This is a genomic window from Kocuria sp. TGY1127_2 (genome assembly GCF_013394385.1).
Taxonomy (GTDB): domain Bacteria; phylum Actinomycetota; class Actinomycetes; order Actinomycetales; family Micrococcaceae; genus Rothia.
This window is the reverse complement of sequence record NZ_AP022834.1, coordinates 2,076,175-2,306,860: the sequence shown is the minus strand read 5'-3', so window position 1 is coordinate 2,306,860 and position 230,686 is coordinate 2,076,175. Positions and strand designations below refer to the sequence as shown.

General features: G+C 60.9%; 216 protein-coding genes, 4 tRNA genes, 2 pseudogenes and 1 riboswitch (1 of these 223 cut by a window edge). Of the genes and pseudogenes, 158 read left to right on the top strand and 64 right to left on the bottom strand.

Annotated features, from left to right (window positions below; translation table 11 throughout):
• The 18 genes from sake_RS10365 to ilvA form a co-directional block, all read left to right on the top strand.
• Positions 1-500: the end of an ABC transporter ATP-binding protein gene (locus sake_RS10365; protein ID WP_178945993.1), read on the top strand. It extends 1,060 nt beyond the left edge of the window; the window shows 500 of its 1,560 coding nt (coding positions 1,061-1,560); its start codon lies beyond the left edge, outside the window; the stop codon is at positions 498-500.
• Positions 497-1,813 (top strand): ABC transporter permease, encoded by a 1,317-nt coding sequence (locus sake_RS10360; protein ID WP_129360748.1) that lies wholly within the window; start codon positions 497-499, stop codon positions 1,811-1,813. Before sake_RS10365 ends, sake_RS10360 begins: the two co-directional genes overlap by 4 nt.
• Entirely contained in the window at positions 1,810-3,114 is a 1,305-nt protein-coding gene (locus sake_RS10355; protein WP_178945992.1) for an ABC transporter permease, read from the top strand. The genes sake_RS10360 and sake_RS10355 overlap by 4 nt, the downstream gene beginning before the upstream one ends.
• A gap of 5 nt (positions 3,115-3,119) precedes the next feature.
• On the top strand, positions 3,120-3,545 hold the full coding sequence (locus tag sake_RS10350) for a cytidine deaminase (protein WP_129360746.1): 426 nt from the start codon (positions 3,120-3,122) through the stop codon (positions 3,543-3,545).
• 63 nt (positions 3,546-3,608) lie between these two features.
• A complete protein-coding gene (locus tag sake_RS10345; protein WP_178945991.1) occupies positions 3,609-4,916 on the top strand; it encodes a thymidine phosphorylase in 1,308 nt (435 codons plus the stop codon).
• Between the two features lie 76 nt (positions 4,917-4,992).
• The gene (locus sake_RS10340; RefSeq protein WP_178945990.1) at positions 4,993-6,789 is read left to right on the top strand and encodes a hypothetical protein; all 1,797 of its coding nucleotides are present in this window, start codon (positions 4,993-4,995) and stop codon (positions 6,787-6,789) included.
• A gap of 39 nt (positions 6,790-6,828) precedes the next feature.
• Positions 6,829-8,076 carry an adenosine deaminase family protein gene (locus tag sake_RS10335; protein WP_178945989.1) on the top strand — a complete coding sequence of 416 codons (1,248 nt, stop codon included), beginning with the start codon at positions 6,829-6,831 and terminating at the stop codon, positions 8,074-8,076.
• Complete coding sequence (locus sake_RS10330; RefSeq protein ID WP_129360742.1) at positions 8,073-8,912, top strand: MazG family protein; 840 nt, start codon at positions 8,073-8,075, stop codon at positions 8,910-8,912. The genes sake_RS10335 and sake_RS10330 overlap by 4 nt, the downstream gene beginning before the upstream one ends.
• A gap of 145 nt (positions 8,913-9,057) precedes the next feature.
• Complete coding sequence (eno, locus tag sake_RS10325; RefSeq protein ID WP_129360741.1) at positions 9,058-10,347, top strand: phosphopyruvate hydratase; 1,290 nt, start codon at positions 9,058-9,060, stop codon at positions 10,345-10,347.
• Positions 10,348-10,461: 114 nt separating this feature from the next.
• A complete protein-coding gene (locus tag sake_RS10320; RefSeq protein ID WP_178945988.1) occupies positions 10,462-11,109 on the top strand; it encodes a septum formation initiator family protein in 648 nt (215 codons plus the stop codon).
• A gap of 43 nt (positions 11,110-11,152) precedes the next feature.
• The gene (locus sake_RS10315; protein WP_238147719.1) at positions 11,153-11,755 is read left to right on the top strand and encodes a DUF501 domain-containing protein; all 603 of its coding nucleotides are present in this window, start codon (positions 11,153-11,155) and stop codon (positions 11,753-11,755) included.
• A gap of 15 nt (positions 11,756-11,770) precedes the next feature.
• Positions 11,771-12,742 carry a Ppx/GppA phosphatase family protein gene (locus tag sake_RS10310; RefSeq protein WP_178945987.1) on the top strand — a complete coding sequence of 324 codons (972 nt, stop codon included), beginning with the start codon at positions 11,771-11,773 and terminating at the stop codon, positions 12,740-12,742.
• 24 nt (positions 12,743-12,766) lie between these two features.
• Positions 12,767-14,200 carry a S8 family serine peptidase gene (locus sake_RS10305; protein ID WP_371811985.1) on the top strand — a complete coding sequence of 478 codons (1,434 nt, stop codon included), beginning with the start codon at positions 12,767-12,769 and terminating at the stop codon, positions 14,198-14,200.
• 99 nt (positions 14,201-14,299) lie between these two features.
• On the top strand, positions 14,300-15,685 hold the full coding sequence (locus sake_RS10300; protein ID WP_129360736.1) for an NAD(P)/FAD-dependent oxidoreductase: 1,386 nt from the start codon (positions 14,300-14,302) through the stop codon (positions 15,683-15,685).
• 81 nt (positions 15,686-15,766) lie between these two features.
• Positions 15,767-15,843 (top strand) — tRNA-Leu (locus sake_RS10295).
• 165 nt (positions 15,844-16,008) lie between these two features.
• A complete protein-coding gene (locus sake_RS10290; RefSeq protein ID WP_129360735.1) occupies positions 16,009-16,857 on the top strand; it encodes a Bax inhibitor-1/YccA family protein in 849 nt (282 codons plus the stop codon).
• Between the two features lie 111 nt (positions 16,858-16,968).
• The gene (locus tag sake_RS10285; RefSeq protein ID WP_129360734.1) at positions 16,969-18,300 is read left to right on the top strand and encodes an AI-2E family transporter; all 1,332 of its coding nucleotides are present in this window, start codon (positions 16,969-16,971) and stop codon (positions 18,298-18,300) included.
• Positions 18,301-18,356: 56 nt separating this feature from the next.
• Positions 18,357-19,607: a threonine ammonia-lyase gene (ilvA, locus tag sake_RS10280; RefSeq protein ID WP_178945985.1), complete on the top strand. Its 1,251-nt coding sequence runs from the start codon at positions 18,357-18,359 to the stop codon at positions 19,605-19,607.
• 111 nt (positions 19,608-19,718) lie between these two features.
• Here ilvA and greA read toward each other — a convergent pair whose 3' ends face one another.
• Both greA and sake_RS10270 read right to left on the bottom strand, forming a co-directional pair.
• Positions 19,719-20,219: a transcription elongation factor GreA gene (gene greA / locus sake_RS10275; protein WP_129360732.1), complete on the bottom strand. Its 501-nt coding sequence runs from the start codon at positions 20,217-20,219 to the stop codon at positions 19,719-19,721.
• 179 nt (positions 20,220-20,398) lie between these two features.
• Positions 20,399-20,812 carry a DUF4307 domain-containing protein gene (locus sake_RS10270; RefSeq protein ID WP_238147717.1) on the bottom strand — a complete coding sequence of 138 codons (414 nt, stop codon included), beginning with the start codon at positions 20,810-20,812 and terminating at the stop codon, positions 20,399-20,401.
• Positions 20,813-21,013: 201 nt separating this feature from the next.
• Between sake_RS10270 and mca the strand changes: the two genes are divergently transcribed.
• A complete protein-coding gene (gene mca / locus sake_RS10265) occupies positions 21,014-21,931 on the top strand; it encodes a mycothiol conjugate amidase Mca (protein ID WP_243155776.1) in 918 nt (305 codons plus the stop codon).
• Positions 21,928-22,296 (top strand): hypothetical protein, encoded by a 369-nt coding sequence (locus sake_RS10260; RefSeq protein WP_238147716.1) that lies wholly within the window; start codon positions 21,928-21,930, stop codon positions 22,294-22,296. The genes mca and sake_RS10260 overlap by 4 nt, the downstream gene beginning before the upstream one ends.
• Positions 22,297-22,302: 6 nt before the next feature.
• On the opposite strand, the gene sake_RS10255 is transcribed toward sake_RS10260, so the two are convergent.
• Entirely contained in the window at positions 22,303-23,106 is an 804-nt protein-coding gene (locus tag sake_RS10255) for a hemolysin III family protein (RefSeq protein WP_129360729.1), read from the bottom strand.
• Between the two features lie 192 nt (positions 23,107-23,298).
• Here sake_RS10255 and sake_RS10250 point away from each other — a divergent pair, with 192 nt between their 5' ends.
• The 3 genes from sake_RS10250 to sake_RS10240 are packed head-to-tail and all read left to right on the top strand — an operon-like array spanning position 23,299 to position 25,138.
• Positions 23,299-24,060, top strand: coding sequence for an isoprenyl transferase (locus tag sake_RS10250; protein WP_129360728.1), 762 nt, complete (start codon positions 23,299-23,301; stop codon positions 24,058-24,060).
• 8 nt (positions 24,061-24,068) lie between these two features.
• Positions 24,069-24,596 carry a prepilin peptidase gene (locus sake_RS10245; RefSeq protein ID WP_129360727.1) on the top strand — a complete coding sequence of 176 codons (528 nt, stop codon included), beginning with the start codon at positions 24,069-24,071 and terminating at the stop codon, positions 24,594-24,596.
• A 59-nt stretch (positions 24,597-24,655) separates the two neighbouring features.
• Positions 24,656-25,138, top strand: coding sequence for an NUDIX domain-containing protein (locus sake_RS10240; RefSeq protein WP_129360726.1), 483 nt, complete (start codon positions 24,656-24,658; stop codon positions 25,136-25,138).
• Between the two features lie 81 nt (positions 25,139-25,219).
• Here the strand turns inward: sake_RS10240 and sake_RS10235 are convergent, their stop codons facing one another.
• The 6 genes from sake_RS10235 to sake_RS10210 form a co-directional block, all read right to left on the bottom strand.
• Positions 25,220-26,965 (bottom strand): pyruvate dehydrogenase, encoded by a 1,746-nt coding sequence (locus tag sake_RS10235; RefSeq protein ID WP_129360725.1) that lies wholly within the window; start codon positions 26,963-26,965, stop codon positions 25,220-25,222.
• A 173-nt stretch (positions 26,966-27,138) separates the two neighbouring features.
• Positions 27,139-28,896: an MDR family MFS transporter gene (locus sake_RS10230; RefSeq protein WP_238147736.1), complete on the bottom strand. Its 1,758-nt coding sequence runs from the start codon at positions 28,894-28,896 to the stop codon at positions 27,139-27,141.
• A gap of 86 nt (positions 28,897-28,982) precedes the next feature.
• The gene (locus tag sake_RS10225) at positions 28,983-29,654 is read right to left on the bottom strand and encodes a TetR/AcrR family transcriptional regulator (protein WP_238147715.1); all 672 of its coding nucleotides are present in this window, start codon (positions 29,652-29,654) and stop codon (positions 28,983-28,985) included.
• Between the two features lie 187 nt (positions 29,655-29,841).
• Positions 29,842-31,248: a class II fumarate hydratase gene (locus sake_RS10220; RefSeq protein WP_178945982.1), complete on the bottom strand. Its 1,407-nt coding sequence runs from the start codon at positions 31,246-31,248 to the stop codon at positions 29,842-29,844.
• A 37-nt stretch (positions 31,249-31,285) separates the two neighbouring features.
• Positions 31,286-31,924, bottom strand: a complete 639-nt coding sequence (locus sake_RS10215) for a carbonic anhydrase (RefSeq protein WP_178945981.1) — start codon at positions 31,922-31,924, stop codon at positions 31,286-31,288.
• Positions 31,925-32,000: 76 nt separating this feature from the next.
• Positions 32,001-32,702 carry a DUF4245 domain-containing protein gene (locus sake_RS10210; protein WP_178945980.1) on the bottom strand — a complete coding sequence of 234 codons (702 nt, stop codon included), beginning with the start codon at positions 32,700-32,702 and terminating at the stop codon, positions 32,001-32,003.
• A 280-nt stretch (positions 32,703-32,982) separates the two neighbouring features.
• On the opposite strand from sake_RS10210, the gene glpX reads away from it, so the two are divergent.
• Together glpX and sake_RS10200 are read left to right on the top strand one after the other, a co-directional pair.
• Entirely contained in the window at positions 32,983-33,975 is a 993-nt protein-coding gene (gene glpX, locus sake_RS10205) for a class II fructose-bisphosphatase (protein ID WP_129360721.1), read from the top strand.
• 104 nt (positions 33,976-34,079) lie between these two features.
• Positions 34,080-34,304 carry a hypothetical protein gene (locus sake_RS10200; RefSeq protein WP_129360720.1) on the top strand — a complete coding sequence of 75 codons (225 nt, stop codon included), beginning with the start codon at positions 34,080-34,082 and terminating at the stop codon, positions 34,302-34,304.
• Positions 34,305-34,360: 56 nt separating this feature from the next.
• Here sake_RS10200 and sake_RS10195 read toward each other — a convergent pair whose 3' ends face one another.
• The 4 genes from sake_RS10195 to sake_RS10180 form a co-directional block, all read right to left on the bottom strand.
• Positions 34,361-35,362: a peptidoglycan bridge formation glycyltransferase FemA/FemB family protein gene (locus sake_RS10195; RefSeq protein ID WP_178945979.1), complete on the bottom strand. Its 1,002-nt coding sequence runs from the start codon at positions 35,360-35,362 to the stop codon at positions 34,361-34,363.
• 17 nt (positions 35,363-35,379) lie between these two features.
• Entirely contained in the window at positions 35,380-36,999 is a 1,620-nt protein-coding gene (locus sake_RS10190; protein ID WP_129360718.1) for an LCP family protein, read from the bottom strand.
• A gap of 84 nt (positions 37,000-37,083) precedes the next feature.
• The gene (gene purE / locus sake_RS10185; protein WP_178945978.1) at positions 37,084-37,710 is read right to left on the bottom strand and encodes a 5-(carboxyamino)imidazole ribonucleotide mutase; all 627 of its coding nucleotides are present in this window, start codon (positions 37,708-37,710) and stop codon (positions 37,084-37,086) included.
• 37 nt (positions 37,711-37,747) lie between these two features.
• Positions 37,748-38,890, bottom strand: a complete 1,143-nt coding sequence (locus sake_RS10180) for a 5-(carboxyamino)imidazole ribonucleotide synthase (protein ID WP_243155775.1) — start codon at positions 38,888-38,890, stop codon at positions 37,748-37,750.
• Between the two features lie 275 nt (positions 38,891-39,165).
• On the opposite strand from sake_RS10180, the gene sake_RS10175 reads away from it, so the two are divergent.
• Positions 39,166-39,771, top strand: coding sequence for a GtrA family protein (locus sake_RS10175; protein ID WP_129360715.1), 606 nt, complete (start codon positions 39,166-39,168; stop codon positions 39,769-39,771).
• Positions 39,772-39,787: 16 nt separating this feature from the next.
• On the opposite strand, the gene sake_RS10170 is transcribed toward sake_RS10175, so the two are convergent.
• Positions 39,788-40,564, bottom strand: a complete 777-nt coding sequence (locus sake_RS10170) for a TIGR03089 family protein (protein ID WP_178945976.1) — start codon at positions 40,562-40,564, stop codon at positions 39,788-39,790.
• A gap of 175 nt (positions 40,565-40,739) precedes the next feature.
• Here sake_RS10170 and sake_RS13565 point away from each other — a divergent pair, with 175 nt between their 5' ends.
• From sake_RS13565 to sake_RS10150, 4 genes are all read left to right on the top strand, one after another.
• Positions 40,740-41,261, top strand: a complete 522-nt coding sequence (locus sake_RS13565; RefSeq protein WP_129360713.1) for a WhiB family transcriptional regulator — start codon at positions 40,740-40,742, stop codon at positions 41,259-41,261.
• A 47-nt stretch (positions 41,262-41,308) separates the two neighbouring features.
• Positions 41,309-41,644 carry a DUF3499 family protein gene (locus sake_RS10160; RefSeq protein ID WP_129360712.1) on the top strand — a complete coding sequence of 112 codons (336 nt, stop codon included), beginning with the start codon at positions 41,309-41,311 and terminating at the stop codon, positions 41,642-41,644.
• A gap of 69 nt (positions 41,645-41,713) precedes the next feature.
• The gene (locus sake_RS10155) at positions 41,714-43,003 is read left to right on the top strand and encodes an Ig-like domain-containing protein (protein WP_178945975.1); all 1,290 of its coding nucleotides are present in this window, start codon (positions 41,714-41,716) and stop codon (positions 43,001-43,003) included.
• 91 nt (positions 43,004-43,094) lie between these two features.
• Positions 43,095-44,132 (top strand): TIGR01906 family membrane protein, encoded by a 1,038-nt coding sequence (locus sake_RS10150; protein WP_178945974.1) that lies wholly within the window; start codon positions 43,095-43,097, stop codon positions 44,130-44,132.
• A gap of 654 nt (positions 44,133-44,786) precedes the next feature.
• Here sake_RS10150 and sake_RS10145 read toward each other — a convergent pair.
• Positions 44,787-46,448, bottom strand: coding sequence for a dolichyl-phosphate-mannose--protein mannosyltransferase (locus sake_RS10145; RefSeq protein WP_243155681.1), 1,662 nt, complete (start codon positions 46,446-46,448; stop codon positions 44,787-44,789).
• Between the two features lie 467 nt (positions 46,449-46,915).
• Here sake_RS10145 and rsmI point away from each other — a divergent pair, with 467 nt between their 5' ends.
• The 3 genes from rsmI to rsmA all read left to right on the top strand — a co-directional run bounded on the left by rsmI (position 46,916) and on the right by rsmA (position 49,807).
• A complete protein-coding gene (rsmI, locus tag sake_RS10140) occupies positions 46,916-47,806 on the top strand; it encodes a 16S rRNA (cytidine(1402)-2'-O)-methyltransferase (protein ID WP_129360709.1) in 891 nt (296 codons plus the stop codon).
• A 97-nt stretch (positions 47,807-47,903) separates the two neighbouring features.
• Positions 47,904-48,914: a TatD family hydrolase gene (locus sake_RS10135; protein ID WP_243155774.1), complete on the top strand. Its 1,011-nt coding sequence runs from the start codon at positions 47,904-47,906 to the stop codon at positions 48,912-48,914.
• 38 nt (positions 48,915-48,952) lie between these two features.
• Entirely contained in the window at positions 48,953-49,807 is an 855-nt protein-coding gene (gene rsmA / locus sake_RS10130; protein WP_178946327.1) for a 16S rRNA (adenine(1518)-N(6)/adenine(1519)-N(6))-dimethyltransferase RsmA, read from the top strand.
• A 133-nt stretch (positions 49,808-49,940) separates the two neighbouring features.
• On the opposite strand, the gene sake_RS10125 is transcribed toward rsmA, so the two are convergent.
• Both sake_RS10125 and sake_RS10120 read right to left on the bottom strand, forming a co-directional pair.
• Positions 49,941-52,157 carry a glycoside hydrolase family 3 C-terminal domain-containing protein gene (locus tag sake_RS10125; RefSeq protein WP_178945972.1) on the bottom strand — a complete coding sequence of 739 codons (2,217 nt, stop codon included), beginning with the start codon at positions 52,155-52,157 and terminating at the stop codon, positions 49,941-49,943.
• 688 nt (positions 52,158-52,845) lie between these two features.
• On the bottom strand, positions 52,846-54,072 hold the full coding sequence (locus tag sake_RS10120) for an NAD(P)/FAD-dependent oxidoreductase (RefSeq protein ID WP_129360705.1): 1,227 nt from the start codon (positions 54,070-54,072) through the stop codon (positions 52,846-52,848).
• A 218-nt stretch (positions 54,073-54,290) separates the two neighbouring features.
• Here sake_RS10120 and sake_RS10115 point away from each other — a divergent pair, with 218 nt between their 5' ends.
• A complete protein-coding gene (locus tag sake_RS10115) occupies positions 54,291-54,794 on the top strand; it encodes an SRPBCC family protein (protein ID WP_178945971.1) in 504 nt (167 codons plus the stop codon).
• Between the two features lie 132 nt (positions 54,795-54,926).
• Here the strand turns inward: sake_RS10115 and sake_RS10110 are convergent, their stop codons facing one another.
• A complete protein-coding gene (locus sake_RS10110; protein ID WP_129360703.1) occupies positions 54,927-55,598 on the bottom strand; it encodes a GntR family transcriptional regulator in 672 nt (223 codons plus the stop codon).
• A gap of 110 nt (positions 55,599-55,708) precedes the next feature.
• Positions 55,709-57,187, bottom strand: coding sequence for an FAD-dependent tricarballylate dehydrogenase TcuA (tcuA, locus tag sake_RS10105; RefSeq protein ID WP_178945970.1), 1,479 nt, complete (start codon positions 57,185-57,187; stop codon positions 55,709-55,711).
• A 149-nt stretch (positions 57,188-57,336) separates the two neighbouring features.
• On the opposite strand from tcuA, the gene sake_RS10100 reads away from it, so the two are divergent.
• Positions 57,337-58,803 carry a GntP family permease gene (locus sake_RS10100; protein ID WP_165001030.1) on the top strand — a complete coding sequence of 489 codons (1,467 nt, stop codon included), beginning with the start codon at positions 57,337-57,339 and terminating at the stop codon, positions 58,801-58,803.
• A gap of 103 nt (positions 58,804-58,906) precedes the next feature.
• Here sake_RS10100 and sake_RS10095 read toward each other — a convergent pair whose 3' ends face one another.
• A complete protein-coding gene (locus sake_RS10095) occupies positions 58,907-60,424 on the bottom strand; it encodes an aromatic amino acid lyase (protein WP_178945969.1) in 1,518 nt (505 codons plus the stop codon).
• A 101-nt stretch (positions 60,425-60,525) separates the two neighbouring features.
• Between sake_RS10095 and sake_RS10090 the strand changes: the two genes are divergently transcribed.
• Positions 60,526-61,182 carry an IclR family transcriptional regulator gene (locus sake_RS10090; protein WP_129360700.1) on the top strand — a complete coding sequence of 219 codons (657 nt, stop codon included), beginning with the start codon at positions 60,526-60,528 and terminating at the stop codon, positions 61,180-61,182.
• A 67-nt stretch (positions 61,183-61,249) separates the two neighbouring features.
• A complete protein-coding gene (locus sake_RS10085) occupies positions 61,250-62,566 on the top strand; it encodes an MFS transporter (RefSeq protein ID WP_178945968.1) in 1,317 nt (438 codons plus the stop codon).
• Here sake_RS10085 and sake_RS10080 read toward each other — a convergent pair.
• The 6 genes from sake_RS10080 to sake_RS10055 all read right to left on the bottom strand — a co-directional run bounded on the left by sake_RS10080 (position 62,526) and on the right by sake_RS10055 (position 78,622).
• Complete coding sequence (locus tag sake_RS10080) at positions 62,526-63,374, bottom strand: 4'-phosphopantetheinyl transferase superfamily protein (protein WP_178945967.1); 849 nt, start codon at positions 63,372-63,374, stop codon at positions 62,526-62,528. The two genes, sake_RS10085 and sake_RS10080, sit on opposite strands and share 41 nt — an antisense overlap.
• Positions 63,371-64,168 (bottom strand): ABC transporter permease, encoded by a 798-nt coding sequence (locus sake_RS10075; RefSeq protein ID WP_178945966.1) that lies wholly within the window; start codon positions 64,166-64,168, stop codon positions 63,371-63,373. Before sake_RS10075 ends, sake_RS10080 begins: the two co-directional genes overlap by 4 nt.
• Entirely contained in the window at positions 64,165-65,154 is a 990-nt protein-coding gene (locus sake_RS10070; RefSeq protein ID WP_178945965.1) for an ATP-binding cassette domain-containing protein, read from the bottom strand. Before sake_RS10070 ends, sake_RS10075 begins: the two co-directional genes overlap by 4 nt.
• The gene (locus tag sake_RS10065; RefSeq protein ID WP_129360695.1) at positions 65,151-65,360 is read right to left on the bottom strand and encodes an MbtH family protein; all 210 of its coding nucleotides are present in this window, start codon (positions 65,358-65,360) and stop codon (positions 65,151-65,153) included. Before sake_RS10065 ends, sake_RS10070 begins: the two co-directional genes overlap by 4 nt.
• Before the next feature lie 116 nt (positions 65,361-65,476).
• On the bottom strand, positions 65,477-76,075 hold the full coding sequence (locus sake_RS10060) for a non-ribosomal peptide synthetase (RefSeq protein ID WP_178945964.1): 10,599 nt from the start codon (positions 76,073-76,075) through the stop codon (positions 65,477-65,479).
• A 732-nt stretch (positions 76,076-76,807) separates the two neighbouring features.
• The gene (locus sake_RS10055; protein WP_178945963.1) at positions 76,808-78,622 is read right to left on the bottom strand and encodes an ABC-F family ATP-binding cassette domain-containing protein; all 1,815 of its coding nucleotides are present in this window, start codon (positions 78,620-78,622) and stop codon (positions 76,808-76,810) included.
• Positions 78,623-78,720: 98 nt separating this feature from the next.
• On the opposite strand from sake_RS10055, the gene sake_RS10050 reads away from it, so the two are divergent.
• From sake_RS10050 to sake_RS10010, 9 genes are all read left to right on the top strand, one after another.
• Positions 78,721-78,791: transfer RNA gene (locus sake_RS10050), tRNA-Gln, on the top strand.
• Positions 78,792-78,842: 51 nt separating this feature from the next.
• Positions 78,843-80,321, top strand: a complete 1,479-nt coding sequence (gene glmU / locus sake_RS10045; protein WP_178945962.1) for a bifunctional UDP-N-acetylglucosamine diphosphorylase/glucosamine-1-phosphate N-acetyltransferase GlmU — start codon at positions 78,843-78,845, stop codon at positions 80,319-80,321.
• A 3-nt stretch (positions 80,322-80,324) separates the two neighbouring features.
• Positions 80,325-81,308 (top strand): ribose-phosphate diphosphokinase, encoded by a 984-nt coding sequence (locus sake_RS10040; RefSeq protein ID WP_129360691.1) that lies wholly within the window; start codon positions 80,325-80,327, stop codon positions 81,306-81,308.
• A 491-nt stretch (positions 81,309-81,799) separates the two neighbouring features.
• Complete coding sequence (locus sake_RS10035) at positions 81,800-82,951, top strand: glycosyltransferase family 4 protein (RefSeq protein ID WP_178945961.1); 1,152 nt, start codon at positions 81,800-81,802, stop codon at positions 82,949-82,951.
• Positions 82,938-83,210, top strand: coding sequence for a hypothetical protein (locus sake_RS10030; protein ID WP_178945960.1), 273 nt, complete (start codon positions 82,938-82,940; stop codon positions 83,208-83,210). Before sake_RS10035 ends, sake_RS10030 begins: the two co-directional genes overlap by 14 nt.
• Entirely contained in the window at positions 83,119-84,294 is a 1,176-nt protein-coding gene (locus tag sake_RS10025; protein WP_243155679.1) for an acyltransferase, read from the top strand. The genes sake_RS10030 and sake_RS10025 overlap by 92 nt, the downstream gene beginning before the upstream one ends.
• Entirely contained in the window at positions 84,291-85,343 is a 1,053-nt protein-coding gene (locus sake_RS10020) for a glycosyltransferase (protein ID WP_129360688.1), read from the top strand. The genes sake_RS10025 and sake_RS10020 overlap by 4 nt, the downstream gene beginning before the upstream one ends.
• Positions 85,344-85,365: 22 nt before the next feature.
• Complete coding sequence (locus sake_RS10015) at positions 85,366-86,109, top strand: glycosyltransferase family 2 protein (protein WP_165001024.1); 744 nt, start codon at positions 85,366-85,368, stop codon at positions 86,107-86,109.
• 7 nt (positions 86,110-86,116) lie between these two features.
• Positions 86,117-87,280, top strand: a complete 1,164-nt coding sequence (locus sake_RS10010; RefSeq protein ID WP_243155678.1) for a glycosyltransferase — start codon at positions 86,117-86,119, stop codon at positions 87,278-87,280.
• Here the strand turns inward: sake_RS10010 and sake_RS13640 are convergent.
• Positions 87,277-87,564, bottom strand: a complete 288-nt coding sequence (locus sake_RS13640; protein WP_165001023.1) for a PqqD family protein — start codon at positions 87,562-87,564, stop codon at positions 87,277-87,279. The two genes, sake_RS10010 and sake_RS13640, sit on opposite strands and share 4 nt — an antisense overlap.
• Positions 87,545-88,489 (bottom strand): nucleotidyltransferase family protein, encoded by a 945-nt coding sequence (locus tag sake_RS10000; protein ID WP_129360685.1) that lies wholly within the window; start codon positions 88,487-88,489, stop codon positions 87,545-87,547. Before sake_RS10000 ends, sake_RS13640 begins: the two co-directional genes overlap by 20 nt.
• A 206-nt stretch (positions 88,490-88,695) precedes the next feature.
• Here sake_RS10000 and sake_RS13470 point away from each other — a divergent pair, with 206 nt between their 5' ends.
• Positions 88,696-89,259 carry a VanZ family protein gene (locus sake_RS13470; protein ID WP_129360684.1) on the top strand — a complete coding sequence of 188 codons (564 nt, stop codon included), beginning with the start codon at positions 88,696-88,698 and terminating at the stop codon, positions 89,257-89,259.
• 5 nt (positions 89,260-89,264) lie between these two features.
• On the opposite strand, the pseudogene sake_RS13465 reads toward sake_RS13470, so the two are convergent.
• Positions 89,265-89,484 (bottom strand): annotated as a pseudogene (locus sake_RS13465) (sugar phosphate nucleotidyltransferase); the annotation flags it as partial.
• A gap of 129 nt (positions 89,485-89,613) precedes the next feature.
• Between sake_RS13465 and rfbB the strand changes: the two are divergent.
• The 6 genes from rfbB to sufU all read left to right on the top strand — a co-directional run bounded on the left by rfbB (position 89,614) and on the right by sufU (position 95,436).
• Positions 89,614-90,612, top strand: coding sequence for a dTDP-glucose 4,6-dehydratase (rfbB, locus tag sake_RS09990; protein ID WP_129360683.1), 999 nt, complete (start codon positions 89,614-89,616; stop codon positions 90,610-90,612).
• On the top strand, positions 90,609-92,084 hold the full coding sequence (gene rfbD / locus sake_RS09985; RefSeq protein WP_178945958.1) for a dTDP-4-dehydrorhamnose reductase: 1,476 nt from the start codon (positions 90,609-90,611) through the stop codon (positions 92,082-92,084). Before rfbB ends, rfbD begins: the two co-directional genes overlap by 4 nt.
• A gap of 148 nt (positions 92,085-92,232) precedes the next feature.
• Positions 92,233-92,865 carry a 50S ribosomal protein L25/general stress protein Ctc gene (locus sake_RS09980; protein WP_129360681.1) on the top strand — a complete coding sequence of 211 codons (633 nt, stop codon included), beginning with the start codon at positions 92,233-92,235 and terminating at the stop codon, positions 92,863-92,865.
• A gap of 143 nt (positions 92,866-93,008) precedes the next feature.
• Positions 93,009-93,587 (top strand): aminoacyl-tRNA hydrolase, encoded by a 579-nt coding sequence (gene pth, locus sake_RS09975; RefSeq protein ID WP_129360680.1) that lies wholly within the window; start codon positions 93,009-93,011, stop codon positions 93,585-93,587.
• A gap of 53 nt (positions 93,588-93,640) precedes the next feature.
• Positions 93,641-94,951: a SufS family cysteine desulfurase gene (locus sake_RS09970; RefSeq protein ID WP_178945957.1), complete on the top strand. Its 1,311-nt coding sequence runs from the start codon at positions 93,641-93,643 to the stop codon at positions 94,949-94,951.
• A gap of 23 nt (positions 94,952-94,974) precedes the next feature.
• Positions 94,975-95,436: a Fe-S cluster assembly sulfur transfer protein SufU gene (gene sufU, locus sake_RS09965; protein WP_129360678.1), complete on the top strand. Its 462-nt coding sequence runs from the start codon at positions 94,975-94,977 to the stop codon at positions 95,434-95,436.
• Between the two features lie 6 nt (positions 95,437-95,442).
• Here sufU and nhaA read toward each other — a convergent pair whose 3' ends face one another.
• Both nhaA and sake_RS09955 read right to left on the bottom strand, forming a co-directional pair.
• Positions 95,443-96,810 (bottom strand): Na+/H+ antiporter NhaA, encoded by a 1,368-nt coding sequence (gene nhaA, locus sake_RS09960; protein ID WP_129360677.1) that lies wholly within the window; start codon positions 96,808-96,810, stop codon positions 95,443-95,445.
• Positions 96,811-96,941: 131 nt separating this feature from the next.
• Positions 96,942-97,442 carry a DUF2505 domain-containing protein gene (locus sake_RS09955; RefSeq protein ID WP_129360676.1) on the bottom strand — a complete coding sequence of 167 codons (501 nt, stop codon included), beginning with the start codon at positions 97,440-97,442 and terminating at the stop codon, positions 96,942-96,944.
• A 259-nt stretch (positions 97,443-97,701) separates the two neighbouring features.
• Between sake_RS09955 and mfd the strand changes: the two genes are divergently transcribed.
• Entirely contained in the window at positions 97,702-101,337 is a 3,636-nt protein-coding gene (gene mfd, locus sake_RS09950) for a transcription-repair coupling factor (RefSeq protein WP_129360675.1), read from the top strand.
• Positions 101,338-101,554: 217 nt separating this feature from the next.
• On the opposite strand, the gene sake_RS09945 is transcribed toward mfd, so the two are convergent.
• From sake_RS09945 to sake_RS09930, 4 genes are all read right to left on the bottom strand, one after another.
• A complete protein-coding gene (locus sake_RS09945) occupies positions 101,555-101,878 on the bottom strand; it encodes a DUF1772 domain-containing protein (protein ID WP_129360674.1) in 324 nt (107 codons plus the stop codon).
• Between the two features lie 96 nt (positions 101,879-101,974).
• Positions 101,975-102,649 (bottom strand): deoxyribose-phosphate aldolase, encoded by a 675-nt coding sequence (gene deoC / locus sake_RS09940; RefSeq protein ID WP_129360673.1) that lies wholly within the window; start codon positions 102,647-102,649, stop codon positions 101,975-101,977.
• Between the two features lie 66 nt (positions 102,650-102,715).
• Positions 102,716-104,449 (bottom strand): phospho-sugar mutase, encoded by a 1,734-nt coding sequence (locus sake_RS09935; RefSeq protein ID WP_129360672.1) that lies wholly within the window; start codon positions 104,447-104,449, stop codon positions 102,716-102,718.
• Positions 104,450-104,485: 36 nt separating this feature from the next.
• Complete coding sequence (locus tag sake_RS09930) at positions 104,486-105,292, bottom strand: purine-nucleoside phosphorylase (RefSeq protein ID WP_129360844.1); 807 nt, start codon at positions 105,290-105,292, stop codon at positions 104,486-104,488.
• A gap of 191 nt (positions 105,293-105,483) precedes the next feature.
• Between sake_RS09930 and sake_RS09925 the strand changes: the two genes are divergently transcribed.
• Positions 105,484-106,899: an NAD(P)H-quinone dehydrogenase gene (locus sake_RS09925; protein WP_238147711.1), complete on the top strand. Its 1,416-nt coding sequence runs from the start codon at positions 105,484-105,486 to the stop codon at positions 106,897-106,899.
• Between the two features lie 83 nt (positions 106,900-106,982).
• On the opposite strand, the gene sake_RS09920 is transcribed toward sake_RS09925, so the two are convergent.
• From sake_RS09920 to sake_RS09880, 9 genes are all read right to left on the bottom strand, one after another.
• The gene (locus sake_RS09920) at positions 106,983-108,404 is read right to left on the bottom strand and encodes an MFS transporter (RefSeq protein ID WP_129360670.1); all 1,422 of its coding nucleotides are present in this window, start codon (positions 108,402-108,404) and stop codon (positions 106,983-106,985) included.
• 352 nt (positions 108,405-108,756) lie between these two features.
• The gene (locus sake_RS09915) at positions 108,757-110,574 is read right to left on the bottom strand and encodes a biotin carboxylase N-terminal domain-containing protein (protein WP_371811895.1); all 1,818 of its coding nucleotides are present in this window, start codon (positions 110,572-110,574) and stop codon (positions 108,757-108,759) included.
• Between the two features lie 53 nt (positions 110,575-110,627).
• Positions 110,628-111,347, bottom strand: a complete 720-nt coding sequence (locus sake_RS09910; RefSeq protein WP_243155677.1) for a nucleoside triphosphate pyrophosphatase — start codon at positions 111,345-111,347, stop codon at positions 110,628-110,630.
• A 54-nt stretch (positions 111,348-111,401) separates the two neighbouring features.
• The gene (locus tag sake_RS09905; protein ID WP_178945956.1) at positions 111,402-112,925 is read right to left on the bottom strand and encodes an aldehyde dehydrogenase family protein; all 1,524 of its coding nucleotides are present in this window, start codon (positions 112,923-112,925) and stop codon (positions 111,402-111,404) included.
• 115 nt (positions 112,926-113,040) lie between these two features.
• Positions 113,041-114,555 carry a dicarboxylate/amino acid:cation symporter gene (locus sake_RS09900; protein ID WP_165001022.1) on the bottom strand — a complete coding sequence of 505 codons (1,515 nt, stop codon included), beginning with the start codon at positions 114,553-114,555 and terminating at the stop codon, positions 113,041-113,043.
• A gap of 171 nt (positions 114,556-114,726) precedes the next feature.
• A complete protein-coding gene (locus sake_RS09895; RefSeq protein ID WP_178945955.1) occupies positions 114,727-116,424 on the bottom strand; it encodes a DUF885 domain-containing protein in 1,698 nt (565 codons plus the stop codon).
• 103 nt (positions 116,425-116,527) lie between these two features.
• The gene (locus sake_RS09890) at positions 116,528-116,779 is read right to left on the bottom strand and encodes an acyl-CoA carboxylase subunit epsilon (protein ID WP_129360667.1); all 252 of its coding nucleotides are present in this window, start codon (positions 116,777-116,779) and stop codon (positions 116,528-116,530) included.
• 12 nt (positions 116,780-116,791) lie between these two features.
• Positions 116,792-118,423 (bottom strand): acyl-CoA carboxylase subunit beta, encoded by a 1,632-nt coding sequence (locus tag sake_RS09885; RefSeq protein WP_178945954.1) that lies wholly within the window; start codon positions 118,421-118,423, stop codon positions 116,792-116,794.
• Between the two features lie 155 nt (positions 118,424-118,578).
• Positions 118,579-118,860, bottom strand: coding sequence for a YciI family protein (locus tag sake_RS09880; protein WP_129360665.1), 282 nt, complete (start codon positions 118,858-118,860; stop codon positions 118,579-118,581).
• 103 nt (positions 118,861-118,963) lie between these two features.
• Between sake_RS09880 and sake_RS09875 the strand changes: the two genes are divergently transcribed.
• From sake_RS09875 to gatB, 9 genes are all read left to right on the top strand, one after another.
• Positions 118,964-119,866: a biotin--[acetyl-CoA-carboxylase] ligase gene (locus sake_RS09875; RefSeq protein ID WP_129360664.1), complete on the top strand. Its 903-nt coding sequence runs from the start codon at positions 118,964-118,966 to the stop codon at positions 119,864-119,866.
• Positions 119,863-120,345 carry a PH domain-containing protein gene (locus tag sake_RS09870; RefSeq protein ID WP_165001021.1) on the top strand — a complete coding sequence of 161 codons (483 nt, stop codon included), beginning with the start codon at positions 119,863-119,865 and terminating at the stop codon, positions 120,343-120,345. The genes sake_RS09875 and sake_RS09870 overlap by 4 nt, the downstream gene beginning before the upstream one ends.
• Positions 120,346-120,483: 138 nt before the next feature.
• The gene (locus tag sake_RS09865; protein ID WP_178945953.1) at positions 120,484-121,620 is read left to right on the top strand and encodes an adenylate/guanylate cyclase domain-containing protein; all 1,137 of its coding nucleotides are present in this window, start codon (positions 120,484-120,486) and stop codon (positions 121,618-121,620) included.
• Entirely contained in the window at positions 121,617-122,693 is a 1,077-nt protein-coding gene (locus sake_RS09860) for a protein phosphatase 2C domain-containing protein (protein WP_178945952.1), read from the top strand. Before sake_RS09865 ends, sake_RS09860 begins: the two co-directional genes overlap by 4 nt.
• Positions 122,694-122,778: 85 nt before the next feature.
• Positions 122,779-125,022 (top strand): NAD-dependent DNA ligase LigA, encoded by a 2,244-nt coding sequence (gene ligA, locus sake_RS09855; RefSeq protein WP_178945951.1) that lies wholly within the window; start codon positions 122,779-122,781, stop codon positions 125,020-125,022.
• Positions 125,023-125,397: 375 nt separating this feature from the next.
• Positions 125,398-126,162: a transglycosylase family protein gene (locus tag sake_RS09850; RefSeq protein ID WP_238147709.1), complete on the top strand. Its 765-nt coding sequence runs from the start codon at positions 125,398-125,400 to the stop codon at positions 126,160-126,162.
• 187 nt (positions 126,163-126,349) lie between these two features.
• On the top strand, positions 126,350-126,646 hold the full coding sequence (gene gatC, locus sake_RS09845; protein WP_129360659.1) for an Asp-tRNA(Asn)/Glu-tRNA(Gln) amidotransferase subunit GatC: 297 nt from the start codon (positions 126,350-126,352) through the stop codon (positions 126,644-126,646).
• 16 nt (positions 126,647-126,662) lie between these two features.
• Positions 126,663-128,255, top strand: a complete 1,593-nt coding sequence (gene gatA / locus sake_RS09840; RefSeq protein WP_178946324.1) for an Asp-tRNA(Asn)/Glu-tRNA(Gln) amidotransferase subunit GatA — start codon at positions 126,663-126,665, stop codon at positions 128,253-128,255.
• A complete protein-coding gene (gene gatB / locus sake_RS09835; protein WP_129360658.1) occupies positions 128,256-129,758 on the top strand; it encodes an Asp-tRNA(Asn)/Glu-tRNA(Gln) amidotransferase subunit GatB in 1,503 nt (500 codons plus the stop codon). It abuts the gene before it with no gap.
• 80 nt (positions 129,759-129,838) lie between these two features.
• Here gatB and sake_RS09830 read toward each other — a convergent pair whose 3' ends face one another.
• Positions 129,839-132,070, bottom strand: coding sequence for a S9 family peptidase (locus tag sake_RS09830; protein WP_178945950.1), 2,232 nt, complete (start codon positions 132,068-132,070; stop codon positions 129,839-129,841).
• 64 nt (positions 132,071-132,134) lie between these two features.
• Positions 132,135-133,517 (bottom strand): amino acid permease, encoded by a 1,383-nt coding sequence (locus sake_RS09825; RefSeq protein WP_238147731.1) that lies wholly within the window; start codon positions 133,515-133,517, stop codon positions 132,135-132,137.
• Between the two features lie 230 nt (positions 133,518-133,747).
• A riboswitch (SAM riboswitch) is annotated at positions 133,748-133,862 on the top strand.
• A gap of 131 nt (positions 133,863-133,993) precedes the next feature.
• Here sake_RS09825 and sake_RS09820 point away from each other — a divergent pair.
• From sake_RS09820 to sake_RS09805, 4 genes are read left to right on the top strand one after another with little or no spacing between them, the layout of a single operon-like run.
• Positions 133,994-135,388 carry a bifunctional o-acetylhomoserine/o-acetylserine sulfhydrylase gene (locus tag sake_RS09820; protein WP_129360656.1) on the top strand — a complete coding sequence of 465 codons (1,395 nt, stop codon included), beginning with the start codon at positions 133,994-133,996 and terminating at the stop codon, positions 135,386-135,388.
• A 22-nt stretch (positions 135,389-135,410) separates the two neighbouring features.
• A complete protein-coding gene (locus tag sake_RS09815; RefSeq protein ID WP_238147708.1) occupies positions 135,411-136,601 on the top strand; it encodes a homoserine O-acetyltransferase in 1,191 nt (396 codons plus the stop codon).
• A gap of 58 nt (positions 136,602-136,659) precedes the next feature.
• Positions 136,660-137,319 carry an alpha/beta hydrolase gene (locus sake_RS09810; RefSeq protein WP_178945949.1) on the top strand — a complete coding sequence of 220 codons (660 nt, stop codon included), beginning with the start codon at positions 136,660-136,662 and terminating at the stop codon, positions 137,317-137,319.
• A gap of 60 nt (positions 137,320-137,379) precedes the next feature.
• Positions 137,380-138,396: an alcohol dehydrogenase gene (locus sake_RS09805; protein WP_178945948.1), complete on the top strand. Its 1,017-nt coding sequence runs from the start codon at positions 137,380-137,382 to the stop codon at positions 138,394-138,396.
• Here the strand turns inward: sake_RS09805 and sake_RS09800 are convergent.
• The gene (locus sake_RS09800) at positions 138,393-138,638 is read right to left on the bottom strand and encodes an RNA-binding S4 domain-containing protein (protein WP_178945947.1); all 246 of its coding nucleotides are present in this window, start codon (positions 138,636-138,638) and stop codon (positions 138,393-138,395) included. The two genes, sake_RS09805 and sake_RS09800, sit on opposite strands and share 4 nt — an antisense overlap.
• Before the next feature lie 205 nt (positions 138,639-138,843).
• Here sake_RS09800 and sake_RS09795 point away from each other — a divergent pair, with 205 nt between their 5' ends.
• From sake_RS09795 to sake_RS09785, 3 genes are read left to right on the top strand one after another with little or no spacing between them, the layout of a single operon-like run.
• Complete coding sequence (locus tag sake_RS09795; RefSeq protein WP_178945946.1) at positions 138,844-140,226, top strand: glycine--tRNA ligase; 1,383 nt, start codon at positions 138,844-138,846, stop codon at positions 140,224-140,226.
• A gap of 16 nt (positions 140,227-140,242) precedes the next feature.
• The gene (locus sake_RS09790; RefSeq protein ID WP_129360652.1) at positions 140,243-141,205 is read left to right on the top strand and encodes a GNAT family N-acetyltransferase; all 963 of its coding nucleotides are present in this window, start codon (positions 140,243-140,245) and stop codon (positions 141,203-141,205) included.
• A 23-nt stretch (positions 141,206-141,228) separates the two neighbouring features.
• A complete protein-coding gene (locus sake_RS09785) occupies positions 141,229-141,627 on the top strand; it encodes an MGMT family protein (protein WP_178945945.1) in 399 nt (132 codons plus the stop codon).
• Here sake_RS09785 and sake_RS09780 read toward each other — a convergent pair.
• Positions 141,624-142,421 carry an SDR family oxidoreductase gene (locus tag sake_RS09780; protein ID WP_129360650.1) on the bottom strand — a complete coding sequence of 266 codons (798 nt, stop codon included), beginning with the start codon at positions 142,419-142,421 and terminating at the stop codon, positions 141,624-141,626. The genes sake_RS09785 and sake_RS09780 overlap by 4 nt on opposite strands.
• 175 nt (positions 142,422-142,596) lie before the next feature.
• Between sake_RS09780 and sake_RS09775 the strand changes: the two genes are divergently transcribed.
• The 8 genes from sake_RS09775 to sake_RS09740 all read left to right on the top strand — a co-directional run bounded on the left by sake_RS09775 (position 142,597) and on the right by sake_RS09740 (position 152,000).
• The gene (locus sake_RS09775; protein ID WP_178945944.1) at positions 142,597-143,970 is read left to right on the top strand and encodes an aspartate aminotransferase family protein; all 1,374 of its coding nucleotides are present in this window, start codon (positions 142,597-142,599) and stop codon (positions 143,968-143,970) included.
• Positions 143,971-144,104: 134 nt separating this feature from the next.
• Positions 144,105-145,274 carry a tRNA dihydrouridine synthase DusB gene (gene dusB, locus sake_RS09770; RefSeq protein ID WP_129360648.1) on the top strand — a complete coding sequence of 390 codons (1,170 nt, stop codon included), beginning with the start codon at positions 144,105-144,107 and terminating at the stop codon, positions 145,272-145,274.
• Positions 145,275-145,378: 104 nt separating this feature from the next.
• Positions 145,379-146,683 carry a deoxyguanosinetriphosphate triphosphohydrolase gene (locus tag sake_RS09765; RefSeq protein ID WP_178945943.1) on the top strand — a complete coding sequence of 435 codons (1,305 nt, stop codon included), beginning with the start codon at positions 145,379-145,381 and terminating at the stop codon, positions 146,681-146,683.
• A gap of 61 nt (positions 146,684-146,744) precedes the next feature.
• Entirely contained in the window at positions 146,745-148,622 is a 1,878-nt protein-coding gene (gene dnaG / locus sake_RS09760; protein WP_178945942.1) for a DNA primase, read from the top strand.
• A 90-nt stretch (positions 148,623-148,712) separates the two neighbouring features.
• A tRNA-Asn gene (locus sake_RS09755) sits at positions 148,713-148,785 on the top strand.
• 721 nt (positions 148,786-149,506) lie between these two features.
• Complete coding sequence (locus tag sake_RS09750) at positions 149,507-150,391, top strand: phage holin family protein (RefSeq protein ID WP_129360645.1); 885 nt, start codon at positions 149,507-149,509, stop codon at positions 150,389-150,391.
• Positions 150,392-150,601: 210 nt separating this feature from the next.
• The gene (locus sake_RS09745; protein WP_129360644.1) at positions 150,602-151,786 is read left to right on the top strand and encodes a glycosyltransferase; all 1,185 of its coding nucleotides are present in this window, start codon (positions 150,602-150,604) and stop codon (positions 151,784-151,786) included.
• A 140-nt stretch (positions 151,787-151,926) separates the two neighbouring features.
• Positions 151,927-152,000 (top strand) — tRNA-Ile (locus tag sake_RS09740).
• Positions 152,001-152,151: 151 nt separating this feature from the next.
• Here sake_RS09740 and sake_RS09735 read toward each other — a convergent pair.
• The 6 genes from sake_RS09735 to sake_RS09710 are packed head-to-tail and all read right to left on the bottom strand — an operon-like array spanning position 152,152 to position 155,870.
• Complete coding sequence (locus sake_RS09735) at positions 152,152-153,471, bottom strand: site-specific integrase (protein ID WP_178945941.1); 1,320 nt, start codon at positions 153,469-153,471, stop codon at positions 152,152-152,154.
• Positions 153,472-153,482: 11 nt separating this feature from the next.
• A complete protein-coding gene (locus sake_RS09730; protein ID WP_178945940.1) occupies positions 153,483-153,884 on the bottom strand; it encodes an ImmA/IrrE family metallo-endopeptidase in 402 nt (133 codons plus the stop codon).
• Between the two features lie 51 nt (positions 153,885-153,935).
• Positions 153,936-154,388 (bottom strand): hypothetical protein, encoded by a 453-nt coding sequence (locus tag sake_RS09725; protein WP_178945939.1) that lies wholly within the window; start codon positions 154,386-154,388, stop codon positions 153,936-153,938.
• Positions 154,385-154,756, bottom strand: coding sequence for a helix-turn-helix transcriptional regulator (locus sake_RS09720; protein ID WP_178945938.1), 372 nt, complete (start codon positions 154,754-154,756; stop codon positions 154,385-154,387). Before sake_RS09720 ends, sake_RS09725 begins: the two co-directional genes overlap by 4 nt.
• Positions 154,753-155,295 carry a hypothetical protein gene (locus tag sake_RS09715; protein WP_178945937.1) on the bottom strand — a complete coding sequence of 181 codons (543 nt, stop codon included), beginning with the start codon at positions 155,293-155,295 and terminating at the stop codon, positions 154,753-154,755. The genes sake_RS09720 and sake_RS09715 overlap by 4 nt, the downstream gene beginning before the upstream one ends.
• Positions 155,295-155,870, bottom strand: coding sequence for a hypothetical protein (locus tag sake_RS09710; RefSeq protein WP_178945936.1), 576 nt, complete (start codon positions 155,868-155,870; stop codon positions 155,295-155,297). The genes sake_RS09715 and sake_RS09710 overlap by 1 nt, the downstream gene beginning before the upstream one ends.
• Before the next feature lie 171 nt (positions 155,871-156,041).
• Here sake_RS09710 and sake_RS09705 point away from each other — a divergent pair, with 171 nt between their 5' ends.
• Positions 156,042-156,362 carry a helix-turn-helix transcriptional regulator gene (locus tag sake_RS09705; RefSeq protein WP_197964426.1) on the top strand — a complete coding sequence of 107 codons (321 nt, stop codon included), beginning with the start codon at positions 156,042-156,044 and terminating at the stop codon, positions 156,360-156,362.
• Complete coding sequence (locus sake_RS09700) at positions 156,359-156,622, top strand: hypothetical protein (RefSeq protein ID WP_178945935.1); 264 nt, start codon at positions 156,359-156,361, stop codon at positions 156,620-156,622. The genes sake_RS09705 and sake_RS09700 overlap by 4 nt, the downstream gene beginning before the upstream one ends.
• Here sake_RS09700 and sake_RS09695 read toward each other — a convergent pair.
• Positions 156,619-156,966, bottom strand: coding sequence for a hypothetical protein (locus sake_RS09695; protein WP_178945934.1), 348 nt, complete (start codon positions 156,964-156,966; stop codon positions 156,619-156,621). The two genes, sake_RS09700 and sake_RS09695, sit on opposite strands and share 4 nt — an antisense overlap.
• 88 nt (positions 156,967-157,054) lie before the next feature.
• Between sake_RS09695 and sake_RS09690 the strand changes: the two genes are divergently transcribed.
• From sake_RS09690 to sake_RS09465, 46 genes are all read left to right on the top strand, one after another.
• Entirely contained in the window at positions 157,055-157,288 is a 234-nt protein-coding gene (locus sake_RS09690; protein WP_178945933.1) for a helix-turn-helix domain-containing protein, read from the top strand.
• Positions 157,285-157,449 (top strand): hypothetical protein, encoded by a 165-nt coding sequence (locus tag sake_RS09685; protein WP_178945932.1) that lies wholly within the window; start codon positions 157,285-157,287, stop codon positions 157,447-157,449. Before sake_RS09690 ends, sake_RS09685 begins: the two co-directional genes overlap by 4 nt.
• Positions 157,450-157,800: a hypothetical protein gene (locus tag sake_RS09680; RefSeq protein ID WP_178945931.1), complete on the top strand. Its 351-nt coding sequence runs from the start codon at positions 157,450-157,452 to the stop codon at positions 157,798-157,800.
• Positions 157,801-157,829: 29 nt separating this feature from the next.
• The gene (locus tag sake_RS09675) at positions 157,830-158,186 is read left to right on the top strand and encodes a hypothetical protein (RefSeq protein ID WP_178945930.1); all 357 of its coding nucleotides are present in this window, start codon (positions 157,830-157,832) and stop codon (positions 158,184-158,186) included.
• On the top strand, positions 158,183-158,533 hold the full coding sequence (locus sake_RS09670) for a hypothetical protein (RefSeq protein WP_178945929.1): 351 nt from the start codon (positions 158,183-158,185) through the stop codon (positions 158,531-158,533). The genes sake_RS09675 and sake_RS09670 overlap by 4 nt, the downstream gene beginning before the upstream one ends.
• Positions 158,530-159,291 carry a hypothetical protein gene (locus tag sake_RS09665; RefSeq protein ID WP_178945928.1) on the top strand — a complete coding sequence of 254 codons (762 nt, stop codon included), beginning with the start codon at positions 158,530-158,532 and terminating at the stop codon, positions 159,289-159,291. Before sake_RS09670 ends, sake_RS09665 begins: the two co-directional genes overlap by 4 nt.
• Positions 159,292-159,327: 36 nt before the next feature.
• Positions 159,328-160,122 carry a hypothetical protein gene (locus sake_RS09660; RefSeq protein ID WP_178945927.1) on the top strand — a complete coding sequence of 265 codons (795 nt, stop codon included), beginning with the start codon at positions 159,328-159,330 and terminating at the stop codon, positions 160,120-160,122.
• Between the two features lie 146 nt (positions 160,123-160,268).
• Positions 160,269-160,577 carry a hypothetical protein gene (locus tag sake_RS09655; protein ID WP_178945926.1) on the top strand — a complete coding sequence of 103 codons (309 nt, stop codon included), beginning with the start codon at positions 160,269-160,271 and terminating at the stop codon, positions 160,575-160,577.
• On the top strand, positions 160,574-160,792 hold the full coding sequence (locus sake_RS09650; RefSeq protein ID WP_178945925.1) for a hypothetical protein: 219 nt from the start codon (positions 160,574-160,576) through the stop codon (positions 160,790-160,792). Before sake_RS09655 ends, sake_RS09650 begins: the two co-directional genes overlap by 4 nt.
• A 17-nt stretch (positions 160,793-160,809) precedes the next feature.
• Positions 160,810-160,989, top strand: coding sequence for a hypothetical protein (locus sake_RS09645; protein ID WP_178945924.1), 180 nt, complete (start codon positions 160,810-160,812; stop codon positions 160,987-160,989).
• A gap of 4 nt (positions 160,990-160,993) precedes the next feature.
• The gene (locus sake_RS09640; RefSeq protein ID WP_178945923.1) at positions 160,994-161,206 is read left to right on the top strand and encodes a hypothetical protein; all 213 of its coding nucleotides are present in this window, start codon (positions 160,994-160,996) and stop codon (positions 161,204-161,206) included.
• A complete protein-coding gene (locus sake_RS09635; protein ID WP_178945922.1) occupies positions 161,203-161,385 on the top strand; it encodes a hypothetical protein in 183 nt (60 codons plus the stop codon). The genes sake_RS09640 and sake_RS09635 overlap by 4 nt, the downstream gene beginning before the upstream one ends.
• Positions 161,375-161,521, top strand: coding sequence for a hypothetical protein (locus tag sake_RS09630; RefSeq protein WP_178945921.1), 147 nt, complete (start codon positions 161,375-161,377; stop codon positions 161,519-161,521). Before sake_RS09635 ends, sake_RS09630 begins: the two co-directional genes overlap by 11 nt.
• Positions 161,518-161,847, top strand: coding sequence for a hypothetical protein (locus sake_RS09625; RefSeq protein WP_178945920.1), 330 nt, complete (start codon positions 161,518-161,520; stop codon positions 161,845-161,847). Before sake_RS09630 ends, sake_RS09625 begins: the two co-directional genes overlap by 4 nt.
• Positions 161,844-162,002, top strand: a complete 159-nt coding sequence (locus sake_RS09620) for a hypothetical protein (RefSeq protein ID WP_178945919.1) — start codon at positions 161,844-161,846, stop codon at positions 162,000-162,002. Before sake_RS09625 ends, sake_RS09620 begins: the two co-directional genes overlap by 4 nt.
• Before the next feature lie 18 nt (positions 162,003-162,020).
• Positions 162,021-164,669 carry a phage/plasmid primase, P4 family gene (locus sake_RS09615; protein WP_178945918.1) on the top strand — a complete coding sequence of 883 codons (2,649 nt, stop codon included), beginning with the start codon at positions 162,021-162,023 and terminating at the stop codon, positions 164,667-164,669.
• 276 nt (positions 164,670-164,945) lie between these two features.
• Entirely contained in the window at positions 164,946-165,377 is a 432-nt protein-coding gene (locus sake_RS09610) for a hypothetical protein (protein ID WP_178945917.1), read from the top strand.
• A 12-nt stretch (positions 165,378-165,389) separates the two neighbouring features.
• Complete coding sequence (locus sake_RS09605; protein WP_178945916.1) at positions 165,390-165,869, top strand: hypothetical protein; 480 nt, start codon at positions 165,390-165,392, stop codon at positions 165,867-165,869.
• Entirely contained in the window at positions 165,862-166,467 is a 606-nt protein-coding gene (locus tag sake_RS09600; RefSeq protein WP_178945915.1) for a hypothetical protein, read from the top strand. Before sake_RS09605 ends, sake_RS09600 begins: the two co-directional genes overlap by 8 nt.
• A 287-nt stretch (positions 166,468-166,754) precedes the next feature.
• Entirely contained in the window at positions 166,755-167,036 is a 282-nt protein-coding gene (locus sake_RS09595; protein WP_178945914.1) for a hypothetical protein, read from the top strand.
• A 178-nt stretch (positions 167,037-167,214) separates the two neighbouring features.
• Positions 167,215-167,436, top strand: coding sequence for an HNH endonuclease (locus sake_RS09590; RefSeq protein ID WP_178945913.1), 222 nt, complete (start codon positions 167,215-167,217; stop codon positions 167,434-167,436).
• Between the two features lie 207 nt (positions 167,437-167,643).
• Positions 167,644-168,093, top strand: coding sequence for a phage terminase small subunit P27 family (locus sake_RS09585; RefSeq protein ID WP_178945912.1), 450 nt, complete (start codon positions 167,644-167,646; stop codon positions 168,091-168,093).
• Positions 168,094-168,122: 29 nt separating this feature from the next.
• Positions 168,123-169,892: a terminase large subunit gene (locus sake_RS09580; RefSeq protein ID WP_197964425.1), complete on the top strand. Its 1,770-nt coding sequence runs from the start codon at positions 168,123-168,125 to the stop codon at positions 169,890-169,892.
• A gap of 30 nt (positions 169,893-169,922) precedes the next feature.
• The gene (locus sake_RS09575) at positions 169,923-170,144 is read left to right on the top strand and encodes a hypothetical protein (RefSeq protein ID WP_178945911.1); all 222 of its coding nucleotides are present in this window, start codon (positions 169,923-169,925) and stop codon (positions 170,142-170,144) included.
• A 6-nt stretch (positions 170,145-170,150) separates the two neighbouring features.
• Positions 170,151-172,265 carry a phage portal protein gene (locus sake_RS09570; protein WP_178945910.1) on the top strand — a complete coding sequence of 705 codons (2,115 nt, stop codon included), beginning with the start codon at positions 170,151-170,153 and terminating at the stop codon, positions 172,263-172,265.
• An 8-nt stretch (positions 172,266-172,273) separates the two neighbouring features.
• Positions 172,274-173,086, top strand: a complete 813-nt coding sequence (locus tag sake_RS09565; protein ID WP_178945909.1) for an HK97 family phage prohead protease — start codon at positions 172,274-172,276, stop codon at positions 173,084-173,086.
• A 2-nt stretch (positions 173,087-173,088) separates the two neighbouring features.
• On the top strand, positions 173,089-174,423 hold the full coding sequence (locus tag sake_RS09560) for a phage major capsid protein (protein ID WP_178945908.1): 1,335 nt from the start codon (positions 173,089-173,091) through the stop codon (positions 174,421-174,423).
• A 25-nt stretch (positions 174,424-174,448) separates the two neighbouring features.
• On the top strand, positions 174,449-174,625 hold the full coding sequence (locus tag sake_RS09555; RefSeq protein WP_178945907.1) for a hypothetical protein: 177 nt from the start codon (positions 174,449-174,451) through the stop codon (positions 174,623-174,625).
• 31 nt (positions 174,626-174,656) lie between these two features.
• On the top strand, positions 174,657-175,220 hold the full coding sequence (locus tag sake_RS09550) for a hypothetical protein (protein ID WP_178945906.1): 564 nt from the start codon (positions 174,657-174,659) through the stop codon (positions 175,218-175,220).
• 2 nt (positions 175,221-175,222) lie between these two features.
• Positions 175,223-175,591: a hypothetical protein gene (locus sake_RS09545; RefSeq protein WP_178945905.1), complete on the top strand. Its 369-nt coding sequence runs from the start codon at positions 175,223-175,225 to the stop codon at positions 175,589-175,591.
• A complete protein-coding gene (locus tag sake_RS09540; RefSeq protein ID WP_178945904.1) occupies positions 175,588-175,845 on the top strand; it encodes a hypothetical protein in 258 nt (85 codons plus the stop codon). Before sake_RS09545 ends, sake_RS09540 begins: the two co-directional genes overlap by 4 nt.
• 11 nt (positions 175,846-175,856) lie before the next feature.
• A complete protein-coding gene (locus tag sake_RS09535; RefSeq protein WP_178945903.1) occupies positions 175,857-176,258 on the top strand; it encodes a hypothetical protein in 402 nt (133 codons plus the stop codon).
• Positions 176,259-176,326: 68 nt separating this feature from the next.
• The gene (locus tag sake_RS09530; RefSeq protein ID WP_178945902.1) at positions 176,327-177,016 is read left to right on the top strand and encodes a hypothetical protein; all 690 of its coding nucleotides are present in this window, start codon (positions 176,327-176,329) and stop codon (positions 177,014-177,016) included.
• A 177-nt stretch (positions 177,017-177,193) separates the two neighbouring features.
• Positions 177,194-177,550 (top strand): hypothetical protein, encoded by a 357-nt coding sequence (locus sake_RS09525; protein WP_178945901.1) that lies wholly within the window; start codon positions 177,194-177,196, stop codon positions 177,548-177,550.
• Between the two features lie 83 nt (positions 177,551-177,633).
• Positions 177,634-177,948, top strand: a complete 315-nt coding sequence (locus sake_RS09520; RefSeq protein WP_178945900.1) for a hypothetical protein — start codon at positions 177,634-177,636, stop codon at positions 177,946-177,948.
• Positions 177,949-178,056: 108 nt separating this feature from the next.
• The gene (locus sake_RS09515) at positions 178,057-183,231 is read left to right on the top strand and encodes a tape measure protein (protein WP_178945899.1); all 5,175 of its coding nucleotides are present in this window, start codon (positions 178,057-178,059) and stop codon (positions 183,229-183,231) included.
• A complete protein-coding gene (locus sake_RS09510; RefSeq protein ID WP_178945898.1) occupies positions 183,231-184,547 on the top strand; it encodes a hypothetical protein in 1,317 nt (438 codons plus the stop codon). The genes sake_RS09515 and sake_RS09510 overlap by 1 nt, the downstream gene beginning before the upstream one ends.
• A gap of 15 nt (positions 184,548-184,562) precedes the next feature.
• Positions 184,563-185,444 carry a hypothetical protein gene (locus tag sake_RS09505; protein WP_178945897.1) on the top strand — a complete coding sequence of 294 codons (882 nt, stop codon included), beginning with the start codon at positions 184,563-184,565 and terminating at the stop codon, positions 185,442-185,444.
• Complete coding sequence (locus tag sake_RS09500; protein WP_178945896.1) at positions 185,441-186,550, top strand: hypothetical protein; 1,110 nt, start codon at positions 185,441-185,443, stop codon at positions 186,548-186,550. Before sake_RS09505 ends, sake_RS09500 begins: the two co-directional genes overlap by 4 nt.
• Before the next feature lie 26 nt (positions 186,551-186,576).
• Positions 186,577-187,818: a hypothetical protein gene (locus tag sake_RS09495; protein ID WP_178945895.1), complete on the top strand. Its 1,242-nt coding sequence runs from the start codon at positions 186,577-186,579 to the stop codon at positions 187,816-187,818.
• A 28-nt stretch (positions 187,819-187,846) separates the two neighbouring features.
• Complete coding sequence (locus sake_RS09490) at positions 187,847-187,999, top strand: hypothetical protein (protein ID WP_178945894.1); 153 nt, start codon at positions 187,847-187,849, stop codon at positions 187,997-187,999.
• A 3-nt stretch (positions 188,000-188,002) separates the two neighbouring features.
• The gene (locus sake_RS09485) at positions 188,003-188,470 is read left to right on the top strand and encodes a carbohydrate-binding protein (RefSeq protein ID WP_178945893.1); all 468 of its coding nucleotides are present in this window, start codon (positions 188,003-188,005) and stop codon (positions 188,468-188,470) included.
• A complete protein-coding gene (locus sake_RS09480) occupies positions 188,471-188,929 on the top strand; it encodes a hypothetical protein (RefSeq protein WP_178945892.1) in 459 nt (152 codons plus the stop codon).
• The gene (locus sake_RS09475) at positions 188,922-189,254 is read left to right on the top strand and encodes a hypothetical protein (RefSeq protein WP_178945891.1); all 333 of its coding nucleotides are present in this window, start codon (positions 188,922-188,924) and stop codon (positions 189,252-189,254) included. The genes sake_RS09480 and sake_RS09475 overlap by 8 nt, the downstream gene beginning before the upstream one ends.
• A gap of 58 nt (positions 189,255-189,312) precedes the next feature.
• A complete protein-coding gene (locus sake_RS09470) occupies positions 189,313-190,773 on the top strand; it encodes a peptidoglycan DD-metalloendopeptidase family protein (protein ID WP_243155772.1) in 1,461 nt (486 codons plus the stop codon).
• A 1-nt stretch (position 190,774) separates the two neighbouring features.
• The gene (locus sake_RS09465) at positions 190,775-191,242 is read left to right on the top strand and encodes a hypothetical protein (protein WP_178945889.1); all 468 of its coding nucleotides are present in this window, start codon (positions 190,775-190,777) and stop codon (positions 191,240-191,242) included.
• Between the two features lie 531 nt (positions 191,243-191,773).
• On the opposite strand, the gene sake_RS09460 is transcribed toward sake_RS09465, so the two are convergent.
• The 3 genes from sake_RS09460 to sake_RS09450 all read right to left on the bottom strand — a co-directional run bounded on the left by sake_RS09460 (position 191,774) and on the right by sake_RS09450 (position 193,440).
• Positions 191,774-192,418 (bottom strand): hypothetical protein, encoded by a 645-nt coding sequence (locus sake_RS09460; RefSeq protein WP_178945888.1) that lies wholly within the window; start codon positions 192,416-192,418, stop codon positions 191,774-191,776.
• A gap of 326 nt (positions 192,419-192,744) precedes the next feature.
• Positions 192,745-192,963 carry a hypothetical protein gene (locus sake_RS09455; protein ID WP_129360643.1) on the bottom strand — a complete coding sequence of 73 codons (219 nt, stop codon included), beginning with the start codon at positions 192,961-192,963 and terminating at the stop codon, positions 192,745-192,747.
• Between the two features lie 51 nt (positions 192,964-193,014).
• Positions 193,015-193,440, bottom strand: coding sequence for a M23 family metallopeptidase (locus tag sake_RS09450; protein ID WP_256394868.1), 426 nt, complete (start codon positions 193,438-193,440; stop codon positions 193,015-193,017).
• A gap of 105 nt (positions 193,441-193,545) precedes the next feature.
• Here sake_RS09450 and sake_RS13540 point away from each other — a divergent pair, with 105 nt between their 5' ends.
• From sake_RS13540 to sake_RS09395, 12 genes are all read left to right on the top strand, one after another.
• Positions 193,546-193,668, top strand: coding sequence for a hypothetical protein (locus sake_RS13540; protein ID WP_256394870.1), 123 nt, complete (start codon positions 193,546-193,548; stop codon positions 193,666-193,668).
• A 339-nt stretch (positions 193,669-194,007) separates the two neighbouring features.
• A complete protein-coding gene (gene rpsB, locus sake_RS09445) occupies positions 194,008-194,880 on the top strand; it encodes a 30S ribosomal protein S2 (protein WP_129360641.1) in 873 nt (290 codons plus the stop codon).
• Between the two features lie 110 nt (positions 194,881-194,990).
• The gene (gene tsf, locus sake_RS09440) at positions 194,991-195,821 is read left to right on the top strand and encodes a translation elongation factor Ts (protein WP_178945886.1); all 831 of its coding nucleotides are present in this window, start codon (positions 194,991-194,993) and stop codon (positions 195,819-195,821) included.
• A 116-nt stretch (positions 195,822-195,937) separates the two neighbouring features.
• Positions 195,938-196,672: a UMP kinase gene (gene pyrH / locus sake_RS09435; RefSeq protein ID WP_129360639.1), complete on the top strand. Its 735-nt coding sequence runs from the start codon at positions 195,938-195,940 to the stop codon at positions 196,670-196,672.
• A gap of 160 nt (positions 196,673-196,832) precedes the next feature.
• Positions 196,833-197,390 (top strand): ribosome recycling factor, encoded by a 558-nt coding sequence (gene frr / locus sake_RS09430; RefSeq protein ID WP_129360835.1) that lies wholly within the window; start codon positions 196,833-196,835, stop codon positions 197,388-197,390.
• Positions 197,390-198,238 carry a phosphatidate cytidylyltransferase gene (locus sake_RS09425; protein WP_129360638.1) on the top strand — a complete coding sequence of 283 codons (849 nt, stop codon included), beginning with the start codon at positions 197,390-197,392 and terminating at the stop codon, positions 198,236-198,238. Before frr ends, sake_RS09425 begins: the two co-directional genes overlap by 1 nt.
• 27 nt (positions 198,239-198,265) lie before the next feature.
• Positions 198,266-198,886, top strand: coding sequence for a DivIVA domain-containing protein (locus tag sake_RS09420; RefSeq protein WP_129360637.1), 621 nt, complete (start codon positions 198,266-198,268; stop codon positions 198,884-198,886).
• Positions 198,887-198,989: 103 nt separating this feature from the next.
• Positions 198,990-200,846 (top strand): ABC transporter ATP-binding protein, encoded by a 1,857-nt coding sequence (locus sake_RS09415; RefSeq protein WP_129360636.1) that lies wholly within the window; start codon positions 198,990-198,992, stop codon positions 200,844-200,846.
• A 156-nt stretch (positions 200,847-201,002) separates the two neighbouring features.
• A complete protein-coding gene (locus sake_RS09410; protein WP_178946321.1) occupies positions 201,003-202,328 on the top strand; it encodes an RIP metalloprotease in 1,326 nt (441 codons plus the stop codon).
• 19 nt (positions 202,329-202,347) lie between these two features.
• The gene (locus sake_RS09405) at positions 202,348-203,286 is read left to right on the top strand and encodes a GNAT family N-acetyltransferase (RefSeq protein ID WP_129360635.1); all 939 of its coding nucleotides are present in this window, start codon (positions 202,348-202,350) and stop codon (positions 203,284-203,286) included.
• Between the two features lie 95 nt (positions 203,287-203,381).
• A complete protein-coding gene (locus sake_RS09400; protein ID WP_178945885.1) occupies positions 203,382-205,196 on the top strand; it encodes a proline--tRNA ligase in 1,815 nt (604 codons plus the stop codon).
• A 62-nt stretch (positions 205,197-205,258) separates the two neighbouring features.
• The gene (locus sake_RS09395; RefSeq protein ID WP_129360633.1) at positions 205,259-206,053 is read left to right on the top strand and encodes a TSUP family transporter; all 795 of its coding nucleotides are present in this window, start codon (positions 205,259-205,261) and stop codon (positions 206,051-206,053) included.
• Between the two features lie 52 nt (positions 206,054-206,105).
• Here the strand turns inward: sake_RS09395 and sake_RS09390 are convergent, their stop codons facing one another.
• Entirely contained in the window at positions 206,106-207,161 is a 1,056-nt protein-coding gene (locus sake_RS09390; RefSeq protein ID WP_178945884.1) for a hypothetical protein, read from the bottom strand.
• A 99-nt stretch (positions 207,162-207,260) separates the two neighbouring features.
• Between sake_RS09390 and rimP the strand changes: the two genes are divergently transcribed.
• From rimP to sake_RS09340, 10 genes and pseudogenes are all read left to right on the top strand, one after another.
• The gene (gene rimP / locus sake_RS09385; protein ID WP_165001019.1) at positions 207,261-207,908 is read left to right on the top strand and encodes a ribosome maturation factor RimP; all 648 of its coding nucleotides are present in this window, start codon (positions 207,261-207,263) and stop codon (positions 207,906-207,908) included.
• A 122-nt stretch (positions 207,909-208,030) separates the two neighbouring features.
• Complete coding sequence (gene nusA, locus sake_RS09380) at positions 208,031-209,020, top strand: transcription termination factor NusA (protein ID WP_129360630.1); 990 nt, start codon at positions 208,031-208,033, stop codon at positions 209,018-209,020.
• 150 nt (positions 209,021-209,170) lie between these two features.
• On the top strand, positions 209,171-209,527 hold the full coding sequence (locus sake_RS09375) for a YlxR family protein (RefSeq protein ID WP_129360629.1): 357 nt from the start codon (positions 209,171-209,173) through the stop codon (positions 209,525-209,527).
• 152 nt (positions 209,528-209,679) lie between these two features.
• Complete coding sequence (gene infB, locus sake_RS09370; RefSeq protein WP_178945883.1) at positions 209,680-212,679, top strand: translation initiation factor IF-2; 3,000 nt, start codon at positions 209,680-209,682, stop codon at positions 212,677-212,679.
• 144 nt (positions 212,680-212,823) lie between these two features.
• Positions 212,824-213,258, top strand: a pseudogene (rbfA, locus tag sake_RS09365) (30S ribosome-binding factor RbfA); the annotation flags it as partial.
• Between the two features lie 168 nt (positions 213,259-213,426).
• A complete protein-coding gene (truB, locus tag sake_RS09360) occupies positions 213,427-214,488 on the top strand; it encodes a tRNA pseudouridine(55) synthase TruB (RefSeq protein WP_178945881.1) in 1,062 nt (353 codons plus the stop codon).
• On the top strand, positions 214,485-214,856 hold the full coding sequence (locus tag sake_RS09355) for a hypothetical protein (RefSeq protein WP_129360625.1): 372 nt from the start codon (positions 214,485-214,487) through the stop codon (positions 214,854-214,856). The genes truB and sake_RS09355 overlap by 4 nt, the downstream gene beginning before the upstream one ends.
• Positions 214,857-214,887: 31 nt before the next feature.
• The gene (locus sake_RS09350) at positions 214,888-215,349 is read left to right on the top strand and encodes a hypothetical protein (protein WP_129360624.1); all 462 of its coding nucleotides are present in this window, start codon (positions 214,888-214,890) and stop codon (positions 215,347-215,349) included.
• A gap of 69 nt (positions 215,350-215,418) precedes the next feature.
• Positions 215,419-216,144 carry a DUF4345 domain-containing protein gene (locus tag sake_RS09345; RefSeq protein ID WP_243155676.1) on the top strand — a complete coding sequence of 242 codons (726 nt, stop codon included), beginning with the start codon at positions 215,419-215,421 and terminating at the stop codon, positions 216,142-216,144.
• Positions 216,145-216,236: 92 nt separating this feature from the next.
• Entirely contained in the window at positions 216,237-217,226 is a 990-nt protein-coding gene (locus sake_RS09340) for a bifunctional riboflavin kinase/FAD synthetase (protein ID WP_243155675.1), read from the top strand.
• A 71-nt stretch (positions 217,227-217,297) separates the two neighbouring features.
• Here the strand turns inward: sake_RS09340 and sake_RS09335 are convergent, their stop codons facing one another.
• The 4 genes from sake_RS09335 to sake_RS09320 form a co-directional block, all read right to left on the bottom strand.
• Entirely contained in the window at positions 217,298-218,125 is an 828-nt protein-coding gene (locus sake_RS09335) for an aldo/keto reductase (protein ID WP_129360621.1), read from the bottom strand.
• A 41-nt stretch (positions 218,126-218,166) separates the two neighbouring features.
• Positions 218,167-218,922, bottom strand: coding sequence for a 5'-methylthioadenosine/S-adenosylhomocysteine nucleosidase (mtnN, locus tag sake_RS09330; protein WP_243155674.1), 756 nt, complete (start codon positions 218,920-218,922; stop codon positions 218,167-218,169).
• Entirely contained in the window at positions 218,919-219,377 is a 459-nt protein-coding gene (locus sake_RS09325; RefSeq protein ID WP_129360620.1) for an S-ribosylhomocysteine lyase, read from the bottom strand. The genes mtnN and sake_RS09325 overlap by 4 nt, the downstream gene beginning before the upstream one ends.
• 62 nt (positions 219,378-219,439) lie before the next feature.
• A complete protein-coding gene (locus sake_RS09320; RefSeq protein WP_178945879.1) occupies positions 219,440-219,727 on the bottom strand; it encodes a helix-turn-helix transcriptional regulator in 288 nt (95 codons plus the stop codon).
• A gap of 106 nt (positions 219,728-219,833) precedes the next feature.
• On the opposite strand from sake_RS09320, the gene sake_RS09315 reads away from it, so the two are divergent.
• The 4 genes from sake_RS09315 (at position 219,834) to sake_RS09300 (ending at position 223,735) form a co-directional block, all read left to right on the top strand.
• On the top strand, positions 219,834-221,192 hold the full coding sequence (locus sake_RS09315) for a site-specific DNA-methyltransferase (RefSeq protein ID WP_178945878.1): 1,359 nt from the start codon (positions 219,834-219,836) through the stop codon (positions 221,190-221,192).
• A gap of 82 nt (positions 221,193-221,274) precedes the next feature.
• The gene (locus sake_RS09310; RefSeq protein WP_129360617.1) at positions 221,275-221,595 is read left to right on the top strand and encodes a hypothetical protein; all 321 of its coding nucleotides are present in this window, start codon (positions 221,275-221,277) and stop codon (positions 221,593-221,595) included.
• Positions 221,595-222,440, top strand: a complete 846-nt coding sequence (locus tag sake_RS09305; RefSeq protein WP_238147706.1) for a methyltransferase domain-containing protein — start codon at positions 221,595-221,597, stop codon at positions 222,438-222,440. The genes sake_RS09310 and sake_RS09305 overlap by 1 nt, the downstream gene beginning before the upstream one ends.
• A 77-nt stretch (positions 222,441-222,517) precedes the next feature.
• The gene (locus sake_RS09300) at positions 222,518-223,735 is read left to right on the top strand and encodes a PLP-dependent aminotransferase family protein (protein ID WP_178945877.1); all 1,218 of its coding nucleotides are present in this window, start codon (positions 222,518-222,520) and stop codon (positions 223,733-223,735) included.
• 91 nt (positions 223,736-223,826) lie between these two features.
• Here sake_RS09300 and sake_RS09295 read toward each other — a convergent pair whose 3' ends face one another.
• Complete coding sequence (locus tag sake_RS09295) at positions 223,827-224,432, bottom strand: DNA-3-methyladenine glycosylase (RefSeq protein WP_178945876.1); 606 nt, start codon at positions 224,430-224,432, stop codon at positions 223,827-223,829.
• Between the two features lie 253 nt (positions 224,433-224,685).
• Here sake_RS09295 and rpsO point away from each other — a divergent pair, with 253 nt between their 5' ends.
• The 5 genes from rpsO (at position 224,686) to sake_RS09270 (ending at position 230,654) form a co-directional block, all read left to right on the top strand.
• Positions 224,686-224,955 carry a 30S ribosomal protein S15 gene (rpsO, locus tag sake_RS09290; protein ID WP_129360613.1) on the top strand — a complete coding sequence of 90 codons (270 nt, stop codon included), beginning with the start codon at positions 224,686-224,688 and terminating at the stop codon, positions 224,953-224,955.
• A gap of 267 nt (positions 224,956-225,222) precedes the next feature.
• Entirely contained in the window at positions 225,223-227,466 is a 2,244-nt protein-coding gene (locus tag sake_RS09285) for a polyribonucleotide nucleotidyltransferase (RefSeq protein ID WP_178945875.1), read from the top strand.
• A 188-nt stretch (positions 227,467-227,654) separates the two neighbouring features.
• On the top strand, positions 227,655-229,025 hold the full coding sequence (locus sake_RS09280; protein ID WP_129360611.1) for a pitrilysin family protein: 1,371 nt from the start codon (positions 227,655-227,657) through the stop codon (positions 229,023-229,025).
• A gap of 40 nt (positions 229,026-229,065) precedes the next feature.
• The gene (locus sake_RS09275) at positions 229,066-229,380 is read left to right on the top strand and encodes a DUF3870 domain-containing protein (protein ID WP_129360610.1); all 315 of its coding nucleotides are present in this window, start codon (positions 229,066-229,068) and stop codon (positions 229,378-229,380) included.
• A gap of 119 nt (positions 229,381-229,499) precedes the next feature.
• Complete coding sequence (locus sake_RS09270) at positions 229,500-230,654, top strand: DUF819 domain-containing protein (RefSeq protein WP_129360609.1); 1,155 nt, start codon at positions 229,500-229,502, stop codon at positions 230,652-230,654.
• Positions 230,655-230,686 lie beyond the last annotated feature (32 nt).

Below are 230,686 nucleotides of genomic sequence, written 5' to 3'. Positions count from 1 at the left end.
TTCTGAACCAATTCGACCACAAGAAGTTTTCCGCGGGGCCGTCGCTTCGACGAGGAGCGATACGGTCCAACGCCCGAGAGAAAGCCGCTGCTTTCGACATCCGGATGAACGCGGTCAGCGATCAGGTCGCGACCCTTTCCGGCGGCAATCAGCAGAAGGTCGTGGTCGCCAGAGAGCTGTCCCGTCCCCTGAAACTTTTCATCGCCTCGCAACCGACCCGCGGCGTCGACGTCGGGTCGATCGAATTCATCCACGAAAGGATCGTCGCGGAGCGCGACGCCGGTACTCCCGTAATAATCGTCTCGACCGAGCTCGACGAGGTGTACGCCTTGGCTGATCGGATCGCCGTATTCCACCACGGAAGACTCATGGGGATCGTGGGGCCTGATACCCCGAGGGAAGTCCTCGGTCAGATGATGGCCGGTGCGACCGCCGAGGAAGCCTTCTCCGAAGCCCAGGACCACACCGCCCAAATCACCGTCGAAGGAGAGCACGCATGAGCTCGACCGAGTCACAGCAGCCCGTTGCGGCCCCGGCCGACGGCTTGGGAGCAACGCCGGAGGCGCAGTCCTCGCCGAGCCCGGTAACGCCTCCGTGGGCCACCGGGCCGGAGAAGCCGTCGCTGGCGTACCGGATTACGTCTTCACCCCTCGTCCTGTCCGCGGCCGCACTGATCGCCGCTCTAGTCGTCGGTGGGCTGCTCATCATTTTCACGGACCAGCGCGTGCTGACCCGGATGAACTACTTTTTCAATCGTCCCAGCGACACTTTCGAGGCCGCATGGAAAGCCTCCAGCACCGCGTACGCCGCGTTGTTCGAAGGCGCGATCTTCAATCCGCACGGTGGGACTTTTGTCGACAAGATCTACCCGCTGACTGAGACACTGACTATCGCGACTCCACTGATCTTTGCCGGTCTGGGCGTGGCGATTTCCTTCCGTTCCGGCCTGTTCAACATCGGCGCACAAGGCCAGATCATCCTCGGTGCGATCGTTGCGGGCTACATCGGATTCAGCTGGCACTTGCCCATGGCGATTCACCTGCTACTCGTCGTACTCGGTGGCGTCATCGGCGGTGCGATCTGGGGAGGACTCGTGGGGCTTCTCAAGGCCAAGACGGGAGCTCACGAGGTCATTCTGTGCATCATGCTCAACTACGTTGCACTCAATCTGGTGCTGTACGTGCTGACGACGCCGGGGTTCCAGCGGCCGGGATCCACGAACCCCATATCTCCCCAGATTGATTCCAGCGCGCAGTTGCCCAAAATGTTCGGTGATTCCTTCCGGTTGCACTGGGGCTTCGTGCTGGCGATTCTCGCGGTCCTCCTGGTCTCTTGGATGATCAATCGTTCGACGATCGGCTTCAGGCTGCGTGCCGTAGGGGCCAACCCCGAGGCCGCGAAGTCCGCCGGTATCAACGTGACCGCGGGCTACATCATCGTCATGCTGATGTCTGGTGGGCTGTCCGGGATGGCGGGCGTATCGCAGATTTCAGGTACGGAAAAGGTCTTGACCGGCGACGTCGCCGCTTCCTTTGGATTCGACGCGATCACCGTCGCGCTCCTGGGCCGTTCGACCCCGTGGGGAACGTTCTGGGCTGGTTTGCTCTATGGTGCTTTTCGCGCCGGCGGTGTCGCCATGCAGACCAATACGGGAACCAACATCAATATCGTTCTGGTGGTCCAGTCCCTGATCGTCCTCTTTATCGCGGCTCCGCCGCTCGTCCGGGCGATCTTCCGCTTGCCCGACCCCTCGAAAACCCGCAAAGCCAAGCGCCGCATGCCCGCCGCACGGAAGGCAGGAGCCACCCAGTGAGCACCTCCGTTCAGGAACTAACGAATCCCTCCAGCCCGTCCCGGCAAGCACCTCCCAAGACGATCGTGCGTCAGTGGCGCAACGCGGTCATCTTTACGGTCTTGGCCGTGGTCACCCTGGTGGTGTGCGGCCTCAATTCGATCGAAGACACCGTAGTCTTCCGATTGTCGGAGTCGGGGGATGCGATCAGACTGGGCGATGTTCAACTTGCCGCGACCCCCACCGGCTGGGTCCTCGGCATCGTGACCGCGATGATGGCCGTGATCGCTTGGGTGCTCGGCGCCCGGGGCCGCAAGGTTCCCAAGTGGTGTGCCGTCGTTTTCTGGGCAGCATTCGTGATCGCGATGCTCGTCTGGGCGGTCAGTCACGCGGACAGCAATAGCTTGTCCTTGCCCGGTCTGCTGGGCGGGTCGCTAACACTCGCGGTGCCCCTGATCTTCGGTTCGATGTCAGGTCTGCTCTGCGAGCGGAGCGGCGTCGTGAACATTGCGATCGAAGGGCAGCTTCTTTTCGGTGCTTTCGCGGCCGCAGTCGCGGGATCCGTGGCGCACAATGCCTGGGTCGGTTTGGTGGCGGCAATGTTCGGCGCGGTCCTGGTTTCTCTGATCCTCGCGATCTTCTCGATCAAGTATCTGGTCAATCAGGTGATCGTCGGCGTTGTCGTCAACGTGTTGGTCTCCGGGCTGACAGGCTTCTTGTACTCGACCGTCCTCTCTCGGTCCAATGTTGGTCTCAATGCTCCGGAGCATCTGCCCAGTTTTTCGATTCCCTTCCTGTCCAAGATCCCGGTCGTCGGCCCGGTCCTCTTCGATCAATCCGTGATCGTGTACTTGATGTACGTGGTCGTGTTCCTGATCTGGTACGGGCTGACCAAGACCCGGTGGGGATTGCGGACGCGGGCCGTCGGCGAGCACCCGAAGGCAGCGGACACGTTGGGCGTCAAAGTCAACCGCTTGCGCTTCTGGAACGTGCTTCTCGCCGGCGCCGTTGCGGGCATGGGTGGCGCCTTCTTCACCCTCGTCTCCGTGTCTTCCTTCAACAAGGACATGACCGCTGGTCAGGGGTATATCGCCCTGGCGGCCCTGATTTTCGGCCGTTGGCGTCCCTTCGGCGCACTGTTTGCGGCCCTCCTATTCGGATTCGCAACCAATCTGCAGTCCGTGCTGTCCCTCCTCGGAACAACGGTTCCGAGCCAATTCCTCGCGATGCTTCCGTACCTCGTCACGATCGCAGCGGTGACTGGGCTTGTCGGTCGGTCGCGCGGTCCGGCCGCAAGCGGCGTCCCGTACGTCAAGGAGTAGAAACGATGAATCAGCCTTTGCTTTCTGCCGATGATTCCGTGTGGAAGTCTCTGCTGGCCGCGGCCCGTCAAGCGCTCGAGCAGTCCTACAGCCCGTATTCCCGATTTCCGGTAGGTGCTGCGGGGCAGGTCGACGACGGCCGGATCGTGGTAGGCGCCAATATTGAAAATGCCGCATACGGGGTGACCCTCTGCGCGGAATGCTCCATGGTTTCGGACCTGTTCCGGACCGGCGGCGGGAAATTGACGGCGTTCGTCTGCGTCAACGAGCCGGGGGAAGTCATCATGCCCTGCGGACGCTGCCGGCAGCTCCTGTACGAGCATCGCGCACCTGACATGCAGATTCTGACGCCGGAGGGCCCTTGGAACATGGACCGGGTGTTGCCCCAGGCCTTCGGGCCTCAGGACATTGCCGGTTACTCGGACCGGTGAGCACGCCCTTCCGGTGAATCGCACGCAGGAACACCCAAGTCGAAGAGCAAAGGACACAGAGCAATGAGCGAAGCATTCGACGCGGTGGATGTCATCCGCGCCAAACGAGACGGACAGGAACTCAGCGGCGAACAGATCGACTGGGTCTTGGATGCGTACACCAGGGGTGTAGTCGCGGAGGAACAAATGTCCGCGCTGGCGATGGCGATCTACCTCAACGGCATGAGGCGTGAAGAGATCGCTCGTTGGACGCAAGCCATGATCGCAAGCGGAGAGCGGCTGGACTTCTCTCCGATCCTCGGTCCCAAGGGCAAGATCGCAACCGCGGACAAGCACTCGACGGGCGGCGTGGGTGACAAAATCACACTGCCCCTGGCCCCACTCGTGGCCGTCTACGGGATCGCCGTTCCCCAGCTTTCTGGCCGTGGGCTAGGGCACACAGGCGGGACCCTGGACAAATTGGAATCGATCCCAGGATGGCAGGCTTCCGTCAGCAACGAGCGCATGATGCAGATGCTGGGAAGCGTCGGGGCGGTCATATGCGCGGCCGGAACGGGCCTTGCCCCAGCAGACAAGAAACTGTACGCGCTCCGGGACGTGACCGGAACGGTAGAAGCCATACCCCTGATCGCCTCATCGATCATGTCCAAGAAGATCGCCGAAGGCACGGATTCCTTGGTTCTGGACGTCAAGGTCGGATCCGGCGCGTTCATGAAGGACGAGGAATCCGCGCGCGAACTGGCTCGCACCATGGTCGCCCTCGGAGACGAATCGGGCGTTCGGACCAGCGCATTGTTGACGGATATGTCGACGCCGCTCGGTCTGACCGTGGGCAACGCGATCGAGGTCGAGGAATCCGTCGAGGTCCTCTCGGGCGGTGGCCCGGACGATGTCGTGGAGCTCACCGTCGCATTGGCCCGCGAAATGCTGCTCGCTTCGGGGGTCGACGAGGATCCGGCCGAGGCCCTCGCGGACGGACGGGCCATGGACGTCTACAAGGACATGATCCGGGCTCAGGGCGGAGATCCGGATACGGCACTTCCCGTTGCACGGGAATCACACGTGGTCAAGGCACCCGAAACCGGTACGTTACAGAGTTTGGACGCGCTTTCGGTCGGCGTGGCTTCGTGGCGGCTGGGTGCAGGACGGTCCCGCAAGGAAGACCCCGTGCAGGCCGGCGCGGGCGTCCGTCTTCACGCAAAGCCCGGCGACCACGTCGCCGAGGGGCAACCCCTGATGACCTTGCTGACGGACACACCGGAGCGCTTCGAAAGAGCCCTGAATACTCTGAATGGCAGCTTTAAGATTGCTCAGTCCGGCCCGGCCGATGTCGAAAGGCGCCTGATCCTCGATAGACTGTCGGCAGAATAGGGTTCAAAATTCATGCCTCGATCGACTGAGGCAGATCTCGAGGCGCCTCACGGGGGCGCAGAAAACAAGGTGAGTCGTGGCTTTCAAGCTTTTCCGCAAGAACTCAGACGACGACGCCGCGCGGCGTTCAGACGACGAGCTGAACGACGCGGGGCGGCAGGAAGAAACACCGTCGAGCTCCGAGGTTCGTGCCCTACCGGACCGCCCCGAGCTGCCGAAGACGAATGGTCTTCCCGAAATCGTCACGATGATGGAGTCCAACAGGGTCGCCACGCTCCAGCTGAACCAGCAGGGCAACGAAATGACCGCCGTGATGGACCCCAGCGAAAAGCCTGAGCGCAAAACCACCGTGGATACCCAGTCCACCTGGTTCGACCCGGTGGCCAAGCTTTACACGGCGGCTCAGGCCAGCGAGAACGGACCCTGGCGGCGCGCCGAGATCATGATTTCCTCGGTCAGGAACGGAAAGCGGTCGGTCGAGATCGAGTACACCTACCCGAACTCGGATGAGCAGGTCCGTGAGGCGTACACGCAGACCGTTCCGACCACGCTCTCACGCGGTGGCGAAGCGAGCTCGGTCGATGCAGAGGCCAATCAGGAGTCGGGACGCTCGGAGGGCAGCAAGGTCGCCGCGACCGGCGCCGTCGCCGGGGGAGCCGCTGGTGCTGCCGCATCGAACCCGGCCAAGTCTTCAGACGAGACCAAGCCGTCCGTTGAGAAGGACCGTAACGAAGCCCTCAGCGCCGTGGCGGACGATGCCGAAGCGCGCAAATCCGGAGATGACCAGGCGAGCTCCTCGTCCTCCAAGCCCTCGGTCCTCGGTACACCCGAGGGATCCGATTCTGGGGCCAAGTCAACGACCTCGAGCGATTCGAGCGCAACCGTAGTTTCTGGAACCGAGAAGACCTCGGCCGTCACGGATGCCCCGAGGGATTCGAAGGATGCCACCAAGACCTCCTCGTCAGCGCAGACGAGCAGCTCTTTTTCGGAGGCCAATGCCAAGGGATCGAAGAAACAGAGCGACTCGGCTTCCGGCGTAGCCGTAGGAGGCGCCGCCCTGGGTGGTGCGGCCGCTGGTGGAACCGCGGCCGCTGTGGCCGATTCCGGCAAGGATTCGAAACAAGGCGAAGAAAAGGCCACACAACAGACGGCCCCGTCCGCCAAGGACGTTGATAAGGGCGCGGACACAGCGACCACAGACGGTCAGACGACGGCCGAACCTGTTCCCGCCGTGGTCGAGGACTCCCACTGGGAAGGCGAGGAAAACCGTCCCGAGGCCGGTGCTCCCTCTGCGGTAGCCGCCGATTTGCCGGATTCCGTCCCGTCCACGGCAGACCAGACCGATGTCGCGCCGTCGTACTCCAGCTCCGGCCAGTCCGCTCCGCAGAAGCCATCGACCACGCAGCTCGCACCGGGCAACTTGGTCCTGACGGAAGCCGACGTTCTGCAACGTATGGGCGAAGCCCAGAAGACTCTCTTCGGTGCAAACGGTACGGCCCGCGATGTCTCGACCGTGTTGATTCGTGTGCGCGCTCTCGGCTCCTACTACGACGCTTTGACCCACGTTCGCCGCAATGGCTTCTGGGATCAGCGCAAGACCTTCGATCTCGTCCCCGAAGAGGCCCTCCACATCCTGGAGCTCAAGTCGGATTCGCACCAAGAGGGCGCGGGCTCACCGATCGCGATGATGTTCCGCTTCACCCCGGGCGTGCCTCCGCTGGTTTCGTTCTCCTACGAGGACGAAGAAAGCTTCGTCAAGTACAAGGATCGCCTTCCGGCCCAGCAGTACATCGAGGAACTCCGGATGTTCCCCCGCACAGGAGCAAATATCCCCGAGCACATGACCGATGCGCTGACTCAATGGAGCCTCTGAGCGGAGAATGACAGTACGGATCCGCCGGCGAGCTGCGCAATGAGCGCGCAGGTTGTGACGCCGCTCTTCGACAACGCTTATGACGAAGGGTGGATTGCCTCCCTTCCGAAGGTATGTCTGCATGATCACCTGGACGGTTCCTTGCGTCCGCAGACCGTGATCGAGCTGGCCGCCGAGGTCGGCCACGAGCTTCCGTATACCGACCAGGCCCGGCTCGAACGGTGGTTCTCAGAAGCAGCGGATTCGAGGTCCCTGGCTCGCTACCTCCAAACTTTCGAGCACACCGTCGGCGTGATGCGCACCGCCGAAGCGCTCGAAAGAGTTGCCAGGGAATACGTGGTCGACGCCGCCGCGGACGGGATTATTCACGGTGAGGTGCGCTGGGCGCCCGAACAACACCTCAGCGAAGGGCTGGACCTCGATGCTGCGATCCACGCGGTAGAGCGCGGGATCGTTGCCGGAGAATCGGACGCCGCGGACCGCGGCCACATCATTTCGATTCGTCAGATCGTCTGCGCGATGCGCCAGAACGATTGTTCCCTGGAAGTTGCACGGGCCGCCGTGCGTAATCGATCGAGCGGCGTCGTCGGATTCGACCTTGCGGGTCCCGAACTTGGTTTCTCCGCTGAACTACACCGCGAGGCGTTGGACTACTGCGCGAGGCATTTCCTGCAGGTTACCCTGCACGCAGGAGAAGCAGACGGGGTCGAGTCAATACGTCAGGCTCTCCACGAGGGCAGGGCTGCACGGCTCGGGCACGGGGTCCGGATCGTCGAAGACCTGACGCGCAGGCAGAGTCACGCCGCGCTCGCGGACAACGTGGCGCGTTTACCGCATAGCCACGATGTCTCCTTGGTGCCTGCGACTTCCCTGTACTCGATGGGAGAAGTTGCGGCCTGGGTCAGGGACCGGCGCATCCCGCTCGAGATTTGCCCCTGTTCGAATCTTCAGACCGACGCTGCCCCTCGTGTGAGCGATATCGGGGCCACGGCGCGGACAGGGAATTCGTCGACCGGCTGGGCCAGAGAGTACAGAGAACACCCCGTCGAGCTGCTGAGGAGCCTCGGTTTCGCCGTGACGATCAATCCGGACAACAGATTGATGTCCCGCACGTCGATGACACGCGAATTCCTCAAACTGGCCCATGAGTTCGGATATGAACGCGAGGATTTCTTGAGTGTCACGTTGATCGCGGCAGAAAGTGCTTTCCTGCCCTTGGACGAAAGAAACGACCTCGTCGACCGCGTGCTGGCCGGATATTCCACATCCCCGGAGGTCGGTTCATGACCACATCACAGTTTCCGCGGGGCAAGCCCGACGGGCCGGAACTCGAACCCGAAACCCCGACTGCGGCTTTCGAAGAACTCGTGGCCATCATGGACCGCCTACGGTCGCCGGGCGGTTGCCCCTGGGACGGCGAACAGACACATGCTTCATTGGTCCGTTACTTGATCGAAGAGTCCTACGAAGTCGTCGAGGCCATCGAGGCACCGAACGGAGTCGACCGTGCTCTTCTGCAGGAAGAGCTCGGTGATGTGCTCCTCCAAGTGGTCTTCCATGCGAGGGTCGCGGAAGAAGTCCCCTCGGAGGCCGGCGGTTTCGGAATCGCGGACGTCATCCAAGGGCTCAATGCCAAATTGATTCGACGGCATCCCCACGTATTCGGGGGATTCGCCGACGCCGAGGATGGCCCCGTCGGAGAACGGACTTTGGCTAGCGACGAGCTCGAAACGCTCACCCGGCGCTGGGATGAGATCAAACGCGCCGAAAAGCCCGAACGGAAAGGCCCTTTCGACGGAATACCACCGGCCTTGCCGGCTCTGGCGCTCGCGGAGAAGACACTGAGCAAGGCTGCCAAGGCATCCTTGCCGTTGCCCGAAGCGGTCGAGACCCTGGAACACGAGCGCTCTTCCGAAGTCGTCGCGTCCTCCGACCATGATCGCCCGCAGACTCAGGTTTCTCCGGAGTCGGTGGCACCCGGAACCACGGATGACGCCGAGGAAGAGATCGGCAGACACCTGCTGGGTGTAGTTGCCCATGCCCGTGAACGGGGCGTGGATCCTGAAAAAGCTTTGCGGCGCGCGGTTCGTCATTTCGTGGATTCCTCAGGTGGGAATGCCTGAGAATATGTGTGCTTATGTGGGAATTGGATAGTATGGGGAGTGAGAACGGGCCCACTGTGCGGGAACAGTTCAGAATTTCCCACAAACTCACTAGGCTCGGTACAGAAAAGCCAATTCATCCTTCACGATTTTTAGGAGCATCCAGATGGCTATCATCATCGACGTTCATGCCCGTCAGATCCTCGATTCCCGAGGCAACCCGACCGTAGAGGTCGAGGTTCTTCTCGAAGACGGAAGCTTCGGTCGCGCCGCCGTTCCCTCCGGCGCATCCACGGGCGAGTTCGAAGCGGTCGAGCGCCGCGACGGAGACAAGAGCGTCTACCTGGGCAAGGGCGTCCTGGACGCAGTCAAGGCGGTCATCGAGGAGATCTCTGAGGTGGTCATCGGTCTTGACGCCACGGACCAGCGCCTGGTCGACGCCGCCATGCTCGAACTCGACGGTACCGACAACAAGGGCAAGCTGGGCGCCAACGCAATTCTGGGTGTGTCCCTCGCCGTTGCCCGTGCGGCTGCCGAAGCATCGGACCTGCCCCTCTACAAGTACCTCGGCGGACCCAACGCCCACGTTCTGCCGGTTCCGATGATGAATATCCTCAATGGTGGCTCTCACGCCGACTCCAACGTGGACATCCAGGAATTCATGATCGCCCCGATCGGCGCGCCGACTTTCGCGGAAGCCTTGCGCTACGGCGCGGAGGTCTACCACGCGCTCAAGTCCGTCCTGAAGGACCGCGGGTTGGCGACAGGCCTTGGTGACGAAGGCGGTTTCGCTCCCAATCTCGATTCGAACCGGGCCGCACTCGACCTGATCCTCGAGGCCATCAAGAAGGCCGGTTACGCACCGGGCAAGGACGTTGCCCTGGCTCTGGACGTCGCCTCTTCCGAATTCTTCAATAAGGAAGACGGCACCTACTCCTTCGAAGGCGGCCGCAAGACAGCCCAAGAAATGACTGCCTACTATGGCGAACTCGTCGATGCGTACCCGCTCGTGTCGATCGAGGATCCGCTCGACGAAGACGACTGGGACGGCTACCAGACCATCACCCGTCAGCTCGGTGCGAAAGTTCAGATCGTCGGTGACGACCTGTTCGTGACCAATCCCGAGCGGCTCGGCAAGGGCATCAAGATCGGAGCCGCCAACGCCCTGCTGGTCAAGGTCAATCAGATCGGCTCGTTGACGGAGACCTTCGACGCGATTTCTCTGGCGCAGACCAACGAATTCCGTTGCATGGTTTCTCACCGGTCCGGAGAGACCGAGGACACGACGATCGCAGACATCGCCGTGGCAACCAATTCCGGCCAGATCAAGACCGGCGCCCCTGCACGGTCGGAGCGGGTTGCCAAGTACAACCAGCTTCTGCGTATCGAGGAGGAGCTGGGCGGCGCGGCGACTTACGCCGGAGCCTCCGCTTTCCCGCGTTTCTCTGCCGAGTAGTATCGACGCCGGATATCTGATGACGACGCCCCGCCGGGTTCTTCCGGGCGGGGCGTCGTTCGGTAGAGTGAGGGTTCGAAAGCTCCTTCCCCTGCTTCGAGAGGTCCGATCGCTATGAAGAACCCCTTCTCAGCCGCGGCTCGCCGTCTCGGTCGCAAGAGGGCGGATAGCTCGAACCATTTCTCGGGCGACCCGTACGAGACCCGTTCCGAATCTTCGTCGAGGGAATCCCCGACGCTGGGGTTCGGATCGTGGCGACAGAAGCGCGTCGTCGAGCGCGCGGAGCCTCGCGGCAGCTCCGCATTCCGTGACCCGGAATTCTCTAAAGAGGATCAAATCGGGCGAGAGGACTGGGGCGACGTCGAGGACACCCGGGAACCCGTAGCTGCCAGGACTTTTTCAGGCAGGACCGTGTTGCTCCTCCTGATCATCCTGGCCCTCGTGGTTCCTTTGGCCCCCACGGTGCACCGGTACTTTGCCCAGCAGGCAGAGATCAACAGTTTGCAGCAGGATATTTCCCACCTCAAGGATGAGCAACAGGATCTCAAGGATCAGAACGACCGCTGGAATGACGACGACTACGTCCGGCAGCAGGCCCGAGAACGGTTGTTCTACGTCAACCCCGGGGAAACACCGTATGTGGTGACGGGCAAGGATAAGCAGAGCGACCAGGCGGACGACTCATCGGCCGAAGCGACGACGTCGACGCCGCCCTCGTGGGGAGAAAACCTGTGGGCCTCACTGTCGGAGTCGTCGAAATGACCTACGCACAATCCGTGAAAGCAGCACCTCGAGAAGGAGTTCGGTGACTCAGAAATCAGCCGCTCAAGAACCCGGCGGATTCGGCGCCAGCCAGGACACCCTGGACCCGACCCAGCAGGATCTGCTCGTTCTCTCGCGCGAGTTGGGGCGGACTGTGCGCGACGTCGTCGAAATTCCGGCTCGGTGTGTCTGCGGGAACCCGCTCGTTGCCGCAACCGCACCTCGATTGTCGAACGGTTCGCCTTTCCCGACCGTTTTTTATCTGGCCCACCCGGTCATTACGCAGGCCGCCTCCCGGTTGGAAGCCGCCGGCCTGATGTACGACATGACGGACCGCATCACGCGGGACCAAGCACTGGCCGAGGCCTACCAGGCCGCTCACCAGAATTACCTCGACGAGCGTGAACGGGTACGTGTCAAAGCGGGCACCGATCCGGTTCCGGAGATCGAGGGGATATCCGCCGGCGGGATGCCACAACGGGTCAAATGCCTTCACGCGGTGCTTGGCCATACACTGTCCGTCGGTGAAGGAATCAACCCCTTTGGGGACGAGACCCTGCATGCCATTGAGCAGTGGTGGATGCCCGAACAATGCGCCTGCGACCCAGCGTGGCGCGAAGAATCGTCACCGTCGAACCAGGTCTAAGGAGCACGGACAACTATGCGCGTTGGAGCTATAGATTGCGGCACCAATTCGATTCGCCTGCTCATCGCGGACGTCGAGAAGAATCCGTCGGAGGGGACGCACCCGAAGGTCACCGACATCGTCCGGCAAATGCGGGTCGTTCGGTTGGGCGCGGGAGTCGACGCCACCGGCTGGCTGGCACAGGCTTCCCTGGACCGGACCTTCGCGGCCGCCGAGGAATACGCGGCCTTGATCAAGAAGCACAAGGTCAAGCACGTTCGTATGGTCGCGACGAGCGCGACCCGAGACGCGGGCAATCGCGATGCCTTCGTCGAAGGAATCACGGATCGGCTCGGGGTCGCTCCTGAAGTCATCTCGGGTTCGGAAGAAGCCGAGCTGTCCTTCTACGGTGCCGCCGCGACCATCAAAGCCGCCCACAGCGGACGGGACCTGATCGTCGACGTCGGAGGGGGATCCACGGAATTTGTCCTGGGGGACGAGAACGGCGTGATCGCGTCCCGGTCGGTCAATATAGGTTGCGTTCGGTTGACCGAGCGGCACCTGAGCTCTAATCCGCCGACCGAAGGCCAGATTCGGCGACTCCTGGACGACGTCGATGTTGCCGTTACCACGGCGCTCGACTCGGTGCCGATCGGAACCGCAACGCGCCTGGTCGGTGTGGCTGGCTCCGTCACAACGGTCACCGCACAGGCCCTCGGCCTCAAAGAATACGATCCGGACCGGATTCACGGCAGCGAACTGAGCATCGAAGCGGTCTCCGAGGCCGCGCGGATCCTGACCAACATGTCACGTCAGGAACGTTCCGAACTCGGGATCATGCACGAGGGCCGCGTCGACGTGATCGGTGCGGGCGCTCAAATTTGGGCACGTATTGCGGAAAGAACCTCCGAACTGACCGACGGTCGCATTGCCACGTGCATCGCGAGCGAGCACGACATCCTGGACGGCATCGCCCTGTCCGTCGCCGCGGCTCGGAAGAAGCCCTGAGTCATCATGCGGCACGGGCGCGGAATGCGGGTCTTGGCAGCGGCTCTGGCAGCGGGAATTGTCTCCGTCGCGGCCGTGACGTCTGCCCATGCGGAACCGGGTCCGTTGCCCACCGTCCCGGTCGTATCCTCCCATCCCAAGGGCGACGACGTCAGAGACCACGAGTACTGGCTCGACGAATTGGGCATCCGCTCCGCGTGGAAACAAACGACCGGCAAAGGCGTCAAAGTCGCCGTGATCGACACCGGAGTGGACGGAAACCACCAGGACCTCACGGGAAATGTGGAGTCGGGGAAGGACGTGTCTAAGGGAGGTAGCTCGGACGGCTGGAAACCGATCGGAGCCGAACCCGAACACGGCACCCTTGTCGCGTCGATGATAGCGGGGCACGGCCACGAAGGCCGCGATGCGAGCAAGGCTCCTGAGGGGGAGCCGGGGCACGGCGCCGGCGTGATCGGCATTGCTCCCGAAGCCAGCATCGTCCCGATCTCCGCGTGGTTGGGAACCCAGAACCCCGGCGGCGTCGCGGTCGAAGACCAGATTCCGCGAGCCGTGCGGGAAGCCGTCGATTCGGGGGCCAAAGTCATCAACCTTTCGGTCGGTTCGTCAAAGACCGATTGGCCGGACTCGTGGGATCAGGCCTTTGAATATGCGCAGGACCACGATGCCGTGGTGGTCGCCTCGGCGGGCAACCGAGGCTCGGGGGTGACGCAGGTTGGCGCGCCGTCGACTATCCCCGGGGTACTCTCAGTGGGCGGCGTGGATCGCCAGGGAAAGGCATCGTGGGATTCCTCGGCGCAAGGGATCTCGATCGCCGTTGCGGCTCCGAGCGAGGATCTCATCGGCGCAATGCCCGAGAACAAATATGGACTGTGGTCCGGTACATCGGCATCGGCACCGATGGTCTCCGGGGTGCTCGCCCTGATGAGGCAGAAGTATCCCGACGAATCCTCAGCCCAAATCATCAAGCGGCTCATCGACACGGCCAGGGACCAGGGCCCGCCGGGCCGTGATCCCCAATACGGGTACGGGGTCGTCGATCCGACCGCCGCTCTGACGCGAGACGAAGACGTCTCGGGGGTCCGAGACAATCCGTTGGGTTCCGTCGCCGCGTGGGCGAAGGTTCATCGTCGGGCGGATCCGACGGACGAGCCCAGCGATCCTCCGGCGGAAGAACACACGGTGGGGGAGAAGATCGATCCAGTCGCCGCCCCCGAGGCGGCCCCGGGTTCACATGTGAACCTTCTGCTGCCGATCGGGCTCATTGCCGCGGTTGCCGGCTGGATGTGGTTGCTGGCCGCTGGAACCGTCGCCAGACTGCGGAGAATTCTGGGTTCGCCGCCTCACCCTCCGAGGCGAGTCCTGGCCGAATACCTTGGGCTGGGAAAACGCAGCCGGAACTCTCATGGGGTATCGGGAGATCAAAGAAGTACGGATTTCTGGGGGCGTAGGCAATAAAGCGGCGGAAACCCGGATAGCGGCGTAAGGTTTTGGATGGCAATATGGGGAATCGAGACCATCGCAGTCCACACATCTTAAGGGAGTAGCATTTCTACCATGTCTTTTAACCAGGTGGCGAACGATCGCCCTCGCGTTCTGATAGTTGGCGGCGGATACGTCGGTTTCACCGTAGCAACCAAGATCCAGAAGGCCATCAAGGCTTCGGGCGGCGTTGTGACCGTGGTCGACCCAAACCCGTACATGACCTACCAGCCATTCCTGCCCGAGGTGGCCGCCGGCAGCATCGAGGGGCGCCACGCAACCGTTCCGCTGCGCCAGCACCTTCAGGACTGCGAAATCTTGGGTGCTCGGGTCGAGAAGGTCGACCATGAGTCGAAGACCGCTACCGTGCGCGGCAATGACGACGGTGACACATACGAGCTCAAGTACGACCAGATCGTGATCGGCGCCGGTTCCGTAACCCGTGCTTTCCCGATTCCTGGTTTGGCCGAGGCCGCGATCGGCATGAAGACCGTCGAAGAAGCCGTCCACGTTCGTAACTGGGTGCTTGACCGCATCGAGACCGCGTCCCTGCTCAAGGACGAGGCGGCTCGTCGTCGTGCCCTGACTTTCGTGGTGGTCGGCGGTGGTTTCGCCGGCGTCGAGACCATCGCAGAGCTCGAGGATATGGCTCGCGATGCGGTTTCCCGCAACTCCCGCCTTCGCGTTTCCGACCTGCGTTTCGTGATGATCGAGGCCATGGGCCGGATCATGCCGGAGGTCCCGGAGGACCGCGCCGAGTCGGTGGTCGCGCACCTGCGTTCGCGCGGCATCGAAGTACTGTTGAACACCTCCTTGGGCGAGGTCGACGGAGACACCTGCAAACTGATCAACATGGGCGACAAGTCGCCGGCGGGTGAGGTCGAGACTCAGACGCTGATCTGGACCGCCGGTGTCATGGCCGCCCCGTTCCTCAAGAACTCCTCATTGCCGCTCGATGAGCGCGGCCGTGTCCGTGTGGGCGCAGACCTGCGCGTCACCGGTGACGACGGAGTCCTCGAGGGTGCTTGGGCTGCTGGCGACAACGCTGCCGTTCCGGACCTGACCGGAAAGGGTGTGGGCGGCTTCTGCGTCCCCAACGCCCAGCACGCGTCGCGTCAGGCCGTAACGCTGGCCGAGAACCTGTTGGCCGCGCGCAACGGTGGGGAGCTCAAGGACTACTACCACGAGAATCTGGGCGCCGTAGCCGGTTTGGGCGTCTACAAGGGCGTCGCCAACATCAAGGGCCGCTCCTTCGAAGGCCCCGTGGCTTGGCTCATGCACCGTGGATACCACGGCATGGCGATCCCGACCGTCGAGCGGACCACTCGCGTGGCCGCGAACTGGTTGCTGGGCACGATCTTCGGTCGGGATACCTCGCCGATCCGCAATGAGCGTTCCCCGCGTCTGCCGTTCCAGGAGGCAACCGGAACCGCTCCGAAGGAAGAGAAGGCTCGACTCTGAGTCAGCTTCGGTTCCCGTAATATCGGGGAACAACCAATGACGCCACCCCGCACTTTCGCGCGAAAGTGCGGGGTGAGTCTCGCCCCAGTAGCCCAATCGGCAGAGGCAGCGGACTTAAAATCCGTTCAGTGTGGGTTCGAGTCCCACCTGGGGCACCAGATATAGCCATCATTTTCTCGCCCGAGAGCGGAATGACCAGTATTGCCCTGATGTCCTGGCGCGCCATTCTGTAGAATGGAAAAAATCCCGGGTATGCTTCGGCCGGTGCAACAAGCACGGTGCGGCCGTCTCGGGAGACCACCGCTTGAGAATCGAGGAATCCCATGGGACGTGGAAATCCCCTGATCAGGCGCATGAACAATGATGCGCAGCGAACCGACCATGCTTATGCTGGCCAGCCGCAGCAGGACCAGTACGGGCAGAACCGCTATGGCCAGCAGCAAGGCGGCCAACAGGCGCCGAGTGCCGCGTCTTTGAACCAGATGTACAACGCTCCCGCGGCGACATCGGCGGATATGCAGCGGGCAACCATGGACGACGTCGTGGTCAAGACTTTGAGCATGCTCGGTCTGATTGCCGTCGGCGGAGCAGTAGGCTGGTTCTTGGGCGGAATTTCCGCTCTCTTCGGGATCATCGGATTCGTCCTGGCGATGGTCGTGATCTTCAAGCGCAAGACTTCACCCGCCTTGGTCATGGCTTACGCGGCGTGCGAGGGTCTCTTCCTCGGCGGTATCTCTCGTATATTCGAGTCCCAGTTCGGCGGCATCGTCTTGATGGCTGTCGTATCCACCCTGGTGGTATTCCTCGGCATGCTGGCCCTCTATGCGAAAGCCGGGGTCAGGATCTCGGGCAAGACCGCGAAGGTCTTGGCCATCGGGATGGTCGCCTACCTCGTCTTTATCGTCGGAAACCTGATTTTCGGCGCCTTCACCGGCTCGTCAATGCGTGACTTCACGATCTTCGGCATCCCCGTGGGAATCATCATTGGTTTGCTCGCCGTGATCATGGCCTGTGCATGCCTCATCCAAGATTTTCAGCAGATCGACGGCGCCCTGCGCGCGGGGGTTCCCCAAAAGGAATCTTGGCGACTCGCATTTGGTTTGATTGTCACGCTCGTGTGGCTGTACGTCGAGATCCTTCGCCTCCTCAGTTACTTCATGCCGAGGAATTAGCGGAATCATTTTTCGCATACGTTTCCCAAACTGTCCGGGGCCTCACCTGAAAGGTGAGGCCCCGGTGTCGTCTTCAGAGAAAGAACCACCATCACCTCTATGATGAAATCTATGAACTCGAGTTCGAACGTGACCGCAGAAAACATCTCAGAAGTCCGTGGGGCCAAGAACGGAGGCTCGGAGCGCCCATCGAACGGCCCCGATATCCCATACGCGCTCAATGTCGCGGCCGCCTGGTCGTGGCGGATCATCGTGATTTTGGCGATGGCGGGTGTCGTCGTCTTCCTCTCGCGTTCGGTGAGCACCGTTATTATTTCGGTTCTGGTGGCCGCATTGATTGCCGGGCTGCTTTCTCCCTTCGTGTTGTGGCTTCGGGGGAAGAAAGTGCGAGCCGGTATAGCCACCGCGATCGTTGAACTGGGCGCAATCGTTCTGGTCCTCGCTCTTTTGACCCTGGTCGGTCAGCAGTTGGTCAAAGGTTTCTCCCAGCTCTCCGATCAACTCGTCACCGGCTATCACGAACTCATGCAGTGGCTCTCCGACGGGCCATTGCAGCTGTCGGTGGACCAAGTCGACAACGCCATCAGTTCGCTGACCACCACGGCCAAAGAGAACTCCAGTCAGCTCATGAGCGGTGCGGCGGCCGTCGGCTCGACCGCCGGAGAAGTCGGCACCGGTTTGCTGATCATGCTGTTCACGCTGATCTTCTTCTTGCTCGAAGGAGAGAAGATCTGGCTCTTCATGTTGAAGTTCTTCCCCCGAAAGGCCCGGCAGGCGGTCAACGGCGCGGGACGCCGAGGATGGCACTCTCTGGTTTCCTACACCCGTGTGCAGGTCCTCGTGGCGTTCGTCGATGCGTTGGGTATTGGACTCGCCGCCCTGATCCTCGGTGTGCCGCTGGCTTTCCCTCTGGGCGTCCTGGTGTTCCTGAGCTCATTCATACCGGTTATCGGCGCCCTCGTCTCCGGCGCGGTGGCCGTATTGCTGGCCCTGGTTGCCAATGGACCGATCAACGCGGTCATCATGCTGGCCGCGGTTCTTCTGGTCCAGCAGGTCGAGTCCCACATTCTTCAGCCGCTCGTCATGGGCAAAGCCGTTTCCCTGCATCCTCTGGCGGTTGTACTCGCGGTGGCCCTCGGATCAATGGTCCTGGGCATCATCGGCGCGCTTTTCGCCGTTCCTGTTCTCGCTGTGGTGAACACCGTGATCCGTTACCTGGCCAACCGGGAATGGGAGGATGACCCCAATATTCGAACCACCCCGTACGCCTTTGACTGGGAGATACAGCGGGCTCAAAAGAAGTCCGCGGCCCAGAAGGTCAAGGAAAGGCTCTCCAAGAGCAACGGTTCCACGAAAGCCCCCGCGGCCGACGCCGATGCGCCGGACGTCCAGAACGCGGACGATGAGGGGTCACCCTCGACTCAGGCGTCCTCAGGAAAGTAATTTGTCGTGAGTGGGCCACCGCCCATGACCGCAGTATCCGAAGTAAGGATGGATCAGTGACCCCTTTGGAAAATCTCCCTGTCCAGATCGAGGACATAGAACAAGCGGCCCAGCTTGTGGAAGGGATCATTGAGAGGACTCCTATTGCGCATTCTCGAGCGCTCGAACGGAAGATCGGTTCGCCGGTTTATTTCAAGTGCGAGAACCTGCAGCGTTCCGGATCATTCAAGGTGCGAGGCGCCTACAACCGTATTGCCCAGCTCAGCGACGAGGAGAAGGCCGCGGGCGTGGTCGCGGCGTCCGCCGGCAACCACGCGCAAGGAGTTGCGTTGGCGGCGTCGAAATTGGGAATCACCGCTCGTATTTATATGCCACAGGGTGCTGCGCTGCCGAAGATAGCCGCGACCCAAGGCCACGGTGCGGAGGTTATCCTCCACGGAGACACGGTGGACGAGGCCTTGGCCGAGGCTCAACGATACTCGGACGAGACGGGCGCAGTGTTCGTTCACCCTTTCGACAACAAGAACATCGTGGCGGGCCAGGGAACGCTCGGCACCGAAATTATCGACCAAGTGCCCGAGGTGGACACCATCATCACCGGCGTCGGCGGTGGCGGTCTTCTGGCCGGCGTGGCCGTCGCGGCCAAGAACCATGAGGCCAGAACCGGCAAGAAGATCCGGGTGATCGGCGTTCAGGCCGAGCACGCGGCCGCCTATCCGCCGTCCCTGGCCGCGGACGCTTTGGTCCCGCTCAAGAAGGTCTCGACGATCGCAGACGGTATTGCGGTCGGCCGTCCGGGCCAGTTGCCCTTCTCCATCATCAAAGAGCTCGTCGACGACGTCGTCACGGTTTCCGAAGACGACCTCGCCCGTGCTCTCATCTTCCTGATCGAGCGCAATAAGCTCGTGGTCGAACCGGCCGGAGCCGTCGGAGTCGCCGCCTTGATGAATGGCAAACTCAACGAGAAATACGGCAACCTCGGCTCAACCGTTTGCCTGCTCTCGGGCGGCAACATCGATCCCATGCTGATGCTGAAGGTGATCCAGCGGGGTCTCTCGGCTGCAGGACGCTACCTGACGGTCAAGATCATGTTGACCGACCACCCGGGGGAGCTGCGCGACATTTCCCGTATCATCTCGGACTGCGATGCAAACGTGACGGGTGTGGACCACACGCGCGTCGGCGGTTCGCTGTCAATGGGAGACGTATCCATCACGATCGACATGGAGACAAAAGGGGAGGAGCACAGCAACGAAGTGCTTCAGGCTCTGGAAGCCGAGGGTTTCACACCGATGGTCGTCGGCTGACGACGTGATCTCTGCGGGGGCCAATCCGCCCCGCAGATGCTCTTACACCACAAAAATCCGGACCCGCCGACAAGCGGGTCCGGATTTTTCATGACGTCTGGGACGGATGGACTAGTACGGCTTGGCCGAGAGGACCTTCAACTGAATGTCCTTTCCGTTGGGTGCCTTGTAGGACAGCTGGTCGCCGACCTTGTGGCCGTGGATAGCCTGACCCATGGGGGACTTCTCGGAGAAGACCTGGATGTCCTGGTCGCCCACGAGTGTCTCGGCGACCTCGCGGCTGCCGAGGAGGAAGGTCAGCTTCTTGCCGCCGATTTCCGCTTCGACAAGCATGCCGGATTCGACGACGCCGTCGTCCGCGGGCTTGGCACCGACTTCGGCGTTCTCGAGCAAGTAACGCAACTGGGCGATGCGGCCCTCATTCTTGCCTTGCTCTTCCTTGGCCGCATGGTAGCCACCGTTCTCGCGCAGGTCGCCCTCTTCGCGAGCAGCTTCGATGCGGTCGACGATCTCCTGGCGCTTGGGACCCTCACGATCATCGAGTTCGGCCTGGAGGCGGTCGTAAGCCTCCTGGGTCAGCCACGTGCCATTTTCGGTGGTTTCTTCTGACATGATGTCTCCTTGGTGCGACGCCGCGGCCGCGATTTTTTCACGGTGGTTCCTGCGAGGAAGGTGTTGACCTCCCCACACGGCGTCTGAACGGATAGATAAAACCCGCCAGGGCAAACCCATGGCGGGAGACGTCAAGGTTCAATTGTAGCTAGTGACGCACGGAACTGAAAACTAATCTTTTAGCTTGACTTCCAGCAGGAATCCACGGTCGCCGTATGGGCTTGTGAAGTAGTGCGAAGGCTGACCCTGTGGGTCGAGGTCTTGTTCTTGAGCTGATCGGCCGGGACATCGCCGATGGTGATCTCTTTCCAGCCCACGATCGCGTGCTGGTCGTTGAGAGCCTGAACGGCGCAGGTGACTTGTTGATCAGGTTCCTTGGTTAGCTCGAAATCGAGCGTGACTGCATCAGCGCGGGAGTCGTCGAAGCTCACTTCCTTGAAGGACGGTGCTTGTGAGTTTCCGTACGCGAGCCACGCCACGAATACAGCCGCCAGCACTACAAGCACGGCGACGATGCCCCACCATGCACGTTTGGAGAGATGACGTGCAGAACGGTTCTTGCCGTATCGCTGGTCTAGAGTGGAAGTGGTCAATTTGGGGAAAACCTGTCCATAGTCTGCGGGCCCGCCCGTGTGAGTCCTGCAAAGGCGCAGGGGGCTGCGGACGGGAACCGTGAAGTACTCTCTACTGTATCGAAAAGAATGAGGTGTCAGTACGTGACAAGCGCTCAAGAATCTGCCTCGACACAGGCGAAGCGCTCTGGGCAGCACGAGCTCGAGTCGGACTACACCGGCCTGAGAATTCTCGCGGTTCATGCGCACCCTGACGACGAGTCGAGCAAAGGTGCGGCATCAATGGCCGCGTACGCGCGTCGCGGAGCCCGTGTGATGGTTGTCTCATGTACCGGTGGAGAGCGCGGGTCGATTCTGAACCCAGGCGTCGAGGAGAACCCGAGATCGCACTGGGACCTGGCAGGGCTGAGGCACCGAGAGATGGCAGGCGCCCGAGAAGCCCTCGGGGTCGAACACCGTTGGCTCGGCTTCATGGACTCCGGACTGCCGGAAGGTGATCCGCTTCCTCCTCTGCCGTGGGGATGCTTCGCGAAGACCCCGTTGGAACGTGCGGCCGCTCCGTTGATTCGTGTGGTCCGCGAATTCCAGCCCCATGTGATCCTTGCCTATGACGAGAACGGCGGTTATCCGCATCCGGACCACATCATGGCGCACAAGGTCGCCATCGAGGCGTGGGAAGCCGCCGGCGACCCTCGCCGCTACCTCGCCGAGGGAGACGCGTGGGAGCCGCTCAAGCTCTATTACGACCGCGCCTTCAACGTGGATCGCTTTCTGGCTTTCCACAAGGCCCTGGAAGAACGTGGCATGGAGTCGCCTTTCGCCGAGCGCATCGCGATGTTCACCGAGTCTGAGCCGGAAGGTGCACCACCGGTTTCGCGTCATCAGACCACGACACAGATTCCGTGCTCGGATTGCTTCGACGTCCGGGACCAGGCCCTGAAATCGCACGTTTCTCAGGTCGACCCCGACGGCTTCTTCTTCGCCGTCACCAACGACCTGCAGCGGGAGATTTGGCCGTATGAAGACTACGTGCTCGCCGCGAACCGGGTTGAGACGGAACTTCCGGAATTCAGCTTCGCCGAGGGCATCGACTACAAACAGGCTCCGGCTACTCGTTTAGGAAATGATCAACCCTCATGATGAACGCCAGCTCTACCGTTGTGCATCTTTCCGCGGGACTTCTCGCTGATGGAGAGTCGCCGAGCCTGAAACCGGGCCTGGACGCAAATCAGGTCTCGCCCGGCGTCGTGGGTTTTCTGCTGACGCTGCTGTTGGCGGTTCTGATCATACTGGTGGCTCTCGACCACACCCGGAGACAACGTCGCCTCAAGAACCGTTTCGACTATGCGATGGCACGTGAGGCGGAAGAGCGAGAAGCTGCCGAGCAGGCCGGCACCGAAACGGCCTCCGACGTCGAGGAATCCGACCGGGATCCGACCGCACACGGGAACCACAATGCCGATCAACACCCCGACTCGGGATCGAGCCGAGAAAGACGCAACTAGAACCGCTCATACGTAGATCGAGAAGACCACCGCGATGTAGTGGCATGCGAAGCCGAGGATCGTGCAGACGTGAAACAGCTCGTGAAACCCGAAGACTTGAGGTGAGAGCACGGGTCGTTTGAGAGCGTAGAAGACCGCCCCGACGATGTAGAAGACTCCGCCCACGCAGATGAGGATTGTCGCTACGGGACTGACCGACCAGAAATCGGCCATGTAGAACAGGGCCATGAGCCCCATAACCACGTACAACGGTGTGTAGAGCATCCGCGGTGCTCCGGTCCAGAAAACCCGGAAGACGATGAGCAAAAGCGCGCAGGCCCAAACGCTCCAGAGCAGGATTGCGGTCCGCGGCTGATCCAACAACGTCAGCGCCAGCGGCGTATAGGTTCCGGCGATGACCAGAGAAATGTTGGAGTGATCCAACCTTTTGAAAGCCATCCGTGCCTTGTCCTGCCAGTAGGCGCGGTGGTACATCCCGGAAACCGAGAAGAGCACGACGCTGGTCAATCCGAATACGGCGCAAGCAGCCGAACGCGCACCGCCTCCGGCCAGGACGATCAGGACGATCCCTGCGGCGAATGCCACGGGTGCGAAGGACGAGTGAATCCATCCCCGCCACAGGGGTTTGCGTTCCAGAACGTCGTGAAAGCGATCCGCCGCCGCAGTGGCGACGTCCTCAGCCTTCGCTGTTGCCGCACGAGCGGCAGGGCCGGCATTCTTCCCGAACGACTTCTGGTGATGTGAACCCGCGTTACCACTGGCCGGCCTGGACCCTCCGGTCGGTCCTTGTCGATTTGAGTTCGAGCTCATGCGTAGGGTCCTCTCGAGCGCGGGCGGTTCATGTGAAGTCTATTAGGGTGCATCGTGAAGCGCCTGTGTGACTGTGGACGTGCACATCGGGCAGGGGCGAGAGAAGGTACGGTTAAGCCACAAAGGATCTTTGGTCGGTTGCTGAACGACGTTGGGATCTGCCATATAAACCTCTCGGGTCAAAGGAACATCATGAAGCTAGTCAAGCCTCTGTACAGCGTGTACGAGCGCAATCTGGCGGCTTCTATACCTTCTGAACGCTTGCCCCACCATGTCGGCGTCATGGTGGACGGGAACCGCCGTTGGGCGGCCCTCATGGGCCAAACCACCAAACACGGCCATCAGAAAGGCGCCGAGCGCATCATAGAATTCCTCGGATGGTGCCGTGAGCTCGGAATCAACGTCGTGACCCTCTATATGCTTTCGACCGAGAACCTGAAGCGCCCTGCCTCCGAACTGGGGGACCTCATCGGGGTCATTGACGATCTTCTGCATGAGCTTGGCAAGAGCCGAATCGCGCGTCTGCAACCGGTCGGGGCTCTGAATCTGCTTCCCGAGGGGCTGCCGGAGACAGTCGCGGGTGTCACGGAACAGACCGCTGACGTGGACGGACTGCACGTGAATATTGCTGTCGGGTATGGCGGACGCCAAGAGATCGTCGATGCCGTTCGGGAATTGCTGAGCGACGCCGTCCACGCCGGTCGCGATATCGCCGACGTCGCCGAAGGTCTCACCGCGGACGACATTTCAAGCTATCTCTACACGAGGGGCCAGCCCGATCCCGACCTGGTGATTCGCACTTCGGGCGAGCAGAGGCTCTCCGGGTTCATGGTCTGGCAGTCGGCCTACAGCGAATTCTATTTCTGCGAAGCCCTCTGGCCTGATTTCCGCCGCGTTGATTTCCTGCGCGCTTTGAGGGACTACGCAGGACGGCAGCGCCGCTTCGGATCCTAGAGCAGCCAATGATCGATGTGATCTGCTCGTGGTGGGGCAGAGGCGGCCCCGGCATCGCCGCCGGAGCGCTCGGCGGCATCTGCATTGCGATCTACGTGCTCGCCATTGGACGGTTGAGCTGGATCGACGCGCATGAGCACCTCCTGCCGCGGCGTATAGTCCGGCCTCTGTACCCCGTGTTGGGCGGTGGGCTCTTCGTGGCCGCCTGGTGTGCGGACGAGGCCGATCGGATGATCACGTCGTTCCTCGGTGCACTGGTGACAGGAGGGGTTTATGCGGCCATGCGCTTGCTATCCCCGCGATCCGTCGGGCGTGGAGATATTAGGTTGGCGCCGCTGCTCGGTGGGGTGTGCGGCTTTGTATCGGTTCCTCACGCGGTTGCGGGCGTTGTGCTGACTTTCTGCGCATGCGGCCTGTGGGCGTTATTTCTGCTCATTCTGCGGAGGACCGAGCCCCATGGGCATGTCGCCCTGGGCCCATGGATGGGTGGCTGCTCGGCCGCGGCATGGTTGGCCTTGCCCGAAAGCATGGTGTGAACGACCGCGAGTAAGGTGGGTGCTGATGTCGACGTCGTCTCCAGAAGGAGCAAGCCCACATGCCCACACCGGACTTCATCTTGTCACTGCGCGAGAAGATCGGGCATGACCCATTGTGGATGCCCGGAGTGACGGCCGTGATTTTCGATGAGCGAGGTCGAGTCCTTTTGTGCCGCCGCTCGGACAACGGCGCGTGGACTCCCATCACCGGAATCGTGGACCCGGGAGAAGAGCCCGCGGTAACGGCCATCCGCGAGGCCGAGGAAGAAGCCGGCGTCGTGATTGAAGTCGAAGGCCTCGCATCGGTCAAGGCCAACCCGCCGCAAACTTTCACCAATGGAGACCGTGCTCAGTTCCTCGATCTGACTTTCCGATGCCGCTACGTTTCCGGAACGGCTCGCGTGAACGACGAGGAATCCACGGAAGTCGCATGGGCCGACCTCGATGACCTCCCGGAGATGAGCGAGCGGATGCGTTACCGGATTCGATCGGCCTCCGAATTCACCGGCCGTACAGAGTTTTCTTTGGAGGGCCTCGAGTAGTGAACGAAAAAAGCGTTGCGTGAAAAAGGCGGTCTCAGAGAGGGGACTTTTTCACGCAACGCTGTTATGTGAGGTCGGTTTCTACCTCAGCGCATTGATATTGCGCATATTCGAACGGGCCATCGAAACGGCCTCACCCGCGCCGCGGTTGAACACGATCTTGGACATCGCGGTCGCGAAGCCGAAGACCATGCTGTTATTGATCTGCGGGGGAACCGAGAGGGCCAGCGGATCCGTGATGACCTCCACGACGCTCGGGCCGTTGTATGCGAGGGCATCTTCGTAGGCCTTTTGCAGCTTCCGGGGATCGGTCACGCGAATCGCGTGGAAACCCATCGCCTTGGCCACGTCGGCGTAGTTGATGTCGGGCACGTCGACGCCGTAGTCCTGCAGACCATCGACCATCATCTCCATCTTGACCATGCCAAGCGTCGAGTTGTTGAACACCACGATGTTCAGCGGCAACTGGTACATCGAGGCGGTCGCGAGTTCGCCCAAGAGCATCGAGAGGCCGCCGTCACCTGACATCGAAATGACCTGACGGTCGGGGAAGGCGACCTGTGCGCCCACGGCCTGCGGCAAAGCGTTCGCCATCGACCCGTGCAAGTAGGAGCCGATCAATCGCCGGGTTCCGAGCGGGTTGATGTACCGAGCGGACCAGACGTTGCACATGCCGGTATCTGCGGTGAAGATCGCGTCCCTGTCTGCGACCTGGTCCAGCAGGGAAGCGGCGTACTCCGGGTGGATCGGCTTGTGCTTCTCCACGTTGCGGGTGTACGCGCCGACGGCCTTGTTCATGATGGTGTCGTGCCGCTTGAGCAGCTTCTCCAGGAACTTGCGATCCGTCTTGCGATCGACGGCGGGCAGCAGCTTCTCCAGCGTCTCCAGGACGCTGCCTTCGATCTGGAGATCCACGTTGGTGCGTCGGCCCATGCGCTCGGGCGCGATGTCGACCTGGATGGTCTTGGTGTCCGGGAGGAACTGGTCGTACGGGAAGTCCGTGCCGAGCATGATCATCAGGTCGGCGTCGTGAATGCCTTCCGCGGCGGCACCATAGCCCAGCAGACCCGTCATACCGACGTCGAACGGATTGTCGTACTGAATGAAGTCCTTGCCGCGCAGGGAGTGCCCGATGGGGGCTGCGATCTTGTCGGCCAATTCGACGACGACGTCGTGGGCGCCCTTGGCGCCGGCACCGACGAAAAGAGCAACCTTGTTGGCGTTGTTGATCTCAGTAGCGAACTCGGCAATCGTCGCATCCGAAGGAACCTTCGGGGAGCGGCGGAGGTTGCCGATGGCCGGTGCCTCTGCGGTGGCGTCTTCATCTGCGAGGTCGCCCGGGAGGGTCACCACGGAAACTCCGGACTGTCCGACCGCGTAGCGGATCGCGGTCGAGAAAACACGCGGAGCCTGGTCAGTCGTGGAGACCAACTCGTTGTAGACGCTGCACTGTTCGAACAGGCGGTCGGGATGGGTTTCCTGGAAGTAGCCCTGACCGATCTGAACGCTGGGAATCTGTGAGGCGATGGCAAGGACGGGGGCCTGGGAGCGGTTCGCGTCAAAGAGCCCGTTGATGAGGTGGAGGTTGCCCGGACCACAGGAACCGGCGCACACGGCGAGTTCACCGGTCAACTGGGCCTCCGCACCGGCGGCGAATGCGGCAGCTTCTTCGTGGCGGACATGCACCCAGTCGATGCCGCCTTTCTTTGCGCCGCCTGTGGCGCGCACGGCGTCCACGATGGGGTTGAGGGAGTCACCGACGATACCGTAGATACGGTGGACGCCGGCCTCGACCAGTTGCTTCACGATCTGTTCTGCGAGTTTCAATGTTCCTCGATTCTTTGTCGATCGGATTCGACCTAACTCAATCACGCTTCTACTCACTTCAACTAGGCCTTTAAACAGACTATTCCGCCCCGGGCCTTCTTGAGGGTCGAATCACACAGAAGGGGGGCGGAATAGTGTTGTGCGGAACATTTCCGCGGTTTTGCGTGTGTTTCCTAGCGTTCGGTGGACTGGTGCACGGCGGACTCGTCCTCCGAGTCGACTCGCGCGGCGTGACGTCCCCTGTATCCCTTGACGGTGTCGTCCTCGGAGGGATCCGAGGATTCTGACTCTTCGGTCGCACCATCCGAGTCTGAGGCGGCGTTGGTTGAAACGACGGGGAAACTACCGGTCATCAGGCCTTGGTAGGCAACCTCTGCTTCTTCGCCGTCAATGGCTTCGCCCCTGGCGACCATTCCGGAGACCGAACGGAGCGGAATCTCCTTGAGGAAGAACGCGAGGACGAATGCCAAGGCCATGAAGGGCAGGAGATACCAGAATACGGGTGCCAACGACTCTGCGTATGCACGAACCACGCCATCCCTCAGGAAATCGGGCATATCGTTGAGCATTTGCGGGGTCAAGGACGAAGCAGAGTTCCCACCAGCGCCTTCAGCGCCGGCTCCTTGCGCAGCTTCCGGCGGCAACGACGTGAACAGATCGCCGAGCTTCGTCGACAGCTGCGAGGTAAACATCGCACCGAAGATTGCGACGCCAACCGAAGACCCCATCTCACGGAAGTAGTTGTTCGCGCTCGTGGCCGTACCCAACTGGGTGAAGGGAACCGAGTTCTGGACGACCAGTACGACAACCTGCATGATGAGTCCCAGGCCGAAGCCGAAGCTGAAGAGCATCGCGCAGATGACCCACACCGGGGTATCTGCCGTCAGTGAGGTCATCCATACCATCACGGCCGAGGTCACCAGGGTCCCGATGAGCGGATAGGCCTTGTACTTGCCGGTCTTCGAGATCAAATTACCCGAGACGATCGAGGTGAGCATCAGGCCCACCATCATCGGCAGCATCAGCAGCCCAGAGGCCGCGGCCGACGTCCCGGTCGACATCTGAAGGAAGGTCGGGATGAAGGCGAGGGCCGCGAACATGCACATACCCAGGAAGAATCCGATCGCCGTCGCGACGATGAAGATCCGGTTCTTGAACAGGGTGAGCGGAATGATCGGGTCGCTGGCCTTGGACTCGGTCAACACGAAGACGAAGCCAGCCAAGAGCGCACCGGCGCCCCACATCCAGGTCTCGATCGCGTCCCAACCGTGGGCGTCGGATCCGCCGAAATCGGTGAAGAAGATCAAACACGTCGTGGTGATCGACAAGAAAATGACACCCAGGATGTCGATCCGATGTTCCGGGCGATGGGACGGCAGCTTCAGGAACACCATCGCGACGATCAGCGCTACGACGCCGAGCGGAACGTTGACGTAGAAGCACCACTGCCACGTCAGGTGGTCCACGAAGAACCCGCCCAGCAGCGGGGCAACGACGGCGGACATGCCGAACACGGAGCCCATGACACCCATGTAGCGTCCACGTTCCTTGGCGGGGATGATGTCACCGATGATCGCTTGGGCCAGAATCATCAGACCACCGCCGCCCAGGCCCTGAATCGCACGGAAGATCACGAAGAACCAGAAGCTCGTGGACAACGAGATGACCAGGGAGGCGCCCGTGAAAATCACCAGCGCGATGAGGAACAGGTTGCGGCGCCCCAAGGTGTCACCGAATTTGCCGTAAATGGGCATGACCAGGGTGGACGCCAATAAATAGGCCGTGGTGACCCACGTCTGGTGCTCGACGCCGCCGAGGTCGCCGACAATAGTGGGCAGAGCCGTCGAAACGATTGTCTGGTCCATGGAAGCCAAGAACATGGCGACCAAGAGAGCCGCGAAGATGGTCCAAATCCTTCGCTTGGTCAGCAGAAACTTACCGTCAGCGTTGGTAAGCTGCTGGTTGCGCCGCGACTTCTTGCCCGCCGCGGGGGCCGCGCCTTGCGCGGAGGTACTGGTCAATTCTTCTCCTGTAGGGTCATGCTCGACGCGTCCGTTACGGGGCTGAACCCGATGCGTGCGACGTCGTCGTAAGTCTTGATGAGTCTCTCCGGCCCATACGTCGTGGACTCTCCGAGATGCTCTATGTAAAGGTGGCGGACCGTCTCGACGGTCTTGAGTGCGATCATGCGCTCTTCGGAGGACAAATGCGGATGTCTCTGTCTGAGGATCTCCGAACGTTCCTGGAAATTGGCTTCGGCCTTCTTGATGAAATGGTCGATCAATTTCGGATTCTCCGTGATGATCCCTCTGACGCGTCGCATGTGCGAGGGTCTAAAACCGTCCAAACGAGTGCGCTCAATGTCGGCATACATGTGGATGATTTCCCCGACGACGGAACTGTCCGAGGAATGGTAATCACCCGAGAGATACCTCTCTCGATAAACCGCGCGGACCTCTTCAGACTCGATGTCGAAGATCGCGTCTTCCTTGCTCGCAAAGTAATTGAAAAAGGTTCGCCGCGAAATACCCGCTCGTGTTGCAGCCTCGTCGACAGTGAATCCGTTGAAGCCGTTTTCCTCCGCGAGGTCCAAACAGGCTTCGTGGATTGCTCGTCGAGTCTCGAATCGCTTGCGCTCGCGGAGTCCGTCGCTCCGAGTCTCGGCTCGCAAATATTCACTTTCTGTCACAAAGTGTATTTTTGCACTCGTGGGGGATGAGTGCAAATAAATCTGCTGTGACGTGCAGCTACATGGTGGGCGAACCTCTCCCTGCCAGCGGTTTCGGGCGTAAAAGGGCCGGCGTCCTCGTGGAAATTCGGGAAGTTCACGACGACGCCGGCCCGGTCACGCGCACCGAAGCGCGTAGTTCGAAAGCCTAGTGGTTTCCGAGCATCTTGGTCACATCTAGTGCTTCATCCAGCTGTTCCTCCGTAACCTCCCCGCGTTCCACATAACCGAGCTCGATCACTGCGTCGCGCACGGTTGTTTTGTGGGCAACGGCATGCTTGGCAATCTTGGCCGCGGCCTCGTAACCGATGAGCTTGTTCATGGGAGTCACGGTCGAAGGAGACGCCTCGGCGAGGAACCGGGCGCGTTCTTCGTTGGCCTCCAGGCCATCGATCATCTTCTCCGCCATCACGCGTGTTGAATTGCCGAGGAGTCGAATCGATTCGAGCAAATTGGCGGCCATGACCGGGATGCCCACATTCAGCTCGAAAGCGCCATTGGTCGAGGATAGGGCGACGGCGGTGTCGTTGCCGATGACCTGAGCCGCAACCTGGATCACAGCCTCGCAGATGACGGGATTGACCTTGCCGGGCATGATCGAGGAGCCGGGCTGCAAATCGGGGATGCGCAGCTCGCCCAAACCGGTGTTGGGGCCGGAGCCCATCCACCGAATGTCATTGCACATCTTCATGAGCGAGTATGCGATGGTGCGCAACTGTCCGGAAGCTTCGACCAGGCCGTCGCGGTTGGCCTGCGCTTCGAAGTGATTGCGTGCCTCGGTCAAAGGAAGGCCTGTTTCCTCGGCGAGCAACTCGATCACGCGGGCGGAGAATCCGTCCGGAGTGTTGATTCCCGTGCCCACGGCGGTCCCGCCCAAGGGGACCTCGGCCACGCGGGGGAGGGCGGCGTCGATGCGTTCGATGCCGTAACGAATCTGTGCGGCGTAGCCGGAGAATTCCTGGCCCAAGGTCACTGGCGTCGCATCCATGAGATGGGTTCGCCCCGATTTGACGACGTTCTTGAACTCTTCGGCCTTGTCCTCGAGCGACGTCGCCAACTGGTCCAATGCAGGCTTGAGGTCATTGATCAATGCACCTGTCACGGCGACGTGCACCGAGGTCGGGAAAACATCGTTCGAGGACTGCGAGGCATTGACGTGGTCGTTCGGATGAACTTGGATGTCTTTGGCCTCGAGTGCGCGGGAGGCCAACGTCGCAAGAACTTCGTTGGTATTCATGTTCGAGGACGTACCGGAACCGGTCTGGAACACGTCAATCGGAAAATCGTCGTCGTGTTGGTGCGCGATCACCTCGTCCGCAGCACTGCGGATGGCCTCGGCCCGATCCTGGTCGAGGACATCGAGTTCCAAGTTGGCCTGAGCCGCGGCCTTCTTGACGCGCGCGAGAGCGGCGATGTGCGCCGACTCCAAGGTTTTGCCCGAGATCGGGAAGTTCTGGACAGCACGCTGAGTCTGCGCACTGTACAGGGCGTTGACCGGTACTCGGACCTCGCCCATGGTGTCGTGTTCGATGCGGAATTCTGTATTTTCAGCCATACCGCCAGTTTAGGCCGACAGTGCTTCTATTTCCGCTCTAGGACTGAAGATCGTGCGATGAGAAGACGAGCTCGGCCTTCCCGTCCCTGAGGTGGTAGAACATGCCGATGACCGCGGTCCGGTTCTCGTCCACGGCATTCGAGATGATTTTCGACTGGTCAATCATGCGCTCGGCGACTTGCCGCGTGTTGGTGCGGACCATTTCGTTCAGCGTGACGTCTTCCGCATCGGAATTGCGACGAGTCTCGATGACCGCCGGCATGATCTCTTCGACCAGGTTCCGGACAAAGCCTGGTGGCATAGCACCGGTCTCGTAGGAATCCTTGGCGGCGGTCACCGCACCGCACGAGTCGTGGCCGAGCACCACCATGAGCGGAACCTGCAGATCCGTGATGCTGTATTCGAGAGAACCGAGGGAAGCGTTGCTGAGCACCTGACCGGCGGTCCGGACGACGAAGGTGTCGCCCAAGCCGAGGTCGAAGATGATCTCTGCGGCGAGACGGGAATCGGAGCAGCCGAAGATCACGGCGAAGGGATTCTGCCCGCCGGCCAGGGATTCTCGCCGGGCGGCGTCCTGATTCGGGTGGTGGGACTCGCCGGCAACGAATCTGGCGTTGCCGTCCGCCAGTCGTTTCCACGCTTCTTGAGGAGTGATCTGTGCCGGCTTCTCAGACATGTGTTCGGGGCCCTTTCGTGGAGTTTCTTCATGCAGCCCAGCGCGAGTGGACGACTTCAGTTGATATTAGGCATGGTCAGCCGCTTTGCGCGGAACTCGTTGGGGACGGTGACGTGGCATCGCCGTTCTTGAGGGACTCCAACGACTGGTGCGCCAGATCCTTGAACTCGTCCCGTTCGGCATCGCCGGAGAGAATCAGTGTGGTTCCGTTGACGTCGCCCACGTATGCGGTGGTCTCGTTCCCACCGTTTTTGTCCTGTTTGACACGGGTGCTCCACGTGACGCCGTCAATATCGGTCTTGCCCGTGGCCGGGGCGCTGTCGGTCTTCTGCGAGATCCAGGTCGGGTTGGCCTTGTTGGTCTGCGTGACCGTAATGAAGCCTTGGGACGGTGTCACGAATCCGGCTTCCCAGAACGGCACTCCGTCCGCCGAACCGGAATTCCAGCGGGCGAAATTCGCGTGCCAGGAGTCGTCCAACTGCGGTGCGACGACGGCGTATCCTGCGGTTTCGCTGGCTTCCTGCGCGGTCTTGGTGAGATCCACATCCGGCCGGTACGACTGGTTGTCCGGTCTGGGTACGAGCCACAGGAAAGGGAGGAGAATCAGAAGGAGAGCGATCATCGAGAAAACCATGGCCCGCACGGGTGTGTTGAGACGTTTTGCCTGAGACTCGGTGAGCTGCGGTTTGACGGGCAACTCATCACCGTCGGTGCCGTCCCTGCCCGAGGAGGGCTGGCCGGATGGATCTACGGGATTCTCGTTGTTGGATTCGCTCACCCGGCTATTCTGCCGCAGCCGGAGGGATGCTCAAAGCTGACTCATGAAACTCGCGGGCTCTTTCACGGTCGCACCCAGCGACGAGAGCTCGGCCTGCGAAGAATGAGGGTTGCGTTCGTCAGGGACAACCTTTCGTCATATCGGGCGACCTGAGCCCGGCGTCGGGCAGAGCAAGTAAGCTGGGCAGAGCACCCGTGTTGGGCAGACAGGCCCACGGACACCACGTGGCGCGCCACAGGCCGGTGCGTCGCGGACGACAACTTCGAAGGCGAGGATCTCTGTGTCGGAAGCGAACGAACAGAACAACCAGGCTGACCGCAACCTAGCGCTCGAGCTGGTTCGAGTAACCGAGGCCGCAGCGATCGCGGGCGGCAACTGGGTAGGGGCCGGGGACAAGAACTCGGCCGACGGTGCGGCCGTTGATGCGATGCGTAACATGCTTTCAACCGTGCACTTCAACGGCACCGTGGTGATCGGCGAAGGCGAAAAAGACGAAGCCCCCATGTTGTTCAACGGAGAACACCTGGGTGATGGGGACGGTCCGGCCCTCGACGTCGCGGTCGACCCCGTCGACGGAACCCGCCTCACAGCGCTCGGCATGAACAACGCGTTGTCGGTCATCGCCGTGGCCGACGGTGGTTCGATGTTCGATCCGTCCGCTGTTTTCTACATGGAAAAGCTGGTGACCGGCCCGGAGGCTGCTGACCTCGTCGATCTCCGCCTGCCCGTCAAACAAAACCTCCACTTGGTGGCCAAGGCCAAGGGCAAGCGCATCAACCAGCTCACCGTGTGCATCCTTGACCGGCCTCGCCACGCGGATTTGGTCGAAGAAGTCCGGGCAACCGGTGCACGAACCCGCATGATCCTGGACGGCGACGTCGCCGGCGCTATCGCAGCGTGCCGCGACAACACGGGCGTGGACGTGATGCTCGGAACCGGTGGCACCCCGGAAGGAATCGTCGCGGCCTGCGCCATCAAGGCTACCGGTGGCGTGATCCAGGGCCGGCTGGCGCCCAAGGACGACGAAGAAAAGCAGAAGGCGCTGGACGCCGGGCACAACTTGGATGCCGTTTTGACAACCAACGAGTTGGTCACAAGTGATAACTGCTTCTTCGCTGCAACCGGTGTGACCGACGGAGATTTGCTGCGTGGCGTTCGTTACTTCGGCGACCGCATCAGCACCCAGTCGATCGTCATGCGGTCGAAGTCCGGGACCGTGCGAATGGTCGAAGCTGAGCACATTGCCGAAAAATGGGATAAGTACCAGCGGTAATTCCGACTCATATTTCGCAACGGCCCGGGGGCGCGAGCATTTCGCCGCGTCCCCGGGCCGTTCCGGTATCCTCTCCTGGCTGACGGCGCGTCCACTGCCGGGACGTGCTCGACAACGAGACGGAGCACGAGATCACGTTAACGATCGAATCGTTGCGGGGACACATGACCGTCATCCTCATCGCCCATGGTCTCTCCACGGTCAAGAAGGCGGACGAAATTCTGTTCTTCTCCGGAGGGCGGTTGAAGAACCGAGGCACGATGGCCCGGCTCAGTAAGATCGAGCCGGAGTTCGCCCGACTCGTCGAGCTGGGAAGTCTCGGGGTCTAGGCCTCTGCTCACCGGCGTCGGAAGAGACCCTGTGAGCAGAACATAACGACCGGTTGTTACCGGCGCAGCGTCTTCCGTACCCGGGCGGCCGCGGTAGAGACAAAGCGTTTCGCCTTCGGGAAACCGGTTTCCCGAGCCGAGTACGCGAGCCGGTAGGCCTTGTACGCCAGGTTGTTGACCGGGAGATCCCACGTACCCGGAAGCGTCACGGGGTAGCCGCCGAATGATTTCTTGAAGCCGGTGAACCCCGCCCACGGGTGGTTCGGCTCGCCCTCCGGCGCAATGCCGAACATATCGAACCGAGTCAGCCCTTTGTTCTTGGCATCGAGCATCATGGTCGAGACCAAAGGGTTATTGGCACTGAGTTTGCGGTGCTCGTACGACATCGACGCGTGCGCGTAGGTTCGAGTGTCCTCGGAATCATAGACCATCGCCGCTCCGATCGGCTCGCCATCGACGCGAGCAAGGTAGACCGATGCGGCGCCGAGCGGCATGAGCGACTTCGCGGCCTGCGTCAGGTAATCATCCTTCTGCCGGTTGAATCCCACTCGCTCCGCCGTCTGGTTCAAATACTTCAGCAGAACTGCGATGTCGGCAGGATCGTGCGATTCCTCGAAGCTGACCCCCTTTTTGTGAATGTTCCGGTGGAGGTTCCGGTTGGTGGACTTCATCCCCTTGAGGATCGCGTCCTCGTCCTGAGTGAGATCAACCATCCACGTGTGACTCGGCTGAACCTGTCGGGGCGCGAAATGCATTCCGCGGCTCTCAAGATCCTCGACCTGGTCTGCCCCTTCGGGGAACATTTCATCGCGGGTCGGTTCCACACGGATGAACAGGCACTTCTTGCTGGCGGCAAGCTGCTTGAGATCCTCGAGGGCCCGAGTGAAGGCCTGCGCGGAGTTGGCAATCGGCCCGTACGGGCAATACAAGTAACGCCCTGTACGCCCGCCCTCCAAGGTAGCGAGGTACGAGTAACCGTCACCCGACCTCTGGAATACCTCATGGCCTAGATCGCGCTGAAATTTTGCCCACGCATCGGACTGCAGAATTGTGCTCATTCTTCCCATCTTAGGAGTTACGGGACTGAACAGGTGCCATTCTCGGTGAGGTCGGCGGCAAGCTGAACATCGAGGTTGTCAGCCTGGGCCGTATTGGTCCGGTTGTGGCTGCTCAGGCCCAGCGTCTGGGCCACAGCAAGCGGGGAAACAGCCGATACGGGATTCGCCCCACCTCCGGGGGCCTCCTGAGCGCTCGCGGCCTTGGTATCCGGGGTCTTGCCGTCCTTGGAATCCTGAATGACCTTCGAAACCGACGACTGGAACTCATCGAAATCGGGATACGTCGGGAACTCCTCTGCGAAGTAAGGCGGCGCCATGCCGTACTGGATCAGGTCGTGGTCCTTGGACTTGAGACCAAGGTCCACGAAGCTCGGAAGCTGGTTCTCGGGAATGTCGGTTTCAATGATTTTCTGACCGGCGTCGGAGATGTCCTGGAAACGGGTCAGAAGCGTGCCGGGGTCGAGTTGTTTGAGCATTGCAGACTGCACGCAACGCTGCCGGGCCTCACGATCGTAATCCGAAGCACCCTCACGGGACCGTCCGTACCAGAGGGCGTGGAAACCGTCGAGGTGCTGCTTACCAGGCTCAATGTATCCGTCGATGGGGTTCGGCTCGCCGGTGATCTCGTCGTGTCCGCCGCCGATCGGCACCCGTCCACCGACGTTGATATCGATGCCGCCCATTGCGTCGATGAGGTTGGAGAACCCGTCCATGTCCACCAGCACATAGGCCTGGATGGGGAGCCCGGTGATGCCTTCCGCGGCATCCTTCATGGCCTCAGCTCCGGGGTCAGCGGCATTCGGGTAGAGGTCTTTGTGATCATTGGCGACATCGGGGTACAGGGCGTTGAGGATACATTCGTCGCCGCAGTTGTACCCATCCGGGTAGATGTCCCAGAGCGGAGAATCCTTGGAGAACTGTGCATTCTGCGTATTGCGCGGCAACGAGATCGTCACGGCCTGCCCGGTCTTCGCATCAACGCTGAAGACCGTCATCGAATCGGGGCGTCGACCGACGCGATCATCACCCGCGTCACCACCCATGAGTAGGAAGTTGTACCGGCCGTCCACGGGTTTCATCTTCGCTCCGGAGGCAAAGATTCCGCTGACGGCCCCGCGCCCCACGTTCACCAGATACGCCGAGTACCCGACACCGCCGGCAGTAACGAACAGCAGAACCACGAATCCGATGATCACAGCGGGGCGCATGCCTTTGGCCAGGAGTACGGGCCGAATCAACCGCAAAGTGTCGAAGAACAGGAAGGCCCAGAAGATCGCCAGGGCCACGAGCACGATGACCAGGACGAGCGACATGTAACGCCCCGTGACGAGCTCGATCACCCAGGCGCGATGGATCAGCCACGTGAGGAGCAGGAGAATCAGCAGAACCCACACGGTCAGCGTGACGGTCAGGGCGATCCGCCCCACCTTTCGGTGACCTGCAACGAGCTGGGCCGAGCCTGGGATGATGGTCGTCAGAATCAGGAGTAACCAAGCCCTCTTGGTACGCGTGAGAGCCCCACCTGAGCGGGGATTGCGCAGGGGGTCGGTCATTCGCGAGCTGCCAACGTGCTCGTCCAGCCCGCGTGCGGCCTCGATGTGGTCGGAGGGATCCTGGTTGCTTGGGGGAGTAGTCATGATCGAACCCGATCCTACAGTTTGACCAGCGAAAACACGTGGCTTTGCCGGAGAATTTGGGGAAGTTGAAAGTGTTTACCAGGGTTACGGTGCGTAACCGGCGGGCGGGTCGTCGACTTGCTCTTCGGCAGGAACGGACGGCCGGCGGGGCCTCGAGGGAGAATTCGCTTCGTCGCGCTCCTGGCGGCGTGCCTCGACTTTTTGGGTCAACGCGGCCCCCTTGTCCTGTGCACTCTGCTTGAGATTCTCGGCGAATTCCGAGAGCTCCGTACGAATTTCGCGCGCGTCGCGCGAATCCCCGGACCCCAAGATTCGGAGCGCGAGCAGCCCAGCATTCTTGGCCCCATTGATCGATACCGTCGCAACGGGAACCCCGGCCGGCATCTGAACGATCGAGAGTAGAGAGTCCATGCCGTCGAGGGTTTTGAGCTGAACGGGAACGCCGATCACAGGCAGTGAGGTGACCGAAGCCAACATCCCCGGCAGATGTGCCGCACCACCGGCACCCGCGATGATCACTCGCAACCCCCGCTCCTCGGCGCTCTTGCCATATTCGATCATTTCTTCGGGCATTCGATGCGCCGAGACCACCTGGGCCTCATAGGACACGCCGAAGTCCTCCAGAACATCGGCCGCCGCCTCGAGCGTGGGCCAGTCGGAATCGGATCCCATGACCAACCCGACGAGTGGGGTCTCTTGCGTATCGCTCATTCTGTGCTCCTTCACGATTGATGAGGCCGTGTGGCCCCTAGACCTGACCTTGTGCTCGGTAATCTCGTATGCCCGTAGCGGCGCCGTGCGCGAGTTGACGCAAGCGCGTGAGCTCATCCGACGGACCGGTCACATTGATGTGGCCGACCTTGCGCCCCGGTCGCACCGATTTTCCGTAGGTGTGGATTTTTGCCCCGGGATATTCGGCCATGACGGCCGGATACGCCGAGAACACATTCTGGTTCTCTCCGCCCAGGAAGTTCTTCATCACGGTCACCTGAGCGAGGCGGTCGGTCGAGCCCAAGGGCAGATCCAGAACGGCGCGGAGGTGCTGTTCGAACTGACTGGTCACCGAGCCGTCCTGAGTCCAGTGGCCCGAGTTGTGCGGGCGCATGGCCAGTTCGTTCACCAGAAAGCCGGGGCCACGACCAGGGGTTTCGAAGAGCTCAGCGGCCATGACCCCGGTGACGCCGAGCTCTGATGCGAGGAGCAAAGCCGCTTGCTGGGCTGAGCCGGCAGTCTGAGAGTCGATGTCCGGGGCGGGAACGATGACCTCATCACACACCGAATTGACCTGAATGGATTCCGCGACGTCCCAGGTACACGTCTCGCCGCCGGGACGGCGAGCGACCAACGCCGAGAGTTCCCTCGAGAAATCGACTTTTTCCTCGACCAGAAGAGCGCCGTCGGTCCAACCGGCGTCACCGGCCTTCGCAAACCAGTCGGCGACCTCGGGGGAGCCGACGTCGGCCGGTTCCACAAGCATGACCCCCTTGCCGTCATAACCACCGCGAGGCGTCTTGAGGACAACCGGCCACCCCGCCCTCTCGCCGAATGCACGCAGCTCGTCGGGGCTCGTCACGGCCTCCCACTGGGGGTTGGGCAGACCCAGACGGTCGACGGCGCGGCGCATCTCGATCTTGTCCTGCGCATGCAGGAGGGCCCCGGGTCCTGGGTGGACCGCAACGCCGTCACGAATGAGCGCACGAAGGTGGTCGGTCGGGACATGTTCATGGTCGAAAGTCAGAACGTCGACACTCCGTGCGAATTCCCGGAGAGTACTCAGGTCCGTGTAATCACCGACGGGAGACCGCGGAACGACCGCCGCCGCACACACCTCGGGCGATTCCGCGAGGACACGCAATTCGATACCGAGTTCACTCGCCTCGGGCGCCATCATGCGGGCCAGCTGCCCGCCACCTACTACACCGACAATGGGACCAGTCTTGGGAAAAATCACCCTTTCAGGCTACCTGTTGATCTCGGTCACGGTGACAGATTTCGTGGATTTGTGCATTCGAATCGGGGCTCGCACAGGTAGACTCACTCTGAGCCGTAGGGGTTCTTCTCGAGCGATTATTCTTCGGCCTCGAATGCGCCCTTCCGCGGTCGCCAACTGGAACAGGAGGCGAGCGGCGCTGCGGCGTCCCCTATACCCGATTTCGTGGAGTATGAGTGTCGACCGTTGCTGAGAAAGTCCGTGGGCTGTGGGATCTCTTCCTGAAAGAGGTCCTGAAGTTCGGGATCGTCGGTGCGTTGGCCTTTGTCGTCAACGCGTCTGTCACGTTGCTGCTCATGAACACCTGGTTCCAGGACGAAGGGCACGCCAAAGCAAAGTTCATTGCCGGCGTCGTGGCGACTCTCTTCTCCTGGATCGTCAATCGTCTCTGGACTTTCCGCGACAAGCGCCAGGACAACAAAGTTCGGGAGGCCGTTCAATTCGCGGTCGTCAACCTCATCGGCATAGCCGTCGAATCCGGTTGCGTGATGTTCACGTTCTATATCTTGGGGCTGACCTCGAAAGAGGCCTCGTTCATATCCGGAACAATTGTCGGCACCGTCTTGGGCACGATCGTTCGATACTTCGCTTACCGATTCTGGGTCTACGGCGGACAGAACGAGGCCGAAATCTCGGACGAGCAGGCTCACATGACGCGAGAAGAACGAGTCGGCCGGTTCGTCACCGAGGCCACCGAGATTGTGACGGGAACCCTGGACGCGGACGAGGTCGTGCGGCGCTCGCGAGGGCGAGGTTCATCCGGTTCCTCGCCGACGCCCTGAGACTTGCCCCGCCTGTTCAGTCCAAGAATTCTGCCTTCTCCTCAGAGGCGATGGTGGCAAGCCGCTCTTCGTGGCGACCGACGCTGGAATCCACCAGCACGAGTGCCTTCCCGGCCGCCACGATCCCGCAAACTCGTGCCAAGAAATCCAAGTTCAGCGGCTGGCTGCCCGCATCGACCATGATGCCTTGGCGGTCGTCGTCCGTTTGGGCAACCCGGTCGCACCACGACGAGGCGAGTTCGAGCCACTCGTTCAGTGTCACCGTCTGGTAGGCGCCGTTCACCACGGCGCGGCCGATTCTGTGCGACCCCATGACCGCATCGATCGGATCGAAAAGGTCACCGAAGGATCTGATCTCGGCGCAGTAGTCGAGCGAATCATCCGGCCACTGCTGGACCTCCTGGTCGTAGCTCATGGCCAGGGCGCCGCGGGCCATGAAAACGGCGGTCTCCGCCTCCGCCGCGCGATCGTCGACGTCGAAACCGAGCCAGAAGGTCGATGCCTCGTTATCCGAATTCACCACGCATCCTGCGCGCAATGCGCCGAGGGTCGCGGCTATACTCCTCCAGTGCGGAGGTGCCGCAACGTCCAAGGAATCCCCGTGAGCGGCGTCGAGCTCATCCACGAAGAGATTGGCCGACTTGGCAATCCAGTTTTCGGTGACCTTGCCGGAAAGTTCGATCCGCTCGGAATCGGGCCCGTACCAAATCAGCGCCGGCCTCGAGGATGAGGCGAGAGAACGACTGAATGTCTCCAGATTCGCGAAATTCTGGGGTGAGGGCGTGTGCGTCATGGGCCGAGTCTACCGGCATGTGAGACGAACGCGACATGCGGCGTGAGTTGGGAAACAGCGTCGGTCCTTGACTTTTGAATCACATTCGAGCTTGACGTCAGCGGCTTACACGGTTGTAATTATGAGTGGAATTTTCAAAACCACCGCGCGGCAGGGAGCGCAAGGAAGGACGAGCATGGGCGAAGCAGTGCGGCGCCGGAGCACATCACCCGCTTCCGATGGAAGGGGTATCAGCCCTTCCGTTCCAGTCGACTGGTACGTCGATCCTGCCGATCCTTCCGCCTTAGGTCGAGAGCCCATGAGCTCCCTGGAAGACCAAGCAACTGCTTTTCTCGCCGCGGCCGATGACCGCGAGAAGAAAACCGGTCCGTCGAACGATTCCCACGAGAACCGTGTGGACCTGTTCTCCTCGGACCCGGACGTCCTCAAGATGTGGCAAGCAGCCGCCGGTCAGTATGGCACGGATGACGAAGAAGGTGAACTCGCCTGGCAGGCCGATGCTCTGTGCGCTCAGACCGACCCGGAGGCTTTTTTCCCGGAAAAAGGCGGTTCAACCCGTGACGCCAAACGCGTGTGCTCGGAATGCCCTGTCAGTGAAGCATGCCTGGATTATGCGCTGGCCAAGGACGAAAGATTCGGTATCTGGGGCGGCCTGTCCGAACGTGAACGCCGTCGTCTGCGCAAACGCGCCAGCTAGCCTACGCACACCGTCCTCACAGCCGACGGTAGTAATCTTGGGATCCCATGACTGAGAACATTCGTATGTGCTCGCGCATGATGTGTCATCGCGAGGCAACTTATACCCTGACGTACGCGTATTCGGAATCCACCGTGGTTATCGGACCGCTGGCGACCCGAGTCGAGCCTCACGCGTACGACATGTGCTCCTTCCACGCTGCACGGCTCACTGCCCCACGAGGGTGGGATATAGTTCGTTTGGACGTTGACGATACGTTGATGGCACCGGCTGGGGAAAGCGCTGGTGCTCTGGCGCAGCAGCAAGAGCCGGAAGAATCACCTGCGGTGCCGGACAACGTCACCAATCTTCACTTCTTGCGCGGGCTCGGCCCGCGCTCATAATTGCCTTGAGGTCCGCGTCGGGGGACGCGGTTGCCCTTGTATGCCGCACATTGGAAGGAATACTGCATAGTGACCGAACCGACTCCACAGAACCACCGGTCGGCCGGCCCTCGAAGAATTCGCGGCCTGGCCGGTCAGGGAGAAGGAACACCACATGGCCTGACTCGCCGCAAAGCTGTAGCAGGAGGCGCGCTCGGGATCTTCAGCGCGGCCATCCTCACAGCCTGTTCGAATACCGACGATTCGAGTGCGTCTCCGTCCTCGGGATCGGGGTCGGCATCGTCGTCGAATGACTTCACTCCTCAAGTTACTGTCAAACCTGCGGCCGATACCGATGAAGTCAATCCCGTGGATCCCGTCACCGTGACCACGGAGGAGGGTCGGCTCGAGCGAGTAACGATAGAAGGCGGTTCCCAAACCGTCGAGGGCCAGGTCTCGGAAGACGGTCTGACCTGGACTGCTCAGGGGCCCTTCGAATTCGATACGCAGTACACGGTCAATTACACCGTGACCAAGGGACCTTCCAGGCACGAGGGAAACAGCAAATTCTCGACCGTCGTCGCCGCCAACGAAGCCGACGCCAAGATCAATGTGGGAGACGGCAAGACCTACGGTACGGGTCAGGTGATCCAGTTCGACTTCTCGGAGCCTGTAACCAATAAAGCTGATATCGAAGCTGCCATCACCGTGACTGGCGGAGGTGTCGGCCCGGGTCGGTTCCGGTGGTACTCGGACACCATGGTCAGGTATCGTCCGCAGGATCTCTGGGCGCCTGGTTCGCAGGTCACCATCAACGCGGATATTCTCGGCAAGAATCTGGGCAACGGGCAGATCGGTAATCAGAATTACCAGGTCACCTTCAACACGGCGGAAAAGCATTATGCCTTCGTGGACAACAACACCAAGTCCATGAAGATGTACGTCAACGACCAGCTCGTGCGCGAGGCGCCGGTGACTTTGGGGGACAAGGACTGGCCGTCCGTAACCGGAAAATTGGTCATCATGGAGCAGTCCAAGAAGTACAAATTCGACGCCAAGACTTTGGGGCTGAAGAAGGGCGACGAACACTGGTACGAACCCTTCGAAGCCACGAACACCAACCGTTTGACGGCCAGTGGTGCGTTTGTGCACCAGGCCGAGCCCTCGGCATACAGCTCGGTGGGCGTGGCCAATATTTCCCACGGTTGCATCGGTCTGTTGCCCGATGACGCACTGTTCTTCTTCGACACTTTCACCGTCGGCGACGTCGTGGAAACCCAGAACACGGGATACGGCCAGGCCAATCCGGATAATGGATACGGTGACTGGAACATTCCCTGGGAGAATTACACGGACACCAGCTGGCACGGCAATTGGTGATTCCGACCGCAATGACGTCACGGTAGCCCAGTTTGGCCTGGGTCCGTGGCGTACTTCGCGGCCCGGCGCCGCATTCTGAGTGAGGAGAAGCATGCCCGTCCCTTCCCGCCCCGATGATCATGAGACTCCCTGGGCGGAGTCTCCGCAACAAGATTGGGACAATCTCCTTCCAGCGGTGAAAGCCGACGTCGCTCCGAAAACCTCCGCGGAGAAGGCCTCTCCGGAGTCGGATACGACCGAGACGGCACAGCCCTCCTACAGCGGGTCGACGGCCTCGTCGCCTGGCGTACCGGGCAAGGCCGCAACCGGTTCCGGCGCGGTGAGTGCACCCTCGAGATCGGGGCATCGTGCGCAAGATGGGAACGAGAAGACCGATAGGGTCTCTGCGCGTGAGGCGGCGCTGGAGGATCGGCCCAAGGCCTTGCGGTTGCGTCAAGTAGTCATCGCGGTTGCCGTCCCTCTGGCGACGTTGATGGTCGGGATCCGGTTGATTGCGACTCCCGTTTTCCTGTGGTTCGAATACCACCGCCCCGGATTCCCGGGGGATTCCTTCGGATTCTCCACGGAAGACAGAATGACCTACGGGTCCTACGGACTGAATTACATCCTGAATTTCGCACCCGCCCGGTACTTGGCCGATGTGGCCACCCCCGACGGCGACTCGGTCTTCACCCCGGCGGAGGTCTCCCATATGACCGATGTCAAGCATGTGATGCTGTGGGCTCTCCTCGTCATCGCGGTATTCTCTCTGATCGCGGTACTGTGCATGAAGGGTCTCCGTCTCCGAGCCCCAGGAGCGATCCGAAAGAGCATTTTCTGGGGCGCGTGGCTGACCTTGGGTGTACTGGCCGTGCTCGGCATACTCGGGGCCCTGGGCTGGGAATCATTTTTCACGGGATTCCATGAAATCTTCTTCTCCGGCGGCAACTGGGCCTTCCGCGTCTCGGACAGCTTGATCCGGTTGTTCCCGGAGCAGTTCTGGGTCGATTCGGCGGTAGGTATCGGTCTCTTCAGCATCCTCGTCAGCGCCGTGCTTCTCATCAGCGCATGGCCGACCGCATTCCGGCGGCAACGGGCGCTCAAGGCGGCTCATGACCGGCAGGAGATTCGCGAGCGTTTGAGCCGCTAACCCCTTCCGGGCCGCAGGTACTGAGCGCGTTCCGAACCCCAGGGCTCCAGCCGGGGGAGCAAGATTCTGAACGCCCCCCCTCAATGCCGGAAACCGCGAGGCAGGCTGCTTCCGGTCCCTTGCGGAATGGATCCCTGACCGCATCTTCCCTACGGGCCCGGACCCCGTTGCTTTCGCATCCGCAGGGCGGGATCGACGTCGGAATCTGAAGAGGGCGCGGAGGGCAATCGAGCTGCGACGTGATTCAGGAGATGCGTTTTGTGCGCTTCGGCCGACCATTCGTCCAGAATCCATGAGCGACGGTGGGGGTCCCATGGCGAGGATGAGATCAGCGCCGTCTGCAATGTCCCTCGTGAGCTGCTGGGCACGGTATATTCCGATGGCGGCACCTCTGCTGATCAGCCGGGCATCTACATCTGAAGCCTCTCCGGACCCTGCGAGGCCCGCCGTACCCGCACCCGCGGAAACCAGTGAGGACGACCCGGAGATACCCCGCGTGCGAGCGTCTCCGCCGACGCCGACCGTGCGAAGTTCCCGGTGCGCACGAAAAACCCCATAGGGAATGGTCGCTGCCGCGTGGGCAAGGACATGAGGAGTCTCGGTTCCGGGCTTGGTCACTCATGCCTCCTGTTCCGGTGGAAGGAAAGCCTCGGACTAGATCCAGGCATCGAACCACATACGCCATCGCCAGTGGTCATACGGGATCATGTGACCTGTCCAAATCGGCCAGAAAAAGTTGGTGATCAGCAATGCCGCGATCAGGAAGACGCCGACGACGGCCAAGCCGAGTCGGCGGCGTCGCACCGAATCACCCGGTCGACCGAGGCCCAGGCCCAGTACAGCCGTCAAGCCGAGAATGAGCCACGGCAAAAAGGACAAGGCGTAGAAGTAGAAAGTCGTGCGATGCGGGTACGCGAACCAAGGGAGGTAGCTGACCGCGAACACCAAGAAAATGGCTCCCATGCGCCAATCCCTCTTGATGATCCACCAGATCAACACGAACAGCATGGCGGCGGCCGCAGCCCACCAGATCAACGGGTTGCCGACGTTGAGGATCGCTTCCGAACACCGCGCCGCCGAGCATCCGGCTTGTCCGGAATCGTACGACTCGTAGTAGTAGGAAGTCGGCCGTCCCAGAATCAGCCACTGCCACGCCGGTGACATGTAGGTGTGCGGTGAATCGAGGTGTGTATGGAAGCTGTACGCCTGTTCGTGATAGGCCCACAGGCTTCTCAAGGCAGGCGGCAGCCACGAGACGCCTTCGCCCGGGTGCTCCGCAGCCCAATGACGGTCGAATCCGTCCGAGGAGACGAACCATCCGGTCCACGTGATCAGGTAGGTGACCAGCCCGATTCCGACGATCGATATCGCGGCCGGCCAGGAATCCTTGAGGAGCGCGCCGGTGAACCAACTTCGTATTCCCACGACCCTGCGTGGCGAAATATCCCAGAGAACAGTCAAGATTCCGAAGATCGCGACGAAGAAGAGCGCGTTCCATTTAACCCCTACCGCTGCGCCGCAAGAGATTCCCGCCGCTATCCGCCACCATCGGACTCCGAGCCAGGGACCGTACTTGAGAAATGCGGGCGATGGGGCCTGAGAGGGCCCCCGACCCCGGGACTGACTCACCAAACGCGCGAGTTTTCTCCGGGCGGATATGCGATCGGCCACCAGGAACGCGAAGGCGAGCAACAACCAGAACATTAGGAAGATGTCCAAAAGCGCGAGGCGGGATTGGACGATGTGAAGGCCATCGATCGCCATCAGGAAGCCGGCGATGCTGGACAGCGTGATCGAGCGGAACATCATCCACGCGACCCACATGATCACTGCGATCGAGAGCGTTCCGAACAGTGCTGCCCCGAATCTCCACCCCAATGGGTTGTCGTCACCGAATAACAGCATGCCGAGCGCGATCATCCATTTGCCGAGCGGGGGATGAACCGCGTATTCCGCTTGCTCGGAGGGTTGGACCGGATTCCCGGCGATGAACGACGCATTCGCGTCCTTGGACCATTGCCTTTCATGGCCGAAGTGGAACAGCGAATAGCCGTCCTTGGCGTAGTAGGTTTCATCGAAAGCCATGGCATTCGGATGCGCCAGGCTCGTGAGTCGCAGGAGCGCGGCCAGGACCATCACCAGGGCTGGGACAACCCACCAATACCGAGGCAGAGCCACGGGTGCCACGCGCAGACGGTCCAGGAGTGCATCGAGCCGGAATGCGCCGGGCGAAAACCTCGGGCCGTTCTTGCCGTAACGGCGCGCCGAGGAGGTCTTGGAGCCAGAATCCGGGGTCGCTGTATCGGTGGTTCTCACTCGTCCTATGCTACGGGAGCCGCCGTAAAGACAGGGAACAAGTTGCCTTGCAGAACCTGACAGCGGTGTCTTGGTTGCCGGATACACTGATCGGTCGTCGACACGTCGCGGTGCCGCACCGCGTACACGTCGTGAGCGGGGGTAAAGACGCAGTTATTGCCGGGGAGTTCAGCCGTGGTGCCGACGGGCTGTACGGGCAAGGAACTCTCCGCGTGAGCCGAGGCCATACACTACTCTTTATCAGCCGGTCTTTTACGGCTACTACGAGGCTTTTTCTGCGGCGTCCTCTCCGAACGGTTTGAAGCCTACCGCCATGTCTGCGACCGGTTCTCGACGCCGGTTCTGAAGATCAAGAACAAGATCCGTTACGAACTTCCGGAGCACCAGGACCGGGAAATGGAGGGCCCGGCCCGGCAGCGTCGGCGTCCGGCGACAACCTCTGGGCCGGCAACGGCTAGTCTGGATGAGTGAACTCGACTCCGGAAACCAACCAAGCCCTCAGGCCCGCCGACGAAGGAAAGCTCGTCCTCGCGGCGACCCCGATCGGAAATCTCAAAGATGCCAGCGAACGGCTCAAGGAGTATCTCGCCAGCGCGGATGTCGTCGCGGTCGAAGACACGCGGCGATTGCGTACCCTCGCTTCCGGATTGGGGGTCACCGTCAGCGGACGCATTGTGACCAACCACGAGCACAACGAGATCCGTCGTGCAGAAGAGCTCGTCACCGCCGTCCACACCGGACAGACGGTCCTTCTGATATCCGATGCCGGGATGCCCACGGTTTCCGATCCTGGGTTCCGCGTCGTCGAGCGCGCCGTTCAGGAGGGCCTCACGGTCTCCTGCGCTCCCGGACCGTCGGCGGTCCTCTCCGCGCTCGCGGTATCGGGCCTGCCATCGGACCGGTTCGTCTTCGAAGGCTTCATCCCGCGAAAGGTCTCCGAACGCCGGGCCAGGTTGTCCGAACTCCTTGCCGAGCGCCGAACCATGGTCTTCTATGAAGCCCCGCACCGATTGGCGCCCATGCTCGGTGCGCTGATCGAGAGTTTCGGCGACGAGCGGCGGGCAGTGATCGCCCGTGAACTCACCAAACTTCACGAAGAAGTCATTCGCGGAACGCTCGGAGAACTGTTCATGTGGGCCGATGAGCACCAGGTGCGTGGTGAAATCGCCGTCGTCGTCGAAGGGGCTCCCGAGCCCGAGGCGGAAAGCCCTGAAAGCTTGACCGACGAGGTCGAGGCACTCGTCGCGGGCGGCATGAGGCTCAAGCAGGCCGTCAACGAACTGGCCGCCTCGCACCACGTCAGCAAACGCGACCTGTACGAAGCGGTGCTTTCCCAACGCTCCGAGGGCGAAGAATAGAATCACTCCACCTCCAGACATTTCAGGAGAAGATACACCCATGTGCACGGATCCCAACGCCACGTGGCGAGAACTTGCCCCCGACGCCGTCGACCTGATGAATTCCTTGTGGACCGATCCCATGCGCCGTCCCGAGGTCGTCACCGGAGAGACGCCGCCGGCATACGAAGCTGAGAGATACACGGGGATCACCGGGGAACAGTCCGGGGAAGGAACTCGCCGAAGGGGCACCGCCGGCGGCGACGGTCGCTCTCGCAACCTTGTGTTTCCGCCCGCACCCGAACCGCTTCCTTCCCCAGTCGTCGACGACCACACGCACATGGACCTCCTGGACGGAGAAGTCGAAATCTCGGCCAAGGATGCGCTCGATACGGGCGAAGCCGTTGGAATCGGCGCTATCGTGCAAGTCGGTTGCGACCTCACCTCCTCCGCCTACGCCGTTGCCGCAGCCGAGGCCGATGCACGTGTTCTGGCCGCGGTCGCGATCCACCCCAACGAAGCGCCCCGTCTGGCTGAAGCCGGAAAGCTCCATGATGCCCTCGCCGAACTAGAAGCCATGGCGGCCTCCGAGCGGGTGAGGGCCATAGGCGAGACGGGCCTGGACTACTTCCGGACCGATGAAGACGGTCGCGCGGCACAACAAGACAGTTTCAGGCGGCACATCCGAATGGCCAAGGAACTAGGACTTGCCCTGCAAATTCATGACCGTGATGCGCATGAGGACGTCGTCGCAATCCTGGAGGACGAAGGCGCCCCCGAGCGTACCGTCTTTCACTGTTACTCCGGTGGGCCGGAACTGGCCGACGTGTGCAACCGAAACGGTTGGTACATGTCCTTTTCCGGAACCGTGACGTTCAAGAATTCTCACGGAGTCCAAGAATCCCTGGAACGTGCCCGAGCAGAACTGCTCCTCGCGGAGACCGACGCGCCCTTCCTGACCCCGCACCCATACAGAGGACGTCCGAACGCCTCATACATGACCAATTACACGGTTCGATACATGGCTCAACGGAGAGAAGAGCATCTGGCGGACCTCTGCACGCAAATCCGGGAGAACTCGATGGACGTCTACGGCTCATGGGGCATCCCCGGATTCTCCCGTGACTGATAAAGCCATGCTCATGCGCCTGTAGAATTCGTGAAGTGATGGAAACAGCTCTTCTGGGTGCCGCCGAGATCCGAGACCTCGCGGAGCGAGCCGGTATTAGGCCGACCAAGACTCTCGGTCAGAATTTTGTGATCGACCCGAATACGATCCGCAGGATCATTGCGACGGCCAAGATCCAGCCGAACGAGACGGTCCTTGAGGTTGGGCCGGGCCTCGGCTCGCTGACCCTGGGCATTCTCGACTCCGCGAGGCACGTCGTCGCCGTGGAAATTGATCCGCCTTTGGCACGGCAGCTTCCGGAAACCGTTCAGCGTTTTCGGCCCGAGGGCGCAGCTCGCCTGGATGTGGTGCTTTCGGACGCGATGAAAGTGCATGAGCTCCCCGAAACACCGGATGCACTCGTGGCCAATCTTCCATACAACGTTGCGGTACCGGTTCTGCTGAATCTATTGGACCGGTTCCCCTCCATCAAACATGGCTTGGTTATGGTTCAGGACGAGGTGGCCGACAGGCTCGCCGCTCAGCCCGGATCCAAAATCTACGGCGTGCCCTCCGTCAAGGCAGCGTGGTTCGCCGATGTCACCAAGGCCGGGGTGATCGGCACAAACGTATTTTGGCCTGCGCCGAAGATCCGGTCGGGCCTCGTCGCATTCACCCGCCGGGACCAGCCACTGGCCGAGGTCGATCGTGGAGTCCTCTTCACGGCCATCGACGCCGCATTCGCCCAACGCCGCAAGACATTGCGCGCAGCGCTCGCCGGGTGGGCCGGTTCCTCGGCCCTCTCGGGGGAAATTCTCGAGGCCGCAGGCGTCGATCCCTCACTGCGCGGCGAGCGGCTCAACATCCACGAGTTCATCCGTATCGCCCAGGCGGCCCAGACACGGATGGACTGAGCCCGGTTCCGGAAGTGCAGGTGCAGGTCGCAGCCGCCTGACCTTCCTCGCAACTCGCCGAAGTCTCAGCAACCATTGACGCCGCTGGGTCTGCCGGCCTCAGTTCTGCCGGGTCGCCGGCACCGAAAGCGGATTATTGCTGGGCCAGGTTGATCAATTTCTTGACTTGCTCCTTCGGCATGCCGAAGCTGACCAGCCGGCCCACCGGGAGGGAACCTATCAGTGATTCCATGTCTTGTTCTCCTGACGCAGCGCCGTCCGGGGTCGAACCCAAGAAGGTAGTCAGATGTTCTCGCATCGTGGGACCAGCGGTCGGATGCGCGAGGATTTCCGCCAGCGACGACTGCGAGGTGAGGGGGAGGCGTACTTCGTCGCCGTTGAGCTCTACGGTGGCTTCGCCTCGAATGTCCCGGCTGGAAGCTCCGACCTCGACCCGGTATACGCCTGCCTCGACGACGAAACGGTCGACCCGAATGTCCCAGTAGGCGAGGTCCTCCCGGTCGATCGTCAGGGCGACGTCGCGTGACTCGCCGGCAGCGGCCTCGACCGAGGCGAAAGCCTTCAGCTCCCGAGGAGCGCGATCAACGGCTGAATTCTCCGGTCCGACATAAACCTGCACTACCTCACGGCCGGATCGCTGGCCGGTGTTGGTGATACGCACGCGGACCTCGATGTCGTCGTGGTCGTTGACGGAAACCGTGGGGGAGCCGTACTCGAAGTTCGTATAGGCAAGCCCATGCCCGAAAGGAAAAGCTACCTCGAAATTCCTCTTGTCGTACCAGCGGTAGCCGACGTGGATTCCCTCCCCGTAGCGGACGTGTCCGAACTCCCCGGGGAAGTTCCCGAAGGCTGGGGTGTCCTCGAGTCGATAGGGAATGGTTTCGCCGAGGCGTCCTGAAGGGGCAGTCTCGCCGGTCAGGATGTCCACGACCGCCGATCCGCCTGCTTGGCCGAGCAACCAGCCCTCCACAATGGCGGGAACCGAATCTGCGAAGGGCAGAGCCACGACGCCGCCGTTGGAGAGCACGACGACGGTTCGGGGATTGGCCGCAACGACCTCGTCCAGGAGTTCCAACTGATCGGCCGGGATATCGAGGGTTGTTCGGTCGAAGCCCTCGGATTCGGCGGCGTCGGGCAGTCCCAGGAACACGACCGCGACGTCCTTTGTGCGAGCGAGTTCCACGGCCTCGGCGCGAAGCGCCTCGGAACCTTTCCCGTCGAAGGTGAAACCCGGCGCGAAGTCGACCTGCTCGCCAACCTTCTCTCGGAAAGCGTCGAGAGCCGTGTCCACACGGGTCGGGTTGATATGAGAGGAACCGCCGCCTTGGAAACGTGGGGTGCGTGCGAACTCCCCGATGAGGGCGATGCTCTGTCCATCCTCCAGGGGAAGGGTCTGGCCGTCGTTCTTGAGCAGGACTACCGACCGCGTGGCGGCCTCGCGGGCGATGCGGTGATGAGCCTCGACGTCGAGCGGGCCCGATGGCTTCACCCACCGGCCGGACCTTTCGACCAGATTGAGAACGCGCTGGGCCGACCGGTCGACCCAGGTTGACTCCAGCCGGCCTGCACGCACCGCGTCGACAACCTGAGCATCCGTAATGCCATCCGAGGACGGCATCTCGAGATCCATTCCCGCCTTGACGCCCGCAACACGGTCGTGAACAGCACCCCAGTCGGAGACCACCATTCCATCGAAGTCCCAGGCCTCCCGCAGCACGTCCGTCAATAACCAGGAGTGTTCCGAAGCGTATGTGCCGTTGATCTTGTTGTAGGAGCACATCACGGTCCACGGCTTGGCTTCTTTGACGACTCTTTCGAAAGCGCGGAAGTAGATTTCCCGGAGCGGGCGGTCGTCGACGTCTGAGGAAACCCGCATGCGGTCTTCCTCCTGATTATTCGCCGCGAAGTGTTTGAGACAAGCACCGACGTTTTGCGACTGGATACCTCGCACAAGCCCCGCGGCAACTGTCCCCGCGTGGTAAGGATCCTCGGAGAAATACTCGAAATTACGGCCGCACAAGGGCGAACGCTTGATATTCACGCCAGGGCCCAGAAGTACCGAGACGTCCTCAATGGCTGCTTCGATGCCCAATGCTTGGCCTACCCGTTCTGCCAAGTCGGGGTCGAATGCGGACCCGAGCGCGACGGCGGGCGGAAAACAAGTTGCGGGAACGGATTCATTGATACCGAGGTTGTCGCTGGAGCCGGCCTGCTTGCGGAGGCCGTGGGGGCCATCCGTGAGCATGATGGACGGTACACCGACTCGGTCGATGTTCTTGGTGGTCCAGAAGTCCTTGCCGCTGAGCAGCTGGGCCTTTTCTTCGAGCGTGAGGTCCTGTGAACTGACCATGGTGTTCTCGCTTTCGTGGGGTTGAATGGGGTCTCGTCGGGTCTTGCCTACCGTCTGAGATCCACCTGGTGCAGAGTCGTTTGCACGGTGCGCCCGCTCTGCCAGGAGTTCGCCTCACTAGCTACCTCTGGAGTGGGAATGTCCTGGCGTTTGTCACGTTGGTGCGGTGTGGAAATGCCGAGTCGGCGGTCGCGTTCGTGGAGGAGCTCCTCAAGGATATTTTTCTGAAGCAGGTTCGAGCTCAAGTCGAGAATTCGGTGTTTCGAGGATTGCCCCTGCTTGTCCTGACGGTGGTCTCCACGGTTCTGCCCATCAGAACGGCTGGCGCCGATCCGATCCCTGCGGCGAGCCCGGTTCCAAAGCTTCTCAAGTCTTGAAGTCCCATATCCGCACACTACGCGCGGGAAGGCAGGTTATGAAGCCTGTCTCCGCCGAGACTCTGTTTGGCCACAGAGCACGCTGATACATCGGTATCAACAGAGCGGGCTCCCGGGGGGGGCTTGCCCTGATGAAAAGTGACTGTAGCGTATGCTCACGGAGCCGAATTGAAGGCGATAGCACTGGTCTGCACGGTGAAGCCAAGCGGTACGGGGAGGAGCGGACCGGCCCAACGCTTTTCGTGTGTGGTCCGCGCATCATCGCAGGGGATGCGACCAAGGACAGACCGCAGGCTCACGAGTCCTTGACCTCAACGTGCGACCTCACGCACTGGGCGTTTCTGCTTGATCAGCTCGCTGCCGCGGTCGTAGTCCGCGTCTGCCTCATGCGTCAGCACTCCGACGAGCGTACCGTCCCTATCCGCGTACCACACGGTGAAGCCGTTCTCGTATTCGACCGGGTGGTCGGTCGCGTATCCGTCGCCCCAAGCCGCGTACTTGAGCGTGTGCCCGCCGATGACGGACCAGAATCCGGGAACCGCGTCCCATACTCGTGGCTCTCCGACGCCCGTGCTTGCCGCCGCGGCGTTGCGACCAGCAATCTCTCCCATAGACAGCGCGTCTCCCCAGTGTTCGACGGCGAGTTGCCGCCCGGCCACCGCGTGCTGGGCTTGTGCGACATCGCCGGCCGCCCACTCCGCTGGGCCGGTACGCAATTGCTCGTCCACGATCAGGCGGCCTTGCTCGACACGGAACCCGGCATCGGCGAACATGTCCCCGTTCTGCTCGACCCCGACGGAGGCGAGTACCAGGTCGGGAGTGAGCGCCGTACCGTCGTCCAGATGCACCGTGCACGGCGCGCGCACCGTCTCGACCTGCACCTCCGTGCGGAGCTCGACCCCAGCCTCCCGCAACCAGACGCTCACACGGTCTCCGGCAGTCCGCCCCAGTCGAGCAGCCTGAGGGGCGGTTTCCGGAGTGACCATGGTCGTCTGTACGCCGCGACCGGCCAGAGATGCTGCCGCCTCACAGCCGATGAATCCAGACCCGACCACCACTGCAGAGCGGGCTGCATCGACTGCGTCCACCAATTCCCGGGCCTGTTGCAACGAGCGCAGCAGATAGACCTGGGCGTCGTCGTCGGCGCCGGGCAGCGCCTTTGGCCGGGAACCGACCGCTATCACTAGCCGTGAGTACCGAACGCTGCGCCGCCCGTCCACGGTGTCGTAGTGCACCGTGCGTCTTTCGCGGTCCACGCCGGTGACCTCGGACTTCAACCGCAACATAACCTGATCAGGCAACGGATCCTCATCGATGGGCTGCGGGTGGACTGCCTGTTCGCCGGCCAACATCTCTTTGCTCAGTGGGGGTCGCTCGTAGGGCGGGTCCGTGTCGGCGGTGACGATCAGAACCGTTCCGGGTCCGCCGCCCTCGGTATAGCTCCGCGCCGCGGTCATCCCTGCCGGCCCACTGCCGATAACCAGCAGAGCTACCTCATCGGGCAGTAAATCGGGCGCAAAGTCTGGATCAATAGCCATGCGGTCAGTATGAGCACCGCGCCCCGAAAAGTCCATGCCATCGAGCAGCCGTGACCCTGCAGGTGGGGCTCGCTGAGAGGCAGAGAGCCGCGTACGAGGGCTCGGTTGGCCGTCCGACCCCCGGTGCCTCTGCTTTCTCCAGCACGCTATCCGGGAGGCGAGGTATACACCTCCGAGGAAGGCGGCCTAGTGTGGAGTCAATTGAGGAGAGGACCCGAATGAACCGCACAATGCAGGTAAGCGACAGCGTGGTGATCCAAGCAGAAGCTGAGACGATCTGGAACCAGGTCGCTGATCCAACGCAGATGCCCCGATGGAGCCCGGAGAATACTGGGGCCGTGGGACCGGAGGGTGGCCGGCCATTGCACGATAGTGAGGTTTTCAACGGCACCAACCATCGCGGCAGGGCCCGCTGGATCACCCAGTGCGTCGTGACCGAATCCGTACCGGGGAAGAGCTTTGCCTTCGAAGTGCGCAAGATTGGGCCTCGTTCGCCCATTCTGCGCGGCGGGATCGCCCGGTGGGCTTACGATTTCGAAGAAGTCGACGGCGGCACGCGTGTCACCGAAACCTGGACTGATCAGCGAACGAAGTGGCCCGACTGGTTGGCCGGTGTGTTCGACCGAGCCGTCACCGGCGGCAAGCCGTTCTCGGATTTCCAACGGAAAAACATCCAACGCACGTTGACGACAATGAAGGCAGAATTCGAGCAAGCGGCCTGACGGACCACGCCGTCATCGACGATGAGTGCCGACGCAACTGGACGCGGCGTATCTAGCGGACGGCGAGGACCACACATGCTCCCGCTTGTGCCAGCGCCCCAGCGGCCGCACGACCGACGCCGCCGAATCCTTTTAACCGTCGATGCGTTGACGTACGGATTCTCTGAGCAGGCTCATCCGAATGTGCAGGGCTTGTTCGAAGTGCTGGCGGGCTATCCGGCGTGCCGAGGCAATGTCTCGGTCTTCGATGGACTTCACCAGCGCTTCGTGCTCTTCCAGCGCTTCGCTCCAGCGATTTCCGACCGAAAGCGTAGATTTTGGAGCGTGTACTACCTGGCCTGTGACTTCGTTGAGCAATGAGATCAGTAGGTTGTTTTGCGTCGCTTGCCAGACGGCTTCGTGGAAATCCAGATTGGCACGGACCAGAGCCTGCTCGTCTTCCTGATCCACTTCCTTGTCTCGAGACATGAGGGCCTGCAAGCTGATCACGTCATTGAACGTTCGGTTCTCTGCTGCCTGTCCGGCGGCCTCTTCTTCGAGCAGAATACGAAGCCGATAGACCTGTACGACCGACTGCGGATCGATACTTTTCACCGCAAGCCCACGATTCCCCCGTACCGCCAAACCGGTCTGTTCCAGCCGCATCAATGCGTCTCGGACCGGGGTGCGGGAGACATCGAACCGGGTTGCGAGTGGAGATTCCTTCAAGGGCGAGCCTTGTTCCAAGGTTCCTTCGATGATCTCTTGACGCAGTTGCTCGAAAATAGCGTTGCGATCGAAGCCGTTCGCCGCCCCTCGTGCCATTTCTTCCCTCGTCTGTTCGATGTCTCCGGAAACCCAAGTCCATAACGATCCGACCGACCGCAGCACGGTCGTCGTCTGGACTGAGGATACAGGGGAGTCGTTTGGTCTCGCTACGCGATCTGTCCGGCCCTGCGGCCGAAGACGCAACCGGCCGCCAAGCCAGAACCCCCAGGATAGTTGTTGGCGAAGAGCCCGCCGAGCATCTCTCCTGCTGCGTAGAGTCCCTTGATGTGTTGCCCGCGCTGGTCGAGAACTCTGCCATGGGTGTCGGTTTTCAAACCTCCAAAGGTGAAGGTGATACCGCAAGTGACCGGATAGGCATAGAACGGCGCAGTGTCGATCTCCTCCGCCCAGTTGCTTTTGGGCGGCTCCACGTCAGCTCTGCGGCCGTCCTTAACATTGGGGTCGAAATCGGCGTCGACGTTAATGCGGGAGTTGAAATCAGAGACGGTTTTTTGGAGCTGGGTGGGATCGATACCGAGCTTTTCAGCCAATTCGCCCACCGTCTCGGCAGTCACCTCCGAAATCTCAGGCATCTCGTATTCTTCTTCACGCAGCATCGGACGGGTCTTGGCATCGAAAATCTGAAAAGCCAAGGCATCCGGCTGCTCGAGGATGCGCTTGCCGTACTTGGCGTAGGTGTAATTGCGGAAGTCAGCGCCCTCATCGAGAAAGCGGTCGCCGTTTTTGTTGACCAGTATGCCCAGAGGATAGGACTGGCGGGTAAGCCTGTTGGTCAGCTCCCGATTGCTCTCATTGTGGGGAGTAAAGGCGTCCCACTGTACCGAGTGACAGCTAGACCAGTCGCCGCCACGTGCGGCCCCAACGGCCAGGGCCGCGTTGAGCATGTCTCCAGTGTTATAGGGCGTTCCACGCACTTTAGCGTGACCCCACCGTTGGCCCAGGTACTGGGAGCGCATTTCTGGGTCAGCTTCGAAACCGCCGGCTGTCAGTATGACGGATTCGGCCGAGTAGTTGATCTCCTTCCCTGCGACCTCTGCCATCACGCCTATTACACTGCCGTCTTCGGTGAGCAGTTCCTTCCCGCGGACTCCGTACTGGATCTCGATACCCAGTTCGCCCGCAACACGTGTGTGGTCGGCCATCAGACCCTGACCGCCGCCGACGTTTCCGACGTGCAACCCGCCCCAGAAGAGATACGTTCCGTCCGGGTTCTGATACGACTGGCGTTCGTACATCAGCCGGTACTTCAGTCCCAGCGAATGCAACCATCGTAGGGTTTCGGTGACTTCGTCGAGGAGCACTTTGGTCAGTTCTTTGTCATTGCGACCTTCCGTGACCCGATCAAGATCGGCGGCATAGTCCTCAGAAGTGTACGGCGGGACCGTGGTCATTGCGTGACGTGCGTCGGGTTCAATGAAATCCTTGAGATCTTCGAGCCCCTGATGCGTAATCCGGGTTGCGCCGGCCGTGTAGAAGCTATTGCCACCAGAATCGTCGCTGGGGCCCTTCTCCAAGAGAAGTACTCGGCGGCCGTTCTTGGCCGCCGCATGGGCTGCCGTGAAACCCGCGTTGCCTCCACCGACGACGATCACGTCTGCCTCGTACTTTTGTTCCGTCCCGGACACTGTCTACCACCCTTCATGACGAGCCTGTATCTATTGAAGTACAAGCGTATACTAAGCGAACCAAGAGAATACAGCAGTACTAATAATTGTATGTAAGGATTCGGTAGTATTCTCTAGCCAACAAGTGGACTCGACTGTACGGTGTGTTCATGATCACTGATACACCCGCATACCTTGTCGCGGTCCTGCTCTGTGCCATCGTTGTGTTGATCTTTCTGATCAACTGGCGCACCAAGCTGCATCCATTCCTGGCACTAGTCGTCGTCGCGTTCCTGACGGCGCTGGCTGCCGGTGAACCGCTGAGTGAGATCCCGAAAACATTGACAGACGGTGCCGGAAGCATCTTGGGCGAAACCGGAATCGTGATCTTCCTCGGAGCGATGTTGGGCCGGCTGTTGGCAGACTCCGGGGCTGTAGCCCAGATCGCGGACACCATTCTTTCCCACAGCTCCCCGAGGGCTGCGCCATGGATCACTACTCTGGCCGCTTTTGTGGTCGGCATTCCGATGTTTTTCGAAGTCGGGCTGGTCGTCCTGATGCCGGTGATCTACTCAGTGGCCTTGCGCCTTGAGGTCCAGTCCGGTCGCCCAAAGATGTGGTACCTCAGAATCTTGATGCCGGCCATCGCCGCGCTGTGCTGTTTGCACGGAATGGTCCCGCCCCATCCAGGTCCGGTCATCGCCGTCGACGGGCTCGGAGCCAACATCGGCACGACCATCCTGCTCGGGCTGGTATGTGCGGTACCGACCGTCATACTGTCGGGGCCGGTCTACGCCAAACTCGTCGCACCCCATATAAAACTTGAGCCGCCAGAGCACCTCGTCAAGCAATTCACCGGCACGGACCTCGAAGAAGCGTTTGCCGCTGAATCGTCCAAGAAGTCAACAGGGTCGGTGGCAGCACAACCCTCGGAAGAGGTGGCCACGGCGGTCGTCGAGGTATCGCCGGTCAAAAGCATGCCTAGCGGACTGGCGGTCGTGTGTATCTTGGTTCCGGTCATCTTGATGCTCGTCAACTCCGTGGTCTTGCTCTTTGCCCCCGACTCTCGTCTGGACACCATCACGGAAGCTTTTGGTAATCCTGCGGTCTCCATGCTGGTCGGTGTCCTCTTCGCATCCGTGGTTGTCGCTTACCAGGCGAAGATTTCCGGCAAGCAGATCCGTAAATCCTTGACCAGCAGTATGGGGTCTGTGGCTAGCGTCGTCATGATCGTCGCAGGCGGGGGTGCGTTCAACCAGGCCTTGCAGGACTCAGGCATCGGTGACGCCATTGTTGATATCACCTCGTCCCTAGAGCTGAACCTGATTTTCCTGGGTTGGTTCATCGGCCTACTTCTGTCCTTCTGTACCGGTTCAGCCACTGCGGGTATCGTCGCCGCCACCGGAGTGCTGGCACCGCTTGTCGAAGGATATTCGGATCCATATACCGCGCTCATAGTCATAGCCATCGGTTCTGGAACCATCGGCCTCAACTGGGTCAACCACTCAGGGTTCTGGTTTGTAAAAGAAAGCTTCGGCATGACGCTTGGGCAGGCCACCAAAACCCACATGATGGTCCAAACCCTGGTTTCCGTCTTCGGGTTGATCTTCGCCTATTTGTTGTCTCTGTTCTTCTGACGACGAGCAGCCCTTGGTGTGCTATCTGCCGGATGATCCACAACGCACGCGGGCCGTGACGAAAGCCGAATTGAGGCAGGGCGACGGACGGAATAAGAGGCCTTCAGGCCTCCGGAAGAATCCCGTGAGCCAGACCCGGGAGTGCTCGGCTGGCCGAGTCGATGTCCGGGCGCAGGTCGTGGTCTGCGGTGACGACGGGGATCACCTCCCGCATGTGCAGTATCGCGCGGTTGAGCGGGGAAGATGTCGTTCTGTCGAGCACATCGAGGGCTCTGTGCGCGGACAGCAGTTCGATGGAGAGCATCATCTGGTAGCTGTCCGCGGCCCGCTCGAGCTGATCGACCGCTTGAGTTGCGAAACTGGCGTCTTCCTCGGCACCCTGCGAGAGCACGACGGTGTTTATCGATGCTGGTTGGGCGGTATTTCTCAACTGCGCCATGGCACTGGCTGCGATGTACTCGAGCATCATGTGGCCGGAGGAGCCATCCGTTCCGTCGGCCAAGAATGAAGGCGCACCCGTGTACATCGGGTCATGGAGCATGGTGATGCGGGACATGACCAGGGGCGCGCTTTGGGCTAAGGCGAGGTTCAACCCGTCGGTGGCGAGGCCCAATGAAACCTGGTGGAATCCACCGTGGTGCACTGCGCTTAGTGATTCGAAATCGAAGAGCGGATTCTCCTGGGCCGTCGAGGTCAAGACTTCGACGAGGTTCAGCAGTCGGTCCATGGCTTCCACCACGGCACCCTGCGACTGTATGTAGGCGCGCAGGCCGAATGGATCCTGGATTCGGGCCGGCTCCGATTCTTCCTCGAGGAGACCACGCATTTCTTCCGCGACCCGGGCCACCGCGGGAAGCACGGCGGCGCGGCCTGCTTGGCGCGAGAAAGCTTGCCGGTTGGCCCGGACAGCCGTGGCCGAAAGAGCAGCGACAACGCGCGAGGAACGCTCGAGCTCCCGCAGCCGCGCCAAGCAGCGTGCCGTCCGAGCCAATGTCAGCGCGCTGCTGCTCATGAACGGCAAAGCGCTGTCTCGACCGAAGGACACGGTTACGGACAATGGCCTTGTGGTTGAGCGTTCCCCATTCAAAGCCAGTGCAGTGGAGGCCAATGCCGCCAAGTCGGCTGTCCCGATGCCTCCTATGGTCCTGATAATGGGCAAAGCATCGTCCCGGAGCATTTGTTCCAGGCCTTGGGCAACGTCCGGACTGATCCCGCTTCCGGACGCCGCGAGCTGAGACAAGCGAATCGCCAACATAACTCGGACCGTTTCCGCGGGAACGTCGGAACCGGCGTCGGCGGCGTGACTCCGGAGCAGTCGCAGGCCGTGCTCGCCGTCATGCTCGTCTATCTCGACGAACCGATTTGCACCCACACCCGTGGACTGGCCGTATACGGGTTGCCGCTCACTGATCTCACGGGCTTGTCGGTGCTGCCGACGGAGCCGGTCAAGGGAATCCGGTGCGAGACGAACCCCGGCACCATTGGCAATCCTGTCGAAATCGGCAATTCTCAGTCCGGTTCCGTCCACCTGGACGGGTGGATCCGTATGACCGAAATGGTCGGATTCCTGATGGTCTTCGCCTCGAAATTGCTGGAGATCGGACTGCTCATTTTCGCGCATGCAGCACAGTCTGCCTCAAATTTAAGGTTTTCACTAGACGGTTTTAATGTTTCACTGGATAAAATTGTTACCCGGATCACCCAAGAGACCGAGAGGATCCCATGGCCGAGACTTCGACCCGAACCGTTGAGAGAGCCCTCGATCTGCTGGGGATCGTCTGCGACAAGGGCGCGATGACGCTGGCCGAGGCTGCGCGCGAAGCGGAACTGCCGGTGAGCACCACCCTGCGGCTGCTTCGGACCGTTGAGGCGAGCAAATGGCTCACGCGGGATGATGCCGGGATTTATCGACCAGGGGTTCGTCTCATCCAAGTCGGTGCCCAAGCCTTCAGCGACGATTCCCTGGCAGAGCTCTCCAGACAGCCTATGCAGGATTTGGCGGCCGAGACGGGCGAATCCGTCTACCTGAGCGTCGAGGCACACGGTGACACGGTCCTGTACATCAGCATCGTCGAGGGAAACCATTCGGTGCGGCATGTCAGCTGGGTCGGCCACACGATCCCCGTGCAAGGATCCGCCGCCGGAAGCGTCCTCCAGGGAAAAACCCCGGAGGAGGGTTACTTGGTTTCGGAGAACATCGTCGAGGAAGACGTCACGGCCATCTCGTCACCCGTCTACGGAGGAGACAGACCCATTGCGGCCATGAGCATCCTGGTCCCCACCTACAGATCGACCAAACAGAAGACCAGAAGCTGCGGGGCACTTCTGCAGCATGCGGCCTCCGAAGTTTCCAGGAAATTGCGAACCTCGTCGCAATAGAACTGGCCAGCATCACATAGCTTCCCGCTGAATTGTAGCGGGCCCGGACGAGCGATCAGGAATTCGAATGGTAAAGATATCGGACGCACCCACGACGCAGGCCATAGACGAGATCCCCTTCAACAGATTTCATCTCCGAGTAACCGTCATGACCTTCGGTGCCAATTTCACGGATGGGTACATCCTGGGGATGATCGGGGCCCTCTTGCCCGCCCTGACAGCGGGCTGGTCCCTCAGCGGTCTCGAATCCGGACTGCTGGCCAGCTCCGCGCTCATCGGTTTGTTCTTCGGCAGTCTGGTCCTCGGCCGCGTCGGCGATCTCATCGGGCGTCAGCGCGTCTTCGTCCTCAATTTCGTGATCATAACGGTAGCCTCGGTCCTGCAGTTCTGGGCCGACGGGTTTCTCAGCCTTTTCATTCTGCGCCTCATCATTGGCTTCGGGCTCGGCGCGGACTACGCCGTCGGACCAACGCTGCTCTCGGAATTTTCTCCGAGGAAGTCTCGCGGCATGATGTTGTCTTCCCTGACCGTCATGTGGACCGTCGGATACGTCGCCGCCAACGTCTTGGGAAGTCTCTTCCTCACGGGGGAAGAATCATGGCGAGTACTGCTTGCCAGCGGTGCCATCCCCGCCCTCGTCGTCCTGGTGGTCCGAATCGGTGCGCCCGAATCTCCAGGGTGGCTCATCAGCAAGGGTCGTATCGAGGAGGCGCAAAAGATCGTCGGCAAATATCTCAAGGCAGATATCTCGGCGACGGATTTGGCCGCAAACGCCAGTCCCGAGGAGAGCCATGGTTTTCGCGAACTCTTTGCCCCGGGTCAAGCGAAGTACACCTGGTTCGGCATTGTGTTCTACAGCGCGCTCGTCCTTCCTTACTTCGCCATTTACACGTTCATGCCGACGATCTTCGAGAACCTCGAGGTATCCGACGGGCACGTGCAGGAAGTGGTCTTGAACATTTTCCTCCTCTTGGGCGGGATCGCCGGGTTGTGGTTCGTCCAGAAATTCTCGCGGCGAGGTGCAACGATCATCTCATTCCTGATCCTCACGGTTTCGCTCGTGCTTCTGGGTCTGCTGGCCGACGGCTCCGTCGCCGTGCTCATGATCCCGTTCGTCGTCTACACCTTCGTGATGTCTGCGGCGTCGAACCTGACGCAGGTGTATCCGGCCGAGTTGTTCCCCACCAGGTTGCGCGCGACCGGTGTAGGACTGCTCAATGCTCTGAGCCGAATCGCTTCCGCGGCGGGAACTTTCATTCTGCCCATCATGTTGACGGCTTGGGGCATCTCGTGGTCGATGTTTGCCCTGGCCCTCGTGCTCTTGATCGGTCTGCTCTTCACCATCAAGTACGCCCCGGAGACCTCGACGAAGCATTTGGTGTAGACCGTAGTTCCGGGGCCACAGAGGCCCGTCGACCTTGGAACAAGTTCTGGGCGATGTCGTGGACATCCGCGGGCGCATTGGTCGCCACGGCGCTCACCGGACCGCCCGCCGACGGTAGAAGGCACACGAAAAGCCCTCGAACATTCGGGCTCTGAGCCTCGGTGACGAGCTGCCACATCAGTTCGCCTGTGAGCTGGTTGTCCCTCCAGAGCGTCGTCCTGTCCGAAGGTTCAAGGAGAACTCTGTTCATGGGATGCTCCAGACCGATGCCGGCGGCTTTCAGCACCGCCTCCTTGGCAACCCACACCGCCAAACGGCTACGTAGGCGTGCGGACTGCGAATCTGCAGTCGACCGACCTGCTCGCACGCAGGCCATGCTCTCAGTAGGGTGCAGCACGTGATCGTCGAAGCCGGCAAACAAGTCATGGGGAACCGCTTCGACGTCCACGCCCAGAGGGGCTTCCGAAGCGTCGGCCCCAACCAACACGGAGGATGCTGAGCTGGATGTGCTCAAGCTGAGACCCGCAACGGATGGTTGTCCGTGGGGGCCCCCGCAACGGTGGCATGAACGATCAATGGGCAGGATCGGTGCCTCCCGTGAGGATTGGCCGCGCAGGTGAGCGGCGAGCAGGCGCAGCGATGCCCGTGAACTGAGCGTTCGGAAGCGGTCCAATGGATCACGACGCCGGCCCGCATATTCCCGATCCTCCGCAGAGGCAGCCTCCTCCAGCTCGTCGGGGGACAGGCCGCCCCAGGGATAAGAACCCCGAGCCAATTTTTCGCAGTCGAACCGCAGGATTGTGATCATCGACGGCTGATGCTGCGATATTGTGCCGAGGCAATAGGCGCGAAGACCGCGATGATTACGGCACAACACACAAACGCATACAACATGGAATTCTGGGCGGGCCAGCCGGTGGCAACTTGGAAGTTCTCCGGAGGCACATTTCCGAACCCATGACGGGCCGCCGTGGCGACCGCGGTCACGGGATTCCACTGTGCGAAGCCTTGCAAGGAGGCAGGCAGCATATCAGCCGACACGAATGCTCCGGATATGAAACAGACGGGGAAGAGCCACAGCAGACCCAGGCTCTGGGCGACTTCGACACTCCGGGCCGTCATCGCAATAACGGCTCCCACCCATGAAATAGCGAATGTGTACAGAACCAGCAAAAACAGGGTCAGGGCAATGTGCAGGGGATCGCCGTTGATACGCCAGCCGATAGCCGTTCCGCATATCAGAATGATCATGATCGACACCATGCTGGTCATCAAATCTGCCCAGACTCGACCCAGGATGACACCGATTCTCGACATCGGCAGGACCCTGAAGCGATCGACCATGCCCTGGTGCAAATCTTTGGCAAGATACACGGCCGTGAACGAGGAGTTGAACGTCAAGGTTTGAGCGAGTATCCCGCCGATCAGGAACTCCCGGTAGTCCTTCCCGCCGAGGGCCCCACCGAAGACGAAAGCCAGGATCAGTACGAAGATGATCGGCTGCGCGAAGCCGGTAACCAGGGCGCCTGGAGTTCTCCTCAGAGTCGTGAGGTTCCTGCGAGCGATCGTTTTGCCGTCGCGGATCGCTGCGAGAGCACTCATGAAAGGACCTCATTTCGAATAGGGTCTTCGCCGAGGGTGTCAGCGGGAGACTGCGCGTCGGTGGGCTTGCCCGTTATTTGCAGAAATACTTCGTCGAGTGTGGGTTGACGCAGTCCCGCTTCGGTGACGTCCACCCAGCGATTGCCCAGCATACGGAGTACGGAACGGAGGCTCTCAGTGCCCAGAGGCGCTGGCGCCGTGGCGCTGAGTGCCTTCTCATCAAATGAACCCTCCAAGCCGCACTCGGCGAAGGCTTGCCGGACCGGACCAAAAGCTTGCTGAGGGGAGAACCGGACGTCGATCCTCGGACCTCCGGCCTTGGCTTTCAGCGTTTCAGAGGTACCTTGGTCCACAATCCGACCGCTGTCGATGACCGCGATGGAATCGGCCAACACGTCAGCCTCTTCAAGGTATTGGGTCGTCAACAGCACAGTTGCTCCGCTCAATGCCAGAGCGGAGATAGCCTGCCATGTATCGCGACGTCCACGAGGGTCCAGGCCCGTAGTGGGTTCGTCCAGGATGACCACCCTCGGTCGAGCAACGATGGCCCCGGCCAGGTCCAACCTGCGCTTCATTCCGCCTGAGTAGGACCCCGCCAGTTGGCCGGTGGGAACGTCATCGAGCCGGAATTGCTCCAGAAGTTCTTTGGCCCTCGAACGTGCCTGTCGTCGCGCCATTCCATAAAGCTCTCCCACCAACTGCAGATTCTCGAAGCCAGTGAGCTTTTCATCAATAGCTGCGTACTGCCCTGAAACACCCAATCGAGCTCGTACCGCTTGCGCCTGTCGATTCACGTCCTTGCCATCGATGTATGCATCTCCGGAACTCGGAACCAACAAAGTGGTCAGTATTCGCACGATCGTCGTTTTACCAGCGCCGTTCGGTCCAAGCAGACCCTGAATCGTACCGGCAGGGACCTCCAGACTGACCCGGTCCAGAGCGCGAAACGTGCCGAACGTTTTGGTGACCTGGCGTAAGGAAATCATGATTCGCCCAATGGGGAGGTCGGTTGCGGAGTGATGTCTTTCCAGTTCTTCTCCACATAACTCAGGCAGTCAGCACGCGGCGCGGGTCCGAAGACCACTACCCATCCGTGGGGCACTTCTGCATACTCCGGCCACAGCGAGTGCTGCTGGAGATCATTGACCAGAACACGAAAACTCGAGTCCTCGCGATCGAAAGGATTCGTCATGTTGTTGCTCCTCTGTTCAAATATTTGGGTTGTTTTTCGCGTCAGGGCCCCGATCCGACGATGTGCGCAATCGGCACGTTCTCAAAAGATCCGGGCGGTAGAGGCATGTTGGTTCACTAGAAAGACGGCTCCGTGACACACAAGTTGAGATCCAAATCCGGTCTCATGACCTGCAGCGCGTGCTCACTGAGCATCTGACCGTGGGTAACCGGAACGGGTCGGATCCGTAATTCACCGGTGACGAAGGGGCCCCAATCATCCGGGGACGGCCTGTCCCCGGGGACGTCCTTCGTGGCTTCGAAGACCAACATGTCTCCCGAGAAGGTATCGATCTCCGCCTCGTCCAGGAGACTCGCGGCGCGATGGAAGCGTTGGAGCAAAAGTTCCATGGTTTCCTCGGGCAACGAACCGAATGGGTGGTCGTGCTGCCGGAAGCATTCTCGGACCGTGCCAGCTGACAGTTCCCGAGGGAGATGGTCCGTGATGCCATTGGCCGACAGGAAGCCGCGCCACATGTCGTCTCGGTCGGTCAGCCTGGCCATGGAATCCGACGAAGGGTAGGCATCCAGTACCGCCAGTGTTCTCACCTCGTCGCCGTCCTTCTGAAGTTTGGTTGCAATAGCCTGCGCGAGACGGCCTCCAAAGGACCATCCGACGAGGTGGTAAGGACCAGTGGACTGCTCTTGGCGGATTCGACGAACGTAACTGTCAATCAACTCGTCGGCGGACACGGGTTCGAACTCCTCCGAACGCTCTGGTGCGATCCCCGGCATCTGCAGACCCAGAATCGGTCTCTTCATTCTCAAATGCGTCATCAAGGACGAGTAAGACCAACTCAAGCCGCTGGCCGGATGCACCGCGAAGAGCGGTTCGCCTACACCGTAATCCCGTAGCGGCAGGACCGGACCGAGACTCTTCTGCAAAGAGGTTTCGCCCGAGTCCGCGAGAGCTGCCAGGGATTCTACGGTCGGTGCTTGGAAGAGAGCCTGAACTGGAAGCTCAGTCCGTAGGGCTTTGTTCACTGCATCGACTGCCGCCTGAGCGACGAAAGAATGCCCTCCGAGCTCGAAGAACGAGTCGTCTGCAGCAATATGCTCTGTGCCAAGGACGTGGCCGAAGGCTGCCGCAACGACCCGTTCAGCGTGCCCCCAAGGAGCACGCCCCACGCTAGCGCGGGTACGAGGCTCCGGCAGCGCCTGATCATGGATTTTGCCGTTGGGGGTCAACGGAATTTCGTCGATCGCTTTCACGGCGCCGGGAACCATGTAGTCAGGTACCTGGCGACGGAGCTCAGCGATCAGCTCGACTTCGAGCTGGGAATCGGTGCGCTCTGGGCGCTTGCCGGCATCCGGAACAACCCAAGCGAGAAGAACCGTGCCCCGGGCCGAAGGTCGAGCCCGGACGACCGCGTGTGAGACCAACGGACTGGACCGTAGCACGTATTCAATTTCCGTCGGTTCCACACGATAGCCTCTGATCTTGACTTGGCTGTCCGAGCGACCGCGGACCCTGATGCGCGGTTGATCATCCTCGGTCGACTCACGCACGGTTACCAGGTCTCCTGTCCGGTACATACGGCTGCCATCGGATGTGAACGGGTCGGCAACGAAAGCCGCGGAGGTTGCTTGGGGATCACCAAGATATCCATGAGCCAGCTGTGCACCGGCGATCCACAGCTCGCCTACAGCACCGTCCGGAACGGGCCGCAGGCGTTCGTCAAGGACATACGCCGCAGTGGCACCTGTCGGCGGACCCAGATATGGACAGGGCGCCTCCGTGATGGCGCCGACCAGGCAATCGACAGTAGCTTCAGTAGGACCATAGAGATTCCACGCATGAGTGGAGGGACGCTCCCTCAGCCACGTCCACAGTCCCGGGTCTATAGGTTCACCACCGAGCAACAAGACGAACGGGTCGTCGAGCCCGTGCCCGTCGAGGTATTTTTGCAGGTCTTGATCCCCGGTGAGAGCGGTGATGTAGCTGGGAGTGCTTTCCCAAGCCGTAATGTGGTGTTGGGCGAAATATTCGAGCAATGACTGTGGGTTGCGGCGCGTGGAATCGTCAATCATGTGCAACTCATGGCCCGAAATCATCCAGAGCACCGGATCCATGGCGGCATCGAACCCTACTCCGGTCGTGTGCGCCATCCGTTTTCTCCCGGAACCCTGCCGTGGCAAGACGGTAGAGCGATGTGAAGCAAGCAGGCGGGAGAGGGCCGACTGTGGAACTTGTACTCCCTTGGGTTTGCCCGTGGTTCCGGAGGTAAAGACCGTATAAGCAGTCCGGTCCTGACTCGAAAGGTTGCGGGGCTCAGAGACCGGGACTCGATGCCGAAGGTCAAGAAGCTCTGCCACGTCAATCAACCGGGGCGAGGTACGCTCTGCAGCGTCTGTCGAGGACGACGTCGAGCCGGCGTCGAAGACACTGCCGAGACCTCTTCCGGATGATGCGGCGTCCTCGTTGGACGAGTCCGTGGTGCGGAGGACCAGACTGCTCCCGGAACGGGTGAGCATTTCCGCTATGCGCGCATCCGGCATGGTGATGTCCACGGGCAATGCGCTCGCGCCGGCTTGCCAGATGGCCAGCAGGACGGCCACGGTATCGATCGACCGGGGAAGGCATATCGCGACGACATCCCCGGGAGTCACACCGTGGGCTTGCAAGCCTTTCCGGAGGCTGCGGACGTGTTCGTCCAAGTCCGCATAAGTCATCGACCTCGATCCGGCTACGATCGCCGTGTCTTGCGGTAATCTTCGGACGGTCTCCGCGAACGTTTCCACCACGGAAACTGCGGATTCCTCGGTTGGCCAGGGGGCCAAGGCCGTCGCGGTTCCGTCCAACGACACGGCGTTGATTTTCCTGTCCGGGTCCGTGGTGACTTCCTCCAGGTAGGTCCTCCATTGATCTATTAACCGTCGAGCCGCATTGGGCGTGAACATCGCGCTGTTGTACTCCAACACTCCGTCTACCGCGGTCCTGTCAGCTCGGGGCCGGAGAGTAAACGACAAATCGACCTTGGCGCTGCCAGTGGTTTCTGATTCCAGGGCGGTTGCGGTAACGCCGGGAAGATCCAGCGTCAGCTCGACCGGTTGCTCGACCGAAAGCATGGTCTGGAACAAGGGATGACGTCCGAGCTGGCGCTCCGGGTTGTGCGCCTCAACGATTTGCTCAAACGGCACGTCCTCTGTCTCCAGAGCCTCCAGCGTCACTTCTCTCGCCGCGGCGACGGCGTCCGCAAACGTGGTCTCCTCAGGGTCGGTCCTGATCCGCAAGGGAAGCGTATTGACGAAAAACCCCATGAGGTCCGCGACGTCAGGGTCTGTGCGGCCGGCTGATGGCGCTCCGATCACGACGTCGTCGCCGGCGCCTATCCGTTGCAGGTAGGTGGCCAAAGCGGCAAGCCATGCGTGGAAATCGCTCGCAGACTGGGCGGTGGACACCTCGGCGAGGCTGGTAGCCAGCGTGGCCGGCATCTCGAAATGGAGTTGGTCCGCTGGTTGCTCGGCACTGTTGCGGCGAGCGCCCGAAGACGGGAGGGACAGTTCGGCGGGCGCTCCGGCCAAGCGCTCGACCCAACGCCTCAGGTCCGGAAGCTGCAGCCTGCCGTTGCGGGTAAGCTGTGCCTGATCAGAGGCCTCACGGCGTGCAACGTCGGAGAACTGGAGGTCCTTCCGAGACTGCACGCCGGCCGTTCCGCTTTCCCGGGCTCTGTAGCTCCGAGAAAGATCATCGGTCAACGGTCGCAGGGAAGCCCCATCGGTTGCGATGTGGTGGATGATCAGTTCCAAGCGCCAGGTGTTCATTCCGGTGGGCACGACAGCGGCACGGATCGGAAGCTCGCTTGCCAGGTCGAAGCCTGAGCCGTAGTCCAGCGGCCGGTCGCTGACCAGATCCTCGGGCACTTGGTGCACGCGTTGAACGGGGTTGCCCGCGACCTTCGGATATGTGGTTCGAAGAATCTCATGACGTTGAACGACATCGCTGATCGCTCCGGTGAGTGCTGCGGTATCCAAGTCGCCCTCGAGCCTGACACGCAGGAGGACGTTGTATTCCGGAGACTCAGGGTGCAGTTGGTTGAGGAACCACAATCGCGATTGCCCCAGAGTCAGCGGCACCTCCGTCGCATGATCCCGCGGGTGGGCATCGACCCAAGCACCCAATCCAGCCGACTGGTGGATGTTCGCTGACCCGCTCTCGGCGGGTATGTTGCCTTCCCGAATGGCTGCGTGGGGTGAGGCTGGTCCGCTAGAAGTCAGCCATTGCGAGGGCGTCGGCGCTTCGAAGACCTCCCTCAGGGGGATCTGCAGGCCGAGTTCGTCTTTGAGTCGACCGACCAGGGTCACAGCCAACAGTGAATGACCGCCCATGGCAAAAAAATCGTCGTCGAGGCTGACGGCATCCACGCCGAGTACCTGTGCCGTGAGGGCACATACGGCTTGTTCCCTTGTCGTTTGTGGAAGGGAAGCCCCGTGATGGGTCTGGGGCCGGGGGAGACGAGCGACGTCTACTTTTCCGTGAGAGGTCAGTGGAATTGACGCGATATTTTGGATCCGTGTGGGAACCATGTAGTTGGGCAGTTGAGCCAGAATCCGCTGGCGAATATCCTCAGGGTCCCCTTCGCCCACTATCCACGCTGCCAATTGAGCGGTTTCGGAATCCCCCGGAGTGACAAGGCGTACGACCGCGGCCTGGACGCCCTCCGTGTCTTGGAGCACGGATTCCACCTCGGTTACTTCGACTCGGTTACCACGGAGCTTGACTTGATCATCCTCGCGTCGCAGGAACTCCAAAGCTCCGCTGGCCTTTCGCCGCACCACGTCGCCGGTGCGGTACATCCGTGTGCCGTTGCTTCGGGGATCCGCAACGTAACGCGAGGCGGTCTCGGACGGCCGATCCACGTATCCGTGAGCTTCTGAATCCCCGTGGAGATACAGTTCTCCTTCGACGCCCGGAGGAACAGGTGCCAACGTATGGTCGAGCACGGAATAGCTCACGTTGTTGATGGGCTTGCCCAGATGCGGGTGGGGACCAGCGATTTCTCCCAGCAACGCGTCAACCGTGAACTCGCTGGGCCCGTAGAGATTCCAGCCGTGGATGGACGGAGCCTCGGCGATTTGTGCCCACAAGGAATCGGATACGGCCTCGCCCCCGAGAGCGAGAGTCACCTGCTTCCCTTGGGCCTCCACGGAAGCTTCCAGGCCGAGCGCAAGTAATTGTTGCGCATAGGAAGGCGTAGTTTCCAGAATGTCCGCGCCACCGACCTTGTCGAAGACCTCGCTCGTATCCTCAGCTCGATGTTTCGCATCAGCCTCTGCACGGCGAGGGGTAGCCGGTGCTGCCGAATCTCGAGCGAGCGCATCCAGGATCATTTCTGCATCCACTCGCTGGGCCTCGGTCGGAATCAGCAGGGTAGCCCCGCAGATGAGCCAAATAACAGGGTCCCAGGCCGCGTCGAATCCCATACCCGTGGCGTGCAAGACGCGAGGCAATCGTGGAGCCACCGCGCGCTGGTGAGCTCCGACGAGGCCCTTGTAATGTTGGGTCAGTAGATTATTCAGGGCCCGATGTGGGACTTGGATCCCTTTCGGAGCCCCGGTGGTCCCCGAGGTAAACACCTGGTATGCCACGTCCTCGGGCGAAGGCATGGGAGGCAAAGTCGTCTCGTCACTGTCGCGCAGGTCACCTATGGTTACCTGCCGTGATGGAACCGTCAGACTGGAACTGCCCGCCTCCGGCACGAGCGGAGCAGCGTCACTGCTTTCGGTGATGATGAGCCGAGGCTTTGAGGCCTCTTCGATTCGAGCAATGCGTGCCGCGGGGTAGGTAACGTCTATAGGGACCGCCACGCCACCGGACCGCACGACACCGAGCAGAGCAATGATGGAACCGACGCCGCGTGGGAGAGCGATCAACACTGCGTCACCGCGTTGAATACCGTGGGCCGTCAGTGCAGCCGCTACACGGCGGATTTCCCCGGCCAGCCGGACATAGGTGATGTGTTCGGAGCGATCCGCCACCGCAAGATGCCCTGGGTATTGCCGTGCGGTGTTTTCGAATAACTCGAAGACAGATTCATGAGCGGGCGTTCTCAGACCGTGTGAGAGATTCTCCATCCAACTCGTGGTTTCGGCGTCAAGAGCCGTGAGCTCGGAGAGCCGGTAGTGCGAATGCTCGACGAGCGTGGCCAACACCAGATCCACGGCATCCATGATGCGTTGGGCCGTGGACTCGTCGAACAGCGATTCGTCAAACCCCAGGACGGCATGTATGTCTCCGGACTCTCCATCCGGGGTGCTGAAATCAAAGAGCAAATCCGCTTTGACTCCAGCGCTGACGCGTTGGGGTGGTACGGTCACTTCGATATCTTGAAGGTCCACTGCGGCAGCCGGAGTGTTCTGCATCGTGAGCAGCACCTGAAAAATCGGGTGCCGTTGCGGGTCCCTCCGCGGATTGACCGCATCGACCACGGTGTCGAACGGGAGGTCTTGATGGGCGTACGCGGCGATATCCGTCTCCCGGACACGTTGGAGTGCCTCGGAAAGACTCGGGTCCCGATCAAATCTCGTGCGCAAAGCTATCGTGTTAACGAAGAACCCCACGAGGTCCTCGACCTGCGGATCGGTGCGTCCGGCGACCGGGGTGCCCAAAACGATGTCGTCGCCGGCCCCGTATTGTCTCAGCGCGACCGCGACGGCCGTTTGCAGGACCATGAACAGGCTGCTCTGATTCTCGGCGGCGATTTTTCGTAGGTTGTGATGCCGCTGGGCATCAATTCGCAACAGCAACTCCCCGACGCCGTTCGAGGTGCTCTGGTTTTCGGCATCGTGGTCGGCCGCACTGGCCGCAGAACCTGTCAGGCCCGGGGCCCGGGGCCGATCCCGGGGGAGAGCCATTTCCTCAGGCATGTCGCGCAACTCGGATACCCAGAACCGCACCAGCTCGTGAGCCGTGCTCTCAGGATCGGCGGGGTCACCCAACTGTTTCCGCTGCCACAAGCTGAAATCCGAGTAGCTGATTGTGGGCGAAACGAGCGGGTCATTCTTCCCGGAATTCCGCGTGAAATATGCGGTGGACAAATCTCGGGCGAATGGTGCGAGGGACCACCCGTCCGTGACGATGTGGTGCATGACCACCATCAGCGTATGGCGATTTTCTCCAGTTTTTGCCAACACGGCCCGCAACGGAACTTCGTTGGCGATGTCGAAGGGCCTCGTTGATTCTTCGTGTATGACGTGGTCGAGCTGTTGAGGCGGGATCTCTACGCTCGTGAGCCGGGGCCGTCCTGATTCTCCGTCGAGCACATGCTGGATCGGCTCGCCCTCGGGCGAGGGAAATACAGTGCGCAACGGCTCATGCTTGACGACGACGTCCGACAAGGCCTCCTTGAGAGCCCTGACGTTGACGGGACCTGTCAAATGCAGAATAACGGGAACGTTGTATGCCGCTGACGAGGGTTCGAGCTGGCTGAGGAACCACAGGCGTCGCTGGGCCGGTGCAACCGGGATAGTCTCTGGGTGCTCCTCTCGTTGCAAAGCCGGCGTGCCAGTGCTAGCTTCGGCACCCTCGATCTGTGCCGCCAAGCGCCGAACAGTCGGGTTCTCGAAAATGTCTCGTACCGCGACCGGAACCTGGGTCCGGTCCGAAATCAGTGCCGCCAGCTGAGTTGCCAACAATGAATGTCCGCCGGCGGCAAAGAAATCCTCGTCCACTCCGACAGACTCGGCCGGGAGGCCCAGGATCTGTCCGAACGCTTCTGCCAGTTCCATTTCTGAAGCAGTCCGTGCCTCCCGAGTCGAGGCTGGTTCCGTTGCTTCCGGGGAGGGCAGGGCCTGACGGTCGAGCTTGCCATTGGAGGTCAGGGGGAGGGCGTCCACGATGACGATCTGGGCTGGGACCATGTACCCGGGCAGAGTCGAATGAAGGTGATTTTTGACGGTTCGGACATCCAGCGACATCTTGGTATCGCTTCTGGGCCCGGTCGCCAGATATCCGACCAGCCGAACGTCTTCGCCGTAGTTGCTGACCAGCACGACTGACTGGGCGACTCCGGGGACATTCTGAAGCGCTTCTTCTATCTCTCCGGTCTCGACCCGGTACCCCCGGATCTTGATCTGATCGTCGGCTCGCCCCAAGAACTGTATTGTGCCGTTGGGGCGACGTCGGACGAGGTCGCCCGTACGGTACATCCTGGAACCATCCGCCCAGAAGGGGTCCGCCACAAAACGGGAGGCGCTCAGCCCGGTTTGCCCCACGTATCCCTGGGCCAGGTTGAGGCCGGCCAGATACAGTTCGCCTGTTGCGTGAGGTCGAGAGAGGTTCATGTTGGCATCCAGGATGTAATGCCTGGAGTTGCCTACCGACGTGCCAAGATGGGGTTCTTCCCCCGGGGAGATGACGGTCAGCATGCTGTCAACCGTTGCTTCGGTGGGGCCGTACAGATTCAAAGCCGTGGTGTTGTTCAAAGCGGCCAAGCGGTCCCACAGTGAGGCACTGATCTCTTCGCCGCCGACGGCCACCGTTGTCGGGTGCCCGTCGCTTTCGAAGAGTCCCGTATCCAACAGGGCCTGGACGAAGGTGGGCGTGGTTTCAATGAAGTCGATGCGCAGATCGTGAAGGTGCTGTGCCAGCCGCTGCGGGTCCCTGCGGGTTTCGTTATCGACCATGACCAACTCGTGCCCCGCGAACAACCACAACATCGGGTCCCATGCGGCGTCGAAGGACAAGCCGGCAGTGTGGGCTATCCGGGCATGCCGGTGAAGTTTGTGCGCAGTCGGGTCGAACAACTCGGTACGGTGCTGTAAGAGCAGGTTTGCTAGGGACCGGTGCCCGACTCCGACGCCCTTGGGGCGACCGGAACTGCCCGAAGTGAAGATGACATAGGCCAAATCGTCGGCAGATACCCGAGGCAGACCGCGAGCATCGGCGCTTTGGTCTTTCCATGAAGTGTCGGAGTCCACGATCACGGTCGGCAGATCCCAGGGAGCGCCGGACTCACGATCCGCAGAGGCCTGTTCTTGGCTGGTCAGAAGGAGGGCTGGGTTCGCGTCCTCAAGCATTCCGTGGACCCGTTCAGTGGGGTACTCCGGGTCCATTGGCACATAGGCACCGCCGGCTTTCAGAACAGCAAGGATGAGTAAGGGCAGCAGTACACCGCGTTCAATACGCACCGCCACGGGTTGGCCCGTGTGAAGACCCGAACTGCGCAGATAGTGTGCCAATTGGGTGGACTTCGATTCCAGCTCACCGAAGGTCAGCGAGCCTGCCGGGCTGGTAACCGCGGTTCGGCGTGGTTGTGCCCTGGCTGCTTCTGCAAACGAGTCCATGACGGGCCGTGGTTCCACCCGCTGGGCCGGTCCTTGACCCTGTGACAACAGTTCGCTGGTCCCTTGGGGATCGGTGCTTCGCATCCGCCCGACGACGTCGTCCTGGGCAGTGCGCAGGGCGAGGGCAATGAAATCACGCAAGGCTGATCCGTGCTCGGCCAGGAGCTCGGGCGAGTACAACTGCGCATCGCCTTCGAGAATCAGCGCTGGTTCCGCTGCTGCGCTGTCCAACCCCGCAAGAACTATTGAAAGGTCGTTGACGGGCCCCGTCGAGAGGATATGAACCAAACCTGTGATCTGACCGAAACGCAGATCACCGATCATGGGGAGAAGGTTCACCGACGGGCCGGTACGAGGGGGCGCGGAATCCAACGATTCCAACCTGAAACGTTGGTGCTTGAGCACTTTGCGCAGGACCGTTCCCGTGGTCGCAAAGAGTTGTTCGAGAGTCAATGAGGCTGAAGTGTCCACGAAGAGCGGCAGGACGTTGGAGAGCATCGCCGGGGTGGATTTGGTCACTCGTCCCGAACGCGCCGTCACGGGCAAGCCTAGGCAGACGCGTCCCTGTCCGGTGTGCTGCGAAATATACAACGCAATAATACTGATGATGGTTTTGGGCAGATCCCTGCCGAGGTCTCGGAGCTGTTGACTCTCTTCAGAGGACAGCGGAATCGTCGCTCGGGTGACCTCATGAGCGACACCATTGACCGTGCCTTCCAGTCCCTCCGCAATAACGTCTCTGCTCGATTCTTCGCGCCAGAAATCCCTGTCTTCTTCGTATTGGTCGGAATTCTGGTATTCGTCCAGAGACTCCAATAAATCGTCATGGCTCGGGAATACGCGCTGATTTTCTCCTGCCGCACGGGAGTCGTCCCTCAGGGTTTTCTCATCGATTTGCCCGGATGAGAATTTCTGGGAAATCTCCGAATAGACCTGAGCGAGGTGCTTCAGGATCATCACGGCTGAATAACCGTCGGCCATGATGTGGTGTACGCGGAGGAAAAACATGGATCGGCCGTTGGGCAATTCGAACACGGTGGTTCCAAAGAGATCGGGGCCGGTCATATCCCTGGGGGTGTTCATTTCTTGGTCCATGCGCTCTTTGGCTCGCTCTATCGCGTTTGACTGACCCATGTGGCGCAAGTCGACGACGTCGAGAACCTCGGCCAGCGGTTCTGGCCGCTCTATAGTCGCGAAAGGACCACGGTCGTCCTCGTGGAAACGCATGGACAGCGCGTCGATGTCTCGCATGGATCGCGCTATGGCGATGTCGAGAACGCTGGGATCCGGGGTCCCGTCCAGATCGAGGTACTGCCCGATCTGGTAATGAGGATTTTGGGTGTCCAATTGCTGCGCATACCAAATACCGTACTGAGCGGGCGTCAATTTCATCCGCTCATGGTTGGTGAGCGGAAAATTGGCTTGAGCCGTCCCAGGTGACATACGGATATACTCCAAAATCGGTTATTCGGTTGCAGGTCGAGGCACTATTACTGGAACTGCCCTATTTGTAGGCCGTTCAGGAGGCCCCCAAAATCCACTAACGGGCCGTTGACGAGCGTCAATTGTGTGAGCGCTAGGTGGTCCAAGGCGGTTTGCAGGACGTTACCGGCAGCTGTGAACAGGGCGGTTAACGGCATGTTGTGCTCCATAAATTGTGTGAGTGCCATTGGCCTGATCGATTCGTCGAAAGGGCTTCATGGCCGGGTTACACAAGGTATTCGGAGGCCAGGGTGACATTGGATTGCCGATTGAGGAAAAGATTGGCACAGCACGGACGAGCCACGAGATCCCGCCGATGAGCCGAACAGACCTTTCCGCTCATGGTTCGAGCAGGCCTGTGGCGCGCCCGTGGACCGAGAAGACCGAGGATGAGGGTGCGCGGAATAACCCAGCGTGGAGCGCTAGCTCGGCCGGGTGGAGATTTCGGACGGTATAGGTCTTAGAACTCGCCTACCGACGGTGCTGGTTCGCAGGGGAGAGGCTACCGGGTTATGCGCACCCCGCACCGATTGCCGCAAGACGCCTGGATGTGGCGGCAAGGAAGCTCTTATTGACTGGAATTCGGGTATCCGGGTCTACGGTCAACGCTGGCTTGCTGCCTCTTCTCCGGTTCTGCGTCGTCTACCCTGCGATCTCGGACAGCTCCAACCAGCGCATTTCGAGCTCGTCGACTTCGTTCTGAATCTCTTGGACCTTGCGGCCGAATTCGGCCAGGCCCTCGTAATCGGACTGGTCGTGCGCGGCCATTTCTTCGTGGAGCTTCTGTTTGGTCTCGCTCAGCCTTGAGAGCTTGCGGTCGATCGCTTTGATCTCCTTCTGGGCCTCGCGGATTTCGGCTCCGGAATGAGTAGCGTCCGTGCGTGAGGCGGCGGTGGCCTCGGACGCGGCAGTTGCCCGCTTCTCCCGACTCACGGTTTCGGCTCGGCCCTGCAGCTCGAGGTATTGGTCGACGCCACCGGGCATATGCTGGAAAGAACCGTTCATGACGGCATACTGCTGGTCCGTCACTCGCTCCATGAGGTAACGGTCGTGGGAGACCACCAGGAGGGTGCCGGGCCATGTATCCAGCAGATCCTCCATGGCCGCCAGCATGTCCGTGTCCAAGTCGTTGGAAGGCTCGTCCAGAATCAGCACGTTCGGCTCGTCCAACAGGATCAGCAGGAGCTGCAAACGGCGCTTTTGACCGCCCGAAAGGTCGCGAACGGGGGTCGACAGATGCGCGTTCGTGAAGCCCAGACGTTCGAGGAGCTGACCGGGCGTCATCTCCTTGCCATCGGCGATATAGCTGGTCCGCTTGCGGCCGATGACTTCCGAGACCCGCTCGTGCAGAACGTCCTTCAGCTCGTCCAGTTGCTGCGTCAACGTCGCAACCCGCACCGTCTTGCCGCGTTTGACCCGACCGTCCGAAGGTGTGACGTCGCCGGTGACGAGTCCCAGCAATGTCGATTTACCGGCCCCGTTGACTCCGAGGATCCCCGTGCGCTCACCTGGTGCGATTCGCCACGTCACGTGGTTCAGCACGGACTTCTCCCCGCCGGAGGGCAGGGGATAGGAGACGGAGACGTCCTCGATGTCGACGACGTCCTTGCCCAGTCGTGAAACGGCCATTTGCGAGAGCTCGACCTTGTCACGAACCGGTGGGACGTCGTCGATGAGCTCATTGGCGGCATCGATGCGGAACTTCGGCTTGGACGTGCGGGCCGGCGCGCCTCGTCGGAGCCACGCGAGCTCCTTGCGCATGAGGTTTTGTCTTTTGGCTTCGGCGGCGGCTGCTTGGCGGTCGCGTTCGACTCGTTGCAGGACGTAGGCGGCGTAGCCTCCCTCGAAGGGATCCACCATGCCGTCATGCACTTCCCAGGTGTCGGTGCAGATTTCGTCCAGGAACCAGCGATCGTGCGTGACCGTGAGGAGTCCGCCTTGAGATTTCGGCCACCTGTTCTTGAGGTGTTGTGCGAGCCAGGTGATCGCCCCGACGTCGAGGTGGTTGGTCGGCTCATCCAGCATGAGGACATCCCAATCGCCCACGAGGAGTTCCGCGAGGGCGACCCGTCGTCGTTGTCCGCCTGAGAGCGAATTGACCGGAGCCGACCAGTCGAGGTCCTGAACCAGACCGGAAATAATGTCTCGGATCTTTGGATCGGACGCCCATTCGTACTCCGGAGTGTCTCCGACCAACGCGTACCCGACGGAATGGTCATCGTTGAGGACGTCGGATTGGTCCAAATACCCGACGCGGACGCCGGAACGAATCGTGACGCGTCCTGCATCGGGTGTGATCCGCTGGGCAAGCAATGACAAGAGAGTCGACTTGCCATCACCGTTCCTGCCGACGATTCCGATGCGATTTCCCTCGGAAACGCCGACCGTGACTCCCTCGAATACGGTGCGGGTAGGAAACTGAATATAGAGCGATTCGCCGCCGAGTAGATGTGCCACGAGCATTAGCCTACGTGTTACCGACTCGCGGACAGAACCGGTCGCATGCTTTGATACGATAGGTAACCGTTCGTGGGGCATGTGACCCCGACGGGTGATCCGCCTTGGTGTAATGGCAGCACAGCGGCCTTTGGAGCCGCTTGTCTAGGTTCGAATCCTAGAGGCGGAACGAGTTGGCGCACCCGCGCTGGCAGCATCCACAGCAAGGAGTCTTACTCTCTTGACCTCTGGTATTCAGGAAGCGCCCTCAGCGGTCATCGTCTTGGCCGCGGGCGCCGGAACCCGCATGAAGTCCTCGTTGCCCAAGGTGATGCACTCGATCGGTGGCCGGTCGATGGTTGAACATGCGATCTCGACCGCTCGCGAACTCTCACCCGAATATTTGGCCGTTGTGGTCCGCCATCAGAGGGAACGTGTGGTCGAGCACGTCAGCGCCTTTGATGACCAAGCGCTGATCGTCGACCAGGATGACGTCCCGGGTACTGGCCGGGCCGTCGAAGTCGCGGTGCAAGCACTGGATGACCTCGGCAACGGGCACATCCAGGGTACCGTGATCGTCACATATGGTGATGTTCCTCTCCTGACATCTTCCACGATCAGTGATCTGACCAGGTATCACCGGGAGCAGGGCAATGCTGCCACTGTCCTGACGACCAACCTGGACGAACCGGGTGGGTACGGACGCATCATTCGCAATGAAGGCGGAGAGGTCACCGCCATCGTCGAGGCCAAGGATGCCAGCCCCGAACAACTTGCTCTGACCGAGGTCAACTCGGGAATCTATGCTTTCGATGCCGAAGCTCTCCGCGAGTCCCTGCGCGCCGTGACCACGGAAAATGCTCAGGGTGAGAAATACCTCACGGACGTTTTGTCCATTGCCCGGGAAAACGGTCGTCGAATCTCCGCATTGACGATCGACGACCGATGGGAAGTCGAAGGGGCGAATGACCGAATCCAGCTCTCTGAGCTCGGAAAGGTTCTCAACCAGCGCATCGCCGAAGATCATATGCGTAACGGCGTAACCATCGTGGACCCTGCAACGACGTGGATTGATACCACGGTGCGCATCGCCAACGACGTCACGATTCTTCCCGGTACCCAGTTGCACGGCAAGACCGTGATCGAGACCGGCGTGACCGTAGGGCCGGATACCACGCTCACCGACGTCGAAATCGGTGAAGACGCAACCGTCATTCGCACGCATGGCTCGGGTGCTCGCGTTGGGCCCCGATCAATCGTGGGACCGTTCGCTTACCTCCGGCCCGGGACCGTTCTCGGCGAGGACGGCAAGATCGGCACTTTCTGCGAGACCAAGAACGCTGATATTGGTGCCGGCTCAAAAATTCCCCACCTCACCTATGCCGGTGATGTGGAAATCGGCGAGAATTCCAATATTGGGGCGGCTTCGGTGTTCGTCAATTACGACGGCGTCAACAAGCACCGCAGCGTAATCGGCTCAAACGTCCGCATGGGCTCCGACAACATGTACGTCGCCCCCGTTCAGGTGGGCGACGGAGCCTATTCGGGCGCCGGAACGGTGATCCGCAAGGACGTTCCGGCGGGCGCGTTGGCTATTAACGAAGCTCCCCAGCGCAATCTTGAGGGCTGGGTCGAAAAGAAACGTGCGGGCACGGCAGCGGCGGAAGCCGCCCGGAAGTCACGCGGTGTAGATGCTGAAAATAGCGGCGAGGAAGGCTAGTCCATGACCCAGACCATGACCAACCCAGGGGAGAAGAAGCTGGTCCTGGTGACAGGACGGGCCCACCCCGAGCTCGCGGAGTCCGTGGCCGAGGAGCTGGAGTGCGATTTGCTCCCCGCCTCGGCCTACGACTTCGCCAACGGTGAGACCTATGTGCGGTTCGAGGATTCCGTGCGTGGTGCTGACTGCTTCGTGATGCAGTCCCACCCAGCGCCGATCAACCAGTGGCTCATGGAGCAGATCATCATGATCGATGCTCTCAAGCGCGCCTCGGCTCGCCGGATTACCGTTATTGCACCGTTTTATCCTTATGCGCGGCAGGACAAGAAGCATAAGGGCCGTGAGCCCATTTCGGCTCGCTTGATCGCGGATCTGTACAAAACCGCTGGTGCGGATCGCATTATGAGCGTTGATCTCCACACGGCGCAGATCCAGGGCTTTTTCGACGGCCCGGTCGATCACCTGATGGCTATCCCGCTGCTTGTTGGCTACGTGAAGACTCGCGTGGATCTGAATAACGTGACCGTCGTGTCCCCGGATACCGGCCGTGTCCGCGTGGCGGAACAATGGTCGGAATTGCTCGGGGGCGCACCTTTGGCATTCGTGCACAAGACGCGCGACATTTCGGTCCCCAATCAGGCTATTTCCAAGACGGTCGTGGGGGATATCGAAGGCCGCTCCTGCGTGCTGATCGACGATATGATCGACACTGGCGGCACGATCTCCGGAGCTGTCAAGGTCCTGCAGGAGGCAGGGGCGAAAGACGTCATCATCGCCGCTACGCACCCGGTTTTCTCTGGACCTGCCTGTGAGCGATTGGAAAAGTCCGGTGCTAACGAGGTCATCGTGACCAACACGCTTCCGGTCCCGGAGGAGCACCAGTTCGAGAATCTCACGGTGCTTTCGATTGCGCCGTTGATTGCCCGGGCCATCAAGGAGGTCTTCGAAGACGGTTCGGTCACGAGCCTCTTCGGCGGCGTGGGCTAAACTTCATCCGGTGGCCCGGTCTATCGGCCTGGGCCGCCGAAGAAGAGCTGGATCATTTGGGGGAGATACAAAGCGATGACAACTCTGCCCGTGTGGGGGACACGGACGGCTGACGAGCCCGTTACCGTTGGCTCAGCGGCCCGGGGAATCCATGAATTCAACCTCGGAACGAGGTTTCTGTGAATTCATTTTCGATAGTTATTCCTCATTGCGGAAATCCACAACCGACATTGGCATTGGTGCGGTTTCTTTCGTCTGATGAGGCCTTCGGCTAAGCAGCCCCCCGAGATCATTGTGGTCGATGATCATTCTCCTGAAGCATGTCCGCGCGCAATACCCGAGTGCACAGTGATTCGGCGTGACTCCAACGGTCGGTTCGGCTCCGCAGCGAGTACTGGAATGCGGGCCGCCTCGTTGATTCCGGAAATATGGCAGGGGCATGTGAACAATGGGGAAAGCTGCTCCACTGCTACATGGGAGCGCTTGGAAAAGTGGCTTTAGTAGATTCTCGGCCGCGAGCATTGTGGCTCGTCCCCGTCCCGGATATCGGGGGAGTGGCCCGCCACGTCCTTGACGTGGCACGGGCGGGTCTGCCGGGTTGGGATCTTCACGTTCTCTGCCCCGCCGGTGAGCTGGCCCGGCGACTTCGTGCCCAAGGCTCGCACGTGGAGACCGATGAGTTCGGAACCGAATTCGGCCTTCTCAGATCGGCCCGGACGCTCGAACGTGCTATCAGGCGGCTTCGACCTGACGTCGTACATTCTCATTTGGCCTTCGCGGACGTCGTGTCCGCAACGGTTGTGGGTCTCCGTCAGGTGATGGGTCGTTTGCCGGGGACCTCCGCAGCACCGTTGTTGGTTACGACGGAACACGGAATCGCACCAGAGGATTCCACATACCAACCCTCGCCGGTGCGGGCGAAAGTCATGAACATCGTTCACTCGAGCCGGCTCAGAATCACTGACCGGGCAATCGCCGTGTGCGAATCGACCAAGTGCGTCATGGAGGCGAAATGGCATGCCCGTGATGTCCACGTGGTCCGCAACGGGGTCGACGTCGGCGCGGTCCAGAAGGCCGTCGGGCACCACAGGGAGAAGCACGAATCAAGCGAGGGAACGCGATTTCTGACGCTCTCCCGGTTGGCGCCTGAGAAGCACATCGATACGGTGATCCGTGCGTTCGCCGCGGTTCACGAGGTTGATCGTGAAGCAACGCTCGTTGTCGGAGGGGAGGGGCCTCTGAAAGCCGACCTCGAGGCCCTGGCGAGCGAAATGGAACTGGAGGAGGCTGTCACGTTTCCCGGTTTCGTGGAACCGTACCAGGCCTTAGCTCAGGCGGACGTTCTGGTGCAGATCTCCGAGTGGGAGAACTACTCGTACACTCTCTTGGACGCCGTCGCAGCCGGAGTTCCTGTGGTGACCAATGATGTCGGTGGGAACCGGGAGATCGTGGGCGGAGACACTCTTGCTTCACCCGTATCGACTGATGATCTTGTGGAGAAAATGAGAGGCTGTTACCCGGTCATTGGCTCCACGCCTGACTCCGGCGCACGGCCATTGCCTAACCTCAAGACTATGACCGCTTCCATCACGAAGCTCTATCCGCCGAGTGACTCAATGAGGCGAACAAATGACCGGATCTAAGAAGTCGCCGGAAGTGGTGGTTCCATTCGAGGCGGGCATCGTCCGGCAGACAGACCGGGCTACAGCATCGGCCGGCAGGTTGCATTTATTCGAATTCCTCATGGGTGTGCTGATGGTTCGCGTCGGAACCGTCGTTCCTGGATCGCCGGTTGCCATGCCGGTCACCTATGCAGGTGTCCCGACAGGGGTTATCCAGCGGAAAGAGGCCGCCTGGATACCGAGCCCTTCGAGAAATAGGGGACTCCACCGTGCGGGATAGATTCAAGGAACTTGACGGTCTGCGGGGCATAGCGGCGCTATTCGTTGTATTCAGTCATTTCACAGGCGGGTACGATTCCAAGTACGTCGCGAGTGAGCCATTTCGCTTTGATATGTACTGGGGCGCTTATGGGGTTCAGCTTTTCTTCCTGATCAGTGGATTTGTGATCCTCATGAGCGGATGCACATCTCGTCGGCCTAGCGATTTCGTCATATCGAGAGCCGCAAGGCTGTACCCGGCTTACTGGCTCGCCCTCTGCGAGTCAATTGTTTTGTCAGTGGCATTCGCCGTTCCCCATACCGACATCGGTTGGGTCAACCGAATACTGAATTTTGCGATGGTTCAGCGTCTATTTCTGGTCCCGAACGTGGACGAGGTCTATTGGACGCTGGCTATTGAGATGCAGTTCTACATCTTGGTATTCGTGATTCTCTGGATCACTCGGTGCAGGTTGACCGACAAACTGCTCTACTGGATTTCTGGTATCTGGCTGTTGGTTGCATTCTGCATTGCCCTCGTCTTCGGGGGATACTCGCGAGGCCTCGACCCCCAGCTCGTCTGGGCGCCGGTCAAGATGCTCCTCAACGTCTTTGTAGTCCAGTGGGCACCGTTTTTTATCACCGGAATGTTCGCCTTCCGGGCGAGATACAGTTCCGGTCCCGATGCCGGCAAATTTTGGGCTCTCAGCTGTTTGGGCGGAGCGTTCGCGGTACTCATGCACGCCACCCTGCACGGTTGGACCGAGAGTGTGTGGGTGCTCGGTGTGGTACTGATATTCCTGGCCGTCGTCGCCCGCCGGAAGACGAGGGTTCTGCTTTTGGGCCCCGTGCAATGGTTCGGCACGATCAGTTATTCCTTGTACATCGGCCACGTGGTCCTGGGAAATCTGGTGATCCACTGGACCGTCGATTCCGTTGGCCGTCCACTGGCAATGTGTATTGCCTTCGTGGTGGTTGGCTTGAACGCGGCGGTGCTGCACTACACGGCAGAAACGAGGGGAAGCCGTCAGACCAAGGAACTGCTTTTGTGCCTTCGAGCCAGAATCGACCGCCGCTTCGGCATAAGAGAGGTGGGTCCTCAATGACGGTTTCTCGTCTCTTGATAGCGACCAACAATGGCGATATTTCCGGCGGGGAGAATATGATGTTTTCCGTGGCTAGCGCCGTCCGCAGCATGGGGCGCGAAGTCGTCATCGTGGCGCCCACAGAACCAGGGGACGTTCTGGAACGGGCGTTCGAAGAAGGCTTCATGCGCCAGGAGATCCAGGCCCGCTCCCGATGGCAGTATGTTCTTGGGCTGGCCTATTTCGGAATGAAACATCGTTCCGAATGGATCTGGTGCAACGGGCTGGTACCTTCATTCGCCCTCGGCGCCCATCGGCGCAAAGTTGTGCATCTCCACCAAATACCCGTGGGAGTCAACGCGTTTCTGGCCCGTATTGCCCTGCGAGCGGCTGCCTCCCGATTGGTTCCCTCCCAGTTCGCCGCGGATCGCGTAGCGGGCACGTGCGCTTTCCACAATTGGGTACCGGAGATTCAAACCGGTAAACGAACGCTTCGCCTTTCTGGACCGGTTCGGGTCGGCTTCATCGGCCGTATGTCTCCGCTCAAAGGTGTCGTGACTCTGGGAAACGCGTGTCGACGTCTCTTGGCAGACGGAACTGACCTCGAACTTCATTTGGGCGGCGGCCGCGACCATGTGGCTCGGGACAATACGGACCAGGTCGAGCTCGCCCTGAGCAAGTTTCCCGAATCCCGTCTGTTCCGGCATGGTGTCCTGCCGGTCGAGACCTTCTTGAGCATGATCGATGTACTCGTGGTTCCTTCTCAGTGGGGCGAAGTCTTCGGGCTCGTCGCCGCCGAAGCGATGAGCGCGCGCGTGCCGCTTGTGGTCAGCGACGACGGCGGATTGCCGGAGGTCGTGGGGCCGGACTACCCATGGACTTTCCCCTCCGGTGACGTCGACGCATTGGAAGCGATGCTTCGTCGAGCAATCACGGCGCTCACCGAATCCCCGGAGTGCGTCGACTCCTTGACCGCAACGGCCCATAACCGTTGGCAGAGGCTCTATTCGCCAGCGACAGGTTTGGCAAGAACCCGCGAGGTCCTCGAGACGATTGACTCCATCGATTGAAATGCCCTTACAAGGAGAACCTATGAGCTCTTCTCTCGCCGCTTCGGTCGTTATTCCAACCCAGGGTGGAAAAGACCGCCTGCATCACGCCTTGGATGCCTTGAAGAATCAGGCCTATTCGGATTTCGCAGTCATCGTGATCCTCGATGGTGATATCGACGCCACGGAAGAAATTCTTCAAAAATACATCCAGAACGGATTCGACAACCTCAAGTATCACATCTTCAAAACTAACCAGGGACGGTCGAAAGCCCTCAACAAGGGAATTGAACCGGCACCAGGAAGAATCATCATCCGTTGCGACGAAGACCTCGAACCCCGGATAGATTTCATTGAACGGCACGTGGCTGCGCATGGGGATCTGAGAATTCCCTCCGCAGCCGGCCTGACTGCCGATCATTGTCCGGATAGCCCCTCCGCGGCCGCATACGGGAGGGACGCCGACGCGAAGTCGCGGGAATCAGCGCTTCAGCTTCCCGCGTCGGAGCGGTGGAAATGTTGGGTGGCCAATTGCTCGGCTGCACGTGAGGCTTACGACCTTGTCGGAGGATATGACGAGCGCTGTCGCCGGTATGGCCGGGAAGCCTTAGCTCTAGGGTTTCGCCTGACGGGGGTCACGCGCGAACGCCTCGTGGCTGGCGGCGCGGTCGACCGGGTCCTCCCGTTCGTACCCCGGGCGGCGGGAAGAATACTGGTGACATTGTGCGTCGAGACCGCGGGCCTCTCCCGGATTCGGTATCCTGAACGCGCAAGAGAGATCTTCTAGGGGACCGGTGTACAAGATCATCGCCCAAGTGGCCCATTGTCTGACAACCAGGAGCTCGGCCCGGGACTTTCCGATCGCCATAGCCCACGACTACCTGACGCAGCGTGGGGGAGCAGAGCGTGTAGTCCTGGCATTGCACAAAATCTTTCCGGAAGCACCCATATACACAACGCTGTACGATCCCGAAGCCACGTTTCCGGAATTCAAAGAAGCCGACGTCCGCACATCCCCTCTGAACAGAATCAGCTTCCTTCGAAGAAGGCACAGGATCGCACTACCGTTTCTTCCCCTCGCCGCCACGCTGTTCCGGGTGCCCGCCAAGCTGACCATCGCGTCATCGACCGGCTGGGCGCACGGTTTCAACGTGTCCGGAGAGAAGGTGGTTTACTGCCATAGCCCGGCACGTTGGCTTTATCGGAGTGACCAGTACATGGGAGACAGAGCCGCAGGTACTCTGACGGCCCGGGTTCTGGACCTCTTGAAGCCTGCCCTCACGAGGTGGGACCAGTGGGCCGCCACCTCGGATGGTCATCCGTATATTGCCAATTCCACCGTGGTTCAGGAAAGGATCCGGTCCGTCTACGGTCTGGAAGCTCCCATCATCTACCCGCCCCACAGCGTGGACACGAACGCCATCCGCACAAGCATTCCCGGTATCGACTGGGGGAGCGATGAATTCTTCCTCGTGGTCTCGAGGTTGCTTCCTTACAAGAACGTCCAGCACGCCATCGAGGCAGTCCGTGGAACACGGCACCGGCTGGTCGTGATCGGCGCAGGTCCGATGGAAAGCCAACTGCGTGCAACGGCTCCCGAAAACGTTCGCCTGACAAGCAATCTCGATGACGCCCAGATGCGGTGGGCGTACTCGCACTGCTCAGCCGTTCTCGCGGTCCCTTATGAGGATTTCGGCATCACTCCGTTGGAGGGTGCGGCCTACGGAAAACCGACTCTCGCACTGCGGGCCGGTGGTTTTCTGGACACGATCGAACCCGGCGTCACAGGTCAATTCATTGACACACCAGAGCCCGAAGCGATCCGGCGGGCAATGGACAAATTCTCACCCTCCGATTTCGAGCCGACTCGTATCCAGCAACATGCCAGATCCTTCGGTCTGTCCAGGTTCGAGAGGCAACTCAGGGAACTTCTCGACAGGTTCGGCGAGGATTTCTAGCCCCTGGTCACAGGGTGTTGGGTCTCCAGGTAACCTTCATCCACCAGCTTCCGAAAGAGTTTGCCGGCTTCGGAGCGTATCTGTGCGGCGGGCACGGAATAAATGGATGACAGGAAGTCGACCGCCTGGTCCAGGCTCTGCCCATCAGCCCAGCACAGCCACAGGTCTACGGCGGAACCGGAAAGCTGGATCGGTTTCTGTTCCGGGACGCGGGCCAATAGGCAGTAATCGTCAGCCGGTCCGGTAGATCGTACCCAAGCTACGTCAGCCGCGATTCTGACCATTGTCCTCATCCCCCGATCGCTGTCCCCACATCTTCACAAGGCGTTGCACAGCCTCGTTCCCCGCATGACGGTTCCTGGCCATCCATTCCGAAGCGATGTCCAGTCTGGAAGGTTTGTGCCCGAGTCGTATCGCCAAATGGTCTTTGTTCACCATGAGTGCCGATGTCACAACCGCAATCTTGCCGCGCATGGTCCTTGCCGCAGTCCAGCGGGCAACCCATTCGTCGAGCCGGGACCCGCCTTGGGACATGAACTTCCATAGCAGGTAGTCGGGGTGGCTCCGGTACTCCTCGAGCTCTCCTAGAGACGCCGCCAGAGCGACCTCCCCGCGGAGCTGTACAGCACGCCGCCGAATATCTTCCATGTCAGCGTCTGAGAGGATGCTGCGGATATAAGCGGCATCCTGCGTGCCTCGGTAACCGTCCCTGCCCGCATGCAGAAGGATGATCAGCAATTGGTCAAGGTAGGCAGGCACGGTGCACGGAAAATGGGCAATAGGCGCCGTCTGCCGGCCGGCCCACAAAAGGTCGAATCCGTCTTCCGGGGCACGTTGAATTCCCGGAAAATTCCGGTGAATATCCACCGCTCCCCACCAGGAATGACGGTAGGTAGCGGCATGCTGGAAAGCGGAACCTGAGGTGAAGTCCGCTACCCTTTCCCACTTTCGTCTGACCAAGTGGCCGATCAAGTCGTCGACTTGGCTCGGACGAACCAGAATATCCGCATCGGTGCTGAAACGCGACGCCGGGTAAAAACCGTCCAAGGCCGCATAACCTTTGACATGCAGTATGTCGATACCGCATGAGTCCGCAACGGCTTGGAGGCTGGCGTGGGCGAGCTTGATGCGGTCGCCCAGTTCATAAGCGTCCACGAGTCCCCCTTCGTGTTTTCGCTCAATATGTAGAGTCTCGAGAGTTTGTGCCATCGGATCCTGCCTCAGAACCGAAGGTTTGCCCTAGTCATCCTAATAAAGTCCAGTAACGTCATAAGATTCCTTGAGAGTAGCCCCAGTAGTCGCCCTGAAAGTGATTTCGTGCGCTAATTCTACGAAGGCCGGTCGCGTAACATCATGAATAGACCCCAGACCCGCAAATTGGCAGTCACTAATCTAACACTGATGAAGGAAGATACATGTCTGAACCAGTCTTCTTGCCCGGAATTCGTCAGGGCCTTCGGCACACTGGATTGATGCGTCCGCTCCGGAGGTTGGCGGTCACCGTGTTCGCTGTGCTGGTGCTGATCGCGGCAGTGTGCTTCTTCTGGCCGAACGGTGCACATATTGGTCAGATCCTGATCAACATCTGGCTGTTCCTCACCCCGACACCGTGGCTCCGTGAGCACATTTCACCGGCGAGTGTGGAGCAGGGAATGAACGCCATAGTGTTTGTCCCTTTGACGGCGTGCCTCGTATTAGCATTTCCCAGAATCAGAATATGGGTCTGGTGGATTGTCGCAATTTTCGGATCAAGCTTCATCGAAGTCTTTCAGTATGCATTTCTGCCAGGTCGTAAATTCGACCCCATCGACGCAGTGTTCAACTCGGTGGGCGGAATTCTTGGAACCGCGGTGGGTCTGGCGCTCGTCTGGTTAATCCACAAGCTTTGGGCAAGGAATCCCGAGACGATTCAAGCGCAGAGGTCCGGTCCGGCGGACGGGGCCGCCGAAAGCTACGGACCGAGAAACTCGAGGAGATAGTTTCCGTATCTGCGTTCGATGCCGAAGCGCTCGCCGTCCCCAAGAGCCGGCGGAATGGCTCCGTTTCAAGCGGCGTGCTGATGATCAGAACGTCACGGATGCCCGCAAGCATGAGCGTGGACAACGGGGAATAGCTCATCGGCTTGTCATGCACGGGAGTCAGCTGCTTGCTGATACCGAGTGGGATCGGGTGAAGCCAGCTTCCCGTCTTCCGGCACGAATAATGCCTTTCGCGGTGTCCCTTCGTCAGCTGCGGCAGGCGCGGGGCTCGTTTCCCAGCGAGTTCTCGTCAACCGAAGACAACATATCCGCAGCTGATAAGGACAAACCACGTTCTGTCTTAGAATCTTGCCCATGGGAAAAATTCTGGTCACTGGGGGAGCCGGTTTCATCGGCTCGAATTTCGTTCATCATTTGGTCAAATGCACTGACCACAGCGTTATAGTCCTGGACAAGATGACGTATGCGGCCAACGAGGCTTCGCTTTCCGGTTTGCCTGAAGACCGCGTAGAACTCGTGCGTGGAGATATCGCCGACGCCGAGGTTGTGGGGGACCTCGTCGGGGCCGTCGACGCCGTGGTGCATTATGCCGCGGAATCCCACAACGACAATTCCTTGAAAGACCCGATGCCTTTTGTCCGAACGAATGTGCTCGGGACCTTCACGCTCCTGGAGGCAGTACGCCGTCACCGCGTGCGATTCCACCACATTTCAACCGACGAGGTCTTCGGTGATCTCGAATTGGACGATCCCGCCAAATTCACGGAATCGACTCCGTACAATCCTTCGTCTCCGTATTCATCGACCAAAGCCGGTTCGGACCTATTGGTCAGGGCCTGGGTGAGATCCTTCGGCATCGAAGCCACGATCAGCAACTGTTCCAATAACTACGGGCCGTATCAGCACATCGAGAAGTTCATCCCACGTCAAATCACGAGCATTCTGTCCGGGCGTCGGCCAAAGCTTTATGGCGAGGGCCTCAACGTCCGCGATTGGATACATTCGTCGGATCATTCCTCGGCTGTGGAGTTGATCCTGAACAAAGGGGAAATTGGCCGGACCTACCTCATCGGTGCTGATGGAGAGCGGAGCAACCTGACGGTCATGCGGACCATCTTGAGACTCCTCGGCCGACCCGAAGACGAATTCGACCATGTCAGAGACAGGGCAGGTCACGACCTCCGGTACGCGATCGACGGATCGCCCCTACGACAGGAGCTGGGATGGTCGCCCCAATACGCGGATTTCGAGTCGGGCCTTGCGGACACGATCCGCTGGTACGAGGAGAATCGGACCTGGTGGATTGACGACAAAGAGACCGTTGAGCGTCAGTATGCCGAGGCGGGACCGTGAATCAGCCCAAAGACCTCACCGTGACGAAGACACCGATTCCTGGATTGCTCCTCGTCGATCTTCCGGTCCACGGGGACGCCCGGGGCTGGTTCAAGGAAAACTGGCAGCGGCAGAAAATGATCGCAGCAGGTCTGCCCGACTTCGGGCCGGTCCAGAACAACATCTCCTTCAACGCTGCCCGCGGAACGACCCGTGGAATCCACGCAGAGCCTTGGGACAAATTCGTCTCGGTGGCAACGGGATCGATTTTCGGCGCCTGGGTAGACCTGCGCGAGGGCCCCTCGTTCGGAATGACGTTCACCATCGAATTGGATCCCTCGAGAGCGGTATTCGTGCCACGAGGTGTTGGGAATGCTTTCCAATCTCTGCTGGAGAACACGGCCTACACGTATCTGGTCAACGATCACTGGTCGGCTGAGTCTCAGGAAGAATACTCTTTCCTCAATGCGGCCGATGAGACCGCCGCGATCGATTGGCCGATCCCATTGGACCAGGCCGAGCTTTCGGGCAAGGACCGCGCGCATCCGCGTCTCGGAGAGATCACCCCGGTGGGGCCCGCGCCGTACCTGATAACGGGTGCCACGGGGCAACTGGGCCGTGCGCTCCAAAAGATCATGAATGACCGTGGCATTGCATATGAGGCGGTTGGACGGGACCGGCTCGACCTCGCACGGCCTGATCAATGGGTCGACGTCTTCCATTGGCGGGGATATCGGGGAATCATCAACGCGGCGGCTTACACCGCGGTCGATGCCGCCGAAACCCCGGAAGGCCGGACCCAGGCATGGGCCACCAACGCTTCCGGCGTCGGAGCCCTCGCGCGCGTGGCCGGGGAAGCAGACATTCCGCTCGTGCAGGTGTCTACGGACTACGTCTTCGACGGTAGCAAGCCTCGAGGAGAGGTCTACCGGACGGCGGACCCTTTGGCTCCGCTGTCCGTCTATGGGCAATCGAAAGCGGCTGGAGAAGTGGCCGCAGCGACGGCCCCCCGGCATTACATTGTGCGAACGAGCTGGGTCATCGGAGAAGGCAAGAATTTTGTCGAAACCATGCGCTCCTTGGCCGAGCGGGGTATCGGCCCGAACGTTGTCGCAGACCAATATGGAAGACCGACGTTCGCCGCGGATCTGGCCGAGGGGATCCTGCATCTGCTGGACATCGATGCCGAGTACGGCGTTTACCACTTCTCCAATTCCGGCGATGCGATCAGCTGGGCCGATCTCGCCGCAGACGTCTTTGAGCTGACGGGACATGATCGAGGTCAGGTCGCTCCCACGACCACGGCCGCCTACTTCGCTGAGGAGCCAACGCATGCGCCGCGTCCCGGGAATTCGGCATTGGATCTCTCGGTCCTCGAAGCGACCGGGTACTCGCCCCGCGATCACCGCTTAGCCCTCCGGGAGTACCTCGGCCGCGGTGAGGAGGGCCGCGATGAGGTTGCACCAGGCGTTCGGGCACCGCATAATAGATAGGTATGCCAAGGCGAGGGAGGGGCAATCCTCCGTAATCGACGATGGCTGGTCAGCGAAACACCGTGGGCAATTGCCCGTATGGAACCGCGCCAGTTCGAATCAACTTGGCGCACTGAAGAACTAGTTCCGATACGAAAGGTGGTTCAGCATGGCTGACCGCACAAAGATCTCCGCGGAATCCCGCGACGAATTCGGTAAGGGCGCGGCCCGCCGCATCCGTCGCGCGGACAAGATTCCCGCCGTGATCTACGGACACGGCGAAGATCCCATCCACATCGTTCTCCCGGGTCACGCCACCATGATGGCCGCTCGTAACCCCAATGCTGTTTTGTCCCTGGACATCGAAGGCAAGAGCCACTTGGCCATGATCAAGGACATCCAGCGTCACTCGATCCGTCCCGAGATCTACCACGTTGACCTCTTGACGGTTCGCCGCGGCGAGCGCGTCGAGGTTGAAATCCCGGTTACCGTCGAGGGTGAGGTTGCCCCCGGTAACCTGTGGACCCAGCCCGAGCAGGTCGTCGTCGTCGACGCCGACGCTTTGGACGTTCCCGAGGAAGTCCTCGTTGACCTCGCCGGCCGTGGCGATGGCGAGCACGTCACTGCAGCGGACCTCGAGCTGCCCGAGGGCGTCAACCTTGTGTCCGAGGAAGACCTCATCATTGTGAACATCTCCGAAGAGGTCGAGCAGGACCTTGGCGAAGAGCCCGAGGAAGGGGCCGAAGCCGAAGAAGGCGAAGGTTCCTCCGAGGAGGAATCCTCCGAGGAGGACAGCGAGTAATACTCGTCCTGTCGAAAGGAAAGGCCCGTCGATTGAAATCGGCGGGCCTTTCCCTTGCCTGCCGGTACGAAGAGGTGCTCGGGCGGGTAAGAATGGAAAGAGAATCGTCGACGCCGGGTGGTTCGGACTGAAGGAGGAATAGCGTGGCTGAAACTTGGTTGGTCGTGGGACTCGGAAATCCCGGTCCCCAATACGCCAACACGCGTCACAATGTCGGTCAAATGGTCGTGGACACCCTCGCTCGAAGCATGGGAGCGACTTTCAAGAGACACAAAGCATCCGCCGTGGTGGTCGAAGGACGTTTGGGAATCGGCGGACCGCGTGTGGTGCTGGCCAAGTCCACGGGCTACATGAATACCTCCGGTGGCCCGACCTCTGCGCTCGCGAAATTCTACGACGTCGATCCGGATCACGTGATCGCCGTGCATGATGAGATCGATATTCCGTTCGACACCATCAAATTGAAAAAGGGCGGGGGAGAAGGCGGCCACAACGGGCTGCGCGACATCACCAAGGCGTTGGGGACCAAGGATTATGTGCGGGTGAGGGTCGGCGTCGGCCGGCCACCCGGACGCATGGACACGGCCGACTATGTTTTGAAGCATTTCGCCTCCTCCGAGACCAAGCAACTCCCGCTGCTCCTGGAAGATTCGGCGGATGCCGTCGAAATGGTCATGACGCAGGGGCTTGCCGAAGCGCAACAGAAATTCCATGCACGTTAAGCCGAAAGGCAGCCCCGCTGATATGCGGGTCGGCGGGTCCTAGGATGGAAATCATGAGTAATTCGACCCATCGGAATTCTCCTGCAGCCACAGGTCCACTCGATGATGCCAAAGTCGAGCGATTGATCCGAGACTTTCCCATTCTCTCCCACGAAGTGGACGGGAACCACCTGGTTTACCTCGACACGGGGGCGACGAGCCAGAATCCGGTTCAGGTGCTTGATGCGGAGCGGGACTACTACGAGCAGCAGAACTCGGCCGTGCACCGTGGGGCCCACAGCCTCGCCGTCAGCGCGACCGATGCTTTCGAGGAATCGCGACGCGTCGTCGCCCAATTCGTTGGTGCGGACGAGAACGAATTGGTATGGACCTCCAACGCGACCGAGGCGCTCAACCTCGTCGCCTACTCTTTCTCCAACGCCTCGGCTGGGCTGGGAAAGCCTGAGTCGGAGCGCTTTGCGCTGGGGCCTGGGGACGAGATCGTGACGACCGAGATCGAACATCACGCGAACCTCATTCCTTGGCAGCAACTGGCCGCCCGGACCGGTGCAACGCTGCGCTATATCCCGCTCAACGACCAGGGGCTGCTCGACGAAGAAGCCGCGGAAAGCATCGTCGGGCCCAAAACGCGGGTCCTTGTTTTCACTCACGTGTCCAATGTGTTGGGGTCTATCACGGATGTGCCACGGTTAGTCGCCCTGGCAAAGAAGCACGACGCGGTGACCGTTCTGGACGCTTGTCAGTCGGTTCCTCACATGCCCGTTGACTTTGTGGAATTGGGCGTCGATTTTGCGGCCTTCTCGGGTCACAAGATGCTGGGACCAACCGGCATCGGGGCGCTCTACGGGCGCCACGAACTCCTCAAAGCCATGCCGCCGTTCCTCACCGGTGGTTCCATGATCACCAAGGTCACCATGGACGCGGCACAGTTCATGGAACCACCCATGCGTTTCGAAGCCGGAACGCAACGTGTATCCCAAACGGTCGCTCTCGCTGAGGCGGTGCGATATCTCGATGCGATCGGGATGGAGAACGTTCACGCGTGGGAAGCTCAGCTCGGCCGTCGCCTCGCCCAAGGGGTCTCCGAGATCGATGGCGTTCGCCTGCTCGGTCCTGCGCCTGGACGCGAAAGAGCGGGGTTGGTTTCGGTCCACGTCGAGGGAGTTCACCCGCACGACGTCGGGCAGTTGCTGGATACCCGGTCAATAGCGGTACGGGTGGGTCACCATTGCGCCCAACCGCTGCATCGTCGCCTCGGCATCAACGCCTCTACCCGGGCCAGCGCGTACATCTACAACACCACCGATGACGTGGACCGTTTCCTCGAGGGATTGAGCGGCGTCCGCGGATTCTTCGGTCTCTGAGAAAGCACAGGAAGTAATTACTCATGAGCGACCTCGACCAGCTGTATCAGCAGATCATCCTGGATCATTCCCGCAAGCGCTCGGGGGAAGGACTGCCGGCTTCGCAGACGAAACACTCTGCCGAGAACCACCAGTACAATCCGACGTGCGGCGACGAAATCAAGGTGCGCATTTCGCTCGACGAACGCGGTCGTCGAATCGACGCTCTGTCCTGGGAAGGAGACGGGTGTTCCATTTCGATGGCCGCCGCATCCGTCCTGTCCGAGATGGCCCCCGGTATGACCACCGATGAGTTCTACAGAATGGTCGACGAATTTCGCGAGATGCTCCGTTCGCGCGGCAGCGTCGAACCGGACGAAGAAACCCTGGGCGACGCCGCTGCGTTCGCGGGGGTCTCCAAATTCGTAGCCCGCGTCAAGTGCGCAATGCTTTCATGGGTAGCGGCCGAAGAAGCCGCAAAAGAAGCGGTTGTCTCCGAGGCCTGACCGGTTTCACGAGCGAGGTCGCGAATCCGTCGAGTCGGGATCGTCCTGGGCCAGGGCCTCCGTTGCCTCGGCCGCATCCGGCTCGTCGCCATCATACGTGTCCACCGGGATTCCTTGTGCGCGAAGCCGCTTGTAGTGGGTATTGCGAATTCCCAACAGAATGCCGCCAAGAATTGCGGAGAGAAGCGAACCGGTCAGCACACCGACCTTGGCATGGTCGTCATGGATGGTTCCCAGGCCGAAGCTCAGTTCGGCGACGAGCAACGCAACGGTGAAACCGATACCGCCCATCATCGCGAGACCGAAGACATCCACCCATTTCATGTCCTCGTCGATCTCGGCCCTTGAAATATGCGTCAGAATCCATGTCGACCCGAAGATTCCGATGGTCTTGCCCAGAACGAGACCGACGACGACGCCGATGGCCACCGGATCCGAGAAGGCGTCGACGATTCCGGACCAGCCGCCCACGGCTACACCGGAAGCGAAGAAAGCGAAAACAGGTATCGCGATGCCATTGGACAGCGGCGCGAAACGGTGCGAAAGACGCGGTGCCAGACCGACCGGGGCTTCTCCCGCACGAGGTTTGGAGCGACGCAGAACGGGAACCATGAAGCCCAGCACGACACCAGCGATCGTAGCGTGAATACCCGCCGAGTAAATGAGGATCCAGGTCAGGACACCGATGGGTAACAGGATGACCCAGGCGCCCCAAGCGCTGTGGGCAAAGAACCGGGGCCACTTGTGGGTCAGAATCCAGAAAAGTACGGCGGGGAGGACAGCCAGGGCCAAGAAGAGGAAATTGACGCCTTCCGAGTAGACGAATGCGATGATCACGATCGCGATCAGGTCGTCGACGACAGCAAGTGTCAGCAGGAAGGTTCGCATCGCCGTCGGAAGTGCGGAGCCGACCACGGCGAGCACCGATACGGCGAAAGCGATGTCGGTGGCCGTGGGGGTGGCCCATCCGCGCAAGGTCGCAGCGTCTCCCCAGACCAGGTTGATCACGGCATAAATGATCGCCGGCATGGCCACGCCGCCGAACGCAGCGACCACGGGCACGACGGCCTTCTTGATGCGTCGGAGCTCACCATCGACGAATTCGGACTTGAGCTCGAGTCCGGTCATGAAGAAGAACACGGCCAGGAGGCCTTCGGAAGCCCACTCGCCGACCGTGTGAAAGGCGCTGTCGACACCGGCAATGCCGAGGTGCGCGTCGCGGAGACCGAAATATCCGTCGGACAGTGCCGTATTGGCGAAGAGCAAGCCGAGAACCATCGCGGCGATCATTAGAAGGCCACCAGTGTTGCCCTCACGCAGTTTCATACCGAATTTGCTCTGGTGATAGCCCTCTTGCGCGAGTGTCGTCGTCATTTCTTCCTCATGGTGCGATCTTGGCGGTCCTTACTTACGCTAGCGGCGCCTTCCGGGCACTGCCGAATTCAGCCGAAGATGAAGACGTGCACGCTGGACGGAAGACGCCGCTGTATCACCGCGAGACGGGGCTAGCTGTGGTTCTTGATCCAGGCTTCGGCGGTCGTGCTCTGCAAGGAAAGCGCCTTGCCGATGTACGGTTCGGCGGCGGCGGAAATTTTCTTGCCGACCAACGGGATATTTGCTTTGACATCGCCCTCGACCTCGACAACGGTCTGTTCGCCCTGGGACTTCAGATCCTGGTGAGCCGTCGCAGAGACCGGGAGGCCTGCGACGTCGATCTTGGTCTCGACCGTGCGCGAGCCGTCCTCTCGAGGGGCGCTGTATTCATCCACCTGAGTCAACTTGACGCCGTTGCTCACGAACTTCTGAGCGACGCTGGGAACTTTGTCCGCGCCGACGCCGCGCACGGTGGTCACGGTGAACGGGCCCGAGGTCTCCCCGTCAACGGAAAGGCTCTGGAACTCGACTCCGGCCTTCTGCGCTACGTGTCGCGCAAAGTCTTCCGAGCTGAAGGCTTCGATGACACGGTCGATCGAAGCGTTGATGGTGTGTGATTCCTTCATAGCCATGAATAACTCAATTCAGTTCGGTGAACACATTCAGGGCTCAGTCTAGCGGGAAGAACGCGGCCGAACCCGGGCCGAGCGTTGCCGGGCGGTTAAGCCTGGAGCAAGGGCCCGTGGAGCGGGATCGGCGACGGGCGTAATGTAGGGTTCGTTCGGTTCCATGCCGAGCGTCGCCCGTACGTCTCGAAAGAATTCGGGCGCTTTTCCGCGTGCCCAAAACTGGGTGCAATCCCAGACCCCGACCATTCAAGGATCGCGTTTTATGAGCCTCATCGGGTTGCGAAAAGCCCTCGACAAGGAACCGACTTTCGCCAATGTTCTGGCTCAGGCGTCTCGAGCGTCCGCCGAGCGTTCCTCGGAGACCGTGATCGGTGCCGCGGAGGGGCTCCGCGCGCCGCTTGTGGCACAAATCACTGATGGGCTGGGCGTGGCGGCCGAACAGGGCCTGATCGGGGAAACGGATCAGCACGCACCTGTGGTCCTGGCGATCACCGCCACCGATCGTGAAGCCGAGGACCTCGAAGGGGTCTTGGGATCCTACCTCGATCAAGGCAGCGTGACACGTTTCCCGGCGTGGGAGACGTTGCCTCACGAAAGGCTGTCGCCGCGCTCGGACACGGTGGGACAGCGTTTGGCCGTGCTACGCAGGATCTCCGAAGTCCAGGACGAGGTGCGCGTGGTCATCGCACCCATCCGTTCCGTTCTTCAGCCTATTTCTGCAAGTTTGGAGTCCATGAAGCCCGTGCGCCTGGGGGTGGGCGAAGAACATGACTTCGAAGAGACAGTCGAGGCACTGGCCGCAGCGGCGTATTCGCGTGTGGACCTTGTGACCAAGCGCGGTGAATTCGCGGTTCGCGGAGGGATTCTGGATGTTTTCTCTCCCATCGAGGATCATCCGGTCCGCATCGACTTTTTCGGCGACGAGATCGACCAGATGAAGTGGTTCGCCATCGCCGACCAGCGCACGTTCACCCCCAAAGACGGGGAAGACCCGAAGGAGCTGATCGCCCCGCCGTGCCGAGAAATCCTGATCACCCCCAACGTCATGTCTCGGGCCGCGACATTGAAGAATACGCTGCCGGGCGCCGAGTCCATGTTGGAGAGAATCGCGGGCGGAATCTACGTGGAGGGTATGGAGTCCCTGGCGCCGCTCCTCGTGGACGAGATGACGACTCTGATCGCCTCCTTGCCGAAAGATTCGATGACAGTTCTTCTGGAGCCGGAAAAGGTTCGTGCGCGTGCCGCCGACCTCGTCGCCACGAATGAGGAATTCCTTCTCGCCGCATGGGAGCAGGCCTCCAACGGGCAACAGGCTCCCATTGACATCAATGAGACGGGCTTGGCCCAGGCCAGTTTCACGTCGGTCTCGGATGCACGAAGCGAAGCTCTGGACTTGGGGCACGGCTGGTGGTCCATCACGTCGTTGGGGGTAGACGAAGCCATCGAGGACGAGGCCGACAGCCTGACGATTTCGGTTCGGGCACCTTTGACCTTCGCGGGGAACGTGGATGCGATGCTCGATGTCGTAGGCGACCACGTGCGCAACGGGTGGCAGGTCGTGGCGGTTACGGACGGTCCAGGCCCGTTGAATCGGCTGACCGAATTGTTCCAGGGCGCCGATCTGCCTGCCGCTCGACGTGCGGACCTCGACGAGGAGCCGCAGCCGGGCATCATCGAACTCACGACCTCGCCTCACGGAACCGGATTCGTCCTCGAGGAAGCGAAGATTGCTCTCCTGACGGAATCCGACGTCCTCGGCAAGGCCAGCCCCTATACGACGCGTGACATGAGGAAACTCCCCGCTCGGCGCCGTCGCAACGCGGTGGACCCGCTCGCGCTCAAGCCCGGGGACTACGTTGTTCACGAGCAGCACGGTATTGGGCAGTTCGTCGAGCTGATTCAGCGGCCCATTGCTGGGGCCATGGTCAAGCCTGGCCAGCCGAAGCCGATGAAGGAGTACTTGGTTCTCGAGTACGCTTCGTCCAAGCGTGGGGCGCCGCGGGACCGGCTTTTCGTTCCGACGGATCAATTGGACCAGGTCACCAACTATGTCGGCGGTGATGCACCCACGCTGTCCAAGATGGGCGGCTCCGACTGGGCGAAGACAAAGTCCCGGGCCCGAAAAGCTGTCAAAGAGATCGCTGCCGACCTCATCCGCCTGTATTCGGCACGCATGGCTTCACGCGGCCACGCCTTTGCTCCGGATACCCCTTGGCAGCGGGAACTGGAAGAGGCCTTCCCGTACGTGGAGACCCCCGACCAGCTGACGACGATCAACGAGGTCAAGGCCGACATGGAGCGGGAAATCCCGATGGACCGGTTGATTTCGGGCGATGTCGGGTACGGCAAAACCGAGGTTGCCGTGCGGGCCGCATTCAAGGCCGTTCAGGACGGCAAACAGGTAGCAATCCTCGTGCCGACGACTCTGCTGGCTCAACAGCATTCCGAGACATTCACCGAACGCTTCAGTGGGTTCCCCGTCCGGGTCGCGACTCTTTCGCGCTTCCAGACCCCCAAAGAATCCAAGGCGGTCGAGTCCGGAATTACCGACGGAACCATAGACGTCGTCATCGGTACACACCGGCTGCTTTCTTCGGATATCACTTTCAAAGACCTCGGTCTGGTGATCATCGATGAAGAGCAGCGCTTCGGAGTCGAGCACAAGGAAAAACTGAAGACCTTGCGGACCAACGTTGACGTGTTGGCCATGTCCGCGACGCCGATTCCCCGAACGCTAGAGATGTCGCTGACCGGTATCCGAGAGACTTCAACGTTGGCAACGCCTCCCGAGGAAAGGCATCCAGTCCTTACTTTCGTGGGCCCGCATACCGAAAAGCAGGTCGCGGCGGCAGTGCGTCGTGAGCTGATGCGGGAGGGCCAGGTCTTCTACGTCCACAACAGGGTCTCCTCGATCGATCGGGTCGCTTCCGACCTGCAAAAACTTGTTCCGGAAGCCCGCATCGCCGTGGCTCACGGACAGATGAGCGAAGCCCGACTCGAACAGATCATCGTCGATTTCTGGGAGAAGCGATTCGACGTGCTGGTATGCACCACGATCGTTGAGACTGGTCTGGATATTTCCAACGCCAACACGCTGATTGTCGACCGGGCCAACAATTATGGACTTTCGCAACTTCATCAGCTCCGTGGGCGAGTTGGCCGAGGGCGCGAACGTGCTTATGCCTATTTCTTGTATCCTCTCGAGAAGCCGCTGGGTGAGGTCGCCCTGGAACGGCTCAAGGCCGTGGCGGCGCATAACGAGCTCGGTGCAGGTATGCAACTGGCTATGAAGGATCTGGAAATCCGTGGTGCCGGTAACCTTCTCGGCGGCGAGCAGTCCGGGCATATCGCGGGAGTGGGTTTTGACCTGTATCTGCGTTTGGTGGGCGAGGCCGTCGCCGATTACCGAGGCGAGGAGCAGGAGGAGGCTCCTGCCGAGATGAAGATCGAGCTCCCCGTGGATGCTCATCTCCCACACGATTACGTTCCGGGGGAGCGGCTCCGGTTGGAGGCATACCGCAACCTGGCAGCCGCGGCGAGTGACGAAGCCGTTGACGAGGTCGGAGCTGAACTGCGTGACCGATATGGTGAATTGCCGCAACCGGCCGAGAACCTCCTCAAGATTGCGCGACTGCGCATCAAGGCGAGGTCGGTGGGGCTCACCGAAATCATGGCCATGGGACCGAAGATTCGGTTCTACCCGGTGGATTTGGCCGAATCCCGTGAGATGCGCTTGAACCGCATGTACCCGAACTCGCTCATCAAGGTCGTGCAAGGTACCGAGCAGAAGCAAATACTGGTCCCTAAGCCGAAGTCCGCGCCTGTGGGCGGCAAAGACCTGGTCGACGACCAGATCCTTGAGTGGGTCGAAGGATTCATCGACGCGATTCTGAGCTAACGGCGGACCGCGGAGTTCAGCCCATACCGATCAATGGGACCGAAGATTCGGTTCTGAGCCGGCGGAGAGCCACTTGAGGTGAAGGCTTCGACATCGCATTTCGGCCGTCCTCAATGAAAAGCCACGATGGATGCTGACCCGTCCAGGTCGGTATCCATCGTGGCTTGGTCCATTCCTCAACGACGTTGCGGGTCGGAGGGAGTGCTTTCCGCAGAGCCTAGAGCTGAGTCAACTCTTTGCCCCCGGGGGAATCCTTGGCGGTTTTGCCCCGAAGGATGTTGAGGGGCACCATGAAGGTCAATCCGTACAGGACGATCGCGATCGCGAAAGGCAACCATGCCTTGGAATCGGAGATCCACAGGCCGAAGCAATAGAAGGACGCGATCAGTAGGATCATGCAGAAGATGAAGGTCAATAGGTTGCTGACCGTATGGCCTTCTCCGGAATGGCTCCGGACCTTCTGGTTTGACGGGTACGCCTCCGAATTCTGCGCGTAGTCGGCTGCCCCTTCCCTGAACGCCGATTCTTCTCCGTGGGTCATGCGATCCTCATTCCTCAAGGTTGGTCACTCAAACATCACTTGGGGTGATGCAGAGTCGATAACGAGTCTTCTCCAGTATAAGAGCTGTCCGGCCGTTTAGCCCGCCCCGATGATTTCGATGCCCTTCGACGCCCCTATCCGGTTTGCGCCGGCCCCAATCATGGCCAGCGCGTCCTCCCGGGTTCGGATACCTCCGGACGCCTTGACTCCGATGTCCGGGCCGACGGTCTTCCTCATGAGCTTGACGTCCTCAGCAGTGGCTCCACCGGTCGAAAAACCCGTGGACGTTTTGACGAAGTCCGCCCCTGCGGCCACGGCCGCCTTGCAGGCGAGGACTTTCTGGGAGTCGTCGAGAAGGCAGGTCTCGATAATGACTTTGAGCAACCCCTCGCGTTCGTGCACGGCGTCCGCCACGGCCTTGATATCCGCTGTCAGTGCTTCCTCGTCCGACTCCAGGGCAGCCGCGATATTAATCACCATGTCGATCTCGCGTGCCCCGTCCGCCAAAGCGGTGGCGGCCTCGAAAACCTTGGTGTCAGTGCTGGTTGCACCAAGAGGGAAACCGACGACCGCGCAGGCAACAGCCGCGCTGCCTTCAAGCTCCTGCGCGACCACCTTGGCCCATACCGGGTTCACGCATACGGACGCGAAACCATGATCGCGAGCTTCCTGGCACAGACGCAACACGTCCGCCGTGCGAGCATTCGGCGCCAGAATGGTGTGGTCGATCATGCCCGCAAGATTCTCGGGAATGTTATTGGTTTCGGTCATGAGTGCTCCATCTTCAAAGAGTCGGTGCCCCGGAAACGGGGCGAAAAATAATGCCCAGGGAGAATCCTACGACTCCGTATCCACGCCAAGGGCCCGCGCGGTATCTTTGCGGAGCTCCGACAAACGCTGCTTGGCCACCGCACGAGCTTCTGGAAGACTCTCCCGCCCTTCAACCGGAACCACGGCCTCGAGGTAGCACTTGAGCTTGGGCTCCGTGCCTGAAGGGCGAACGATGACACGCCCACCGTCTTCGGTGAGGTACAAGATGCCTTCAGTCGGAGGGAGACTTTTGGAACCTTGCGCAAGGTCTCGTACCTTGACCACGGGCGAGCCTCCGAGCTCCTTCGGCTGCCCCTGGCGCAGACGCTCCATCATTGCCCGGATGCGAGTCAGATCCTCCACTCGAACCGAGAGCTGATCGGTCGAATAAACGCCGTGTTGGACGGCAATCTCGTCGAGCACGTCCAAGAGCGACTTCCCGGCGTCCTTGAGCTTCGCCGCGTAATCCGCAACGACGAGGGCGGCCGATATGCCGTCTTTGTCCTTGACCAAGTCAGGTGCCACACAATATCCCAACGCCTCTTCGTAGCCGTAGACCAGGCCCTGCACCCTTGCGATCCATTTGAAGCCCGTCAGGGTTTCCCGATGCTCAATCCCGTGCGCCTTGGCCATTTCCCCGAGCAAGCGGGAGGAGACAATCGAATTGGCGAAATAACGACGTGTCCCACTCGAAGCCGGTAGACGCTCGAGCATGATTCGTCCAATGATCGCACCTACTTCGTCGCCGCGGAGGATGCGCCAGCCGCCCTCCGTTTCCGCATCCGGCACAGCGAAAGCAACTCGGTCCGCATCCGGATCATTAGCGATAACGAGGTCCGCACCCCGATCCCTGGCCAATTGCAGGGCCAGATCCATCGCCCCAGGCTCTTCGGGGTTCGGGAACATGACCGTCGGGAACTTGGGGTCGGGCAAAGCCTGTTCCGGTACCACGTGCAAACGATTGAATCCGGCACGGGACAACACGAAAGACATCACCTCGCCGCCCACGCCGTGCATCGGCGTCAGGACCACGCTCAAGGAGCGGCTCGCGGGGGCCATTCCAGGAATCAGTGAAGTCACTTCATGCTCGTAGTCGCGCGCAATGCGTTCCGGAAGCATGGTCCACCCAGAACCGGCTCGCTCGATGCGATCGACCGTGGGGGCCTGAGCGATTTTCGCCGCGATTTCGGAATCCGTCGGTGGAACGATCTGAGCCCCACGAGCATCTTCACCAACCGCTTGCCCGCCCAAATACACTTTGTACCCGTTATCCGAGGCAGGATTGTGCGATGCCGTGACCATAACCCCGACGTCGGCCTTCAACAGACGCGTGGCCCACGCCAACACTGGGGTGGGCAAAGGAAGCGGCATGAGGAATGCGTCGAGGCCAGCCGCCGTGAAAATTCCGGCCGTATCGCGTGCAAAGGCATCCGACTTGGTGCGAGCATCGAAGCCGATGATCGCTCTCGGGGTCGAGCTCCAATTCTCCTTGGCTGCCCGTTCCTTCAGATAGGTCGCGACGCCGTACGCCGCCTGGGCCACCACGGCACGGTTCATACGCATGGGTCCAGCACCTAGTGCGGCACGCAGCCCAGCAGTACCGAATTGGAGCGTCCCGGAGAAACGCTCGCGCAGTTCCGCTTCCCCTTCTGCGGTCTCGGCACGGCTGACCAAGTCCAGGAGCTCGCGCTGAGTCTGAGGATCGGGATCAGCCTCGACCCACCGGATGGCTTCGTCGATCAGTTCGGTCGTCGTTGTCATGGATAAACCTCGTTGTTCTCCTGCAGGGCCTGGGTTCTAGCCGTCCAAGCGTTCGATGATCTGCGCCAGCAACTTGGAGATCCGAGGGCCGGCGTTGCGCCCTTCCTCTAGTACCTCATGGTGGTTCAGTGGACTGTCCGAGATGCCTGCGGCGAGATTGGTGACCAGGGAGATCCCGAAAACTTCCAGACCAGCGGAGCGGGCTGCGATCGCTTCCAAAGCCGTCGACATTCCGACGAGGTCGGCGCCCAGGGTTTTCGCCATACGAATTTCCGCCGGTGTCTCGTAATGGGGCCCCGGAAGCTGAAGATACACACCTTCCTCAAGGCTCGGATCGATTGAGCGTGCAATATCCCGAATGCGAGGCGAATAAAGATCCGTCAGATCCACGAAATGCGCTCCGACCAGCGGAGATGTGGAGGTGAAATTGATGTGGTCCCTGATGAGCACGGGAGTCCCCGGACTGTACGTGGGCTGAAGCCCGCCGCACCCGTTGGTCAGGATCATGGTCGAGCAACCGGCTGCCGCCGCAGTCCGTACACCGTGGACCACCGGGTCGACGCCGCGCCCCTCGTACAGATGCGTGCGCGCGCCGATGACCAGTGCATGGCGACCCGACGGCGTTGTGATGGACGACAAGGTGCCCGAATGACCTGCGACGTCGGAGGCGTGGAAACCAGGAACATCCGCGGCCTTGAGGACGTGCGTGGTCTCACCGATCAATTCGGCGGCACCGCCCCAGCCCGACCCCAACGTCAGGGCATAGTCGTGCTGCTCGATGCCGGTTTTCGCGGCGATGTACTCGGCGGCCTCCTGGGCCAGCCGATTGGGCTCGAACGCCATATCCGAGGAGTTGCCCGGAAGCTTCACGGGAAGGGTGTTTTTGCTCGTGGTCACGTGTCCAAACCTAGCAGGATACGGCCGGATATGAAGGGCCGAAGAGAATCCCACAGGGCAAAACACCGGTGGAGTTCAAGAGAACTTATCTCATCAAGAGTTGGAGGGTCTCGGGGCTGTGGTGAAGAATGAACCACGTGAGCGAAGCTATTGCATTTACACCACAGAAGATCATTATTATCGGCGGCGGCCCCGGAGGATACGAGGCCGCACTGGTAGCGGCAAACCTGGGTGCCGACGTTACCCTCGTCGAGAAGAAGGGGATGGGCGGCTCCGCGGTGATCACGGACGTCGTGCCGTCCAAAACCCTGATCGCGTCGGCCGACACCATGAACCGGTTCAGCGAAGCACCGGCCCTGGGCATCCGGACGCGCGCAGGCGATGAACTCGTGGAGCTCGAAGTTCATATCGACAAGGTCAACCGCCGCCTGCTGAACCTTGCGAAAGAACAGTCCAAAGACATCCGGCGAACGCTCGAAAAAGCCGGCGTTAAGATCATCGACGGGACCGGCCGACTGGTCGATGAACGCACCGTTGAAATCCATGACAGCAAGGGTCTGACCTACGAGCTTCAGACGCACGCGGTCCTGCTGAGTGTGGGCGCGCACCCTCGTGAACTGGACACCGCAAAGCCAGACGGGGAGCGCATCTTCAACTGGACGCAGCTGTACCAAATTCGAGAAGTCCCGGAGCACCTGATCGTGGTGGGCTCAGGTGTGACCGGTGCCGAATTCGCTTCGGCCTATCGCGGGCTGGGCTCGGACGTCACACTGATCTCCTCGCGCGATCGAGTCCTGCCGAGCGAGGATGAAGACGCCGCCAAGGTTCTGGAAGACGTGTTTGACCGCCGCGGTCTGAACGTCATGCCACGTTCGCGCGCCGCTTCTGTCGAGCGGGACGGCGACGGCGTCATCGTCACGCTCTCCGATGGCCGCAAGGTATCCGGGTCGCATTGCCTCATGGCCGTCGGCTCGATCCCGAACACGCACGATCTTGGGCTCGAAAATGCGGGGGTCACCATGACCGAGTCGGGTCACATCGCCGTGGACGGCGTCTCCCGCACCACTGCCCCCAACGTTTATGCCGCCGGCGACTGCACCGGCGTCCTGCCTCTCGCATCCGTTGCGGCGATGCAGGGGCGCATAGCTATCGCCCACCTTCTGGGAGACTCGGTCTCGCCGCTGAAGAAGCATCGCGTGGCCTCGAACGTTTTCACCTCTCCTGAAATCGCCACGGTGGGAGTCTCCCAGGCGGACATCGAGAGCGGCCGTTACCAGGCCGATACCGTGATGCTGTCGCTGTCGACCAACCCGAGGGCCAAGATGATGGCCGTGGAAGACGGCTTCGTCAAGATCTTCGCTCGCAAGGGGTCCGGCACGATTATCGGTGGAGTGGTCGTCGGACCGCGGGCCTCCGAACTGATCTTCTCGATCTCCTTGGCAGTCAACAACAAAATGTCCGCCGACGAGTTCGCAGACACCTTCTCGGTATACCCCTCGTTGACGGGGTCGATGTCCGAGGCGGCGCGTCGTCTACACAAGATGCCTTCCTAGAATCACGCCGCATCGAAAAAACGCCGCCGTGCTCACCCCTGGTGGGAAAGCACGGCGGCGTTTGGTGTTCCAGGAGGAACGGCTTACTCAGCCTCGGAGCTGACGGCAGCCAGGTCGACGTCGCGTGTCTCGTGCGAAATCAGCAATGCGATCATCGTGATCACCGCGGCACCCGCGAGGTACCAGCCAACGGCGCTCACGCCGCCCTGCGCGTTCAACCAGACCGCAACATAGGGGGTGATTGCGGCGCCCAATATCGACGCGACGTTATAGGAAATGCCTGATCCCGTGTAGCGCACGTTGGTCGGGAACAACTCGGGCAGGTAAGCGGACATCGAGCCGAAGGAGAGCCCCATGATGGCCATTCCGATCGAGATGAACAGGATCAGACCGGGGATATTCGCATCGGTTCCCGTGCCGATGACGGAAGGAGCCATGAAGAGGCCGAAACTGAGCCCGAACAGCAACATCAGCACATTTGTAATCAGCTGTTGACGACGGCGCCCGATCTTGTCCGCTAGCCACCCGGACACCGGCACGAAAGCCGCGAAGAACAAGACGGCCAAAAGCTGAACCTGCAAGAACGTGTGGTAAGGGACTCCCAGTCCGGCACCCTTGGAGGGCTTGCCGATGCCGTAGGAGAGGATCCAGGCGGTCATGAGATAGAACAGCACATAGCAGGACAACATGATGAACGTTCCGAGGATCATCGGCTTCCATGCGGTCTTGAAAGCGTCCACCAAGGGCGTTTTGACCTTTTCACCACGTTGGACGGACTGTTTGAAGACAGGGGTCTCTTCCAGACGGACGCGAACGTAGAGACCCACGGCGACCATGATGACCGAGAAAATGAACGGTACACGCCAGCCCCAGATCAAGAACGGGGAATCCATGGCCGCGGCGTCCTTGGTCGAATCGAAGTTCATCCACGTGGTCAGCAAAAGGACGAAGGCATTGGCGAGGATGAACCCGATGGGGGCACCCAGCTGAGGCCACATCGCGGCGCGGGCCCGTTTGCCCGGTTTCGCATACTCAGTCGCCAGCAGGGCGGCCCCGGACCATTCGCCTCCCAGCCCCATGCCCTGGGCGAAACGCAGAATCGTCAAGAGCGCCGGGGCCCAAAACGAGATCTGGTGGTATGTGGGTAACAGGCCGATCAGAAAGGTCGCCAAACCCATGGTCAGGAGCGCGCCGACGAGCGTGGCCTTGCGGCCAATGCGGTCACCGAAGTGCCCGAAGACCACCGAACCGATGGGACGCCCGAAGAACGCTGCAGCAAATGTGGCCATCGAGGCCAGGAGCTTCGTGGTGTCATCCTGCCCCGTGAAGAAGAGCGCGGGGAAAACGGCAACGGCCGCCGTGGCATACACGTAGAAGTCGTAGAACTCAATAGTGGTGCCGACCAGCGAAGCCGTAATGATGCGGTGCTGGGGGACCTTGTGTTCAGCAGGCGGCGCTTCGGCCGGCTTCGAACCGGTCGGAACGGACGTGTCAGGAAGTGACATCGAGGCTCCTTAAAACTCAAAAGACGCCGCAATCGGGCGCCAGGGTGCGTGATCGTCTTCTTACCCTAGAGTCAGCATCTACATGCTGGACAAAACGTTCCATATACTGAGAGCCGTGGTCCCGTGCGCGTCACTCTTCACAAGCTCATAGCGCACTCTGCCTCATCCACTCACAGGCGGGCTGTAGGTGCGGGTCCGGTGAGTCGACACAGCGGCCCCGGCTCGGTGGGAAAGCGGTGGTTTCCGAGGGCTCGGCGAAGAAAGGCGGCGGGTCCAAGGTGAGGCAGATACGCAGCGCGGGCGGCGTCGTGGATAACGACGCCGCCCGCGCGAGACGAGGTGACCCCGATGGTCACTTGATGGTGGCGATCACCGATCCGGCCGTGACCGTGTCACCCGGTTTGGCCTTGAGGCCGGTGACCTTGCCCGACTTGTGCGCTGTCAGAGGTTGTTCCATCTTCATGGCCTCAAGAACCACCACGAGGTCGCCTTCACTGACCTTCGCGCCATCCTTGACCGCCGTCTTCACGATGGTGCCCTGCATGGGCGAGGTGAGATCGTCTCCGCTGGTCGCCGCCGTCGCGGTTCCGGAGCGGTTTTTGCGCTGGCGTGATTTCGACGCCTTGGATGAGGAAGAGGAGGCACTCTGGACAGAGGGGATGAGAACCTCAAGTCGTTTGCCGTTGACCTCGACCACGACCTTCTGTCGCTCGTCGTCCTCGCTGTCGACCGATCCAGGCATGCCACCATACGGCTCGATGGTGTTGTTGAACTCAGTTTCGATCCACCGCGTATGCACGGAGAACGGTTCCTCGCCTTCCGGAGCGAACGCCGGATCCTCCACGACGACGCGGTGGAAACTCACGGCCGTGGGCATCCCAGTGATCTGAAGCTCGGCCAGAGCGCGGCGAGAGCGTTCAAGGGCCTGCTTGCGGGAATTCCCGGTCACAATCAATTTGGCCAGCATCGAGTCGAAATTTCCGCCGATGACGTCGCCGCCGATAACGCCCGAATCCCATCGAACGCCGGGCCCCGAGGGGACCGACAAGGTCTCGACGGTTCCCGGTGCGGGCATGAAATTGCGGCCCGGGTCCTCACCATTGATGCGGAATTCGAAGGAGTGCCCACGCAGCTCGGGATCCTCGTAACCGAGAATTTCGCCGCGGGCGACCCGGAACTGTTCGCGGACCAGGTCAATGCCGGAAACCTCTTCCGAGACGGGATGCTCAACCTGCAAACGAGTGTTGACCTCGAGGAAGCTGATCACGCCGTCCTGGCCGACTAGGAATTCGCACGTTCCCGCGCCCTGGTACTCGGCCTCGCGAAGAATTGCCTTGGACGACTCGTAGAGACGATCCAGCTGTTCATCCGAAAGGAAAGGAGCCGGGGCCTCTTCGACCAATTTCTGGTTGCGGCGCTGCAACGAGCAATCGCGACTGGAAACCACGACGACATTTCCGTGTGCGTCGGCGATGCACTGTGTCTCAACGTGGCGCGGAGCATCGAGGAACCGCTCGATGAAGCATTCGCCTCGTCCAAAAGCCGCCGTCGCCTCGCGGACGGCTGAGTCGAACAGCTCCGGGATGTCATCCCTTTCACGCGCTACTTTGATCCCGCGTCCGCCACCGCCGAAAGCGGCCTTGATTGCGACGGGCAGACCGTACTGATCCGCGAAATCCAAAACCTCTTGTGCATTGGCCACCGGATCCTTGGTTCCGGGAACCAAAGGAGCGCCGACCTTCTCGGCAATGTGGCGAGCGGCAACCTTGTCACCGAGCTCGGTGATGGCCTCGGGCGAAGGCCCTATCCACGTGATTCCGGCTTCCCGTACGGCTCGGGCGAATTCCGCATTTTCGGATAGGAATCCGTAACCAGGGTGAATGGCGTCCGCTCCGGAACGCTGGGCGGCATCGAGAATCTTGTCGATGACGAGGTACGAGTCGGCGGCGGTGGAACCCCCTAGGGAGAATGCCTCGTCCGCGAGCTTCACGTGAAGCGCTTCGCGATCGGGTTCCGCGTACACGGCGACGGTTTGCATGCCTTCATCGGCGGCGGCGCGAATCACGCGAACCGCGATTTCACCACGGTTTGCGATCAATACTTTATTGACCGGTCCGCTCGTGTAGCGGGAGCTCGCGCTTCCCTTGTGCTCTGACTCAGTGATGGTCACTCATCCACTCCTTTTAATCCTCCCGTGAGCTTAGTAGCAAATGTGTCATTTGACTAAGTATTCCGGGTCCACAATTGAGCTATTTCCAAACCGCGCTCTCGGAGCAGGTGTTTGAGGGCATTGATGCTGAGGCCGAGCACCGTGTGAGACTCTCCCCGGATCCCCGTAATGAAGGCTGCCCCAAATCCTTCAATGGTGAATGAACCCGCGACTTCCAGGGGCTCTCCCGTGGCTACGTAGTCGCGGATTTCTTTGTCGCTCATGTCGTCGAATGTCACGTCGGCGGAGCGAACCTCGCCCAAACCTGTCGGTTCATTCGAGCCGTTGACACTATCCCGGACATCGATCAACCAGTGTCCCGTATGCAGCGTTCCTGTGGTCCCACTCATATCGCGGATTCGCGAGACGGCAACCTCGGGTTCGTACGGTTTCCCGAAAGCCTCGCCGTTCAACTCGAAAACGGAATCGCAACCGAGTACCAGACAGCCTTGGCTCGCGGGGAGGGCCGCAACTGCTTCGGCCTTCGCGCGTGCGAGGGTCAATGCCGTTTGTGCCGGAGACAGGGGTGCACCCTGCTCCTTCTCCGCTTGCTCGACCGCAGCGTCTTCATCGACCCCGGAAACGATGGTGCGAAAGTGGAGCCCCGAGGCCGACAAGATGGAAGCCCGCGCGGGCGACTGCGAGGCCAGGATCAGGTCAGGCGCGCTCGCCTCAGGAACGGAACCGGGTTCGGAGACTTGCTGATTCTGCGGAGACGACATCGGGGTGCACACGAGGACCAGTCTAGGCCAGTCGTGTGCACCCCGAGGGTCACCTGTGGATCAAATCTAGAAGAGCCCGGTCGGCTCCTCCGAATAGGAGATCAACAAGTTCTTGGTCTGCTGGTAATGATCCAGCATCATCAGGTGATTTTCCCTGCCGTATCCGGACTTCTTGTACCCGCCGAATGCGGCATGGGCCGGATACGAATGGTAGTTGTTGACCCACACACGGCCCGCCTGGATAGCCCGACCTGCCCGGTATGCGGTGTTCTGGCCGCGGGTCCATACTCCGGCGCCGAGACCATAACTGGTGTCGTTGGCGATTTGAATGGCCTGGTCATAGTCCTTGAACGTGGTCACACCCAATACCGGGCCGAAGATCTCCTCCTGGAAGATGCACATCGAATTGTCTCCCCGGAACACCGTCGGTTGGATGTAGTAACCACCCTTGAGGTTGCCGTCGAGCTCCAGCGACTGGCCACCGAGAAGGACCTCAGCTCCTTCCTGCGGTCCTTTCTCCAGGTAGGCGGAGATCTTCTTGAATTGCTGCTCGGAAGCCTGGGCTCCGACCATGGTTTCGGTGTCCAACGGATTTCCCTGTTTCATTTTTCGTGCACGCTTGAGGCCGTCGGCGACGAATTGGTCCGCGATGGACTCCTGGACCAACGCACGCGAGGGGCAGGTGCACACCTCGCCCTGGTTCAGGGCGAAGGATACAAAGCCTTCGAGGGCTTTCTGGTAGAAGGAGTCATCCTTGGCCGCGACATCCTCGAAGAACAAGTTGGGAGACTTGCCACCCAGCTCAAGGGTCGAGGGGATGATGTTCTCCGCCGCGGCCTTGGCAATGACCGAGCCGGTGGTGGTCTCCCCGGTGAACGCGATCTTGCAGATACGCTCGCTCGTGGAGAGGGCCGCGCCGGCTTCCTCGCCGAAACCGTTGACGATGTTGAGAACGCCTTCGGGCAGGATGTCCTGGAAAATTTCCGCGACCAAGAGGATCGATGCAGGTGTCTGTTCGGCTGGCTTGAGGACCACGGTATTGCCCGCGGCCAGAGCCGGAGCAATCTTCCACGTTGCCATCAGAATCGGGAAGTTCCACGGAATGATCTGACCGACGACACCGAGGGGTTCGTGGAAATGGTAGGCGGTTGTATCTTCGTCGAGCTGGGAGATACGGCCTTCCTGAGTCCGAATGGCCGCAGCAAAATATCGGAAATGGTCGATGGCGAGGGGAATGTCGGCGGCCAAGCACTCTCGGACGGGCTTGCCGTTATCCCAGGTCTCCGCGACCGCGATGCGTTCGAGGTTGGATTCCATGGCATCGGCTAGTTTGAGGAGGATTCCGGCGCGTTCGGCGGCCGAGGTCTTGCCCCAGGTTTCAAATGCCTTCCATGCGGCATCTATCGCCAGCTCGACGTCTTCTGCCGTGCTCCGTGGAACTTCGGTGAATACCTCGCCCGTAATGGGAGTCTTGTTCTCGAAATACTCGCCCTTGGTCGGCGGCAACCACTTGCCTCCGATGAAGTTCTCGTACCGGGCGCGGAATGCTGCGGGTGAATCGGATGAGCCGGGCTGAGCGTAAACCGTCATGGTGTCTCCTTTGACGTCCAATTAACGTGACGGACATTACTATAGCGGCCGAGGGGCACGGAGGTCACTCCTCCCTGCCCCTCGGATGCGCCACAGGAAACTGGTGACGAGGCGGTCAGCGCAGGGAAGACCCTGCCGGTTCCCGATTCGAATCCACGGCTTCTTCCGGGGCAGCCTCCGACGCCGTCCCGAGATCCGGTGCGGATTCGCCGTCAGCCGGGGAGCCCTCGGCGAATTCTGCGGCAGACAGATCCGACTCGAACCAATCGCTCGAGCGGCGCGCGTTGTACAAACTCTCGTCCAGGATGCCTTCCCGCTTGGAAATGATGGCCGGGATCAGCGCCTGCCCCGAAACGTTGAGGGCGGTACGGCCCATATCGATGATGGGGTCGATCGCAAGAAGCAGACCGACGCCGTCGAGCGGCAGTCCCAAAGTCGACAGGGTCAGCGTGAGCATCACGGTTGCACCTGTCGTACCGGCCGTGGCCGCGGATCCGAGTACCGAGACCACCACGATGAGAACGTACTGTGCGATGCTCAGGTCAATTCCGTAGAACTGGGCAACGAACGTTGCTGCCAACGCCGGATATACGGCGGCGCAGCCATCCATCTTTGTTGTGGCGCCGAAAGGTACGGCGAAGGATGCATAGGCCTGGGGAACGCCGAAGTTTCTTTCGGCAACACGCTGGGTCACCGGCATCGTGCCGATCGAAGACCGCGAGACGAAGCCGATCTGAGCGGCCGGCCACACACCGGAGAAGAACTGCTTGATCGAAAGGCCTTGAGTTCGCGCCAAGATCGGGTACACGACGAATCCTATGATGACCAGCCCAACGTAGAGCAGGATCACGAACTTGGCGAGCGACCCCATGGTGGTCCAACCGTACGTGAAGACTGCCGAGCCGATCAGGCCCAGGGTCCCCAGCGGCGCCAATCTGATGATCCACCAGAGGACTTTCTGGATGATGGCCAAAGCGGAGCGGATGAAGGTAAGGAACGGCTCGGCCGCCTTGCCGACCTTGAGGGCCGCGATGCCAATCGCACCGGAAATCACCAAGATCTGGAGGACGTTGAAATTGGGCGTCGAGGTGAGGCCGTCCGCGCCGGCATCCTTGGTGCTCACGGTGAGTCCCAAGAAATTGGCCGGGATGATGCTCGTGACGAAAGCCAGCCAGGACCCGGTTGTGCCGGAGTAGGACTCAGGAGCGGACAGGCCAGTGTTGGCGCCCGGGCGGAAGATCGCGCCGAGCAGAATGCCGATGATGACGGCGATCAATGCCGTGCCGGCGAACCACAAGATCGTCTTCCATGCGAGCCGAGCCGCATTGGTCACCTGGCTGAGGTTCGCGATCGATGAGATCACAGCGGTGACCACGAGGGGGACAACGGCGGCCTTGAGGAGGGAAACATAACTGGTGCCAATGGTATCCAGCGTGGTCATCAGCCAGTTGGGGTTCTTTTCGGCATCACCGCCCAGGGCAAGGGCCAGGAAACCCAGGGCGACGCCGAAGGCGAGGCCCAAAAGGATTTGCACACCAAAATTGGTCATCCACGAGGGAAGTCGATGAGCACGTTGCGACGATGCTGGCGCGGAAGAATCACGCGGATTAGGGGAGGGGCGAGTAGACATGTCCTCAACCCTAAGCTTTGAACTAATAACACAGAAAAGGACTGAGAAGAAATGTTACGGGAATAAAGCGCGAGGGTGTTGTGCGTCATACTCTTGCGCGACGTCGGTGGGGTAAGTTCCGGATCATTCACGGGTGCCTCACACCGCAGCACGGTGTTCGGAAAGCCCGCGCTACGCGGACAAGGCCCGTTTGAGGGTGTCGAGTCCGACGGAGCCGATCTTCAAGGCCCTCGTGTGGAATTCCTTCAGGGACTCACCGCGCGCAACTGCCTCGTCGCGAAGCTGCTCCCACATGCGCTGGCCTATTTTGTAGGACGGAGCTTGCCCACACCATCCGAGGTACCGGTTGAACTCGAAATCCAGTTGACCTTGGGGGATCGCCAAGTTGTGGCGCAAGAATTCGTAGCCCGAATCCGGCGACCATGTACCCGGAGTGAGGTCGAGCTCCTCGACCCACCGCTGGGGGATCTCGAGTTCGCAGTGCACCCCGATGTCGAAGACCACGCGGGCCGCGCGCATACGTTGGCCATCGAGCATGCCCATCATGTCGCCGGGATCGTCCAGGTAGCCGAGTTCGGCCATGAGCCGCTCGGCGTACAGTGCCCAGCCCTCGCCATGACCCGAATACCACAGGCCGTTGGCGCGCCACCTATTCATGCTCTCGGCCATCGCCGCCGCGGTCGAGATCTGGAGATGGTGGCCCGGCACGCCCTCGTGGTAGACGGTCGAGGTCTCGCTCCACGTGGTGAATTCCGATTCGCCTTCTGTGATGGACCACCACATCCGCCCCGGCCTGGAGAAGTCTGCGGACGGGCCCGTGTAGTAGATGCCGCCTTCTTGGGTCGGCGCGATCATGCATTCCAGGTCACGCATTGGGCCTTCGATCACGAAGTGCTCTTTCGCGAGGTCCTCGACCGCTCGCTCGGAGAGTTCTTGCATCCAATCGCGCAGCTCTTCCTTCCCGTGGAGCTTGCGCGAGGGGTCTTCGTCGAGAACGGACTTGGCTTCTCGGACGGACGCCCCTGACTTGATTCGATCGGCGACTCTTTGCTGTTCCGCAATGATCCGGTCGAGTTCGGCAACGCCCCAGGCATAGGTTTCGTCGAGGTTGACCGCGGCACCCAGGAAAGCTCGCGAATGCAATCCGTAACGCTCACGGCCCACGGCGTCGCGCTCAGGAGCCTGCGGAAGGAGTCGAGTCCGGAGAAATGCGGCGAGATCGGCATAGGCCGTTCGCGCGCCCTGTGCCGCGGCACGGGCGGTGTTGTCGAGGGTCGGATCCGATGCGGCGGCACGCTGGGCCAGCTGGTCGAAGAATCCATCGGGCTCCGTGTAGGCGCCGAATTGCTGGATCAGGAGGTGAACCTGGCGGGCCGCCGCAATTCTCCCCTGGCTCGCGGCTTCGGCCAAGCTTTCTCTGAAGCCCGCGAGCGCCTGGGGAACGTTTTTCATTCTGCCTACGATGTGCAGCCAATCTTGCTGCGTGGACTGGGGCATGAGGTCGAAGACCTGCCGGACGTCATGTGCCGGCGTCGCCAGGTTGTTGAGCTCCCAGTCGCCGAGGCCGGCCTCGTGCATTTCGATGATCAGGCCGAGGCTCTCATTCATCGCGTCAAGGGTCACGCGGTCGACGTCGTCCTGGGGGTCGATCTCGTTGACTTGCTCGAGAGCCTCCCGCGCTGCCCGGATGAACTCGAGTGTTCCGGCGGGGGAGAGGTCGCCGTACTCCGTTTCGTGCCCGGGTATGCCTTCGATGGTCGCGGTGGCGGGGTCCAACTCCATGAGCTTGTCATAGTAACTGTTCGCGACCCGGTCGATGTCGGTGGTCTCGCGATCGAGTTTCAGGGCTGCGGGCAAAGGCGAAGTCATGTCGGCCAGTTTATATGCACATGCTTCAGATCACAGCCGATTCATGCAGAAAGCCCCTCGAGGAACCAGTGGGTTCCGAGAGGGGCTTTCTGTGGAATGTGCTTTACCTCGGTTTGGCTCGCCGCCATGAGCCCGGTCCCGGGGGCAGGCCCGCGCCGATGCGTTGACGGCGCGAGAGCAGACGGCCGACCTCGGTCAGCGGCTTCGCGGATTGCCTGGACTTCGTGGCAGTCTGCGGCCGTTGGGTTTGCAGCACGGCGATGGTCAGAGCCGCGATCTCTTCTTCGCTCGCCGAGCCCTTGACCACCGAGAACAACGGCTGTTCCGACTCTTGGAATTCCTCTTCGGGTGCCATACTTCCTTCCCCCTAGAGCGGGATGTTGCCGTGTTTCTTGGCGGGCAGAGCGGCTCGTTTGTCGTGAAGAGCGCGCAGGGACTTGATGATGTTCACTCGTGTTTCGGATGGAGCGATAACCGAGTCGATATAACCGCGTTCCGCGGCCTGGTAAGGATTCAGGAGCTCTTCTTCGTACTTTTGGATCAACTCGGAACGCAGAGCCTCGACGTCGTCGCCGTTCTCCTCCGCGGTCTTGAGGTCCCTGCGGTACAGGATATTGACGGCGCCCTGTGCACCCATGACCCCGATCTGAGCCGTGGGCCACGCAAGGTTGATGTCCGCACCGAGCTTCTTAGAGCCCATGACGATGTATGCGCCCCCGTAGGCCTTGCGGGTGATCACCGTGACGATCGGCACCGTGGCTTCCGCGTAGGCGAAGATCAGCTTCGCCCCGCGTCGGATGATTCCGTTGAACTCCTGTTCGGTGCCCGGCAAGAAACCGGGCACGTCCACGAAAGTGAGGATAGGAATATTGAAGGCATCGCAGTGGCGCACAAAGCGCGCGGCCTTCTCGGAGGCCGCGATATCCAAGGTCCCCGCAAACTGCATAGGCTGATTCGCGATGACGCCGACGGTCCGCCCCTCCACCCGACCGTAACCGGTCATGATGTTGGGGGCGTACAACGCCTGCATCTCGAGGAAGTGGCCGTCGTCGACAACTGTCTCGATCACCGAACGCATGTCGTAGGGCTGATTGGCGGAATCAGGGATCAGGCCATCGAGATCCAGATCGTCCACCGTGATCTCGGGTTCTTGGTCGTGCTCGACGAGCAGACCGTCCTGAAGATTGTTGGACGGGAGAAACTCCAGCAACTCCCGGAGGAAGTCGAAAGCATCATCCTCGTCTTCGGCGAGGTAGTGCGAGGTGCCCGTCACGGAGTTGTGCGACTTCGCACCGCCCAAGGTCTCCATGTCTACCTCTTCGCCCGTGACGGTCTTGATGACGTCCGGGCCGGTAATGAACATATGGGAGGTCTTGTCGACCATAATCACGTAATCCGTGAGGGCGGGAGAGTAGGCTGCACCGCCCGCGCAGGGACCCATGATCACGGAAATCTGGGGCACGACCCCCGAAGCGCGCACATTCATGCGGAATATATCCGCGAACATGGCCAACGAAGCGACGCCCTCTTGGATACGTGCGCCGCCGCCGTCGTTAATGCCGACCACAGGGCAGCCGTTGCGCAACGCAAACTTCTGGACCTTGACGATCTTCTCTCCATTGACCTGAGACAGGGAACCACCGTAGACGGTGAAGTCCTGGGAGTAGATGGCCACGAGTCGACCGTCGACCGTCCCGTAACCGGACACCAGCCCGTCACCCAGAGGCTTCTTCTTGTCCATCCCGAATGCGGTGGTGCGATGAGTCGCCAAGGCATCGAATTCGACGAAAGAATCTTCGTCCAAAAACATTTCGATGCGCTCGCGGGCGGTGTTTTTGCCACGGGAATGCTGGCGCTCGACGGGAGCTGGACCGGTAGGCATCCACGAGGCCTCGCGGCGCGCGTAAAAATCGGCGATTTTGCCGGCCGTGGTGGTGAGGTCCGGGCCTGGCTCGTTCTGCGCGTCGTCGGAATCCTGGCGGGAGAGATCTTCGGTCATCTTGTCCTCTGTACGAGCTGCTCGGACCCCATACCTGATGCAATCGGGTATCCCAGCGGAAATTACTCTTGTTACCTACTGAACCAAGGTAGCAAACGGTGAATGGTCGTTGATGCCGGCTTGCCGCCGGAACATCAGGCTGAGTAGGTCGTTGCCTACCCTACCGATCCGAGCACCGGATTCCATTCACGGATCTCGTGTGCGGTCACGACCTTGTTGACGTACATCGGATCCTCGTTCAGAAGCGCTTCAACGGCCTCCGCAGAATCGGCCGAAAAGATCAGCAGCGCGCCCTCGTCGCCGCCATCGACATAAGGCCCTGAGGCGAGCAATGATCCCTGCTCGAGAAGGCTCCGCAGGTAGGCGCGGTGGTCTCCGCGGTATTTCGCCTGTTCTTCGACGGGACCATATGAATAATGCACGGCGAAGTGAGCCATGATGTTCCTTCCAAGCGGAGTTAGCTTTCCGCCTCTAAACTAGCTCACAAGATCCCACTACCCATGGCACGACCAGGCGCCGAGCGAGAGAGAGCACCGCTTTATGAACACGACGACCGTGCAACCCCTGGACGCCGGGCGTTTGTTGCCCGGACCGAACCAGGATTATCGCGTCATCGCAGCGCCGGTCGAACTATTGGACGAAGTCGGGTCCACGAATGACGAGCTCGCCAGCAGAATGAGCGCCGGACGCGAAATTGACCACCTGACTGCTCTGCTGACCGAGCATCAGATCTCCGGGAAAGGTCGCAGAGAACGAGTATGGACGGCCCCGAAATACAGTTCTGCTGTGGTCTCCTTCGTGGTGCGTTCCGAACAGGGGGAGTCCCGGCTGCCTGCGGATTCATTGCACTGGGTGACGCAAATGCTGGCCTTGGCCGGGCGGGCCGCGGTCCGGGAGACCACGGGGCTGCCGGCAACATTGAAATGGCCCAACGACCTGTTGGTCCACGGTCGCAAAGTAGCCGGCATCCTGGCTCGCGTGGTTCCCACCGGCTCCCAGACGCTCGACGTCGTCGTCGGAATCGGCATCAACGTCAACATCGATGCCGCGGATCTGCCCGTGGAAACGGCCACCTCACTCCGGACGGAGACGGGCCAGGACGTGGACCGCACGGAACTGCTGATTCGCCTCATCTGCGAGTTCCGCGCCTATGTAAACGGGTTCTTCTCGGTCGGCGGCGATCCGTCGCTGTCCGTCGGCAAGAAACCTTCCCTCCTCGACGAGGTGCGCGCGGCTTTGGACACTCTCGGACGTCGCGTTCGCGTGGAACTCGTGGACCCTGGCTCGAACTTCACGGGCCTCGCGCGCACGATCGACGACGACGGTTCGCTCATGGTGCTGCGGGACGACGGAATGATTGAAGCAGTCTCGGTGGGCGACGTCGTACACCTCCGCCCTGAGAACGGCACATGGGCGGACGCTGCCGAATCGGAGTCGCCGTGAAATTCCGGGATACTTTGGAGCCAGGCGAGCACGTCATCACGTGCAACCGGGCGCACCCGCTCAAGTTGCTTCGGCCGGCCATCGTTGTGTTGGTCGCGATTTTCCTCGTGAATCTCCTGCAGGTCGTCACCGCCAACTATCCGGGGTGGTCGGCGGTGGGACCGATTCTCATGATCGCCGCTCTGGTCTATGTCGCGGTCCGCCTCATCAAATGGCTCACCACGGGCTATTCGTTGACCAACCGGCGTATTGTGGTTTTTCGCGGTCTGGGAGGCGGCCGCCCGATTTCGATCCCGCTCGAGTACGTCGCCGGGGTCGTGGGTCCCAAGGGGACGGCTCGTCTGACCGGGTGCGGAACCATCAGGATCTCCGCCCAAGGACAGACTTTTGAGCTGACTTATCAGAAAGAACCCAACAGGTTTTCAGCCCTTTGTTACGAGGCGCATCTGCGCCGAGTAAACGCCCTGCGTTGGCCGTGAAGATCCAGGTAAAACTACCCGGAAGGACCCTGTGATCTGTAGCATGACAGTGAGGCCTCGAGCCTCATTCTCAGCCGAGCGCGCTCTACGCCAGTGGGCTCGGAACCAGGAAAGCGTTGAGGAAGGTGGAGCACTCTAGTGCCGCAGGAGGAACCCGAAGGCAGGCCGGTCTATACCGGACCACAGACGAGTCAGCTCAACCTGCAGAACCCTGCACAGTTCAATCTGTACAAGTCCGACGACGCCAAGGCAGCGGTCGGAGCCCTCGAGCGCGCCTTGCTCGGGGAAAATCGTTCGATGACGCGGCGCGAAGCCGCACATGCGGGGGACGTCTCCCTGCTGTCCGCTCGGAAGATCTGGCGGGCCCTTGGAATGCCGAACCTCAAGGACGGCGACGTCTACTTCACGGGCTCCGATTCGGAAGCCCTGGGAACCGTCTCGGCCATGGTCCGCAGCGGGCACGTGACCGAAGACGGTGCTCTGTCGATCGTTCGCTCCGTCGGGCAGATGATGGACCGCATGGTTGCCTGGCAGGTCGAGGCTTTCGTGGAGGACATGGTCGCCCACCACGGAATGAGTGACGCCGAAGCTCGCCGAGAACTCCTCAACGTTTTGCCCGAACTCCTCAACGAACTCGAAGATCTGATGCGCTACGGATACCGCCGGCAGTTGAATGCGGCGGTGGTGCGCCTCGCGCTCAAGGCGGAGAAGCCGGTCGTCGGCAACGACGACGCCGTCACGGACTATCGCGCCCTCCCGCTCGTGCGTGGCATTGGCTTTGCCGATCTGGTGTCGTTCACATCGTTGTCCCGCCAAATGAACGAAAAGACGCTGGCCAGCCTGGTACAGCATTTCGAACAGCGGTGTGCCGAGGTCGTCGCCGTGGGGGGCGGTCGCATCATCAAGACCGTGGGCGACGAAGTCTTGTTCATGACGGAATCTCCCGAAGCGGGTGCGCGCATTTCGCTCACGCTGTCGCAGATCATCCGTGAGGATCCCAACCTGCCCGAGGCACGCGTTGCTTTTGTCTGGGGAAGAATTCTGCCTAGGCTGGGGGACGTGTACGGTCCGACCGTCAATCTCGCTTCGCGTCTCGTCGCGCTGGCTGAGCCTGGCGCCGTCCTGACTGACGCATCCACCGCCAACGTGCTCGAGAGCGACGAACGTTTTGTGATGGCATCTCAAGGTGTGCGCAACGTCCGTGGCTTTGGAGACGTCCGACCCGTGTCACTCGCGCCGGGTGTGGGAACCGAATTGGAGATTGACTTCGAATGACCGAATCGCTCGACCTTGCGACTTGCGTGGGGGCCACGACCAACCAAGGCAGTCATCGTTCCAACAACGAGGACTCCTTGATTTCAAAAGGAAATCTGTGCGCCGTGGCCGATGGAATGGGTGGTCATGAGGCCGGTGAAGTAGCCAGTGCGATGTGCGTCAACACTTTGGCTGCCGCAGAGCTCTTCGGAACTCTTTCCTTCGACGTCGAACCCACCGAAGAGCACTCCGACGATTCCCGAGGGATCTTCAAAAGGCGCCGCAAAGCGACCTCGAATCTCAACGCAAAGATTATGGAGATCCTCAACGAGATTAAGGGCGTGATCGGGGAGGCCGACGAAAGTATCAAGTCGGCCGCGGCCATGCGAGCCGGCACCACCCTGACCGGCGCGTGGCTGGTCAAAATCGGCGGCCAGAACATGTGGATCATTTTCAATGTAGGTGATTCGCGTACTTATCGTTTGCGGAGGGACACCGACGAGCCGATCAGCGACAAACCCACGTCCGTCTCGCAAACCCCTATTGAGGGAGTAAGCCTCGAGCAGGTCACAGTGGACCACTCTGAGGTTCAATACCTGGTGGACAGGGGACAGATCACCGCGCTCGAGGCCTTGACCCACCCGCGACGCAACGTGATCACTCGCGCGTTGGGCACCGGAAACTACTGGGAACCCGACTTCTGGGTCATCCCGGCCAAGCGCGGTGACCGCTTGATGATGTGCTCGGACGGTCTTTCGGGCGAATTGTCCAATGAATACATGGCCCGGGTGCTGTCCACCGTGGTGCATCCGAAGGATGCTGCCGCAGTTCTCCAAGCTGCGGCAATTCGCTCGGGCGGTCGGGACAACATTTCGGTCATCGTGGCTGACTCCGTGGAAGCGGGAACCTGCCAGAACCACGGTTGCGACGGAGACACCAACGGCGTGCACGAGTCGGAGCCCGAAGAAGGCGTCATCGACCTGGACAACTGGCACAACAACGACCTCCACGATCCGCAGAAGACGGGGGAGACCCCCGACGGACCGCTCGCCGAGAACGAGCAAATACCTCGTTCTGCAGACGAAGAGCAGTAGCCGAGTCGGCAGAATTGGCGCCGTAACGCCAAACTTTTCCCCAGCGGGGCGCGAGAACCTCTGATATGCGCAAGAATGGTCTCTTGTGAGTAGCGCTGAAGAACAACGAGCAGAGCAGGCCACTGGGGAGAACGAGCGTGAAGTTCCCGCGGAGGATCTCAAGGAACGGTACGCCCAACTGACCCAGCAGGTCAGGGACGCGCGCGCCGCATACTATATTGAGGATTCCCCGAGGATTTCGGATGCCGAATACGACGCTCTGTACCGGGATCTGGAACGCATCGAGGCCGAGAACCCGCAGTTGAAGGCCAACGACTCACCGACCCAGGAGGTCGGAGGGGAGCCGTCCGAAGCATTTGCCCCGGTTCAGCACCTCGAGCGGATGTATTCGCTCGAGGATGTTTTCTCGATTGACGAGCTCAAGGCCTGGCTCGAACGTGCGGAAGCCTCGATCCAAGAGGTTCGACCCGGGCACGAGAACCGGTGGCTGACGGAGCTCAAAATCGACGGACTCGCGATCAACCTCCTGTACCGGGACGGTCAGTTGGTACGAGCCGCAACTCGCGGCGACGGAACAACGGGGGAAGACGTCTCGCATAACGTCGCCACCATCGATACCGTTCCGCAAAATCTCGTGGGCGAGAACCTCCCGGAAGAAATCGAAGTCCGGGGCGAAATCTTCATCGCGTCTGCGGACTTCAGGGAACTCAATGAGGCCCTCGTCGCGGACGGCAAGGCGCCCTTCGCCAATCCGAGGAATGCCGCTGCCGGATCCCTGCGTCAGAAGAACCCCAAGGTCACGGCGCGTCGCAAGCTGTCGATGTTCGTCCATGGAATCGGGGCTCGTGAAGGATTGACTGCCCGCTCCCAGGGAGAAACCTATGATCTTCTCACCTCGTGGGGACTGCCCGTCAGTCCCTATACGAAGCTGTTGTCCGGGGTCGACGACATTCTCGAATTCATCGCAGACTACGGAGAACACAGGCACGACCTGGTCCACGAGATCGACGGCATCGTGGTCAAGGTCAACGATTTCCGGACCCAACAGCTTCTGGGCCATACCTCACGCGTTCCCAGGTGGGCGGTTGCATATAAATACCCGCCCGAAGAGGTCAACACCAAGCTCAAAGACATTCAGGTCAGTGTGGGTCGCACCGGGCGCGTGACGCCGTACGGTCTCATGGATCCCGTCAAAGTCGCGGGATCGACCGTCGAAATGGCGACACTGCACAACCAGGATGTCGTCAGGGCCAAAGGCGTCTTGATCGGGGACACCGTGGTGCTGCGCAAAGCCGGCGACGTGATTCCCGAGATCGTGGGCCCCGTTGTTGCCCTGCGGGACGGGAACGAGCACGAATTCGAGATGCCGACTCACTGCCCGTCGTGCGGCACGGAGCTTGCGCCGGCGAAGGAAGGCGACGTCGACATCCGGTGCCCCAATGCGCAGTCCTGTCCGGCACAGCTGTGGCAGACGCTCTTCCATACCGCTGGGCGAGGCGCATTCGACATCGACGCCTTGGGGGAAGAGGCCGCCAGGGCCCTGACACAACCCGCCGAGCCGGAAAACCCGCCGCTGACCAGCATTGCGGGCCTTTTCGATCTCACTCCGGAGGACCTGGCCGATGTGCGCATCGAGCGTGCCGTCAAGAAAAAGGGCGTGGAAACCGGTGAAACGGAGTTGGTGCCCTACTTCTATACACGCGGTACTCCGAAGAAACCGTCGGCGCCGTCTGCGAATACCCGCAGAATGTTCGATCAGATCGAGGAAGCCAAATCCCAACCGTTGTGGCGTGTTCTGGTGGCCCTCTCGATTCGGCATGTGGGGCCCACCGCATCTCGGGCGCTCGCGACCGAATTCGGTTCCATGCAAGCGATACGCGAGGCCGACGAGTCCCGGCTTGCCGATACTGACGGCGTCGGACCGACCATTGCGAGTGCAGTCAAAGAGTGGTTCGCGGAAGAGTGGCACCGTGAGATCGTGGAGCGCTGGGCCGCCGCCGGAGTGAGGATGGAAGACGAGAGGGACGAATCGGTGCCCCGTGTCCTCGAAGGCCTTACCCTCGTGGTGACCGGAACGTTGGAAGACTTCACTCGCGACTCAGCCAAGGAGTCGATCATCCAGCGCGGGGGCAAGGCGTCAGGGTCTGTGTCGAAGAACACAAGCTACCTTATAGCTGGGGAAAATGCCGGAACCAAGCTCGACAAGGCGGAAAATCTCGGCGTGTCGGTCTTGGATGAGCAAGAATTTAAAACCCTTTTGGAGGGCGGCCCGGACGCCCTGGATCGCACTGATGCCGCGGCTTCCGGTCACGAAACGATCACGGAATAGTCACAACCTTGTGATTCGGAACATGTCGCACCGGGTTGCATCGCCTCAAGAGGCCTCATAGGCTGACACGCGTGCCTACGGATCCTGGCTGGTAGCCGGATCGGGTACCAACCAAAAAAAGTTTCGCTTCCATCAAGAAATTGGTTGCAAACTCCAAAATCGTTACTGTATCGTTATAAACAGTTCGTCACCGAGAGGTGACTCCTGAGCTCACGCACATACGCGAGAGCTAGAAACAACAATGCTAGGTGCTGCCGTAACACCGGACGTCGTCTACAGGGCAGACACCTGAAACTTGACCTAAAACATCTATAGGTAGACGACGGCGCTAAGAAGTCCAGGGATGGATGGAGCGTAGGTGGCCTGAGGAGCATCGTGAACAATACTTCCACTTTCCGACGCAATGCCCGCCGCGGTGCAGCCGCTCTCGTGATCGGTGGCGCTGCCGCTGGTGCACTGGCTACCGCTCCCGCCCAGGCCGACAGCCTCGATTGGGATGCCGTCGCTCAGTGCGAGTCCGGCGGCGACTGGTCGACTTCGACCGGCAACGGATTCTCGGGTGGACTCCAGTTCACCCCGAGCACCTGGGCAGCCTTCGGTGGCCAGGGTGACCCCCAGAACGCCTCCAAGGATCAGCAGATCCAGGTTGCCGAGAAGGTTTTGGCCGAGCAGGGCCCCGGCGCATGGCCGGTCTGCTCGCAGCAGGCTGGTTCGGCTCCCTCCAGCAGCTCTTCGGATGACTCTGCGCAGCAGGCTCAGCCGCAGCAGGAGCAGGAGCAGGTTCAGACCCAGTCTGAGTCCACTCAGGCTTACGAGGCTCCCGCCGAGCAGGCTCAGCCCGAGGCCCAGCAGGCACCGGTTGAGCAGGCTCAGCCCGAGGCCCAGCAGGCTCCCGTCGAGCAGGCTCAGCCCGAGGTTCCTGCACAGCAGACCTACGAGGCTCCTGCCCAGGCCCAGGTTGCCGCCCCGGCTCAGACCGCTTCGGCTGGTTCCTACACCGTCGTTGCCGGTGACACCCTGAACAAGATCGCCAACGATCACGGTGTTTCGGTTGATGCCCTGGTTCAGACCAACGGCTCGATCGTGACCGACCCGAACATGATCTTCCCGGGTCAGGTTCTGGAGATCCCGGCTAACTAATTGAAGTCAGTGCTACTCGTCTAGACGAGCGAGTACTCTTCTTGAGATCGTGCCCCGCCCTGTCACAGGGCGGGGCACGATTGTTTTAACCACTTCCCGCCCATGACTAGACTGGTACGGGACCCGCGCGCTCCCGCCGGAGGAGGCGCGCAGGGAATAGACAAGCGCCAACGGAGCAGGAGAATTCATGACTGCCATTACTCGTGACCAGGTCGCGCATCTCGCGTCACTGGCTCACATCGAGATGGACAATACGGAACTGGAGTCCATGGCCGCGGAACTCGATGTGATCGTCAACGCGGTGCAATCGGTCTCGGAAGCGCCCATTCAGGACGTTCCGCCGACCTCGCACCCGCTTCCTCTCTCCAACGCTTTCCGTGACGACGTCGTGGGACAGACGCTGACGAACGACGAAGCGCTTCTGAACGCGCCCGATGCTGAAGACGGCCAGTTCAAGGTACCGGCCATCTTGGACGAGGACTAGGGGCGTGAGCAATACCATGAACCAGAACGAACTCATCAAGCTTTCCGCAGCGGAAGCCGCGGGCAAATTGAACCGAGGCGAGATCACCTCGGAACAACTGACACAGGCGCACCTGGACCACATCGAGGCCACTGAGGGCTCACCCGTCGACGTCGAGGACCGATCACAGGGCAAAACGGGTCTCAATGCATTCCTCAACGTGAGCGCGGAGACGGCCCTTGATGAGGCCCGCCAAGTGGACTCGGACCGTGCGGCGGGCAAAGAGCTGCCGCACTTGGCCGGCGTGCCGATCGCCGTCAAAGACTTGATCGTCACCAAAGGTCAGCCCACCACCGCAGCCTCGCGCATGCTCGAAGGCTGGCTGAGCCCCTACGATGCAACCGTCGTGCGCAAGGTGCGCGAGGCCAGACTTCCTGTTTTGGGCAAGACCAACCTCGACGAATTCGCCATGGGTTCTTCGACCGAGCATTCGGCTTTCGGGAACACTCGCAACCCGTGGGACCTGGACCGAATTCCCGGAGGCTCGGGCGGCGGCTCCGCGGCTGCCGTGAGCGCGTTCCAAGCCCCGTTGGCACTCGGAACGGATACGGGCGGGTCGATTCGCCAGCCCGCATCTGTCACGGGATCCGTCGGCGTCAAACCGACGTACGGATCCGTTTCCCGTTACGGCGTGATCGCCATGGCGTCGTCGTTGGATCAAGTCGGCCCCGTGACGCGCACCGTCCGTGACGCAGCGATGCTGCACGAGGTCGTAGGCGGCTACGACGCCCACGATTCGACATCAATCAACGAGCCTGTTGGTCCCTATCTTGCCGAGGCCGAAAAGGGCGCATCGGAAGGCGGGCTCAAGGGCCTCAAGGTCGGCATCGTGAAAGAGCTCACCGGAGAGGGCTTCCAAACCGGTGTTTCCCAGCGGTTCGAGGAATCACTCGACCTTCTGCGAGCGGCCGGGGCGGAAATCGTAGAAATCTCGACCCCCAATTTCAAACACGCTCTCGGCGCCTACTACCTCATCATGGCCTCGGAGGTTTCTTCCAATTTGGCGAAGTACGACGGCGTTCGCTTCGGGCTCCGCGAACTCCCCAAGGAAGACCCGGTCACGATCGAACGGGTCATGTCCGCCACGCGTGCGGCCGGATTCGGCCCGGAAGCCAAGCGCCGCATCATCCTGGGTACGTATGCGCTTTCCGCGGGTTATTACGACGCTTACTACGGTTCGGCCCAAAAGGTCCGCACCTTGGTCCAGCGCGATTTCAAGGACGCATTCGACCAAGTGGACGTGCTGATTTCGCCCACCGCTCCGACAACTGCATTCAAGCTCGGGGAAAAGACCGACGATCCGGTAGCGATGTACCTCAACGACATCGCGACCATCCCGACCAACCTTGCTGGTGTCCCCGCGATCTCGGTTCCGGCTGGGCTGGCGCCGGAAGACGGATTGCCGGTCGGAGTGCAGTTCATGGCCCCCGTCAAGGAAGATGCCCGTCTCTACCGTGCCGGTGCGGGCCTGGAAGCCGCGCTTCAGCAGGAGTGGGGCGGACCGTTGCTCGACAAGCTGCCCAACACAGAGTCCCTCATCGCCGCCCGGACGCAAGGAAGTGCCAAGTAAATGACAGACGAGATTTTGTCCTTCGACGAGGCCATGGCCAAGTACGATCCCGTGCTCGGCTTCGAGGTGCACGTTGAGCTGAACACCAAAACCAAGATGTTCGACGACGCCCCTAACGGCTTCGGGGACGAGCCGAACACGAACATCACCCCGGTTTCGCTGGGCCTCCCGGGGGTTTTGCCCAAGGTCAACGGTGCGGCCGTCGAATCAGCGATCAAACTGGGTCTGGCCCTAGGTTGCGACATCGCACCGGTGAGCCATTTTGCTCGAAAGAACTATTTCTACCCGGATACCCCCAAGAACTTCCAGACCTCGCAGTTCGACGAGCCGATCGCGGAGAACGGATCGGTCGAGGTCGAGCTGGAAGACGGGACCACGTACACGATCGACATCGAGCGCGCCCATATGGAAGAGGACGCGGGCAAACTGAGCCACAAGGGTGGAGCAGGCCGCATCCAGGGTGCCGAGTACTCCCTTGTCGATTACAACCGCTCAGGAGTACCCCTGATCGAGATCGTGACCAGGCCGATTCGTGGTGTGGGGGAGCGCGCCCCGGAACTGGCCAAGGCTTATGTCAAGACCATCCGGGAGATCGTCAAGAACTTGGGAATTTCCGATGCCCGCATGGAACGCGGAAACGTTCGTTGTGACGCCAATGTCTCCTTGATGCCCAAGGGCAGCGATGCACTCGGTACTCGGACCGAGACCAAAAACGTCAACTCGATGCGCGCCGTCGAAAGGGCTGTTCGGTACGAGATCTGCCGGCACGCAGCGGTTCTCGACTCGGGACAGGAGATCGTCCAGGAAACCCGGCACTGGCATGAGGACACGAAACAGACCACCTCGGGTCGCCCCAAGTCCGACGCTGACGACTACCGGTACTTCCCGGAGCCGGATCTGCTTCCCGTCGTGACCAACGAGGAATGGATCGAACGGCTGCGGGCCGAACTTCCGGAGCCGCCGGCCGAGCGTCGTCGCCGCCTGCAAGCGGATTGGGGCTACTCGGACGAGGAATTCCGCGACGTCGTCAACGCCGGCGTGCTGAGCGAAATCGAAGATACCATCGCCGCCGGGGCGAGCGCCCCTGTGGCCCGCAAATGGTGGATGGGTGAGATATCCCGACTTGCCAAGGTTCGTGAGGTCGAACCCGGCGATTTGGGCGCTACCCCGGAGACGGTGGTCGAGCTCGACCGCCTCATCCAAGAGGGCAAAATCAACGACAAGATTGCCCGTCAGGTCCTCGAGTATGTGTTGGACGGGGAAGGGACGCCGACCGAGGTCGTCGAGAAGCGCGAACTTGCGGTCGTCTCTGACGACAGCGCATTGTCGAGCGCCGTCGACGAGGCTCTGGCCGCGATGCCGGACGTCGCGGAGAAGATCCGCGGCGGCAAGGTTCAGGCCGCCGGTGCCGTGGTCGGTCAAGTCATGAAAGCGACTCGGGGCCAGGCGGACGCCGCCCGCGTGCGTGAGCTGATTCTGGAGAAGCTCGGCGTGGAAGGCTAGGTACGGAAATCCACAGCAAAGGGCCCGGCCGGCTCATCGCCTGATGTTCCGGCCGGGCCATTTGCGCATTTGCCCGAGATTCAGCTTTGGATCCCCAGGCAATTCAATAGGAACGAGTACTCCCACGCGGTGTCTTCCCACCTACGGTATCGGCCAGAGCCGCCCCCGTGGCCGCCGTCCATTTCGATGCGAAGCATCACGGGCGCCTGACTCGTGGTCGCCTCGCGCAACTTCGGCACCCACTTCGCCGGCTCCACGTACAGCACTCGTGTGTCATTCAGACTGGTCACGGCCGCTATTGGCGGGTACGGGGCTGCGTGGACGTTCTCATAGGGAGCGTAGGAGACCATGTATTCGTAGACTTCGCGGTCTTCGATCGGATTGCCCCACTCCTCCCATTCCAGAGCGGACAGTGGAAGCTCGGGATCGCTGATGCTCGTCACGGGGTCCACAAACGGAACCGCAGCCAGGATTCCCGAGTATTTTTCTGGCGCCATGTTCACGATCGCCCCCATCAAGAGGCCCCCGGCAGAACCGCCGGACGCCGCAATCCGATGCCCGTCCGCCCATGGTTGGGCGGCCACGTGATCGGTCACGGCAATGAAATCCGTGAACGTATTGATCTTCTGAAGCTTTTTGCCGTGCACATACCAGTCGCGCCCCAACTCGCCGCCTCCGCGCACGTGAGCCACCACGAAGACGACGCCGCGATCCAAGAGGCTCAGCCGGGACACCGAAAAGCCCGGATCAGAGCTCGACTCGTACGAGCCGTAGCCGTATTGGATGACGGGATGGGCAGATTCCAGGTCGAGATCGGCGCGGTGAATCACCGAGACCGGAATTCGAGTGCCATCCGATGCCGTCGCCCATTCGCGATGGGCGACGTAATCCTCCGCACGGAAACCGCCCAGAACCGGAGTCTGCTTCCGGAGTTCGAGTTCACCCGTGACCGGGAAATAATCGTACTGGCGCCACGGCGTGACGTACGAAATATAGCCCAAACCCACGACGGGTGAGTGCAGGGCCATCGAGGTGATCTTGGCGGTGTACAGCTCTTCACCCGAAAACGGCTCGACCAGAGACGGCAAACTGCCCCCACGAACCGACGAATCGATCTCGGCGAGGTCCATGAGCGCGACCTTCTCCAGTCCGTCCTCCCGGAGGCTCAGCGCCATGTGCGTTTCGTTGAAATGGAAACCGTTGAGGCGGCGCGTTTCGGAAGTCGGGATGAGGACCTTCCATGCGGACCGCAACTGAGTCATTGTCGCCGCCCCGAAGGCGGTTTCATAATCCACGACGCTGAGTTCGCCGTTCTGGGCCTCGTGGTCGTGGCACAGCAGGATGTACCGTTGCCCGCCCAATTCGATGGGTTCGGCCGAGTAGAGAATGCGCTCGTCGCGTGGGACGACGACGCGCGATTCAGGCCTCTGTCCTGGGCTCGCGGCCTCCAGCGCTGACAGAGTCAGGAGCCTGGTCTCGTTGTACTCGGAGCACCCGACGTCGATGCACAGGTGCTCCTCGTCGGCCGTGATCTCGGCGTCGAGCCACAGGGCAACATCGTCCTCGTGGTGAAGCACCAGATCCTCGCTCACGGGCGTACCCAAGCGGTGAGAACGCAACTCATACGGACGCCATGACTCGTCGACCAACGTGTAGATCAGATGTGAACCGTTGGGCGTCAAGAAGCCACCCGCGAAGACGTTCTTCACAACGTCGGGGAGCAGACGGTCGTCGGCCAAGTCCTTGACGTACTGGTCGAAGCGTTCATCTCCCGAGTCGTCAACGGAATAGGTCAGGTACCGTCCGTTCTCGGTGACCTGGAAAGCCCCGAGGGAAAAGAACGGCAGACCCTCGGCCATGGTGTTGCAATCGAGGATAACCTGTTCGCCGTCGAGAGGTTCGTCGACCGGGACCTCGGGAGGCGTCCATTCCGTCCGTTGATCGCCTGTACGACGAGCCGGAACACGGCAGAAGATCGCGTAGTTCTGGCCTTCTCTGGTCCGACGGAAGTACCACCAGTCGCCCAGGCGGTTCGGAACGGAAAGATCGGTTTCCAGGGTCCGTGACTTGATCTCGCCGAAAATCGCGGAACGCAGTTTCCCGAGGCCCGAGGTCAACGACTCCGCATAGTCGTTCTCCGCCTTGAGATGCTCAATCACCTCGGGGTTTTCCTTGTCACGGAGCCACTCGTAGTTGTCCACGAACTCATGCCCGTGCATCGTACGAGTAGTCGGGCTCTTGCGAGTCTCCGGAGCCTCGGCGTCGGTGTTCCAGGTGGGGCGCGGGGCCTCTCGGGATTCTGCTGAAGTCATGCCTTCCACCTTACTGACGAGGGCGCAATTCGCGGGGCCGTCGCCCCAGTGGCTGGGGTTGCCCCTAGCGAACGGCCGGCGGCTCAGAGCCCCGGCGAGTCCGGCGCGTCAGCGGGTAGGTGACGGCCAGGAACACGAGCCATACGGCACCGATGACCAAGGAAACTCTGGTGTCCTCGAAGAAACCGAGCAGCACGACGACGCCGATCATAAAGGCGAGTGCGAGCCATGACGCGACCGGCCATAGGGGAGTGGGAAACTTCGACGGGCCGACGCCTTGGGCCTTGCGCCGGCGCCGCATCGCCAAGTGCGTCACAAGAATCATGACCCAGACCAAGACGGTCGCAAACGTCACCAGAGTCGCGATGTAGAGAAAAGCGTTCTCGAAAAAATGATTGACGAGGACCCCGACGATGAGCACCAGCCCCATGGCCGCAACCGTCATGGTCGGGGTTCCGCGTGAGGAAACACGGTTGAAGGACCGCGGCGCGAGCCCTCTCTGAGCGAGTCCGTACAACATGCGGCCGGCACCGTAAATATCCGAATTGATCGCGGAGACGGCAGCGGTCAGGACCACGACGTTGAGAATATGGGCCGCCGCGGGGATACCCAGGCCGGAAAATATCTGAACGAAGGGTGAGCCTTCATTGCCGATGTTCCCCCACGGATACAAGGACATAATGACGCCCATGGTCAGAACGTAGAAGAGGAGGATGCGTACGGGGACGGTGTTGATGGCTCCCGGAATCGACTTCTCGGGGTCCTCGGCTTCGCCAGCGGTGATTCCGATGTTCTCGACGCCTCCGAAAGCGAACATGACCACGGTGAAGCACGCGAGGAAGCCGGAGAACCCATTCGGAAAGAACCCGCCCTGCTCCCAGAGATTGGTCACGGACGGCTCGACTTCCTGGTGGAGCTGGATGCCGAAGACAATCAGCGCGAGCCCACCCACGATCATCGCAACGATGGCGCCCACCTTGATCAGCGTCAGCCAGAACTCGACTTCCCCATAAACCTTCACCTTGGTCAGGTTGATGGCCATGATGATCGCGACGACCGAGACGATCCAGATCCAGCTGGGCGTGTCCGGGAACCAGAACCGCATGTACAAGGAGAACGCCGTGACATCCGCGACCGCAACCAGGGCCATTTCGAATGCGAAGCTCCACCCGGTGACGAATCCGGCCCACCGGCCAAGGTATTCAGTCGCGTATTCCGAAAAGGAACCCGGAACGGGGTGGACCATGGCCATCTCTCCCATGGCACGCATGACCATAAATACCGCGGCGCCACCGACGATGTAAGCCAACAGGACCGACGGGCCCGCGAACTGTATCGCGTCCGCGGAGCCGAGAAACAGCCCGGTTCCTATAGCCGAACCCAACGCAATGAACCGGATATGTCGCAGAGTCAGCCCGCGTTTGAGCGCAGATTCCCCGCCGAGCACGACGTCGTCCGCGCGCGAAGTTTCGGTAACTTGATCTGAGGGGTCCTGTTCCTGATTCAAGGCAGTCCTTCGAGAGCTCGACGATGCATGCGCCCCGTCCTGGCGGAGCGGGCCATGAGCCAGATTACGCAATGGCCCACTCCGCGTCATAAATGTCACGGCGTTTCATGTAAGCGTAGTTTCCGTCTCCTACTTGACGTGTCGGTCGGCCGTAGGAAAACCTGGATATGGGTCAAGAGAGCCAGTGACAAGCCCCAGCTTGCTGGCCGGCAACCCTCCAACCGCGGTGGGGTGCCCTGGGTGAGGACCTGGTGATCGCGAACAACGCGATCACAAGCGCGGGCGCGGTGTGCCCGGTCGTCACGAAGAGTGAGACTCGTATTCCCCGGTGAACCAGAGGGTTCCGGGTCGACCCGGGTGCTCGCTTTTGCGAGACGATCGGTCGCTCCATGCCCTTGATTCAACAGGAGCAGAATATGACCACGGCCTCTCACAGCCTTCCGACTCCTTCCAGCCCGCAGGGATGGAAGTTCGAGACACAACAGATTCACGCGGGCCAAGAGCCCGATTCTGCAACCGGTGCACGGGCTCTTCCGATCTATCAGACCACATCGTTTGTGTTCGACAACGCCGAACAGGCCGCAAACCGCTTCGGGCTCAAAGAACTCGGTCCCATCTATTCACGCCTGACGAATCCGACCCAGGAGGTCGTCGAGAATCGCATTGCTGCCCTCGAAGGAGGCGTCGGAGCGCTCCTCGTGGCTTCAGGGCAAGCGGCCATCACGATCGCGATCCTCAATACGGCGCAGGCCGGTGACCACATCGTCGCCAGCCCGAGCCTCTATGGCGGCACGTACAATCTCCTCAAGCACACCTTGGGTGCATACGGTATCGAAACGACCTTCGTGGAAGATTTCGACGATCCCGAGGCCTGGCGCGCGGCGGTCAAACCGAATACCAAAGCCTTCTACGGGGAAACCGTTCCGAATCCTCGCAGTGACGTCTTCGACATCGAAACTCTCGCGAACCTTGCCCACGAGGTCGGGGTACCGCTGATCGTGGACAACACGGTTCCCACCCCATACCTGGTGCGCCCCTTCGAGTGGGGTGCCGACGTCGTCGTGCACTCCGCAACCAAGTACCTCGGCGGCCACGGCAACAGCATGGGCGGAGTGATCGTGGACTCCGGTCGATTCGACTACTCGAAGTACCCGGAGCGATACCCGCAATTCAATACGCCGGATCCGAGCTATCACGGCTTGGTGTTCGCCGAGGACTTGGGGCCAAACGGGGTCTTCGGAGTCAATCTCTCCTACATCCTGCGTGCTCGTGTCACGCTTCTGCGCGACCTCGGTTCGTCGATCTCACCGACCAACGCCTTCAATATTTCCGTCGGCCTGGAGACCCTGTCCCTCCGCGTGGAACGCCATGTCGACAACGCGCTAAAGGTCTCTCGGTGGCTCGAAGCGCGTCCCGAAGTCACCCGAGTGCACTATGCGGGGCTCGAATCGTCGCAATGGTACGAGCGAGGGAAGAAATACGCTCCGAACGGGGTGGGCGCGATCGTCGGATTCGAACTCGAAGGCGGCTCCGAACCGGCACAGGCCTTTGTGGACTCCCTCGTGCTCCACTCGAACGTCGCGAACATCGGAGACGTGCACTCGTTGGTCATTCACCCGGCCTCGACCACGCACTCCCAGCTCTCCGAGGACGAGCTGCGTGCCGCAGGGGTCGCGCCGGGATTCGTGCGTCTGTCCGTGGGACTCGAGCACATCGACGACATTGTGGCCGATCTCGAACACGGCTTCGACTCGCTGGCAGCCGCGGAGAGCCCGCAGTCCTCGACCGAGACGGTGTCGGCTAAGTACTGAGGAAACTGGACAAGGAGAAAATGTGACGATCGTTGGCACCGGGGCTCGGAAGGCTCAGACCAGGGGAGACGGAGTAGTCAATTACTACGACGTCGGAGACCTCCTGGTCGATTCGGGGTCCGTAATCCCTGATGCGACTCTCGCATACGAAACGTGGGGGACCCTCAACGAGGACGCCTCGAATGCGGTTCTGGTGTTGCATGCCCTCACCGGGGACACGCACGCGGCCCACGGGTACGCGGAGGATGACGCCAGCGACCTCGAACGTCGTGCCGCCGAAGAAGAAGGCTGGTGGGAAGGGCTCATAGGCCCTGGTGCTGCGATTGACACGGACCAATTCTTTGTGGTCTGTCCCAATATCATCGGCGGCTGTTACGGTTCGACCGGGCCGTCGTCGCCCGCACCGACATCGATCGATCCGGAACGGAACCCGTGGGGGTCGCGCTTCCCGCTGATCACCATCCGCGATTCGGTCCGGGCAGAAGCCGTGCTCGCGGACGGTCTCGGCATCGACCGGTGGTCGTTGGTCATCGGGGGGTCGATGGGCGGCGCAAGGGCGATCGAATGGGCAGTGACTTTTCCGGACCGCGTTCGGCACTGTGCCGTGATCGCCTCCGGGGCCGAGTCCACGGCCGAGCAGCTCTCGTGGGGCCAAGCCCAGACGCTCGCGATTCGGCAGGACCCCAATTTCGCCGGGGGCGATTACTATTCGGGGATCTTCCCCGTCGACGGCCTCGGACTGGCCCGGCGCATCGCGCACATCACTTATCGATCGGCCACCGAGTTACATTACCGCTTCGGCCGGCACCCTCAGGACGACGAGGACCCCACGGGGCCCTGCGTGAACCGGCGCGGTCGGTACAGGGTCGAAAGCTATCTCGACCATCAAGCATCCAAATTGGCCGGTCGATTCGACGCGAACTCATATCTGTACGTCAATGACGCTCTGATGAGCCATGATGTTTCCCGCGGCCGAGGTTCTCTCAAAGAGGCGCTCGCGCGTTCTACCTGCGGATGGACGATCGTGGCGGTGGACTCCGATCGGTTGTTCTACCCCAAAGAATCCGAGATGCTCGCCCACGCCCTGCCGCAGCCCGTTGAGGTCGGGTACATTAGCTCTCCCAGCGGGCACGATGGATTTCTGATCGAAACCTCTCAGATCAGCAAATTCCTGCGTGACGGTGATGCATTGAAAGGTGCGGTCCTCGGATAGCTGATGCGGCGTGGGCGGTGTCTGTGAGAAGCTCCCGGCCATGCATAGGATGGGAATTATGACTCAAAATCCCGTCGTCGAATTCTCCCGTCCCGAAGCCGACCGTCCCGGAACACACCTCGTGCTCATGCTTCACGGGTACGGATCCCATGAGAAGGACCTCCTTGGACTTCTCCCCGCCCTGCCCGAAGAAGGCTTCACCTACGCGGCCATGAGGGCGCCGGGAGCCATGCCCGGCGGAATGCCGGGCTACAGCTGGTTCGAGCTCCAAGGCACGTTCGGGGAAGACATCACGGCCGACGCTGAGGAAGTCGAGAGGGCCGCTGCCGACGTGATCGCCTGGATCGATGAGGCATCATCCGACTACGCGGATGTCACACTGTTCGGATTTTCTCAAGGTATGGCGATCGCCAGCTCGGTGATTCGCCATCGACCGGACTTGGCCTGCGCCGTCGTCGGACTGTCTGGGTTCGTGCTCGATTCGGCAGACGAATTCTTTGACGACGCCGCCCTCGCAGCCTCTTCGCCGCGTATTCCGTTCTTCTACGGGCGAGATCAGGAGGATCCCGTGATCCCCGCCGATATGGTCGCGTTCAATCTCGATTGGCTTCGCGATCACACCGATGTGACCAAAGTGCTTTATGCCGGGATGGGCCACGGCGTGAGCAATCAGGAGATCAAACACGTCTCCGAGTTCCTGTGCCACGTCCTCCGGTAGCGTCCCTTTTCTCACGAACCTGCGCGTTGATCAGGGGAAACGGCGAGTAGTGTGTCGGGCATGACAAATATGATGATGGTGCGAGTTCCCGAAGCCAATAAGAATTTCGAAATCGTCAACGTCCCTATCCCGGAGCCGCGTGCCGGCCAGGTTCGTGTCAAAGTCCACGCGTGCGGGGTCTGCCATTCGGATGCATTCACTGTGGCCGGGGCGATGGGCAATGAGTTTCCGCGGTCGCCCGGTCATGAGATCGCGGGCGAAATTGATGCCGTCGGTGATGGCGTCACCGCGTGGTCTCCCGGTCAGAGAGTCGGGGTCGGCTGGTTCGGTGGCTGTGATTTTACGTGTGAAGCGTGCCGTCGCGGTGACTTCGTTTCGTGTGAGAACGGCGAAATCCCGGGGATCCACTACGACGGAGGCTACGCGGAATACGCCGTCGTGCCGGCGGAAGCGCTCGCTTCGATACCGGACGACCTCTCTGACGTCGATGCGGCTCCGTTGCTTTGTGCTGGAGTGACCACTTTCAATGCATTGCGGAAATCCTCCGCCAGACCGGGCGACGTCGTCGCGGTCCTGGGCGTCGGAGGCCTCGGACACCTGGCAGTTCAGTACGCCGCGAAAATGGGGTTCGAAACCGTCGCGATTGCTCGGGGTACAGCGAAGAAGGACCTCGCCCTCGAGCTCGGTGCTCATCATTACATCGACTCCACCTCAACCGATCCGGCCGAAGAGCTCAACAAGCTCGGTGGTGCGAATGTGGTGTTGGCCACCGTGACGGCGCCGGATGCCATGACCGCGGTCCTGGGCGGCCTCAAACCCCGGGGCGAGCTCATGGTCGTCGGTGCTTCAGCCGATCCGATGCAGATTCCGCCCTTCGCATTGATCCCAGGATCCCTCGCCGTACAGGGTCACGCATCCGGAACTTCTCAGGACTCCGAAGACGCCATGCGTTTCAGCGTTCTGACAGGGGTCAACGCCCAGATCGAAACCGTTCCCCTCGCGAAGGCCCAGTCTGCCTTCGACAAAATGATGGCCGGTGACGCCAGGTTCCGCATGGTCCTGACCATGGACTCCTAGCCGGCGGCGGGGGAATCTTCCCGCTCAATGCGGATTGTGACCTCTCCGAGTGCAACGGTGTCGCCCGGATGCAGCTGCTTCCCGCGCTGGAATTCGGGCTCACCGTTGACGAAGACGTGGCCCTCGGCGATGATTTCCCGTGCCTCAGCGCCATCCTCCACGAGGCTCGCGAATTTCAGTAATTGGCCTAGTCGCATCATGTCTTCACGAATTTCGACTGGCTGAGCGTCTTGAGTGGTCATGCGCATGAGTCTATCGGCACGCACTAGGAGGGCGACTATTACCGTATTTTTCCGGGCCGCTGTCCTCTGACGAGAGGCCGTGCCGTTCGGCGCCGAAACCGAAACCCGTCCCAGCGTCGCGAACCGGTAGGCTGGTAGGCGAATCAAGCCCTTGCACGCGTCGCAAACCGGCGGCGCGCGACGACTAATGGAGTGAACAATACCTATGGCATCAAAGTCCACGCTGGATAACGTCATCACGCTGGCCAAACGCCGCGGATTCGTTTTTCAGGCCGGTGAGATCTACGGCGGTTCCCGGTCGGCGTGGGACTACGGCCCGCTCGGAGCCGAGCTGAAGGAAAACATTCGCCAACTCTGGTGGCAGAACTTCGTGCGATCGCGCGAGGACATGGTCGGGTTGGACTCTTCGATTATTCTGCCCACGCCCGTGTGGGAAGCGTCGGGCCACGTCGAGACGTTCACCGACCCGCTGGTCGAATCGCTCCACACCCATCGGCGTTACCGTGCCGACCACCTGATCGAGGCCTACGAGAAGAAGCATGGTCATCCGCCGGCCAATGGCCTCGCGGACATCAACGATCCGGAGACTGGCCAGCCAGGGAATTGGACAGAACCGCAACAGTTCTCGGGTCTGATGAAGACTTACCTGGGAGCCGTTGACAACGAGGAAGGTCTCCACTTCCTCCGTCCAGAAACCGCGCAAGGCATATTCGTCAACTTCAACAATGTGGTGACTGCTTCTCGCAAGCGCCCGCCGTTCGGAATCGGCCAGATCGGCAAGGCCTTCCGTAACGAGATCACGCCGGGCAACTTCATCTTCCGGACCCGCGAGTTCGAACAGATGGAGATTGAATTCTTCACGCACCCTGATGACGCCCCCAAGTACTTCGAGACCTGGGTCGAGGACTGCTGGAACTGGTTCGTGGACCTCGGCATCAACCCGGACAACATGAGGAAGTTCGACGTCCCCGAAGACGACCGCGCGCATTACTCCGCCGGGACCATCGACATCGAATACAAGTTCGGTTTCCAGGGCAATGAGTGGGGCGAACTCATGGGTGTGGCCAACCGCACCGACTACGACCTCGGTGTCCACAACGAACATTCCAATACGCGTCTGGAGTACTTCGACCAGGGTACGGGACAGCGTTACGTTCCGTACGTGATCGAGCCGTCCTTCGGACTGACCCGCTCGATGATGGCTTTCTTGGTCGACGCTTACACCGAGGACGAAGCGCCCAATACCAAGGGTGGCGTGGATACCCGCACTGTCCTCAAATTGGATCCGCGCCTTGCGCCGGTCAAGGCCGCGGTCTTGCCGTTGTCCAAGAAAGAGACGCTGACTCCGACCGCGGAGAAGCTCGCCTCGGATCTGCGGAAGAACTGGAACGTCGACTTCGACACGTCCGGCGCGATCGGTCGTCGTTATCGCCGCCAGGATGAGATCGGAACGCCGTTCTGCATCACTGTGGACTTCGAGACTCTCGAAGACAACGCCGTCACGATTCGTGAGCGGGACTCCATGGCTCAAGAGCGCGTCAGCTTGGACCAGGTCAAGTCCTACCTCGCGGGACAGCTGATCAAATAACTCAAGGGAGAGCGGTATGGCGGACTACACGATCCGTGGGTGGCAAGAGGGCGACGACCTGCAGTTGATGCAGATCTGGCCCGATGCCGACAATATTCAGGCCTCCGTTTTCCGCGCGAAGCTGGGGCCGGATGGCGAGCAACCGTGGCAACGGACTGTAGTCGCCGAACACGACGGCGTTCCCGTCGCCGCCGGGACGGTCTACGAGACCTCGCTGCATTCGTCCCGGCTGTGGGCCTACATCGAGGTCGCGCCTGACCATCGGAGGTTCGGCCTGGGAAAGCGTCTTCTCGAGGCGCTTCGGGAAGCGGCGCAAACTGCCCCGTCGGGCATCACGGCGTTGCGTACCAAGATTGTGCCCGAGACTTCTGGTGCCGGTTTCGCCCAGTGGGCCGGGCTCGGCTCAATCCAGCGGACCCGAATGATCCGAGTCGAGGCCGGGGCCCTTCCCCAACGGCCTTTGCGAGTCGACGGTGACGGCAACCTCGATCAAGCCATCGAAGACTTGGCGACAGGGTCGCTTGAGCTGACCCAGGCCGTCTGGGACTTCTACCGTCGAGTCCATGATTGGGACCCGCCGGCCGAGCAGTCCTTGGGTCGGGTCAACAGGCTGTTCCTCTCCGACGAAGCGGAAGCATACGGCGCAATCGTGATGCGGGACGGCGTACTGGAGGCCCAAAAGAACGGGTCAAAAGCTCCGATTGCGGCTTTTGCGGTCAGCTACCGTGCCTTGGACGCCGACGCCCCTGGGCGCGAGGTATCCGATGAGGAGGCGACCGAGGTTCTACTCGGCTACGACCTCGATCGAGTCCGCTCGGGTGAGGACGTCGAACAGTTGCTCGCACTGCTCGTGGCCCAGTACCCCGTGGTCATTGAAGTAGACGATTCGATGCGCATTCTCACGGAACTGGTTGAAGCTCTCCTCCACAGGGGAACGGCTAGCGTCGAGGAAGAGGCCCTCGTGGTCGCGGACCATTAGGTCGCGGTACCCCGGGGAACAGGATGGACGATCTGCGCGTTGAACGTATTTTGCGCGCCGTGGAGTGTGTTCCCACCGGCCGCGTAGCGACCTACGGTCTCATCGGTCGGATCGTAGGAGAGTCTCCGCGCGTCGTCGGAATTGTTCTCGCGCGGTGGGGCTCTTCCGTGCCCTGGTGGCGTGTCGTCAATGCCCAAGGCGTCATCCCCGGGCACGGTGGGGAGGCCTACGACCATTGGGTTCGGGAGGATTTGCTCGACCTGGCTACCGCCCGCCCGGATCGCTCGGGAGCGGGCGGCGTCGTCCGGGTCCGGGTCAGAACCTTGTTGGCCGAGGAAAGCTGCTTGCGCCTGGCCTGGGCCCGCGCGATCAAGAACCTCGACGATGAAGGCCCCGCCGACCCTGGAACAGCTGCCGGCTAGTTGGTCAGGACGTTCGCTGGCCAGGTGTAGGCCATGACCCCGCCGTCCACGGTGATGGTTTCGCCGGTCACGAAGGAAGAGTCGTCGGAGGCGAGAAAAGCCACGACGGCAGCGACTTCTTCCGGCTTGCCGAGTCGTTCGAGCGGAGTGACGCGGGCCTGCTGCTCCCGGAAACTCTTGCCCTCGGCGTCGGCGCCGCCCACCAGTTCGTCCACGAGAGGGGTCTCGATGGTTCCTGGACAGACCGCATTGGCGCGAATGTTCCGAGAGCCGTAATCCGTGGCGGTGGCCCGAGTAAAGTTCACAACCCCGCCCTTGGCGGCGTTGTACCCGGAGCGGTCGGCATCTGCGGCGAGCCCCGAGAAGGACGCCATATTGACGATCGCGCCCTTGCCCGTGGCGAACATCAGGGGAACGAGGTACTTCGTCATGAGGAACGTTCCTCTGAGATCCACGGCGATTATTTTGTCGAAAAGCTCCGTGGGATATTCGTGGACCTTCCCGCCTTTGTTGTCCACCCCGGCATTGTTGATCAGCGCGTCTACGGTGCCCCACGTTTTGCCGAGTTCAGAAGCCAGACTCTTGACGGCTTCTTCGTCCGAGATGTCCACGACGTGGGTCTGTGCCTCGGCCCCGGTTTCTCGCACCGAGTCAGCAGTCTTGGCCAATTCATCGGAATTGACATCAACGAGGGCCAGGGTTGCTCCTTCTTCACCCAAACGGCGGGCCGATGCCTGTCCAATTCCGGTGGCCGCTCCCGTGATGACGACCCGGCGGTTCTGAAATCGTTGCATGGTCTGTCCTTCTTCAAGAGGGGACTGGCTCCTCGCCAGACCGGGAACGTCCCGGCACTCCAACCGTAGAAAGTCGACCGATCAACCGTCGAGACCTGTGGCCGAATTCATCGCAGGGACGAATAGAATACCTAAATCAAGTATGTTCGGCGAAAGCCACGCGGAGGAGACCTGAGTGAATACCACCGGTACAGGAATTTCGGGACCCAGCCAGGCCGAGATCGCCGAGGGGCGGCGAGCCTATGATCTTGACCGTGAGCACGTGTTCCATTCTTGGTCCGCACAGGCGGCTTTGAAACCGATGACCGTGACGAAAACCGAAGGCCCTTTCGTCTGGGACGGGGAAGGACGCAGACTGCTCGATTTCTCGTCCCAAATGGTCAACACCAATATCGGCCACCAGCACCCAGCGGTGGTGCAGGCCATCCGGGACCAGGCGGAGAAGATCTGCACGATCGCACCTTCCCACGTCAACCCGGCCCGCTCCGAGGCGGCGCGGCTTATCGCCGAACTCGCGCCGGGCGATCTGAACCATATTTTCTTCACCAACGGAGGAGCGGATGCGAATGAGCACGCGATCCGGATGGCCCGGCTGCACACCGGCCGCCGCAAGGTGCTCTCCGCCTACCGGAGCTACCACGGTGGGACGGAACTTGCGGTCAATGTGACGGGGGACCCCCGGCGATTCGCGAACGATCACGGCGACGCGGGCGTCGCGCACTTCATGCCGGCCTATCCGTACCGTTCCTACTTCAATTCCACCAGCGAGACCGAAGAGACAGAGCGAGCACTGCGGCATCTGGAGGACGTGATTCTGCTCGAGGGCCCGCAGACAATCGCAGCCATCATCCTGGAAACAGTTCCCGGAACGGCCGGAATATACTTGCCCCCGCCCGGATATCTGCAGGGCGTGCGCGAACTGGCCGACCGATATGGAATTGTCTACATAGCCGACGAAGTGATGGCCGGGTTCGGCCGCACCGGCGCCTGGTTCGCGGTCGAGCACTGGGATGTTCGTCCCGACCTCATGACCTTCGCCAAGGGCGTCAATTCCGGTTATGTTCCGCTGGGTGGCGTCGCGATCTCCGAGGCCATTTACCAGACATTTGCGGAACAGCCCTATCCGGGCGGGCTGACGTATTCGGGGCACCCGTTGGCCTGCGCCGCTGCGGTGGCCACCATTGAGGCCATGACCTCCGAGAAGATGGTCGACAACGCTGCGCACCTGGGGACCGACATCTTTGGGCCGGGTCTGCAGAAGATCGCCGAAAGACATCCATCGGTTGGAGACGTGCGGGGCCTTGGCTGTTTTTGGGCGATCGAATTGGTCAAGAACCGCGAGACCAAGGAGCCGTTGGCCGAATACGGAGGCTCCTCACCCGAAATGAACGAGCTGATCGGCGCTCTCACGGCGGCCGGCATGCTGCCGTTCGCCAACTTCAACCGCATACACATCGCGCCCCCGTTGAACCTGACGGACGAGCAAGCGCGGGAAGGACTCGAGATCATCGACACGGCGTTGACTGTGGCGGACGCGCACACCCTCTGACGCCGTCATAGGGGTAGGCGAGGCGGAACCTGTGGGCGTTCCGGCAGCCGTCCGAGCGCCCGGTAGTGCGATCTCACCCTGGGAGTCCAGCCGAGACCGCGCACGAACACCTCCGACTGTGAGAAAATTGGCCCGTGACTACAGCAATTCCCACACGTCTCGCATTGCCTCCGCTTCAGCTCGGCCACCTCACGGTGGACGTGCCGGTGGTCCTTGCGCCCATGGCGGGCGTGACCAACAGGTCTTTCCGGAGACTTTGCCGGGAATACGGTGGGGGGCTGTACGTGACGGAGATGGTGACCGCCCGGGCGCTGGCCGAGCGACGCCCGGAATCGTTGCGCATCATCGAGCACGACGAGGACGAAAAGATCCGTTCGATCCAGATCTACGGAGTGGACGCCGTCAACGTCGGAAAAGCCGTGCGGATGGTCGCGGAGGAGGGACGTGCTGACCACATCGACCTCAATTTCGGGTGTCCCGTTCCCAAAGTCACCAAAAACGGTGGCGGCTCGGCCCTGCCGTGGAAAACCGACCTCTTCGAAGCGATTGTGACAACCGCGGTACGGGAGGCCTCACGTGGCGAAATCCCGGTGACGGTCAAGATGCGCAAAGGCATAGACGACGAGCACATCACGTTCCTCGACGCTGCAAAGACCGCCCGTGATGCCGGGGTAGCCGCGATTGCCCTGCACGGACGTACGGCGGCCCAGCACTATTCGGGCCAGGCCGATTGGGATTCCATCGCCGAACTCCGAGAAGCGATCCCGGATGTTCCGGTCCTCGGAAACGGGGACATCTGGTCCGCAGAGGACGCTGCGCGCATGGTCGAGCAGACGGGAGTCGACGGCGTCGTCATCGGGCGCGGATGCCAAGGACGACCGTGGCTTTTCGGCGATCTGCAAGCGGCCTTCGAGGGTCGGGAAGACCGATTCCGCCCGGGTGTCGCGGAGGTTGCCCAGATCATCTACCGTCATGCCGAATTGCTCGTAGAGACCTTCGGCGAAGAGCACCGCGGCATGCGCGAGATCCGCAAGCACATCGCGTGGTACTTCAAGGGGTACCCCGTGGGCGGGGAACTGCGGGCGCAGATGGCCCAGGTCGAGCGCCTTGAACAGTTCCGTGAATTGCTGGGCCAGCTGGATCTGTCCTTGCCGTATCCGGGTGCCGACGTTGAAGGGCCTCGTGGGCGCGCGGGTTCGCCCAAGAAGCCGCATCTGCCCGACGGCTGGCTCGACTCTCGAATTCTCGGCGATGCCGAACGCTTGGGCCTCGCTGACGCGGAGCTCGATATCTCGGGAGGCTGATATCGTGCGGCTTGCGGTGTTGTTGTGGACAAACACCGTGCATCCGCGGAATCGCGCGGTACTGTGGGGTTTGTTCGATTTCTCCGACAAAGGTGCACGCGTCCATGTCTTCCCCGACTGAACCGAATCAGCCCGGCTACTCGCCGCGCGATGCAGACCGGTGGTTGCCGGAGCACCACAAAAACCTCTACCGGAGTCAGTTCGAGCGCGATCGGGCGAGGGTTCTCCATTCCTCGGCCCTGCGCCGCCTGGGCTTCAAAACCCAGGTCGTCTCGCCGAGTTCGGACGACTTCATCCGCACCCGCCTGACGCACTCGCTCGAGGTCGCCCAGGTGGGTCGAGAGGTGGGGCGCATGATCGGCTGCGACCCGGACGTCGTCGACGCCGCATGCCTGGCCCACGATCTGGGGCACCCGCCCTTCGGACATAATGGAGAGGCCGCCCTGGACGTGATCGCGGCACAAGCAGGCGGATTCGAAGGCAACGCCCAGACCCTTCGCCTCCTGAGCCGACTCGAGCCCAAAGTGATCATGCCCGATGGCCACTCCGCGGGCCTGAATCTGACCCGCGCTTGTCTCGACGCCGCGTGCAAATACCCGTGGACCAAGGAAGACGCACCGGTCACCAACGGTCGCAAGAGCCGGAAATTCGGTGTCTACGAGGATGACCTGCCTGTCTTCGAATGGTTCCGGGACGGCGCACCTCCAGGCCAGAAATGCTTGGAAGCCCAGGTCATGGACCTCGCCGACGATATTTCCTATTCCGTTCACGACGTCGAGGACGCCGTCTTCGGGGGTCATGTGCAGTTGGGGTGGATGGATCGACCAGCGGAACGCGATCGGGTCATGACATGGACCCAGCGCTGGTACATGCCGGATACCGACCCTGAGGAACTCGAAGCCGCGCTGGTGCGGCTTCAGCATCTGGACGAGTGGCTGCCCCTGATGACCGGAACGCGGGCATCGATGGCGGCTCTCAAGGCGCTGACGAGCCGACTCATTGGGCGGTTCGCGGGAGAGGCCATTGCGGCGACCCGTGCGGAGTACGGCCAGGGCAATTTGACCCGTTATGATGCCCAGTTGCGTATTCCGCGGGACACCCTCACGGAGATCGCGGTCATGAAGGGGATCGCTACCGCATACGTCATGGCAGTCAGGGATCAGGGACCTTTGTACGAAAATCAGCGCGAAATGCTTGCCGTGCTGGTCGAGGCTCTCATGGATACCGACGGACTCTTCCTTGACCCTGTGTTCGCTGCGGATTGGCGGGAGACGGATCGGCAGGATGAGGCTGGTCGGTTGCGGTTGGTCGTCGACCAGGTTGCATCGCTCACAGATTCCTCGGCCGTACGCCTTCAGGACCGCATCACCGGATTGAATTGGCGCATCGGAGACAAGCCTCTGTGGTGAATCCTCCACGGTCGGAGAATTCGCGCGACGACGATTTGTCAGGCCGGATAAACTGGCCCTTGTGGCTGGTTTGATTCGACGCGAGGACATAGACGAGGTGCGCTCTCGCACCGACATCCGAGAGGTTGTCGAAGGCTACGTCACGCTCAAATCCGCGGGCATCGGCTCTTACAAAGGACTGTGCCCTTTTCACGACGAGCGGACCCCTTCATTCCATGTCCGCCCCCAAATGGGTACCTACCACTGCTTCGGGTGCGGTGAGTCGGGCGACGTCATCTCCTTCCTCATGGAGATGGATCACACCTCTTTCTCCGAGACGGTCGAGCGGCTGGCGGCTCGTATCGGTTTCGAATTGCACTATGAACAGGGCACCGGCCCGACTCGGGAAGAGAAGGGGCGTCGGCAGCGTCTCATCGACGCGCACAAAATTGCACAGGAATTCTTCGAGAAAGCCTTGTACACCCGTCAAGCCTCGGTTGCCCAGAATTTCTTGGGTGGTCGCGGGTTCGACGGAGAGGCCGCCCGGAAATTCGGCATCGGTTATGCACCGCAGGGCTGGTCGAATCTGCTCAAACACCTTCGGGATCGGGGATACACCGACGAAGAGCTCAAAGCCACCGGAATGTTTTCAGAGGGGCAGAGAGGCCTGTACGACCGTTTCCGAGGCCGTCTGATCTGGCCTATCCGAAACATCACGGGGGAGACCATAGGTTTTGGCGCCCGAAGACTTTTCGAGGATGACAAAGGTCCCAAATACCTCAACACGCCGGAAACGCAGCTCTACAAGAAGTCCCAAGTTCTCTACGGGATCGACCTTGCCAAACGAAAAATCGCCCAGGGAAAGCAGATCGTCGTCGTCGAGGGGTACACCGACGTGATGGCCGCGCACCTGGCAGGTATCGAAACAGCCGTCGCGACGTGCGGTACCGCATTCGGAACGGAGCACATCAAGATCGTGCGACGTCTATTGGGGGACGACGGAAGCGGTGGAGAAGTGGTGTTCACTTTCGACGGGGACGAAGCCGGGCAGAAGGCGGCCCTCCACGCTTTCCAAGAGGATCAGCGGTTCACCGCACAAACCTACGTGTGCGTTGCACCTGACGGGATGGATCCGTGCGACTTGCGGCTCAAGCGGGGGGACAGAGCCGTTCGGGACCTGCTCAAGGCCAAGCGTCCCCTCTTCGAATTCGCGATACGGGTTACGCTCCGGGATTATGACCTGGAGAGCATCGAAGGTCGTATACGCGCGATGCGTGTGGTCGCGCCCATGGTGGCCTCGATTCGGGACTCGGGGCTTCGGCAGGCCTACCAACGCGAGGTTTCTCGCTGGATCGGCGTCGACCTGCAGGAGCTCGACGGGGCAGTCCGCGCGGCGGCCAGGCAGCCGGCGGAGCGACGTCAAGAAGAGATTCAGGCCGCGTCCGCCGAGCACGAAACGGTTCCCGGGCCCGAGGCGGAGATGCCGGATTACAGGAACGATGCCGCAGCCCGCCGGGAGAAGCAGGCTCTCGAAGTGCTGGTCCAGGTGCCCGACTTAGTCGAACAGTCGCAATGGGAAGCCCTCGGCTCTATCAGAGTGCGGTACCGAATTCACCATGAGATCCTGCGAGGGGTCCTGGCGGCTCACGAAGACACCGAGACCGCCCCCGGCACCCGTTGGATCAATGGCATCCGCAACCACACTCACGATGCCGCACACGCCTTATTGGCGGAGCTGACTGTGGCTCCTTTGCCGGCCACGACGCAACGGCAGCTCGAGAACCATGCCGTGTCGATTCTGAACAGGCTGCTGGCGCAAGAGCTGAGCGTCCGACAACGAGACAAGGTGCGTGAGCTCGAACGGGTTGATTCCGTGGTCGAGGCAGAGCGTTTTCGGAGCATCCAGCGGGAGATCCTCGACCTCGAGGCCAAGCGTCGGCAGTTGTCCGAGGTTCGGTGACCAGCGTCACTCGCATGCGGTTTTGCGTCCCAGCGGCGAACGCTGTAAAGTCTAATGCTGTTGCGGACGTTGACAAACGTTCGGTAGCGGTCCCCCGTAGCTCAATTGGCAGAGCATTCGACTGTTAATCGAAGGGTTACTGGTTCGAGTCCAGTCGGGGGAGCAGTGGCCATCGCATGTGCGGTGTGAAGTAACCCGGTATCACGAAAGTGATGCCGGGTTTTTCTTTTGTCCAGTTGAACGAATGCACGTGCTTATTTCTGGACTATTCTCTTTCAAACCAAATAGAACGGCGCCCCGGCAGGCTATGGGCAAACCGGGGCGCCTAGGGGTTGGATGATGTGGCAGCGGGTCGAAATGGGGGATAGACCCACCGTGACATCCGTCGGACCCCTTCCGACATTCCCCAAGGATACTTCTATAACTGCCGATAGCTCAATTGAACTCGCTCAGGGATTCGACGTTCTTTTCCAATTCGTCACATCAATAAAGTACCGTCTAACGGGCTATAGCCTCGCGACCCAGGAAAATTGCGATGCCGATGAGGCTGTCCGACCCTCCCCGATTGCGCTCGATTAGACGATCTGCAAGACCGCCCGAAACATTGAGTTTTCTGCGCGGGTTCTCTGCCGTCGGACCGGGTCGTGTTTATTGGCGTCGGTCACAGGGTTGTGGCCCGCGTGTAAGGAACCCGGAGCGCCTGTATCTGTTCGGCTTTCGGGGTTTGTTCTCGATTTGAAACATTGTCACGTGGCGTGCCGGCGTCCAGGCCAGTGGCCGGGAATATTGATAATTCCTGAGGTTCAAGTGGCGCAACTCTCGGTATTGGCCCAAAAATGATAGGTTTGGCTGTGAAGTTCACCGGCATTCACTAGGGAGGCTTGATGTCTCACTCCATCGACAACGGAGAGACCGCTAACTACCAAAAGCCCCGTTCGTATCGGGGAGGCTTCAGCTCCCTCAAGGCTGGGGCCAGTCAGGTACTGGGTATCGGCAAGGTGGCCTCCCGACTGGGCCCCAAGCAGATCAAAGACGAAATCCAAATTGCAAAGCTCGAGCTGAAAGACAAGGGCATCAAGCTCGGCGTCGGCGCGGCATTCGTCGTCGTAGGGCTGGTTTTCCTGCTCTTCGCGACGATCGCATTGATCGGGGCCGCCATCGCCGGCCTCGCGACCGTTATGCCGTTGTGGCTTTCGGCCCTGCTCTTCGCCGCGCTATTTATCGTTCTTCTGGCGATCTTCGCTCTCGTCGGTTTGATGAAGATCAAGAAGCAGATGCCGCTCAAGCCGGAATCTGCGATCTTCGGATTCCTCTACGACCTTGGCGTGGCCAAGGAAGGCTCGTCCTACACCTCGAGCCGTGTGCGTCGTGAGATGCAAGAGAAGCAAGAGGCCAAGGCCGACGAGAAGCAGAAAGCCAAGGAAGAAAAGAAGCGCCAGGAGAAGTCCGGCCAGGCTCCGCAGAATGCTCAGCCGACGCAGGACCAGCTGGAGCAGCGCACCAAGGCGCGTCGCGATCACCTCAAGTCATTGCGGGACGACTTCGGAAACCAGTTCTCCTCGGTGCAGTCCTCTGCTACTGGCCTGGTGGACAAGTCCAAATCGGATGCCCAGTCGGCACCGGATCGCGCGAAGTCTGCCGCATCGAACTTCACCGCGAACATTTCCGACCCCGAGAACCTCAAGGCACGCTGGAAGCCGCTCACTGCCTTCGCAGTGTCGGCCGGCGCGTTCTTCGTGTTCCTCGGACGCCTGTTCAAGAAGAAGTAAGGCAACGGTCCCCGGTACCAACCGGACCTTGATTCACGAGGACGCCCGCTCACCCTTCGGTGGGCGGGCGTCGTTGCGTTGTGCGGGGCCTCGGAACCATGAGCCACGCCTCAGGGCGGCCTCGGCGACACTAGGTGTGTGATCGGTAGACTGTTGGGGACCGCGTGGACGCCACGACCCTTCGAACAGACGACGGAACGCCACCGACTTATGACTACCAAGCCCCTCAAGATCCTCATTGGCGCGGATACTTACCCGCCCGACGTCAACGGTGCGGCCCAATTCGGCCATCGATTGGCCATGGGAATGAAGGACCGTGGCCACGAAGTCCACGTCGTCGCGGCTCGTACTACCGGTGGCGCCTCGTACGACATCGAGATCGACGGGATCAGGGAGCATCGCCTGCGGTCGCACCACCCGCCGACGCACCCCTATTTCCGGTTTTGTTTTCCTTGGGAGATGCAATTCCGTGTGGGGCGGATCCTGGACCAGGTCAAGCCGGATGTGGTCCACATCCAATGCCACTACATTATTGGTCGGATGCTGTCCTGGGAATGCAAGCGTCGAGGGATTCGGATGGTTGCGACCAACCACTTCATGCCGGAGAACCTCAATCCTTTCCTGCCGTTTCCGCAGATTGCGCTGGACTTCATCTCGAAGTGCTCATGGAAAGACATGGAAAGGGTCCTCGGGCGGGCCGAATACGTCACCACGCCGACGCCGATCGGCGCGAAGGCGATGCACGATCACGGTTTCAAAACGCCGGTCATTCCGGTTTCCAACGGCATCGACTCGTCCGTCTACGAATTGGAGCACGGGGAGCAGATCGACAAGAGGGACTATCCCGTGATTTTCTTCGCCGGCCGGCTCGCGGTCGAGAAGAATATCGACGTCCTGATCAAGGCACTGTCTCTCTTGCCTGCCCATCTGAACGCCCACGTCGAATTGGCAGGAAGCGGAGAGATCGAGGATCAGCTCAAAGAAGTTTCTCGCGAAGTCGGGGTCGAGGACCGTGTCGATTTTCTGGGCTTCGTTTCGGACGCCGAATTGCGCGCCGGATACCTTCGTGCCGATATCTTCTGCCAGCCCGGGACCGCAGAATTGCAGTCACTGGTCACGCTCGAGGCGATGTCGGCCTCCACGCCCGTAGTTCTGGCCGATGCTTTGGCATTGCCCCACTTGGTGCGCGAGGGCGAGAACGGGTATCTGTTCGAGCCCGGGAACGAAAAGGACCTCAGCGAGAAGCTCTTGCGTATCTTGACGGCCTCGGAAGAGACCCGACGCCGAATGGGCGAAATCAGTCACACCATGGTCAAGCAGCATTCCGTGGAGAAGACGTGGGATGCTTTCGAGGCCATGTACAACGGTTCCTACAATGGGCCCGTGGGGCAGTGATCACGGCCAACCGTATTTTTGCGGTACGCAAGGACGTGAAGAACGGCCGACGATCCGAGGTGGCCGTGGGCGGGCTTTACATGCGGTATTCTAGATAGCTGTTCGGCCCTGTTCACCGCGGGACCGGGAAAATATCATTCGGGGGGTTAGCTCAGCTGGTCAGAGCAGAGGACTCATAATCCTTTGGTCGCGGGTTCAAGCCCCGCACCCCCTACCGCTGAAAACCCTATGATACCGGCCGAACGCTTGATACAAAGGCTGGTATGCAAACGGTTGGAGAAACAAGCTGCACACCATTGTGCACACCATTAAGACAAGAAGAGCCCCGCCAGGACCACACCTGACGGGGCTCTTTTTTGCGTTCCCTAGGACGACTTCCGGGCCTTGAAATCAGCCAACGACACCACACAGCCACGCGGCCCCACCTCGGCACCAGGGTCCGGAGCGCTGAACAAAGCATCACCGACCTTATCGGCGACCGTGACCTTCATCTCATCCAGCACGTGTTGGTAACGCGTCAGCATCGACGATTGCGACCAGCCCATCACATCCATCACCACTCGAGGATCCACACCCAACGACAACAGCACTGTCGCCGAAGTATGCCGAGCATCATGAACCCGCATCCCCTCGACCCCATGAGCCTCGGTGAACGCCTTCCACGCGGCCCGGTCGGTCTTGTTATCGATCGGTCGGCCATCCCGCCGCGTGAATACTAGGTCCCACGTCTTGCCATAGCTATCAGCAAACCCGACCCAATGCTCACCTTCTTCGACTTTGACTTGTTCTTGCACGGTCTTCTGCATCCACAAAGCCGTCGCCAAAGGACCAGGCAGAGAAACCGTACGAGTACCTGCAGCGGACTTGGTCTCCATCATCTGGAACCCACCACCGAACCGGTCCGGGCATTCAGCCGGCTTCACGCCGCACCTGCCCTTGACGCATCCGTGCTTCCACGGAAGGACACCCAACTCTCGACTGATACGCATCGTGCGCTTGTTCAGGTCTACATCCTCCCAGCACAATCCCAACCGTTCGCCCTGTCTCAACCCCAGAGCCAAAGCCACCATGAAGTTAGGACCCCAATCATCGTCGACCTCGGCCGCGGCTATTAGCTCGCGCGCCTTGGCCGGGGTAATGACTGTCGGGTCGAATTTCGCGGCTTTAGGAGCCTGTACTCCGGCGATAGGGTTCTTGCCTAGTCTGCCTCTTGCGACAGCATCGGAGAGGAGCTTGGAGAGGATCCGGTGGACTTGCAGGATGGTCGTTTCAGATCGGCCGGCCTCGCGCATGCGGGTTTCAACTCGGTCCAAATGAATGGATGAGAGGTTTTCCAGGGCAACGTTGGCCTCTGGCTGGGTCAGTACCCATCGGCGCAGGTAGCCGCGGTAGCCATTGAGGGTGCGTTCCCTGAGACGGTTCGCCGCAATGTTATTCAGCCAGTGCTCGATCCAGGCGCCGAGACTGGTTCGTTCCGGGTCGGCGAGAATTCCTTGGGCGAGCCCGTTGCGGTATTTCTTGGCGGCGTTGACGACTTCGGCGCGGGTCTTTTTGGTGAAGGTTTTACGGATCGGTTTGCCGGTGGTGGTGTTGGAGACGCGCACGGAGATCTGCCAGCGGCCGTCGGCGCGTTGGATGGGTTTGGACCCTTCACCGTTATCCCGACGGGTGTTACTTGTAGGCATGAGGGGTCCTTTCAGGCGACAAGATGGGGCAGGGTCGCTTCGCGCAGCTGGGAGCGCTCGGTTGTGGTGAGGGTGGTCATTCGGTCGGTGAGGACGGCCAGGGTGATGTCGAGGTCTTCGGCGATGTCGGCCGGGTGTTCCTGGGATTGTGCTCTGGCGAGGATTGCTGAAATGGGCGCCAATAATCGTGCTGCCCGTTCGCGGACGCGTGCTTCTATCCAGGCGCATTGGGTGCACTGGTGCCCGAGGATCATGTGGATGAGCTCGTGGGTCAGTGAGCACCGGGCTTCAACGCGAGTCAGCCTCACGTCGAGCCAGATATGTCTACCGTCGGTGCAAGCGGACCGTCCCCGTAGGTGGGCGAGGTAGATGCGGATGCCGCGGTACGTTGTTTCAAACCAAGGATCGAACATACCTTCGATTAGTAGTCGAAGGGGCTGACAACTTAAGCCATGTACAACAAATTAGTCGCTACTCGATGATTGTGGTTGCTGTTGTAGCAGGTTGGCCGGCAAAACGAGTGGCTCTGGGAAGACTCTGCCTGAGAGGTTTTCCACTGCTTCCCGGAGGTAAGGATAGGCGATGCTCGACATCTCTGTCTCCGCGAACTCAATCCCGGCTTCTTCAATCGAGCCTCTAGATAGATCGGTCTGCGACAAGTAGAGTGCATCGATTTCGACCCTGATGGATCCGATGTCTGTTGACTCTACTTCGGCGGCCATACGGAAGATCACTGTTCTGGTGGTCTTCTCGTTCTGTCCTGCCATCCGCATACCGTGATTGACTCTGACAGCAGCTTCCATCGGGCCTGATTGCGGAGTAGTAATTCCGAGCGCATGCGCAGCGGTTGCTTCCAGGCGGGAAAAGCGCAGTGTCTGAAATTCCAGAGAGTTGCGTAATGTCTCCAAAGGATTCATTTTGAAGATCTCACCTTGTAGTCTCTCGATTTGTCGCGGGTGAATCGGGTTGTCCATTTGCCACGTGGGCGTGATTCAGAAGTTATCTTGTGAGTTGGTGAGGCACCGTCGAGGGGCTCGAAATCAGTCGCGTCCAGCTTCAGCTCCATCCCGACTGCGTCTGCGTAGCGAACGAGAACCTCTAACCGCGGAGAGGAATCCAGGCACTCGATGGCGTCAAGGTCGTCAGTGTTCAGCTTGACCAGTTTTGCCATATGCTCGAGGGAGATGTCCTGCCGTTCCCGTGCGGTAATGAGCCTATCGATAACCCTGCTCCAGGCTTCCATCATATTGTCCATGGCCCGCTGCTTTGGCGTGCTCGTGTTCATGGCATCTCCTCTCCTGGCAAATGGTTCATGTACTCCGGGACTTCACAGTCTATCCCTCGAAGTTTCGCCTCCGCTCGGAGCCCCCAGAACCCACGTGTTGCATGATCGCTGGTAAGCCGCGTGAACGAGGTGTCAATGTGGATATTCTGAGCCTCCGAGCCCTGAGCAACAACCTTTCGCCCGAACTTTAACGCCAGCAACAACTTCTCCACCTCGTTCGGCTCCGCATAGTACAAGCGGAACAACAAGCGGTCCTCTTCTCGGGGCGCATCTTGGTTGATCTGGATCCGGAGCGATGCGATCTCTCCACCGCTCCGTTTCATGACCTTGGTTTCCCGCGGAACTCTTAACTTACCCTGAGTCGCCAGCTTTGCCTTGAGCTTGAGCTGGGAAATGACCAGTCGCTTGTCCGTGGCGTCGAGGTGGTCAAGGACGGACAGCTCAGAATTGATTGGGGATCCTCCGGTATTCGCCCGATACTTGAACCATATCCCGCCTTTGCGTGTGGCACGACCGTTCAGGATGATCTTTCGACCCATTAGTCTCGATTGCCTTCCTCTTCGATCTCATCTATGGGCCCACGCAACTGCTGTCCTTCGGAGGAGGTGTTGTCGGCGGCGAGGTCGTACTCGTAGTTTTCGGGTGGTGCGAGGTAGCCGGCTTCGCCGGGTCCGATGGCTTCGTCCGGGCCGGGTTGGTAGTTGGGTTGGGCCGGGGGTTGCCCGGCTTGGGTTATGGGGGTCGTGTTGCCACGATCATCAACTCCTTGCTCAGCTGTCACTAATACTCGGAGCAGGTCGATGACTACCTTGCGCGCTTTGGGGGACAGATTGTCCGAGCCGGGCGGAAGCTCCTCGGCCAGTGGGGGGCCGGGGGTAGGTCGTCCTGCGAGAGTGAACGCCACGTCTTCATGTACGCCAGCAAGCCAGGCAAGGGCACGAAGAGTGTCCTCGCTGGGGTGAGCTTTGTAGGTACCTGCCCGGAGATGATTGAAGGTCGTGTGCGTGAGCTCGAAGCCGTGGTCCTGGGCCAAAAAAGCCAGGCGTCGGCCGGAGAGCCCGCGATCTGCAACCGCCTTTTCGGCGAGTTCGCGTAGCGATGTCGGTGTGTTCACGGTCCCTAGACTCCCTGATTGTCTTTCACGTCTGGAAGTGCCCGAAAAAAGTTCGGTGACAACTGACAACCAACAACTCTACCTGTTCACTTAGGTAGTTCATGGGTGTCGCCTTGACACCTAAGTGCCGTATGGTGCATAGTGCAGTTGTCAAAGCGATTTTCAGGAGGCATGATGTCAGTATCCATAGCGCACAAGCGCCCCCGCACCTACCGGAAGGATTATTGGATGAAGGTCAAAGACCCGGCCATGATCCGCAGATGGCGCAAGCAACGCCACTACTCACAACGCGATCTGGCCTACCTAGTGCGCCGATCCCAGAACACCATCTACAAGCTAGAGAACGGCAAGCTACCCACCCTCTCCGAGGATCTGGCGCTGGCCATAGCGGCACGCCTGGATATCCCCTGGGAGGACCTGTTCTTGGAGGAGGAGATTAAACCCATGCCCCAATTGACAAATGGAACAAACAACGAACGGCAGGTGGCGTGATGAATGCACAGCGTCAACGCCATCGGGAGAAAACCATGATCAACACTGCCTTGTACTGGACCGGTTACAGCCTCGGCGAGATTAAGCATCGCTTCCGCGAAGCACGATGGGCCCGTCCCTTTAACCAAGGACGAGCCCATGCAACTACAGCAGCCAACCAACGCCACATCATGCGACGACTAGAAGAAGCCGGCGACCACATCCAGCACCGGCTAAACAAGGATCAGTTCAACGATATTCAGAAATTGGCGCGGCATTAGGCCGTTTCGGAATGATCGACGATTTCCCAGTTCGCGTCAAAAGTAATCCCTTCACCGGAATTGACCCGATCTTCCAATTGGCTCACTTGTCGTTTGAACCGAGCGTCCTGTTCCTCATCGAACGAGCCAAGCGGGAAATGGAACTGGACAGGCGATCCTACAGGGACCGTCCAGGTCTGAATTTCCTTCTCGTCGGTGAACGTGAAGATCAAAGGCCGCGGCATTGGGGAGTTGATCAAAACCCTATATAGCTCCTGCAAAGCGCCAAGAGTCCCAACAGGCATCTGCATCTTCTGCGGGGAGGCGGCTGCGGGATCAATAGTGAGCGTAGCGAGCTCAGACATAACAAATACTTCCTTTTCTCGTAACGGCCAGGTAGTTGGCGCTTCTGATCCTACGGGGAAAGGACACACCACCTAGGAGCAAACAACCATGACCACCCCCGCAACCGCCCAAGCCCAACGGCTCTACACCGTCGCAGACGCAGCCAAACAAATCGACGTCTCAATCGCCTACATCTACAAACGCATCAAAGACGGATCCCTGCCCTACGTCGACCTCGGCAAAGGAACAGGACGAGCCAAGACCAGGATCCGCGCCAGCGACCTCGACGCCTTCATCGAAGAACGCACCTTCAGCGACGCCCCCACCGGATACGCCGCATGAACAAGAACACCCTCATCCTCGCGGCCCTCGCCCTACTCCTCTTCGTAGCCTCCATCGCCACCACCGGAGGATTCAACGGCCTCACACTGGCCGCCGCAGCCACCGCCTGGGCCGCAGTAACCACACACACCCGCCACCTCACCAAGAACGGAGACCTCTAAATGACCACCAAGAACGAGCCCATCAAAGCCGATGCGACCATCACCGACATCGTCGCCGAAATCGTCGACCTCGACAACGAAATCGCCCCGCTACAAGCACGCCGGGACGAGCTGAACAAGCACCTGCGCAACCTCGAACCGGGCAAATACCACGCCGGAGCCTTTGAAATCACCGTCTCCGAATCCAAACGATTCAACAAAAAACGCTTCGAGCAGGACTTCCCACCTGCAGCCCACCGGCAGTTCTACGAGGAAACCGAACCGCAAATGGTCCTGGTCAAAGACCGCATTTCCAAGGCCGTCCAAGACGACTACTCCGACCGGTACGACAACCGCGTCACCGTCAAATAAAACCCCACCACCGCTTTAGGAGCACCCCCATGAAACAACCACCCATCGACGACCTATCCATCGTCCGCCGCGAAGAACTGAACACGCTACTGGTCGAAGCCGCACACCAAACCCAAACACGGCACATCCAGGCCGGCGTGACCGCACGCAACAACCGGGCAGCGTACCCAGCAATCCTGACGATGAGCTACGCCACCATCGCCGAAACACTCAACCGCGTCACCATCCACGTCGAAACCCTCACCGGGGACGCCGGGACCCACCTCGACGCCGAAACAAAAACAGCCCTAAGCATCCTTCACCAAGACCTGATCCGCATCGCCGCGAACTTCCGGTCCGCCTCCGAGCGAGCATATCGATCAACGGAGCAGGGGAGGGCCGCATGAAAGACCAGCACGCCGTCGACGAGGTCATCGACGCCCAACGCAAGACGCCACTGATGAAAGAACTTGCACAGGCCCTCGGGGTGAACTTCCCCGACTTGGACAAAGACCGGCAAGACGAGTTCATCGCCCGAACCACCGCGACCATGTTCTCCTACTTCCACACGAAAGTAGGGGACCGGATCACCGGAGAATACGAAACCCCCGATGACCTTTTCACCGTCCTAAACAACCTCGCCGGGGACGCCAACGTTGCCGACGACGCCGTACAGGACCTTTGGGAGCACGCCCGAAACCTCCAAGCCGCCCGCCTGGACCGACACTTCTTTACCGGCGGCGATACGAAATGAACACCACCATCCGCATCGCCGAAACCGGCAACACCGAAGCCGACACCGGGCCACGCCTGATAGCCGAAGCCCTGATCTCCACGATCGAAGAGAACATCACCAACCACCCCAGATCCCAACAGAAACGCATCGGCCCCTCCGAGATCGGGATGGACTGCACCCGACGACTGATCCACAAACTCGCCGGGCACACCGAACCCGAACGGGGCCCCGCCTGGAAACCCACCGTCGGTACCGCCTGCCACGCGCAGATGGAGGAATGGTTCGGCGCCCACCCGGAGGAATTCAAAGTCGAACAACGGGTCCTCGTCGGCCAGATCGGCAACGAGTACATCACCGGCTCCACCGACCTATTCATCCCTGACGAGGGAGCGGTCATCGACTGGAAGTTTGTCGGCCCGACCCGACTGAAGCAATACCGGTCCAAGGGGCCCGGCAACCAGTACCGGACCCAAGCTCACCTCTACGGGAAAGGGTGGGAGACCGCCGGCTACCCGGTGCAAACGGTGATGATCGCGTTTCTGCCGCGGGACGGGGAGCTATCGGATTCCTACTTCTGGTGGGAGCCCTACGACCCGATGATCGCGCTGAAAGCGCTGGTCAGGGCGAACCAGATACAGCAGGACATCACCAACAGGGGAGCCGAGAAGGTCCTCGAATCGTATGAGCCCTGTAAGGACCGGTGGTGCCCTTGGTGCGCGCCGGGAAACCGGATTCAAGCGAAGACCACCGCGGGCTCCATGTTCGCGGCCAACTAATAAGAAACAGCACAACCAGTAAAGGAAAAGACCACCATGTCAATGTTCACCCCTCCCGCTTCCCATTCCTGCAAGTTCGAATCGGTCGGCGACGTCAATGAAGGCGAGATCGTAGAAATCAGCGAGCCCGTCCAGGCCACGAAATTCCAGACCACCGAACCATCGTTCTGGCCTTCCGGGGACCCGATGATGCAGGTCAAGGTCACTCTCGCCACCGACCAGCGCGACCCGCAGGACCCATCGGATGACGGCAAGCGCGGACTCTGGGTCCTGGAATCCGGCAAACAGGGCGGACTGCTCTGGGCGATCCGGGAAGCGGTCAAAGCTGCCGGAGTCGACGATTTGAAAATCGGCGGGAAATTGCGGGTCGCTTTCACCGGTACGGACCCGGAGTCGAAGAACCCGCAGAATCCTCGCAAAATCTATCAAGCCTGGTATCAGGCCCCGGCCGCCGGTGGCGGCATGTTCGGTAGTGCTGCCGGGCAGGGCCAGGGACCGGCGACGACGACTGAGAACCAGATGGGACGCCCCACCCCGCAGCAGGCTCCCGCTCAGCAGGCGGGCCAGTATGCGCAGCAGGGATTCCCCATCGACGGTCAGCCCGCACCGGCCCAAGAGCAGGCACCCGGTATGGGCCAGTTCAACAACGGACAGAACACCCAACAGGCCCCGGCTCCGCAGCAGGCACCGAACACGGTCGATGCCGACACTGAAGCCCGCATCAAACAGCTGCTGGCCATGAACGTCGACACCACCTCGATCGTCAACGCCATCGGCAACCCGGCCGTCACGTCCACGGTGGTCGAGACCTACCGCAACACCGCCGCCTAACCAGCGGCCCCATTAGACCGCCCGGCGTCGAGGAAAAACACAACAAGGAAAAAGCACGTGGATGTGGCTTGGAGGGCTCAAACCAAAACACACCACAGCAACGTTTCCCTCGACGCCGGGCACCCCGACCACCAGAAAGGACCACCATGATCCTCCACCGGATCGCCGGCATCATCGGCACCCGCCGGGCCCTGCAACTGAAAGCCATCATCACCCTGACCAAACACGTGGCCGAAGGATCCGAGCACCGGTTCTACCGGCTCGGACAATTCGCCTACTACAGCGAACGCTTCGAACTCGAACAGGCGATCCCGGACAAACCCAGCAGGAAATACGACACCGCCGGCATCGTCCATTACGACAACACGTACCGGCTCAGGCACCCCGACTACTTCAAACAGGGGTACTCGACCGGGGGGCCCGTCCGTCGGCTCTACCAGGACGAGGCCGAATGAGACCGGCTGGCGCCTACATCACCGTCCGGGCACAACCGGAAGCCCACGGCTGGGCCTGGGAATGGGCATGCCGCCTCTGCGGCCACAGCCTCCAACTCGCCCCGGTACCCAACGGATGGGCCACCACCCTCGCCCTCGGACAAGCACACCTCATCCACGCCCACACACCCCGGCACCTGGACACCTACGGCGAAGCCGGAACATACCTCACCTAACCAAGAAGGAACACACCATGAAAGCACCCTCCATGACCGTCACCGCCGAGGACAAGAAAACCGGGCTCACCCTCGGAGAACTGTCCAAGTTCGTCTCCTGGGCCTATGCACAAGGCTCCACCGACACCACGACCGTCCGCGTCACCGTCGGCTTCAACAGCAACATCAAAACCATTTCAACCCGACAGGACAACTAAAACCATGAACACCACAGACCACTACATCCAAGCAGCGGAGACGCACATCGCCGAAGCGGAGCACGCCAATAAGGCAGGGCTGGTCAACGACATGGAAGCCCACCTCGCCCTGGCCGACGCCTACATCGGCCTCGGCCACCTCATCAACGAAACCACCACCGACGATGACGACGAGGTGTTGAGCTTCCAGGAACTCATGGGGGAGGAGCAGGCATGAGAGAGGCCCGGACCCTCCCCATCAACGAGGCCACCGTCGAAGCGATCGCGGAGAACCTCATCCCGCGCTGGGACCAGTTGGACCGGTTGCATCAGCGGGTCGCCAAGGAACAAATCCTCGACGGGCTCAACGCCGCCTGGCAAACCACCCACGGAGAGGACGACAGCGATGACGACTGAACATTACTTGGCAATTCGACACCTCCGTGGCACCGCAAACAGGGCCGACGACATAGGCGCATGGCGAGACGCGGCGGATTACCGTGCCGCCGCGAATGCACTAGAAGCTCTCGGCGGGAGGGACGACACGAAATGACTGACCTGGACCTCGAAGCAATCAAAGCCCGCGAGGAGGCGCTTAAGCGCTTCCCAGAGCCTGTCGATATTGAGACCGGCGAACCCGTGGATGACTGGGGCGACGCGGAGTGCAGCCGTGAGTCGTTCATCGATGGAGCTGCTTATGCCTTGTCCAGTCATCCACGGGCCATCACCGACGACATGATCGAGACAGGTGCAAAGGGCATACATCGCGACACCACACGCGGGTCGGAGCCGTGGGAAAGCGTGGACTCAATTCACGCGGGTAAATGTCTGAGAGCTTCCCGCGCCGCCCTCGAGGCCGTACTCGGGGAAAACCAATGAACCTCACTACCCTCGCCCTCTCCCTCGCCGGCATCGCCCTCGCCATCGGCATCATCCTCCCAGCGGCCCTCCTTGTAGCCGCCTACCTCGCCTTCACACTCACCACCGAGAAGGACCCCCAATATACCCCCACCAACCTGCGCAACCACAGTTAGGAGCGAAACCACACCACCATGAACACCCTCAACATCAACCAGACCGCAGTCGAGCTCAACCGGCACGGCATCAACACCATCCCCACACGCGACGACACGTCGAAACGACCCGCCATCGCCTGGAAACAATGGGCCACCGACCCGGTCCCAGCCACCAACATCGACAACTGGTTCCCCCAAGGAACCAGCCACGGCATCGGCATCACCACCGGCACCGGCTCCGGTGGCCTCGAAATGACCGAAATCGAAGGCCGCGCCGCCCACCAAATCCCCACACTCATCCAACGAGCACACGAAGCCGGGCACGGAGAGCTCATCAACCGCATCATGGCCGGCTGGACCGAACAATCACCCTCCGGCGGCTACCACTGGATCTACCGTCTCGAAGGCATCGACGTACCCGGCAACACCGTCCTCGCCCGCAACCACAACCGCGAAGTCCTCATCGAAACCCGCGGCCAAGGCGGCTACTTCATAGCAGCCCCCACACCCGGCACCCACCACCACACCGGCCGCCCCTGGGTACGACTGACCGGCGGACCCGAAACCATCACCACCCTCACCGCCGACGAGCGCGAGACCTTCCACGCCCTACTGGCCACCTCCGACGAAACACCACCAACCCCAAAACCATCCCCAGCACCAGCATCGAATAACACCGGAGCAGGGGACTGGACCGAAGGGAAAAAACCCGGCGAACACTTCGAACTCGAAACCACCTGGGACCAAATCCTCACCCCACACGGCTGGCAATACATCGGCCTCACCACCCACAAGGGCGTGACCGGCAGAGCATGGCTCCGCCCCGGCAAAGACCCCGCCACACACCCCGACGACAAATCAGCCACCACCAGCCTGGCCGAAGACCGAGACCGCATGTACGTCTTCTCCACCAGCACAGACCTGCCCACCGACGAACCACTGACCAAGTTCTACGTCCACGCCCACCTCAACCACGGCGGCGACCTCACCGCCGCCGCACAGGCCCTCGCCCACGACGGGTGGGGCAAAGAAGCAACCATCAACATCGCCGACATCATGCCGGCCACACGAAAGGACCCCTCATGCTCACCATCGGAAACGTCAACCTCAACGACCTCGACATCGAAATCATCCGAACCTACAGCGCCAACCGGGGAGGACTCCTCACCTACGAACCCTGGGCCCCGGACGAATATCCCGACTCCGGTATCGAATGCAAGTTCAACGATGGAACCCGATACATCTTCATCAAAAAACGCACAGGAGAACTCATCATCGCCGACTGCCAATAACACAGTCGACATACCCGTCGAATCCGACACCGGCAACGCCTACCTACTCATCCACACCCACCACAACAAAATCCGCTACTGCACCGACCGCGGCCGCTGGTACGTCTGGAACGGCCACGTCTGGGAACAACAATCACCCGACGGTGGCAAGGTCCGTGAACTGGCCATCCACACCGCCGCACAACTACCCGCCGACGACAACCAACAAAAATCCTGGCGCAAAAAATCACTCTCCGCCCTCGGCATCACCAACACCCTCACCCAAGCACGCAACAACCCCGCCATCGCCATCACCTACAACCAATTCGACTCCCACCCCTGGGAACTGAACACCCCCGGCGGCATCATCGACCTCACCACCGGAGAACTCACACCACCCGACCCCGACAAACTCCACACCCGCACCACCAAAGTCACCCCCGACTTCAAAGCTGACAACCACATGTGGGAGACCTACCTCAAAACAACCTTCCCCGGCCACCCCGAACTCATCGACTACCTTCAACGCCTCATCGGATACACCGCCGTCGGCCGCGTCAAAGAACACATCCTCCCCTTCGCCTACGGATCCGGAGCAAACGGCAAATCAGTCCTCATGGAAACCATGACCGGGATCCTCAACGACTACGCAGCCACCACACCCTCCGGATTCTTCATGGCCTCCAAATACCAAGAGCACTCCACCGGCGTGGCCGACATAGCCGGAGCCAGAATGGTCACCGGATCCGAAGTCAACGCCTCCGACAAATTCGACGAGCAAAAAGTCAAACAACTCACCGGCGGCGACACCATCAAAGCCAGATTCATGCGCCAGGACTACTTCGAATTCCGGCCGACAGGAACCTTCTGGCTCTCCGGGAACTTCTACCCGACCGTCGAATCCGGCGGCGACTCCTTCTGGCGCAGACTGCGCCTGATCCCGTTCACCCACACCTTCACCGAAGAGGAACGGATCGAGGACCTGCAAGGGTTGCTACTCAATGAACACGCCCCGGCGATCCTCGCGTGGATCGTCAGGGGCGCCGCGGACTGCTACCGCAACGGGCTGCAGGAACCCGCGATCGTCACCGAAGCCACCGAGCAATACAAAGAATCCCAGGACACCGTGACACGGTTCCTCGACGAACGGTGCACCGTCCACCCCGGCAACCCCCACTACACAGCATCGGTTAAGAGATTCCGTCTGGCATACGAGAGCTACTGCACCGAAGAAGGTGACGAACCCGTCAAAGGACGAGCCCTTGCAACGCAACTCAAACACCACGGCCTCCTTGTCGGCCGGGAAGCACCAACCGTCCCTTCTGGTGCGGACCGGGTCTATGGGGGAGTGCAGCTGAACTCCGACGTGGAGGCAGAAACTGCTGACCACGGGCGGGCCGATTTGTTCGGGTGAACGGCTGAAAGTTGTGTAGCAACGATCCTTGAAGCAAGACTGGCTTGCCAAGTCGACATGGCCGATTTCTGCTACACAACTCGAAAAACGCTACTTAAGCTACACAACTTTCACCGAATGAACCCTAATGACCAGCAACTAACGGTTATCACCAGACAAACATTAAAGGTATCGAGGGTGCTACACAACTACACAAAAAGACAATTATCAAGCTCCTGCGCGCCCACGCAGAGAAAGTAACTGGACCATGTGTAGCTTGTGTCGCGAAAGACCAACATGAATAAAGCCACACCCCAACAAACCAGCATCGACCTACCCCAAGACCATCCACGCCCCGGTACCGGCGACTGGATCCTCAACGAAATCAAACACCCCGCACAAAACACCCAACGCATCGCACGACTCCACACCTGCCCCACCTGCCACACCATGATCCTCACCGGCTACAACGACGACACCGCAGCAACCCGAACCACCACCGACACCACCACCCTCACACCCGAACAAGCCACCATCCACGCCATCGCAGGCAGAACCCTCTACCACCTCACCACCACCGACCGCACATTCCGCCTCTACGAAATCGACAACCCCAACCACCCACCACCACTACTGACCAACCACATCTGCGGCCACCCACCACCCGGCCAGCCCCTCCTACAACCACCGGCACCGCAACCACCGGCCAACCAGCCACCACCCTTCTGAAAGGCCCACACCATGGCACACAGCCCCGCAGACCCAAACCGGGACGGATACGTCACCGCCTACCGAGACGGAACGCCGGTCAGGGTCCAGGTCACCGCCACTGACAAAACCTCCACGCTGACCATCCCGCTCGGAGCCAAAACCCTGGTCTCCATCAACCAACTCACCAAAAAGGGCCAGTGGTACCGGGCCAAACACGCAGCCACCTGGAGACAAGCCGGCCAACACGCCAGCATCCAGGCCGGCCTACCCACCGGCCTGGACTACATCCAGATCGACGCCTTCATCTACAAGCCCCGCCTGAATCGGTACGACCCAGGTAATACCTACCCGGTGCTGAAGTGGGCGATCGACGGGATGGTCGACTACGGGCTGATCCCAGACGACAACTGGACCCACCTCGACGGGCCCCACATCCACCACGGCGGCAAAGACAAAAACAATCCCCGCATCGAACTGGTCATCACCGAGAAGGAGAACCCGCATGCGTAACCCCAACCTCGCCTACCTCGCACAACGGTGGGAGCCACTGAACGAATACCGGTTCAAAGGATCCCCGCGACCCTGGCGGGAGCCAATCAACCGATGGCTACCCGAAGGCGAAGAAACCGCACCAACCAGCTCCGGACCTGCCCCGATGCACCTGACCACGTTCGCCCTCATCGAGGGCATAACGGCCGGTGTGCGCGACTGGACGATCCAGGCGGGGCGGAACCCCGAGCGACCCGTCCTACAGCTTCTGGAGGGCTTGGACGGTCTCGTTCCGGTCAGTCCGGCATCGGGGTCTTGGGCCCGGCAAGTGGCGGGCTGGGCTGCTGATACTGCGCACCGGACGAGGGAGCATCTGGGGGAGGTCACTGACGGGCAGCGGTTGAAGGCGGTCTGTCCGTGGTGTTGGTATCAGACGTTGGTGATCCGGTGCCTGGATGCCAACGGTGAGACGGTGCCGTTTGTCCGGTGTGAGTCGGGGGTTTGTGTACCGTCCGAGCATGAGGTCTCGACGTGGTGGGAGGGGTTGCCGTGTTGGCCGATGGCTGATTGGGAATGGTTGGCCTCGAAGTTGGATCATGTTTTTGATGATGCGGCCTAAAATGCGGTGCTTTTCAGAATATTCACAGAAAATAAAATGAACGGTAATGACCAGACAAACAATGGTGATTGCACCCCACACTTATCCACAAGTATCCTGGAAAAGAACTTCCCGCCTGCCCAAAAACAGGAAACAGGGGAGGGCGCAACCGCACAGACACGCTCCTAAAGTGACACGCGGCACAACTGAATAACCGTTCTCAAACAACGGCCACAAACCCCCAGGACCCGAACAGTCCTGGGGGTTTGTACTACCCCCCCACCAAGACCACCAAGGGGACCCACACCATGAACGAGACCACCACCAGGATCGCCGTCAACGAAGACGGCACCGGGCTAATACTGACCATCGAACCCAACGGCCCCATCATCCTCCTACCCACACTCACCGCACGAGTCCAAGGGACCGACGGCCCCGGATACATCCACGCCATCCTCCCCGGCGGCAAGACCATCAAGTGGGCAGCACACAACGTCTACAGCAGCGACATCATGCTGACCTATAACAGCATGCTCACACTCCCCGGCATCCACAGCATCGAACCACACCACCAACAAACCGATGCCTAAAGCACCACCCTCACGCTGCACGCAACCAGGCTGCGCCAACCTCGCCAACAACAAAGGACGCTGCGACCAACACCAATCATCAGGCTGGCAAGACCGCAGGCGACCACAAGACAAACGAACCACCACACAACGACTCGGCATCACCGAACACCAATGGTCCGAACTTAAAGTCACAGTCATGGCACAACACCACGGCACCTGCCACATATGCGGCAAACCAGGGGCAACCGAAGTCGACCACAAACTCGCCATAGCCCTCGGCGGAGCCAAGACCGACCTAAACAACCTCGCCCCGATCCACGAAACTCCATGCCACACGGAGAAAACGAAACGTGAACTTGCGATCCTGCGCCGACTGTCCAATGCTCGAAAAAGCAATCCCTCCGACGGCAGGATCTGAACCTGCCGGCCCCTAGGAAAAACGATCCTGTATATCCATCCAGGATTGAATATTCATACAGGGGGAGGGGAGTCAATCGAACAAAGTTCTGGCCTTCCCTGGGCGGCGCGGGTCAAAATGCGCACGCTAGCGCAGGTTGACGAGTACCCCTCGAACATTTCAACGAAAACTTTTGCATACACATGCACCGACGGGAGGTGAGCCTGAATGCCAGGACCGGCCGCCAAACCCAGGGCGATGCGCCTGATCGAAGGCAACGCCGCCCGACGCCCGCTGCCTCCCGAGGTGAACTTCGGCAAAGGTCTGCCCTCCAAGCCGGAGCATCCCGATGAGCTCGACGCTGATGGGAACTGGTTGTGGGATCAGATCATTGACCAGGCCAAGGATGCGGGCTTGTTGAAGCCGATTAATGCGGCCGCGATGGAGCATGTCTGTCAGACGTTCTCGCGGTGGCGGCAGGCTGTCCGGTTGCGGCAGGCCGAGGGCATCATGTCGGAGAACTCGCAGGGGCAGGTCATTGCCCCGTGGGTGAAGGTTGAGGAATCGGCCGGTCGTGAGTTCCGGGCGTGGTGCAAAGAGTTCGGTTTGACGCCGGCCGCTGAGGCTGGGTTGAAGGGACCGGAGGAGGATGACGCGGCGGGTAACCCGTTCGCCTGAACGATGACGTGAAGAGGTGATGATCGGCCGTGTTGGCTACTCCTCTCACGGTGAACCAGGTAAAAATGCCGTCCACGCGGCGCCTGAAACGGCTGAAGCTCTCCCCGGAGGTCGCGTTCTACCTGCTCTCCCGCGGCTACGAGCTGCCGGACTGCCCACCGTTGGTGAAGACACCGGAACCGTCGTGGGTCAAGGACGCGGTCTTCGACCCCGAACGGGTCGATCACGTCATCGCCTCGTTCCGCACCCTGCGGCACACGCAGGGCACCTGGGCGGGGAAACCGCTGGACCCGTCGCCGTGGCAGGTCGGACACATCCTCGCCCCGGTTTTCGGGTGGGTTCACCCGTCTGAGGACGACCCGACCCGGATGGTGCGGATCATCCGCAACGCGACCGTCGACGTTCCTCGCAAGAACGGGAAGTCGACCATCTGCGGCGGTATCGGACTGTACCTGACCGGGGCCGATTATGAGGCCGGTGCGCAGGTGATCGCGGCGGCCACGACTAAGGATCAGGCCGAGTTCGTGTTCAACCCGGTCAAGCAGCTGGCCGAGTCGTCGAAGGTGTTGCAACGATCGTTCGACACGGTCAAGGGCCGGATCATCCACAAACGGTCCTACAGTTACTTCCAGGTTGTTTCCGCCGTCGCTGAGGCCCAACACGGGGCCAACGTGCACGGTGCGATCATCGACGAGCTGCACATTCACCGGAAAAAGGACCTCGTCGAGGCCCTCGAGACCGGCACCGGCGCCCGTGAGCAGCCGCTGATTTTCAAGATCACGACCGCTGATGAAGGCAAAACGAACACTCCTTACGCCTCGAACCGGTCCTATATCGAGAAACTCGCCCGCGGCGTGTTCAAAGATGAGGCCACTTACGGGGTCATTTTCGCCGCCGATAAGGACGCGGACCCTTTCAAAGAGTCCACGTGGAAGGCAGCTAACCCTGGTTACGGGGTCACACCGACGAAATCGTCGATGCGGGCGGCAGCGAATAAGGCGAAGAATTCCCCGGCGGAGCTGGCCGCGTTCAAGCGACTCCGGTTGGGGATCCGCACCAAGGAAACCACCGGGTGGATTGAACTGGCCGATTGGAAACGTAACGCCGGGACCAGGATTGACGAGCGAGACCTGGCCGGGAGGGTAGCCTACGGAGGCCTGGACCTCGCGTCGGTCTCCGACCTGAACGCGTTGTGCTGGTTGATCCCGTTCGAGGACGAGACCGAGGGCTATGACGCGATCTGGCGGTTCTGGACCCCGGAGGATAACCTCCCGGCCCTGGACGAACGGACCGGCGGCAACGCGACCCGTTGGGTCAAAGACGGTTGGTTGACGCTGACGCCGGGCAACGTCTCCGACTACGACTTCATCAAAGAACAGATTCTCGCCGATGCTGAGACGTTCGAGGTCGCCTCCATCGGTTACGACCGGTGGAACTCTTCGCAGCTGGTCAATGACCTTGTCGAAGAGGACATGCCGATGATCAAGGTCGGACAGGGCTACGCCACCATGAACGCGGCGCTGGTGGAGCTGCAACGGCTCGTCAAGCTCGGGGCCGCTGGCAAGCCCGGCCAACACCGGCCCAGGGTCCGGCACGGCGGAAACCCCGTCGCCATGTGGTGTGTGGACAACCTGGCCGTGGATATGGACCCGGCCGGCAACGTCAAACCATCGAAAGCCAACAGCTCCGAAAAGATCGACGGCGTGTCCGCGCTTTTGGACGCCCTGTCGGAGGGCATGAACGGGCCGGCACCGACCCGGTCAGCGTACGAGGATGGCGGCACCGTACGGGCCGTCTAAGACCAACCACAAAAAAAGGGGACCGAGCCCGTGGGCAAACATCACGACATCTACCTGCGACAGCAGGTCGTGGTCACCACCCTGAACAACGATTCGCTATCCGGGACGGTGACCTACACCGACCGACACGAGATCACCCTCGAACACGTCGAGCTACTGACCAACAAAGACCCGGTCCCACTGGCCGGGGTCATCAACATTCAGGTCCCCGCCATTGCGTGGATTCAGGTCCACCACCAACGGAAGGAATAGTGAACTATGGGTCACGGAATCCGCGACGGCGACATCATCTCGCTGGATAATCAAAAGTCCGGGGCCCTGACCATGTCGCAACCCCTCATGGACTACCGGCCGGCCGGGAGCCTGGATCCTTACGACCTGTGGGCAACACAGCCCTCGGTCCGGACCGTCATCGGGTTTATCGCCCGGTCTGTCGCTTCTATCCCTTTTCACGTTTACCAGGGCGACTCGTCCGGTGGTAAGACGATCGATCCGACCAGCAAGATCCACCAGGCTCTGCACCGGCCGTGGCCGAAACAAGGGCAAGGTCGATTCATCGAGGCACTGGTCAACGACCTCTACATTTTCGGCCGGTGGGGATTCCTCGCCATGCCCGACGGGAGCGGCGGCTACGAATTCCCGAAACTGAAAGGCAACCGGTTCTCGACCGTCGTCGACGGATTCGGCCGGTATGAGGGCGTGGCGATCTGGCCGGAAAAGAGCGGGGAGCCGGAGATCATTCCGACAACTGACGTTGTCTTCGATATGGGCCCGGAACCGATCTTCGGTAAGCACCGTTACGGATCCACATCAGTGGCTACCCTCGACGATCTCGCCCGCGAGCTCACCGCCCTCGGCGATTACCGGGCAGACCTGTTCTCCAACGGTGCCAGGGTCCCGGCGGTGATCGAGCGACCCTCGACGGCGCCGAAATGGTCCGACGAGGCGTGGGGTCGATTCAAAACCGAATTCTCAACGTATAAAGCCGGCGGCGGCAACGCCGGAGGCACCCCGATCCTGGAGGATGGGATGACCTACCGGTCCGTGGATTCGGTGTCCCCGAAGGACGCCCAGTATGTCGACGTCCGCAAACTCGCGTTGGAAGAAGCCGCCGAAGCGCTGCACGTCCCGCCGGAGCTGGTCGGGGCCAGGCAAGGCACCTACAGCAACATCCTGGCGTTGCGTGAGCAGCTCTACCAGGATGTCCTGGGCCCGTTGATCCGGTGGACGCAAGAAGCTTTGAACGTCGGGTTGGCTCATCTGCTCGATGCGGACGAAGAGATCCGCGCCGACGTTGACTCGAAGTTGCGCACCGACCAGGCGACCAGGGCGAAGATCTACCAGACCACCGTCGGTGCGCCCATCCAGACGGTCAACGAGGCCCGTGCCGAACAGGGCTGGCCGGCCGTGGACGGCGGCGACGAGTTGATCACTCCAATGAACGTCACCCAAGGCGGGCTGGCGGGTCCGAACGATACGGGCCAGACCAATGAGCCGGACCCGGCGGATCCGTTGCCGGATCTGGAAGCTGGGTCGAGTTTGGGAAAAGCCGCAGCCCCGGAACGGGGCAAAGCTGACACCGCAGACGACACCGAGGCTGACAGTAGCGATGAGGGCGAGGCGGCCTTCACCGACCTCGACGCAGAACCGGTCCAAGGGGCGCTCGAGGCGATGACCGAGGCCGTGTCCAAGGAAATGAATCGGATCATCAGTGACGTTGCCTCCAGGCTTGGCTTCGATCGGGAAACCGGTGAGAAGGCCCGCTACTCGGATTCGTTCGTTCCGGGCCGGACCGTCGACGGCGGTGTGGACATGGCCGAAGCCTTAGCGGTCGCGTTCTCGGCTGAGGACCAGAAAGCGATCGTCGGGATCCTTGAAAACCATCTCGGCGACGTCGCCGCTGAAGCCTCGTTGCAGACCCTCGGGGAGTTGGGCGCCGACCTGGGCGTCTGGGCCCGCGAGAAGCAATACGGGTGGCTGTCCAAGGCCGGGAAATCCTACGCTCAGCTGCTGGTCGATGACGGGCTCTACCGGAAACTGCGCGATGTTCAAGAGAACGGGGTCCAGCAAGTCGAGCTCAGGATGACCGCGATCCTCAACGCTGCGAACCAGCAGGCTGAAAAGCGCATCAACACGATCGGGACCGAAGTAACCAGCTTTGGGGCCGCCGACGCCGCCAAAGCCGCCAAAGCCACGCACAAGACCTGGCACACGACCTCGAAGAATCCGCGGGCCTCGCACGCGGCCCAGGACGGGCAGACCGTACCGGTCGATGACACGTTCAACAACGGGCTGCGTTGGCCCGGTGACTGGACCGGGTCCGGGCCCGAGACCGCGCACTGCCAATGCCGACTGACCTATTCCAAGGAATGAGGACACACATGATCCGCACCAAGAACTTCGACACCGCCGTCGAGAACGTCGGGGACGAAACCGACACCGGCCTGGCCGACGGCGAGTTCAAAGCCATCGTCTCCGTGTTCGACACCGTCGACGCGTTCGGCGACGTCGTCCGTAAGGGAGCCTTCGCCAAGTCCCTACAGGATTGGGGTGCTAAGGGCCAGCAGATCCCGGTGATCTGGTCGCACGACTGGGCGGACCCGTTCTCGCACATCGGCACCGTGTCCAAGGCCGTCGAGACCGACCGGGGCCTGGAAATCACCGGCTACATTTCCCCGGACGAGCAGGAACACAACCCGAAGGCCGCCCAAATCTACCGGCTGCTGAAATCGAGGCGCGTCAACCAGTTCTCGTTCGCCTTCGACATCGAGGACGGCGGCCCTACACAGTACAAGGGCCAGGACGCCTACGAGTTGCGGCAGCTGAAGATCCACGAGGTCGGCCCATGCCTGCTCGGCGTGAACCAGGAAACCGAGCTGCTGGCCGCGAAAGCGGCCGAACTGACCAGCCGCGGCGACTTCGCCGGCACAGCCCGAGACCAGCTGCAGAAAGCCTACGAAACCCTCGGCCGGATCCTCGACGTCACCCCCGAGGCCGGCGTCGAGGATCAGACCGAAACACAGACCACCCCACCGGAAACAGGTGGGGATCAACAGGATGCGGCCAGAGAGGACGCGGCCAGCCCCAACGGCGGGCCCGCCAGCGACCCAGGCTCCACGCCAGCATCCGCAACCCGCCAACGCCTCGACATCGAGATCGCGCTGGCCGAAACCGAAGATGAAAGTGAGGACTAGCCATGCCGGCTACCGCAACTAAAGCTCCCTGGGTCGAAAAGCTCGAGAAGGCCCGCGACATTGCCGCGACCGCCGAGACCGCCGCCCGTGAGCTGACCGACGATGAACGTAAGAGCATCAGTGACCTGTTCCGTGAGGCGCAGGGCGAGAAAGCTAAGGCCACTGAGCAGGCTAAGACCAAGCGCGATCTCGAGCAGGTCGGTGAGCTGCTGAAGGCCGAAGAGGCCGGTGAGCTCAACGAGGAGGCCCTCAACGGCGCCAAGCGTGGGGGCAGCTTCAAGTCCCAGTTCAAGTCGCTCGGCGAACGTTTCACCAAATCCGACGAGTACCAGGGCCTGCGTAACCGCTACCCGCAGGGCATCCCGTCGAAATCTGACCTGTCCATGGGTCAGGTCCAGGTTCCCGGCGGCATGAAGGGTCTGCTGACCTCGTCCGGGCAGACCGAGGGTGACGCCTCGACGCTGATCACCCCGGACAAGCTCGGCCTCGTGCCCTACCCGTATGTGGCGCCGAAGCTGCGTGAGGTCATCACCAACGGCACCACCGGCTCGGACAAAATCGAGTACGCCCAGCTGGTACCCACCGGCGAGGACGGCAACGAGAGCAACGCCAAGGGTGTGAAGGAAGCACCCTCGACGACAGGAAACGTCGGTGTCAAGCCCGAATCGTCGCTGGCCTTCCGTAAGGCATCGGCCGAGGTCATCACCGTCGCCCACTGGATGCCCGTCACCCGCAAGACCCTCTCCGACGCCGCGCAGATCCGCACGATGATTGACTCGTTCCTCAACCAGGGGCTGGAAGAGGAAGTGGAGCGGCTCATCCTCGCCGGCGACAAGGACAACCCTGTCGGCGAAGAGGAATGGGACGGCATCCTCAACACCAGCGGGCTGCAGGACCAGAGCTTCGACGGCGACGTCGTCCGCACGATGCGTAAGGCGATCTCCAAGATCACCCGCCGCAACGGCAACGTCACCGCCGCGCTGGTCTCCCCGGAACTCGACGAAGAACTGGACCTGCTTAAGGACAACACCGGCCGCTACCTCGGCGCCGGCCCCTGGCAGTCCGGACCCGCGACGATCTGGGGTCGGCCTCGCGTGGTCGTACCCGGCCTGTCCGGGACCGGGAAGTTCATCCTCGGTGATCTGTCCACCTGCGTCATTTGGGACCGGGAGCAGGCCACGATCACGGCCACGGATTCGCACGCGGATTTCTTCATCCGAAACCTCGTCGCCGTCCTGGCCGAGCTCCGCGCCGGATTCGGGATCCTCAACCCCTCGCTGTTGGTCACCGGCCCCGAGGCCGGCACCGGCAACGCGGGTGGCGACGACTCCGAGTAAAAACCCCAGCAGGAGGTGGTTGGTCATGACCGAGATGGTCGTGATCAACGGGATCCGGTACAAGCCCGTCGACGCTGCGAAGGTCGGCGGGCGCCCGGAGCCCGACGAACACACAGAACAGAAACCGGCCCGGAAACGGCGACCGGCCAACAAGGCCCGGAAACCTCCCGAGCCGGTAGAAACCGAGACCGCCGAGGCGTAAACCGCCCGGCAAAGATTGGATGGTGAGGTCAGTGGCCGATACGACGACACACGACTACTTGTGCGACCCGGAGATCGTCGCTGACCTCGCCACCACCTACTACAACCAAACGTTCTCCGCTGAGGACGTGCGGGTCATCGAAGCATGCCGGAATGCGTCCTCACGATTCCGGGCAGCCGTCCGGCACCCCGTCACCAATCCGGGCCCGCAACAGTTCATCCTCGACGGGACCGGGACCCGATACGTGCAACTACCCGTCCTGAACCCGGTCATCGAACGAGTCTCCATCCACGGCGAACCCACCAAAACGCGGGTATCCCGGCGCGGAATCCTCGAATTCAACACCGTCACACCCCGCAATCTGGAAGCGATCGACGTCAGCATCCTCTCCTCCGGGCTCGAGACCGTCCCGGAAGAGATCACCGGTCCAGTCACTTGGGCCGCGCTACTACGGGTCGGTCAATACCCCGGCGTCCAGTCCATCCAGGTCGGGGCGATGAGCGCGGTCTACGGTGCCACCGGGACCACCATCGTGACCGAGGAATGGTCCCAAGCCGTCTCCAACTACCAAATCCAGCGAGGGGACAGGGCCTAAAGATGTTCTTCCTCAACGCACAACTAACACGCTCGAAACCCGGCACCATCTACGACCACGGCCAAGAAATTCCCGACTACGACCATATGGTCCAATCCCCGTTGGGATCGTTCAACGTCCAACCGGCAGGCGGGTCTGAGGACTTGGTGCGGGCCCTGGCCGAAGAAACCGAATGGGTCGCCTACGGCGGGTTCGGGCCGGACCTGGATTCGGCCGATGAGATCAACATTCTTTTCAACTCCGGCAAGTACATCCCCGGCCTGGAGATCAGCGTCCCAGTCCAAGTGTGGGAATCACCCATTGGGCTATCCCACATCGTGATTCAGCTGAAGAAGCGATCCGCCAATAGGAGGGAAGAGCAGCAACCGTGAGCAAACCCGTGAAAGTGGTGTTGAACCGTAAAGCCGTGGGGCAGCTGTTGCGACACCCGAATTTGAAGAAAGACCTCGTGGATCGGGCCAAACGAATCCAGACCGCAGCCGGCGGGGACAAACGAGGGTTCAAAGCCGACTCGTTCGAAGGTTACGACCGGTCCCGTGCCCAAGTCGTGGCAACAACCCATACGGCCAAATCCGATGAGGCCAAACATCGAGCGTTGACCAAAGCCCTCAACGCGGGGAGGTGAGCCCAGAACCGATGTTCGACTACCTGCCCGACGGGGAACAAGCCCTGATCGAGAAACTCTCGGCAGCGCACCCGGACCTGATCATCAGCACCCGCGAACCAGCCGCACCCGCCACCGCGTGGGTGCGGCTTTTCCGTATCACCGGCGACGACCGGCTCTACGGGGTCACCGGCACCGAAACCTACGCCATCGAATCCTGGCACAAGAACCGCGAATCCTTGGCCTCCAAAACAGCCATGGACCTGCGGACCACCATCCTCACCTGGGGATTCAACCGTGGCCAGAAGCTCACCAACGACGAACACACCGCCCTCATCCGCTCCACCGGTGCATCGATGCCGATCAACCTGCCAGACCCCGACGGGCGGACCCGGTACACGTTCAACGCGAACCTCGTCCTACGCCACCCATAACCACCCACTGATTTAGGGCCACCACCCCTGGTACCAGACCAATCGATCCAAGAAAGCGAGAAACCATCATGGCTACTCTCGAAACAGTAGACGTCCGCAACGCCGACAACGCCCGCGCCTACGGCGACTCCGACACCGACGTCTGGCTCGGACGTATCCACCGCGACCAAACCGTCCAGCTTCCCCGATCCAGTAACGACCTGGTCAAGTTCTCCGAGACCCACCCGCCGCTCGGATGGCTCTCCGAAGACGGTGTCCCCTTCGATACCGATATTGACTCGGAAGAGTTCAAGGGCCTGCAAGGATCCCAAATCATCAAGAACAAGATCACCCAGACCAACCGGTCCGCGACCATCCAGGCACTGGAGGAATCCGTCCGTGTCGGTGAACTGTACTGGGATCACGGCGCCCCGAAAAAGGTCGCCGGCAGCACGAACGAGACGATCGTGGATCTTCCCGGCTCACTGAAGACCCTGGATTGCTGGGCGATCTTCAAGTTCACCGATGGCGAGAACTTCGTTATCTACGTGTGGCCGCACATCCAGATCACCGACCGCGGCACCCTCGACCATAAGAACGATGACCTGTCCCTCTACGAGATGACGGCGAAGTTCATCGGCGACGGCTACATGATCACCAACAATGCCGACTACGCCAAGCACGCCGAAGGCACCGACGGGGAAGGCAACGATGAGGCCAATACGACCCCTGAACTGCCGGCCGGTGAAGACGACACCGAGGGCGAAAAAGCAGCCTAACCTGTCGCCCACTTAAGACCGGGTGGGTCGGGGCCGGCCATCCGCGCCCGACAAGGAATCTTGTCCACGGCATGGAAGGTATAGGTGGTCCCCGGCCTCGGCCCACCCTCAACAAAAACCCATCGAGACCACCTGAACGAGTATCAGCCAAACAACATATTCGAAAGGCCCACCACCATGGCTACACCCCGCAAGAACACCAACACTGCCGCCCGCGCCAAAGAAGCCGGAGCGAAGCAGCCCCAGGACCGGCAGACAGCATCCGAAGAAGTCGACAGCAGCATCCACGAATTCAACTGGCGCGGCAACGTTTACGAAATCGATATCGACGACCTGGACGACCTCGAATTCGGGGACACCCTGCAGCAAAGCGTCAGCCAAGGAATGCGCATCCTGCTCGGTGGGGAACAGTACCGCACCCTGATTGAGGACCTGAAAGAAAACGACCCCAAAGGCAAGGGCAAGGCCCGACAAACTGAGATGCGTCGCTTCTTCGAAGACTTGAGCGAGTTCGTCCGCCCTTTGGTCGATTAATCGGGCTTCTCTACGCGCTCGAACACCACGGCGGCGCCCTGGAATTCGACCTGCACCGGTACTGCAACATCGACCTTGTCGACATGTACCGCGGCCTAGTCACCCCCAGGAAGATCGCCGTGCTGTTGGAAAACCTCCCACCGGACTCCGCCGTGATGCGCAGAGTCGGCGGCAACGGTTCTTTGACCGTGGTCGAACACGCACTGAGAAGCCTGTTCCACGTTGGCCAGTTGCAGCTCTACCAAGGCGGGGGAGGATCCGGGCGGAAACCCAAGGCACCCGAAACCCCACCGACCTACGAGCATCAACGTCAGGTCGAAGCGCGTAACCAAGCCCGACGTGACAGGTGGCTGGCCAAATACGGTCACGCCCTCCCGTCCCGACAACACAACACATAAAAAACCGACACCTCTAGAAGGCGGCCAAGACACCCCGGGACCACCCGGAACGTCTTGGCCGCCTTCTTTGGTGCACCCACATTCACATATTGAGGGAGGCGCCCACTTATGGCCGCAGACAAAGTCGAACTCGCCCAGGCGTACATCTCCCTCATCCCCTCCGCTCAAGGGATCCAAAGCAACATTGAGAAGACGCTCATGGCACCGGCAGCGAAAGCTGGCCGGAACGCCGGGGCAACAGTATCCAAAGAGCTCAGTGGCGGCATGTCCGATGGGCTGAGAGCCTCCAATAAACTCGTTGCCGGTCTTGGCGCGGACATAGTCAAGTCCATGAACTTGACCGGGCCTCTCGGTGCCGAGGTCAAAAACGCCAACGCGTTGATCAAACAGATGGGCTCGACCTTCCGGCTCGGGTTCAACGACGCACAAGCCGCCGCGTCCAGCTTCACCGGCGTCATGGGCACCCTCGGGGGAACCACACGCAAAAGCCTTGACGCAGCCGCGGCACCGTTTCAGAACCTGGCGGCCGGCTTCACCTCCACTGAGGCGGCAGCATCCGCGCTGACCGGGCGCATGGGGTCCCTGGGCGGGGCAGTACGGACTGTCTACGATCGGGCGGCCGCACCGGCCCAGAACTTCCTATCCGGTCTGAAATCCCAGGACGCGGCATCCTCGTCGTTGACCGGTCGGATGGGCACCCTCGGTGGTGCGGCCCGGACCGTGTTCAACAAAGCCGCAGCCCCGGCTCAGAACTTCCTCTCCGGCCTAAAATCCCAGGACGCCGCTTCGTCAGCGCTGACTGGTCGGATGGGCACCCTCGGTGGAACCGTATCCAAAGTCGGCTCCACCATGGGCGGGGCCCTCAGCAAGGCCGCCGGTGGACTCGGAGTGGTCCGGGCCGGTATCGGCAACTTCGTCACCGGCATGCGTGACGCCGACTCGGCAATATCACCGGTCACCGGGAAGATGGGCACCCTCGGCGGGTACGTCTCCCAAGCCGCCACCCGCTTCTCGACCTTCCGCGCAGAGGCATCCAATGCCGCCGGGAAAGTCATGGGCGGAGTCTCCGGCATGGCCAACTCCATGGTCGGCTTCGGGGTCAAAGCCGGTGCGGCCCTGGCCGGGGTCGCCACCGGTATCGGCGCGATCGCCGTCACCGGGGGCCTGAACCGTGCCATTCAGATCGAAGATGCCCAGGCAAAACTGACAGGCCTAGGCAACTCAGCTTCTGATGTCGACGAGATCATGAAGAACGCGACCGCCTCGGTCAAAGGAACCTCCTACGGGCTGAACGAGGCAGCCTCGACCGCTGCCGCAGCCGTTGCCGCTGGCATCAAACCCGGAGCGCAACTCGAGGACGTACTCAAAACCGTGTCGAACTCGGCGGCGATCGCCGGGGTCGATATGAACTCCATGGGCTCGATCTTTAACAAGGTCGCCGCCACCGGCAAACTCCAAGGCGACGAGCTACTCCAGCTCTCCGATGCCGGTGTCCCGGCCCTGTCCTTCCTCTCGAAGGAAACCGGGAAAACATCGGCCGAAGTCTCAGACATGGTCTCGAAGGGCAAGATCGACTTCGACACGTTCGCGCGCGCCATGAAGTCCGGCGTCGGTGATGCCGCGTTCCAGATGGGCAAAACCACCTCCGGTTCGTTCGCGAACCTCAAAGCCGCCATATCCCGGCTCGGGGCCGGAGCGGTCCAACCATTCCTACCGCTGGCAAAAACCCTATTCGGCGTCCTAACCGCCGGAGCCGATGCCCTGGCCGGGAAAGTCACCCCGTTCTTCGAGTCCGTCGCCGGCGCGATCGGCCGGGTCGGGGCAGCCATGACCCAGCTGGGCGGCAACAACCTGACACAGAACATTGTCATGAGCATGGGCATCACCCCAGGTTCGCCCCTGTTCGCCGGGATGAACGAGCTCATCGGTGGAATCCGTGCCTTCCGGGCCGCCTGGCAGGCCGCGGACGGGCAAGTCACCTCCTCCGGGTTCCCCGGATTCATGGAGCGACTGGCAAACGGTCTGCACACCGCCAAGGGAGCGTTCACCGGATTTGTGCAGTCCGCGCCCGTCCAGGTCTTCGCCGGCATCGGTGCCGCACTCGCCCCGGTCGCGGCCGGGCTCGGGGCCATGGTCGCCAACGCCCTGAAACTGCCCGGACCCATCGAGGCCGTAGTCAACAAGTTCATCCCGTTTAACGGGATTCTCGGGAAGCTGGCCGGCGGGTTGCGGTTCCTGGGCGGTCCATGGGGCATGCTCATCTCGCTGATCGTCTCGGCCATATCGACCTCGGACCAACTGAAGACCTCGCTCGGGGGAATGTTCGGGACGATTATGTCCAGTCTCGGGCCGGTCGTGACCGGGATCGGGCAAGCCATCGGCGGCGTCATGGTCACCGTCGGGCCGCTGATCGGGCAACTGTTCGGGGCACTAGTAACCGCAGTTCAGCAAATCCTGATCGCCGTGATGCCGGTGATCAAGATGCTGGTCGACGTACTGTTCACCCAGCTGGTGCCGGTATTCATGCAGCTCGTCTCGGCTGTCCTGCCGCCACTCGTCGCGATCTTCGGGGTCGTGATCCAGGTAATCACCGCTCTGTTGCCGCCGATCACGATGCTGATCAGCTTCATCGTCAGCCTGCTCGTACCGGTCATTCAGGTTTTGGTCACGATTCTTTCCACCCTGATCACCTGGATCGCGCAGGGCTTGACCATAGCCATCACCTGGCTGACCACCACCGTGTTCCCAGCACTGGGTGTAGCGATCCAAGCTGTGGGTGCGTTCTTTACTTGGCTGTGGCAGAACGTCGCGGTTCCCGCGTGGAACGCGATTCAGATAGCGATCCAGGCGGTCGTAACCTGGTTTACCACCGTCGCGCTGCCGTGGTTCCAGTCCGCCCTGAACGTGCTCGGCACGGTCTTCAACTGGCTTTACATCAACGTGATCCAGCCGGTTTGGACCGGGATCAAAATCGTCATCGCTATCGCGGTCGCCGCGATCCTGACGATTTTCGACGGGATCATGTGGGTCGTCCGCAACGTCCTGGGCCCGGTCTTTACATGGCTGTGGCAAAACGTGATCGTCCCGGTCTGGAACGGGATCAGTGCGGCCATTTCCTGGGCATGGAACAACATCATCAAACCGGTCTGGGACGCGATCAACGGGTTCATCAACACGATCCTTGTCCCGGTGTTCAACTGGTTCCGCTCGGTGGCCAGCACCGTCTGGAACGCCATCGGCACAGCTATTCAATGGGTTTGGAACAGCATCATCAAACCCGTTTGGGACGCCATCAACTGGGTCATCAACACGATCCTCGTCCCGGTTTTCCGCTGGTTCCAGAGCGTCGTATCGCTGGTTTGGCGTGGGCTCGGCATGGAAGTCCAGTGGGTCTGGAACACGATCATCAAACCGGTCTGGGACGGCATCAAATGGTTCATCGATAATGTCCTGGTCCCGGCCTTCAACTGGCTCCGTGACCGGATCGCCGACGTGTGGAACGCCATCAGTTCCAAGATCTCCAGCGCCTGGAACTGGATCCGCGACACTGTGCTGAAGCCCATGGGCGACTTCCTCCAAGGAACCGTCGTTGACTTCTTCCGCAAGACGAAAGACGGCATCAAAAACGTCTGGGACAAGGTCCAGGACATCGTCAAAAAGCCTGTCTCGTTCGTGATCAACACGGTCATCCGAGACGGGTTCGTCAAGCACTTCAACGACATCGCCGGGAAGTTCGGTGTCGACCCGATTAAGTTCGACGGAGTCGGCTGGTCCAGTGGCGGCTACACCGGCCCCGGTGCCAAGTACGACCCGGCCGGCATCGTCCACGCCGACGAGTATGTCGTCAACAAGGCCTCTCGTCGCAGGTTCGAAAAGAAATACCCCGGATACCTGGACACCATCAACCAGACTGGTGACCTTCCCTCGAGCCCGCAGAAGACACGGGAACCGAAACTGCACGGCGGCGCCTACGCAGGAACCGTCCCACCGCACGGGCCCGGCACTAGTGTCTGGGGCTCCATGCAGGCCCAGGCTTCTAAGACCGGGAAAATGGTGTTCAAGAACACCAACATCTCCGGAGCCTCCACCCAAGCGGCAGCTAAAGCATGGATGGGCCGGTCCGCCCTGGACGTGAAGATGGGCTCCGGCGGGCCTGGTGTATCCAACTTCGTCAACGGAGCCTCCGGCGGCTGGGGCTACTACTCGGGCAATACGATCCAGGTCTCGCCTGGTGTCCCGGCCGACCGTGTCGACGGGGTTCTGGTCCACGAGATGGGCCATGCCCTGGGCCTGGACCATCCCGGTTCGCACGATTCCTCGTCGGTCATGGATCACTTCATGTCCGGTGGAGACTGGCCGCATTCCGGTGACTATCAAGCATTGGTCGAGACGTGGGGTCAGCCCGGTAAGGGCGTGAAGACCTACGAGAATCCCGGCGGTGACGGTGGTGATGGGGGCGGTTGGGCCGCGAAGCTGATCAACTGGATGCTCGATAAGTTCGTGCGCCCGTTGTTGGGCAAGATCCCCGGCGCCGGTTTGATGACGGACTTCGCCAAGGGCGGGGCCGAGAAGATCATCGAAGGTGCTGTCAGCTTCATCTCCGATATGTTCGGGGGCGGTGGTTCCGAGGACGGGAACGTGTCCGCGTCCAAGTCCGCTGAGGCGTGGAGACCACAGGTCAAGGACGCGCTGAAACGGGTGGGACTGCCGACTAGCAACGACTACGTCGACGCCTGGATCCGACAGATTCAATCCGAATCTGGGGGTAACCCTAACGCCCGGCAGGGCATCGTTGACGTCAACTCCGGCGGTAACGAGGCGGCTGGTTTGGTCCAGGTCATCCCGTCCACATTTGATGCCTACCGGGACCCGTCATTGCCGAATAACCGGATGGACCCTCTGGCCTCCCTGGTCGCGGGGATGCGCTACGCCAAAGCTCGCTATGGCGCCTCGGGCATGCTCGGTGCGATCGGGCACGGGCACGGGTACTCCGGTGGCGGCTTGGTCAAACCATTCTTGTATGACGGTGGCGGTTGGTTGGAGAACGCCGGTCATGCGCAGTTGGTATCCCACCAGACCCGGCAACCCGATGCGGTGTTGTCCAAACCTCAGTGGTCGGATATGCACGCTCTGGCGGAGCAAGTCCGGACTAGCACCCTGGACGGTCAGAAGATCGAAAATAACTACACCATCCAGGAACGTCTGGAACGGTCCCCGGAGCACATGATGCAGCGCATGACCGAGATGCAGGCCCACGAGTACAGGAAAGCAGGGTTGATCTGATGAGTTCATGGGAGACCATCGACGGCCGGCTGCCCAGGGTTGCCACGCTGAAGTGGGGCGACGGGCTGTCGTTGGCGCTGACCAACGTCGAGGAATTCGACGCCGACTACCAGGCGTGGATTAAAGAGCTCGACGGGTGGCTCGGTGGGGTCGATGTTCACGCGGATAATACGCAGCGGACCCTCTCACACGGGCTGTTTCCTGAACCGTCCGTGCGGACTGGGCGGGTGATCACCCTTGAGGGGTACCTGTTCTTCGACACCGAGCGGTCCCGGACGATAGCCGAAAGGTTCGTCTCCGGGATTCTCGGTGACGGGGGATTCGGGACCCTGACCTATGAGGTTGAAGGTGGTCCGGCGTTGACGTCGACGGTGAAGCTCGACGGGACAATTAAGGTCACCTATCACCAGCTGGACACGTTGGAGTTTCAGATCCCGCTGATCGCCGCCGACCCGTTCCTGTACGGAGAGTCCCAGCGGTTCCAGGTGTTCCCGGCCGGGTACGGGATCGGGCTACGCTACCCGCTGTTCTCCCCAGCACGGACTGGCGGTAATCAAGTTACGTACGTCGAGGGGCTGACCTCCGGAGACCCCACCCCCGAGGGCGGGCCCTCGGCGAGGTTCACCGGTGGCACCGGAACCTCGAGCTACATGGTGAACATGACACCGGTCCAGGCGGGAAACACCTACACCCTGACCGGACTGGCCAAAGCCGACCGGACCAGATCGGCCTTCACCATCCGTTACGTCCTGACCGGGCCGGGCAGAACCGACCAATCAGGATACTTGTTAGCTTCCCCGGTCACCCGTGAAGTCAGCCTCGACTGGGAGTCCTACAGCCTACCGATCTCCGTCCCGGAGGGATACACGGCCATGACGATCACCGTGTACACCAACCACAAAAACGGTGCCGTTACCGACGCGGTCCAGGACATCGCCGTGACCCTGACCGGACCTAAACCGGGCGTGCTCACGTTCGGAACCAGCAATCCGAACACTCGAGCGATCATCGAGAACCAAGGCAACTCCACCGCCTACCCGCTGATCCGCATCGTCGGGGACATGCCCTCCGGATTCGTCCTTCACGACTCCACCGGCCGCACGATCGAATACCCTGCCCCGGTCTGGCAGCAGGCACCCGTGGAAGTCAACAACCAAGACGGGGCCATCTACCAGAACAACCTCGACCAATCCGCACGGGCCACCAGACGGCAATGGTTCTCCATCCCTGCCGGGAGCACCAACACGGTCAGGATCACCGCGCTGCAGTCCGGTGACGGGTACGCCGACATCATCCACCACGACACCTACCTCTAAAAGGAGCACCCTACTATGGCTACCGGATTCGGCCTCGACATCGACCAGAACGGCAACGGCACCGCACCCGACGACATCCAACGCATCATCGGCGCGAACTGGCGGGTCGCCGGGATCCTATCCGGCTGCGCCGTCGAGACCACGTCGACCATGCAATATCACGTCTTCGCCGGAGCGGTCGTCATGAACTGGGGCATGGACCAGAAGGTTCTCGTTCCGGTTGAAGAGACCCGCATCCCGGTCGACCCGAATCCGGGCACTACTAGCCGGCGGGACAAGATTTATGTTCAGCAAAGGACGACCGAGGCCGACGGGGACAACCTCGCCGTCGTCGCCTCCACCCCCGGGGCATTACCAGCCCGGTCCATCCTGCTGGCCGACTACGAGGTCCCCGCGAATTCGACCTCGACCTCCGGGGCGATCGACCGGGCCAACCGTGTCTACACCCGGTCCGTGGGTGGGCAGTATGGGCAGGTCGCGAAATTCATCGATACCGACTCGAGCGTTCATGGGAAAGAACTGATCAAGCGCGGACAGCAGCAGCTCTGGTTCGGGGCCATGTGGAACGGAGTCGCGCCTACAGATCGTGACCTGATGATCCATTTCAACTCGTGCATCAGCGCCGGCCCGAATCAAGGCGCCGACCCTGAAGGGTCCGTGATCTATAAGTTCTACCTCAACGACGCCCTGGTCTATTCGGTCGAGCGGGTCTTCAACAAGTACTGGGAATCCAAGCACTATGCCTTCCCCGTCGTCATCGAGCAGGCCAACAACACGATCCACTACACCGTCCAGTGGTCGTCCGGGGCCTCGTCCTGGGCGGTCCGCTACGGCGGGGCGAACAAAGCACCGGGGGATCAGATGGTCGTGGTCGATAACGGGGTAGCGAACCTATGAGCTGGGCCGTCTACCTCATCCGAACCGTCACCGGTGAGCTCGGGGCACAGCTAGACCCCGTCTCCGGGTCCTGGTCGATCGAGCTGAACAAGACCGAGTCCGGGGAAGTCACGGTCAAGAAACAGGACCTGGCTCAGATACCGCGATCGTGGTGGACGCCCTGGCAAGCCGGGGTCCTGTTTACTTACACCGACCCGTGGGGCGACGAGAAACCGGTCGTGGCCGGGCCAATCACCGGGTGGCCGTCCGAGAGCACTGACGAGTTCGTCCTGGATTGGTCAGGAATCCGCAAGATACTCGAGCGGCGCATCATCACCAACAACAAAGAATATCGGGGCCTGTCCTTGGGCACGATCGCCTGGCGCATCGTCGAGGAATCATGCAATGAGAAACCCTCCGGCGGGCTGCCGATTGTCCACGCCTCCCCGGAACAAACCGTCGACGATGACGCATCGCACCAACGGACCTATGAGGCATGGAACCTGTCGAACAACGGGATCGACAAGCGCCTGACCGAAATCAGCGAGGTCATCAACGGGCCAGACATCATGTTCCAGCCCCAATGGGCCAACGATGAGCGCACCGCGATCGAATGGGCCATGTACCACGGCACCGAGACACGGCCGCCGATTATCCAAACGTGGATCCCGGACTTCGACCTGACCGGGCCGGCACCATATGCGATGGATCCGACAGTGACCTCGGATGCGTCCGCGCTGGTTCACCGGGTCTGGGCGACCGGCTCCGGTGAAGGCGAGGACATCGCACGGGCCTACGCCGAGGATTTGACCAGTCTGCGCGATTGGGTGCCGTACATGGAGAAGGTCATTACCGACTCCGAGCAGGGCGACACGACGAAACTCGGCGCGAAAGCCGCCGGTGAGCTGGCCAATTCCAAGTCCATGATCGACCAACTCTCCATGTCGATCCGGGCGGATTCGAAGAAGTACCCGCTGGGGTCGTGGATGGTAGGGCATACCGGCAACGTCACCATCGCCGGGTTCTTTTCGATCCCGGATGGGATGTACCCGATGCGGATCATCAAAGCCTCCGGCGGGCTGGACGAGAAGGTCAGTCTCGAGTTCCAGCAGGACGCCTGGGACTAAGCACCAAAACGACAAGGGAGGCCGCTATGGCTAGACGTGTGGATCTCAAAAGCGTGCCGGTGGATTCACTACGAATGATCCTCGGCGAGGCCACGACCACGCACACGCGCCCGTTCGGGCAGAAAGCAGCCTCGGCGGGAGAGGGCATCAATTACGGGACCTCCACCGGGCAGGTGCTGCGGTGGGATGGGGACGCCGTCGCCGACTACGACGCGAGGATCAGCGAGGCGAAACAACTGGTCGTTGAGGCCACGGACGGGCTGAACAAGGCCGGGCAGGAGCTCGAGGACGCGAGGGAGCGTATCGGCGCGGTCGAGGCCGGGACCACCCCGGAGGCGATTGGGTCTACCGCAGCGGATCAGATCAACAGCAACAAGCTGTTGGTCGGCCGGGACGCGATACTGACCGGCACCCTCGACGTTGCCCAACTGAACGTGACCGAGGAAATGGCGGCCGAGGTGGTCCGGGCGATGAGCACCGAGACGAAACAGCTGGTGGTCACCGAGGACGCGATCCTGAACCGGGTCACCGTCATTCAAGACATTGTCACCCCACAGCTGGTCGCCGAGCGCATCAACGTCCAAGACCTCGGCGCCCGCCTGGTCACAGCCGGAGCGATCCAAACCGACGCGGACCTGAACCGAGGCATCAAAATCAACGATGGCGGCATTGAAGGCTTCGACACTAACAGTCGCCAAACGATACGCATCAACGGCTCCGACAACCTCATCATCGGCAACCTGGCCACCGCCCCACAGAACCAGACCGGCGTGAAGATCACCTCCCGCGGCTCGCTAGCCGCGATGGACCTCTACTCCGACATCACTCCTGGCTCGGACTACGCACCTCACGGCGGAATCTGGTTCGATTCACCCACCGACAACATCTTCAACACGGCCATGCATATGGCCGCAACCACCAAAACCTCGGTCGCTGCCGACGATCCCGGCATTCACCTGTTGCCGATTGCTAAGACCATCAGCTTTACCGGCAAATTCACCCGCGATTCAGCGGCCATGAAATCCGGGCAGCTCGAGGCCGCGAACATTAGCGGCGGTGGCTATTCCGACTGGGTGGTGACGTTCCCGAACAGCATGACGCCAGGATCCAACGTCGCCGTGTTCGTCAGCCCAGTTGCCACCAACCTCACCGAATTCGCCTACGTCCTCAAGAACGTCGGCACCGGCGGGTTCACACTCCGACTGGTCAACAAATCCACCAACGCATCCGGCTACTGCTGGATTAAATGGACCGCGATCGCGATCTAAACACCCAACGGAAAGGACACCCCACCATATGGAGCTCAGCAAAGAGCAGCTGAAGGTTAAAGCAACCTGGCTGGAGGACGAGAACCGGCGATTGCGGTCCCAGCTACTCGACACCCAGATCATCGCCGGAGCAATCCGGCTCGAAGACACCGACTCGGACGCACAGGATGAAGGGGAATAGGGCATGTTCACCGAAGCCGATATACAGGAACTTAGTGACAACGATTTGATCCAGGCAGGTGACCTGATCAGCACGGAGCTGGATCGCCGCAACAAGGTCAAATCCGCGGCCAGTGACATCGACCGGATCATCCAGGGCTACCAGGACGCCCTCGGGCGGGCCGACGGGGACGAATGGGTCCAGCCCACCTCCGCCGTGGACGCCTACCCAAAGGGCGCGACCGTCACCCACCATGACACCACCTGGACCTCGACCACCCCGGCGAACGTATGGGAGCCCGGATCCGCAGGGTGGGTAGAAGCACCTGCCGAGGACGGCACCCCGGCCGAGTATCGGCAGCCTACCGGCTCTGTCGACGCTTACCAGGCCGGCGACCGGGTCACCTACCAAGGGCAGGTGTACGAATCCGTGATCGACGGAAACGTGTGGGCACCCGATGCCTACCCGGACGGGTGGGAGAAGGTGGACTAGATGAAACGTCTAACCGGTCACCGTGTCGCGATGCTGGGGATCATGCTTATTGGTGGGTCTTCGGCATTTGCCTACTCGGGGTTGTTCATCCCGCCGGTCGATTCTCCAGGACCGTTATTCCTGACTGACGACGGAACATTGCTGTGGGTCTACGCACTGGCATGGCTGGTGGTGACCGTGCTGGCGGGGCTGGATTTCGTCCTCAATAAAACCACCTGGTCGGTTCCGGCGTTCATTGGCATCCTCACCGTCTGGGGTCTGTCTTATGTCGGGGCTTGGATCGTGGGCAACTCGGATCGTGACCCGTGGAAAACTGCTCTACTGTATCTAGGATTTGCCGCGTTCGTGCTAGGTAAACACCTGGAAGTCACCCGGTACGAGAAGCAACTAACCAGAGCGAACAAGCGCATTGTCCAGGCAATGACCGGGCCGGGAAAGCAGGTTAACCGCGATGGGTGACTTAATGGGTCCGGGCCTCGGGTTCTTGGGGATCGTCATTGGCGGGTTGATTACCCGGTGGACGAAACGGACCCCGGAGAAGAAGGACCCAGCTGATCGCCAGACGGCATTAATGGAGCTACTAGCCAAGCGTGTTGAAGCGCAGAGTGAACGTTTGGACGCTCAGGATCGAAAGATCGGCGACTTGAACGAGAAGGTCGAACGCTTATTCTCGAAAGTGGTTTCTGCCAAGCGGCATATTGTCCGATTGGAGGATCACATCCTCCGCATTGGTCGAGAGCCACCGGTCCGCCCGCCTGAGGTAGCGGAACTATTCGACGACTAGACCCCCAAGTGTTGGGGGTCTTTTTTATGCCCATTTAGGAGGTCATGTTGTGAGCAGAATGCTAGACGTCTCCGGCTACCAGGCCGGAATCAGCGCTTCGGCTCTCAGCCAATCGGAAATCGCCCTCGCGGTCAAAGTCACCGAGGGCACCGGCGAGTCCAACACGGACTGGCGTCGACAAGCCCAGACAGGGCTCGATCAAGGCAGAACAGTCCTGCTGTACCACTTTCCCCGCCTCGGCGATTCCGACCCACAAGCCGAAGCATATTTGACCGCCACCTCGGGCTGGTGGGGTCAGGGCCGAGTCATCCCGGTTTTGGATTGGGAGGAAGCCTCCTACACGGCCGGGATCCTCGATTACCCGGACTTCGCCGCCGACTGGCTCGCGCGAGTGGCGTCAAGGACCGGGACGACACCCTGGATCTACGCCGGACCGTCCACCGCTGCACGCGGCGATCACGCCGGGTTGAAGAAATACCCACTCTGGCTGGCCGCCTACCCGTACTCGACCCGGCAGGGTTGGGGCGCGCAAGCGTCGCTGGACTGGGCTGTTGGCCTGGTTGGTGGTCTTCCGGGCTGGACGATAGCAGCCTGGCAGTACACCGGGACCGGCCGCATCGACGGCTACGGCGGCGACATCGACATGTCCGAGCTCTACGCCACCAAGGACGACCTCGCCCGCTGGGCCGGCGGGACCGCTTCAGGCGCGTCCGCGTCGGCGATGATCCTGCCGGTCGGTGAGGCACCGATCAGTCAGGATTTCGGGCAGAACGGGACTCAATACAACCTCGCCTCGGGTGGGCACACCGGCCGGGACTACGCCGTGCCGACCGGAACCACGGTCAAAGCGTCGTTGGCCGGGACGGTTGTCTGGGCCGACTGGGTTAGCAACCTGCCCGGTGATGACTCGGCGGCGGGTTGGGCCTCGCGATGGTATCTGCATAAGCAGTTCGGCGGGATCTGCGTCGTGATCGATCATGGCGACTTCTTGACCGTCTACGCCCACCTGAACAGCACGGGAAAGAATCCCGGAGACCGGGTCAGTACCGGTGACCCAGTCGGTGAATCCGGTGCGACAGGGGCCGCGACGGGCCCGCACCTGCACTGGGAAGTGTTACCGAAACCGTTTGCGTGGTCGAACGGCTACTACGGCAGGGTTCATCCGTACAACTTCCTGACCACCTACAACGCATCACATACAGCCGGAGACACGGCCTCCGTAGCAACTAAGGATTGGTTTGATATGGCATCTAGACAGGACCTCGCGGAGGTCGTCAACGACGTACTGCATCAGAATGATGGGTTCATTCGTCGGTGCATCCACGATGTGATCCACAACGAGAAGTTCAACCGTGAGGGCTCCATCAACGGGAAGCCGGTCGGTGGTCAGACGACCCTCGTCACGGAGGCGCAGTACAGCGCTCAGAACTTCGGCAGGTTGAAGGCTGACGTGCTGTTCGCGCAGAAGCAGATCGCTGACCTCAAGGCGGAGATCGCCACTCTCAAGGAGGGCAAATAAGATGGCTAAGAAGACTATTGGGACTACGACGTTGGCGGCGACCGGTGGCGCGTCCATTATTGGGATCGCTTTGGCGACGTTGATCGTGAAGCTGATCCCGGCTGATATTGGTACGGATGGGTTCGCGGCCCTGGCGGTTGTCCTCTCGGCCTTGTGTGGCCTGGGCGCAGGGTATTTGTCCCCGTCGAAAGCCGAAGCCTTAGCCCCGTACCTTGCACCGTCTGCCGATGAGGTAGCGGCTAAGGTCGCTGAGGTTGCCCCGACGGTTACGGTCCCGTCTGCCGATGAGGTTGCTGAGGCTGTGGCGTCGAAGGTCAATACAACAGAGACCGCATCGTATGTTGGTCAGCACGCCCTGAGCACGGAAACGCCGGCTGCGGTTGAGCCCGCATTCCAGGACACGGCGGAGGCGACCACAGAGGAGGCCTACCCGGATTTGGACGCTCTCGCTAAAGTAGGAACTGTCTAGCGGCCTTTAATCATGGCGAATTCAACGAGCTAGATGGTTGAGGTCCCCTTGCTGGCGAGTTGGCGGGACCTCTTCTCATGCCACCATCCCGGTGTAGTCTGGGATGGTCCAGCAGACCTTCTATAGCTTGGCTCAACTTGCTAGCTGGACAGTGGCCTCCCCGCTACTCCCGTTTCGGGGAGGCCACTTTATTTGTATCCGAGATTCCGTCTAGCATTCCACCAACAGGTGGAACTTCGGGAGCTAGGCACGGACCCCATTCATCTTCAACGGTGGGCGGGGCCTCTTTTTCTGTGCGTGGATGTTTTCTAGCGCTCAAGGGACTAGTTAGAATGAGGCTGTCTAGCTCGGCTTCCATAGGGCCTCCCCAAGGGCTAGACAGTTGAGGCCCCTTCAGGTGCATGTGAGGGGGCCTCTTCACGCCCCGTGTACTCTGGATGTGTCTAGCGTTCCATTGGCTACATGGACTCTCATACGTTAGACACGACCCCCGCCCACCAATGAAGGTGAGCGGGGGTCCCTTTTTCGTGTTTATTTGCTGATTACTAGAGGCGTTTCAGTTGCATCGATACCGATAGTCCCGCGCGCAAGCTTTTGCGGCAACGGTTTAGACGAGTACAGTAGCATGTCTTTCACCTCGCCCGCAGCCACTTCACCATTGCCAGTGTTGTACTTATCGTATAAATCGTAATAGGCATCCTGATGAGAATCTTCGGAATCTGAGTCGCCGTATAGGTTAGCTGCTACGTCAGAATCTGGGCGGAGCTCGTACTTAGTCCCTGCATCATCTAAAAGTGTGGGCCCTAAGTTGCTAAACGGAACGGCATCCGCACCCTTCCTGTTGTCTACGTGGATGCTTGCCCATGACCCGGCCGGCTTGCCTGCCCACTGCAGTCCGAGGGCGAGATCCTGAGGAGGCGAGGCGTTGAACGTGATTGTTCCTGTCGATCCTTTCTCCCCGGTGAATTGCATAGTGTCATCGAGGGTGAAAGGTTCAGTATCTTGCGTGGGTGTCTGGGAAGGCATGCCGGTTCCGACATCATCGTAGGCGTCGCTGGGTGCGTCGTAGGTGGTCGGCGCCGACGACTTGCCTTGTGAGTCCTCGTTGCCGTTGTTGGAGCAGGCACTCAGCGCAAGCGCGGCGATCGCGAGGATGGGTAGGGTGCGGGCTTTCATAAGCGTTTCTCCTAAAGAGTGCGGTGATCGACGGTCTCGAGTATAGGCCGAAAAAATTTTGCACCCGTGGATGAGGAGCTCAAAAGTGCACACCATTCTGCACACCATTAAGACAAATAAAGGGTCACAACGGGACAATCGTGGAAACCTTTAACCCCCGAAAAATCAGGTCACATCACCACAAAACAACCCCAGCGAAACCCCAAGATAACTCTCATAATCCTTTGGTCGCGGGTTCAAGCCCCGCACCCCCTACCGAAAGAGCCCGCTTCCGGCCGCCATCGTGCGGCCGCAAGCGGGCTCTTTGCTATTTGGGGGGCCTCGATCTATTTTCCGGTCCGCGTCCAGTCGACTTTTCGCCCGATGCTGGGAGCCCACTTCTCGATGGTTTCTCTCTTCCAACCGAACCATTCCGATGCCTTGGACCCGTGCAGGATGGCGTCAGGCTTGGGCATCGTGCCCGCGTTGTGCCGTTGTTGAATGGCCGCAGGTGTCATCCCCAAGGCCACTGCGATCTTGTGTCGGCTGACGTAGTGCATGGTCACGAGTGATCGGCATCCTTTCCAGCGAGAGGCTCTGAGCGAAGCTTCGCACATTCACACTAAGGGATTGAAGAGTTCCTGGCATGTACAAATCCACATCATGGAATGGGAAGACAGAAGTCTTCGGTTATAGCTGAAGATCAGAGGTCTGGGCCGCGGGGGGAGAGGCCACAGGACGGAGGGGCTAAGGGCTCCCACCAGCAAGAGCGGGTTCACGTAGTCACCGCCGTGTCGAACTCCCCAGTGGAGGCAAGAAGAACACCCCTCGTGTGATTGTTCCCAGTCCCGCCTCGCTATGACATCTCCCGAAGAGACTCTGGTGCCCCGTGGCAGCTGTTCGGTCACGGGCTCGAAACTCGTGAGATAGCCATCGTCCGTGGTCACCGTGATAACGCCACGGTCCACGACCCGACCGGAAAAGGTCACGGTCCCGGACGCCGGCGATCTGATCGTCTGCCCGGGTTTCACGGCAAGGTCCACGCCTCGGTGACCGGGGTCCCACTTCCGGGCGGGTTTCTCGAATTTTCTTTCGACCGCGGGCGCGGGCGAGGTCGGCCATACCCATCGGGGGACCCAGGAAGGCGCGTGAGCCGGTATTGCAAGCTCGTGCGCCCCTCCAAGGACGGCGGCGAGAACAAGGGCAAGGATTGTGTTCATGCCACCATCAAAGGTCCTCGCCACGAGCAGTTTCGGAAGAATTCGGTGTGAATGCCTACTCCGGTGGAAAAGTGTGATTCAGATCGGTGGATATTCGGACGGTGGAGGGCTTTGGCGTGCTGTATAGTTGCCGTAGCAGTGGAACAACTATGTCCGCTGACTTCGCGCGGCCAGCGCGCCCTTCGCATACGGAGGGCGGTGCCTACCAACGGTCCGTCGCCTTTCAGGAGGCGGTAACGGTAGGTTCTGGATCCAGTCGGGCAACCGGCTCGGGAATCGCAGGTCGCTAGGAATGGGGCGAGTCACATGCTCGCTTCATGGAAAACCGATAACTACTAGGCCGATGCGCTGCCCTAAAGTATCTGGGGCGCATCGCACAAAGGAGACGACATGCCCGTCGTAACTATGCGTCAGTTGCTCGATTCCGGTGTCCATTTCGGCCACCAGACCCGCCGTTGGAACCCGAAGATGAAGCGTTTCATCTTTACCGAGCGCAACGGCATCTACATCATCGATTTGCAGCAGTCGCTCGAATTCATCGATCGTGCCTTCGAGGCCGTCAAGGCAACCGTGGCACACGGTGGAACCATTCTTTTCGTGGGTACCAAGAAGCAGGCCCAGGAGGCCATTGCCGAGCAGGCCACCCGCGTCAACATGCCTTACGTTAACCATCGCTGGCTCGGCGGTATGCTGACCAACTTCGCAACCGTCTCCAAGCGTATTGAGCGCATGAAGGAACTCGAGCAGGTCGACTTCGACGACGTCGCCGCATCGCAGTACACCAAGAAGGAACTGCTCCTGCTCCGTCGCGAGTTCGAGAAGCTCGAGAAGACCTTGGGCGGTATTCGCAACCTGTCCAAGACCCCGTCGCTGCTGTGGGTCGTTGACACGAAGAAGGAGCACCTCGCCGTCGACGAGGCCCAGAAGCTGGGCATTCCGGTCGTGGCCATCCTGGACACCAACTGCGATCCGGACGAAGTCGCCTTCCCGATCCCGGGCAACGATGACGCCATCCGCTCCGTGAACCTGCTGACACGCGTTGTCGCCGACGCCGTGGCCGAGGGTCTTCTCGAGCGCAACAACAAGCAGTCCGGCAAGGCTGACGCCGCAGAGGAGCCCATGGCAGAGTGGGAGAAGGAACTTCTCGAGCAGCACGAGGCTCAGAAGGCATCCGAGACCGCTTCCGAAGCCGAGAAGGCTTCAGACTCTGAGGGCTCGGAGAAGACCGAGGCTGAAGAGTCCACCGAGACCTCTTCCAACTAATCCGTAGCTGACCGGTCCGCGCTTGATCGGACCGCACAGTATCCGCAAGGCCGGGCCGCACCGGCCCGGCCTTGCGTTCACGTGCTCATCAAAAAACCTAAGGAGTTCACATGGCGAACTACACTGCAGCCGATATCAAGGCGCTGCGCGAGCGCACCGGTGCCGGCATGCTCGATGTCAAGAAGGCTTTGGACGAAGCCGAGGGAGATCAGCAGAAAGCTCTCGAGATCATCCGCGTGAAGGGCCTCAAGGGCGTGACCAAGCGTGAAGGTCGAGCGACCGCCGAAGGTCTCGTCGCTGCGCACGTTGAGAACGGTGTCGGCTATCTCGTCGAGGTCAACTCGGAGACCGATTTCGTGGCGAAATCGGCCCCGTTCATCGAATTCGGCAACTCGGTTCTCGATGCGGCAGTGAGCGCCGACGTCGACAACCTCGAGGACCTCCTCAAGGCCACCTCGAATGGCAAGACTGTGGAGGAGCAGGTCACCGAGGCCGGCGCCCTTCTCGGTGAGAAGGTCGTCGTGCGCCGCGTTGCTCGCCTCGAGGGCGAGAACGTTGCCGTCTACCTCCACAAGACGTCGAAGGACCTCCCGGCCCAGGTCGGTGTCCTGCTCGCCGTCGATGGCAAGGACTCGGACGAGGTCGCACACGACGTCGCCGTCCACATCGCAGCGATGGCTCCCAAGTTCCTGGACGAGTCGGGCATCCCGGCCGAGCAGGTCGAATCCGAGCGTCACATTGCCGAGGAGACCGCGCGTTCCGAGGGCAAGCCCGAGAAGATCATTCCGCAGATCGTTCAGGGCCGCCTGAAGGGCTTCTTCAAGGAGAACACCCTGGTCGATCAGGACTTCGCCAAGGACTCCAAGAAGTCCGTCGGACAGGTGCTGGAAGAGGCAGGTGCCAAGGCCACCGGCTTTGTCCGCTTCCGAGTTGGCAACTGATCAACGAAGTGTTTGAGGGAGCGTCCACCATGTGTGGACGCTCCCTCTTTGCGTAAGCTAGCTGGGGACGACCAGCCCAACCACGAGAACGCAGGGTCAAGAGCCCAGGAGGATCCATGTCCGTCAATACCGCCCCTTCAGCCGAACCGCAGCGCCGCAGGGTCTTGCTCAAGCTTTCCGGGGAGGTCTTCGGCGGCGGCCGCGTCGGTATCGACACGGCCGTGGTACGGAAGTTCGCCGAACAGATCGCTTCGACGGTTGGTCAGGCTGAAACGTCGATCGTCGTCGGTGGCGGCAATTTCTTTCGGGGCGCCGAATTGTCTTCCGCGGGCCTCGATCGGTCCCGCGCCGATTACATGGGCATGCTCGGAACGGTCATGAATTCCCTGGCGCTCCAGGACATCCTGGAGCAGAGCGGTGTGGACACTCGCGTGCAGTCGGCCATCGAAATGGCTCAGGTAGCGGAGAATTACATTCCGCGTCGGGCCATCCGGCACATGGAGAAGGATCGTGTGGTGATCTTCGGGGCAGGGGCAGGTCTTCCATATTTCTCGACCGACACGGTCGCGGCGCAACGAGCCTTGGAAATCCGTGCGGACGAGGTGCTCGTGGCCAAGAACGGTGTCGACGGTGTCTACACTGCCGACCCCAAGGTCGACCCCACCGCGGAACGTCTGACTCACCTGACCTACGACGAGGCCCTGCAACGGAACATTCGCGTCATGGACCAGACGGCATTCAGCCTCTGCAAGGACAACAACGTCACGATGCGCGTATTTGGCATGCAGGGCGAGGGCAACGTTGCCCGCGCGATCCTCGGTGAAGAAATCGGAACCCTAGTCACTGCCTAGCGTGACGAGGCCGGATGGGTTCGCCCGTCCCCGAATCAGGTCGCTAAACTGAATCAAGGAGACTTTAGACGGTGCCGTACCCGGTCTTTCCTGGCCGGTCGGCGGCGGCTGTCTAGGCCACATCCGAATGGGTGTGACTACACCGAATGAGGAGATCGAATTGATCGAAGATTCCCTGTCCGAAGCCCGTACCAAGATGGGCAAAGCGGTCGACACGGCGAAGGACGACTTCGCCGCGGTACGTACTGGCCGTGCCAACCCCTCGTTGTTCTCGGGCGTCCTGGTGAGCTACTACGGAACCCCGACACCCTTGCAGCAGTTGGCTTCCTTCCAGAACCCGGAAGCACGTACCCTTCTCATTACGCCTTTCGACAAGTCGGCCCTGGGCGACATCGAGAAAGCTTTGCGAGATTCCGATATGGGCGCGAATCCCGCCAACGACGGCAATGTGATTCGCATCGTGATGCCCGAATTGACCGAAGAGCGCCGCAAGGAATATGTGCGCATGGTTTCCGGCAAGGCCGAGGATGCCCGCGTGGCCGTTCGCAACATCCGCCGCACGGCCAAGACCGCGATCGAGAAGATCGTCAAGGACGGGGACGCGGGCGAGGACGAAGGCAACCGCGCCGAAAAGGAACTTGATTCCATCACCAAGAAGCACATCGACCAGATCGACGATCTGTTCAAGCGCAAGGAAGCCGAGCTTCTCGAGGTCTGATGTCGTCTCCTACAGAGTCTTCGTCGACCCCAGAGAAGAAGTCTCGGGCAGGTAGAGACCTCCCTGCGGCTATCGGGGTCGGCGCGACCCTGGTGGTCGTCGTCGTCATTGGGCTGTTCTTCGTTCCGATGGTGATCGTGGCCGTCGCCGCTCTGGCGGCGGCCGTGGGAACCTGGGAGGTCGGCCAAGCTCTGAACCACAAGCGCGGGATGCGCGTGCCGATCATTCCAGCCGTCGTCACGGGCGCCCTGCTCCCTTTCGCCGCGTATTTCGGCGGGGGAGAAGCGCTGATACTTTCCGTGTTGGGCGCCGTCAGTCTCTTGACACTGTGGCGAGCGTTCGGGCAGAAATCCGGGATGTTGCTGTCCATCATGGGCGGGATCTTCGTGATGTGCTGGGTTCCGTTCATGCTCGCGTTGGCAGTCCTGATTTTCCGCGAGGACAACGGTGCTGCAAAGGTGTTCACGATCGTCCTCATGGCCATAGGTAATGACACCTGGGGCTACATTGCCGGCGTGTTCTTCGGTAAACACCCCATGGCACCTAGGATTAGCCCCAAAAAAACCTGGGAAGGCTTTGCCGGGTCCATGATCGGGTCCATGATCGTGGGAGTATTGTGCGCGGTCTTCCTGCTGGGTGCGCCATGGTGGAACGGCATTGTGATAGCCGTCCTTCTGGTGGTCGCTTCCACCGTAGGAGATCTGTCCGAATCCATGGTCAAAAGAGAAATCGGGATCAAGGACATGAGCAACATCTTGCCTGGTCACGGCGGCGTCATGGACCGGCTCGACTCAATCGTCTTCGCAGCCGCCATTGGATACGTCATCTTTGCAGCACTTCTGGTCTGACCCATTCAACGCTCACTGGAGGAATACATGCCCGGCTCATCCGTTCCGGAACAGAACGACGACTCTATTTCGGCTACACAAGAACTAGGCCGAATCGGTCGGGTCGCTCCCAAGAAGAGCGGGTATTCTGTTCGACAGGTGCGGGATATTCTGGATCGGTGCGGCAGGGACGTGGAATTGCTGCGACAAGGTCCATCCGGGGGCGCTATCACCGCGGCCGAGATCCGCGCTGTGGAGTTCGAACCCGAGAAGGGCGGATACGAGCCCGCGGACGTGGACTTCGCATTGGAGTCCTACGAGGACAGATTCGCCGCTGTGGAGAAACAGACATCGATTCAGCGGAACGGTCAAGAGGCGTGGCACGAGTACGCCTCGCAATTGGCTGACCTCGTGATGGGTCGCTTGAAGAGAAGTGACGGTGAGCGATTCAGGCGACCGGCGCGACGTCGCATCGAAGGCTACTTTGTGGGCGATGTCGACAGCCTGTGCGCGGACCTGTTGGAGTATTTCCGTCACAGCGACGATGTCAAGCCGACCTTGATTCGACGGGCCTCATTCCGAGCGGCCACATCCAAACATGCCTATGACGAAGCGCAGGTGGATGCCTTCCTGGAGAAGGCCATTCAGCTGACCCAAGCATTGCGCTGACGCGTGGCACGACGGTGCACAGCCTTTACCCTCCGGGGCCTGAGGCTGAGACCGCCGTGATCCTTCCGGCACCACGACGTCGTGCTTTGGAAGGAGAAGTACTATGCGGAGCATATTCCGCATCATGAAGGCCACCGGATCCCTCTGGCCGTTTTACGTCGGTATCCTCATCTGTTCGGTCTTGACGGCAATCGCTTCCCTGGCGACGCCATTCGTCTTGAAGTTCGCGACGGATGCTGTGGTCGCGGCCCTCAACGGGCACGGCGACTCGACCGCTCGCATCATCTTCACGTTTGCGGGCCTCTATCTGATCATGCAGCTGTTCAGCACCTTCATCTCCAACTACGGCGGATACCTGGGCGACATCATGGGGCAACGGATGCGTTCCCTGCTATCTACCCGGTATTTCCACAAGCTGTTGAGCCTTCCCCAGAGCTATTTCGATACTCAACTCACCGGGTCCGTGGTCTCCCGGCTGAACCGGTCGATCGCGGAAGTCACCTTCTTCATCAAGTCGATGTCGAACAACTTCTTCTCGACGATCATCACCACCATCGCCGTGCTAGTCATCATGTTCGTCTATTACTGGCCCCTGGCGGTTCTCCTGCTGATCATTTATCCGATGTATCTCTGGCTGACCGGGTTGACTAGCAAGAAATGGCAAGTCTGGGAGCGGGACAAGAACGAGCACATCGACCTGGCTGGGGGCCGATTCAACGAAGTCATCTCCCAGCTGAGGGTGGTCAAGTCCTTCGGAACCCAAGCCAGGGAATTAGCGGCGTTCACCCGTCACTTCACGGACACCGTATCCCTGACGAAAGACCAGTCTCGGCATTGGCACCGCATGGACAACTACCGGAGGTCCGTCCTCAACCTCGTGTTCTTCGCGATGTACCTGCTGATCTTCTGGAAGACACTCGAAGGCGATTTCTCCTTGGGCGACATGGTGCTCATGATCCAGCTCATGGCCATGGCGTCGCAGCCGGTCGCGATGCTCTCGTGGATCATCGACTCGGCCCAGCGCGCGATTGCGGGCTCGCGGGAGTACTTCGAGGTCATGAATCTGCCGAATGATCCTCGCGCCGGCTCCGTTGTGGCCCCGACGGTGACCGGAACGATCCAACAGGTTTCGCCCGAAACACCTGCCGTAGCTGAGCCGGCGACCCCGCGCACTGACCGGCTGCCGGACCCCGTCATCACCTTCGACCGCGTCTCTTTCGCCTATGACGGCGAACAGGCGGTTCTCGAAGACATCACGCTCTCGATCGCCCGTGGAGAGAAAGTAGCCTTCGTTGGCGAGTCAGGAGGCGGCAAATCGACCCTGATGTCCCTTCTGCAAGGTCTGTACATGCCTACGAAGGGAAAAGTAGCCGTCGCGGGGTTCGACACCTCGACGTCGACCCTTGGCCAATTGAGGGCCGCGATGGGAATGGTCTTCCAGGACGCCTCCCTCTTCTCGGGAACAATCGCGGAGAACATCGCCTACGCTCGGCCCGATGCGAGCCGTGAAGACATCGTGAAAGCTGCGGAACAAGCCAACGCTGACATCTTCGTCCGGAAATTCGCCGACGGCTACGACTCGCTGATCGGGGAGCGGGGGCTGAAGCTTTCGGGCGGACAGAAACAGAGGATCGCCGTAGCCAGGGCGATTCTCAAGGACGCGCCGATCCTGATCCTTGATGAAGCGACGAGCGCCCTGGATACTCGGTCCGAGCGAATCGTTCAGGATGCCCTCGACCGACTGATGGTCGGCCGAACTAGTCTGATCATCGCGCATCGACTGTCCACGATCTCGGCTGTCGACCGCATCGTGACACTGGAGAACGGCAGGATCCGTGAGATCGGAACTCCCAGTGAGCTTGCGTCCTCGGGCGGGATTTACTCTGAATTGTTGCGATTGCAGATGTCGGCCACCGCGGCGGACCGCCAACGTCTCAAGAAATTCGGCATTGTGGGATGAGCCCATGCGTGGTCGTCGGTGGTACACCGGTCCGTAGGAGCCATTAATGCGGTCGAGAGTCCGTAGAATCGAGCGCGGGCGCGGAAAACCGTCCACGATGGGAACGGACGGGAGACTTTAGTGGATCTTTCTCAAGTTCTGGGCGGGTCATGGCTCATGTTCGTGGTCGGCGTCCTCATCATGGCTGTGGGCATCGCTCTGTCGATCGCGCTCCACGAAGTCGGACATTTGGTGCCCGCCAAATTATTCAATGTCCGGGTCACCCAATACATGATCGGTTTTGGCAAAACCATTTTCTCCCGGCGAAAGGCAGAGACCGAGTACGGGCTCAAGGCTATACCGCTCGGCGGGTATATCTCGATGATCGGGATGTATCCTCCGGACAAGAACGGCGAGAAGATCACGAGCGATTCGACCGGGCTCGTCCAACAGATGGTCTCGGAAACGCGCAGCATGGAGGCCGAGCGCCTGCAACCGGGGGACGAGAACCGTCAGTTCTACCAATTGCCGATCTACAAGCGAATCATCATCATGCTGGGCGGGCCCTGCATGAATCTCTTGATCGGAATCCTCTGCCTGAGTGTCGTGGTTCTGTCCTTCGGGACGGCCCAGCCGACCACCAAAGTTTCGGCGGTCAATCAATGCATTCAAAAGGTCCAGGCCGGTCAGGAAGAGCAGAAAACCGAATGCGGGGCAGACGACCAAGCGGCACCCGCCTATGAGGCCGGGATCAAGCCGGGCGACAAGATCGTGCGTTTCGCGAATCAGGATATCGACTCCTGGGATCAGCTCAGTCGTCTCATTCGTGAACACGGCAACCAGGACGTACCCGTGGTCGTCGACCGGGACGGCCGCGAAGTCAGTCTGAGCATGAGCCCGATGATCACCCAACGTCCCGTGACCGATGCCGCCGGTGTCCCCCAGACAGACACCGAGGGCAAGACCCAGACGCAAGAGGTCGGGTTCATCGGGATCAGCCCCGAGCAGGACCTCAAAGCCGGGAGCATTTCCGAGATTCCACCGGTGATCGGGCAAACCTTCAACCAGATCGGCAGCGTCATCATCAAGCTTCCGCTGCGGGTTTGGGACGTAGGGGTTGCGCTCTTCACCCAGAAAGAACGACCTGCCGATTCTCCGATGTCGGTGGTCGGAGTCGGGCGTGTGGCGGGAGAAGTGGCCTCTACTCAAAACATCACCACCAAAACCAAAGCGGCCTACATCGTCTCTGTTCTGGGAACCTTGAACTTCAGCCTCTTCGTCTTCAACCTGATTCCGCTTCTGCCTTTGGACGGTGGTCACGTTGCAGGCGCCCTATGGGAAGGAATACGGCGGTTCTGGGCACGGTTGAGAAAGAAAGCCGACCCCGGTCATTTCGACCCGATCAGGTTGCTGCCTCTGACCTACGTGGTTGCGGTGGCCTTCATGGGGATGTCGGTCCTGCTGATCGCCGCGGACATTTTCGACCCGGTGAAAATCCTATGACCCCGGGAGCCATGACTTCGTGAAATTCCTGACGCAACGCGCAGATCGTATCTCGGGGCCGACCGTTCGTCCCTTGACCGTCGACGATACCGAGAGCCTCCTCGGATTGATCAACCAATCTCCCGTGGCCAACCTGTTCCCGCTGGAGCATTATGAGCGCATCGGTCTGCCGCGCCCCTCGTTCCTGACGCGGATGCATTCTGCCTCGCCTTTTCTCGGCGTCTTCGAACCGTCTGAAGAGATGGGAAAAACCGAACTCTCCGAGCTGACGGGAGCAGTGTGGTTCGGCGCGAATCTGGTCCCCATCCGTCTGGAACGTCACCACTTCTCCCGGGTTGCGGATTACGTCCTGCGGACCCACAAAAGGCCCGCCTCCTTGTTCGGCCCCGCAGAATTCGTCATGCCCCTGTGGGATCTGATTCGCGGCGGCCTGCCCCGGCCTTTCGACATTCGCCCACAACAGCCGCTCATGGCCCTGGTCGATCACGAGACCGCCCGTCGCGTGGCGCACCGGGAAACCACGTCCGGATTGTCCCCGGTACGGTGGGCCGTACCGAGTGACCTGGAAGCGCTCCTGCCTGCGAGCGTGTCAATGTTCACCGAGGAAGTCGGGTACTCGCCGATGGAACACAACCCGGAGGGATACTCACAACGAGTTCTCGAGACCGTCCGATCGGGCCGTACGGTCGTTGCCACGGACAGGAGGGGAGAGGTGATCTTCAAGACGGACCTTGGCCTCGCAGCGCAGGACATGTGCCAGCTCCAGGGCGTGTGGCTTGCTCCCCGGCTCAGGGGCCAAGGACTTTCCGAAGCGTTCATGGCGCAGGCTTGCGAGCTGATCGCCCCGCGGTTTTCGAGGATCAGCCTGTACGTCAACGACTACAACGGTCCGGCTCGCGCGCTGTACCGAGCCGTCGGTTTCCAACAGGTCGGCACCTTCTCGACGATCCTGATGTAACCGGCGCCTCCTGTCCTGCTGGTATGTACTCCACGGTGGGCTCCTTTAGACTTATCCGAGAGACAACCGGCACCTCAAAGAAACGGACTTCATAGTTGGCCATTCGCCTATCCTCGCTTTTCCTCCGCACCCTTCGCGAAGACCCGGTCGACGCGGAAGTGGATAGCCATAAACTCCTGGTGCGCGCCGGTTACATCCGCCGAGCGGCCCCCGGCATCTATTCGTGGTTGCCGCTGGGCCTACGGGTCCTGACCAAGGTCGAGGCGATCGTCCGCGAGGAAATGGATGCGATCGGCGCCCAGGAAGTCCACTTCCCAGCATTGCTGCCCCGTGAGCCGTATGAAACGTCCAACCGTTGGGTGGAGTACGGAGAGAATCTCTTCCGCCTGAAGGACCGCAAGGACGCGGATTACCTCTTGGCGCCTACGCATGAGGAGATGTTCACGCTCCTGGTCAAGGACATGTATTCCTCGTACAAGGATCTGCCGGTGACCTTGTACCAAATCCAGACCAAATACCGTGATGAAGCACGCCCCCGTGCGGGTCTTCTGCGCGGTCGTGAATTCATTATGAAGGATTCCTACTCCTTCAGCGTGGACGACCAAGGCCTCGAAGAGGCCTACCAAGCACATCGAGGCGCTTACCAGCGAATCTTCAAACGCTTGGGTCTGGAGATCGTCATCGTTCAGGCGCAGTCCGGTGCCATGGGCGGCTCACGCTCCGAGGAATTTCTGCACCCGACGCCCATCGGCGAAGATACCTTTGTCCGTTCCGAAGGGGGATACGCGGCCAATGTCGAAGCCGTCACGACCGTGGCCCCCGAGGCCATCGACATCGAGGGACTGGCGGCCGCGCACGTCGAGGAAACGCCGGATTCGCCGACCATCGATACCCTCGTTGCCCAAGCCAATGCGCTTCACGCGAAGGACGGTCAACAGTGGACGGCAGCGGACACCCTGAAGAACCTTCTGGTGGCCGTTACCCTTCCGAGCGGGGAGAAACAGATCGTCGCCGTCGGCGTGCCCGGGGATCGTGCCGTCGATCTCAAGCGACTCGAAGTCAGCCTCAGTGACGCCCTGGAAGTCGGCGGCGAAGTCGAGGTGAACCAAGCCGACGACTCCGATCTGCGTAGCTACCCGATGCTCGTCAAGGGCTACATCGGGCCCGGTCTGAGCACCGATGCCGCTACTCTGGGCACCGAGTCGACGACCGGCATTCCGTATTTCGTGGATCCCCGCGTGGTCGAGGGCTCCGCCTGGATAACGGGCGCGAATCTGCAAGGTCGACATGTTTTCGATCTGGTTGCCGGTCGCGATTTCACCTGGGACGGTGTCGTCGAAGCGTGCGAAGTCCGTGAAGGCGACCAGGCTCCGGATGGTTCGGGGCCTTTGCATACCGCTCGCGGAATCGAGATGGGTCACATCTTCGCTCTCGGTCGCAAATACGCGGATGCCCTGGGGCTTCGCGTACTGGACTCCAACGGCAAACTCGTCACCGTGACCATGGGTTCGTACGGTGTCGGCGTCACCAGAGCGCTCGCGGCCATTGCCGAATCCAATCACGATGAGCGGGGTCTGATCTGGCCCCGCGACCTGGCGCCTGCGGATGTTCATGTGGTCGCCGCCGGCAAGGGCGAGGAAATCATGAGCGGTGCCGAAGGCATCGTGGAGCAGTTGGAACGAGCTGGCTTGCAGGTGATCTTCGACGACCGAGCCAAAGCGTCTCCCGGTGTGAAGTTCGGTGACGCCGAGCTGCTCGGTGTTCCGACGATCCTGGTCATAGGACGCGGCTACAAGGACGGCAAGGTCGAGATCAAGGACCGGATCAGTGGTGAATCCCGCGAGGTCGACCTCTCGATTGTGGTGGACGAAGTGGTGAAGGAAACCAAGTCGGTCGCTTCCGACGGCTGAACCGCGATCTATGACGTGAGCCGCTGAACGAAAGAGCTGAATGAAAGAGGGGTACTCGGAAGGTGATCGCGGGAATCGAATCCCTGGATCCGAGCACCCTGGTTCTTGTACTCGTCGGCGGATTCCTGGCCGGTTGGGTTGATGCCGTGGTGGGCGGTGGCGGTCTGATTCAATTGCCCGTTGTGCTCATGATCCCGGGCATGACTCCGGTGCAGGCCCTCGCAACCAACAAATTCGGTTCTCTGCTCGGAACCAGCACCAGCGCGGTGACGTACTTCCGTCGCACGACGACGCCTCTCCGGCCCTCGTTGCCGATGGCGGGCGTCGCCTTCTTCGGCAGTTTCGCGGGAGCCGCGGTGGCCGCATCCCTGCCCCAAGCAGTTTTCAAACCCGTGATCCTCGCGGCCCTGGTCGCGGTGGCCGTGTTCACCGTGCTCAAACCGAATGCGGGGACATTGACCAAGCCCACGATGGATTCCCGGACTGTGCTCGTTCGTTCGACGGCGCTGGGACTCGTCATAGGTTTCTACGACGGTGTTCTCGGCCCAGGAACGGGGTCATTTCTGATCATCGGTCTCATCACGCTGCTCGGCCAGAACTTCTTGCGGGCCAGCGCGCAGGCCAAAGTCGTCAACATGGCGACGAATCTCGGTGCCTTGGCGTTTTTCGGGTTCCACGGTTCGGTGGTCTGGGCTCTGGGACTGCTTCTGGGAATCGCCAACATGGCCGGAGGCTATACCGGGGCCAGAAGTGCCGTGTCTCAAGGGAACAGGTTTATCCGCGTCGTGTTCCTGGCCGTGGTGGCCGTTTTGATCGTCAAAACCGGCTGGGATGTTTACGGCGACGTGATCGCATAGGGACGAGACTTGTTCAGCGCCCGATTCCAGTACCCCGCTGTGGGGCCATCCGTCAGGAAATTCCGGGCAGGGCCGGCACATCCCCGCTGATCTGGGTCGAGATCGCGGTGTTGAGAGCCAGCGAACGGGCGCCCCAAGCGGTCCAGGAACCAGATCCCTGAGCATCGGACTTACCCGGCTTCTGGGATCGGATCACCCCGATCGATTCGCTGCCGAGATGATCCGCCTGTTCGGCCATGATTTTCCCCGGCTCCCGTGCAGCACCATGGGGGAGTTTGTAGGCGGCCTTCGGCTGCGGCATCGCGGAGCAATTCTGATCCAACCCGGCACGCAGCTGCTGAAGCTGAGAAGAATGAATCTTGGCGGCGACCACGATCCGGTCCGAGGTGTCTTTCGGTATGTTGTCGACGTCCTGGCGGGCCTGGAAGTAGGACTCGGACCAGGTCGACGTATAGAGACCCGTCAGAACCTTCGTGAGGTTTTCGGAATCTTCCGCATTCGATCCGTCGTCGGCTTGTTGGGAACCAGCGCCCCCGGAGGCCTTGTCCTTGGCATCGTCGGACATGGCAGGGCACAACCCGTCGGCCTTCAACGCCTCGTTCTGCCCTAAACCGGTGAGGTCCTTGAGCTCCCTGCTCGCCGCCGACGACGGGTCTTCGACCTCGGCCAAGGTTCCATTCAAGAGCTGGACCGTGGCCCATTGACCGACCGAGATGGAGGTCAAAGTGGCGGACTCGTCCGAGGACAGGCCTGTGTTTGAAGCGAGATCGTAAATGCGTTGTGAGCTCTGAGTCATCCGTTGTGCCAGGCCGGGTACGTCCTGAGGCGCGTGATCCTCCTCAGGCTGGGCGTCCTCGACCGCTGAACGATTCAGCGCATCGAGCTGCTCGTGGAGATCCGATTCGAGGCTGTCCTTCTGGGACCCGGCGACACCCGAACTCCGGACGGCCGCTTGAAGACTTTTCAGCTCCGCCGCCGCCTGCTGTTGGGCTGCGACGCCGCCCTGATTGTGTGTGGTTCGCCACCAGACGAACCCTGAGACTGCTGCCAGGAGCAAGAGCACGATCAGCAAGAAAACAAAAATGGTCTTTGCGGCGGAAGTTTTCATCCGAACGTGTTTCCTCTGATGCGTTGCGGTCCTGGGTCAACTCACCATCATGGCATGTCGGGCAGGGCTGTGGGCGCTAACCTGGGGAGAGGACATGACATGACCATTACAGGAGGTCTCTTGGCCAACAACGGCTCGAACCCCAAGTCCACCACCAGCAAGAACACTTCTCGTCAACGCCGTCGGACCGCTCGGATGAAGGCCAACGCCGGATACTCGGACCAAGCTCATCCGAGGAATTCTCTGTCCGACACGCTGGACTTGCCTTCCTTGCGGGAGGCCATTGCGCCGGTCGTCGGGCAGTTCAACCTGGTTCTCGAAGAGGTCAGCGCCCGCGGCGCAGGAAAGAACCAGACCGTGACGGTCGTCGTCGATCTTCAGGAAGACGAGGAAGGCAGCGTCAGTCTGGACACCATCGCCGAGGTCTCCGGAGCAATTTCCGAGACCCTGGACCGGACCGAAGGAGACCCGGAAGAGACATACCTGCTCGAGGTGACATCCCCCGGTGCAACCCGCATGCTTTCCGAGCCTCGTCACTGGAAGCGGTCGCGAGGCCGGCTCCTCAGTCTGCGCCTTTCGGGCGGCGAGACCTTCGTCGCGCGCCTCGAAGAAACGGACGGTCGTACCGCGACGATTGCACGTCGGAGACAGACTCCCAAAGGCGTTCCGGCGAAGTATCTGGAACCGGAGGAGATCTCGGTTGAGGACGTCGAAGCGGCCCAGGTAGAAATCGAGTTCAGCCACTAGGACATCCCGGCTAGAATAAGTCGGAACACAGGGGCCGCCCAGCACAGGATCCAGGCCCAGTCGGGTACCGGAGCGCTGAAGCGTTCCGGTGCTTTGGCACATAGAGCAAGGAAAGGCCAGCAATGGACATCGACATGAGCAACCTCCGACTCTTGGAGAAGGAGCGTGACATCCCAGTCGGTCAGCTGATCCAGATGATCGAGTCCGCTCTATTGCTGGCGTACGAGAAGAACCCCGGTGCGATCCGCAACGCGCGTGCCATCGTAGACCGCGATACAGGGCACGTGCGCATTATGGCTCCGGAGATCGACGAAAACGGCGAGGTCATCGGTGAATTCGATGACACTCCGCGCAACTTCGGTCGCATTGCTGCGGCCACGGCCCGGCAGGTGATTTTCCAGCGATTGCGTGAAGCCGAGGACAATCAGGTCCTTGGCGACTTCCGCGACCGTGAGGGGCAGCTCGTCTCCGGGCAGATCCAGCAGGGCGGTCGGAACAACATGGTCCAGATCGACCTGGGAACCGTGGAAGGTGTTCTTCCCCCGCACGAACAGGTGCCCGGCGAAAGCTACTCTCATGGATCCCGCATCCGCGCATTCGTCGTCGAAGCCCGTCGCGGGTTCAAGGGCCCATCGATCACGCTGTCCCGCTCCCACCCGGACTTGGTTCGACGTCTTTTCGAACACGAGGTGCCGGAGATTGAGGACGGTTCCGTCGAAATCATGTCGATCGCTCGCGAGGCCGGTCACCGCACCAAAATTGCAGTGAGGGCGACGAGGGAAGGGATCAACGCCAAAGGTTCCTGCATCGGAGAAATGGGCTCGCGCGTCCGAGCCGTGACTTCCGAACTCAACAACGAGAAAATTGATATCGTCAGCTACTCCGAGGACCCCGCCGACTACATTGCCGGCGCTCTGAGCCCCGCTCGAGTCGCCTCGGTCGAGGTGGATCCCCAGGGCAGGTTCCAGGCCCGGGCCATCGTCCCGGACGACCAGCTCTCCCTGGCGATCGGAAAGGAAGGCCAGAACGCACGTCTGGCCGCGAAACTGACGAATTGGCGCATCGACATCGTCTCCGAGTCCAAGGCGCGGGCGGCGGATCTCGCCGAATAACCGGTCATTCTGGTAACGGTCCTCACACGGGACGGTGTATTTTGCCGAATCTTTGGGGGAAACGCCCGGTGGGGGGATAGACTGGAATGCGGTCATCGACTGCGAGCGACGGCCCGAGCAAGCAGGAGCGGTCCGGAAAGGGGAAAGCCTATGTCTTCCCCTCCCGGTATTCGTACGTGCATCGGCTGTCGGCGGAGCGAAGATCAAACCGCACTAGTACGTGTGGTCCTGCAACGGTCGCAGGGAGCGCAAACTGGCGTCGTCGTCCTGGATCCCAAAAGGTCCTTTCAAGGACGTGGCGCCTGGTTACACCCTGACCAGGAGTGTTTGGACCGGGCGGTCAAGACCAAGGCATTCGCCAGATCTTTCCGTACCCGAGTCGATTCCGAACACCTCGAAGGTCAGTGGTGCGCGGAAGAAAACGCCGTCCTGCGGCGTTATGCGGCCACTGAGGAACACCCCCTAGCTCAATCAACGGACGCACAAGCGTCTGAAGAAAGCGAGTAGAAAACCGATGGAAACCCGATGAGTGCCGCGCAATGAGTACTTCACTGTGCTCTGCAAACGGCGAGTCCCAAGGCAATTATGTGATTGCCGGGAGCCTTATACGGAATTAAGCGGTTTGTGCCTGTTTCGGCGCAGACCGAGACAGGAGTAATGTGGCCAAGCCCCGCGTTCACGAGCTCGCGAAAGAGCTCAACATCACCTCGAAGGAAGCGATCGCCAAGCTTCAAGACTTGGGCGAATTCGTTCGTGGTGCATCCTCCACGGTGGAACCCCCCGTGGTGAAAAAACTGCGCGCCGCGTTTGCGGACCGCGCACAGTCACCTTCTGAGCCGGGCAAAAAGTCCGGAGGCAAGAAGGCGTCCACTACATCCGAGCCCTCTGATCAGAAGGCCGAGACCAACAAGGCCGAGGCGCCTGCACCGGCGACGCCGGCTGCACCCAAGCCCGGCGCGAAGCCCAAGCCTTCCGGGCCAACCCCTGCTACAGCAGGGAAGCCGGCCCCCAAGCCGGCAGCGGAAGAAAAGGCGGCCGTTGCGGAAGAGAAGCCCGCAGCACAGCCGGAACCGACTCCGTCGCCGACCGAGGCTGCATCCGCGAAGTCCGACGAAAAGGCCCAGGAAAAGTCTGACCAGGACTCGGCTCCCAAATCGGGCAACGCGCCCAAGCCCGGGACTCGTCCCGGCAACAACCCGTTCAGTTCCCAGCAGGGCATGCGCACGGATTCCTCCGCGCCCAAGCCCGGCTCGGTGCCGACCCCAGGACCCCGTCCCGCAGCATCACGTGGAGGTGCGCCCAAGCCCGGTGCCCCGCGTCCCGGCAACAACCCGTTCAGCTCCCAGCAGGGCATGCGCGGCAGCAACAACGGCAATCGCCGCGGTGGCCCGCGTCCCGCCCAGGGACAAGGTCAGGGTCAAGGCGGACCGCGTCCCGGTGCACCGCGTCCCGCCCAGGGACAAGGACAGGGACAGGGCGGACCGCGTCCTGCCGGACCTCGGCCCGCCGCTGGCGCGGGTGCAGGCGGCCAGCGGGGGAATGCTCCTCGCCCGGCCGCATCCGGTGGAAATCGTCCTAGCCCGAACATGATGCCGGCCAAGATGCCCTCGAACGTCGGCGGACGGCCCGGTGGCGGCAGCCCCGGCGGGGGGAATGGTCCCCGTCGTGGTGGCCCGAGTGCCGGTGGTCCTCCGCGCGGCGGCGGTCGCGGACGTGGCAATGCCCAGGGTGCTTTCGGACGCGGAAATTCACGTCGGAAGCAGCGCAAGTCGAAGCAGGCAAAGCGCCATGAGTTGGAGCAGATGCAGGCACCTGCGGTGGGCGGCGTCGTCGTTCCCCGGGGCAACGGCGATACTGTCGTACGCATGCGTCGCGGGGCTTCGGTCATGGACTTCGCGGAGAAGATCAACGCCAACCCGGCCGCACTGGTCACCGTCCTCATCCACTTGGGTGAGATGGCGACACAAACCCAGTCCTTGGACCAGGAGACGTTCGAATTGCTGGGCGAAGAGCTGGGCTACAGGGTCCAGATTGTCTCGCCCGAGGACGAGGAGCGCGAGCTCCTCGAATCCTTCGACATCAACCTCGACGCCGAGCGTGAGGCAGAGACCGAAGAGCAGCTCGAAGCGCGTCCCCCCGTAGTCACCGTGATGGGTCACGTTGACCACGGCAAGACCCGTCTGTTGGATGCCATCCGCCACACCAATGTGATCGAAGGTGAAGCCGGCGGCATTACCCAGCACATCGGCGCTTACCAGATCACAACCAATGTGGACGGCACCGACCGCCTGATCACTTTCATCGATACCCCAGGTCACGAGGCGTTCACCGCTATGCGTGCCCGCGGTGCGAAGGTCACGGACATCGCCGTGCTCGTCGTCGCCGCCGATGACGGCGTCATGCCCCAGACCGTTGAGGCCTTGAACCACGCCCAGGCGGCCAACGTGCCGATCGTGGTCGCGGTCAACAAGATCGACAAGGAAGGCGCGAACGCGGACAAGATCCGCGGACAGCTGACCGAATACGGTCTGGTGCCCGAGGAATACGGTGGTGAGACCATGTTCGTCGACGTTTCGGCTCGTCAGAACCAGAACATCGAGGAACTGCTCGAAGCCATCTGCCTGACCGCCGACGGCGCGCTCGAACTGCAGGCCAACCCTGATAAGGAAGCCCGCGGTGTCGCGATCGAAGCGAACCTGGACAAGGGACGTGGTGCGGTCTCGACCGTGCTGGTCCAGTCCGGTACGCTGCACGTCGGTGACAGCATTGTCGCGGGCGTTGCCCACGGCCGTGTCCGAGCGATGTTCGACGAGAACGGTCAGAACGTCGCAGAGGCCGGTCCTTCGCGCCCCGTGCAGGTCTTGGGCCTCTCCACGGTTCCGCGGGCAGGCGACACGTTCCTGTCGACACAGGAAGAGCGCACTGCTCGTCAGATCGCTGAAAAGCGCGAGGCGGCGGACCGCAACGCTCAACTGGCCAAGCGCCGCAAGCGCGTCACGCTCGAGTCCTTCGACGAGGCCGTGGCCGAAGGCAAGATGGACACGCTCAACCTCATCATCAAGGGCGACGTCTCGGGTGCCGTGGAGGCTCTCGAGGATTCGCTGCTCAAGATCGAGGTCGGAGACGGCAATGAGGTTCAGCTGCGTGTGATCCACCGTGGCGTCGGTGCTATCACCCAGAACGACGTCAACTTGGCCACCGTGGATAACGCGATCATCATCGGCTTCAACGTCCGTCCGGCCGAGCGAGTCACCGAACTCGCCGACCGCGAAGGCGTCGAGATGAAGTTCTACAGCGTCATCTACCAGGCCATCGACGAGGTCGAGCAGGCCCTCAAGGGCATGCTCAAGCCCGAGTACGAGGAAGTCGACCTTGGTTCCGCAGAAGTCCGCGAGGTCTTCCGCTCTTCCAAGTGGGGCAACATCGCCGGCTCGATCGTGCGGAGCGGTCTCATTCGCCGCAATGCCAAGGCTCGCCTGGTGCGTGACGGCAACGTGATTGCGGATTCGCTCAACATCGAGTCGCTGCGTCGCTTCAAGGACGATGCAACCGAGGTCCGTGACGGTTACGAGTGCGGTATTGGGCTCGGATCCTTCAACGACATCAAGGAAGGCGACATGATCGAGACGTGGGAGATGCAGGAGAAGCCCCGCGACTGATCGCGTGGTTGAAGGACCTGCCGCCTGAGTAGCGGTTGAAGAAGCATCGGGCCGGTGTCCAGGAGTAACCTGGACACCGGCCCGTTTTCCACGGAATGCACAATTTTCCGCGCCCATCAGGGCGCAATGACATGAGGAGAGATCATGGCTGACGCAGCCCGCGCGGCTCGCATGGCGGACCGCATCAAGGTCATCGTGGCCCAAGCCCTCGAACGCCGAATCAAGGATCCCCGCCTCGGCTTCGTGACGGTCACGGATGCTCGGGTCACCAATGACCTTCAGCACGCCACTGTTTACTACACGGTCTACGGGACCGAAGAGGAACAGGCAGGCACCCGCGCCGCCCTCGAATCGGCGAAAGGCATCCTCCGTTCGGAGGTCGGGAAGAACATTACGGCTCGCCTGACGCCGACGCTGACTTTCGTCGCGGACGAAGTTCCCGTGAATGCGAGCCACCTCGAGGAAATTTTGAGGCAGGCCCGTGCCCGCGACGCCGAACTGGCCGAGGCCGCCGAAGGAAAAGCTTTCGCCGGTGATGCCGATCCATACCGACGCGAGGACGAAGAGACGGAAGCACAGGGCACGGACGACGCCGTCGCGACGCCCCACATGGACGCTGCCCGCGGGGACAGCGACAACCTTCGAACCGCCTACGATCCGGTCGAGGAAGACTTCGGAGACGGCTCCAGCAGCGATCCCGATTCAGGGGCCAACGAGGTCCGCGAGGCACCGGAGGATACCGAGTAGGTGGCACGGCATCGCGACCGCCACGATGACGTTCCCTCGGGCCTCGTCGTCGTCGACAAACCAGCAGGCCTGACCAGCCACGACGTCGTCGCCCGAATGCGGAAGATAATCGGTACGCGGCGTGTCGGTCACGCTGGGACTTTGGACCCGATGGCCACCGGCGTACTCATTCTGGGCGTCAACAAGGCCACCAAATTGCTCACCTGGGTCAGCGGCGAGTCCAAGACCTACAGTGCGACGATCCGACTGGGGCAGGGGACCGTGACCGACGATTCCGAGGGCGAGGTGAGCATCACCGCTGACCCCGCCACTGTGGACTCCCTCGAAGAATCCGCGATCAACGCCGCGGTCACCGAACTGACGGGCCGGATCCTGCAGGTTCCGTCGTCGGTATCCGCGATCAAGGTCGGCGGAGTCAGGTCGTATGCCAGGGTCCGGTCGGGGCAGGACGTCGAGCTCGAGGCCCGTCCGGTTACGATTGATTCCTTCGACGTCCATGACATTCGGCGCGTCACGGCCACATGCGAGGGCTCGAGGGAGACATCCGTGGTCGACGTCGACGTCACGGTTTCGTGTTCCTCCGGCACCTATATTCGGGCGTTGGCCCGCGACATGGGTGCACGGCTCGGTGTGGGAGGCCATCTGACGCGCCTGAACCGATTGAATATCGGCGAGGTATCTATAGACGACTCCTCGACGCTTGAAGAGCTGGCCCAGGCGAGGGACGAAGGCCGTACCATCCCTATGCTTTCGGTCGAACGTGCGGCGGAGAGAATCTTTGTGCGCCGGAATCTGAACAATGACGAGGCAACCTCGCTCTCGAACGGCCGGTGGATCCCCCCAAACGCTCAGACCGAGGCAGGTGCCTCCGAGGCCAGTGGGAAGCGAGCCAACGACATCGTTCCGGCATGCGAATTGGCCGCGGGTTTCGCCCCGGACGGGACCTTGGTTGCGCTGGCCCAGAACCAGTGCCGCCGAGGGCTCGATGTCGCGGTTCCGCACCTCGTGTTTCGATCGGGCACGACTTTTCCGGTCGAAGCGGAAAGGACGGCTGATTCATGATCGCGGGTTATGATCTGTGGTTCTGGATCGCTCTGGTCCTGGGCCTCTTGTCGGCGCTGGTCTGCTTGGTGCAGTTCCTCCGCGGCAAGGTTCCGGACGACTTCTCACAGGGCTCCGTCCTGGTCCTCGAGGCTTTCCTCGTGGTGTATCTGATCGGCTCGATTGTGATGCAAATAGTGACCGATGGGCCCTCGGGTGATGCCTGGGAGTATTACGGTTATCTGCTGACCGCAATGCTGATTCCCGCAGGGACTTTCGTGTGGTCGCTGACCGAAAGGACCCGGTGGTCAACGCTGATGTTGGCCGTTGCCGGACCGATCATCCTCGTGATGGTCCAACGCATGAACGTACTGTGGTATTACTACTGAGTCCCATCCCGAGAGACCCATCAGAGAGGTCATGACTGACATGAACGACGTCGAGGCGAACGCCGCACATCAGACCCGGGGCCCTGCCGCGAAATCCAAAGGCCCTGGAATGCTCCTGGTGGCCGTGTACGCGATATTCTCCCTGTCGGCCGGGGCCCGTGCGCTCTACCAAATCATCGCCAAATTCGATGAGGCGCCCGTCTCCTTCGTCCTTTCCGGAGTCGCCGCCGCGATCTACATCTACGCGACCATTTCCTTGGCGCGCAAAGGTCTGGGAGCGTACTGGGCGGCCGTGTGGGCCATTGCCATCGAGCTGTGCGGCGTGATCGCCGTCGGAATCTTCTCCTACCTTCGACCGGATCTGTTCCCGTTGGCATCCGTGTGGTCGCATTTCGGCTCCGGGTACGGCTATGTGCCTTTGGTCTTGCCTATTATCGGGCTCCTGTGGCTGTATCGAAACCGACCCGGCCGAGGCGTTGAACGCGCGAAGTAGACCATGACCGGCCCCATCGGCCATAAAGTGGTGCAAGACAGATCTGATACTCCGTGAAAGGAGCCAATCGTGACTCATCCGTCCAGCCCGGAGAACAACAACGAGCAGAACGGCCACCCCAGGGGCCCGTGGGAAAACAGCCCGGAATCGGAGTCGACCGGTCCGACCGGAACGTCGCGAGATAGCGCCGAGCCGTCCTCGACTGCAGGACCGGGACGGACCGAGGCATCCGAACCTCGGACGAGGCAGCAACCTCGCCAGCCTCGTGCTGAACAGACCCGGAAGAAGACATCCAGCACCCCAGGGCCGGCCAAGACGTCGTCCAAGCCCGGCAAACAGCAGGACTGGGGAATCTTCCGGGCCGTCGTTGCACTCTATGGTTTGGTGATCATTGCATACGGCGTATGGCAGATCTTCGCCGGAACGGCTTCATTGCCTGGTGAGACGGAGGACTCCAGCGCCACCGTGGCCTCGTCGTACGGAGCCCTCGCAGCGGTTCTGTGCGGCGTGGGAGCAGCGTTCGTCGCGATTGCCGTCAAGTTCAAATGGGCCAACGTCCTGTGGTTCGTCTGCCTCATGATCTTCCTCGGCGGAATAGGCCGAATCTTCTCGTGGGCGATTTTCGGACTTCCCCATGCCGTAATGATCGTGGTCATGGTGCTCGACCTCGTGATCCCGCCCTGCCTGCTGGTCTGGCACGCCTGGATCAGCAAGGCCAATCGTATTCGTACCGAAATGTCTCAGGGTGCCCCGCAGGCCGCACCCCGGAACAAACGCGGTAAAAAGCGTTCATAACTGCCCCCTCGGGAACGGCAGTGCGACCGCACAAGGACTAGACTGATGGCCGCGGCTCGAGAACCGAGCCGCGGTCTGGCATGAGGAGATTCGTGGACTGTTTCAGGAGCCTGGACGAGATCCCGGAGGAATTCGGCCCCACGGCGGTGACCATCGGAAATTTCGACGGAGTCCATCGTGGCCATGCACGCGTCATCAAGACGGTCGTTTCGGAAGCCCATTCCGCGGGGCTGCAAGCCGTTGCGATTTCCTTCGATCCCCATCCTGCTTTGGTGCACCGACCGGACGTCCCACACCTACCCATCATGGGCCTGCAAGACAGCCTGGACCTTCTCAAAGAACTTGGGCTGGACGCCCTGGTTCTGCTGCCGTATTCCCTCGAATTTGCGCGCGAGACGCCCGAGGATTTCATCCGGGAAACCTTCGTCGAAGGTCTCCGCGCCAAGAAAGTCGTGATCGGGGCGGACGTCCGGTTCGGCCGCGACAATTCAGGCGATCTGACCACAATGCAGGAACTGGGGGGCAAGTACGACTTTGAGGTCGTCGTGGTCGAGGACCTCTCGACCGACAACGACCTGAACGACCTGCATGACGAAGACCCGCATCGGCGGTGTTCTTCGACCTGGATTCGTGAACTCCTCGCGGCCGGGGACGTTGAGGCCGCAACCCAGTTGTTGGGCCGCTATCACCGGATGCGCGGCGAAGTGATCCATGGTGCTGCTCGGGGACGGGAACTAGGCTTTCCCACGGCGAATATGTCTCCAGTATCCGATGGATTGATCCCTGCCGACGGTGTGTATGCCGGCTGGCTCCATGATGAGGCCGGAATGCGGTGGCCGGTGGCTATTTCCGTGGGGTCGAATCCGACCTTCGAAGGAGTATCACGGCAGGTCGAAGCGCACGTGATGGGGCGGCCGCACGAAGAGGTCGAGGATTTCGACTTGTACGGCCAACATGTGCTGCTGGAATTCGTGGCGCATTTGAGGCCAATGGTCGCCTATGAAGGCATGGACGCGTTGATCCGTCAGATGTCGAAGGACGTCGACGACGCTTGGCGCGTGCTGGGCTCCGACGAAGCCTGAAGGACAATCACCCGCATATACAGAAGCCCCCGCGAGGACATTCCTCGCGGGGGCTTCTGTATATGCGGTGTCTAGAACTCTTCGTGGGTGCGGGGGTCGTACCCCTTGAATGCGATCCCCGTGTGGAGACGCTTGATGACGTCCATCTGCTCAGGGCTGAGATCCCATTCGAAGACGTTGAGGTTCTCTTCCATCCGCTCGGGTGTCGAGGTCTTCGGAATCGGGACGATTTTGTTCTGGACCATCCATCGAAGAACGACCTGGGCCGGGGTCACGCCGATGGTGTCGGCAATATCGCCCAGTTCGGGGGTGTCCTCGAGGCCTTGCATGCGTCCCAGCGGTGACCACGCTTGAGTCACGATCTTATTCTTCTCGTGATATGCACGGAGCTTTTCCTGCTGCTGTCGAACCTGGAGCTCGATCTGGTTGACCACCGGAAGTTCGCTGGTCTCCTCGCCGAGACGGTCGATGTGCTCAGGCAGGAAATTGGAGGTGCCGATCGACCGGACGAGTCCTTCGTCCTTGAGCGCGATCAAGGCTTTCCACGATTCGACGTAGAGATTCACCTTGGGGTTGGGCCAATGAATCAAGTAAAGGTCCAGGTAGTCCAGACCCATCTTCCGGAGGGACTCCTTGGCAGCGGCGATGGTCGGCTCGTATCCGTGGTCCTTGCCCGCGAGCTTGGTCGTCACGAAAATTTCTTCCCGGTCGACGCCGGAATTGTGGATTCCTCGCCCTACGCCTTCTTCGTTTCCGTATTGGGCGGCCGTGTCGATCAAGCGGTGACCGCGCATAATGGCCTCGGCGACATTGGCCTCCGCCTCGGCATTGGACATGGGGTAGGTCCCGAAACCGACGGCCGGGATCTCATGGCCATCGCGCAGGTTGTGAGTAAGCATTAGGGTCTCCTGAAATTCAGTGGTCGTCTCCTGACGCGAGTTTACGCGTCCGGAGCGTGGGTCGTACGGATCACGGCCAGGACGGCCTCCGCCGACCTCTGTGCCACAATCTCCACGGCCATGTGAAAGTCTTGGTCGGCCGACGGGCCGCAAAGATCCGAGATGCCCCTGACGGACAAGAACCGGATTCCGTGACTCGAGCAAACCTGAGCGATCGCGGTGGTTTCCATATCGGTCGAAATGGCGTGAGGAAAAGCTTCGCGTGCATCCTTGACGTTCGATTCGGTGACGAAGGAACCTCCCGCGAGCATCTGTCCCACGTGGTGTGTGCCTTTGCGAGCAGTGACCGAGCGAGCAGCGTCGAGCAAGGTCTCATCCGAAGCGTAGTCGACCGGCATGCCAGGGACTTGGCCTCGTTCGTAGCCGAATGCGGTGGCATCGGCATCCGTGAATGAGTACGAGTCTCCCACTGCCAGATCGCCGACCTCGACGTCCCGGCGTAAGCCTCCCGCGCTACCGGCAGACAACAGTGCCCGCGGCTCGCATATGGCGATCGCCGTAGTCGCGGCGCTGGCCGCGTTGACGAGGCCGATGCCGGACCGGACCAACAGGATCGGGTGCCCCTGATGAGCCAGGGGAGTGTAGCGGGCTCGGCCGAAATCGACCGGCTCACCCAAGTGCTCGCAGGAATCGAGGAAAGGGGAGGCTTCCTCGTCCATGGCGACTTGGACGACAATCCCGCCGGCCACCGCTTCGCACATGTCGTCCGACCACGGGTTGTTGTGGGCTGGGCTCACGCGTAGACCTCGTCCCAGACCTCACGTTGGTCGAGGAAGCCTCCGACCGCGCCCTGGGCCCCGGCCAGGGTGTGGTTGGCACCCCACCCGCACTGGGTTTCGTTGGCCGCGGGAACCTCGGTCGCGTCGAGTATGTCGCGGAACGTCGCTTCCAGTATCGGCAGAAACGCATCTGGTTCGAGTCCGAGCGTCAGGGCGTAGAACCCGGTCTGGCAACCCATCGGGGAGAAATCGATGAGGGCCTCCGTGTGATTGCGCATGTGCTCGGCCGTCAGGTGCTCGATCGAATGAACGACCGGCATCTCGAGGTGACCCTGATTGGGCTGGGAGAACCGGACATCGTACTTGATGAGGGTATCCCCGCCGGGTAGTTCTTTGCGGTCAGCAATGCGCACGTACGGCGCGGCGACCTTGGTGTGGTCCAAGTTGAAGGATTCAACGTTCATCTTCTGCATACATCAATTGTTGCGCACATGTGCGGTTTAAGTCAGGGGCGGCAGGACGGACCGTAACGTGGCTAGGTGGTGAGATCGTCTTCGGTCTCGTCAGGCCAGAGCGCTTTGAGGACCTCTTCCCGGGGAATCTCGAGGATTGCGACGACGTTCATGAGAGATCGCAGTTTGGGATTCGAGGGGCTCCGAGTCGCTCGATCGCTGAACCCGTATTCCATTTGCTGATAGTGCTGGCGGGAGATTCCCGCTTCCAGAGCCACCTTCTCCTGAGTGATACCGAGATCGGCCCGATGGGACTGCAGAAGGCTCCCGAGTCGCAACGCGGTTTGGCGATCAAGGGAGTCGGAAGTCATTGCACCAGAATCGGGTCGCCCGGAGTTCAGGTCTACCAAGTGCACATGGCAAAACTTCGCTATCCTTGTGTGCAAAGTGTACATGGCACGACGTGGGGGTGCAAGAGTGCAAACACAGGCCCACCGGAACGCAGGTGGAGGCCCCGTCGAAACATACGGGCTTACCTGGCCCGGCAAGTCCGAATCCCAGAGGCTGGGGGAGAGCGCGACATCCGCCCGCCTGGTCCCCCATTCCCCGGGGAAAGGTGGAGCCGCCGTCGCGGAGGTGAACCTCGTGATCGAGGGGGACAGCCTCGACGCCCTGAAAATCTTGAGGCGCACGCATGCCGGAGCCTTCGGGCTGATCTACATCGACCCTCCGTACAACGTGGGGACGAAGGCCGACTACCGAGACTCTTTTCACCGGAGTCAGGCTGTCGAGGACCGCGCCGCAGGAGTGCACGAAGAGCCGGAGCGGTGTGCCGCTCGCTCTAACGCAGGCCGGAGGCATTCGCTCTGGCTGGATCTCATGTACCCGAGGCTTCGAGCCGCGCGCGAGCTGCTCGCCTCCAATGGGGTCATTGCCGTTTCGATCGATGACGCAGAAGCCCCCAGACTCAGGCTGCTCCTGGACGAGATTTACGGAGAGGAGAATTTCTGCGCGACGATCGTCTGGGAAAAGAAATACTCACCGGCCAACGACTGCCGCAATTTCTCGGTCGTCCACGACTACCTGATTCTCTATGCGGCATCACCAGCCTTTCGTCGCAACCTCCTGCCCCGAACCGAGGCAACCAATCGGCCGTACCGCCACGACGACGCCGATGGTCGCGGCCTCTACCGGACGAGTGACCTCTCGGTACGCACGTATTCGCCGGCCGCGGACTACGCCGTGGTGAACCCACTGACCGGGGCGAAGCATTTTCCGCCTCCCGGGCGGAGTTGGGGATATTCGCCTCAGGCCATGCAGCGCTTGATCGACGAGGGTCGGATATATTGGGGCACGGACGGAACACGCGCCCCTCAACTCAAGCGATACCTTGGGGAAGTTCAGGACGGAGTTGTACCGACGACCCTCTGGACTCGCGACTTCGCCGGGCACAATCATCTGGCCAAAAACGACATCAGAAAGCTCTTCGGAACCACGGCCGTATTCGAGACCCCGAAGCCCGTGCGCCTGATCCAGCGACTCCTTCAGGTCACCACCGGCAAAGATTCACTCGTGCTTGACTTCTTCGCCGGCTCGGGCACCACGGCTCATGCGGTGATGCGGCAGAACGCGGAAGACGGTGGCAACCGGAAGTTCGTCCTCGTTCAACTCGACGAGCCGATCAATGCGGCGCGGAAGCCAACGGTGGCCAGCGAATTCTCGACGATCGCGGACGTCACCCGCGAGCGCGTGCGTCGGGCAGCCGCAGCATTGCGCGAAGAATTCCCCGAGCTGGATCCCGCTCAGACCCGATTCGTGGAGCTCAAGGTGGTCTGAATCATCACGTCTCATTGGCGAACATTCCTGTGGTGCGCTATACCGGACAAGTCAGATTGTCTTGAAGGAAAGGTGGCGGAAAATGTCCGCTCTCGCCCCCACGCTGTTCTCTACCGCAGGTTTGATCGGAGGTTACAAAGTAGCTCGTTCAACCGGAAACCGCCCGCTCGGCGGTGCCGTTCTGGCTGTTGCCGGTGCGGCCGCGTTCAAAGGCTGGCAGAAAAATGCGGGAACCGGCACGGCTGCGGCCCTGACCGGTATTTATGTCCTCTCCTTCGGACTGTCCCATCCGCTGGCCAAGAAGATCGGTGCCTGGCCGAGTGTTTACACGGTGACTGCCGCGACCGGCGCCGCGTCGGCCATCTTGGGGCGCGACGTCGCCTCGCGCACCTCCGCCAAGTAGTGAGCACATTGTCCTCCCAGGACTCGGCAGGCGCTGCACAGGAACGCACACGGTGGGACCCCGAGCAGTACCTCAAATTCGGTTCTGAACGAGCCCGCCCGCTCGTGGACCTCCTCCAGAGGATTCCGCTGACCACGGTCCAGAACGTCGTCGACTTGGGCTGTGGGCCCGGTTCCGACACCCCGATCATTCACGGACACTGGCCTGAGGCGGTGGTGCACGGTGTCGACAGCAGCCAGCAGATGATCGACGCTGCCCAAGGGCGCGGGGAGTCTTTCGCTCGGTACGAGCATGCCGACGTCAAAGAGTGGTTGGACGCCCGCCGAGTCCATGGCTGGGCAGGAGAGGAGCCCCAACTCATTGTCTCTAACGCCCTGTTCCAATGGGTTGACGGCCACGAGACCTGGTTGCCGCAAGTGGCAGACCTCTTGCCGAGCGGCGGTGTATTCGCTTTTCAGGTGCCGGGCAATTTCGACGCCCCGTCCCACGTTCTGCTGCGCGAGATCGCTGGCCAACCGAAGTACGCCCGGCATATCGACGAAAAGCTCCGGGACAAAATCATCCGGGCCCGGGAGTATTTGGCTCTCTTGTCCCGTCCGGGATGGTCGGTGGACGCCTGGGAAACAACGTATCTCCACGTTCTGCAGGGGGAGGACCCTGTATTCGACTGGATCTCCTCGACGGGGGCCCGTCCGGTGCTCAACGCCCTGCCGGAGCCCGTCAAGGGCGAGTTCGTCGAAGAATACAAAGCGGCACTTCGGACGGCTTACCCTGCCGAAGCCCACGGGACCGTCATGCCGTTCCGCCGGGTATTCGTCGTGGCCGCGCGGCTCGCCGAAAACTGATGTCCCAGCCCGGCCTCATGATTTGTACCAAGATGTGAGACATCGAGGAAATCACACGACACGCGGAAAGAAGAATAATGACTACGGGAAATACCGAATTCACCCCACGGCTCGCGCGCAATTTTGCGGATACGGAAGATTCTCCGGTCCGGGCGCTCCTGGACCTGGTGAGTCGACCCGGGGTGATCTCTTTCGCGGGCGGTATTCCGGACTCCTCCTTTTTCGACCTGGGCGCCATCCGCGCGGCCTACGAGGCATCCCTGGCTCGGCCGGAGCGTTCGCTCCAGTATTCGTCGAGTGAGGGCGAGCTCGAGCTTCGCGAAGTGATCGCCGCGAACCTCACGTCCGAAGGCATTCCCTCCCAGTCTGACGACATTCTGATCACCACGGGCTCGCAGCAGGGCCTGACCCTCATGGGACAGGTGATGGTCGACAAAGGGGACGTCATCCTGGTCGAAGACCCGACGTACCTGGCCGCATTGCAGACCTTCGGGTTGGCTGGAGCGCGTTTTGAGCCCGTCGAGTGCGATGACGAAGGCGTGATCCCGGAAGCCCTGGACCGGGCGATCGCAGCGCATCGACCGAAGCTCGTCTACCTCATCCCGAGTTACCAGAATCCGAGTGGCCGCACGATGTCGGCGCGGCGCCGTCACGACGTCGCCCAGATCCTTCTCAGGACCCAAACCATGCTGATCGAGGACGACCCGTATTCGAGCCTCCGCTATTCCGGTGAAGCGCTCGAGCCGATCTGTGCGATCGAAGGCATGGCGGAGCAGACTGCGCTCCTGCAGACATTGTCCAAATCCGTTGCTCCGGGAATCCGCCTCGGCTGGGCACGCGTGCCGTCCTCGATCCGTGACGCGATGATCGTCGGCAAGCAGGCCATTGACCTGCATAGCTCCACGGTGGATCAGTATGCGGCCGCTTACTATCTCGCTCATCCGGAGACGCATCAATCCGATGAGGAGAAGCTCCGGGTCTATGGCGAGCGTCTGCAAGCGATGGTTCGCGAGCTGCCCCAGGCTCTTCCGGAGGGTTCTCGCGTGACCTCGCCCCAAGGGGGAATGTTCTTGTGGGCCGAATTGCCGGAGGCCTATGACACGGACGCTCTGCTGCCTTATGCGATGCGGGAAGGTGTTGGGTTCGTGCCCGGCAGCTCATTCCACGTGGACACGAGCATCCGGAACACGATGCGAATCTCCTTCGTCACCAACGCGGAAGAGGAAATCGTCGAAGGCGTGGCGCGACTTGGTCGAGCGGTTGCCGCCTACGAGGCGGAGCAGCTGAAGGTGTGACCCGGTCCCTCCTGCGAGACGACGATGGTGCGTGCGCCGTGTCGGGTCAGGGCGTTGCGCAGGATCGCCGCCTCGTCGGGGTAAACCGGGCTCAGCCGACCGCGACCCGCCGCGAACGCGGGGAACTGACCGTCGGATCGTTGGGGATCCAATACCGCAAGGGAGCATCCGCATTCTTGCTGATGCCGATGCGCTTGCCTCTGACGTGCTCGACCGGTTCTCGAGCCTCTTCTATCCAGAACTCGACGGTGGACTCCGAGATGTGGTCTCCGCGAGCCGCCTGATGGACCGGCGTTCCGTTGTCCGTCAAGCTGAGCCCCAGGGCAGAACCCAGGTTTCCCGGTCCTCGGGCCAGACCGACGTCGAGGACGCTTTCGCCGCGTCGGGTACGCACCTCATCCCACCCGGAAACGACCTCTCCGGCCCGCATCAGACAACCGGAGGCGGTTCCATCAGGGGAGCAGACCAGGTTCCCGGCACGGTGAATCCCGTACGACGCGTACACATAGAGGTGGCTAGGCGCGCCGAACATTGTCGCGCACCGCGGCGTCGGGCCTTTGTGGGCGTGCGACGCCGGATCGACGGTGCCGAGGTAGGCCTCGACTTCTGTCAATCTGATCGCGACCTGCCCACGATGAATTACTGCCCCCAGAAGCTGGGGAGCCACGATGTCGGCAGACTGGGTGAAATCGATCATTGCACCATCGTGGCACGCCGGGTCGCGAGTCTCACAGCCCTGAAACGCACCGTCCGGGCGGATGTTCTTCCGCAGATCGGTTCCATCAGCTAAGCTGGAGAGTACGTCTGGCTGCAGTCCGTGGTTGCCAGGCGTCCCTCGTTCCGTGATCCTCGGGCGGCGATATCCGCCCGGGACTGTCCTCGGTGCGTTGGGTTCCCGGCGGCATTCGCCGTATCGGGCCGTTCACGGCACTAACTCTAGGAGTTAATCAGTGGCACTGGATCCCGCTGTCAAGCAGGAAATCATCAAGGAATACGCAACCCACGAGGGCGACACCGGTTCGCCCGAGGTCCAGGTTGCAGTTCTGACTCGTCGCATCAGCGACTTGACCGAACACCTTAAGTCCCACAAGCACGACCACCACTCGCGTCGTGGTCTCATGATTCTCGTTGGTCGCCGTCGCAACATGCTCGGCTACCTGCGTCGGATCGACATCGAGCGTTACCGCGCGCTGATTCAGCGTCTCGGAATTCGCCGATAAAGACGACAAGCGTGAGGGGCGGCGCCGCTGTGACGGAATCCGGCTTCCAAACATGGAAGACTGGATACCGGACGGCAGCGCCGCCCTCTCGCTACCCACAGCGAGCTCCCACGGAAGGATCCGTGGGACTTCAGTAAAAAATACGCGTAGGGCCTATCCTCTCCTTGCGGTCCTCGGTAGTGGCCTCCGGATGTATTCATCCGTGGGCCTCGATCGAAGACCGAGTCGAGGCGGGTCCGCGCGAAGTACAAGAAATGGAGGTGACCCTTGGAGGGTCCCGAGATTCAATTCGCAGAAGCCATTATCGACAATGGCAAATTCGGCCAGCGCACCGTTCGCTTCGAAACCGGCCGCTTGGCCAAGCAGGCTGCGGGCTCCACGCTCGTGTCCATCGACGAAGAAACCAGCATGCTGTCGGCAACCGCTGTCGGCAAGCACCCGCGCGAAGGATTCGATTTCTTCCCGCTGACGGTCGACGTCGAAGAGCGCATGTACGCCGCGGGCCGCATCCCGGGCTCGTTCTTCCGCCGTGAGGGACGCCCCTCGACGGACGCCATCCTGGCATGCCGCCTGATCGACCGCCCATTGCGCCCTGCCTTCGGCAAGGGAATCCGCAATGAGGTCCAGGTCGTCGTGACCGTTCTGACGATCGATCCTGACGAAATCTACAACACCGTTGCCATCAACGCCGCCTCGATGTCCACGACCCTCTCCGGAATGCCGTTCCAGGGACCGGTCGGCGGCGTCCGGGTCGCACTGATCGACGGTCAGTGGGTTGCATTCCCCAAGCATTCGCAGCTGGAGAACGCAGTGTTCGACATGGCGGTTGCGGGACGCGTCGTGACCAAGGCCGACGGAACCGAAGACGTCGCGATCATGATGGTCGAGGCCGAAGCCACCGACACCTCATGGGACCTCGTCCAGTCCGGCGCGACAGCGCCGACCGAGGACGTCGTGGCGGAAGGCCTCGAGGCAGCCAAGCCCTTCATCAAGGCGCTGTGTGATGCCCAGTCGGATCTGGCCAAGCGTGCCGGCAAGCCGGCCATGGAGATCGAGCGCTTCGGCGGATACGCCGACGAAGTAGCCCAGGCAGTCGAGTCCAAGTTCTCCTCAAAGATCAAGGACGTCTACTCCATTGCGGGCAAGCAGGAGCGCGAGATCGCTTCCGAAAACCTGCAGAAGGAAGTTGCCGAGGAACTCGCCGGTGAAGGCAAAGAGTTCGAAGGCCGCCTCGAGGAAGTCAATGGTGCTTTCAACGCCTTGACCAAGCAGACCGTGCGCCAGCGCATCCTGACGGATCAGGTCCGCATCGATGGCCGCGGACTGACCGACATCCGTCAGCTCACGGCAGAGGTAGAAGTTCTGCCGCGCGTGCACGGATCCGCGATCTTCGAGCGCGGCGAGACCCAGATCATGGGTGTCACCACGCTCAACATGCTCAAGCTCGAGCAGCAGATCGACTCCCTCTCTCCGGTCAAGACCAAGCGGTACATCCACCACTACAACTTCCCTCCGTATTCCACGGGCGAGACCGGCCGCGTCGGTTCCCCGAAGCGCCGCGAAATCGGTCACGGTGCGCTTGCGGAGCGCGCGATCACCCCGGTCCTGCCGTCGCGTGAGGAATTCCCATACGCGATTCGCCAGGTTTCCGAGGCGCTCGGCTCCAACGGTTCGACGTCAATGGGCTCAGTGTGCGCCTCGACCCTCTCGCTGCTCAACGCCGGTGTGCCGCTGCGCGCTCCGGTGGCCGGTATCGCGATGGGCTTGGTCTCGGACGAGGTCGACGGCGAAACTCGTTACGCCGCTCTGACCGACATCCTCGGCGCAGAGGACGCATTGGGCGATATGGACTTCAAGGTCGCGGGTACATCCGAATTCGTGACCGCGATCCAACTCGACACCAAGCTCGACGGAATCCCCGCCTCGGTGCTCGGTGCCGCGCTCAAGCAGGCTCGCGAAGCCCGCCTGCACATCCTTGACGTGCTGACGGCCGCGATCGACGTTCCGGATGAAATGAGCGAGTTCGCCCCGCGTATCATCACGGTGCACGTGCCCGTCTCCAAGATCGGCGAGGTCATCGGCCCGAAGGGCAAGATGATCAACCAGATCCAGGAAGACACCGGCGCGGACATCACGATCGAGGACGACGGAACCGTTTATATCGGTGCCGTGGACGGCCCTTCCGCTGAGGCCGCACGGTCGGCGATCAACGCGATCGCCAACCCCCAGGTTCCTGAGGTCGGAGAACGCTACTTGGGTACGGTCGTCAAGACCACGACCTTCGGTGCTTTCGTGTCCCTGACTCCGGGCAAGGACGGGCTGCTGCACATCTCCGAGCTGCGCAAGCTCAACGATGGCAATCGCGTGAGCGACGTCGAAGACGTCGTTGGCGTCGGGCAGAAGGTCCAGGTCGAGATCACCAAGGTTGACGACCGCGGCAAGCTGTCGTTGGCCCCTGTTGTCTCCGAAGAAGAGACCGCAACCGTCACTGAGAGTGACGACGAGGAGTAATTTCCTCCGAATCTCTCCCACGAAAACCCCGGTCGGATCCCAGAGGATCCCGCCGGGGTTTTCGTCGAATTGGACGACGTGTCCTGGGGCCTTAGACTCGTCGCCGGAGGCCGCCGCGATCGACGACAACTCATTGCGAACGGGCTCGTCCCCTGTCACCTGATCAATCTGAGGAACTGACTGAATACATGCCATACGCATTGGGCTTGAACCCCGAGGACCTCGTGGAAGAGCTGAATTACGAGGAAGGGCGCCTCGTGTGCTCGGGGGAGGGCGGCAACGAAGTCCGCCGTTCCGTCCTGCCCGGAGGCGTACGTGTTCTGACGGAACGCATGCCTGGCCAGCGCAGCGTCGCGTTGGGGTTCTGGCTCGGCGTGGGTTCGCGTGATGAGACACCGGGCATGTACGGTTCGACGCACTTCCTGGAACACCTGCTGTTCAAGGGAACCCCGTCACGCAGCGCTCTCGACATCGCGGAAGAGTTCGACGCCGTTGGCGGTGAATCCAATGCGCTGACGGCCAAAGAACATACCTGCTACTACGCGCGAGTACTATCCGAAGACGTGCGCATGGCCGTGGAGGTCATCGCGGACATGGTGACGTCGGCGAAGATCGATCCCCGCGAACTCGAACAGGAACGCGGGGTCATTCTGGAAGAGATCGCCATGGACCTCGACGACCCGACCGACGTGGCCTTCGAGAACTTCACCGCGAAGATCATGGGTCAGCACCCTTTGGGCAGGCCGATCGGGGGCACACCGTCCGAGATCACAAGCGTCTCGCGTGAAGCGGTGTGGGAACACTACAACAAGCATTACACTCCGGATCGTTTGGTCATCTCCGCGGCGGGCGGGCTCGAACACCGCGAAATCGTCCGACTCGTTCTCGATGCCCTCGAGGCCGCCGGGTGGGATCTCACGGAAGGCGCGATTCCCGCGGCGAGACGGGTCCGCCACCCGGCCGATATTTCGCCGGAATACGGTGGCCACACGGTCGACCGGCCGTTTGAGCAGGCCAACGTGATTCTGGGCACCACGGGTCTGATCGCTGGGTCACAGCAAAGATTCGCGATGTCCGTGCTCAACGCGTGCCTGGGCGGCGGGATGTCCTCTCGTCTGTTCCAGGAGATCCGCGAAAAGCGCGGACTCGCCTACAACACATTTTCTTTCGGTGGTTCCTACTCCGACGCCGGCTATTTCGGTATGTACGCGGGGTGCACCGCTGACAAAGCGCCCGTAGTCGTGGACCTGATGAGAGCAGAATTGGACCGGCTCGCGGACAAGGGCCTGCAGGAAACGGAATTGAACAAGGTCACGGGACAACTCAGCGGCGCAACGGTTCTCGGCAGCGAGGACGCCGGATCTCGGATGTCCAGACTGGGCCGATCCGAATTGGACACCGGTCATTTCACGGACCTCGACGAACTCCACGACAACATTCGTGCGGTCACGGCGCAGGAAGTCCAAAGCCTGGCTGGGGAACTGGCTGCGCGCGATAGCGTGACCACCTGGGTCGGAACCGGGGTCGCCGCGGCACGCGAATCCGCCGTCGGCTCGTAATAGCTATGTTTTGAATGTGATCTGGGTTAAGGTTTTACGCATGTGTTCCTCGATCTTCGTGACAGGCGAAGCGAAGTCCCCGTCGAATAACCCGATCACCAACCAGTTCGGTCTCTTCTTCATCGGGCTCGTCATCGACACGGACACTCACCGAATTCTCGATGCAGAATGCACGGCGACGTTGGCGCTGACGAATACCTTCGTCAGGAGCTTGATTGTCGGGGCCAGCATCGAAGAGGAGGAAAGCCTGGCGGAACAGATCTCCGTCAGATACCACGGGTCGTCCCAACGGGCCTTGATCACCGCGTTGCACAACGCGGCGACCAAGTATCGTTGCGCGACCACCAAGACTTAACAGGCATCCCCTGATTGCCTGGTCCCTCGGCGGGGACCGGATCCAGTCGGAAATACCAGACAACTTTGTCCCGGTGTTTCCGACTTTTTTGTTACTGGGGGTGCGGGAAGGAAACGAGCATGATCACCGATGGCTTCCTCTTCTTGGGGGTCTTGCTTGCACTGGCCGCCGTCATCGTGTTTTGCGAGAAGCGCTCTCGCTACAAATTCTTTCGATACGTTCCGGGCTTCGTGCTCATGTACATCGTCACGGCGCTCCTGAACACCGTGGGGGCATTCGGCCAGAGCGACGACGTCGTGGACCTGGGCTCGGGAGTCCAAGATGCTCTCCTGCCGGCAATGATCCTGTTGCTTCTGTTCCAATGCGACGTCCGCAAGATCATCAAACTCGGTCCCAAGCTTCTGCTGACCTACGTGGTCACGGCATTCAGTATTTTCGTTGGATTCGTGGTCGCATACCTGATCCTCCACAGCGTCCTTGATCCCGAGGCCTGGAAAGCGCTCGGGGCACTTTCCGCTTCCTGGACCGGCGGGTCGGCCAACATGGTCGCTGTGCAGTCGATCCTGCAGGCGCCCCAGGACGTCTTCGGTTACGTTCTCATCGTCGACACGATTGTGTACTCGGTGTGGTTGCTGGTCATGTTCGGATCCGTCTCGATTTCGGATAAATTCAACGCCTGGACCAAGGCCGATACCCGTTATCTCGATGTCCATTCGAATGCCGAGGAAGGACCCGCGCAGAAGCCGATCGATCTGGTGTCGCTGATCTGCGTGATCGGTTTCAGCATCTTCATCTCCTCCGCGGCAACCAAAGTCGGAGAATTGCTCCCGGAAATCGGCGTCGTGGTCACTTCGAGCACCTGGACCATTCTGATCGTCAGCGTCCTCGGGCTGGTTATCGGCTCGACGAAACTCGGCAACGTCGCAGGATCCAGCGAAATTGCGATGGTCATGCTCTACCTGATCATCGGCATCATCGCCTCCCAGTCCGATTTCGCGTCGCTTGGACAGGCTCCGCTCTACTTGGTGGCCGGTGTGATTGTGATGATCGTCCACATCGGGATCGTGGTGGTATACGCCAAATTGACCCGGACGGAGCTATTCAGCCTGGCCGTTGCCAGTACAGCGAATATCGGCGGTATCGCCTCCGCACCCGTGGTAGCTAGCGCGTTCAACCGCCAGCTCGTACCCGTTGGTGTGCTCTTCGCCCTGATCGGGGCGTTTGCGGGTACATTCTTCGGTCTCATGACCGCACAAGTTCTGTCGGTGCTGTGATGTCGCACTCCACACCAGGGAAGGAAAAGAAA

Bases quoted from the DNA above. Each gene is read 5' to 3' on its own strand.
- sake_RS09875 (WP_129360664.1), top strand. From the start codon at position 118,964: ATGAACACGACGACCGTGCAACCCCTGGACGCCGGGCGTTTGTTGCCC.
- sake_RS10335 (WP_178945989.1), top strand. From the start codon at position 6,829: ATGAGCGCGCAGGTTGTGACGCCGCTCTTCGACAACGCTTATGACGAA.
- sake_RS09765 (WP_178945943.1), top strand. From the start codon at position 145,379: ATGTCTTCCCCGACTGAACCGAATCAGCCCGGCTACTCGCCGCGCGAT.
- sake_RS10115 (WP_178945971.1), top strand. From the start codon at position 54,291: ATGAACCGCACAATGCAGGTAAGCGACAGCGTGGTGATCCAAGCAGAA.
- nusA (WP_129360630.1), top strand. From the start codon at position 208,031: ATGGACATCGACATGAGCAACCTCCGACTCTTGGAGAAGGAGCGTGAC.
- sake_RS09695 (WP_178945934.1), bottom strand. From the start codon at position 156,966: ATGTCTGAGCTCGCTACGCTCACTATTGATCCCGCAGCCGCCTCCCCG.
- sake_RS09565 (WP_178945909.1), top strand. From the start codon at position 172,274: ATGATCCGCACCAAGAACTTCGACACCGCCGTCGAGAACGTCGGGGAC.
- sake_RS09590 (WP_178945913.1), top strand. From the start codon at position 167,215: ATGGCACAACACCACGGCACCTGCCACATATGCGGCAAACCAGGGGCA.
- sake_RS09515 (WP_178945899.1), top strand. From the start codon at position 178,057: ATGGCCGCAGACAAAGTCGAACTCGCCCAGGCGTACATCTCCCTCATC.
- sake_RS09280 (WP_129360611.1), top strand. From the start codon at position 227,655: ATGCCATACGCATTGGGCTTGAACCCCGAGGACCTCGTGGAAGAGCTG.
- sake_RS09795 (WP_178945946.1), top strand. From the start codon at position 138,844: ATGGCATCAAAGTCCACGCTGGATAACGTCATCACGCTGGCCAAACGC.
- sake_RS09325 (WP_129360620.1), bottom strand. From the start codon at position 219,377: ATGCAGAAGATGAACGTTGAATCCTTCAACTTGGACCACACCAAGGTC.
- sake_RS09660 (WP_178945927.1), top strand. From the start codon at position 159,328: ATGTCAATGTTCACCCCTCCCGCTTCCCATTCCTGCAAGTTCGAATCG.
- sake_RS09310 (WP_129360617.1), top strand. From the start codon at position 221,275: ATGTCCGCTCTCGCCCCCACGCTGTTCTCTACCGCAGGTTTGATCGGA.
- nhaA (WP_129360677.1), bottom strand. From the start codon at position 96,810: ATGACGACGACACTCGCGCAAGAGGGCTATCACCAGAGCAAATTCGGT.
- sake_RS09680 (WP_178945931.1), top strand. From the start codon at position 157,450: ATGACCACCAAGAACGAGCCCATCAAAGCCGATGCGACCATCACCGAC.
- sake_RS10085 (WP_178945968.1), top strand. From the start codon at position 61,250: ATGGTAAAGATATCGGACGCACCCACGACGCAGGCCATAGACGAGATC.
- purE (WP_178945978.1), bottom strand. From the start codon at position 37,710: ATGAGCGATACGCAAGAGACCCCACTCGTCGGGTTGGTCATGGGATCC.
- sake_RS09350 (WP_129360624.1), top strand. From the start codon at position 214,888: ATGACTGACATGAACGACGTCGAGGCGAACGCCGCACATCAGACCCGG.
- sake_RS09460 (WP_178945888.1), bottom strand. From the start codon at position 192,418: ATGAAAGCCCGCACCCTACCCATCCTCGCGATCGCCGCGCTTGCGCTG.
- sake_RS10305 (WP_371811985.1), top strand. From the start codon at position 12,767: ATGCGGGTCTTGGCAGCGGCTCTGGCAGCGGGAATTGTCTCCGTCGCG.
- greA (WP_129360732.1), bottom strand. From the start codon at position 20,219: ATGTCAGAAGAAACCACCGAAAATGGCACGTGGCTGACCCAGGAGGCT.
- sake_RS09295 (WP_178945876.1), bottom strand. From the start codon at position 224,432: ATGATCGATTTCACCCAGTCTGCCGACATCGTGGCTCCCCAGCTTCTG.
- sake_RS10330 (WP_129360742.1), top strand. From the start codon at position 8,073: ATGACCACATCACAGTTTCCGCGGGGCAAGCCCGACGGGCCGGAACTC.
- sake_RS09615 (WP_178945918.1), top strand. From the start codon at position 162,021: ATGAACACCCTCAACATCAACCAGACCGCAGTCGAGCTCAACCGGCAC.
- rfbB (WP_129360683.1), top strand. From the start codon at position 89,614: ATGGGAAAAATTCTGGTCACTGGGGGAGCCGGTTTCATCGGCTCGAAT.
- sake_RS09780 (WP_129360650.1), bottom strand. From the start codon at position 142,421: ATGCAACGATTTCAGAACCGCCGGGTCGTCATCACGGGAGCGGCCACC.
- sake_RS09715 (WP_178945937.1), bottom strand. From the start codon at position 155,295: ATGGGTCGAAAGATCATCCTGAACGGTCGTGCCACACGCAAAGGCGGG.
- sake_RS10190 (WP_129360718.1), bottom strand. From the start codon at position 36,999: ATGACTACTCCCCCAAGCAACCAGGATCCCTCCGACCACATCGAGGCC.
- sake_RS10180 (WP_243155775.1), bottom strand. From the start codon at position 38,890: ATGATGGCGCCCGAGGCGAGTGAACTCGGTATCGAATTGCGTGTCCTC.
- sake_RS09920 (WP_129360670.1), bottom strand. From the start codon at position 108,404: ATGTCACTTCCTGACACGTCCGTTCCGACCGGTTCGAAGCCGGCCGAA.
- sake_RS09790 (WP_129360652.1), top strand. From the start codon at position 140,243: ATGGCGGACTACACGATCCGTGGGTGGCAAGAGGGCGACGACCTGCAG.
- sake_RS13565 (WP_129360713.1), top strand. From the start codon at position 40,740: ATGGGCGAAGCAGTGCGGCGCCGGAGCACATCACCCGCTTCCGATGGA.
- sake_RS10100 (WP_165001030.1), top strand. From the start codon at position 57,337: ATGATCACTGATACACCCGCATACCTTGTCGCGGTCCTGCTCTGTGCC.
- sake_RS09800 (WP_178945947.1), bottom strand. From the start codon at position 138,638: ATGACCACTCAAGACGCTCAGCCAGTCGAAATTCGTGAAGACATGATG.
- sake_RS09595 (WP_178945914.1), top strand. From the start codon at position 166,755: ATGAACGAGACCACCACCAGGATCGCCGTCAACGAAGACGGCACCGGG.
- sake_RS10160 (WP_129360712.1), top strand. From the start codon at position 41,309: ATGACTGAGAACATTCGTATGTGCTCGCGCATGATGTGTCATCGCGAG.
- sake_RS09490 (WP_178945894.1), top strand. From the start codon at position 187,847: ATGGAGCTCAGCAAAGAGCAGCTGAAGGTTAAAGCAACCTGGCTGGAG.
- sake_RS10220 (WP_178945982.1), bottom strand. From the start codon at position 31,248: ATGGCTGAAAATACAGAATTCCGCATCGAACACGACACCATGGGCGAG.
- tsf (WP_178945886.1), top strand. From the start codon at position 194,991: ATGGCGAACTACACTGCAGCCGATATCAAGGCGCTGCGCGAGCGCACC.
- sake_RS09600 (WP_178945915.1), top strand. From the start codon at position 165,862: ATGCGTAACCCCAACCTCGCCTACCTCGCACAACGGTGGGAGCCACTG.
- sake_RS09705 (WP_197964426.1), top strand. From the start codon at position 156,042: ATGATGTCAGTATCCATAGCGCACAAGCGCCCCCGCACCTACCGGAAG.
- sake_RS09520 (WP_178945900.1), top strand. From the start codon at position 177,634: ATGTACCGCGGCCTAGTCACCCCCAGGAAGATCGCCGTGCTGTTGGAA.
- sake_RS09620 (WP_178945919.1), top strand. From the start codon at position 161,844: ATGAACCTCACTACCCTCGCCCTCTCCCTCGCCGGCATCGCCCTCGCC.
- sake_RS09475 (WP_178945891.1), top strand. From the start codon at position 188,922: ATGGGTGACTTAATGGGTCCGGGCCTCGGGTTCTTGGGGATCGTCATT.
- sake_RS09645 (WP_178945924.1), top strand. From the start codon at position 160,810: ATGAAAGCACCCTCCATGACCGTCACCGCCGAGGACAAGAAAACCGGG.
- sake_RS10260 (WP_238147716.1), top strand. From the start codon at position 21,928: ATGATGAACGCCAGCTCTACCGTTGTGCATCTTTCCGCGGGACTTCTC.
- sake_RS09375 (WP_129360629.1), top strand. From the start codon at position 209,171: ATGTCTTCCCCTCCCGGTATTCGTACGTGCATCGGCTGTCGGCGGAGC.
- sake_RS09690 (WP_178945933.1), top strand. From the start codon at position 157,055: ATGACCACCCCCGCAACCGCCCAAGCCCAACGGCTCTACACCGTCGCA.
- sake_RS09495 (WP_178945895.1), top strand. From the start codon at position 186,577: ATGGCTAGACGTGTGGATCTCAAAAGCGTGCCGGTGGATTCACTACGA.
- sake_RS10345 (WP_178945991.1), top strand. From the start codon at position 3,609: ATGAGCGAAGCATTCGACGCGGTGGATGTCATCCGCGCCAAACGAGAC.
- sake_RS10095 (WP_178945969.1), bottom strand. From the start codon at position 60,424: ATGCGCGAAAATGAGCAGTCCGATCTCCAGCAATTTCGAGGCGAAGAC.
- gatA (WP_178946324.1), top strand. From the start codon at position 126,663: ATGAACCAGAACGAACTCATCAAGCTTTCCGCAGCGGAAGCCGCGGGC.
- sake_RS09465 (WP_178945889.1), top strand. From the start codon at position 190,775: ATGGCTAAGAAGACTATTGGGACTACGACGTTGGCGGCGACCGGTGGC.
- sake_RS13640 (WP_165001023.1), bottom strand. From the start codon at position 87,564: ATGGTCAGAATCGCGGCTGACGTAGCTTGGGTACGATCTACCGGACCG.
- sake_RS09720 (WP_178945938.1), bottom strand. From the start codon at position 154,756: ATGAACACGAGCACGCCAAAGCAGCGGGCCATGGACAATATGATGGAA.
- sake_RS09300 (WP_178945877.1), top strand. From the start codon at position 222,518: ATGACTACGGGAAATACCGAATTCACCCCACGGCTCGCGCGCAATTTT.
- sake_RS09935 (WP_129360672.1), bottom strand. From the start codon at position 104,449: ATGACAACGACGACCGAACTGATCGACGAAGCCATCCGGTGGGTCGAG.
- sake_RS10015 (WP_165001024.1), top strand. From the start codon at position 85,366: ATGAGCTCTTCTCTCGCCGCTTCGGTCGTTATTCCAACCCAGGGTGGA.
- sake_RS09585 (WP_178945912.1), top strand. From the start codon at position 167,644: ATGCCAGGACCGGCCGCCAAACCCAGGGCGATGCGCCTGATCGAAGGC.
- sake_RS09555 (WP_178945907.1), top strand. From the start codon at position 174,449: ATGACCGAGATGGTCGTGATCAACGGGATCCGGTACAAGCCCGTCGAC.
- sake_RS09480 (WP_178945892.1), top strand. From the start codon at position 188,471: ATGAAACGTCTAACCGGTCACCGTGTCGCGATGCTGGGGATCATGCTT.
- sake_RS10120 (WP_129360705.1), bottom strand. From the start codon at position 54,072: ATGGCTATTGATCCAGACTTTGCGCCCGATTTACTGCCCGATGAGGTA.
- sake_RS09665 (WP_178945928.1), top strand. From the start codon at position 158,530: ATGAACACCACCATCCGCATCGCCGAAACCGGCAACACCGAAGCCGAC.
- sake_RS09635 (WP_178945922.1), top strand. From the start codon at position 161,203: ATGAGAGAGGCCCGGACCCTCCCCATCAACGAGGCCACCGTCGAAGCG.
- eno (WP_129360741.1), top strand. From the start codon at position 9,058: ATGGCTATCATCATCGACGTTCATGCCCGTCAGATCCTCGATTCCCGA.
- sake_RS10290 (WP_129360735.1), top strand. From the start codon at position 16,009: ATGGGACGTGGAAATCCCCTGATCAGGCGCATGAACAATGATGCGCAG.
- sake_RS09530 (WP_178945902.1), top strand. From the start codon at position 176,327: ATGGCTACTCTCGAAACAGTAGACGTCCGCAACGCCGACAACGCCCGC.
- sake_RS09820 (WP_129360656.1), top strand. From the start codon at position 133,994: ATGACCACGGCCTCTCACAGCCTTCCGACTCCTTCCAGCCCGCAGGGA.
- sake_RS10090 (WP_129360700.1), top strand. From the start codon at position 60,526: ATGGCCGAGACTTCGACCCGAACCGTTGAGAGAGCCCTCGATCTGCTG.
- sake_RS09905 (WP_178945956.1), bottom strand. From the start codon at position 112,925: ATGACGGTTTACGCTCAGCCCGGCTCATCCGATTCACCCGCAGCATTC.
- sake_RS09425 (WP_129360638.1), top strand. From the start codon at position 197,390: ATGTCGTCTCCTACAGAGTCTTCGTCGACCCCAGAGAAGAAGTCTCGG.
- pyrH (WP_129360639.1), top strand. From the start codon at position 195,938: ATGTCCGTCAATACCGCCCCTTCAGCCGAACCGCAGCGCCGCAGGGTC.
- sake_RS09605 (WP_178945916.1), top strand. From the start codon at position 165,390: ATGGCACACAGCCCCGCAGACCCAAACCGGGACGGATACGTCACCGCC.
- sake_RS10300 (WP_129360736.1), top strand. From the start codon at position 14,300: ATGTCTTTTAACCAGGTGGCGAACGATCGCCCTCGCGTTCTGATAGTT.
- sake_RS10215 (WP_178945981.1), bottom strand. From the start codon at position 31,924: ATGTCTGAGAAGCCGGCACAGATCACTCCTCAAGAAGCGTGGAAACGA.
- sake_RS09415 (WP_129360636.1), top strand. From the start codon at position 198,990: ATGCGGAGCATATTCCGCATCATGAAGGCCACCGGATCCCTCTGGCCG.
- sake_RS10350 (WP_129360746.1), top strand. From the start codon at position 3,120: ATGAATCAGCCTTTGCTTTCTGCCGATGATTCCGTGTGGAAGTCTCTG.
- sake_RS10240 (WP_129360726.1), top strand. From the start codon at position 24,656: ATGCCCACACCGGACTTCATCTTGTCACTGCGCGAGAAGATCGGGCAT.
- gatB (WP_129360658.1), top strand. From the start codon at position 128,256: ATGACAGACGAGATTTTGTCCTTCGACGAGGCCATGGCCAAGTACGAT.
- sake_RS09545 (WP_178945905.1), top strand. From the start codon at position 175,223: ATGTTCTTCCTCAACGCACAACTAACACGCTCGAAACCCGGCACCATC.
- sake_RS10150 (WP_178945974.1), top strand. From the start codon at position 43,095: ATGCCCGTCCCTTCCCGCCCCGATGATCATGAGACTCCCTGGGCGGAG.
- sake_RS09895 (WP_178945955.1), bottom strand. From the start codon at position 116,424: ATGACTTCGCCTTTGCCCGCAGCCCTGAAACTCGATCGCGAGACCACC.
- sake_RS09725 (WP_178945939.1), bottom strand. From the start codon at position 154,388: ATGAATCCTTTGGAGACATTACGCAACTCTCTGGAATTTCAGACACTG.
- sake_RS09320 (WP_178945879.1), bottom strand. From the start codon at position 219,727: ATGACTTCCGACTCCCTTGATCGCCAAACCGCGTTGCGACTCGGGAGC.
- sake_RS09390 (WP_178945884.1), bottom strand. From the start codon at position 207,161: ATGAAAACTTCCGCCGCAAAGACCATTTTTGTTTTCTTGCTGATCGTG.
- sake_RS09890 (WP_129360667.1), bottom strand. From the start codon at position 116,779: ATGGCACCCGAAGAGGAATTCCAAGAGTCGGAACAGCCGTTGTTCTCG.
- sake_RS09275 (WP_129360610.1), top strand. From the start codon at position 229,066: ATGTGTTCCTCGATCTTCGTGACAGGCGAAGCGAAGTCCCCGTCGAAT.
- sake_RS09805 (WP_178945948.1), top strand. From the start codon at position 137,380: ATGACAAATATGATGATGGTGCGAGTTCCCGAAGCCAATAAGAATTTC.
- sake_RS09980 (WP_129360681.1), top strand. From the start codon at position 92,233: ATGGCTGACCGCACAAAGATCTCCGCGGAATCCCGCGACGAATTCGGT.
- sake_RS10245 (WP_129360727.1), top strand. From the start codon at position 24,069: ATGATCGATGTGATCTGCTCGTGGTGGGGCAGAGGCGGCCCCGGCATC.
- sake_RS09810 (WP_178945949.1), top strand. From the start codon at position 136,660: ATGACTCAAAATCCCGTCGTCGAATTCTCCCGTCCCGAAGCCGACCGT.
- sufU (WP_129360678.1), top strand. From the start codon at position 94,975: ATGAGCGACCTCGACCAGCTGTATCAGCAGATCATCCTGGATCATTCC.
- sake_RS10070 (WP_178945965.1), bottom strand. From the start codon at position 65,154: ATGATTTCCTTACGCCAGGTCACCAAAACGTTCGGCACGTTTCGCGCT.
- sake_RS09410 (WP_178946321.1), top strand. From the start codon at position 201,003: ATGTTCGTGGTCGGCGTCCTCATCATGGCTGTGGGCATCGCTCTGTCG.
- sake_RS10020 (WP_129360688.1), top strand. From the start codon at position 84,291: ATGACGGTTTCTCGTCTCTTGATAGCGACCAACAATGGCGATATTTCC.
- sake_RS09505 (WP_178945897.1), top strand. From the start codon at position 184,563: ATGGCTACCGGATTCGGCCTCGACATCGACCAGAACGGCAACGGCACC.
- sake_RS09785 (WP_178945945.1), top strand. From the start codon at position 141,229: ATGGACGATCTGCGCGTTGAACGTATTTTGCGCGCCGTGGAGTGTGTT.
- sake_RS09610 (WP_178945917.1), top strand. From the start codon at position 164,946: ATGAATAAAGCCACACCCCAACAAACCAGCATCGACCTACCCCAAGAC.
- sake_RS09485 (WP_178945893.1), top strand. From the start codon at position 188,003: ATGTTCACCGAAGCCGATATACAGGAACTTAGTGACAACGATTTGATC.
- sake_RS09730 (WP_178945940.1), bottom strand. From the start codon at position 153,884: ATGTTCGATCCTTGGTTTGAAACAACGTACCGCGGCATCCGCATCTAC.
- sake_RS10080 (WP_178945967.1), bottom strand. From the start codon at position 63,374: ATGATCACAATCCTGCGGTTCGACTGCGAAAAATTGGCTCGGGGTTCT.
- sake_RS09335 (WP_129360621.1), bottom strand. From the start codon at position 218,125: ATGCTTACTCACAACCTGCGCGATGGCCATGAGATCCCGGCCGTCGGT.
- sake_RS09885 (WP_178945954.1), bottom strand. From the start codon at position 118,423: ATGACCGAAGATCTCTCCCGCCAGGATTCCGACGACGCGCAGAACGAG.
- sake_RS09670 (WP_178945929.1), top strand. From the start codon at position 158,183: ATGAAAGACCAGCACGCCGTCGACGAGGTCATCGACGCCCAACGCAAG.
- sake_RS09355 (WP_129360625.1), top strand. From the start codon at position 214,485: ATGATCGCGGGTTATGATCTGTGGTTCTGGATCGCTCTGGTCCTGGGC.
- sake_RS09625 (WP_178945920.1), top strand. From the start codon at position 161,518: ATGACTGACCTGGACCTCGAAGCAATCAAAGCCCGCGAGGAGGCGCTT.
- sake_RS09750 (WP_129360645.1), top strand. From the start codon at position 149,507: ATGTCTCACTCCATCGACAACGGAGAGACCGCTAACTACCAAAAGCCC.
- sake_RS09270 (WP_129360609.1), top strand. From the start codon at position 229,500: ATGATCACCGATGGCTTCCTCTTCTTGGGGGTCTTGCTTGCACTGGCC.
- sake_RS10285 (WP_129360734.1), top strand. From the start codon at position 16,969: ATGAACTCGAGTTCGAACGTGACCGCAGAAAACATCTCAGAAGTCCGT.
- sake_RS10000 (WP_129360685.1), bottom strand. From the start codon at position 88,489: ATGGCACAAACTCTCGAGACTCTACATATTGAGCGAAAACACGAAGGG.
- sake_RS09650 (WP_178945925.1), top strand. From the start codon at position 160,574: ATGAGACCGGCTGGCGCCTACATCACCGTCCGGGCACAACCGGAAGCC.
- sake_RS10310 (WP_178945987.1), top strand. From the start codon at position 11,771: ATGCGCGTTGGAGCTATAGATTGCGGCACCAATTCGATTCGCCTGCTC.
- sake_RS10320 (WP_178945988.1), top strand. From the start codon at position 10,462: ATGAAGAACCCCTTCTCAGCCGCGGCTCGCCGTCTCGGTCGCAAGAGG.
- sake_RS09500 (WP_178945896.1), top strand. From the start codon at position 185,441: ATGAGCTGGGCCGTCTACCTCATCCGAACCGTCACCGGTGAGCTCGGG.
- sake_RS10195 (WP_178945979.1), bottom strand. From the start codon at position 35,362: ATGAGCACAATTCTGCAGTCCGATGCGTGGGCAAAATTTCAGCGCGAT.
- sake_RS09970 (WP_178945957.1), top strand. From the start codon at position 93,641: ATGAGTAATTCGACCCATCGGAATTCTCCTGCAGCCACAGGTCCACTC.
- sake_RS09535 (WP_178945903.1), top strand. From the start codon at position 175,857: ATGTTCGACTACCTGCCCGACGGGGAACAAGCCCTGATCGAGAAACTC.
- sake_RS09930 (WP_129360844.1), bottom strand. From the start codon at position 105,292: ATGGCGTTCGAGCCCAATCGGCTGGCCCAGGAGGCCGCCGAGTACATC.
- sake_RS09655 (WP_178945926.1), top strand. From the start codon at position 160,269: ATGATCCTCCACCGGATCGCCGGCATCATCGGCACCCGCCGGGCCCTG.
- sake_RS09860 (WP_178945952.1), top strand. From the start codon at position 121,617: ATGACCGAATCGCTCGACCTTGCGACTTGCGTGGGGGCCACGACCAAC.
- sake_RS09685 (WP_178945932.1), top strand. From the start codon at position 157,285: ATGAACAAGAACACCCTCATCCTCGCGGCCCTCGCCCTACTCCTCTTC.
- sake_RS09830 (WP_178945950.1), bottom strand. From the start codon at position 132,070: ATGACTTCAGCAGAATCCCGAGAGGCCCCGCGCCCCACCTGGAACACC.
- sake_RS09745 (WP_129360644.1), top strand. From the start codon at position 150,602: ATGACTACCAAGCCCCTCAAGATCCTCATTGGCGCGGATACTTACCCG.
- sake_RS10135 (WP_243155774.1), top strand. From the start codon at position 47,904: ATGAATTCCTTGTGGACCGATCCCATGCGCCGTCCCGAGGTCGTCACC.
- sake_RS10170 (WP_178945976.1), bottom strand. From the start codon at position 40,564: ATGACGCACACGCCCTCACCCCAGAATTTCGCGAATCTGGAGACATTC.
- sake_RS09470 (WP_243155772.1), top strand. From the start codon at position 189,313: ATGCTAGACGTCTCCGGCTACCAGGCCGGAATCAGCGCTTCGGCTCTC.
- sake_RS09510 (WP_178945898.1), top strand. From the start codon at position 183,231: ATGAGTTCATGGGAGACCATCGACGGCCGGCTGCCCAGGGTTGCCACG.
- sake_RS09945 (WP_129360674.1), bottom strand. From the start codon at position 101,878: ATGACCCACGGAGAAGAATCGGCGTTCAGGGAAGGGGCAGCCGACTAC.
- rpsB (WP_129360641.1), top strand. From the start codon at position 194,008: ATGCCCGTCGTAACTATGCGTCAGTTGCTCGATTCCGGTGTCCATTTC.
- sake_RS10075 (WP_178945966.1), bottom strand. From the start codon at position 64,168: ATGAGTGCTCTCGCAGCGATCCGCGACGGCAAAACGATCGCTCGCAGG.
- rimP (WP_165001019.1), top strand. From the start codon at position 207,261: ATGACCATTACAGGAGGTCTCTTGGCCAACAACGGCTCGAACCCCAAG.
- sake_RS10060 (WP_178945964.1), bottom strand. From the start codon at position 76,075: ATGAAATTGACGCCCGCTCAGTACGGTATTTGGTATGCGCAGCAATTG.
- sake_RS09880 (WP_129360665.1), bottom strand. From the start codon at position 118,860: ATGGCTCACTTCGCCGTGCATTATTCATATGGTCCCGTCGAAGAACAG.
- sake_RS10255 (WP_129360729.1), bottom strand. From the start codon at position 23,106: ATGAGCTCGAACTCAAATCGACAAGGACCGACCGGAGGGTCCAGGCCG.
- sake_RS09630 (WP_178945921.1), top strand. From the start codon at position 161,375: ATGACGACTGAACATTACTTGGCAATTCGACACCTCCGTGGCACCGCA.
- sake_RS09420 (WP_129360637.1), top strand. From the start codon at position 198,266: ATGCCCGGCTCATCCGTTCCGGAACAGAACGACGACTCTATTTCGGCT.
- sake_RS10125 (WP_178945972.1), bottom strand. From the start codon at position 52,157: ATGGTCAGTTCACAGGACCTCACGCTCGAAGAAAAGGCCCAGCTGCTC.
- sake_RS10250 (WP_129360728.1), top strand. From the start codon at position 23,299: ATGAAGCTAGTCAAGCCTCTGTACAGCGTGTACGAGCGCAATCTGGCG.
- deoC (WP_129360673.1), bottom strand. From the start codon at position 102,649: ATGACCGAAACCAATAACATTCCCGAGAATCTTGCGGGCATGATCGAC.
- rsmA (WP_178946327.1), top strand. From the start codon at position 48,953: ATGGAAACAGCTCTTCTGGGTGCCGCCGAGATCCGAGACCTCGCGGAG.
- sake_RS13470 (WP_129360684.1), top strand. From the start codon at position 88,696: ATGTCTGAACCAGTCTTCTTGCCCGGAATTCGTCAGGGCCTTCGGCAC.
- sake_RS09640 (WP_178945923.1), top strand. From the start codon at position 160,994: ATGAACACCACAGACCACTACATCCAAGCAGCGGAGACGCACATCGCC.
- sake_RS09675 (WP_178945930.1), top strand. From the start codon at position 157,830: ATGAAACAACCACCCATCGACGACCTATCCATCGTCCGCCGCGAAGAA.
- sake_RS10360 (WP_129360748.1), top strand. From the start codon at position 497: ATGAGCTCGACCGAGTCACAGCAGCCCGTTGCGGCCCCGGCCGACGGC.
- sake_RS09735 (WP_178945941.1), bottom strand. From the start codon at position 153,471: ATGCCTACAAGTAACACCCGTCGGGATAACGGTGAAGGGTCCAAACCC.
- sake_RS09570 (WP_178945910.1), top strand. From the start codon at position 170,151: ATGGGTCACGGAATCCGCGACGGCGACATCATCTCGCTGGATAATCAA.
- sake_RS10040 (WP_129360691.1), top strand. From the start codon at position 80,325: ATGACCCAGACCATGACCAACCCAGGGGAGAAGAAGCTGGTCCTGGTG.
- sake_RS09900 (WP_165001022.1), bottom strand. From the start codon at position 114,555: ATGTCTACTCGCCCCTCCCCTAATCCGCGTGATTCTTCCGCGCCAGCA.
- sake_RS10025 (WP_243155679.1), top strand. From the start codon at position 83,119: ATGCAGGTGTCCCGACAGGGGTTATCCAGCGGAAAGAGGCCGCCTGGA.
- gatC (WP_129360659.1), top strand. From the start codon at position 126,350: ATGACTGCCATTACTCGTGACCAGGTCGCGCATCTCGCGTCACTGGCT.
- sake_RS10030 (WP_178945960.1), top strand. From the start codon at position 82,938: ATGACCGGATCTAAGAAGTCGCCGGAAGTGGTGGTTCCATTCGAGGCG.
- sake_RS10110 (WP_129360703.1), bottom strand. From the start codon at position 55,598: ATGGCACGAGGGGCGGCGAACGGCTTCGATCGCAACGCTATTTTCGAG.
- sake_RS09955 (WP_129360676.1), bottom strand. From the start codon at position 97,442: ATGGCTATGAAGGAATCACACACCATCAACGCTTCGATCGACCGTGTC.
- mfd (WP_129360675.1), top strand. From the start codon at position 97,702: ATGAGCCTCATCGGGTTGCGAAAAGCCCTCGACAAGGAACCGACTTTC.
- sake_RS09525 (WP_178945901.1), top strand. From the start codon at position 177,194: ATGGCTACACCCCGCAAGAACACCAACACTGCCGCCCGCGCCAAAGAA.
- sake_RS09560 (WP_178945908.1), top strand. From the start codon at position 173,089: ATGCCGGCTACCGCAACTAAAGCTCCCTGGGTCGAAAAGCTCGAGAAG.
- sake_RS10065 (WP_129360695.1), bottom strand. From the start codon at position 65,360: ATGACGAATCCTTTCGATCGCGAGGACTCGAGTTTTCGTGTTCTGGTC.